Origin of the sequence: Pseudonocardia sp. CA-142604, assembly GCF_050948475.1 — a bacterium.
GTDB lineage: Bacteria > Actinomycetota > Actinomycetes > Mycobacteriales > Pseudonocardiaceae > Pseudonocardia > Pseudonocardia alaniniphila.
In genome coordinates this window covers 5,343,752-5,570,753 of the sequence record NZ_CP192045.1, presented here as the reverse complement: position 1 = coordinate 5,570,753, position 227,002 = coordinate 5,343,752, and the positions used below count along the sequence as shown (strand labels likewise).

General features: G+C 70.6%; 204 protein-coding genes, 1 pseudogene and 1 riboswitch (1 of these 206 only partly in view). Of the genes and pseudogenes, 114 read left to right on the top strand and 91 right to left on the bottom strand.

Translation table 11 applies throughout. From position 1 onward, the window contains the following. The first annotated feature begins 134 nt into the window (after positions 1 to 134). A complete protein-coding gene (locus ACQPZQ_RS25215) occupies positions 135 to 1,586 on the top strand; it encodes an RsmB/NOP family class I SAM-dependent RNA methyltransferase (protein ID WP_433284592.1) in 1,452 nt (483 codons plus the stop codon). A 7-nt stretch (positions 1,587 to 1,593) separates the two neighbouring features. Here ACQPZQ_RS25215 and ACQPZQ_RS25210 read toward each other — a convergent pair whose 3' ends face one another. Next, positions 1,594 to 2,004: a hypothetical protein gene (locus tag ACQPZQ_RS25210; RefSeq protein WP_433284590.1), complete on the bottom strand. Its 411-nt coding sequence runs from the start codon at positions 2,002 to 2,004 to the stop codon at positions 1,594 to 1,596. A 145-nt stretch (positions 2,005 to 2,149) separates the two neighbouring features. Between ACQPZQ_RS25210 and rpe the strand changes: the two genes are divergently transcribed. The 7 genes from rpe (at position 2,150) to ACQPZQ_RS25175 (ending at position 8,117) form a co-directional block, all read left to right on the top strand. Then, positions 2,150 to 2,845: a ribulose-phosphate 3-epimerase gene (rpe, locus tag ACQPZQ_RS25205; RefSeq protein ID WP_433284589.1), complete on the top strand. Its 696-nt coding sequence runs from the start codon at positions 2,150 to 2,152 to the stop codon at positions 2,843 to 2,845. A gap of 99 nt (positions 2,846 to 2,944) precedes the next feature. Beyond that, positions 2,945 to 3,601, top strand: a complete 657-nt coding sequence (locus tag ACQPZQ_RS25200; RefSeq protein WP_433284588.1) for a riboflavin synthase — start codon at positions 2,945 to 2,947, stop codon at positions 3,599 to 3,601. Positions 3,602 to 3,639: 38 nt separating this feature from the next. Beyond that, positions 3,640 to 4,983: a bifunctional 3,4-dihydroxy-2-butanone-4-phosphate synthase/GTP cyclohydrolase II gene (locus ACQPZQ_RS25195; protein WP_433284586.1), complete on the top strand. Its 1,344-nt coding sequence runs from the start codon at positions 3,640 to 3,642 to the stop codon at positions 4,981 to 4,983. 16 nt (positions 4,984 to 4,999) lie between these two features. Then, complete coding sequence (ribH, locus tag ACQPZQ_RS25190) at positions 5,000 to 5,482, top strand: 6,7-dimethyl-8-ribityllumazine synthase (RefSeq protein ID WP_433284584.1); 483 nt, start codon at positions 5,000 to 5,002, stop codon at positions 5,480 to 5,482. Between the two features lie 230 nt (positions 5,483 to 5,712). Further along, positions 5,713 to 6,114 (top strand): PH domain-containing protein, encoded by a 402-nt coding sequence (locus tag ACQPZQ_RS25185; protein ID WP_433299357.1) that lies wholly within the window; start codon positions 5,713 to 5,715, stop codon positions 6,112 to 6,114. Positions 6,115 to 6,188: 74 nt separating this feature from the next. Then, the gene (locus ACQPZQ_RS25180) at positions 6,189 to 7,244 is read left to right on the top strand and encodes a dihydroorotate dehydrogenase (RefSeq protein ID WP_433284582.1); all 1,056 of its coding nucleotides are present in this window, start codon (positions 6,189 to 6,191) and stop codon (positions 7,242 to 7,244) included. Positions 7,245 to 7,403: 159 nt separating this feature from the next. Continuing rightward, positions 7,404 to 8,117 carry an HAD-IA family hydrolase gene (locus tag ACQPZQ_RS25175; RefSeq protein WP_241038936.1) on the top strand — a complete coding sequence of 238 codons (714 nt, stop codon included), beginning with the start codon at positions 7,404 to 7,406 and terminating at the stop codon, positions 8,115 to 8,117. 16 nt (positions 8,118 to 8,133) lie between these two features. Here the strand turns inward: ACQPZQ_RS25175 and ACQPZQ_RS25170 are convergent, their stop codons facing one another. Next, positions 8,134 to 8,865 (bottom strand): DUF2786 domain-containing protein, encoded by a 732-nt coding sequence (locus ACQPZQ_RS25170; RefSeq protein ID WP_433284579.1) that lies wholly within the window; start codon positions 8,863 to 8,865, stop codon positions 8,134 to 8,136. A 150-nt stretch (positions 8,866 to 9,015) separates the two neighbouring features. Here ACQPZQ_RS25170 and uvrC point away from each other — a divergent pair, with 150 nt between their 5' ends. The 9 genes from uvrC (at position 9,016) to ACQPZQ_RS25125 (ending at position 18,012) form a co-directional block, all read left to right on the top strand. Next, positions 9,016 to 11,100, top strand: a complete 2,085-nt coding sequence (gene uvrC / locus ACQPZQ_RS25165) for an excinuclease ABC subunit UvrC (protein ID WP_433284577.1) — start codon at positions 9,016 to 9,018, stop codon at positions 11,098 to 11,100. Further along, positions 11,097 to 11,984, top strand: coding sequence for an RNase adapter RapZ (rapZ, locus tag ACQPZQ_RS25160; RefSeq protein WP_241038933.1), 888 nt, complete (start codon positions 11,097 to 11,099; stop codon positions 11,982 to 11,984). The genes uvrC and rapZ overlap by 4 nt, the downstream gene beginning before the upstream one ends. After that, the gene (locus tag ACQPZQ_RS25155) at positions 11,981 to 13,027 is read left to right on the top strand and encodes a gluconeogenesis factor YvcK family protein (RefSeq protein ID WP_433284575.1); all 1,047 of its coding nucleotides are present in this window, start codon (positions 11,981 to 11,983) and stop codon (positions 13,025 to 13,027) included. Before rapZ ends, ACQPZQ_RS25155 begins: the two co-directional genes overlap by 4 nt. Positions 13,028 to 13,070: 43 nt before the next feature. Next, positions 13,071 to 14,054, top strand: coding sequence for a DNA-binding protein WhiA (whiA, locus tag ACQPZQ_RS25150; RefSeq protein ID WP_241038931.1), 984 nt, complete (start codon positions 13,071 to 13,073; stop codon positions 14,052 to 14,054). Between the two features lie 170 nt (positions 14,055 to 14,224). Beyond that, entirely contained in the window at positions 14,225 to 15,241 is a 1,017-nt protein-coding gene (gene gap, locus ACQPZQ_RS25145; protein ID WP_433284573.1) for a type I glyceraldehyde-3-phosphate dehydrogenase, read from the top strand. Then, positions 15,238 to 16,434: a phosphoglycerate kinase gene (locus ACQPZQ_RS25140; protein ID WP_433284571.1), complete on the top strand. Its 1,197-nt coding sequence runs from the start codon at positions 15,238 to 15,240 to the stop codon at positions 16,432 to 16,434. Before gap ends, ACQPZQ_RS25140 begins: the two co-directional genes overlap by 4 nt. Next, positions 16,435 to 17,253 (top strand): triose-phosphate isomerase, encoded by an 819-nt coding sequence (tpiA, locus tag ACQPZQ_RS25135; protein WP_433284569.1) that lies wholly within the window; start codon positions 16,435 to 16,437, stop codon positions 17,251 to 17,253. It abuts the gene before it with no gap. Positions 17,254 to 17,421: 168 nt separating this feature from the next. Next, positions 17,422 to 17,658 carry a preprotein translocase subunit SecG gene (secG, locus tag ACQPZQ_RS25130; RefSeq protein WP_241038927.1) on the top strand — a complete coding sequence of 79 codons (237 nt, stop codon included), beginning with the start codon at positions 17,422 to 17,424 and terminating at the stop codon, positions 17,656 to 17,658. A 12-nt stretch (positions 17,659 to 17,670) separates the two neighbouring features. Then, the gene (locus ACQPZQ_RS25125) at positions 17,671 to 18,012 is read left to right on the top strand and encodes an RNA polymerase-binding protein RbpA (RefSeq protein ID WP_241038926.1); all 342 of its coding nucleotides are present in this window, start codon (positions 17,671 to 17,673) and stop codon (positions 18,010 to 18,012) included. A 38-nt stretch (positions 18,013 to 18,050) separates the two neighbouring features. On the opposite strand, the gene ACQPZQ_RS25120 is transcribed toward ACQPZQ_RS25125, so the two are convergent. After that, positions 18,051 to 18,578, bottom strand: coding sequence for a hypothetical protein (locus ACQPZQ_RS25120; protein WP_433284566.1), 528 nt, complete (start codon positions 18,576 to 18,578; stop codon positions 18,051 to 18,053). A 105-nt stretch (positions 18,579 to 18,683) separates the two neighbouring features. Here ACQPZQ_RS25120 and ACQPZQ_RS25115 point away from each other — a divergent pair, with 105 nt between their 5' ends. Then, complete coding sequence (locus ACQPZQ_RS25115) at positions 18,684 to 19,943, top strand: TrpB-like pyridoxal phosphate-dependent enzyme (RefSeq protein ID WP_433284565.1); 1,260 nt, start codon at positions 18,684 to 18,686, stop codon at positions 19,941 to 19,943. Between the two features lie 11 nt (positions 19,944 to 19,954). Here the strand turns inward: ACQPZQ_RS25115 and ACQPZQ_RS25110 are convergent, their stop codons facing one another. Continuing rightward, positions 19,955 to 20,374 (bottom strand): rhodanese-like domain-containing protein, encoded by a 420-nt coding sequence (locus tag ACQPZQ_RS25110; protein ID WP_433284563.1) that lies wholly within the window; start codon positions 20,372 to 20,374, stop codon positions 19,955 to 19,957. 136 nt (positions 20,375 to 20,510) lie between these two features. On the opposite strand from ACQPZQ_RS25110, the gene ACQPZQ_RS25105 reads away from it, so the two are divergent. Further along, on the top strand, positions 20,511 to 20,999 hold the full coding sequence (locus ACQPZQ_RS25105) for an Lrp/AsnC family transcriptional regulator (protein WP_241038922.1): 489 nt from the start codon (positions 20,511 to 20,513) through the stop codon (positions 20,997 to 20,999). 33 nt (positions 21,000 to 21,032) lie between these two features. On the opposite strand, the gene ACQPZQ_RS25100 is transcribed toward ACQPZQ_RS25105, so the two are convergent. The 7 genes from ACQPZQ_RS25100 to tkt all read right to left on the bottom strand — a co-directional run bounded on the left by ACQPZQ_RS25100 (position 21,033) and on the right by tkt (position 29,617). Further along, on the bottom strand, positions 21,033 to 21,452 hold the full coding sequence (locus tag ACQPZQ_RS25100) for a hypothetical protein (RefSeq protein ID WP_433284561.1): 420 nt from the start codon (positions 21,450 to 21,452) through the stop codon (positions 21,033 to 21,035). Between the two features lie 34 nt (positions 21,453 to 21,486). Further along, positions 21,487 to 22,266: a 6-phosphogluconolactonase gene (gene pgl / locus ACQPZQ_RS25095; RefSeq protein ID WP_241038920.1), complete on the bottom strand. Its 780-nt coding sequence runs from the start codon at positions 22,264 to 22,266 to the stop codon at positions 21,487 to 21,489. Next, complete coding sequence (gene opcA / locus ACQPZQ_RS25090; protein ID WP_433284559.1) at positions 22,266 to 23,231, bottom strand: glucose-6-phosphate dehydrogenase assembly protein OpcA; 966 nt, start codon at positions 23,229 to 23,231, stop codon at positions 22,266 to 22,268. The genes pgl and opcA overlap by 1 nt, the downstream gene beginning before the upstream one ends. A 31-nt stretch (positions 23,232 to 23,262) precedes the next feature. After that, positions 23,263 to 24,813 (bottom strand): glucose-6-phosphate dehydrogenase, encoded by a 1,551-nt coding sequence (gene zwf / locus ACQPZQ_RS25085; protein WP_241038918.1) that lies wholly within the window; start codon positions 24,811 to 24,813, stop codon positions 23,263 to 23,265. Between the two features lie 64 nt (positions 24,814 to 24,877). Beyond that, complete coding sequence (locus tag ACQPZQ_RS25080; protein WP_433284557.1) at positions 24,878 to 26,404, bottom strand: glucose-6-phosphate isomerase; 1,527 nt, start codon at positions 26,402 to 26,404, stop codon at positions 24,878 to 24,880. A gap of 4 nt (positions 26,405 to 26,408) precedes the next feature. Then, a complete protein-coding gene (tal, locus tag ACQPZQ_RS25075; protein ID WP_433284555.1) occupies positions 26,409 to 27,518 on the bottom strand; it encodes a transaldolase in 1,110 nt (369 codons plus the stop codon). 11 nt (positions 27,519 to 27,529) lie between these two features. Beyond that, a complete protein-coding gene (tkt, locus tag ACQPZQ_RS25070) occupies positions 27,530 to 29,617 on the bottom strand; it encodes a transketolase (protein ID WP_433284553.1) in 2,088 nt (695 codons plus the stop codon). A gap of 258 nt (positions 29,618 to 29,875) precedes the next feature. Here tkt and ACQPZQ_RS25065 point away from each other — a divergent pair, with 258 nt between their 5' ends. Together ACQPZQ_RS25065 and ACQPZQ_RS25060 are read left to right on the top strand one after the other, a co-directional pair. Continuing rightward, the gene (locus ACQPZQ_RS25065; RefSeq protein ID WP_433299355.1) at positions 29,876 to 30,799 is read left to right on the top strand and encodes a heme o synthase; all 924 of its coding nucleotides are present in this window, start codon (positions 29,876 to 29,878) and stop codon (positions 30,797 to 30,799) included. A 193-nt stretch (positions 30,800 to 30,992) separates the two neighbouring features. Further along, entirely contained in the window at positions 30,993 to 31,949 is a 957-nt protein-coding gene (locus ACQPZQ_RS25060; protein WP_433284552.1) for a hypothetical protein, read from the top strand. Here the strand turns inward: ACQPZQ_RS25060 and fdhA are convergent. Together fdhA and ACQPZQ_RS25050 are read right to left on the bottom strand one after the other, a co-directional pair. Next, positions 31,877 to 33,094, bottom strand: a complete 1,218-nt coding sequence (fdhA, locus tag ACQPZQ_RS25055; protein WP_241038264.1) for a formaldehyde dehydrogenase, glutathione-independent — start codon at positions 33,092 to 33,094, stop codon at positions 31,877 to 31,879. The two genes, ACQPZQ_RS25060 and fdhA, sit on opposite strands and share 73 nt — an antisense overlap. A 114-nt stretch (positions 33,095 to 33,208) precedes the next feature. After that, positions 33,209 to 35,257, bottom strand: coding sequence for a prolyl oligopeptidase family serine peptidase (locus ACQPZQ_RS25050; RefSeq protein ID WP_433284550.1), 2,049 nt, complete (start codon positions 35,255 to 35,257; stop codon positions 33,209 to 33,211). A gap of 77 nt (positions 35,258 to 35,334) precedes the next feature. Between ACQPZQ_RS25050 and ACQPZQ_RS25045 the strand changes: the two genes are divergently transcribed. Then, positions 35,335 to 36,393, top strand: coding sequence for an iron ABC transporter substrate-binding protein (locus ACQPZQ_RS25045; protein WP_433284549.1), 1,059 nt, complete (start codon positions 35,335 to 35,337; stop codon positions 36,391 to 36,393). Positions 36,394 to 36,411: 18 nt separating this feature from the next. Here ACQPZQ_RS25045 and ACQPZQ_RS25040 read toward each other — a convergent pair whose 3' ends face one another. Together ACQPZQ_RS25040 and ACQPZQ_RS25035 are read right to left on the bottom strand one after the other, a co-directional pair. Then, positions 36,412 to 37,383 carry a quinone oxidoreductase family protein gene (locus ACQPZQ_RS25040; protein ID WP_433284547.1) on the bottom strand — a complete coding sequence of 324 codons (972 nt, stop codon included), beginning with the start codon at positions 37,381 to 37,383 and terminating at the stop codon, positions 36,412 to 36,414. A gap of 58 nt (positions 37,384 to 37,441) precedes the next feature. Further along, positions 37,442 to 38,419 carry a COX15/CtaA family protein gene (locus ACQPZQ_RS25035; RefSeq protein ID WP_433284545.1) on the bottom strand — a complete coding sequence of 326 codons (978 nt, stop codon included), beginning with the start codon at positions 38,417 to 38,419 and terminating at the stop codon, positions 37,442 to 37,444. A 148-nt stretch (positions 38,420 to 38,567) separates the two neighbouring features. Between ACQPZQ_RS25035 and ACQPZQ_RS25030 the strand changes: the two genes are divergently transcribed. Beyond that, complete coding sequence (locus ACQPZQ_RS25030) at positions 38,568 to 39,440, top strand: DMT family transporter (RefSeq protein WP_433284544.1); 873 nt, start codon at positions 38,568 to 38,570, stop codon at positions 39,438 to 39,440. Positions 39,441 to 39,556: 116 nt separating this feature from the next. On the opposite strand, the gene lysS is transcribed toward ACQPZQ_RS25030, so the two are convergent. The 5 genes from lysS to gnd all read right to left on the bottom strand — a co-directional run bounded on the left by lysS (position 39,557) and on the right by gnd (position 49,594). Next, the gene (gene lysS / locus ACQPZQ_RS25025; RefSeq protein ID WP_433284542.1) at positions 39,557 to 42,970 is read right to left on the bottom strand and encodes a lysine--tRNA ligase; all 3,414 of its coding nucleotides are present in this window, start codon (positions 42,968 to 42,970) and stop codon (positions 39,557 to 39,559) included. Positions 42,971 to 43,064: 94 nt separating this feature from the next. After that, entirely contained in the window at positions 43,065 to 44,735 is a 1,671-nt protein-coding gene (locus tag ACQPZQ_RS25020) for an FAD-dependent monooxygenase (RefSeq protein ID WP_433284541.1), read from the bottom strand. A gap of 113 nt (positions 44,736 to 44,848) precedes the next feature. After that, positions 44,849 to 47,137 (bottom strand): FUSC family protein, encoded by a 2,289-nt coding sequence (locus ACQPZQ_RS25015; RefSeq protein ID WP_433284539.1) that lies wholly within the window; start codon positions 47,135 to 47,137, stop codon positions 44,849 to 44,851. Positions 47,138 to 47,183: 46 nt separating this feature from the next. Further along, entirely contained in the window at positions 47,184 to 48,575 is a 1,392-nt protein-coding gene (gene zwf / locus ACQPZQ_RS25010) for a glucose-6-phosphate dehydrogenase (protein WP_433284537.1), read from the bottom strand. Next, positions 48,572 to 49,594, bottom strand: a complete 1,023-nt coding sequence (gene gnd / locus ACQPZQ_RS25005) for a phosphogluconate dehydrogenase (NAD(+)-dependent, decarboxylating) (protein ID WP_433284535.1) — start codon at positions 49,592 to 49,594, stop codon at positions 48,572 to 48,574. The genes zwf (ACQPZQ_RS25010) and gnd overlap by 4 nt, the downstream gene beginning before the upstream one ends. A gap of 380 nt (positions 49,595 to 49,974) precedes the next feature. Here gnd and ctaD point away from each other — a divergent pair, with 380 nt between their 5' ends. Then, the gene (gene ctaD / locus ACQPZQ_RS25000; RefSeq protein WP_433284534.1) at positions 49,975 to 51,732 is read left to right on the top strand and encodes an aa3-type cytochrome oxidase subunit I; all 1,758 of its coding nucleotides are present in this window, start codon (positions 49,975 to 49,977) and stop codon (positions 51,730 to 51,732) included. Positions 51,733 to 51,738: 6 nt separating this feature from the next. On the opposite strand, the gene ACQPZQ_RS24995 is transcribed toward ctaD, so the two are convergent. Next, positions 51,739 to 53,031, bottom strand: coding sequence for a M23 family metallopeptidase (locus ACQPZQ_RS24995; protein WP_433284533.1), 1,293 nt, complete (start codon positions 53,029 to 53,031; stop codon positions 51,739 to 51,741). 134 nt (positions 53,032 to 53,165) lie between these two features. Here ACQPZQ_RS24995 and ACQPZQ_RS24990 point away from each other — a divergent pair, with 134 nt between their 5' ends. Continuing rightward, complete coding sequence (locus ACQPZQ_RS24990; protein WP_433284532.1) at positions 53,166 to 54,608, top strand: glutamate decarboxylase; 1,443 nt, start codon at positions 53,166 to 53,168, stop codon at positions 54,606 to 54,608. Here the strand turns inward: ACQPZQ_RS24990 and ACQPZQ_RS24985 are convergent. After that, positions 54,583 to 55,272, bottom strand: coding sequence for a hypothetical protein (locus ACQPZQ_RS24985; protein ID WP_433284530.1), 690 nt, complete (start codon positions 55,270 to 55,272; stop codon positions 54,583 to 54,585). The two genes, ACQPZQ_RS24990 and ACQPZQ_RS24985, sit on opposite strands and share 26 nt — an antisense overlap. 275 nt (positions 55,273 to 55,547) lie before the next feature. Between ACQPZQ_RS24985 and ACQPZQ_RS24980 the strand changes: the two genes are divergently transcribed. Together ACQPZQ_RS24980 and ACQPZQ_RS24975 are read left to right on the top strand one after the other, a co-directional pair. Further along, positions 55,548 to 56,756 (top strand): serine hydrolase domain-containing protein, encoded by a 1,209-nt coding sequence (locus ACQPZQ_RS24980; protein ID WP_433284528.1) that lies wholly within the window; start codon positions 55,548 to 55,550, stop codon positions 56,754 to 56,756. After that, complete coding sequence (locus ACQPZQ_RS24975) at positions 56,753 to 57,895, top strand: DUF2332 domain-containing protein (RefSeq protein WP_433284526.1); 1,143 nt, start codon at positions 56,753 to 56,755, stop codon at positions 57,893 to 57,895. Before ACQPZQ_RS24980 ends, ACQPZQ_RS24975 begins: the two co-directional genes overlap by 4 nt. 15 nt (positions 57,896 to 57,910) lie before the next feature. Here ACQPZQ_RS24975 and ACQPZQ_RS24970 read toward each other — a convergent pair whose 3' ends face one another. Genes ACQPZQ_RS24970 through mptB form a run of 3 tightly spaced genes read right to left on the bottom strand, consistent with a single transcriptional unit; the run spans position 57,911 to position 61,211 of the window. Then, positions 57,911 to 58,627 (bottom strand): ABC transporter permease, encoded by a 717-nt coding sequence (locus ACQPZQ_RS24970; protein WP_433299353.1) that lies wholly within the window; start codon positions 58,625 to 58,627, stop codon positions 57,911 to 57,913. A 56-nt stretch (positions 58,628 to 58,683) separates the two neighbouring features. Continuing rightward, the gene (locus tag ACQPZQ_RS24965) at positions 58,684 to 59,613 is read right to left on the bottom strand and encodes an ABC transporter ATP-binding protein (RefSeq protein WP_433284524.1); all 930 of its coding nucleotides are present in this window, start codon (positions 59,611 to 59,613) and stop codon (positions 58,684 to 58,686) included. A gap of 11 nt (positions 59,614 to 59,624) precedes the next feature. Then, a complete protein-coding gene (gene mptB, locus ACQPZQ_RS24960) occupies positions 59,625 to 61,211 on the bottom strand; it encodes a polyprenol phosphomannose-dependent alpha 1,6 mannosyltransferase MptB (protein ID WP_433284522.1) in 1,587 nt (528 codons plus the stop codon). Between the two features lie 303 nt (positions 61,212 to 61,514). Here mptB and ACQPZQ_RS24955 point away from each other — a divergent pair, with 303 nt between their 5' ends. From ACQPZQ_RS24955 to ACQPZQ_RS24905, 11 genes are all read left to right on the top strand, one after another. Further along, complete coding sequence (locus tag ACQPZQ_RS24955) at positions 61,515 to 62,195, top strand: helix-turn-helix transcriptional regulator (protein WP_433299351.1); 681 nt, start codon at positions 61,515 to 61,517, stop codon at positions 62,193 to 62,195. Further along, positions 62,192 to 63,619 carry a Fe-S cluster assembly protein SufB gene (gene sufB, locus ACQPZQ_RS24950; RefSeq protein ID WP_241038236.1) on the top strand — a complete coding sequence of 476 codons (1,428 nt, stop codon included), beginning with the start codon at positions 62,192 to 62,194 and terminating at the stop codon, positions 63,617 to 63,619. Before ACQPZQ_RS24955 ends, sufB begins: the two co-directional genes overlap by 4 nt. Beyond that, positions 63,616 to 64,815, top strand: a complete 1,200-nt coding sequence (locus ACQPZQ_RS24945) for a SufD family Fe-S cluster assembly protein (protein WP_433284519.1) — start codon at positions 63,616 to 63,618, stop codon at positions 64,813 to 64,815. Before sufB ends, ACQPZQ_RS24945 begins: the two co-directional genes overlap by 4 nt. Positions 64,816 to 64,845: 30 nt before the next feature. Then, positions 64,846 to 65,631 carry a Fe-S cluster assembly ATPase SufC gene (gene sufC / locus ACQPZQ_RS24940; RefSeq protein WP_433284517.1) on the top strand — a complete coding sequence of 262 codons (786 nt, stop codon included), beginning with the start codon at positions 64,846 to 64,848 and terminating at the stop codon, positions 65,629 to 65,631. Beyond that, entirely contained in the window at positions 65,631 to 66,908 is a 1,278-nt protein-coding gene (locus ACQPZQ_RS24935) for a cysteine desulfurase (RefSeq protein ID WP_433284515.1), read from the top strand. Before sufC ends, ACQPZQ_RS24935 begins: the two co-directional genes overlap by 1 nt. A 5-nt stretch (positions 66,909 to 66,913) precedes the next feature. Further along, a complete protein-coding gene (gene sufU, locus ACQPZQ_RS24930; RefSeq protein ID WP_433284513.1) occupies positions 66,914 to 67,402 on the top strand; it encodes a Fe-S cluster assembly sulfur transfer protein SufU in 489 nt (162 codons plus the stop codon). Then, positions 67,399 to 67,785, top strand: coding sequence for a metal-sulfur cluster assembly factor (locus ACQPZQ_RS24925; protein WP_241038231.1), 387 nt, complete (start codon positions 67,399 to 67,401; stop codon positions 67,783 to 67,785). Before sufU ends, ACQPZQ_RS24925 begins: the two co-directional genes overlap by 4 nt. Positions 67,786 to 68,506: 721 nt before the next feature. After that, complete coding sequence (locus ACQPZQ_RS24920; RefSeq protein ID WP_433284511.1) at positions 68,507 to 70,351, top strand: ABC transporter ATP-binding protein; 1,845 nt, start codon at positions 68,507 to 68,509, stop codon at positions 70,349 to 70,351. Beyond that, positions 70,348 to 70,938 carry a hypothetical protein gene (locus tag ACQPZQ_RS24915; RefSeq protein WP_433284509.1) on the top strand — a complete coding sequence of 197 codons (591 nt, stop codon included), beginning with the start codon at positions 70,348 to 70,350 and terminating at the stop codon, positions 70,936 to 70,938. The genes ACQPZQ_RS24920 and ACQPZQ_RS24915 overlap by 4 nt, the downstream gene beginning before the upstream one ends. A 334-nt stretch (positions 70,939 to 71,272) precedes the next feature. Next, entirely contained in the window at positions 71,273 to 73,135 is a 1,863-nt protein-coding gene (locus ACQPZQ_RS24910) for an ABC transporter ATP-binding protein (RefSeq protein ID WP_433284507.1), read from the top strand. Further along, a complete protein-coding gene (locus tag ACQPZQ_RS24905) occupies positions 73,132 to 73,758 on the top strand; it encodes a hypothetical protein (protein ID WP_433284506.1) in 627 nt (208 codons plus the stop codon). Before ACQPZQ_RS24910 ends, ACQPZQ_RS24905 begins: the two co-directional genes overlap by 4 nt. A gap of 118 nt (positions 73,759 to 73,876) precedes the next feature. Here the strand turns inward: ACQPZQ_RS24905 and ACQPZQ_RS24900 are convergent, their stop codons facing one another. From ACQPZQ_RS24900 to ACQPZQ_RS24870, 7 genes are all read right to left on the bottom strand, one after another. After that, positions 73,877 to 75,400, bottom strand: a complete 1,524-nt coding sequence (locus ACQPZQ_RS24900) for a catalase (protein ID WP_433284505.1) — start codon at positions 75,398 to 75,400, stop codon at positions 73,877 to 73,879. A gap of 315 nt (positions 75,401 to 75,715) precedes the next feature. Then, positions 75,716 to 76,306 (bottom strand): DoxX family membrane protein, encoded by a 591-nt coding sequence (locus ACQPZQ_RS24895; RefSeq protein ID WP_433284504.1) that lies wholly within the window; start codon positions 76,304 to 76,306, stop codon positions 75,716 to 75,718. 217 nt (positions 76,307 to 76,523) lie between these two features. Beyond that, a complete protein-coding gene (locus ACQPZQ_RS24890; protein WP_433284502.1) occupies positions 76,524 to 78,272 on the bottom strand; it encodes an eCIS core domain-containing protein in 1,749 nt (582 codons plus the stop codon). Between the two features lie 155 nt (positions 78,273 to 78,427). Then, positions 78,428 to 79,255, bottom strand: a complete 828-nt coding sequence (locus ACQPZQ_RS24885; RefSeq protein WP_433284500.1) for an arylamine N-acetyltransferase family protein — start codon at positions 79,253 to 79,255, stop codon at positions 78,428 to 78,430. Between the two features lie 34 nt (positions 79,256 to 79,289). Next, positions 79,290 to 80,270 (bottom strand): adenylate/guanylate cyclase domain-containing protein, encoded by a 981-nt coding sequence (locus tag ACQPZQ_RS24880; protein WP_433284499.1) that lies wholly within the window; start codon positions 80,268 to 80,270, stop codon positions 79,290 to 79,292. 1 nt (position 80,271) lies between these two features. Continuing rightward, positions 80,272 to 80,721 (bottom strand): universal stress protein, encoded by a 450-nt coding sequence (locus ACQPZQ_RS24875; RefSeq protein ID WP_433284497.1) that lies wholly within the window; start codon positions 80,719 to 80,721, stop codon positions 80,272 to 80,274. Between the two features lie 74 nt (positions 80,722 to 80,795). After that, positions 80,796 to 82,007 (bottom strand): lycopene cyclase family protein, encoded by a 1,212-nt coding sequence (locus ACQPZQ_RS24870; protein ID WP_433284495.1) that lies wholly within the window; start codon positions 82,005 to 82,007, stop codon positions 80,796 to 80,798. Positions 82,008 to 82,088: 81 nt separating this feature from the next. Here ACQPZQ_RS24870 and ACQPZQ_RS24865 point away from each other — a divergent pair, with 81 nt between their 5' ends. After that, a complete protein-coding gene (locus ACQPZQ_RS24865) occupies positions 82,089 to 83,639 on the top strand; it encodes a deoxyguanosinetriphosphate triphosphohydrolase family protein (RefSeq protein WP_433284493.1) in 1,551 nt (516 codons plus the stop codon). 22 nt (positions 83,640 to 83,661) lie between these two features. Here ACQPZQ_RS24865 and ACQPZQ_RS24860 read toward each other — a convergent pair whose 3' ends face one another. After that, entirely contained in the window at positions 83,662 to 84,450 is a 789-nt protein-coding gene (locus ACQPZQ_RS24860; protein ID WP_433284491.1) for an SDR family oxidoreductase, read from the bottom strand. A gap of 127 nt (positions 84,451 to 84,577) precedes the next feature. On the opposite strand from ACQPZQ_RS24860, the gene ACQPZQ_RS24855 reads away from it, so the two are divergent. The 5 genes from ACQPZQ_RS24855 to ACQPZQ_RS24835 all read left to right on the top strand — a co-directional run bounded on the left by ACQPZQ_RS24855 (position 84,578) and on the right by ACQPZQ_RS24835 (position 90,001). Next, a complete protein-coding gene (locus tag ACQPZQ_RS24855) occupies positions 84,578 to 86,209 on the top strand; it encodes an ABC-F family ATP-binding cassette domain-containing protein (RefSeq protein WP_433284489.1) in 1,632 nt (543 codons plus the stop codon). Between the two features lie 325 nt (positions 86,210 to 86,534). Beyond that, positions 86,535 to 86,744, top strand: a complete 210-nt coding sequence (locus tag ACQPZQ_RS24850) for a helix-turn-helix domain-containing protein (protein ID WP_075942968.1) — start codon at positions 86,535 to 86,537, stop codon at positions 86,742 to 86,744. 25 nt (positions 86,745 to 86,769) lie between these two features. Next, entirely contained in the window at positions 86,770 to 87,573 is an 804-nt protein-coding gene (locus ACQPZQ_RS24845) for an enoyl-CoA hydratase/isomerase family protein (protein WP_433284487.1), read from the top strand. 107 nt (positions 87,574 to 87,680) lie between these two features. Then, positions 87,681 to 89,624, top strand: a complete 1,944-nt coding sequence (locus tag ACQPZQ_RS24840; RefSeq protein ID WP_433299349.1) for an ABC transporter ATP-binding protein — start codon at positions 87,681 to 87,683, stop codon at positions 89,622 to 89,624. A gap of 149 nt (positions 89,625 to 89,773) precedes the next feature. Continuing rightward, positions 89,774 to 90,001, top strand: coding sequence for a hypothetical protein (locus ACQPZQ_RS24835; RefSeq protein WP_433284486.1), 228 nt, complete (start codon positions 89,774 to 89,776; stop codon positions 89,999 to 90,001). 507 nt (positions 90,002 to 90,508) lie between these two features. Here ACQPZQ_RS24835 and ACQPZQ_RS24830 read toward each other — a convergent pair. Further along, a complete protein-coding gene (locus tag ACQPZQ_RS24830) occupies positions 90,509 to 91,078 on the bottom strand; it encodes a TetR/AcrR family transcriptional regulator (protein ID WP_241038204.1) in 570 nt (189 codons plus the stop codon). A 109-nt stretch (positions 91,079 to 91,187) separates the two neighbouring features. Here ACQPZQ_RS24830 and egtA point away from each other — a divergent pair, with 109 nt between their 5' ends. From egtA to ACQPZQ_RS24805, 5 genes are all read left to right on the top strand, one after another. Then, positions 91,188 to 92,573, top strand: a complete 1,386-nt coding sequence (egtA, locus tag ACQPZQ_RS24825; protein WP_433284484.1) for an ergothioneine biosynthesis glutamate--cysteine ligase EgtA — start codon at positions 91,188 to 91,190, stop codon at positions 92,571 to 92,573. Then, positions 92,570 to 93,907, top strand: a complete 1,338-nt coding sequence (gene egtB, locus ACQPZQ_RS24820; RefSeq protein WP_433284482.1) for an ergothioneine biosynthesis protein EgtB — start codon at positions 92,570 to 92,572, stop codon at positions 93,905 to 93,907. The genes egtA and egtB overlap by 4 nt, the downstream gene beginning before the upstream one ends. Before the next feature lie 6 nt (positions 93,908 to 93,913). Continuing rightward, entirely contained in the window at positions 93,914 to 94,672 is a 759-nt protein-coding gene (gene egtC / locus ACQPZQ_RS24815; RefSeq protein ID WP_433284480.1) for an ergothioneine biosynthesis protein EgtC, read from the top strand. Next, entirely contained in the window at positions 94,669 to 95,640 is a 972-nt protein-coding gene (gene egtD / locus ACQPZQ_RS24810; protein ID WP_433284478.1) for an L-histidine N(alpha)-methyltransferase, read from the top strand. Before egtC ends, egtD begins: the two co-directional genes overlap by 4 nt. A 132-nt stretch (positions 95,641 to 95,772) precedes the next feature. After that, a complete protein-coding gene (locus tag ACQPZQ_RS24805; protein WP_433284476.1) occupies positions 95,773 to 96,252 on the top strand; it encodes a cupin domain-containing protein in 480 nt (159 codons plus the stop codon). Positions 96,253 to 96,535: 283 nt separating this feature from the next. On the opposite strand, the gene ACQPZQ_RS24800 is transcribed toward ACQPZQ_RS24805, so the two are convergent. Next, positions 96,536 to 99,349, bottom strand: coding sequence for an aconitate hydratase (locus ACQPZQ_RS24800; RefSeq protein ID WP_433284474.1), 2,814 nt, complete (start codon positions 99,347 to 99,349; stop codon positions 96,536 to 96,538). Between the two features lie 286 nt (positions 99,350 to 99,635). Here ACQPZQ_RS24800 and ACQPZQ_RS24795 point away from each other — a divergent pair, with 286 nt between their 5' ends. From ACQPZQ_RS24795 to ACQPZQ_RS24760, 8 genes are all read left to right on the top strand, one after another. Beyond that, on the top strand, positions 99,636 to 101,039 hold the full coding sequence (locus ACQPZQ_RS24795) for an NlpC/P60 family protein (RefSeq protein ID WP_433284472.1): 1,404 nt from the start codon (positions 99,636 to 99,638) through the stop codon (positions 101,037 to 101,039). Between the two features lie 18 nt (positions 101,040 to 101,057). Continuing rightward, on the top strand, positions 101,058 to 101,405 hold the full coding sequence (locus ACQPZQ_RS24790) for a putative quinol monooxygenase (protein WP_433284470.1): 348 nt from the start codon (positions 101,058 to 101,060) through the stop codon (positions 101,403 to 101,405). Positions 101,406 to 101,700: 295 nt separating this feature from the next. After that, positions 101,701 to 102,753 carry an AAA family ATPase gene (locus tag ACQPZQ_RS24785; RefSeq protein WP_433284468.1) on the top strand — a complete coding sequence of 351 codons (1,053 nt, stop codon included), beginning with the start codon at positions 101,701 to 101,703 and terminating at the stop codon, positions 102,751 to 102,753. Then, complete coding sequence (locus tag ACQPZQ_RS24780; RefSeq protein WP_433284466.1) at positions 102,750 to 103,706, top strand: DUF58 domain-containing protein; 957 nt, start codon at positions 102,750 to 102,752, stop codon at positions 103,704 to 103,706. Before ACQPZQ_RS24785 ends, ACQPZQ_RS24780 begins: the two co-directional genes overlap by 4 nt. After that, positions 103,707 to 104,693 carry a VWA domain-containing protein gene (locus tag ACQPZQ_RS24775; protein WP_433284465.1) on the top strand — a complete coding sequence of 329 codons (987 nt, stop codon included), beginning with the start codon at positions 103,707 to 103,709 and terminating at the stop codon, positions 104,691 to 104,693. Between the two features lie 117 nt (positions 104,694 to 104,810). Then, positions 104,811 to 105,521, top strand: coding sequence for a 3-oxoacyl-ACP reductase FabG (fabG, locus tag ACQPZQ_RS24770; protein WP_433284463.1), 711 nt, complete (start codon positions 104,811 to 104,813; stop codon positions 105,519 to 105,521). A 32-nt stretch (positions 105,522 to 105,553) separates the two neighbouring features. Next, complete coding sequence (fabI, locus tag ACQPZQ_RS24765) at positions 105,554 to 106,345, top strand: enoyl-ACP reductase FabI (protein ID WP_433284461.1); 792 nt, start codon at positions 105,554 to 105,556, stop codon at positions 106,343 to 106,345. Between the two features lie 7 nt (positions 106,346 to 106,352). Beyond that, complete coding sequence (locus tag ACQPZQ_RS24760; protein WP_433284460.1) at positions 106,353 to 107,399, top strand: ferrochelatase; 1,047 nt, start codon at positions 106,353 to 106,355, stop codon at positions 107,397 to 107,399. Between the two features lie 74 nt (positions 107,400 to 107,473). On the opposite strand, the gene ACQPZQ_RS24755 is transcribed toward ACQPZQ_RS24760, so the two are convergent. The 4 genes from ACQPZQ_RS24755 to ACQPZQ_RS24740 form a co-directional block, all read right to left on the bottom strand. Further along, complete coding sequence (locus ACQPZQ_RS24755; RefSeq protein WP_433284458.1) at positions 107,474 to 108,115, bottom strand: SRPBCC family protein; 642 nt, start codon at positions 108,113 to 108,115, stop codon at positions 107,474 to 107,476. 60 nt (positions 108,116 to 108,175) lie between these two features. After that, positions 108,176 to 108,817, bottom strand: coding sequence for an SRPBCC family protein (locus ACQPZQ_RS24750; RefSeq protein WP_433284456.1), 642 nt, complete (start codon positions 108,815 to 108,817; stop codon positions 108,176 to 108,178). Next, complete coding sequence (locus tag ACQPZQ_RS24745) at positions 108,814 to 109,170, bottom strand: ArsR/SmtB family transcription factor (RefSeq protein ID WP_241038179.1); 357 nt, start codon at positions 109,168 to 109,170, stop codon at positions 108,814 to 108,816. Before ACQPZQ_RS24745 ends, ACQPZQ_RS24750 begins: the two co-directional genes overlap by 4 nt. 62 nt (positions 109,171 to 109,232) lie before the next feature. Beyond that, the gene (locus tag ACQPZQ_RS24740) at positions 109,233 to 109,832 is read right to left on the bottom strand and encodes a dihydrofolate reductase family protein (RefSeq protein ID WP_433284454.1); all 600 of its coding nucleotides are present in this window, start codon (positions 109,830 to 109,832) and stop codon (positions 109,233 to 109,235) included. 101 nt (positions 109,833 to 109,933) lie between these two features. Here ACQPZQ_RS24740 and ACQPZQ_RS24735 point away from each other — a divergent pair, with 101 nt between their 5' ends. Continuing rightward, positions 109,934 to 110,509, top strand: coding sequence for a TetR/AcrR family transcriptional regulator (locus ACQPZQ_RS24735; protein WP_433284452.1), 576 nt, complete (start codon positions 109,934 to 109,936; stop codon positions 110,507 to 110,509). A 22-nt stretch (positions 110,510 to 110,531) separates the two neighbouring features. Here the strand turns inward: ACQPZQ_RS24735 and ACQPZQ_RS24730 are convergent, their stop codons facing one another. The 4 genes from ACQPZQ_RS24730 to ACQPZQ_RS24715 form a co-directional block, all read right to left on the bottom strand. Continuing rightward, on the bottom strand, positions 110,532 to 111,728 hold the full coding sequence (locus ACQPZQ_RS24730; protein ID WP_433284450.1) for a tyrosine-type recombinase/integrase: 1,197 nt from the start codon (positions 111,726 to 111,728) through the stop codon (positions 110,532 to 110,534). Positions 111,729 to 111,752: 24 nt separating this feature from the next. Continuing rightward, positions 111,753 to 113,375: a class I adenylate-forming enzyme family protein gene (locus ACQPZQ_RS24725; protein ID WP_433284448.1), complete on the bottom strand. Its 1,623-nt coding sequence runs from the start codon at positions 113,373 to 113,375 to the stop codon at positions 111,753 to 111,755. Positions 113,376 to 113,388: 13 nt separating this feature from the next. Then, the gene (locus ACQPZQ_RS24720) at positions 113,389 to 114,189 is read right to left on the bottom strand and encodes an enoyl-CoA hydratase/isomerase family protein (protein WP_433284446.1); all 801 of its coding nucleotides are present in this window, start codon (positions 114,187 to 114,189) and stop codon (positions 113,389 to 113,391) included. Between the two features lie 464 nt (positions 114,190 to 114,653). Then, entirely contained in the window at positions 114,654 to 115,664 is a 1,011-nt protein-coding gene (locus ACQPZQ_RS24715) for a DUF6925 family protein (protein WP_433284444.1), read from the bottom strand. A gap of 104 nt (positions 115,665 to 115,768) precedes the next feature. Beyond that, positions 115,769 to 115,981, top strand: a riboswitch (cobalamin riboswitch). Positions 115,982 to 116,098: 117 nt separating this feature from the next. On the opposite strand from ACQPZQ_RS24715, the gene metE reads away from it, so the two are divergent. The 3 genes from metE (at position 116,099) to ACQPZQ_RS24700 (ending at position 120,210) form a co-directional block, all read left to right on the top strand. Continuing rightward, entirely contained in the window at positions 116,099 to 118,327 is a 2,229-nt protein-coding gene (metE, locus tag ACQPZQ_RS24710) for a 5-methyltetrahydropteroyltriglutamate--homocysteine S-methyltransferase (protein WP_433284442.1), read from the top strand. A 263-nt stretch (positions 118,328 to 118,590) separates the two neighbouring features. Then, positions 118,591 to 119,370, top strand: coding sequence for an alpha/beta fold hydrolase (locus tag ACQPZQ_RS24705; RefSeq protein ID WP_433284440.1), 780 nt, complete (start codon positions 118,591 to 118,593; stop codon positions 119,368 to 119,370). An 18-nt stretch (positions 119,371 to 119,388) separates the two neighbouring features. Next, entirely contained in the window at positions 119,389 to 120,210 is an 822-nt protein-coding gene (locus ACQPZQ_RS24700; RefSeq protein WP_433284438.1) for a mycofactocin-coupled SDR family oxidoreductase, read from the top strand. Positions 120,211 to 120,234: 24 nt separating this feature from the next. Here ACQPZQ_RS24700 and ACQPZQ_RS24695 read toward each other — a convergent pair whose 3' ends face one another. Next, positions 120,235 to 121,137: a LysR family transcriptional regulator gene (locus ACQPZQ_RS24695; RefSeq protein ID WP_433284436.1), complete on the bottom strand. Its 903-nt coding sequence runs from the start codon at positions 121,135 to 121,137 to the stop codon at positions 120,235 to 120,237. Between the two features lie 84 nt (positions 121,138 to 121,221). On the opposite strand from ACQPZQ_RS24695, the gene ACQPZQ_RS24690 reads away from it, so the two are divergent. The 3 genes from ACQPZQ_RS24690 to ACQPZQ_RS24680 all read left to right on the top strand — a co-directional run bounded on the left by ACQPZQ_RS24690 (position 121,222) and on the right by ACQPZQ_RS24680 (position 122,864). Then, positions 121,222 to 121,743, top strand: coding sequence for a hypothetical protein (locus ACQPZQ_RS24690; RefSeq protein WP_433284435.1), 522 nt, complete (start codon positions 121,222 to 121,224; stop codon positions 121,741 to 121,743). 74 nt (positions 121,744 to 121,817) lie between these two features. Further along, complete coding sequence (locus ACQPZQ_RS24685) at positions 121,818 to 122,246, top strand: hypothetical protein (protein ID WP_433284433.1); 429 nt, start codon at positions 121,818 to 121,820, stop codon at positions 122,244 to 122,246. Positions 122,247 to 122,294: 48 nt separating this feature from the next. Further along, the gene (locus ACQPZQ_RS24680; protein WP_433284432.1) at positions 122,295 to 122,864 is read left to right on the top strand and encodes a TetR/AcrR family transcriptional regulator; all 570 of its coding nucleotides are present in this window, start codon (positions 122,295 to 122,297) and stop codon (positions 122,862 to 122,864) included. Positions 122,865 to 122,894: 30 nt separating this feature from the next. Here ACQPZQ_RS24680 and ACQPZQ_RS24675 read toward each other — a convergent pair whose 3' ends face one another. Together ACQPZQ_RS24675 and ACQPZQ_RS24670 are read right to left on the bottom strand one after the other, a co-directional pair. Then, complete coding sequence (locus tag ACQPZQ_RS24675; RefSeq protein WP_433284430.1) at positions 122,895 to 124,310, bottom strand: pyridoxal phosphate-dependent decarboxylase family protein; 1,416 nt, start codon at positions 124,308 to 124,310, stop codon at positions 122,895 to 122,897. Positions 124,311 to 124,616: 306 nt separating this feature from the next. Further along, a complete protein-coding gene (locus ACQPZQ_RS24670; protein ID WP_433284428.1) occupies positions 124,617 to 126,569 on the bottom strand; it encodes an alpha/beta fold hydrolase in 1,953 nt (650 codons plus the stop codon). A 267-nt stretch (positions 126,570 to 126,836) separates the two neighbouring features. On the opposite strand from ACQPZQ_RS24670, the gene ACQPZQ_RS24665 reads away from it, so the two are divergent. Beyond that, positions 126,837 to 127,634 (top strand): alpha/beta fold hydrolase, encoded by a 798-nt coding sequence (locus tag ACQPZQ_RS24665; RefSeq protein ID WP_433284426.1) that lies wholly within the window; start codon positions 126,837 to 126,839, stop codon positions 127,632 to 127,634. Between the two features lie 155 nt (positions 127,635 to 127,789). Next, positions 127,790 to 128,677 carry a tryptophan 2,3-dioxygenase gene (locus tag ACQPZQ_RS24660; RefSeq protein WP_433284424.1) on the top strand — a complete coding sequence of 296 codons (888 nt, stop codon included), beginning with the start codon at positions 127,790 to 127,792 and terminating at the stop codon, positions 128,675 to 128,677. A 55-nt stretch (positions 128,678 to 128,732) separates the two neighbouring features. Here ACQPZQ_RS24660 and ACQPZQ_RS24655 read toward each other — a convergent pair whose 3' ends face one another. From ACQPZQ_RS24655 to ACQPZQ_RS24635, 5 genes are all read right to left on the bottom strand, one after another. Further along, positions 128,733 to 130,337 carry a GMC family oxidoreductase gene (locus ACQPZQ_RS24655; RefSeq protein WP_433299347.1) on the bottom strand — a complete coding sequence of 535 codons (1,605 nt, stop codon included), beginning with the start codon at positions 130,335 to 130,337 and terminating at the stop codon, positions 128,733 to 128,735. A gap of 457 nt (positions 130,338 to 130,794) precedes the next feature. After that, positions 130,795 to 131,829: a methyltransferase gene (locus tag ACQPZQ_RS24650; protein WP_433284423.1), complete on the bottom strand. Its 1,035-nt coding sequence runs from the start codon at positions 131,827 to 131,829 to the stop codon at positions 130,795 to 130,797. A 1,461-nt stretch (positions 131,830 to 133,290) separates the two neighbouring features. Continuing rightward, positions 133,291 to 133,446, bottom strand: coding sequence for a hypothetical protein (locus ACQPZQ_RS24645; protein WP_433284421.1), 156 nt, complete (start codon positions 133,444 to 133,446; stop codon positions 133,291 to 133,293). A 970-nt stretch (positions 133,447 to 134,416) separates the two neighbouring features. Beyond that, entirely contained in the window at positions 134,417 to 134,932 is a 516-nt protein-coding gene (locus ACQPZQ_RS24640) for a universal stress protein (RefSeq protein WP_433284419.1), read from the bottom strand. 104 nt (positions 134,933 to 135,036) lie between these two features. Further along, positions 135,037 to 135,975, bottom strand: a complete 939-nt coding sequence (locus ACQPZQ_RS24635; protein WP_433284418.1) for a universal stress protein — start codon at positions 135,973 to 135,975, stop codon at positions 135,037 to 135,039. A gap of 811 nt (positions 135,976 to 136,786) precedes the next feature. Between ACQPZQ_RS24635 and ACQPZQ_RS24630 the strand changes: the two genes are divergently transcribed. Next, entirely contained in the window at positions 136,787 to 137,413 is a 627-nt protein-coding gene (locus tag ACQPZQ_RS24630) for a universal stress protein (RefSeq protein ID WP_433284416.1), read from the top strand. Here the strand turns inward: ACQPZQ_RS24630 and ACQPZQ_RS24625 are convergent. Further along, positions 137,403 to 138,587, bottom strand: coding sequence for a cytochrome P450 (locus ACQPZQ_RS24625; protein WP_433284414.1), 1,185 nt, complete (start codon positions 138,585 to 138,587; stop codon positions 137,403 to 137,405). The two genes, ACQPZQ_RS24630 and ACQPZQ_RS24625, sit on opposite strands and share 11 nt — an antisense overlap. A gap of 261 nt (positions 138,588 to 138,848) precedes the next feature. Here ACQPZQ_RS24625 and ACQPZQ_RS24620 point away from each other — a divergent pair, with 261 nt between their 5' ends. Together ACQPZQ_RS24620 and ACQPZQ_RS24615 are read left to right on the top strand one after the other, a co-directional pair. Further along, positions 138,849 to 139,892, top strand: coding sequence for a GlxA family transcriptional regulator (locus ACQPZQ_RS24620; RefSeq protein ID WP_433284412.1), 1,044 nt, complete (start codon positions 138,849 to 138,851; stop codon positions 139,890 to 139,892). Between the two features lie 16 nt (positions 139,893 to 139,908). Further along, on the top strand, positions 139,909 to 140,331 hold the full coding sequence (locus ACQPZQ_RS24615; RefSeq protein WP_433284410.1) for a hypothetical protein: 423 nt from the start codon (positions 139,909 to 139,911) through the stop codon (positions 140,329 to 140,331). A 243-nt stretch (positions 140,332 to 140,574) separates the two neighbouring features. Here the strand turns inward: ACQPZQ_RS24615 and ACQPZQ_RS24610 are convergent, their stop codons facing one another. Further along, positions 140,575 to 141,825, bottom strand: coding sequence for a haloalkane dehalogenase (locus ACQPZQ_RS24610; RefSeq protein ID WP_433284409.1), 1,251 nt, complete (start codon positions 141,823 to 141,825; stop codon positions 140,575 to 140,577). Between the two features lie 169 nt (positions 141,826 to 141,994). Beyond that, positions 141,995 to 142,345: a UBP-type zinc finger domain-containing protein gene (locus tag ACQPZQ_RS24605; RefSeq protein ID WP_433284407.1), complete on the bottom strand. Its 351-nt coding sequence runs from the start codon at positions 142,343 to 142,345 to the stop codon at positions 141,995 to 141,997. 812 nt (positions 142,346 to 143,157) lie between these two features. Here ACQPZQ_RS24605 and ACQPZQ_RS24600 point away from each other — a divergent pair. From ACQPZQ_RS24600 to ACQPZQ_RS24590, 3 genes are all read left to right on the top strand, one after another. After that, positions 143,158 to 144,558, top strand: coding sequence for an amidase (locus ACQPZQ_RS24600; RefSeq protein ID WP_433284405.1), 1,401 nt, complete (start codon positions 143,158 to 143,160; stop codon positions 144,556 to 144,558). Positions 144,559 to 144,852: 294 nt separating this feature from the next. After that, on the top strand, positions 144,853 to 145,314 hold the full coding sequence (locus tag ACQPZQ_RS24595; protein ID WP_433284403.1) for a hypothetical protein: 462 nt from the start codon (positions 144,853 to 144,855) through the stop codon (positions 145,312 to 145,314). Between the two features lie 74 nt (positions 145,315 to 145,388). Beyond that, positions 145,389 to 145,745 carry an HAD family hydrolase gene (locus tag ACQPZQ_RS24590; RefSeq protein WP_433284401.1) on the top strand — a complete coding sequence of 119 codons (357 nt, stop codon included), beginning with the start codon at positions 145,389 to 145,391 and terminating at the stop codon, positions 145,743 to 145,745. Here the strand turns inward: ACQPZQ_RS24590 and ACQPZQ_RS24585 are convergent. Continuing rightward, positions 145,725 to 146,654 (bottom strand): LysR family transcriptional regulator, encoded by a 930-nt coding sequence (locus tag ACQPZQ_RS24585; RefSeq protein WP_433284399.1) that lies wholly within the window; start codon positions 146,652 to 146,654, stop codon positions 145,725 to 145,727. The two genes, ACQPZQ_RS24590 and ACQPZQ_RS24585, sit on opposite strands and share 21 nt — an antisense overlap. Positions 146,655 to 146,798: 144 nt before the next feature. Between ACQPZQ_RS24585 and ACQPZQ_RS24580 the strand changes: the two genes are divergently transcribed. The 6 genes and pseudogenes from ACQPZQ_RS24580 (at position 146,799) to ACQPZQ_RS24555 (ending at position 154,129) form a co-directional block, all read left to right on the top strand. Beyond that, entirely contained in the window at positions 146,799 to 148,178 is a 1,380-nt protein-coding gene (locus tag ACQPZQ_RS24580; protein WP_433284397.1) for an MFS transporter, read from the top strand. A gap of 629 nt (positions 148,179 to 148,807) precedes the next feature. Next, complete coding sequence (locus tag ACQPZQ_RS24575) at positions 148,808 to 149,305, top strand: YybH family protein (RefSeq protein ID WP_433284395.1); 498 nt, start codon at positions 148,808 to 148,810, stop codon at positions 149,303 to 149,305. Positions 149,306 to 149,692: 387 nt separating this feature from the next. Beyond that, positions 149,693 to 150,229: a carboxymuconolactone decarboxylase family protein gene (locus ACQPZQ_RS24570; RefSeq protein WP_433284393.1), complete on the top strand. Its 537-nt coding sequence runs from the start codon at positions 149,693 to 149,695 to the stop codon at positions 150,227 to 150,229. A 1,081-nt stretch (positions 150,230 to 151,310) separates the two neighbouring features. Next, the gene (locus ACQPZQ_RS24565) at positions 151,311 to 152,213 is read left to right on the top strand and encodes an alpha/beta fold hydrolase (protein ID WP_433284391.1); all 903 of its coding nucleotides are present in this window, start codon (positions 151,311 to 151,313) and stop codon (positions 152,211 to 152,213) included. An 82-nt stretch (positions 152,214 to 152,295) separates the two neighbouring features. Continuing rightward, a pseudogene (locus ACQPZQ_RS24560) lies at positions 152,296 to 152,679 on the top strand (ABC transporter permease subunit); the annotation flags it as partial. Positions 152,680 to 152,725: 46 nt separating this feature from the next. Then, the gene (locus ACQPZQ_RS24555; protein WP_433284389.1) at positions 152,726 to 154,129 is read left to right on the top strand and encodes an amidohydrolase family protein; all 1,404 of its coding nucleotides are present in this window, start codon (positions 152,726 to 152,728) and stop codon (positions 154,127 to 154,129) included. A gap of 252 nt (positions 154,130 to 154,381) precedes the next feature. Here the strand turns inward: ACQPZQ_RS24555 and ACQPZQ_RS24550 are convergent, their stop codons facing one another. Together ACQPZQ_RS24550 and ACQPZQ_RS24545 are read right to left on the bottom strand one after the other, a co-directional pair. Further along, a complete protein-coding gene (locus ACQPZQ_RS24550; RefSeq protein ID WP_433284387.1) occupies positions 154,382 to 154,774 on the bottom strand; it encodes a transposase in 393 nt (130 codons plus the stop codon). A 218-nt stretch (positions 154,775 to 154,992) separates the two neighbouring features. Continuing rightward, entirely contained in the window at positions 154,993 to 156,069 is a 1,077-nt protein-coding gene (locus tag ACQPZQ_RS24545; protein WP_433284385.1) for a 1-aminocyclopropane-1-carboxylate deaminase/D-cysteine desulfhydrase, read from the bottom strand. Positions 156,070 to 156,145: 76 nt separating this feature from the next. On the opposite strand from ACQPZQ_RS24545, the gene ACQPZQ_RS24540 reads away from it, so the two are divergent. Both ACQPZQ_RS24540 and ACQPZQ_RS24535 read left to right on the top strand, forming a co-directional pair. After that, positions 156,146 to 157,048, top strand: coding sequence for a LysR family transcriptional regulator (locus tag ACQPZQ_RS24540; protein ID WP_433284383.1), 903 nt, complete (start codon positions 156,146 to 156,148; stop codon positions 157,046 to 157,048). Between the two features lie 153 nt (positions 157,049 to 157,201). Then, on the top strand, positions 157,202 to 157,387 hold the full coding sequence (locus tag ACQPZQ_RS24535) for a hypothetical protein (protein ID WP_433284381.1): 186 nt from the start codon (positions 157,202 to 157,204) through the stop codon (positions 157,385 to 157,387). Positions 157,388 to 157,423: 36 nt separating this feature from the next. Here ACQPZQ_RS24535 and ACQPZQ_RS24530 read toward each other — a convergent pair whose 3' ends face one another. Next, entirely contained in the window at positions 157,424 to 158,689 is a 1,266-nt protein-coding gene (locus ACQPZQ_RS24530; RefSeq protein ID WP_433284379.1) for an MFS transporter, read from the bottom strand. Next, positions 158,644 to 159,435 (bottom strand): aldehyde dehydrogenase family protein, encoded by a 792-nt coding sequence (locus ACQPZQ_RS24525; protein WP_433284377.1) that lies wholly within the window; start codon positions 159,433 to 159,435, stop codon positions 158,644 to 158,646. The genes ACQPZQ_RS24530 and ACQPZQ_RS24525 overlap by 46 nt, the downstream gene beginning before the upstream one ends. Before the next feature lie 857 nt (positions 159,436 to 160,292). On the opposite strand from ACQPZQ_RS24525, the gene ACQPZQ_RS24520 reads away from it, so the two are divergent. Then, positions 160,293 to 161,213 (top strand): LysR family transcriptional regulator, encoded by a 921-nt coding sequence (locus tag ACQPZQ_RS24520; protein ID WP_433284375.1) that lies wholly within the window; start codon positions 160,293 to 160,295, stop codon positions 161,211 to 161,213. Between the two features lie 496 nt (positions 161,214 to 161,709). On the opposite strand, the gene ACQPZQ_RS24515 is transcribed toward ACQPZQ_RS24520, so the two are convergent. The 6 genes from ACQPZQ_RS24515 to ACQPZQ_RS24490 all read right to left on the bottom strand — a co-directional run bounded on the left by ACQPZQ_RS24515 (position 161,710) and on the right by ACQPZQ_RS24490 (position 166,464). Next, a complete protein-coding gene (locus ACQPZQ_RS24515; RefSeq protein WP_433284373.1) occupies positions 161,710 to 162,627 on the bottom strand; it encodes an NADP-dependent oxidoreductase in 918 nt (305 codons plus the stop codon). A gap of 334 nt (positions 162,628 to 162,961) precedes the next feature. After that, positions 162,962 to 163,888 carry an NADP-dependent oxidoreductase gene (locus ACQPZQ_RS24510; RefSeq protein WP_433284371.1) on the bottom strand — a complete coding sequence of 309 codons (927 nt, stop codon included), beginning with the start codon at positions 163,886 to 163,888 and terminating at the stop codon, positions 162,962 to 162,964. After that, positions 163,888 to 164,358, bottom strand: coding sequence for a pyridoxamine 5'-phosphate oxidase family protein (locus tag ACQPZQ_RS24505; protein WP_433284369.1), 471 nt, complete (start codon positions 164,356 to 164,358; stop codon positions 163,888 to 163,890). Before ACQPZQ_RS24505 ends, ACQPZQ_RS24510 begins: the two co-directional genes overlap by 1 nt. Before the next feature lie 3 nt (positions 164,359 to 164,361). Continuing rightward, positions 164,362 to 164,853 carry a GNAT family N-acetyltransferase gene (locus tag ACQPZQ_RS24500; protein WP_433299345.1) on the bottom strand — a complete coding sequence of 164 codons (492 nt, stop codon included), beginning with the start codon at positions 164,851 to 164,853 and terminating at the stop codon, positions 164,362 to 164,364. A gap of 447 nt (positions 164,854 to 165,300) precedes the next feature. Continuing rightward, entirely contained in the window at positions 165,301 to 165,843 is a 543-nt protein-coding gene (locus ACQPZQ_RS24495) for a carboxymuconolactone decarboxylase family protein (RefSeq protein WP_433284368.1), read from the bottom strand. Between the two features lie 306 nt (positions 165,844 to 166,149). After that, a complete protein-coding gene (locus tag ACQPZQ_RS24490) occupies positions 166,150 to 166,464 on the bottom strand; it encodes an isocitrate lyase/phosphoenolpyruvate mutase family protein (RefSeq protein WP_433284366.1) in 315 nt (104 codons plus the stop codon). Between the two features lie 1,456 nt (positions 166,465 to 167,920). On the opposite strand from ACQPZQ_RS24490, the gene ACQPZQ_RS24485 reads away from it, so the two are divergent. From ACQPZQ_RS24485 to ACQPZQ_RS24465, 5 genes are all read left to right on the top strand, one after another. Beyond that, on the top strand, positions 167,921 to 168,976 hold the full coding sequence (locus ACQPZQ_RS24485; RefSeq protein WP_433284364.1) for a response regulator receiver protein: 1,056 nt from the start codon (positions 167,921 to 167,923) through the stop codon (positions 168,974 to 168,976). Positions 168,977 to 169,595: 619 nt separating this feature from the next. Further along, the gene (locus ACQPZQ_RS24480; protein WP_433284362.1) at positions 169,596 to 170,432 is read left to right on the top strand and encodes an oxidoreductase; all 837 of its coding nucleotides are present in this window, start codon (positions 169,596 to 169,598) and stop codon (positions 170,430 to 170,432) included. A 168-nt stretch (positions 170,433 to 170,600) separates the two neighbouring features. Next, complete coding sequence (locus tag ACQPZQ_RS24475; RefSeq protein ID WP_433284360.1) at positions 170,601 to 171,518, top strand: TIGR03619 family F420-dependent LLM class oxidoreductase; 918 nt, start codon at positions 170,601 to 170,603, stop codon at positions 171,516 to 171,518. Positions 171,519 to 171,615: 97 nt separating this feature from the next. Beyond that, the gene (locus ACQPZQ_RS24470) at positions 171,616 to 172,923 is read left to right on the top strand and encodes an MFS transporter (protein ID WP_433284358.1); all 1,308 of its coding nucleotides are present in this window, start codon (positions 171,616 to 171,618) and stop codon (positions 172,921 to 172,923) included. Further along, entirely contained in the window at positions 172,920 to 174,035 is a 1,116-nt protein-coding gene (locus ACQPZQ_RS24465) for a M20 family metallopeptidase (RefSeq protein WP_433284356.1), read from the top strand. The genes ACQPZQ_RS24470 and ACQPZQ_RS24465 overlap by 4 nt, the downstream gene beginning before the upstream one ends. 9 nt (positions 174,036 to 174,044) lie before the next feature. On the opposite strand, the gene ACQPZQ_RS24460 is transcribed toward ACQPZQ_RS24465, so the two are convergent. Continuing rightward, complete coding sequence (locus ACQPZQ_RS24460; RefSeq protein WP_433299343.1) at positions 174,045 to 174,878, bottom strand: hypothetical protein; 834 nt, start codon at positions 174,876 to 174,878, stop codon at positions 174,045 to 174,047. 115 nt (positions 174,879 to 174,993) lie between these two features. On the opposite strand from ACQPZQ_RS24460, the gene ACQPZQ_RS24455 reads away from it, so the two are divergent. From ACQPZQ_RS24455 to ACQPZQ_RS24445, 3 genes are all read left to right on the top strand, one after another. After that, entirely contained in the window at positions 174,994 to 175,806 is an 813-nt protein-coding gene (locus ACQPZQ_RS24455; protein ID WP_433284354.1) for a DUF3097 domain-containing protein, read from the top strand. Between the two features lie 32 nt (positions 175,807 to 175,838). After that, positions 175,839 to 176,273 (top strand): NfeD family protein, encoded by a 435-nt coding sequence (locus tag ACQPZQ_RS24450; protein WP_241038112.1) that lies wholly within the window; start codon positions 175,839 to 175,841, stop codon positions 176,271 to 176,273. A gap of 129 nt (positions 176,274 to 176,402) precedes the next feature. Continuing rightward, positions 176,403 to 177,653: an SPFH domain-containing protein gene (locus tag ACQPZQ_RS24445; RefSeq protein ID WP_433299341.1), complete on the top strand. Its 1,251-nt coding sequence runs from the start codon at positions 176,403 to 176,405 to the stop codon at positions 177,651 to 177,653. 37 nt (positions 177,654 to 177,690) lie between these two features. Here the strand turns inward: ACQPZQ_RS24445 and ACQPZQ_RS24440 are convergent, their stop codons facing one another. The 5 genes from ACQPZQ_RS24440 to ACQPZQ_RS24420 all read right to left on the bottom strand — a co-directional run bounded on the left by ACQPZQ_RS24440 (position 177,691) and on the right by ACQPZQ_RS24420 (position 181,319). Continuing rightward, complete coding sequence (locus ACQPZQ_RS24440) at positions 177,691 to 178,479, bottom strand: energy-coupling factor ABC transporter ATP-binding protein (protein WP_433284352.1); 789 nt, start codon at positions 178,477 to 178,479, stop codon at positions 177,691 to 177,693. Beyond that, entirely contained in the window at positions 178,476 to 179,240 is a 765-nt protein-coding gene (cbiQ, locus tag ACQPZQ_RS24435; RefSeq protein ID WP_433284350.1) for a cobalt ECF transporter T component CbiQ, read from the bottom strand. Before cbiQ ends, ACQPZQ_RS24440 begins: the two co-directional genes overlap by 4 nt. A gap of 2 nt (positions 179,241 to 179,242) precedes the next feature. Then, positions 179,243 to 179,608 (bottom strand): PDGLE domain-containing protein, encoded by a 366-nt coding sequence (locus tag ACQPZQ_RS24430; RefSeq protein ID WP_433284348.1) that lies wholly within the window; start codon positions 179,606 to 179,608, stop codon positions 179,243 to 179,245. Continuing rightward, complete coding sequence (locus ACQPZQ_RS24425; RefSeq protein ID WP_433284346.1) at positions 179,605 to 180,336, bottom strand: energy-coupling factor ABC transporter permease; 732 nt, start codon at positions 180,334 to 180,336, stop codon at positions 179,605 to 179,607. Before ACQPZQ_RS24425 ends, ACQPZQ_RS24430 begins: the two co-directional genes overlap by 4 nt. A gap of 128 nt (positions 180,337 to 180,464) precedes the next feature. Further along, positions 180,465 to 181,319, bottom strand: a complete 855-nt coding sequence (locus ACQPZQ_RS24420; RefSeq protein WP_433284345.1) for a glycosyltransferase family 2 protein — start codon at positions 181,317 to 181,319, stop codon at positions 180,465 to 180,467. 344 nt (positions 181,320 to 181,663) lie between these two features. Here ACQPZQ_RS24420 and ACQPZQ_RS24415 point away from each other — a divergent pair, with 344 nt between their 5' ends. The 5 genes from ACQPZQ_RS24415 (at position 181,664) to ACQPZQ_RS24395 (ending at position 187,163) form a co-directional block, all read left to right on the top strand. Further along, positions 181,664 to 182,689, top strand: coding sequence for a glycosyltransferase family 2 protein (locus ACQPZQ_RS24415; RefSeq protein ID WP_433284343.1), 1,026 nt, complete (start codon positions 181,664 to 181,666; stop codon positions 182,687 to 182,689). Between the two features lie 113 nt (positions 182,690 to 182,802). Continuing rightward, on the top strand, positions 182,803 to 183,180 hold the full coding sequence (locus ACQPZQ_RS24410; protein WP_433284341.1) for a hypothetical protein: 378 nt from the start codon (positions 182,803 to 182,805) through the stop codon (positions 183,178 to 183,180). A gap of 88 nt (positions 183,181 to 183,268) precedes the next feature. Further along, positions 183,269 to 184,768: a lipopolysaccharide biosynthesis protein gene (locus ACQPZQ_RS24405; RefSeq protein ID WP_433284339.1), complete on the top strand. Its 1,500-nt coding sequence runs from the start codon at positions 183,269 to 183,271 to the stop codon at positions 184,766 to 184,768. Beyond that, entirely contained in the window at positions 184,765 to 186,717 is a 1,953-nt protein-coding gene (locus ACQPZQ_RS24400) for a hypothetical protein (RefSeq protein WP_433284337.1), read from the top strand. The genes ACQPZQ_RS24405 and ACQPZQ_RS24400 overlap by 4 nt, the downstream gene beginning before the upstream one ends. Positions 186,718 to 186,719: 2 nt before the next feature. Then, complete coding sequence (locus ACQPZQ_RS24395; RefSeq protein ID WP_433284335.1) at positions 186,720 to 187,163, top strand: hypothetical protein; 444 nt, start codon at positions 186,720 to 186,722, stop codon at positions 187,161 to 187,163. Between the two features lie 78 nt (positions 187,164 to 187,241). Here the strand turns inward: ACQPZQ_RS24395 and ACQPZQ_RS24390 are convergent, their stop codons facing one another. Next, the gene (locus ACQPZQ_RS24390; protein WP_433284333.1) at positions 187,242 to 188,735 is read right to left on the bottom strand and encodes an NAD-dependent succinate-semialdehyde dehydrogenase; all 1,494 of its coding nucleotides are present in this window, start codon (positions 188,733 to 188,735) and stop codon (positions 187,242 to 187,244) included. Between the two features lie 76 nt (positions 188,736 to 188,811). Further along, positions 188,812 to 189,669, bottom strand: a complete 858-nt coding sequence (locus ACQPZQ_RS24385; protein ID WP_433284331.1) for a helix-turn-helix transcriptional regulator — start codon at positions 189,667 to 189,669, stop codon at positions 188,812 to 188,814. A gap of 182 nt (positions 189,670 to 189,851) precedes the next feature. On the opposite strand from ACQPZQ_RS24385, the gene ACQPZQ_RS24380 reads away from it, so the two are divergent. The 5 genes from ACQPZQ_RS24380 to ACQPZQ_RS24360 are packed head-to-tail and all read left to right on the top strand — an operon-like array spanning position 189,852 to position 195,073. Next, positions 189,852 to 191,024: an acyl-CoA dehydrogenase family protein gene (locus ACQPZQ_RS24380; protein ID WP_433284329.1), complete on the top strand. Its 1,173-nt coding sequence runs from the start codon at positions 189,852 to 189,854 to the stop codon at positions 191,022 to 191,024. Beyond that, positions 191,021 to 192,040, top strand: coding sequence for an acyl-CoA dehydrogenase family protein (locus tag ACQPZQ_RS24375; protein ID WP_433284327.1), 1,020 nt, complete (start codon positions 191,021 to 191,023; stop codon positions 192,038 to 192,040). The genes ACQPZQ_RS24380 and ACQPZQ_RS24375 overlap by 4 nt, the downstream gene beginning before the upstream one ends. A 29-nt stretch (positions 192,041 to 192,069) precedes the next feature. Further along, positions 192,070 to 193,821 carry a protein kinase domain-containing protein gene (locus ACQPZQ_RS24370; protein ID WP_433284325.1) on the top strand — a complete coding sequence of 584 codons (1,752 nt, stop codon included), beginning with the start codon at positions 192,070 to 192,072 and terminating at the stop codon, positions 193,819 to 193,821. Positions 193,822 to 193,867: 46 nt separating this feature from the next. Next, entirely contained in the window at positions 193,868 to 194,662 is a 795-nt protein-coding gene (locus ACQPZQ_RS24365) for an SDR family NAD(P)-dependent oxidoreductase (RefSeq protein ID WP_433299339.1), read from the top strand. Positions 194,663 to 194,695: 33 nt separating this feature from the next. Then, on the top strand, positions 194,696 to 195,073 hold the full coding sequence (locus tag ACQPZQ_RS24360) for a hypothetical protein (RefSeq protein WP_433284323.1): 378 nt from the start codon (positions 194,696 to 194,698) through the stop codon (positions 195,071 to 195,073). Positions 195,074 to 195,080: 7 nt separating this feature from the next. Here the strand turns inward: ACQPZQ_RS24360 and ACQPZQ_RS24355 are convergent, their stop codons facing one another. After that, positions 195,081 to 195,536, bottom strand: a complete 456-nt coding sequence (locus ACQPZQ_RS24355; protein ID WP_433284322.1) for a pyridoxamine 5'-phosphate oxidase family protein — start codon at positions 195,534 to 195,536, stop codon at positions 195,081 to 195,083. A 125-nt stretch (positions 195,537 to 195,661) separates the two neighbouring features. Between ACQPZQ_RS24355 and ACQPZQ_RS24350 the strand changes: the two genes are divergently transcribed. Continuing rightward, positions 195,662 to 196,786 (top strand): geranylgeranyl reductase family protein, encoded by a 1,125-nt coding sequence (locus ACQPZQ_RS24350; RefSeq protein WP_433299337.1) that lies wholly within the window; start codon positions 195,662 to 195,664, stop codon positions 196,784 to 196,786. Here the strand turns inward: ACQPZQ_RS24350 and ACQPZQ_RS24345 are convergent. Beyond that, on the bottom strand, positions 196,767 to 197,642 hold the full coding sequence (locus ACQPZQ_RS24345; RefSeq protein ID WP_433284320.1) for a UbiA family prenyltransferase: 876 nt from the start codon (positions 197,640 to 197,642) through the stop codon (positions 196,767 to 196,769). The two genes, ACQPZQ_RS24350 and ACQPZQ_RS24345, sit on opposite strands and share 20 nt — an antisense overlap. A gap of 21 nt (positions 197,643 to 197,663) precedes the next feature. On the opposite strand from ACQPZQ_RS24345, the gene ACQPZQ_RS24340 reads away from it, so the two are divergent. Continuing rightward, a complete protein-coding gene (locus ACQPZQ_RS24340) occupies positions 197,664 to 198,395 on the top strand; it encodes a methyltransferase domain-containing protein (protein WP_433284319.1) in 732 nt (243 codons plus the stop codon). 28 nt (positions 198,396 to 198,423) lie between these two features. Beyond that, on the top strand, positions 198,424 to 199,497 hold the full coding sequence (locus ACQPZQ_RS24335) for a type III polyketide synthase (protein WP_433284317.1): 1,074 nt from the start codon (positions 198,424 to 198,426) through the stop codon (positions 199,495 to 199,497). A 9-nt stretch (positions 199,498 to 199,506) separates the two neighbouring features. Here ACQPZQ_RS24335 and ACQPZQ_RS24330 read toward each other — a convergent pair whose 3' ends face one another. After that, on the bottom strand, positions 199,507 to 201,033 hold the full coding sequence (locus tag ACQPZQ_RS24330) for a bifunctional 3-(3-hydroxy-phenyl)propionate/3-hydroxycinnamic acid hydroxylase (protein ID WP_433284315.1): 1,527 nt from the start codon (positions 201,031 to 201,033) through the stop codon (positions 199,507 to 199,509). A gap of 208 nt (positions 201,034 to 201,241) precedes the next feature. Between ACQPZQ_RS24330 and ACQPZQ_RS24325 the strand changes: the two genes are divergently transcribed. Next, complete coding sequence (locus ACQPZQ_RS24325; protein WP_433284314.1) at positions 201,242 to 202,114, top strand: SGNH/GDSL hydrolase family protein; 873 nt, start codon at positions 201,242 to 201,244, stop codon at positions 202,112 to 202,114. 19 nt (positions 202,115 to 202,133) lie between these two features. Here ACQPZQ_RS24325 and ACQPZQ_RS24320 read toward each other — a convergent pair whose 3' ends face one another. Continuing rightward, a complete protein-coding gene (locus ACQPZQ_RS24320; protein WP_433284312.1) occupies positions 202,134 to 203,300 on the bottom strand; it encodes an FAD-dependent oxidoreductase in 1,167 nt (388 codons plus the stop codon). Positions 203,301 to 203,361: 61 nt separating this feature from the next. On the opposite strand from ACQPZQ_RS24320, the gene ACQPZQ_RS24315 reads away from it, so the two are divergent. Then, positions 203,362 to 203,958: a TetR/AcrR family transcriptional regulator gene (locus ACQPZQ_RS24315; RefSeq protein ID WP_433284310.1), complete on the top strand. Its 597-nt coding sequence runs from the start codon at positions 203,362 to 203,364 to the stop codon at positions 203,956 to 203,958. Here ACQPZQ_RS24315 and ACQPZQ_RS24310 read toward each other — a convergent pair. From ACQPZQ_RS24310 to ACQPZQ_RS24295, 4 genes are all read right to left on the bottom strand, one after another. Next, positions 203,933 to 204,367: an SRPBCC family protein gene (locus tag ACQPZQ_RS24310; RefSeq protein WP_433284308.1), complete on the bottom strand. Its 435-nt coding sequence runs from the start codon at positions 204,365 to 204,367 to the stop codon at positions 203,933 to 203,935. The genes ACQPZQ_RS24315 and ACQPZQ_RS24310 overlap by 26 nt on opposite strands. After that, entirely contained in the window at positions 204,364 to 204,693 is a 330-nt protein-coding gene (locus ACQPZQ_RS24305; RefSeq protein WP_433284306.1) for an ArsR/SmtB family transcription factor, read from the bottom strand. Before ACQPZQ_RS24305 ends, ACQPZQ_RS24310 begins: the two co-directional genes overlap by 4 nt. 94 nt (positions 204,694 to 204,787) lie before the next feature. Next, complete coding sequence (locus tag ACQPZQ_RS24300) at positions 204,788 to 206,380, bottom strand: bifunctional 3'-5' exonuclease/DNA polymerase (RefSeq protein ID WP_433284304.1); 1,593 nt, start codon at positions 206,378 to 206,380, stop codon at positions 204,788 to 204,790. After that, positions 206,377 to 207,939 carry an FAD-dependent oxidoreductase gene (locus ACQPZQ_RS24295; RefSeq protein ID WP_433284302.1) on the bottom strand — a complete coding sequence of 521 codons (1,563 nt, stop codon included), beginning with the start codon at positions 207,937 to 207,939 and terminating at the stop codon, positions 206,377 to 206,379. The genes ACQPZQ_RS24300 and ACQPZQ_RS24295 overlap by 4 nt, the downstream gene beginning before the upstream one ends. Before the next feature lie 69 nt (positions 207,940 to 208,008). Between ACQPZQ_RS24295 and ACQPZQ_RS24290 the strand changes: the two genes are divergently transcribed. Then, positions 208,009 to 208,845, top strand: coding sequence for an LLM class F420-dependent oxidoreductase (locus ACQPZQ_RS24290; RefSeq protein WP_433284300.1), 837 nt, complete (start codon positions 208,009 to 208,011; stop codon positions 208,843 to 208,845). A gap of 73 nt (positions 208,846 to 208,918) precedes the next feature. Here the strand turns inward: ACQPZQ_RS24290 and ACQPZQ_RS24285 are convergent, their stop codons facing one another. After that, positions 208,919 to 210,430 (bottom strand): MFS transporter, encoded by a 1,512-nt coding sequence (locus tag ACQPZQ_RS24285; RefSeq protein ID WP_433284299.1) that lies wholly within the window; start codon positions 210,428 to 210,430, stop codon positions 208,919 to 208,921. Between the two features lie 154 nt (positions 210,431 to 210,584). Between ACQPZQ_RS24285 and ACQPZQ_RS24280 the strand changes: the two genes are divergently transcribed. Together ACQPZQ_RS24280 and ACQPZQ_RS24275 are read left to right on the top strand one after the other, a co-directional pair. After that, a complete protein-coding gene (locus ACQPZQ_RS24280; protein WP_433284297.1) occupies positions 210,585 to 210,926 on the top strand; it encodes a BlaI/MecI/CopY family transcriptional regulator in 342 nt (113 codons plus the stop codon). Between the two features lie 15 nt (positions 210,927 to 210,941). Then, positions 210,942 to 211,847 (top strand): M56 family metallopeptidase, encoded by a 906-nt coding sequence (locus ACQPZQ_RS24275; protein WP_433284295.1) that lies wholly within the window; start codon positions 210,942 to 210,944, stop codon positions 211,845 to 211,847. Between the two features lie 20 nt (positions 211,848 to 211,867). Here the strand turns inward: ACQPZQ_RS24275 and ACQPZQ_RS24270 are convergent, their stop codons facing one another. The 3 genes from ACQPZQ_RS24270 to ACQPZQ_RS24260 all read right to left on the bottom strand — a co-directional run bounded on the left by ACQPZQ_RS24270 (position 211,868) and on the right by ACQPZQ_RS24260 (position 214,753). Further along, positions 211,868 to 212,767 (bottom strand): hypothetical protein, encoded by a 900-nt coding sequence (locus tag ACQPZQ_RS24270; protein WP_433284293.1) that lies wholly within the window; start codon positions 212,765 to 212,767, stop codon positions 211,868 to 211,870. 46 nt (positions 212,768 to 212,813) lie between these two features. Beyond that, positions 212,814 to 213,902, bottom strand: coding sequence for a fatty acid desaturase family protein (locus ACQPZQ_RS24265; RefSeq protein ID WP_433284291.1), 1,089 nt, complete (start codon positions 213,900 to 213,902; stop codon positions 212,814 to 212,816). A gap of 101 nt (positions 213,903 to 214,003) precedes the next feature. Continuing rightward, positions 214,004 to 214,753 (bottom strand): ANTAR domain-containing protein, encoded by a 750-nt coding sequence (locus ACQPZQ_RS24260; protein ID WP_433284289.1) that lies wholly within the window; start codon positions 214,751 to 214,753, stop codon positions 214,004 to 214,006. Positions 214,754 to 215,130: 377 nt separating this feature from the next. On the opposite strand from ACQPZQ_RS24260, the gene ACQPZQ_RS24255 reads away from it, so the two are divergent. Then, the gene (locus tag ACQPZQ_RS24255; protein ID WP_433284287.1) at positions 215,131 to 215,865 is read left to right on the top strand and encodes a GAF and ANTAR domain-containing protein; all 735 of its coding nucleotides are present in this window, start codon (positions 215,131 to 215,133) and stop codon (positions 215,863 to 215,865) included. 186 nt (positions 215,866 to 216,051) lie between these two features. Here the strand turns inward: ACQPZQ_RS24255 and ACQPZQ_RS24250 are convergent, their stop codons facing one another. After that, complete coding sequence (locus ACQPZQ_RS24250) at positions 216,052 to 217,035, bottom strand: zinc-binding dehydrogenase (RefSeq protein ID WP_433284285.1); 984 nt, start codon at positions 217,033 to 217,035, stop codon at positions 216,052 to 216,054. Between the two features lie 127 nt (positions 217,036 to 217,162). On the opposite strand from ACQPZQ_RS24250, the gene ACQPZQ_RS24245 reads away from it, so the two are divergent. Continuing rightward, positions 217,163 to 218,551 carry an ATP-binding protein gene (locus ACQPZQ_RS24245; protein WP_433284284.1) on the top strand — a complete coding sequence of 463 codons (1,389 nt, stop codon included), beginning with the start codon at positions 217,163 to 217,165 and terminating at the stop codon, positions 218,549 to 218,551. Further along, positions 218,544 to 220,490, top strand: coding sequence for a vWA domain-containing protein (locus tag ACQPZQ_RS24240; protein ID WP_433284282.1), 1,947 nt, complete (start codon positions 218,544 to 218,546; stop codon positions 220,488 to 220,490). The genes ACQPZQ_RS24245 and ACQPZQ_RS24240 overlap by 8 nt, the downstream gene beginning before the upstream one ends. Positions 220,491 to 220,533: 43 nt before the next feature. On the opposite strand, the gene nagA is transcribed toward ACQPZQ_RS24240, so the two are convergent. From nagA to ACQPZQ_RS24225, 3 genes are read right to left on the bottom strand one after another with little or no spacing between them, the layout of a single operon-like run. Beyond that, positions 220,534 to 221,721 (bottom strand): N-acetylglucosamine-6-phosphate deacetylase, encoded by a 1,188-nt coding sequence (gene nagA / locus ACQPZQ_RS24235; RefSeq protein ID WP_433284280.1) that lies wholly within the window; start codon positions 221,719 to 221,721, stop codon positions 220,534 to 220,536. Next, positions 221,718 to 222,791: an SIS domain-containing protein gene (locus ACQPZQ_RS24230; protein WP_433284278.1), complete on the bottom strand. Its 1,074-nt coding sequence runs from the start codon at positions 222,789 to 222,791 to the stop codon at positions 221,718 to 221,720. The genes nagA and ACQPZQ_RS24230 overlap by 4 nt, the downstream gene beginning before the upstream one ends. Further along, positions 222,788 to 223,711: an N-acetylglucosamine kinase gene (locus ACQPZQ_RS24225; protein ID WP_433284276.1), complete on the bottom strand. Its 924-nt coding sequence runs from the start codon at positions 223,709 to 223,711 to the stop codon at positions 222,788 to 222,790. Before ACQPZQ_RS24225 ends, ACQPZQ_RS24230 begins: the two co-directional genes overlap by 4 nt. Before the next feature lie 92 nt (positions 223,712 to 223,803). Between ACQPZQ_RS24225 and ACQPZQ_RS24220 the strand changes: the two genes are divergently transcribed. Further along, positions 223,804 to 223,971: a hypothetical protein gene (locus ACQPZQ_RS24220; protein WP_433284274.1), complete on the top strand. Its 168-nt coding sequence runs from the start codon at positions 223,804 to 223,806 to the stop codon at positions 223,969 to 223,971. A 53-nt stretch (positions 223,972 to 224,024) separates the two neighbouring features. After that, on the top strand, positions 224,025 to 225,263 hold the full coding sequence (mshC, locus tag ACQPZQ_RS24215; protein WP_433284272.1) for a cysteine--1-D-myo-inosityl 2-amino-2-deoxy-alpha-D-glucopyranoside ligase: 1,239 nt from the start codon (positions 224,025 to 224,027) through the stop codon (positions 225,261 to 225,263). A 29-nt stretch (positions 225,264 to 225,292) separates the two neighbouring features. On the opposite strand, the gene ACQPZQ_RS24210 is transcribed toward mshC, so the two are convergent. Continuing rightward, the gene (locus ACQPZQ_RS24210; protein ID WP_241038048.1) at positions 225,293 to 225,445 is read right to left on the bottom strand and encodes a hypothetical protein; all 153 of its coding nucleotides are present in this window, start codon (positions 225,443 to 225,445) and stop codon (positions 225,293 to 225,295) included. 35 nt (positions 225,446 to 225,480) lie between these two features. On the opposite strand from ACQPZQ_RS24210, the gene ACQPZQ_RS24205 reads away from it, so the two are divergent. Both ACQPZQ_RS24205 and ACQPZQ_RS24200 read left to right on the top strand, forming a co-directional pair. After that, a complete protein-coding gene (locus ACQPZQ_RS24205; protein ID WP_433284270.1) occupies positions 225,481 to 225,846 on the top strand; it encodes a DUF2237 family protein in 366 nt (121 codons plus the stop codon). Positions 225,847 to 225,853: 7 nt separating this feature from the next. Further along, on the top strand, positions 225,854 to 226,252 hold the full coding sequence (locus ACQPZQ_RS24200; RefSeq protein ID WP_433284269.1) for a hypothetical protein: 399 nt from the start codon (positions 225,854 to 225,856) through the stop codon (positions 226,250 to 226,252). A gap of 332 nt (positions 226,253 to 226,584) precedes the next feature. Here the strand turns inward: ACQPZQ_RS24200 and ACQPZQ_RS24195 are convergent, their stop codons facing one another. Then, positions 226,585 to 227,002, bottom strand: the end of a protein-coding gene (locus ACQPZQ_RS24195; RefSeq protein WP_433299335.1) for an MFS transporter. Its footprint extends 728 nt past the window's final position; the window shows 418 of its 1,146 coding nt (coding positions 729-1,146); its start codon lies beyond the right edge, outside the window; its stop codon occupies positions 226,585 to 226,587.

The window sequence follows — 227,002 nt, the reverse complement described above, 5'->3', positions numbered from 1 at the left end:
CTACCGATCCGCGGTGACGCCCGCGCTTCCCTCGCGGGGATCACTGCGCGGCGGGCTGGCCGCGGTCGCGGGCGGTTCACCGCGGAGCGGTCGTCGTCCGTGCGTGTCGGCGTCGCCCCGCGCAGGTGGGCGGCGTGAGCGCCCCCGGACGGCGGCCCCGCAGGCGGCCCGGACCCGAGCCGGGCGGCACCCATCGTCAGGCCGGACCACCGCGGGGGCGCGTGGGGCCACCGCGTCCGCCGGAACCGGATCCCTCGCGCCTGGCCGCGCTCGAACTGCTCACCGCGGTGCGCGTGCGCAATGCCTACGCCAACCTCGCACTCCCGGCGATCCTGCGGCGCCACCGGTTGCGCGACCGGGAGGCGGCGCTCGCCACCGAGCTCGGCTACGGCACGCTGCGGGCCTGCGGCCTGCTCGACGCGGTGATCGAGGCCTGCACGGACCGGCCGCTGATCCGCGTGGAGCCCGCGCTGCTCGACGCCCTCCGGCTCGGGGCCTACCAGCTTCTGCGTACCCGGATCCCGGCCCATGCGGCCGTGGACACCACCGTGGAGCTCGTGCGCGGTGACGCGGGGAGCCGGGCAGCGGGCTTCGTCAACGCGATCCTGCGCAAGGTGGGAGAGCGTGACGAGCAGGCGTGGGTGGAGCGCCTGGCTCCACCGGCCGACGAGGACCCGGTGGGCCATGCGGCGATGGCGCACGCCCATCCCCGGTGGATCGCCCAGGCGTTCGCCGACGCGCTGCGTGCCCCCGAGGAGCTGGACGCCGCCCTCGCCGCCGACGACGCCCGGCCCGCGGTGCACCTGCTGGCACGGCCGGGCGAGATCACCGCGGAGGAGCTGGCCCTCGTGACGGGCGGTGAGGTGGCGCCGTACTCCCCGTACGGGGTGCACCTCGAGCCGGGCACCGGCGACATCGGCGAGCTCGACGCCGTGAACGAGGGTCTCGCTCTGGTACAGGACGAGGGCAGCCAGCTGGTGGCCCTCGCCCTCACACGGGCCGAGCTCACCGGCGACGACACGGGCCAGTGGCTGGACCTGTGTGCCGGACCCGGTGGAAAGACCGCGCTTCTCGGCGGTATCGCCGCACTGGAAGGCGCGACCGTGGACGCCGTGGAGGTGAGCACCCACCGGGCCGATCTGGTGCGCCGGGCCACCGATGGTCTCCCGGTCGCCGTGCACACCGCGGACGGACGCGAGGCACCGCTGCCCGATGCCGCCTACGACCGCGTGCTGGTGGACGCGCCGTGCACCGGGCTCGGAGCGCTGCGGCGGCGTCCCGAGGCGCGCTGGCGGCGCCAGCCGGAGGACGTGTCCGGGCTGACGAAGCTCCAGCGCGAGCTGCTGACGGCGGCGTTGCGCCATGTGCGGCCCGGCGGAGTGGTGGCCTATGTGACGTGCTCCCCGCACCTCGCCGAGACGCTGGGCGTGGTGACGGGCGTGCTGCGCAAGCATCCGAAGGTGGAACAGCTCGACGCCAGGCAGTACCTGCCCGGCGTGCCCGACCTCGGCGAAGGCCCCACCGTGCAGCTCTGGCCGCATCGGCACGGAACCGACGCCATGTTCCTCACGCTGCTGCGTGCGTGAACCGGGTTCAGCGGGCTTTGCCGCCCTTGGCGGCGGCAGCCCGGTCGAGTGCCCAGTCGACCGCCAGGTCCAGGTAGTCGACCACCACGTCCTCTTCGCTCGCTCCGGCGTCGACCTCCACGCGCACGTCCCGCGTGCGGCGGCCTTCGCCGAGGAGCCTTCCGTGGGGATCCGGCAGGTCGCCCCCGTGCTCGAAGCCGACGTTGACCCCACCGTCGCGGGGGAAGAGCGCGCACACGTAGCCGGCGCGCGGATGGTGGAAGGCGAGCCCGTGCCATCCGGAATTGACGCGCTCGCGTAGGTCGGGATGGGCGGCGCGCACCACGGCGCGGAGCCGGTGGACGAGCGCCGCGACAGCAGGCGGCTCGCCGACGAGCAGCTCCTCGAGCTGCTCGTCGATCGACACGGGTGCTGGCATGGAGACAGTGAAGCGTGTGGCACCGACAGTTCCGGCAGCGGTATCGGGAGCGCCGGAACTACCGCCGACCGCGTACCAGGAGCTGCCGCCGGCCGGTCGGGCGGTGGACCGGGCCGCCCACCGCCCGACGCGTAACCTTCCGCGCGTGCATCCGTTCATCGCCCCGAGCATCCTCGCGGCAGACTTCGCGCGGCTCGCTGACGAGGCCGCAGCTGTGGCCGGCAAGCCCGATCGCGGTGCCGACTGGCTGCACGTTGACGTGATGGACGCCCACTTCGTGCCCAATCTCACAATCGGGCTGCCGGTCGTGGAAGCGCTGCTCCGCTCCACGGACATTCCGCTGGACTGCCACCTGATGATCGAGGATCCCGACCGTTGGGCGGTGGGCTACGCCGAGGCGGGCGCGCACAATGTGACTGTGCACGTCGAGGCGGCGCACGACCCGGTGGCCCTCGCTGCGGATCTGCGAGCGGCCGGGGCGCGGGCCGGTCTCTCGATCAAGCCGGGCACGCCGCTGGAGCCGTACGTGGAGACGTTGCGGCACTACGACACCCTCCTCGTGATGAGCGTGGAGCCCGGGTTCGGCGGGCAGAGCTTCATGCCGGAAGTGCTCGACAAGGTGCGGGCGGCGCGCCGGATGGTGGACACCGGCCACCTCACCCTGCTGGTGGAGATCGACGGCGGCATCAACGAGTCGACGATCGAGGCGGCTGCCGAGGCGGGGGTGGATTGTTTCGTGGCCGGCTCGGCGGTGTACGGCGCCGAGGACCCGGCGCGGGCGGTGGAGGCGTTGCGCGAGCAGGTGGTGCGGGCGTCGGCGCACCGGGGGTGGACGTCCTGAACGGGCGTTGCTCACGGCGAGGATGATCGCGCGGGTAAGGATCAGCGGCGGCTCGCGTTGTAGACGTTGCAGCTGCGGCGGCGGAAGGGGAGCTCCCAGATGTTCACCGGGATCGTCGAGGAGATCGGCGAGGTGGTCGGTGTGCGCGAGAGTGCCGAGGTGGTGGTGCTCACCGTGCGCGGCCGGACCGTCACCTCGGACGCCCGGCACGGTGACTCGATCGCTGTGAACGGCGTGTGTCTCACGGTGGTGGATCCGGACGGGAGCATCGACGGCACGTTCACCGTGGAGCTCGTGCCCGAGACGCTGAAACGCACGAGCCTCTCGGCAGTGGCGACGGGGGCACGGGTGAACCTGGAGCGCGCCATGCCCGCGACGGGCCGGCTCGGCGGTCACATCGTGCAGGGCCACGTCGACGGGGTGGCGACGCTGCTTTCCCGTACCCCCGGCGAGCGCAGCGACGAGCTGCGGTTCAGCCTTCCGCCGGAGCTGGCGCGGTACGTGGTGGAGAAGGGCTCCATCGCTGTGGACGGTGTGTCGCTGACCGTGGCGGGTGTGACGTCCGACAGCTTCGTGGTGGCGCTGATTCCTACGACCTTGTCACACACCACACTCGGTTTGCGGGAGGCGGGGGATACCGTGAACCTGGAGGCTGATGTCATCGCGAAGTATGTGGAACGGCTCGCTGCCGGGTACGTCGGTGGTGACCGCCCCGCTGGCGCGGTGACCGTCGGCGAGGAGGCCAGAGCCCAGTGAGCGGGGCAGAAATAGGTGGTCCGGTGAACGGTGGGTCGATGGACGGACAGGAATCCGTGGAGGAGGCGGCACCCGGCACCGCGGGTGACGCCGCGAACTCGGCCGGGACGCCGCTGAGCGGCTTCGAGGCGATCGAGCGGGCAGTGGCCGACCTGCGTGCGGGTAAGCCCGTGGTCGTGGTCGACGACGAGGACCGCGAGAACGAGGGCGACCTGATCTTCGCGGCCGAGATGGCCACGCCCGAGCTCGTGTCGTTCATGGTGCGCTACACCTCCGGCTACATCTGCGTGGCACTCACCGAGCAGGAGTGCGACCGCCTCGACCTGCCTCCGATGCACCACTCCAACGGCGACAACTTCCGCACCGCGTTCACGGTGACGGTGGACGCCAAGGCCGGGATCACCACCGGGATCTCGGCCACCGACCGGGCTCACACCATCCGGCTGCTGGCCGACCCCGCCGCGGGCCCCGCCGACCTCGTGCGCCCTGGCCACGTACTGCCGCTGCGGGCCCGTGAGGGCGGCGTGCTGCGCCGGGCCGGGCACACCGAGGCGGCCGTGGACCTCGCTCGGCTCGCCGGGCTCTCCCCGGCGGGCGCACTGTGCGAGATCGTGTCGCAGAAGAACGAGGGCGACATGGCGCGCGGCGACGAGCTGCGCGTGTTCGCCGAGGACCACGACCTCACGCTGATCACGATCTGCGACCTGATCGCCTACCGCCGCCGCTTCGAGAAGCACGTGGTGCGCGTGGCGCAGGCTCGCATCCCCACCGCGCACGGCGACTTCATCGCTTACGGCTACGACTCGCTGCTCGACGGCATCGAGCACATCGCGATGGTGCGCGGCGACGTCGGCACGCCGGAGAGCAGTGGCGAGGACGTGCTGGTGCGGGTGCACTCCGAGTGCCTCACCGGCGACGTGCTGGGCTCGATGCGCTGCGACTGCGGCCCGCAGCTCGACGCGGCGCTGGCCGCCGTGGCCGAGGAGGGCCGGGGCGTGGTGCTCTACATGCGCGGGCACGAGGGCCGGGGGATCGGTCTGCTCCACAAGCTGCAGGCCTACCAGCTGCAGGAGGCCGGAGCCGACACCGTGGACGCCAACCTGGCGCTCGGCCTGCCGGCCGACGCGCGGGACTACGGCATCGGCGCGCAGATCCTGGCCGACCTCGGCATCAAGTCGATGCGGCTGCTCACCAACAACCCCGACAAGCGCGCTGGGCTCGAGGGCTACGGCCTCACCATCATCGGCCGCGTGCCGTTGCCGGTGCGGGCGAGCCGTGAGAACCTGCGCTACCTGCGCACGAAGCGTGACCGGATGGGCCACGACCTGCCCGGTCTCGACGAGGTGGCCCCGCCCGTGACGGCTGACGGGACAGGCACGTGAACGAGGTGGACACGAGATGAGCGGCGAGGGACGGCCGTCCCACCAGGAGATCCCGGACGCCTCGCGGCTGCGGTTGGCCGTGGCCGCGACCACGTGGCACGCCGACATCGTGGACACGCTCCTGGAACGCGCGCTGGAGATCGCGCAGAAGGCCGGCGTGGAGAGCCCGACGGTGGTGCGGGTGCCGGGCACCGTGGAGTTGCCCGTGGTCTGCCAGGAGCTCGCCACCAACCATGACGCGGTGGTGGCGCTCGGAGCGGTGATCCGTGGCGGCACCCCGCACTTCGAGTACGTCTGCGACGCCGTGACCGCCGGGCTCACGCGTGTGGCGCTGGACGAGCGCACCCCCGTGGGCAACGGCGTGCTCACCTGCGACACCAGGGCCCAGGCGGTGGACCGCTCCGGTGCTCCCGGTTCGGTCGAGGACAAGGGCGCTGAGGCGTGCCTCGCCGCGTTGCACACCGCGGTGACGCTGGGTGAGCTACGAGGCCGGCGATGACCGAGCCCGGCCGCACACCGGCGCCCGCAGCCCCATCGGCTGCGGCCTCCGGCGCTGCGGCCCGCCGCGAGCCCGAAGAGGCTGCGGCGACCACGGCACCCGACACGACTGCGGCGGCCACGGAGCGGGACGCCGACGGGTCGGCCCGCGACTCTCGCGCAGATGCGGCGGCCCGTGCACCGCGGGCGGCCGGGCCGGGTGAGACCGTGGTGGTGCGGCCCCGCAAGGTGATGATCGTCGCGTGGGTGGGCGCCGTGGCGGTGCTGGTGCTCTTCACCGTGGTGGCCGTGCTGCTGCGAGGCAGCGAGACCGGCGTGTACTTCCGGTTCGCCGACCAGGTGGCCCTCGTGGTGCTGGGGCTTCTGATCGCGGGCGGCGTGCTCCTGCTCGCCCGGCCGCGCGTACGCGCCGACGCCGACGGCATCGAGGTGCGCAACATCCTGACGACCCAGCGGCTGTCCTGGCAGGTCGTGCGCCGAGTGGCGTTCCCAGACGGGGCGTCGTGGGCGCGGCTGGACCTGCCCGATGACGAGTACCTGCCGGTGCTGGCCATCCAGGCCGTGGACGGGTATCGGGCCGTGGAGGGAATCGCCCGCCTGCGGGCTCTGCACGCCGCCGCTCGCGCATCCTGACCGGGCTCGCGCCTGGTCGACGGGCCATTCGTGCGGAACGGTGCGGTATGGGTGCCGTTCGCCGGAGAGCGTGGATGGACGCACGTACCATCGGGGCCGTGCTTCGTGCTCGTGATCATGTCGACCGGGAGCCGTTCGGCGAGGAAAGTGTGCGCCTCGGCGACATCGTGCTCCGCAACCGGCTGGTCACCTCGTCGAGCCTGCTCGGCTACGGGGTGTCCAACAGCCGGCTCGTGCCGTACGGCATGAGCCCGGTGTCGCTCTTCGTGCCGCTGGCCGAGTTCGGGGCGGTGACCACCAGGACGTTGACCGTGGAGCCCCGCGAGGGCCATTTCACGACGCGGGACGAGTACGCGCTGAGTGAGCTGCCCGACCTGCTGAAGCGGTACGGAAAGGTGCTGCGCGGCACCGATGCCGGCTGGATGAACGCGTTCGGCTGGTGCAACGTCGGGATCGATGCCTACCTGCGCGACTACTACCCGCGCACCCGCGACCAGCGGGTGATCATCTCCCTGGGCGGATTCTCCGCCGAGGAGTTCGTGACACTCGTGGATCGGGTGAACGCCGCTGTGCCGGCGGGGGACATCGCCGCGGTGGAGTTCAACGTGTCCTGCCACAACGTCAACTTCGACTTCTCCACGATCCTGCAGGACGTGCTGGACGAGGCGGTGCCCCGCAGCAACCACCCCGTGATCCTCAAGCTCTCGCCCGACTACGACTACCTGCGCAACGCGGAGCAGGCCGCGAAGGCCGGGGTGTCGGCATTGACAGCCATCAACACCGTGAAGGCGCTGCGGCTCGACCCCCGAACGGGTGAGCCCTGGCTGTCGAACCGCTACGGCGGCCTCTCCGGACGGGCGATCAAGCCGATCGGGCTGCGCGTGGTGAGCGAACTGCGCGAGGCCGGGGTGACGCTGCCGATCATCGCGACCGGCGGGATACGCACGGTGGACGACTGCCGCGAGTACTTCTGGGCCGGTGCCGACGCCGTGAGCCTCGGCAGCGCGACCTGGCTCGCGAGCTACCCCGGCTACGCACTCGCCCCGTTGCGCGCCCTGCACGTTCGGCGCGTGCTGAAAGCCGTTCGGCGCTACGGAGCGCTGCCGCCCCGCTCCGCTCCGTCGCCCTGAGCGACGATCTTCATCCGAACGGGACGGGCGGTACGCCGTGTGGCGGCACCGCTCACGGATGAGTGGAAGCGCGACACGGCACGATGAACGCAGCACGATGAGATCCGGCACGACGAACCGCCCACAGCACTCCCAGCAGGGCACGACGGACAGGGCACGATGACGGTGGAGGGCGGGAACCAGCTGGATCGCGTGCGGGCGGCGGATCGTCGGCCACGCGTGGTGCTCCTCGACGTCTACGAGACGATGCTGCAGGTGGAGGCGCTGCGCTCGCGCTTCGTGGACGTGGGTCGCCCCGATCACGAGTGGGAGCTGTTCTTCACCCGCACCGTGCGTGACGGGATGGCCCTCACGCTGGCCGGCGGCGTGCGTCCGTTCGCCGAGGTGGCCAGGGCGGCGTTGCGCACCACCACGGAGCACACCCTTTCGGATGAAGCTCTCGACCACGTGCTGGCCGGCTTCGGCGAGCTGCCGCCTCACCCGGACGTGGAGCCCGCTCTGCGGGCGTTGGCACGGGCGCGGATCCCGGCCTACGCCTTCACGCAGGGAGGGGCGGCGGTGGCGTCGGACGCCCTGGACCGTGCTGGGCTGCGCACCTACCTGCGTGGAGTGCTCTCCGCCGAGGAGATCCGCTCCTTCAAGCCGCCTGCCCGCGTGTACAACTGGGCGTGCCAGCAGGTGGACGCTCCGGGCGACCGGGTGGCGCTGGTGGCCGTGCACTCCTGGGACGTGCACGGGGCCGTGCGGGCCGGGCTCGTGGGCGGCTTCGCGAGCAGGCTCGAGGGCGCGGTGCCCGACGTGGTGGCTCGCCCACACGTGGTGGGCAAGGATCTCGAGCAGGTGGCCGACCGGCTCATCGCCCTGCCTGCCTGACCTGCCGGCGAACATCTCAAGCGCCCAGGGCTCGGCGCCGGTCGTTGCCGGTACCGAGCCCGCCGAGGCCGAGATCGGCCCGCTCGCCCGCCCTGGCCCCGGCCGCGAATCCGGAGCCGGACAGCACGCTGCGCCGCGCGGAGGCCAGCCGCGGGAAGGCGGCGGCATAGGCGCGATCGACCTGCTCACGTCTGTCGGCCAGCACCAGCGCGACGGACGGGCCACCCGTCCCGGCCTCGGACCGGGCTGCGCCCGCGGCCCGCTCCTCGGCGTCGGTCAGCCGTCGATGCACCTCGACCGCGAACCCGTGGAGCCACGACCGCCGGTAGGCGGCCACGGACTCACCGCGCGCCGGCGGCCGCACGCGGACCAGCTGCGTGCTGGCCTGCAACTGCAGTGACGTGTAGAGCAGCTCGACGCGCTGCCGATCCGATTCGTGACCGAAGACGGTGACCGCGGCGACCTTGCCGCCCCGGGCTCCGTGGAGCACCCAGCGGCAACCGAGCGCGGTGGCCGTCCAGCCGAGCAGCCTGGCCTTGCCTGCGCTGTAGGGATCCTCCATCGCGATGCGCTGCGGGCCGATGCGGTCGCTGCCGGGCCGCGCGACGGCGAGCAACGCGGCGTCGACGCCGTGGCGGGCCATCAGCTCCATCGCCTTGGCCGTGTAGGTCTCGGCCTCGGCCGCCGTGGCTGCACGCTCCGCCTTCGCGAGCAGCTTGCGGATCGTGTCGAGCTTGTCGAGCCCCATCGGATCCCCCCGATTGTTCGAACGCGCGTTCGCATCGAGGGGAAGTCCTATCACGGGCGGCCGACAGACCCGCCTACACCACACGCAGGACGCGCCGAGCGGGCGGTCCGATCACGGCGTGTCGGGGTGCGGTCCTACCCTGGTGAGGCCATGGCCGATCCCGCCACTTACCGTCCGGCCCCCGGTTCCATCCCGGAGGCCCCTGGGGTGTACCGCTTCTCCGACCAGCACGGCCGGGTGATCTACGTCGGCAAGGCGAAGAGCCTGCGCCAGCGGCTCAACTCCTACTTCGCCGACCTCGCAGGCCTGCACCCGCGCACCCGGCAGATGGTCACCACCGCGGCGCGCGTGGAGTGGACCGTCGTCGCCACCGAGGTCGAGGCGCTCCAGCTCGAGTACAACTGGATCAAGGAGTTCGACCCTCGCTTCAACGTCCGCTATCGCGACGACAAGACCTACCCGGTGCTCGCGGTCACGATGAACGAGGAGTTCCCGCGGCTGCACGTCTACCGCGGCCCGCGGCGCAAGGGCGTGCGCTACTTCGGCCCGTTCGCCCATGCGTGGGCCATCCGGGAGACGCTCGACCTGCTCCTGCGGGTGTTCCCGGCGCGTACGTGCAGCGCTGGGGTGTTCAAGCGCCACGGCCAGATCCAGCGGCCGTGCCTGCTGGGCTACATCGACAAGTGCTCCGCGCCCTGCGTCGGGCGGGTCGACGCCGCCGAGCACCGCGACATCGTCGAGGACTTCTGCGACTTCCTCTCGGGCCGCACCGACCACCTCGTCCGCCAGCTCGAGCGCAAGATGGCCGAGGCGTCGGAGGACCTGGAGTTCGAGCGGGCGGCGCGGCTGCGCGACGACATCGGCGCGCTGCGCCGGGCCATGGAACGCCAGGCCGTGGTGCTGGGCGACGGCACCGACGCCGACGTCGTGGCGTTCGCCGAGGACGAGCTCGAGGCCGCTGTCCAGGTCTTCCACGTGCGCGGCGGCCGGGTCCGTGGTCAGCGCGGATGGGTGATCGACAAGGTGGAGCCCACCGACACGGCCGAGCTGGTGGAGCGCTTCCTCACCCAGTTCTACGGCGAGCAGGCGGCGCTGGCCGGCTCCGCCGACGACGCCCAGCAGCCCGTTCCGAGGGAGATCCTCGTTCCGGAGCTCCCGGCCGAGCTCACCACGATCGTCGACTGGCTCTCGCGCCTGCGCGGATCACGGGTGCAGGTGCGCGTGCCGCATCGTGGCGACAAGCGCGCGCTCGCCGAGACCGTGGCCCGCAACGCGGCCGAGGCGTTCACCCAGCACAAGCTGCGCCGGGCCGGTGATCTCACGGCGCGGTCGGCTGCGCTGCAGGAGATCCAGGACGCACTGGGGCTCGACAGCGCCCCACTGCGCATCGAGTGCGTCGACGTCAGTCACGTGCAGGGAAGCAACGTCGTCGCGTCGCTCGTCGTGTTCGAGGACGGCCTCGCCCGCAAGTCCGACTACCGCCGGTTCGAGGTCCGCGGGGGCGCGGAGGGCGGGGACGTCGCCGCCATCGCCGAAGTGGTACGACGGCGCTTCCGGCGTCACCTGTCCGAGAACGGAACTGGCACCGAAAGTGGTACCGACGAAACCGAGGGTAACGCCGAGCACGCTCCGGGCGAGGCCACCGGTATCGCTTCCCCGGATGCCACCCTGACACGCCCCGGTATCGACCCGACCACGGGCCGGCCGCGCCGTTTCGCGTACCCGCCGAACCTGCTCGTGGTCGACGGCGGTCAGCCGCAGGTCGAGGCCGCGGCCGACGTGCTCGCCGACCTCGGGGTCACCGACGTCGCCGTGTGCGGCCTGGCCAAGCGCCTCGAGGAGGTGTGGTTGCCCGCCGAACCCGAACCGGTGATCATGTCGCGCACCAGCGAGGGTCTCTACCTCCTGCAGCGGCTGCGCGACGAGGCTCACCGATTCGCCATCACCTACCACCGCCAGCGTCGTTCGAAGAGCATGGTCAGCTCGGAGCTGGACGCGGTTCCCGGATTGGGTCCCGCCCGCCGTGCCGCGCTCCTCAAGCACTTCGGGTCGCTGCGCAAGCTCAAGGCCGCCGACGCCGATGCCATCGCGGCGCTCCCCGGTTTCGGCCCGCGCATCGCCGCGGCCGTGCTGGCCGCGCTGCACGGGCCCGACCGGCCGGACTCGCCGGACCAGGCGGAACAGCCCGGCGCTGCACCCGCCGACCAGACCGATGCGGGGGTGCCTGCGTCATGACGTCACCATCGCCTGCGCCCGGCGGCATCGAGGTCGCGCTGGTCAGCGGGCTCTCCGGAGCGGGGCGCAGCACCGCGGCCAAGGTGCTCGAGGACCTCGGCTGGTTCGTGGTCGACAACCTGCCCCCCGAGCTGATCGCCACGATGGTCGATCTCGGCGCGCGGGCGCGCGGCGAGATCACCCGGATCGCCGTGGTCATGGACGTCCGCAGCCGTGCGTTCACCGCCGACCTCGGCGCCGTGATCAAGGATCTCGATGCCCGCGGATACAAGCCGCGACTGCTGTTCCTCGAAGCGTCCGACGCGGTGCTCGTGCGCCGGTTCGAGCAGGTGCGCCGCAGCCATCCACTGCAGGGCGACGGCAGGCTCGTCGACGGGATCACCGCCGAGCGCGAGCTGCTGCGACCGCTCCGGGAGAACGCCGATCTGGTGGTCGACACCTCCACGGTGGCCGTACCGCAGTTGCGCGCGACACTCGAAAGAGCGTTCGGATCGGAGTCTGCGCAGGTCACACGTGTCACTTTGGTGTCGTTCGGCTACAAGTACGGTCTGCCGATGGACTCCGACCTGGTGGTTGACGTCCGGTTCCTGCCCAACCCGTTCTGGATCCCGGAGCTGCGTGACCAGACGGGCCGCGACGAGCCGGTCCGCGATTACGTACTGAGCCAGGACGGCGCCGACGAGTTCATCACCCGCTACCTCGAGCTGCTGCGGCTCGTCGGGGCCGGGTACCGCCGTGAGGGCAAGCGCTACCTGACGGTCTCGGTCGGCTGCACGGGCGGCAAGCACCGCAGTGTCGCGATCAGCGAGGAGCTCGCCCGCCGGCTGGAGGGCGCCGAGGGCGTCACGGTGAACGTCGCCCATCGCGACCTGGGGCGAGAGTGAGCGCCGGACCGGCGGCTGTGGCACTCGGCGGGGGTCACGGCCTGCACGCCACCCTGTCCGCGCTGCGGCGCCTCGCCGACATGGGCGGCGTGGCGGACAACGTCACGGCGGTCGTCACCGTGGCCGACGACGGCGGGTCCTCGGGGCGGTTGCGCCGCGAGCTCGGCCTCCTCCCGCCCGGCGACCTGCGGATGGCACTCACCGCCCTCGCGGCGGATGACGGTGCCGCGAACAGGTGGGCGGATCTCGTGCAGCACCGTTTCGGCGGCACCGGGGCGCTCGCCGGGCACGCGGTGGGCAACCTCCTGCTGGCCGGTCTCATGGACGTCCTCGGCGACCCGGTGGCTGCCCTCGACGAGGTGGGTGCACTGCTCGGGCTGCGGGGCAGGGTGCTGCCGATGAGCTGTGAGCCGCTCGACATCGAGGCCGAGGTCACGGGCCTCGGCGTGCAGCCCACCCAGCCGCACCGCATCCGTGGCCAGGTGGCCGTGGCGTCCACGCCGGGGCGGGTCCGGCGGGTGTGGTTGCGCCCGGAGCGGCCACGTGCATGCCCCGAGGCGGTTGAGGCCGTACGCACCGCTGACGTGCTTCTTCTCGGGCCGGGATCGTGGTTCACCAGCGTGCTTCCGCACCTGCTGGTGCCCGAGCTGCGCGACGCCGTCATCACGAGCAGGGCTCGCCGTGTCATCGTGCTCAACCTGGCTCCCGAGCCCGGAGAGACCGCCGGGTTCTCACCCGAACAGCACCTGGCCGTACTCTCCCAGCACGCCCCGGCGCTGCGGGTCGACGCGGTGATCGCCGACGTCGCCGCGGTGCCGGTACCTGAACGGTTGTACCGGGCAGCGGCGGTGATGCTCTCCCCTGGTGGTCGGGTCCACCTGGCCCCGGTCGCCGCCGCTGACCCGACGGTGCCGCGCCACGACCCCGTGTCGCTCGCATCCGCGCTCGGCGCCGTGCTGGCCGAGCTCGAGTCGTTACCGGCCTCGCCCGATGCGGTGCGCGTGCCGTCGGCAGCGGACGCCGCCGAGAGGAGGAGAACGTGAACGTGGTTTGCGCTCCCGTGCCCCATCCCGCCAGGAGGTCCACATGGCGATGACCGCGTCGGTCAAGGACGAGCTGAGCAGGCTCGTCGTCACGAAGCCGTGCTGCCGCCGGGCGGAGGTGGCGGCGCTGCTGCGGTTCGCCGGTGGCCTGCACATCGTCGGTGGCCGGGTCGTCGTCGAGGCCGAGGTCGACACCGGCTCGGTGGCGCGCAGGCTGCGCCGTGAGATCCACGAGCTCTACGGGCACACCTGCGAGGCGCACGTGATCACCGCGGGTGGCCTGCGCCGCGGCGCGCGTTACGTGCTGCGCGTGGTGCGCGACGGCGAGGGGCTGGCCCGCCAGACCGGCCTGCTGGACGCCCGCGGCCGCCCTGTGCGCGGGTTGCCGCCGCCCGTCGTCTCCGGCGGCCTGTGTGATGCGGAAGCGGCGTGGCGCGGGGCGTTCCTCGCGCACGGTTCGCTCACCGAGCCCGGACGCAGCTCCGCCCTCGAGGTCACCTGCCCCGGCCAGGAGGCGGCCATGGCCCTGGTCGGTGCCGCGCGCCGGCTCGGGGTCACCGCGAAGTGGCGGGAGGTCCGCGGTGCCGACCGCGTCGTCGTCCGCGACGGTGACGCGATCGGTGCCCTGCTCACGCGCATGGGCGCCCACGAGAGCGTGATGGCCTGGGAGGAGCGGCGGATGCGCCGCGAGGTCCGCGCGACAGCCAACCGCCTCGCCAACTTCGACGACGCCAACCTGCGCCGTTCGGCCAGGGCGGCGGTCGCGGCCGCGGCCAGGGTGGCGCGCGCGCTGGAGATCCTCGGCGACGACGTACCGCAGCACCTCCTCGCCGCGGGCAGGCTGCGGGCGGAGCACACGCAGGCGTCGTTGGAGGAGCTGGGCCAGCTGGCCGACCCGCCGATGACCAAGGACGCCGTGGCGGGCCGCATCCGCAGGCTCCTGCACATGGCCGACAAGCGCGCGGCTGACCTGGGCATCCCCGACACCGAGTCTGCTGTCACGGCCGACATGCTGGAAGAGGCCTGAGCTCAGGAAGACGCGGACGATGGCGCCCGGGTGACGAGGTTGTCACCCGGGTTGTGAAGTGTGATCGACGGCCCGGTAAGTGAATCGATAAAGCCCCTAGGCCCGCCCGGCAGCGATCCGGACGATAGGGTTGACCTGGTCGAGCAGGCATTACTGGAGGAGGCGCGCACATGACCGTGCGGGTAGGCGTGAACGGATTCGGTCGTATCGGCCGCAACTTCTGGCGTGCCGTCGATGCACAGCGCGCCGCGGGCACCAGCGACATCGAGATCGTGGCGGTCAACGACATCACCGACAACGCCACCCTTGCGGGACTGCTCAAGTTCGACTCGATCCTGGGCCGGCTGCCCTACGAGGTCACCTCGACCGACGACGAGATCATCGTCGACGGGAAGGGCTTCAAGGGCCTCGCCGTCCGCGACCCTGCGGAGCTGCCTTGGAAGGACCTCGGTGTCGATGTCGTCATCGAGTCGACCGGCCTGTTCACCAAGCGCGAGGCGGCCGCCAAGCACATCGACGCGGGCGCGAAGAAGGTCATCATCTCCGCGCCGGCCACCGGTGAGGACCTCACCGTGGTGATGGGCGTGAACGACGCCGAGTACGACGGTTCGCAGACCATCATCTCCAACGCCTCCTGCACCACGAACTGCCTCGCGCCGCTGGCGAAGGTAATCGACGACGCGTTCGGGATCGAGAAGGGTCTGATGACCACGATCCACGCGTACACGCAGGACCAGAACCTGCAGGACGGCCCGCACAAGGACAAGCGTCGCGCCCGCGCCGCCGCTCTCAACGTGGTGCCCACCTCCACCGGCGCCGCCAAGGCGATCGGTCTCGTCCTGCCGCACCTGAACGGCAAGCTGGACGGCTACTCGCTGCGCGTCCCGGTCCCCACCGGCTCGATCACCGACCTGACGGTCGAGCTGCGCGAGGAGGCCACGCTCGACCAGATCAACGCCGCCTATCGGGCCGCGTCGGAGAGCGGCCCGCTGAAGGGCTACCTGCGCTACAGCGACGACCCGATCGTCTCGTCCGACATCGTCACCGATCCGGCGTCCTGCATCTACGACGCTCCGCTGACCAAGGTCATCGGCAACCAGGTCAAGGTCTTCGGCTGGTACGACAACGAGTGGGGCTACTCCAACCGCCTCGTCGACATCACCGAGCTGGTGGCGTCGAAGCTGTGAAGACCCTGGACGACCTCGTCGCCGAGCTGGACGAGGATCTGTTCGGCCGCCGGGTGCTCGTCCGCGCCGATCTGAACGTGCCCCTCGACGGTTCGAGGATCACCGACGACGGCCGCATCCGGGCGTCGGTCCCCACCTTGAAGCGCCTGCGTGACACCGGCACCCGCGTGGTGGTGGTCGCGCACCTCGGACGCCCGAAGGGGGCGTTCGACCAGGCGCTCTCCCTGGGGCCGGTCGCCGAGCGGCTCGGCGAGCTCCTCGGCGTGCAGGTGCCGCTGGCCGACCTCGGCGACGAGGCCCGGTTCACCGTCGACGCGCTCCCCGAGGGCGGCGTCGCGCTTCTGGAGAACATCCGGTTCGACCCGCGGGAGACATCGAAGAACGACGACGACCGTGCCGCGCTGGCCCACGAGCTCGCCGCGCTGGCGGGGCCCGAGGGCGTCTTCGTGTCCGACGGGTTCGGCGTGGTGCACCGCAAGCAGGCCTCGGTGTACGACGTGGCGCTCGACCTCCCGTCCTTCGCGGGCGACCTCGTGCTCGCGGAGGTCGAGGTGCTGCGCAAGCTCACCGAGACCCCGACGCGTCCGTACGTGGTGGTGCTCGGCGGTTCCAAGGTCTCCGACAAGCTCGCGGTGATCGAGGCGCTGCTGCCGAAGGTCGACGCGCTGCTGGTCGGCGGCGGGATGTGCTACACGTTCCTGGCCGCCCACGGTTACGGCGTCGGCGACTCGCTGCTGGAGCGCGACCAGATCGGCACCTGCCGCAAGCTCCTCGAGTCCGGCAAGATCGTCCTGCCCACGGACGTGGTGGTGGCCGACGACTTCTCGGCCGAGGCGAACACGCGCATCGTCGCCGCCGACGCGATCCCCGACGACTGGAAGGGGCTCGACATCGGCCCCGAAACGGTTTCGGCGTTCCGCGAGGTACTCGACGGAGCGGCCACCGTCTTCTGGAACGGGCCCATGGGCGTGTTCGAGCTCGCACCGTTCGCCGAGGGCACGCGGGGGGTCGCACAGGCGATCCTCGACGCCGAAGGGGCGTTCAGCGTGGTCGGCGGTGGCGACTCCGCCGCCGCCGTGCGGGCGCTTGGCCTGCCCGAGGACGGGTTCTCCCATATCTCGACCGGCGGCGGGGCGTCGCTGGAGTACCTGGAGGGCAAGTCCCTCCCCGGGCTCGCAGTACTGGAGCAGTAGATGGCACGAAGCATCGACGACCGCTCCGCCGGTGCCGGGCGCAAGCCGCTCATCGCCGGCAACTGGAAGATGCACTGCAATCACCTCGAGGCGATCGCGCTGGTGCAGAAGCTCGCGTTCGCGCTCCCGGAGAAGTACTACGACAAGGTCGAGGTGGCGGTGCTGCCGCCCTTCACCGACATCCGCAGTGTCCAGACGCTGATCGACGGCGACAAGCTGCTGATGGTGCACGGCGCGCAGGACCTCTCCCCGCACGAATCGGGGGCCTACACCGGCGACGTGTCCGGGCAGATGCTCGCGAAGCTGGGCTGCCGGTACGCGGTCGTCGGGCACTCGGAGCGGCGGCAGATCCACGGCGAGGACGACGCGCTCGTCAACGCCAAGGTGCGTGCCGCGGTGCGTAACGGCATCGTCCCGATCCTGTGCGTGGGGGAGGGGCTCGAGGTGCGCGAACAGGGCGACCACGTCGCTCACTGCACCCGCCAGGTCACCGCGGCCCTGGAGAAGGTGGAGAGCCAGCACGCCCAGACGCTCGTGATCGCCTACGAGCCGGTGTGGGCGATCGGTACCGGCCGTGTCGCGAGTGCGGCCGACGCGCAGGAGGTCTGCTCGTCCATCCGGGAGACGGTGGCGGCGAAGTACGGCCAGGCGATCGCCACGAGCGTGCGGGTGCTCTACGGCGGCTCGGTGAAGTCGAAGAACGTCGGTGAGCTCGTGGCCGCGCCCGATGTGGACGGCGCGCTCGTGGGTGGCGCGAGCCTCGATGCCGAAGAGTTCGCGCAGCTGTGCGCTATCGCCGCCGGTGGCCCGCTGCCGTGAGATCATCGGCGCCCGCCGGTCTCCGGTGAGCGTTGAGCGGTGGGGCCCGGCCACAGCCGACAGACGGTGTGACCCGCGACGACCTGCGGATCAGGGCCGGGTACCCTCGGTGCCCGAGCGGTGGGATGCGCCGTACCCGGCGTTCCGCCCGACAAGAATGAGGATGGGATGCAACTCGCCCTTCAGATCGTGCTGATCCTCTCCAGCGTGGTGCTGGTGTTGCTGATCCTGCTGCACCGCGGCCGCGGAGGCGGCCTGTCGAGCCTGTTCGGCGGTGGCGTGCAGTCCAGCCTTTCCGGGTCGAGCGTGGTGGAGAAGAACCTCGACCGGCTCACTTTGTTCGTGGGTGCGATCTGGGTGATCGCCATCATCGGTACCGGTCTACTCGTGAAGCTCGGGGTCTGAGGAGGTATGGCCATGGCTGGCGGCAACGCGATCCGGGGCACCCGTGTGGGTGCCGGTCCGATGGGTGAGTCGGAGCGAGGAGAGACCGCACCGCGTTCGCGCATCTCGTACTTCTGCTCGAACGGGCACATCACCACCCCGTCCTTCGCTTCAGAGGCCGACATTCCCGAGTCCTGGGACTGCCCGCGCTGCGGGCTCCCCGCGGGCCGCGACGGCGAGAACCCGCCCGCGCCGCCGCGCACGGAGCCGTACAAGACGCACCTCGCGTACGTCAAGGAGCGGCGCAGCGACGCCGACGGCGCCGCGATCCTCGAGGAAGCACTCGGCAGGCTGCGGGCGTCGCGCGAGCTGTAGCCGGCCGCCGCTGTAGGGGCCGGGGCCGCTGTCCGGGCTCACCGGAGGGCCCCGAGCTGTTCACCGAACGCCGTCACGAGGCGCGCCGCGGTGGTGCCGAGCGGCACCGCAGACGCCGCGAGGGTGACGAGCCGGTCGCCGCGCACGGTCGCGCCGAACACGCTGCCACCCTGGAACCGGCAGACGAAGCCGCCTCCGCCGGCCGTCACGTCCGCCCGCGAGTTGTCCTCGCACAGCCCGGCCACCGAGTCGAGGGTGTCGCTCGGGTTCGCTGCACCGGCCGGGGCGACGTCGACGGCGACGAAGGCGGGCCCGTCACCGGCGTCGCCTGCCGGGGCGGCTCTGGACGGGTCGTACACGCACCGGGTGTCGCTGGCCGTGGTGGCATCGGGAGTCCAGGTCAGGCCGGTGGTGGCGGCGAACTTCGCGGTGTCCAGCACGCACGCGGCGGGCGGGGCAGGCGGCGGTGCCGGTGGCAGAGCATCGGGCTGGGCGGGCTCGGAGGTGCCGGTACAGCCCGCGAGCAGCGCCGCAGCGGCCAGTACAGGCAGGGTGTGAGTGAACACTGCCCATAGGCTTCGTCGTTCGTCCGCCATCCCCGAACCTTCCCATGCCGCGTCCGGCGTGGCGGCAGCGCCGTCCCCTGGTGGTCGTCGCTAGCCTCGGACGGCATGACGCGGTGGACGTTGCCTCCCGACCGGATCCCCGACGCATGGTTCAACGTCGTCCCACACCTCCCGGCGCCCCCGCAGCCGCCGCTGCATCCCGTGACGCGGGAGCCGGTCGGTCCGGACGATCTCGCGCCGCTCTTCCCGATGGCGCTGATCGGCCAGGAGGTGTCGGCGGAGCCGTGGATCGACGTGCCCGGCGAAGTGCTCGACATCCTCCGGTTGTGGCGGCCCACGCCGCTGCAACGTGCGGTGCGCCTGGAGGAGGCCTTGGGCACGCCTGCTCGCATCTACTTCAAGGACGAGTCGGTGTCGCCCGCGGGGAGCCACAAGCCGAACACCGCCGTCCCACAGGCGTTCTACAACGCCAAGGAGGGCATCGCGCGGCTGACCACCGAGACCGGTGCCGGGCAGTGGGGCACCGCGCTCGCGTTCGCCTGCGCCCAGTTCGACCTGGACCTGCAGGTCTACATGGTGCGCGCGTCCTACGAGCAGAAGCCCTATCGGCGCGTTGCCATGGAGACATGGGGTGGTGCCGTCGTTGCGTCCCCGGTGGGTGAGCCCGGCCATCCCGGCTCGCTCGGCGCTGCGATCTCCGACGCCGTGCGCGACTGCGTCGGCCGCGAGGACACCCACTATGCGCTGGGTTCGGTGCTCAACCACGTGCTGCTGCACCAGACCGTGATCGGGCTGGAGGCGAAGGAGCAGCTGGATCTCGCGGGGGAGCGGCTGCCCGACGTGGTGATCGCCTCCTGCGGGGGTGGGTCGAATCTGGGCGGAATCGCGTTTCCGTTCGTGCCGGACGCCGGCGTGCGGCTGCTCGCCGTCGAACCGGCCTCGTGCCCGACGCTCACCAAGGGACGGTTCGACTACGACTTCGGCGATACGGCGGGCCTCACCCCGCTGATGCCGATGTACACCCTCGGCCACGACTTCGTGCCACCGTCCATCCACGCCGGTGGGCTGCGCTACCACGGCGACTCGCCGTTGGTCTCCGCGCTCGTCCGCGACGGACGCATGGCGGCGGTCGCCTATCCGCAGGGCCCGGTGTTCGACGCCGCCGTGCAGTTCGCCCGGGTGGAGGGGCGGATCCCGGCTCCGGAGTGTGCCCACGCCATCCGCGCCACGATCGACGAGGCGCTCGCCGCGAAGGAGGCGGGTGAGGAACGGGTGATCCTGTTCAGCTACAGCGGCCACGGCTTCCTCGACCTCTCCGCGTACGACGATCACCTGAACGGCAGGCTGCCCGCCGAGCCGGGCTGAGGCTCCTCCCGTCAGCAGCCGCAGGGCGCGGTGAGCGGGTCGGGCGCCGCGGTCGAGGTACCCATGTCCGTCTCGATCGGAAAGCCCTCCCGGATCCAGTACTCGACACCGCCGAGCATCTCCCGGACGCGGTACCCGAGCTCGGCGAAGGCGAGCGCTGCCTTCGTGGCGCCGTTGCAGCCCGGGCCCCAGCAGTAGGTCACCAGCGGTACCGCCGGGTCGAACAGGAGGCCCGCGCGCGCGGGGATCTCCGCGGTGGGCAGATGCACCGCGCCCGGGATGCGGCCTTGTCGCCAGGCGGGAATGCCGCGCGAGTCGACGAGCACGAAACCCGGATCGGTGTGGTCCAGCGCGATGTGCACGTCGGCCACGTCGGTCTGGAAGGTCAGCCGGGCCGTGAAGAACGCGACGGCGGCGGAATCGATGGTCATGACCCGGACGCTAAGTGGCATCTCGGACCTCTGGAACGGGTATTCCACGGTGATCGATCGAAATGACCGTGGATTCCGTGGAGATCAACATGGACCCGGGGGAGTCTCCGGACGAATCGGGCGGTAGATTCCCCGCGTGGCCGTGGAATCCCTCGACGAGGTCGACTGGCGCCTGCTGGAAGCCCTGCAGCGGGACGGCCGGGCGAGCTATGCCGACCTGGGTCGGCTCGTCGGGCTCTCGGCCAGCGCCGTCACCGAACGCGTACGCAGGCTGGAGGAATCCGGCGTGATCACCGGCTACACGGCGGAGGTCAACCCGGAGAAGCTCGGCCTGCCCATCACGGCCCTGGTGCGGCTGCGCTACCCGCACGGCAACTACAAGCCCTTCCGCGACATGCTCGCCAACACGCCCGAGATCACCGAGGCCCACCACGTCACCGGCGAGGACTGCTTCGTGCTGACGGTGCGCACGCGGTCGATGCGCCACCTCGAGGAGGTCACCGGGCGCATCTCGGTGCTCGGCGGCGTCACCACGAGCGTGGTCTACTCCAGCCCGCTGCCCCGCCGCTCCGTGGTGGGCACCACGAGCGGCAGCCCGTCGCGGTCGGCTCGCCGCAAGGCCTGAGCCGGTCGCACGGTGCTGTGGTCAGCGCTGTGGTCAGCCGGGCAGGACGCGCAACAGTGTCTCCGGTCCGACCGTCCGCGCTCCGCTGACACGCACTCGCTCCCGCAACCCGCGGTCGGCGGTGACCACGACCACGGGCTCGGCGGCGAGATCGGCGGCCAGGGCGGCGATCGCCGAGTCGCCGTCGGCCGGCGCGTGCAGGACGTCCAGCCCCGGGTGGGTGGGGAGGTCCTCGACACGGGCAGCGGCGCCCTCCAGGACGAGGTGCACCCGCACGTCCTCGTCCGTGGCCTCCTCGCCCAGCCCACGAGCGAGCAGGGCCGGACCGGCGGTGAGCGCGGCCGAGAGCTTCCCGGCGAGCTTGCGCGCAGCGCCGGCCCGGTCGCGCCACCAGCCGTCCGGGCGCGAGCCCACGACGTTGGCGCCGTCGACGATCACGTGGAGCACGGGCACCTCCGAATGCTCACGGGACGACGACGGCGAAGCGTCAGGCGATCGGTGGCACCAGGTCCCGGGGGAGCTTCGACGCCGCTGCGCGGTCGAGCAGCCAGAGGGTGCGTCGCCGCCCCCGTGCCCCGGCCACCGGGATCGCCACCTCGCCCGCGCCGCCGAGCGCCATGGCCACCGCGGCGGCCTTCGACTGGCCCGTTGTCATGATCCAGACCTCGGCGGCCCGGCGGATCGTCGGGAGCGTGAGCGAGACGCGGGTGGGCGGAGGCTTGGGGCAGCCGTGCACGGCCACCACCGAGCGTTCCGTCTCGTACACCGCCGGGGAGTGCGGGAAGACCGACGCGGTGTGGCCTTCCTCACCCATGCCGAGCATTAGCACGTCGAACGAGGGGACCGGCCCGTGGTCCTCCGGCCGTGCGGCGCGAGCCAGCACTGCGGCGTACTGCTCCGCAGCGGCCTCGGCGCCGGACGGGCCGGTGCCGGTGTCGGCCCCCATCGGGAAGACCTTCGCCGGATCGACCGGCAGGTGGTCGAGCAGCGCCTCCCGTGCCTGCTTCTCGTTGCGGTCGGGGTCGTCGGGTGGCACGAACCGCTCGTCACCCCAGTAGAACTCGACGCGGCTCCAGTCCACGGCGTCGCGCGCCACGGTGGACCGGATCTGTGCCAGCACCGCGATGCCGGTGGTGCCGCCGGTGAGCACGATCTTCGGGGTGTTGCCCGCGGCCTGCAGGTCGACGAGCCGCGTGATCAGCCGGGCCGCCGCCGCGGCGGCGAGCACGTTGGGATGCGAGTGGACGGCGATGTCCGGTGTGTTCATCAGGAACCAGCCGTGACGGCGGGGACCCGGACCGGTGCACGTCCGCGAGCTATCCGTCCGACGCCGGCCAGTGCGGCGCCGTAGATCTCGTCGGGATCGAGTCTGCGCAGTTCCTCGGCCAGGCAGTCGCGCACCTCCCGCCGTGCGAGGGCGACGAGCCGGTCGGGCTGACCGGGCTGGCGCAGGCTGCCCACCTTGCCGTCCGGACGGATCAGCTCGATCGGGCCCGACGGGCGGTCCAGCCGCACCGAGACCAGACCGGGCCCGGCTTCCGCGGGGGACCGCTTCACCCGCGTGTCGAGCCGGACGGCGAGCCAACCGGCGATCAGATCGGTGGACGGCGAGATCGCCTCTCCCGCGACCGTGGCGCCGGTGACGTCCTCGTGCGGGGGTGTGTCGAGGGCCGTGGCGAGCAGGGCCCGCCACGAGGTCAGGCGTGTCCAGGTCAGGTCGGTGTCGCCTGCCACGTGGTGGGCGCGGCGCTGCTCGAACGCCTTGATCGGGTTCTTCGACGACAGCGCGTCGGTGATGCGGCGCTGGGCGAGCTGCCCGACCGCGTCCTCGGACGGGACGGCAGGTGCCTCACCCGGCCACCACGCCACGACCGGTGCGTCCGGCAGCAGGAGCGGCATGACCATGCCGGCCCCCGCCTCGTCGGACGCCAGCGGACCGTAGCCGCGCAGCACGATCACCTCGCTCGCCCCGGCATCGCCGCCGACGCGGATCTGCGCGTCGAGGCGGGGAGCGGCCTTGCGCTGGCCGCGGGCCAGCACGATCACCCGGCAGGGGTGCTCGCGGCTGGCGGCGTTGGCGGCCTCGATGGCGCCCTCGATGGCACTGCCGTCGTCGGTGACGATCACGAGCGTGAGCACCCGGCCGAGTGCCAGCACCCCGCCGCGTTCGCGCAGCTCGACGAGCTTCTTGTTGACCGCCGAGGTGTTGCTCGACGGCAGGTCGACGATCATGTCCAGCTCCCGGATGCGGATCGGGCGGGGGTCACGGCCTGCGCCAGGTGCGGCCGGTGCGGGCCAGCATCAGGTCGGCCGACTTCGGGCCCCAGCTCCCGGCGGAGTAAGGGTCGGGGCCTGCTTCCTGCGCGGCCCAGTGCTCCATCACGGGGTCGAGGATCTCCCAAGAGCGCTCGACCTCCTCGTTCACCGGGAACAGCGACGGCTCGCCGAGCAGCACGTCGAGGATGAGCCGTTCGTAGGCCTCGGGGGAGACCTCCGTGAAGGCGGTGCCGTAGCCGAAGTCCATGGTGACGTCCCGGACCTCCATCTGGCTGCCCGGAACCTTCGACCCGAAGCGCATGGTGACGCCCTCGTCGGGCTGTACCCGGATGACGAACGCGTTCTGCCCGAGCTCCTCGGTCATCGTGGAGTCGAAGGGCAGGTGCGGTGCCCGCTTGAAGATCACCGCGATCTCGGTGACGCGGCGTCCGAGGCGCTTGCCCGTGCGCAGGTAGAACGGCACCCCGGCCCAGCGCCGGGTGTCGATCTCACAGGTGATGGCCGCGAAGGTCTCGGTCTTGGAGTTGGGGTCGAAGCCCTCTTCCTCCTTGAGTCCCCTGACGAGCTCGCCACCCTGCCAGCCGCCGGTGTACTGCCCGCGAGCCGTGGTCTCGTCGAGCGGGCCGACGAGCTTCGTGGCGTTGAGGACCTTGATCTTCTCGACGCGCAGCTCCGAGGACGAGAACGACGTGGGCTCCTCCAGCGCGGTGAACGCCAGGAGCTGCAGCAGGTGGTTCTGGATGACGTCCCGCGCGGCTCCTATCCCGTCGTAGTACCCCGCGCGGCCGCCGAGGCCGATGTCCTCGGCCATCGTGATCTGCACGTGGTCGACGTAGTGGGAGTTCCAGATGGGTTCGAAGAGCTGGTTGGCGAAGCGCAGAGCGAGGATGTTCTGCACCGTCTCCTTGCCGAGGTAGTGGTCGATGCGGAACACCGAGTCCTCGGGGAAGACGTCGTTGACGATCTCGTTGAGCTCGATGGCCGACTTGAGGTCGTGGCCGAAGGGCTTCTCGATCACCACGCGACGCCACTGGTCGCCGTCCTGGGCGGAGAGCCCGGAGCGGGCGAGCTGCTTGAGTACCACCGGGAACGCGCCCGGCGGGATGGAGAGGTAGAAGGCGTGGTTGCCCCCGGTGCCCCGCACGCGGTCCAGGTCCTGGACGGTCCGCTCGAGCTGGTCGAACGCGTCGTCGTCGTCGAAGCTGCCGGACACGAACCGGAAGCCCTCGGCGAGACGGTCCCAGACCGACTGACGGAAGGGCGTGCGGGCGTGCTGCTTCACCGCCTCGAGCACGATCTGGCCGAAGTCCTGAGTGTCCCAGTCGCGGCGGGCGAAACCGGTGAGGGCGAAGCCCGGGGGAAGCAATCCGCGGTTGGCGAGGTCGTAGATCGCGGGCATGAGCTTCTTGCGTGAGAGGTCGCCGGTGACTCCGAAGATCACCAGACTGCACGGTCCCGCGATCCGCGGGAGCCGCTTGTCACGCGGGTCGCGAAGTGGGTTGGTCCATCGGCCGCCCCCGATCGTGCGGGTTGCCATCGGTTTCTCCCAGTAGTCGATGTTGGCGGTTCGGTCTGTGATGACGGTGGCAACTGTCCTTGCGCTACAGCTGTTGTACCGCCCGCGCCAGGGTGACGAGGCCCGCCACCCGGTCGGTGAAATGAAGTCGGAGTACCGGTCGGCCCCGGCCGATCAGCGCCTCGGCGTCGGCGCGTGCCTGAGCCTGCTGCAGCTCGGCGAGATCCGCCGGCAGGTCGGGCTCGGCGTCGCCGGTGATCTGGCAGATCACGGCGTCGGCCGGGCCGCCTTTGTCGCGCTGCCCACTGCCGGGCAGGCAGCGTGGCGCCCAGCCGAACGTGGTGGGGAGCCCGGTGCGGCGGGTCAGCTCGGGCCGCAGTACCGCGGCCGAGGCGTCGTCGAGTCGGTCGAGGTAGGCGTGCACGGTGAGGTGCGCGTCCGCCTCCGCGGCGTCGATGAGCGCCCGGAGCGCCTCGGCCACCGTGCTGGTACCGCTCGGCAGCCACGCCCCCGCGTGCACGTCGATGTCCCCGTCGGTGAACTGGACGCCGGGAACGTGGACGGCGCCGTTGCCGGCGATATCGGCGGCGTCGGGGCGGTCGGTGGGGTCGACGCCTGCGAGATGCGCTGCCACCGCGGTGGAGTACTGCCACAGCATGAACTGCGCGGCGGGAGAACCCAGTGTGGCGACCGCGGCACCGTCGAGGGCACCGATGTCGGACGCACTGAGGGACACGGTGACGGTGCCGGGCCGGAGCGACTCGGGGTCGGCCCACTCCGGGGCGTCCGGGCCCTCGACCACCACCGGCAGCGGCCCGCGACCGTCCTTGCCGAGACCACCTGCGACGAGCTGCGCGGCCCACTCGGCGAGGCCGGTGGCGCCGCGCTCGGCCAGCGCGACGACCGGGGCCGCGGCGAGCAGCGCACCGAGAGCAAGGCACGGGTTCGCCGGGTCGTCGGAGTCCAGTTCGGCGCGGACCTCGGCGGCCTCGGCGATCACTGCGCCGACGTCGACGCCGGCCAGCCCTGCCGGTACCAGGGCGAACGCGGTGAGCGCCGCCCACGGGCCGTCCACGTCGGACGGCCCGAGCACGACCGTGGCGCCGGCGGCCTGCTCCATGAGCGGGCCGCCCGGTGCCGTGACGACGACGGTCTGAGCAGCGGGGTCGAGCCCTTCGGCCTGGAACGCCCGATGCACGGTGTCGCGCACCAGCTCGACCGCCGTGGTGTCCTCGCCAGGAGGGGCCGACACCACGAGAACGGTGGCAGCGAGGTCGCCGGCGAGGGCGTCGGCGACCTGAGCCGGATCGGTGGTGTCCAGGACGACCAGCCGCGGATCGCCCTCGGCGAGCACCTCGGCGGCCACACCCACGCCGCCTGCCGCGGCCAGCACGACGCGCACCTGCCCGGCCACCCGCAGCTGCTCCCGCAACGCCTCGATCTCGCCGACCAGCGGACGGGACGCTCGGGCTGCGATGACCCACCCCGGCCGCGCAGCTCGCGGCCAGAGACTGGAGTCGCACCGGGCGATCCGGCTGGCGACGGAGTCGTCCACCAGCCGCTCGACCACATCGGCCTGCGGCGGGACGGACGACACGAGTCGTGCGGTCACGAGGTCAGCGTGCCCCGTCGAGCTGCTGGCGGACGGACTCGGTGAGCTCGGCCCAGGACTTCTCGAACTTGTCGACGCCCTCGTCCTCCAGCACGAGGAACACGTCGGTCAGGTCGATCCCCACGCGCTCGAGCTCGTCGAACACGTGCTGGGCTTCGGCGGCCCTGCCGGTGACACGGTCGCCGTCGATCTCGGCGTGGTCGGCGACTGCGTCGAGCGTCTTCTCCGGCATCGTGTTGACGACGTCGGCGACCACGAGCTCGGTGACGTACATGGTGTCGGGGTAGTCCGGGTTCTTGACGCCCGTGGACGCCCAGAGCGGCCGCTGCTTCCGTGCGCCCTGCTTCGCCAACGCCTCCCAACGCGGGCCCGTGAAGACCTCCTGGAAGGCCGCGTAGGCCAGCCGCGAGTTGGCGATGCCCGCCTTGCCGCGCAGCGCGAGGGCCTCGTCGGTGCCGATCTTCTCCAGCCGCTTGTCGATCTCGGTGTCGACGCGGGAGACGAAGAAGCTCGCCACCGACGCGATGCCGGCGAGCTGCTGGCCGTTGGCGGCGGCCTGCTCCAGGCCGTCGAGGTACGCCCCCATCACCAAGCGGTAGCGCTCGACGGAGAAGATCAGCGTGACGTTGACGCTGATGCCCTCGGCGATAGCGCGGGTGATCGCGGGCAGGCCCTGCTCGGTGGCCGGGATCTTGACCAGGAGGTTGGGCCGGTCCACCGCCTTCCACAGGTCGCTCGCCTGGGCGACCGTGCGGTCGGTGTCGCGGGCCAGATTGGGGTCGACCTCCAGCGAGACTCGCCCGTCCACTGCACCGGTGGTCTCCCACGTGCCGCTGAACACGTCGCAGGCCTCTTGGACGTCGGCAACGGTGATCTCGCGGATCGCGTCCTCGACCGACGCCCCGCGCGACGCGAGCTCGCGGACCTGCTGGTCGTAGGCCTCGCCGTGCGAGAGGGCGCCGGCGAAGATCGTGGGGTTGGTGGTGACACCGACCACGTGCTTCTCGGTGATCAGCTCCTGCAGGTTGCCCGTGCGCAGGCGCTCCCGGGACAGGTCGTCGAGCCAGATGGAGATGCCCGCGGCTGCCAGAGCAGCGAGCCTGTCATTGCTCATGATCTTCCTCCTCAGGAGACGTTCGCCAGGCTGCGTCGGGCGGCCGCGACGACGTTCTCGGTGGTGAAGCCGAATTCGCGGAAGAGCGTCTTGTAGTCGGCACTCGCGCCGTAGTGCTCGATGGAGATGATTTCCCCCGCATCACCCGTGAACTGGTACCAGGGCTGGGCGATTCCCGCCTCGACGCTGACGCGCGCCTTGACCGCGGACGGCAGCACCGACTCGCGGTAGGCCTCGTCCTGCTCGACGAACCATTCGACGCAGGGCATCGAGACCACGCGGGTGGGTACGCCCTCGTCCTCGAGCACGCGGCGGGCGTCGACGGCGATCTGCAGCTCCGATCCGGTGGCCATCAGGATGAGCTGGGGTTCGCCGGTGGATGCCTCGGCCAGCACGTATCCGCCGCGGGCGACGCCGTCGTAGGACGTGCCCTCCAGTACGGGCAGGTTCTGGCGGGTCAGGGCGAGGCCCTTCGGGCCCTCGGGGCGTTCCAGCGCGGCGCGCCAGGCGTGGGCGGTTTCGTTGGCGTCGCCGGGGCGGAGGAGCGAGAGGCCGGGGATGGCGCGCAGGGCGGCGTAGTGCTCGATGGGTTGGTGGGTGGGGCCGTCTTCGCCGAGGCCGATGGAGTCGTGGGTCCAGACGTAGATGACCGAGGCTTGCATGAGTGCGGCGAGGCGGACGGAGGGGCGCATGTAGTCGGAGAAGGTGAGGAAGGTGCCGCCGTAGGGGCGGGTGGGGCCGTGCAGGGCGATGCCGTTGAGGATGGCGCCCATTGCGTGTTCGCGGATGCCGAAGTGCAGGGTGCGGCCGTACCAGTGGGCGTTCCACATCTTCGTGGCGGTGGAGGGCGGCCCGAACGAGTCGGCGCCCTCCATCGTGGTGTTGTTGCTCTCGGCGAGGTCGGCCGAGCCGCCCCACAGCTCGGGCAGCACGTCCGCCAGGGACTTGAGCACCTCGCCGGAGGCCTTGCGGGTGGCCAGGCCGCTGGGGTCGGGCTCCCAGACCGGCAGCGCCTTCTCCCAGCCGATGGGGAGGCTGCGGCCCAGCATCCGGTCCAGCAGCTCCTTGCGCTCGGGCTCGCGCGCCGCCCAGTCCTCGAACTGCTTGGTCCATGCCTGGCGGGCCTCGTGGCCGCGGTCGACCACCTTGCGGGCGTGGGCGAGGACCTCGTCCTCGACCTGGAAGTTCTTGTCCGGGTCGAAGCCGAGGATCTTCTTGACCTCGGCGACCTCGTCGGCGCCGAGGGCGGCGCCGTGGGCCTTGCCGGTGTTCATCTTGGTGGGGGCGGGGTAGCCGATGATGGTGCGCAGTTCGATGAAGGAGGGGCGGTCGGTTTCGGCGCGGGCGTTGTCGAGGGCCTGGAGGATGCCGGTGACGTTTTCGCCGCTGTCGACGATTTGGACGTGCCAGCCGTAGGCCTCGTAGCGTTTGGCGGTGTCTTCGGACAGGGCGATGTCGGTGTCGTCTTCGATGGAGATGCGGTTCTTGTCGTAGATGACGGTGAGGTTGCCCAGTTGTTGGGTGCCGGCGAGGGAGGAGGCTTCGGAGGTGACGCCTTCTTCGATGTCGCCGTCGGAGGCGATGACGTAGATGTGGTGGTCGAACGGGCTGTCGCCGGGGGGTGGTTCGGGGTCGAACAGGCCGCGTTCGCGGCGGGCGGCCATGGCCATGCCCACGGCGGAGGCCAGGCCCTGGCCCAGGGGGCCGGTGGTGATCTCGACGCCGGGGGTGTGGCGGTGTTCGGGGTGGCCGGGGGTCTTGGAGCCCCAGGTGCGCAGGGCTTGGAGGTCGGCGAGTTCGAGGCCGTAGCCGGACAGGTAGAGCTGGATGTAGAGGGTGAGGCTGGAGTGTCCGGCGGAGAGGACGAAGCGGTCGCGTCCGATCCAGTCGGGGTCGGTGGGGTCGTGGCGCATGATGCGTTGGAACAGGGTGTAGGCCAGTGGGGCCAGGCTCATCGCGGTGCCGGGGTGGCCGTTGCCGACCTTCTGCACGGCGTCGGCGGCGAGCACTCTGATCGTGTCGACCGCCTTCCGGTCGAGATCGGTCCAGTCGCTGGGCACGTCGGCTCGGGTCAAGAGCTCGATGTCGGTGTCGGCCACGGCACTTCCCTAGGGGGTCTTGTGGAGGCGCAGGCGCGGGACGCCTCGACGCATCCGGCTTGCGGGTCAGCCTACCGAGGTGACGCAGGCAGGTGTGATCACTGGCGGAACGGTCACCCGCCGGTCTACCCGCGAGCATGCCCCGGCATGCCCCCGGTTACCATCGACAAGCCGTAGAACTCGGGAAGTCCGATTCCCCCACACGTTGGATTGAGGTTGCCGGTGAGTGTGCCCGTGTCGCAGCAGGGGGCGTCGCAGGTGCCGCCTGCCCCGGGCTTCCGTGCCGGGCTGCAGCGGGCGCAGGACACCATCAAGGCGTACCTCGGCCTCACCAAGACGCGCATCATCGAGCAGCTACTGGTTGTCACCGTTCCGGCGATGTTCCTCGCCCAGCGGGGGATCCCGTCCGTGTGGCTGATCGCCGCAACCCTCCTGGGTGGCGCGGCCGCGGCGGCGAGTGCGCACGCCCTCAACTGCGTGGTCGACGCCGACATCGACGCCGTGATGAAGCGCACGGCACGACGCCCGCTCGCCAAGGGCCAGGTGCCTCCCCGCAACGCGCTGATCTTCGGCCTCGCGCTCGGGGCGCTCAGTGCGGTGTGGTTGGGGCTCACCACGAACTGGCTGGCAGCAGGGCTGTCGGTGGCCGCCATCGCGTTCTACGTGCTGGTGTACACGCTGATGCTCAAGCGGCGGACGTCGCAGAACATCGTGTGGGGCGGCGCGGCAGGCTGCATGCCTGTGGTGATCGGATGGGCCGCAGTGACCGGCACGGTGCAGTGGCCGGCACTGGTGATGTTCGGTGTGATCTTCTTCTGGACCCCGCCGCACTTCTGGGCTCTTGCGATGCGTTACCGCGAGGACTACGCCGCAGCCGGCGTGCCGATGCTCCCCGTGGTGGCCACGCCGGCCCAGGTGTCGCGCCGCATCGTCGTCTACTCGTGGGTGATGGCCGCGTGGACGCTCCTGCTGGTACCGGCCACCTCCTGGATCTACACGGGCGTGGCGCTGCTCGGGGGTGCCTGGTTCGTGTTCCAGGCCCATCGGCTGCACGCCGGTGTCGCCGCAGGACGTGACGTCACCCCGATGAAGCTCTTCCACCTGTCGAACATGTACCTCTGCGTCCTCTTCGCCGCCATCGCGGTGGACGCGGCGGTCGGCCTGCCGGTTCTGCGGTTCTGACGCGGCTCCGGGCCGCGGGCCTCGACGCACGCACCTCGCAGCACGTGTGGTGACCTCGCAACGCGCCGGCCTGCTGCGACGATGCACGGCGGGCTGCGACGACGTGGTTGTCCACAGGTTCTTCTGATCGCCCGGTCCGCGCCTGCGCGGCCGTGCAGGCTTGTCGTATGGATCACGTGCCTGTTCGGATCACGTGCCTGCTCGGATCACGTGGCGGCGGGAACTGCTCGCCGCCGGGTTCGCGGCCGGTGAGGTGCGGCAGCAGGTGCGGGTGGGGGCGCTCGTGTCCGTACGCCGCGGCGCCTACCTGACGGGCGCGCTGCCGCCCGATCCTGAGCTGCGTCACGTCATCCTGGTGCGGGCCGCCCTCTCCGACCTCGCCGCGGACGCCGTGGTGAGTCACGCCTCCGCCGCCGTGGTGCTCGGGTTGCCGCTGTGGAACGTGCCGCTCGGACATGTGCACGTCACCCGGTGCCGCAGGTCGGGCGCCCGGCGCAGCAGCGGCGCGCACGTTCACGCCGCGCCGCTGGAGCCGGATGAGATCGTCGAGGTCGACGGGCTGCGGCTCACCTCGCCCGCGCGCACGGTCGTCGACCTCGCGCGGTGGTTGCCGTTCGAGCAGGCGGTCGTGGCCGCGGACGGAGCGCTCCGGCTTGAGCTCGTCACGCGGGCAGGGCTGGCCGAGGCCGTCGAGCGCGCCGCACGCCGGTCGGGAAGTCCCGCGGCCCGTCGTGTCGTTGCGTTCGCCGACGAGCGCAGCGAGAGTCCTGGCGAGTCCCGCAGCCGCGTGGCGCTCCAGAACGCGGGTCTGCCGCGGCCCGTGCTGCAGTGGGAGGTGCACGGGGCCTCCGCGTCGTCCGCTGGACGTGGGACGAGCTGGACCACTTCGATCCCGTGGCCGAGCGGCTCCTGCGTGCGTTCGGGGCCCCGGAACCCACCTCGCAGCACATGTGGTGACCTCGCAGCGCGCCGGCTTGCTGCGACGATGCACGACGGGCTGCGACGACGGATGCGACGAACGACGGACGCGACGACGCCCCCTGACGGCCGCAGCCGTCAGGGGGCGCCCGGTCGGCGTTACGCGGCGGGGATCAACCCGTTGGGGTCGAGCACGTACTTGCGCGCTGCGCCCTGGTCGAACTCCTGGTAGCCACGCGGTGCGTCATCGAGAGGAATCACGGTGGCGTTGACCGCGTCGGCGATGTGGGCCTTGTCGTGCAGGATGGCCATCATCAACTGGCGGTTGTACTTCATGACGGGGCACTGGCCGGTGGTGAACGAGTGGCTCTTCGCCCAGCCGAGCCCCAGCCGCACCTTGAGCGTGCCCACCTTGGCGTCCTCGTCCGCCGCACCGGGGTCGCCGGTGACGTAGAGGCCGGGGATGCCGAGCCTGCCACCCGCCCGGGTGACGGTCATGATCGAGTTGAGCACGGTGGCCGGGGCCTCGTGCATGCCCTTCCCGGGTGCGCTGGCCTCGAAGCCCACGGCGTCGACGGCGCTGTCCACCTCGGGTACGCCGAGGATCTCGGCGATCTGGTCCTCCAGCGAGGCGTCCTGCGTGATGTCCACCGTCTCGCAACCGAACGAGCGCGCCTGCGCCAGCCGGTCGGCGTTGCGGTCCCCGACGATCACCACGGCAGCACCGAGCAACATCGACGAGTACGCCGCCGCCAGCCCGACGGGTCCGGCACCGGCGACGTATACGGTCGACCCGGTGGTCACACCGGCGGTGTAGGCGCCGTGGTACCCGGTGGGGAAGATGTCCGACAGCATCGTGAGGTCGAGCACCTTCTCCAGCGCCTGCTCCCTGCTGGGAATCTTCAGCAGGTTGAAGTCGGCGAACGGCACCATGACGTACTGCGCCTGGCCGCCTTCCCAGCCACCCATGTCGACGTATCCGTAGGCCGATCCGGCGCGTGCGGGGTTGACGTTGAGGCAGACGCCGGTCTGGCCCTCCTTGCAGTTTCGACAGCGCCCGCAGGCGATGTTGAACGGCACGGAACAGATGTCTCCGATGTCCAGGAACTGGACGTCCTCGCCCTTCTCGACGATCTCACCCATGATCTCGTGGCCGAGTGTCTGTCCGGGCGGGGCGGTGGTGCGACCGCGCACCATGTGCTGGTCGGAACCGCAGATGTTGGTGGCGATGTTTCGCAGGATCACCCCATGGACGGCCTTCTGGGTCAGCCCCTTGGCCTTCGCTACATCGGTAGGTACCTCGAGCTTCGGAGGGTCGTGGTCCTCCACCGAGACGACCCCGGGCTCCTTGTAGACGACGATCTTGTTACCACCCATGTGCTCCTCCAGACTGTGCCGACGTTGGCGGGCCCACGGGACATGAGCCATAAGCCGCCGAGAGGTGTGCGCAAACCCGAGTCTTCTCGGCCCGCGCATTTGCGCAAGGGCCCGTTAGCGCAGAATTTCCGGGGTTTGCCAGTGCTTGCCGTGCACATGGTGATCGAGAAATGCGGTGACCGTCTCGTACCAGAGCGCAGCGTGCTGGGGTGAAAGCACCCAGTGATTCTCGTCGGGAAAATAGAGGAACCGGTGCGGGAGGGTGGCCGGGTCGCCCTCGTGCCGGGAGACGAGGTCCCACCACAGGCGCAACGCCTCGCCGATCGGGACGCGATAGTCCTTGTCGCCGTGAATCACGAGCATGGGCGTGCTGATGGCGTCGACGTGCCGGTGCGGGCTGTTGTGCTCGGCCATCTCCTCGGTCATCTCGCGCAACCAGTAGTGGGGAGCATCGGTGGTGGTGCCGAACTGGTCGAGCGCCCAGAGGCTCGCGTGGGTGACGATCGCCCGGAAGCGGTCGGTGTGCCCGGCGATCCAGTTGGCCATGTATCCGCCGAAGGAGCCACCCATCGCCGCGGTGTGCTCGGCGTCGATGTCGGGCCGGGCCTCGGCGGCGTCGGTGATCGCCATCAGATCCGTGTAGGGCGCCGCGCCCCATGCGCCCCATCCGCGCTGGATGAAGTCGAGTCCGTACCCGGTGGACAGGGCCGGGTCGGGCAGCAGCACCGCGTACCCGCGGGCGGCCATCAGCCACGGGTTCCAGCGCCACTGCCACGCGTTCCAGCTGCCCAGCGGGCCACCGTGCACCCACAGCAGCAACGGAGCCGGGGTCGACTCCGTCGCCGCGGCGGGCAGCACGAGCCAGGCGCGCAGCGGGCTGCCGTCCTCGGCCGTGGCGTGCACCTCGGTGAGCGAGCCGGGCAACGCGGGCGACGGCGCCGGAGCGGGCAGCGGCACGGGCTGCTGGTCCGCGGTGGTCGCGTCGAGCCGGACGGGGGCGGGCGGGTGGTCGACCGCGCTGCGCAGTGCGTAGACGTGCGTGCCGTCCGGAGCCACCTGCAGGTCGCTGTACGCGCCGTCGTCGCCGGTCAGGCGCGTGACCGTGGAGTCGGCCAGCTCGATGCGGAAGACGGGGGAGCGGCCGCCGTCATCGGCGGTGACGATCAGCGCGGTCGAGTCGGGGGTCCACCGGACGTCGCCGGGCCACCGGTCCCAGCCGGGTGCCACGTCCCGTGCTGCTCCGCCGGCGAGGGGCACCACCACGAGCCGGGTGTCGGGGGCAGTGGTCGGTGTGGTGATCAGCTGCTGCCAGAACGCCACCTGCGCGCCGTCGGGGCTGATGACCGGGCCGCCGAACTCGTGGCCCGGGTCGTCGGCGAGCACTCGCCGGTCGCCGGTGGCCACCTCGATCGCCACGAGCACGCTGCGGGTGGATCCGCCGGACTCGGCGACCTGCCACGAGGTGACGACCGTGGCGCCGTCCGGCGAGATGTCGTGGTCCGTCTCGACGAGGGCCGTGCCCGGGGTGGGGGTGAGGTCGCGCCACTCGACCGGGCCGTCGGAGTCGGACACCGCCACCGTGCCGGCCATCAGCCGCGGCTCGTCCGGGCCGAGGTCGTGGTCCCAGAACCGCACGGGGTAGCCGGCGTGCAGGATCGCGGCGACCTTCTTCTCGCGGCGCTCCTTGCGGCGCTTCTCGTCGTCCTCGGCGGAGACGGCGGCCGGGAACGTCATCGAGGTGGCGAGGACGGTGCCTGCCACGCGAGCGACCACGGGCGCGCTCAGGCCTCCTGGCCGGCTGCCGACGAGGCGCGCCTCGCCGCTCTCCGGAAGCCGCCACAGGGCCTGGGGAGCGTCCTCGGGCTGGTCCTTCGCCTCGGGGTCGGGGCGGGCCGAGGTGAACAACAGAGCGCCGTCGGGGGTGAAGGCGGGGGAGGACTCGCCGGTCGGGCCGCTGGTGAGCCTGCGGGCGGATCGCCTGCCGGTCGGGTCGATCTCCCAGAGCGCGGTGCGGTAGCGGTTCTTCTCCGGGGTGAGCGCCGCCACGGTGGTGACCAGCCGGCTGCCGTCCGGGGCCAGCGCGAGCCCGCTCAGGCGGGGCAGCGCCACGTAGTCCTGCAGGTCGTGGAAGGGGGTCGGGGAGGTCTGCGGGGTCTCCGTCACGACCGATGTCTAGCACGGTTTCGGGTGATCATCTCGGCGCTGGATAGTCTCCTGCTGCGCACGAGGGAGAGGACACAATGGATCGACGACCCCTGCTCGCGCGGGGGAGCAGCATCGGCGCCGCAGGAGCAGCTGTGATCGCCCTGCTGGCCGGCTGTGCCGGTCCGGAGCAGGCCGGTCTGCCCGGCGGCGGGGAATCCGCTCCCACCTTGACGATCTACTCGGGTCGCAGCGAGGAGCTCGTTGCGCCGCTGATCCCGCAGCTGGAGAGAGCGGTCGGACGTGATGTCGAGATTCGCTACGGCAGCACCGACGCGCTCGAGACGCAGCTCACGCAGGAGGGTCCGGACTCCCCGGCGGACGTCTTCCTCGGCCAGGACGGCGGTGCGCTGGGCACGCTGAGCCGGGCGGGGCTCCTCGCCCCGCTCCCCGCCGAGGTGGTGGCCCCGGTCCCGGAGCGCTACCGGGCGCCCGACCTCACCTGGGTGGCCACCTCCGCCCGTGCCAGGGTGGTGGCCTACAACCCCGGCCGGGTGGCGGAGACCGACCTGCCCTCGGGCCTGGACGACCTGCTCGCCCCGCGGTGGTCGGGACGGCTCGGCTTCGCCCCGACCAACGCCTCCTGGCTCTCGTTCGTCACCGGCCTGCGACTCGTCCGCGGTGAGGAGGGCGCCCGGCAGTGGCTCACCGCCTTCGCGGCGCAGCAACCTCAGCGCTTCCACGGCAACGGCGAGATCGTCGAAGCAGTGGCGGAGGGCAGCATCGATGCCGGTCTGGTGAACCACTACTACCTGTACCGGAAGACCGAGCGGCTCGATCCGGCCACCTATCCCGTGCGCAACCACTACGTGCCCGACGACCCGCTCGGCCTGGTCAACGTGGCGGGAGCGGGCGTGCTGGCCTCGAGCGACGACCAGGACGCCGCGCGCCAGGTCGTCGCGTTCCTGCTGTCGCGCCCGGCCCAGCAGCATGTCGTGGACGAGACGGGGGAGTACTCCGTGCTCGCCGGCGTGACGCCGAGCAGGCCCTTCGAGCTGGCGCCCCTGGAGTCGCTGTCGCCGCCGGTGCTGGACCTGGCCGACCTCGGGTCACTGGAGCGCTCCGAGACCATGCTGCAGGAGGTCGGGCTGCTCTGACCTGCGCAGGTGCGGCGGTCAGGGCAGCAGGAGCAGCTTTCCCGTGGTGCGCCTGCCCTGCAGGTCCTCGTGGGCGGTGGCGGCGTCGGCGAGCGCGTAGCGGTGGCCGATCCGCACGTCGAGCGTGCCGTCGACGACCTCGGCGAACACGTCGGTGGCCCGGGTCCGCAGCTCCTCAGGCGTGGGGATGTAGTCGAAGAGCTTGGGGCGGGTGAGGAAGAGCGAGCCGCCGGCGTTGAGCCGCATGGGGTCGACGGGCGGCACGGGCCCGCTCGACCCGCCGAAGAGCACCAGCATCCCGCGGCGGCGCAGGCTCGCGAGGCTCGCGTCGAAGGTCGAGCGCCCGACGCTGTCGTACGCCGCGTGGACCCCCGCACCGCCGGTGAGGCTCCTGACCGCGTCGGCGAGATCGGCGACCTCGCCATATCGGATCACGTCGGCCGCTCCGGCGGCGCGGGCGAGCTCCTCCTTCTCTGCGGTGGACACCGTGGCGATCACCCGGGCGCCACGGGCGGCCGCGAGCTGGGTGAGCAGCAGACCGACCCCGCCTGCCGCGGCATGCACCAGTACGTCCTCGCCGTGCTGCACGGGGTGGGCATCGTTGACGAGGAAGTGCGCGGTCATCCCTTGCAGCAGGAGCCCCGCCGCGACCTCGTCGGAGACACCGGGCGGCACTGGCACCGCCTTGTCCGCCGCCACCGTCACACGCTCGGCGTAGCTGCCCAGCGCCTCGACCCACGCGACACGGTCGCCCACGGCGAAGTCGGTGACGTCCGGACCGAGAGCGAGCACGCGACCGGCACCCTCCAGCCCGGGGACGTACGGCATCGCCATGGGGTAGGTGCCGTTGCGCTGGTAGACGTCGATGTAGTTGACCCCTGCCGCGGCGACGCCGACGAGGAGCTCGCCCGGGCCGGGCTCGGGATCGGGCAGCTCGGCCGGGTTCAGGACCTCGGGCCCGCCTGCGTTGCTGATCTGGATGGCGCGCATCCGCCGATCCTGCACCCCGCACCCGGACGGTCGTGCACCCCTGCCGTCTGGCGGGAGGTCAGTTCAGATCGGCGAGCGCGGGTTGCGGCTCGGCCGCGACCGGCGTGGCGACGGAGACGGCGGCCTGCGGGCGCTCCGTGGTGGCGGACCACAGGGCCGCGGCGGCCACCGTGACGAGTGCGGCCCCGAGGACGTGCAGCGACACGAGCGCCTCGGGCACACCGAGTGCGTACTGGATGCCACCGAGGGCGCCCTGGGCCACCACGGCGACGATGAGCGCGACGTACCGGCGACGCAGCCGCGACGGCGCGTGCACGGCCGCCAGGGTGAACCCGAGCGCCACGAGCATCCCGAGGTAGGCGAAGAGCAGATCGGCGTGCAACTGCGCCGCCGCAGGCACACCGATGCCGAGGCGGGGGGTGGCCGCGTCGCCTGCGTGCGGTCCGGCCGCGGTGACGAGGGTGCCGGCGGCCAGCAGCGCAGCGAACACGACCGCGCTCGTGGCGACGAGCCCGCGAACGGCGCCCGGCACCGTGCGGCGCGGTGGCCCGTCGCCGTCGGAAGAGGCGTCGACGAGCTGCATCCCGAGCCAGACCAGCACCATCGACACGAGGAAGTGGACCGACACGCTCCACCAGACCAGGCCGGTGAGCACCGTGAACCCGCCGATCACCGCCTGGGCGACCACACCGAGCGGCTGGACCAGCGCGAGCCTCGTGAGCCGCGCCCGGCGCGGGCGCGTGGCGAATGCCGCGATCAGGCAGGCGCCTGCGACGAGCACCACGGCGATCGTCAGCAGGCGGTTGCTGAACTCGATCCACTGGTGGAGGCCGGCGACCTCGGGGTGCGGGGCGGGCACGAGACTGCCCGGGAAGCACTCCGGCCACGTCGGGCAGCCGAGGCCGGATCCCGTCACGCGCACCACGGAGCCGGTGACCGCGATGCCGCCCTGCGCGACGACCGCGGCCACGGCGAGCCGGCGCATCAGGGCGGGCGGGGTCGAGGGCAGGCGGTGCAGGAGTGCAGGTCGGGCCACACCCTGATGGTAGGTGGGCGCCTGCAGGCGCCGGTGCCGAGCCCGTCCGCGACATGGTGACGCATCGCTGTTCGATCGGCTACGGATCAGCGATACGTGTCCATGTCGCGCCGCTGCCCACGGGGGCAGGCGGCTGCATGATGTGCGGGTGACGGTTCTGGCGGCCGGGTTGGCGCTGCTCGCGGCCGGTCTCTTCGCGGTCTCGACGGTGGCGCAGCAGCGCTCCGCGGCCACCGTCCCGGACGAGCGTGCACGCGGCCTCGGGCTGATCCGCGTGCTGATCGGCCGTCCCCGGTGGTGGGCGGGTGTGATCGGCGACGGCGGTGGCTACCTGGTGCAGGCTGCCGCGCTCGGGTTCGGGTCGCTGCTGCTCGTCCAGCCGTTGCTGGTCACCACGCTGCTCTTCGCGCTGCCGCTCGGAGCTGCGTGGGCGGGCCGCACGCTCACCCGGACGGACTGGGTCTGGGCCGCGCTGCTCGCGGTGTCGCTGGCGGTGTTCGTCGTCTCGGGCGACCCGACCGACGGGGTCGACCGCGCGCCCGTGCGTGACTGGCTGCCGGCCGGCGCCGTACTCGCCGGGTTGTTCCTGGTCTGCGTCGTGGCCGCGGCCCGCACCAGTGGCGTGACGCGGGCGGTGCTGCTCGCCGCGGCCACGGCGCTGGCATACGGGGTGGCGGCCGCGCTGACCAAAGGTGTCGTCGGGCAGCTCGACGAGGGTCTCGTCGCGTTCCTGGCGAGCTGGGAGGTCTACGTGCTCGTCGCCGTCTCGGTCGCCGGCACGGTGCTGCAGCAGTCGGCGTTCCAAGCGGGTGAGCTCGGTGCGTCGCTGCCCACGATGATCGTGGGCGAGCCGGTGGTGGCCGTGGTGCTCGGGGCCGTGGTGCTGCAGGAGGAGCTGCGGGCGGACGGTGCCGAGTGGGCGCTCATCGTGCTGCTCGTCGTCGTGATGGTTGTGGCCACCACGGCGCTGGCCCGCTCGTCCGCGCGGACGACGGCGATGCCCCGGCCCGCACCCGCCTGACGCGCGGGGGCGCCGGCCCACACGCTGCATCCGTCGTCGCAGCCCGTGGTGCATCGTCGCAGCCCGCCGGCGCGTTGCGAGGTCACCACACGTGCTGCGAGGTGCGTCGGCAGGGCTCAGGCCGCGGGCGTGCCCGCACCGCTCGGCGCGGTCACGCCCCCGACGGCCTTGGGCACCAGCAGCTCGCCGATCACCGGCAGGGCGAGGAAGCCCTCGGCGCCGGCGTAGAGCAGCCCGACGCGCGGCAGGTCGATGTGGTGGCGGTAGGCCAGCACACGGGGTAGCCACTCGGGGTCGAACTTGGCGTTGAAGTCGTGCAACGACTTGATCTGGAAGAACGGGTTGAGCACGCCGACCGCCCAGCGTGCCGCACGCTGGGCGGGGCTGAACGGGATGTCGTCGGCGAAGAGGCGGCCCCACATCGCGAAGTTCATCGAGAGCCGCCGCACGCCGCGCTGACCCAGTGCTGCGGCGGCGCCGGCGATGAGGAACTCCGTCATGCCGTTGGGGGCGTCCGGGTCGTGGCGCATGAGGTCGAGCGTGTAGCCGAACGACGGACCGTAGGCAGGCACCACGCGCAGGAACCCGCCCGGAACGCCGTCCTCGTCCAGGGCGACGCAGAGCAGGAACTCCTGGTTCGCGCCGGCGCCCGTGACGTCCTGCGACAGCGACATCGTGAAGCCGCGCTCGGGTGCCTTGCCCCGCCACTTCGCACTGATCGCGTTGAGCTGCTCCACCAGGCGTGGCGGGGCGTTGGACTCGGCGATGAGCTGGAAGCGGTGGGTCCGTCCGACGCGGCGGACCGCGGCCCGCAGGCTCTTGCGCCCCGGGCCGTCGAGGGTGAACCGCGCGCAGTCGAGGATGGCCTCGTCGCCCAGGTAGAAGCTGGTGAAGCCACGGGAGGCATACAGCGGCATGCTGGCCTCGCGCACGGCGAGGAACGCGGGGTTCCAGGCGCGCTCGTCGCACATGTCGAGGAACTCGTCGAGCGCCCGCACCACCGACTCCGGCGCTCCGATCGGATCGGCGGAGACCAGCGCGTAGCCGCCGAGGTAGGTGTAGGCGAGCACCGCCTCGCCGTCGGAGGAGAAGAAGAAGCTCTTGTCGTCGCGCAGCGAGAAGTAGGCGAGGGTGTCCCACCCGTAGGTGCGGACGAGGCGGTTGGCGTGCTCCCAGTCGCCCTCGGTGTGGGGGTGGCGCCCGACCAACGGCCGGAACAGCAGGATCGCGAAGACGACCAGCCCGGCGATGCCGAGCGCCAGCAGCGCCGTGGGGAAGAAGTCGGCGAAGAACCGGGAGCGGTAGGTGTAGGGGCCGTCCACCCCCACCAGCCCGCCCGCGACGGTGGCGAGCGCGCCATCCAGGGTGACCCCGGGTTCGATGCGGTCGCTCTCCACCCAGAGCGCGACGAGCCCGAACGCGAACACGCCGGCGAGGTAGAGCGGCACGAACCGGACCAGCCGCAGCAACGACGGAGGGTCGGCCGGAGCGCGGAACTCGTCGCGGTACCAGACCAGTGCCAGCAGCATCGCGACACAGATCGTGACCGCCACGGGGTGCGGGCCCTTCGACATGTGCGCGATGCCGCCCACGATGAAGAGCGCGACGGCCACCCGCCAGGCCAGGCGTTTGCGCTTCGCCAGCTGGTCGGCCAGCAGGATCAGGAGCAGCCCGACGATCACCGAGACGACGTGCCCGGCCACCGGGAGCCAGAGCTGGTCGATCGCGTCCTCGCGACCGTCCAGCCGGGCGTGCACGATCGGGATCTGGGCGAGCAACTGCAGAACCCCGCCGAGGGCCGTGAGCACCGCGATGATCGTCACGGCGCGCCTGCCCTGTTCGGGATGCCGCTGCGGCGCCGGGATCGGGTGCGCGGGCGGGGCGAGATCGGGCAGGGCTGTCACGGGGGCTGTCGCGGGCGCCGACACGGAGGTCGTCACGGACCCGTCCCCTGCCGGGGTTCCTGCCACGGGGGTGGGAGGCAGCACGGGACGCACGGCCCCCGCCGGTCCGGCACCTTCGGGTGCGGCGAACTCGGGCCGCAGCGTCGGGAAGAGGATCACCTCGCGGATCGAGTCGACGCTGGCCAGCAGCATCACCAGGCGGTCGATGCCGACACCGAGGCCACCGGTGCACGGCATCCCGTGCTCCAGCGCGCGGATGTAGTCGAGGTCGATGTCGCCGGCCTCCGGGTCGCCGCCCGCCTTGGCGCGGGCCTCCGCCTCGAACGCGGCGAGCTGCTCGACCGGGTCGTTCTGCTCCGAGTAGGCGTTGCAGAGCTCGAACCCGGCGACGATCAGCTCGAAACGCTCGACGTACGCGGGGTCGTCTCGATGCGCCCTCGCCAGAGGGGAGACCTCGCGGGGGTAGTCGATGCAGAAGACCGGCCCGACGACGTCGTGCTGCACCTTCTCGTCGTAGACCTCCTTCATGAGCCGGCCCGCGCCCCAGCCGCGTTCGTAGGGGATACGCAGCCGGTCCAGCACGGCCCTGGCCTCGTCGATCGGCATGGCGGGGTGCATGGTGGCGCCGGTCTTCTCGGCGATCATGTCGGCGAAGCGCACGCGCGACCACGGTGTGGCGCCCAGGTCGATGGCGTGTCCGCCGTAGTGCACGACCAGCGAGCCCCCGGAGTCACCGAGGGCCGCCCGAGCCGCGGTCGTGATCATGCCCTCGACCAGGTCCATCATGTCGTGGTAGTCGGCGAAGGCCTGGTAGGCCTCGAGCATCGTGAACTCGGGGTTGTGCCGGGTGTCGATGCCCTCGTTGCGAAACACCCTGCCGATCTCGAACACCCGCTCCAGCCCGCCGACGATCAGCCGCTTGAGGTGCAGTTCCAGCGCGATGCGCAGGTACATGTCCAGGTCGAGCGCGTTGTGGTGGGTGACGAACGGGCGAGCCGACGCCCCGCCCTGGATCGTCTGCAGCACCGGGCCCTCGACCTCGGTGAAGTCGTGGTCCTCCAGATACCGGCGGATCGCGCGGATCGCGGTGTGCCGGATCCGGAAGATCTCGCGGGTGCGCTCGTTGGCAGCGAGGTCGATGTAGCGCTGCCGGTAGCGGGTCTCCACGTCGCTGAGACCGTGGTGCTTGTCGGGCGCTTCGAGCAGCGACTTGCCCAGCAGGGCGAAGTCCTGGACGCAGACCGAGAGCTCGCCGCGCCGCGTGGTCATCACCGTGCCTTCGGCACCCACCCAGTCGCCGCGGTCGAGCTCGTCGAACTCGTGGTGGCGGTCGGGCCCGAGCACGGCGGTGTCGACGAACAGCTGGATCGTGCCGGTGCGGTCGCGCAGGACTGCGAAGGTCAGGCCGCCCTGGTGCCGGACGAGCTCGAGACGCCCAGCGAGGCGCACGTGCTCGGCGGTGTGGGTGTCGGGCCCCAGCGCGTGGTGGGACGCCCGGATCTCCGCGGTGGTGTGGTCGATGGGGTAGCGGTAAGGCAGCCCGTGTCCGGAACGTGCGGCCTCGAGCTTGCGCAAGCGGTGTTCCCGCTGGTCTGCGCCATGCCGGCCATCTGTACCGGACGTCATCATGGCAACGATAGAGTCGCCGGCCCCCCGCGCCCACAGACTTCGATACCCCCGATCGGGGTTTTCGGCAGGTGAGGCGCCGCCCGTTCGGAACTCACGCGAAGACCAGCGCGAGGTGGGTCGCCAGGTCGTCGCCGCGCAGCCGCGCGGCCCGGTACCCGACGTGGCCGTCCGGGCGCACGAGGTAGCAACATCCACCGACCGCGCTGTACGCGGCGCGGAACTCCCCGGCGGCGTCGCGCAGCACGGGCACCGGTGTGCCGCCCAGCAGCCCGTCGGCCACGTTGTCCGGAATATCCGCTTCGTCGGCGAGGATGATCCGGGCGTCGAGGTGGTCGCGTTCCCGTGCCCGCGCGATGGCCGCTCCCGCGGCGGCGAGCTCGGCGATCTGCTCCGCCTGGTCGACGTAGACGAGCAGCGTGTGCCGGCATCCGTCGAGCACCTCGTACAGCCGCAGGGGGAACGCCACGCATGCGCGACGCAGGCCGCGGCAGTCCGGGGCGCGCTCGCCCGGGGCCGGTCCGCCCTTGAGCTCCCCGGCCCCGTTGTCCCCGCTGACGATGGGGCTGTCGGGATAGCTCACGAGCAGCTGGGCCTCGCGCAGGATGACGGTGGCCGGGTCGTCGCTCTCGTAGCCGCTGCGAGCGTGTCGCACGGTGCGGCCCACCACTTCCTCGCCGACCGGCCGTCGTTCGGCGTCGTAGCTGGCCAGGAGCCCGTCGGCCGCGTCACCCTGCGCGGCGAGCGCGACTCGCCACGCCAGGGCGACGGCGTCCTGGATCCCGGTGTTCATGCCCTGCGCCCCGGTGGGCGGGTGGATGTGCGCCGCGTCCCCGGCGACGAACACGCGGCCGGTGCCGTAGGAGTCGACGATGCGGTGGCTGATCCGGAACACCGACGACCAGCGCAGGTGGGAGGCGTGCGTGGGCTCGGGGGCCAGCCTGTCCAGCACGGCCTGGATGTGCCGCAGCTCCGGCCTGGGGCCGGCGCTCATCCCGTGTTCGACGGACTTCTCGGCGCCGTCGCCGTCATGGCTGAGCGTGGATCCGTTGTCCTGAGCGGAGAGCTCCTCGGGCACCAGCATCGACACCCGGTACCGGCGCCGTCCTGGGAGCGGGATGGCGACGAGCAGGTCGTCGACGTTGCCGCCGTCGCCGATGTGCTGGGCGCGGATGGCGTAGCCGGAGGGCTGGTGCCAGTCCACCTCCACGTCCCCGAGCATGTACTGCTCGGGGAAGGCGTCGCCCTCGAACTTGAGGCCCAGGCCCTTCCGGACCGTGCTGTGGGCGCCGTCGGCACCGATGAGGTACCCGGCCCGCAGCTGCGACTCCCCGTCCGGCCCGCGGAGCTTGACCGAGACGCCCTCGGCGTCCTGTTCGAAGCGCACGAGCTCGACACCGCGCTCGACGTGGCCGCCGAGCTCGTTGTAGCGCTGCTCGAGCAGGCGCTCCGTCTCGTACTGGGGTAGCGCGGCGAAGCCGTACGGAACCTCGGGTGGCAGCTCGAAGTCCACCTTCGCCACCTGCTCGCCGTTGACGTACACGAGTTGGCCGCGCATCGGCGTCGAGGCGTCGAGGGCGCGCGCGAGCACCCCTGCCGACTCCCACAGCTCGAGGGTGCGGGGCTGGACCCCCACCGCCTTGGCGTACGGGATCGGCGCGAGAAGACGGTCGATGATCCGGCACTCCACCCCGCGGCGCCGGAGTTCGACGCCGGCAGTGAGCCCGACCGGGCCCGCCCCCACGATCAGCACGTTCTCAGCCATGCATCCTCCGTGGTCGTCGCTCAGATCGTCTCCTCAGGTTTCGCTCCGGTAACGGGACTCGCGGTGCGCATGGTCGGCGTTACTGCTGGTGGGAGGCTCGCCACACCCTGTACTCAGCTGAGTGAGGCCGTCCGGGCGGGCTCCGGACCGGACGGTGGGGCCGGGGTCAGGGCCTGTTCCACCCGCTCCAGCTCGTCCACGAGCCGGTGGATCCAGCCCCAGCCGTCGAACGCCCGGAGCGCCGCGGCGGGCGCCTCGGCGAAGCGCACGGCCAGGTGCTGGGCGGCGACCTGCGCGCGCAGCGCCGTCGCGTCCCCCGACGGTGCTCTGCCTGCCGCGACCGCCGTCGCGGCCTCGCGGTAGGCGTCGGCGACCTCCTGGGCGTCCGCGCGCAGGAGGACACCGAAGTCGGGCCAGGGCAGCGGATCGGTCGCCGGGTAGCGCACGCACAGGGTCCGCGAGTACTCCGCGATGCGGTTCGCGACGGCCAGCACGACCAGCCATTCGGGTTCGGGGCCCGGTCTGGCCGGCTCGGAGCGGTACTGGGCGTAGGTGTACTCGAACAGCGTCGACAGCCGGGTGAGCGGTTCCGTGGACGGGGGAGGCCCCGTGCCGGTCAGGTACGCCGCGGAGGCGACGATCTCGTCGGCTCCGGCGCGCATGCAGTCGGCGGCCACCCGGCGCACCTCGCCGGTTCCGCCGCGCGGCCACACCGCCGCCCCGATCAGCGCGCCCACGAGGCCGCCGATGATCACGGCGAACACCCGGTCCTCGGCGAGCTCCCAGTTCGCCGGTGCCACCTGGGCGAAGACGACCGAGACGACCAGCGTGAAGCCCGCCTGCGCCGCTCCCAGCCCGAGCAGCGGGCCCGCCGCGAACGCCGCGAGCATCAGCAGCGGGGTGAGCCAGGCGTAGACGTGGGTGTCCGGGCCGACCAGCGTCAGCAGGACGGCCGCGATGATCGCGCCGATGATCGTGCCGGTGAACGCCTGCAGGAGCACCGCACGGCTGGCGACGGCCGAGGTGCGCATCAGGCTCAGGGTGGCGAGCAGCACCCAGAAACCGTGGGTCAGCGCGAGCACGCCCGCGATGATCCGCGCGACGGCGAGGCCGATGGCGAGCCGGATGGCGTTCTGCAGGTAGACCGAGCGGGGTGTCATGTGGGCCCGCAGCCGTCGCCACCAGAGCGTGACGGGGGAGGCGTGCAGGAACCAGAAGTCGACGGGTGTGTCGGCCGGCGGCGGAGCAGGCGCACCGAGGGTGGCCCGGATCGCGAGCACCAGCGTCCGGACGGACTCCGTGACCGCGGAGACCGCGAGCTCACCGCGCAGCCACGGGGCGGGGTCGACCGCACCGGCGAGCCGGAACGTCTCACGCTCGACGTAACCCGACAGCGCCTGGTCGATGACGTCCCTGGGTGGCGTCGCGCCCTCGCCGAGCAGCGCGTCGCGCACGGCCGCCAGCGCTTTGGCGTCCGTGTCGAGCAGGCCCGCGGTCTCGGGTGACGTGCCCGGTTCCCCCGGCAACGAGCGAGCCCCGGCTGGTGCCGGTGCCGTGGTCTGCTCGGTGGAGGCAGCGGCGCGCTGCTCGGCCAGCCGGTCGGCGGCCAGCCCGAGCCGCCCGATGACCACCCGGACCGCGAGGGATGCGTGGGTGAGGCTCCGGTCGTGGCGGCTGGGCCCGGTGGGACGTGCGGCCGGTGGGAGGGTGCTCGCCCGGAGCTGTGCGCCGGCGTGGGTTGCCTCGGCGCGCAGGGCGGCGATCCGGCCATCCCCGTCGGGAGCACCGGCGACGAGCCAGGTGCGCAGCCCCTCGGCGAGAGCTGCCGCGGCTCCCGCCGCGTAGGCGACGCGTGGCACGAGGTCCGGGGGTGACGGCGCGGGCCACAGCAACCGGTCGGCGAGCACGAGCAGCAGGACCCCGACCGTCAGGCCGATGAGGCGTTCGCCGAGCAGCTCGGGCGTGTAGGGCGGGAAGCACGGGAGCACGTAGAACAGCTGCAGGCCGCTGGCGACGGCGGCGACCCGGGGGCCGCCGACGGCGGCGAAGGACACCAGAAACCCGACCACGAGCATCCCGGCCGCGGCGGCCCAGGTGTTCACGGCGAGAACCGTGCCGAGCGACGCCAGCGCCAGACCGACCACGAGAGCACAGAGGTAGGTGCGGGTGCGCTGGGCCGGTGTTCCGTCGACCTCCGACAACGCACCCAGCGCGACCGTCGCGAACAGCGCGTAGACACCGGCGTTCACGTCGCCGACCAGATAGAGGCACACGAAGAAGCCCGAGCTGGCGGCAATGGTGACGCGAAACGCGCGGTGGACGATGAGGAGCCCGGGGTCGCGCTCGTGCAGGAACGCCACCGGCCGCCCCAACAGCCGCGGCCGGCGGCGTTCGTCGGTCACGTCTCCTGACACCGCCGTACCCGGCGACCTCCGGCTCCGTCGCCGGTCACGACGGGCCCCACGTGCCGGGGGCATAGGGCAGGGGAGCGGTGCCCGGGTCGAGGATCGGTTCCACGATTCGCCAGGCCTCCTCCAGGGAGTCCATCCGCGCGAAATGCGTGGGGTCCCCGGCGAGCGCGTCGGCGAAGATCCGCTCGTACGCCTCGTGCACCGGGCCGAGCGCCTGCCGGAAGTCGACGCCCATCGGCAGCTCCGTCGCGATGTCGCCGCCGCCGGGTTGCTTCGCGAGCAGGAAGAACGTCACTCCGGCGTCGGGCTGCAGGCACAAACGGATCCGGTTGGGCGCGAGCGTCCTGCCCCCTTCGCCGTGGAACAGCCGGCGCGGCGGCGGCCGGAACGTGACGACGATGTCCAGCACGGTCTCGGCCAACGCCTTGCCCGCCCGGATGTGCACGGGCACCCCGGCCCAACGCCAGCTGTCGATGTGCAGGGTGAGAGCCACGTACGTCTCGGTCGTCGAGTCGGGGGCGACCCCGCGCACGTCCCGATAGCCGGTGTACTGCCCGCGCACCACCTCGGACGGATCCACCGCCCGCACGGACGACAGGAGGGTGTACTTCGCGTCGCGCTGGTCGTCGGCGGTGTCGTGCTGCGGGCTTTCCATCGTGAGCAGGGCGAGCACCTGCAGCAGGTGGTTCTGCACCACGTCGCGGACGGTGCCCACGGCGTCGTAGAACGAGCCGCGGTCGGCCACGTCGAAGTCCTCGGCCATCGTGATCTCGATGGAGTCGATCCAGGTGCGGTCCCACAGCGGTTCGATCAGGGTGTTGGCGAAGCGCAGCACCAGGAGGTCCTCGACGGGCTCCTTGCCGAGGTAGTGGTCCACGCGGAACAGCCGCTCCTCGGGCACGTGCCGGCGCAGCTGCGCGTTCAGCTCCCGTGCCGAGGCGAGGTCGTGGCCGAACGGCTTCTCCACCACCAGCCGGCACCGGTCGGTGAGCCCGACGGCGGCGAGCGCGTCGGCCACCGTGCCGAACAGCGAGGGCGGCACGGCCAGGTAGTGCACGACGAAGGCGTCCTGCCCGGCCTGCTCGCGGACGGCCGCAGCGAGCCGCTCGAACGTCGTGGGGTCGTTGTAGTCGCCCGCCACCATGTGCAAGCTGCGTTGGAGCCGTTCGAGCACCGCGCCGTCGACGTCGGGCACCACGGCCCCCACCGCGTCCCCGGCGTGCTTGCGCAGCTCGTCGGAGCTCCAGTCGGACCGTGCGACCCCGATGACCGGCACGGTCAGCTCGTCCCGCTCGGTGAGCCGGTACAGGGCGGGCAGGATCATCTTGTGTGCCAGGTCGCCGGTGACGCCGAACAGCACCAGCGCGTCGGCGGCCGGGCCCGGGCCCGTGATCGATCCTGTCGCGGGCCCGGTCGAAGGAGCAGTCATGACGCGGCCGGCTTCTCGTCGTGGCCGCCGAACTCCTTGCGCTGTGCCGACTCGACCTTGTCGGCGAACAGTTCGCTCCCGCGCGAGGCGAACCGGCTGTAGAGCGCGGCGGTGAGCAGCGGCGCCGAGACGCCCTCCTCGATCGCCGCGATCGACGTCCAGCGCCCCTCACCGGAGTCGGAGACACGGCCGGAGAACTGCTCCAGCTGCGGGTCGGCCGCCAGCGCCTCCGCGGTGAGGTCCAGCAGCCACGAGCCGATGACGCTGCCGCGGCGCCAGACCTCGGTGACCTCCGCGAGGTCGATGCCGTCGTAGGGGTAGTAGCGGGGGTCGCGTAGTGGTGCCGTCTCGGCGTCGGCCTTCTCCTGGTGCTTGCCGACACCGGCACTGCGGATGACGTTCAGGCCCTCGGCGTAGGCGGCCATGATCGCGTACTCGATGCCGTTGTGCACCATCTTCACGAAGTGCCCGGCACCGGACGGGCCGCAGTGCAGGTAGCCCTGCTCGGAGCGGGACACCTCGCCGGTGCGGCCCGGGGTGCGCCCGGCCGCGTCGACGCCGGGAGCCAGCGACGCGAAGATGGGGTCGAGCCGGTCCACCGCCCGGTCGGGGCCACCGATCATCAGGCAGTAGCCGCGCTCGAGCCCCCAGACCCCGCCGCTGGTGCCGCAGTCGACGTAGTCGATGTTGTGGACGGCGGCCACCTCGGCCCGGTCGATGTCGTCGCGGTAGGAGGAGTTCCCCCCGTCGACGATCGCGTCACCGGGCTCGAGCAGGTCGAGCAGGTCGGTCACGGTGTTGCCGGTGACGGCCGCGGGGAGCATGAGCCACACCGTGCGGGGTGGCGCGAGTGCGTCGACGAGCTCCTTCAGGCTGCCTGCGCCCTCCGCGCCCTGGGCGACCATCTGCTGCACGGCCTCCGTGGAGAGGTCGTGGACGACGCACTCGTGGCCGTCGCGGAGCAGGCGGCGCACCATGTTCGCGCCCATCCGGCCCAGGCCCACCATCGCGATCCTCATGCTCGGCTCCTCTGCTGCGAGACTGCTCTGCCCTGGTGCTGATGTGCGTGAGGCTGCAGCGGACACGTGTCGCCCCGTCGGTCAGGGCGTCGGCCACCGCCGCACTGGGCGGTCCCCCCATCGGCCCCGCGCCGGCCGGCAGGGTCACCGGGCAGGCCGTCGCGGCCGTCGCGCCCCACGTCGGACGCCGGCCTCGGCCGCGGTCTCGCGGCGCGGGCCTTGCGCGAAACTACCGCGTCAGGGCCACGGGGAACCCCGATGAGCCGCAACAAAGACCGGAGTGCCAACGAACGGGTGTCGACATTCCGGTACTGCAGCTCATACGGTCCACGCACGCGGATGTCGGCCGAATCGCAGCTGCTTGCACAGGAGGCCCGCCCATGACCGCTGTCTCGCCGAAGCCGGTTGTCGCACGCCCCTACCCGGCGCGCCGATCGGTCAAGGGGTCGACGCTGGTCAGAATGCTCCACACGACGGATCCCAAGGACATCGCGATCCTTTATCTGACGACGTCCTTCGGGTTCTTCCTCGCCGGCGGCCTGATGGCGTTGCTGATGCGCGGTGAGCTGGCGGTGCCGGGGGAGCAGTTCCTGTCCAACGAGCAGTACAACCAGCTGTTCACGATGCACGGCACGATCATGTTGCTGCTGTACGCGACGCCGATCCTGTTCGGCTTCGCCAACTACATCGTGCCGTTGCAGATCGGTGCCCCCGATGTGGCCTTCCCGCGGCTGAACGCCTTCTCGTACTGGTTGTTCCTGTTCGGCGGGCTGATCGTGCTGAGCGGGTTCATCACCCCGGGCGGGGCGGCGGACTTCGGCTGGTTCGCCTATGCGCCCCTGCACAGCTCGACATTCTCGCCCGGCGCAGGCGGAAGCCTGTGGACCGCCGGCCTGATCGTCGCCGGCCTCGGCACGATCCTCGGTGCCGTCAACTTCATCACCACGATCATCTGCATGCGCGCGCCCGGCATGACGATGTTCCGGATGCCGATCTTCACCTGGAACATCTTCGTCACCGCGATCCTGATCCTCGTCGCGTTCCCGATCCTCACGGCCGGGCTGTTCGCCATGCTGGCCGACCGGCAGCTCGGTACGCACGCGTTCGACCCCGCGAACGGCGGGGCGATTCTGTGGCAGCACCTGTTCTGGTTCTTCGGCCATCCCGAGGTCTACATCGTGGCGCTGCCGTTCTTCGGCATCGTCACCGAGGTCTTCCCGGTGTTCAGCAGAAAGCCGATCTTCGGTTACAAGGGGCTGGTCTACGCGACCCTCTCGATCGGCGTGCTGTCGGCGGCGGTGTGGGCGCACCACATGTATGCCACCGGGGCCGTCCTGCTCGCCTTCTTCTCCTTGACCACGTTCCTGATCGCGATCCCCACCGGGATCAAGTTCGTGAACTGGATCGGCACGCTGTGGAAGGGCAGTCTGACGTTCGAGTCGCCGATGCTGTTCGCGCTGGGCTTCCTGGTCACGTTCCTGTTCGGTGGTCTCACCGGCATCGTGCTGGCGTCCCCGCCGCTGGACTTCCACGTCTCGGACACCTACTTCGTGGTGGCGCACTTCCACTACGTGCTGTTCGGCACGATCGTGTTCGCCACCTACGCCGGCATCTACTTCTGGTTCCCGAAGATGACCGGCCGGATGATGGACGAAACCCTGGGAAAGATCCATTTCTGGCTGACCTTCATCGGGTTCCACCTGACCTTCCTGGTGCAGCACTGGCTGGGCAACGAGGGCATGCCGCGCCGCTATGTCGACTACCTGCCCACTGACGGGTTCACCACGCTCAACATGGTCTCGTCGATCGGTGCGTTCGTGCTGGGGCTCTCGGTGCTTCCGTTCATCTGGAACGTCTTCCGCAGCTACCGCTATGGGCGAATCGTCACGGTGGACGACCCGTGGGGCTTCGGCAACTCGCTGGAGTGGGCCACCAGTTGCCCGCCGCCGCGGCACAACTTCACGGAGCTGCCGCGGATCCGTTCGGAGCGTCCGGCGTTCGAGCTGCACTACCCGCACCTGGTGGAGCGCTTCCGTGAGGAGGCGCACGTCGGGCAGCGGCCTGCCGTGTCGGAGCAGCTGACCGATGAGGTCGCCCAGGAGCAGCAGCCGGACTCCGACGACCCGCGTTCGCGGTGACGCCGTTCAGCCGAAGCCGACCATCTGCAGGTTGAGCGGTAGCTGGTCGCGGTGCGGGCCGGCGAGCCTGCCGCTGTCGACCGGGATGACCGGGGCCGTGCCCGGTGTCGTCTCCTCGAGAGCCTCCTCGCCCGACACGACGCCTTCGCCCGTGAACCGGGACAGCACGAACGGCAGCCCGTTCGACTCGAGCGGGGACGGCCCGTCCATGACGTGGAAGTGCAGGTGGGGTGTATCGGTGTTGCCGCTGTTGCCCAGCCGCCCGATGACGTCGCCGGTGCGCACCTGCTGGCCCGGCCGTACCCGCAGCGATCCCGGCTGCAGATGTGCGTAGAGGGCGAAGCGGCCCCCGCCGAGGTCGACCACGACGTGGTTGCCGGCAGCCGTCTGCACGGTGACGCCGTCGGGCAGCTTCCCGGGCGTCTGCTCGGGCATCCCGTCCTCGGCTGTCACCACCATGCCGTCGGCTGCCGACAGGACGTCGGTGCCGAAGTACCGGTAGGAGCTGACGTCGGTGGGCGGACCGCTGTAGAGCCGGCGCTGGGCGTCGAGCTGTACGAGGTCGACCGCGAAGCGCTCCGCGGCGTGCACCGTGCCGTTGATGGGGAGGACGGCCCCGCGGTGCGAGGTGATCGTGTCGCAGCAGCCGTTGCCGACGACCCATCCGGATCCGCGCAACGGGGGCGCGAGGATCACTGCCGGCTGCCCGGTGACCGCGACGGGTACGCCGGTGAACTCGAGGTCGCGCATCGGCGGGGGTGCGGGGTCGGTATCGCGCGGGCCTACGTCCTCCGGGGCCTGTGCGGGCTGTGTCGCGACCGCGAACCGGTGCCGGACGAGGTGGGGCAGCGGCGCGTCGGGCGCCAGGGTGGCGTCCACGAAGAGGTAGCCGGACTCACCTGGCCGCAGGCTCGGGCCCGGCGAGTCGCCGGCAGGACGGAAGAGCCTGCCCAGTGCATCGGCGTCGAGCGTGGACAGCGCGGAGTCGCCGTGTGTGCCGTCGAGGACGGTCACGCTGCGTAGATGAACCTCCTCGCTGCTCGGGTTCGTGACGGCGAGCTCGTAGGCCAGGTGCACGCGGTCGTCGGCGCCCAGAACCGGGGCGATCTCGGCCACCGGGGACACCGCGATCGGGGTGAGCACCGTTGCACCGGTGCCGGGTTCGAGCGTCGGCACGCGGGTGGTCGGCGGCGCTGCGGTGCTGGTCGGGGCGGGGGCGGGGGGCGCGCCGGTCGGCGCACACGCGGTGAGGACGCCCGCGAGCAGCACGGCGACGCGCGCGCGGGTTGCTGTCGTCATCACCCCTCCCGAGTCGGGCCAGTCACTCCGGACCCATGAGTATCGCCTGGCCACAGGAGGGTCACCATGACTCGTTAGAGTTACTGCGCAACGGTAATGACATTCCGACACTCCCGGCGCATACGCTGGCCGGCATGCCGTTCGCGCAGCCGCCCTCCGAGACCAACGGGGCCTCCCGTGCCCTCCCGGTGAACCCGGTGTTCGCGGCCGAGCCACTGGTCGTGCCGCGCAACGCGCTCCCCGAGGAGGGGATCGATTCCCAGATCGCCTACCAGGTCGTGCACGACGAGCTGATGCTCGACGGCAACGCCCGCCTCAACCTGGCCACGTTCGTCACCACCTGGGTGGAGCCCGGTGCGCGCCGGTTGATGACCGAGACCCTGGACAAGAACATCGTCGACAAGGACGAGTACCCGCGCACGGCCGACCTCGAACTGCGCTGCGTGCGGATGCTGTCGCGCCTGTGGAACGCCGCCGACCCGACGGCGGCGCCCGGCTGCTCGACCACCGGATCGAGCGAGGCCTGCATGCTCGGCGGGCTGGCGCTCAAGCGGCGCTGGCAGCACGCCCGCCGGGCCGCCGGCCTGCCGACGGATCGGCCCAACATCGTGATGGGCATCAACGTGCAGGTGTGCTGGGACAAGTTCGCCAACTACTTCGACGTCGAACCGCGGCTCGTGCCGATGGCCCCTGGCCGCTACCACCTGACCGCGGAGGAGGTGGTGGCGCGCTGCGACGAGAACACCATCGGCGTGGTCGCGGTGCTCGGCTCCACCTTCGACGGCAGCTACGAGCCCGTGGCCGAGATCTGCGCCGCCCTCGACGCGCTGCAGGAGCGCACCGGCCTCGACATCCCCGTGCACGTGGACGGCGCGTCCGGCGCGATGATCGCGCCGTTCTGCGACCCGGACCTGGAGTGGGACTTCCGGCTGCCCCGGGTGGCCTCGATCAACACGTCGGGGCACAAGTTCGGCCTGGTCCCCCCGGGCGTCGGCTGGGTCGTCTGGCGGGACGCGGAGGCGCTGCCCGAGGACCTCGTGTTCCGGGTGAACTACCTCGGCGGTGACATGCCGAGTTTCGCGCTGAACTTCTCGCGCCCGGGCGGGCAGGTGATCGCGCAGTACTACATGTTCCTGCGGCTGGGCATGGACGGGTTCCGGCGGGTGCAGCAGACCTGCCGCGACGTCGCCGTCTCGCTGGCCTCGCGGATCGGCGAGCTCGGCCCGTTCCGGCTGATCACCGACGGCAGCGAGCTCCCGGTCTTCGCGTTCACCCTGGCCGACGACGTCGTCAACTACTCGGTCTTCGACGTCTCCGCGGGCCTGCGGGAGCAGGGCTGGCTCGTCCCGGCCTACACGTTCCCCGCCGACGTCACCGACCTCGCCGTGCTGCGGATCGTCGTGCGCAACGGGATGTCGCACGACCTCGCCGACCTGTTGATGGACGACCTGCGCCGGGTCGTGGAGCGGCTCGAGTCGCAGAAGGCGCCGCAGCGCGGCGCGGAGTCGGCCTCCTTCGCCCACGGCGTGAAGGCCTCCACCTCCGCCGCGTCTACGGGGTCCGGTGTAGGTCGCTGACCGGCGGCGGCGCCGAGGCGAACACGTCGACGAGCCGGTCCCAGCGGTTGCGCCGCCCGGCCGGGAAGCGGGCGCGCGCCCTGGCCATCCGGTGCTCGTCGTAGCGGCGCCGCGCCCACGCGGAGTTGGGCCGGGCAAGGCGGAAAGCGGCGTAGAGCGACAGCAGCGGGACGAACACGCCGATCACGCCCAGCAGCGTGCGGCCCTTGAGGATCGCGATGAACGCGAACCCGAAGTTGAACAGCACGGTCACGGCGATGCCCGGGGCCCCGTCGCCCGTGTCGGGGTCGAACGGATCGGCGCCGACGAGCAGCAGGGCGAAGATCAGGGACGCGACCAGCACGGCGTCCACCGAGCTGCGGCCCTCCCGTGCCCAGTACACGTCGTCGAGGTGCAGCCACAGCGCGAACTCGTCGAGGGTGAGGGCCGCGCCTGCGCCGAAGAGCGCCGCCAGGATGTCCACCCAGGGCGCGTCGGGGCGGTAGGTGAACTCGATCGTCCCGACCACGAGCAGCAGGAAGATGCCGTAGACCTGGTGGTGGACGTGCACGCCTCCCACACTCGTGTTCTTGAACGGGCCCTGGCCCCGCCGGATGGCCTTCGTGACGGCGCGGGTGACGAGGAACGTGATCAGGAAAGCCGCGAGTATCCAGCCGACGAGCATGTGGCGGCGCGTCAGCTCGGCCGAGAAGATGAGGTCGAAACCGGACAGGGGCGCACCTCCTGTCGGGGACGAGCCGGGCCTCCGCGGTCCCCGACGTGTGTCGTGCCCAGCGGGTATCCGCCGGAGCGGTGGCTCGATCCTGGCACGAAACACCGCTGACCAGGATCGGAGTCACCGAGATGGCCGGGTTGCCGCCGCGTGCACCGCCCGGCTTCCGCCCGGGTGACGAGCCCGGGTCCCCGCTAACGGGGGTGGGACGGTTGCCGAGAGCGCGCATGTCGGCGCTGCGTCGGCGCAGGCAGGAGGGGCTCGTGGGCCGGTCGTGCAGGTCGTTCGCGGTGCTGGTGGCTCTTCTGGCGCTCGTCGGCGCCTGCACGACGTCGCCCGGCGGGGGCTCTGGGCTCGTGCCCCTGGAACCGGTGGACGCCGGCAGCCCCTTCGCGCCCGCCACCGCGGCGGAGATCGAGCGGATCGTGCACGACCAGATGCGGGCCGGTGCCGTGCCGGGGATGGCCGTCGGGGTCTGGGTCCCCGGGCGAGGCCGGCTGGTGCAGGGGTACGGCGTGTCCGATGTCGCGACCGGGTCGGCCTTCGCCCTCGCCGACCATGTGCGGATCGCGAGCATCACCAAGACGTTCACCGCCACCGCCACGCTCATGCTCGTCGACCAGGGCAAGCTCGCTCTGGACGACCGGCTGCAGTCGTTCGTTCCCGGGATCCCGAACGGCCGTGACATCACGGTCCGGCAGCTGCTGAACATGACGGCAGGCGTCTACGACTACACCCAATCCCCGGAGTTCAAGGCGTCCTTCGACGTCGACCCGCTCGCGCCGTTCCCTGTCGACCAGATACTCGCGATCCTGCGGAGCCGCCCGGCCGCGTTCACGCCGGGCCAGCCGGGGGCCTGGCAGTACAGCGACTCCAACTACATCCTGCTCGGGCAGATCATCGAGAACGTGACGGGCGAGCCGGCCGGCACCTTCATCCAGCGCGAGATCGTCGACGCGCTCGGCCTGCCCGGCACGAGCTATCCGACGTCGCCGGAGATCCCCCCGCCCGCGTCGCGCGGCTACATGATCGTCCCGCCGGGGGCGCCGGAGCGGGACGTCACCGCGCTCGACCCGGCGGTGGCGGGCACCGCGGGCGCGATGATCTCCACTGTCGAGGGGCTGCGCGCCTGGGCAGGCGCGCTGGCCGCTGGCACGCTGCTCAGCCCCGCCGCCCACGCCGAACAGACGGCCTTCGTGAACACGCGCCTCTCACCGCCACTGCAGATCGGGTACGGCGCGGGCGTCATCGGGATCAACGGCTTCGTCGGCCACAACGGCGCGATCTACGGATTCAGCACCGCGATGTTCCAGTTGCCGGAGACCGGCGCCACCATCGTCGTGGTCGCCAACAAGGCGTCGAACGTCGACGGCGTCGGCCTGGAGACGTTCCTGCAGATCGCGAAGCTGCTGTACCCGGAACGGTTCTCGGCGTGACGGAGCCGGTGACACCGCGGGAGGTCGTGGCCGGGCAGGCCCGCGCCATCGCCGCCGCCTGGTCGCCGGAGGACGCCCCCGAGAGCTGGTGGCTCACGGCCGAGACGCTGACTGCGATCGCGGAGGAGGACGTGCTTCTCGATCTGGCCGCCGCGATCCCGGCCGACCGCCTGCCGCCGCTCCTGCTCGGAGCGGCCGTGGCGTTCCTGGTACAGCAGCGCCGGCCCGCGCTGGTGCGCTTCTACCCGGAACCGGGTGGCCGGCAGCCGCCGCGTGACGACGGTTTCCGCGCCGAGCTCGTGGAGTTCGCACGGACGGAACGGGACGCCCTCGCGGAGCTGTGCGCCACCCACCGCTACCAGATGAACGAGGTGGCCCGCTGCGTCGACGTGCTTCCCGTCCTCGCCGCGATCGGGGAGGAGGACGGGCGGCCGCTCGCGTTGGTGGATCTCGGCACCGGTGCAGGCCTCGGCCTGCACCTGGACCGCTACCACTACAACTACCGCAGCGAGGGTCACCCGGACCGGACGGTGGGGGAGCGTTCGTCCGCGGTGCAGCTGACCTGCGAGGTCCGGCCCGGGGGAGCGCCTCCGGTGCCCCGCGAACCCCCGGTGCTCGCCGACCGTGTCGGGGTCGACGTCGAGCCGCTCGACGTCGCCGATCCGCACACCTACGCCTGGCTTGCGGCGTGCGTGCCGTCGGAGGCCGGTGCCGTCACGCGGTTCGCGGCCGCGGCCGATGTCGCACGTGCCGATCCGGCGCGCTCGGTGCGCGGAAACCTGCTCGACGTGCTGGGCGACGTCGTCGCGTCCACCCCGCCCGACGCGCTTCTCTGCCTCGTCGACGCGTACGTGCACGTCTTCCTGCCGCCCACCGAGCTGCGGCGGTTCGACCAGATCCTCGGCGAGCTCGGGCGGGACCGCGACCTGGAGTGGATCTCGGTCGATCCGCTCGTGCCACTCGGCCCGGAGGCCCGAGAGAGCGTGCAGGGACTCGACGTGCCGGCGGGATGGGTGCAGGACGTCCGTCGTGGCGGCGTCTTCGGCGTGATCGGCCGGGTCAGCATCCGCGGGGGCCTGCGCTCCGGGTCGGTGCTCGGCCGGGCGCACCCCGGTGGCAGCTGGCTGGAATGGCGCTAGCGGGCCTCGCCGCGGTCAGCGCAGCTTGACCGTGCGCACTGCCAGCAGGGATGCCGCAGCCGTCCAGAGCAGGAGCACGAGCACCTGTGTGGCACTCGGCGCGTGCCCGGCCGACAGGGCTGCGCGCAGACCCTCGGCCAGTGCGCCGGACGGCAGCGCGGCGCCGACAGCCGCGAGCGGCCCCGGGAGCAGCCCGAGCGGAACGATGATCCCTCCGGCCAGCAGCAGCACGAACCACACGAGGTTGGCCACCGCGAGGGTGATCTCGGCACGCACCGACCCGCCGAGGAGGATCCCCAGCGATCCGAACGCGGCGGTTCCGAGCACCAGGAGCAACACTGCCCAGCCCACGCCGGCCGCCGCCGGCCGCCAGCCCAGCGCGGCGGCGAGGCCGCAGAGCAGCACCACCTGGATCGCGACGACGCCCAGCACCGCCACCAGCCGGCCCGCGACCAGCAGCCAGCGTGGCAACGCGGTGGCGGCGAGGCGCCGGACCACGCCGTAGCGCCGATCGAAGCCCAGCGCGATGGCCTGGCCGGTGAAGGCGCTGGACATCACCGCCAGCGCGAGCACGCCGGGGAGCACCGCCGCGATCCGCGGTTCGGGCAGCGGCACCAGATCGAGGGTGCTCAGGCCGACCAGCAGCACGATCGGGATGAGGAGGGTGAGCAGCACCTGCTCGCCGTTGCGCATGGCGAGGCGCAGCTCGGTGGCCGACTGCACGGCGAGCATCCGCAGCGGCGAACCGGCGCCGGGGCGCGGCGTGAAGGTGCCGGGCGGGAAGAGGGTCACGAGCGCAGCTCCCGTCCGGTCAGCTCGAGGAACACGTCCTCGAGGCTGCGCTTCGCCACCTGTACGTCGTCGGCGAGCGCTCCCTGCCTCGCGCACCACGACGTGATGATCGACAGCACGGTGGGGTCGATCCGGCCCTGCACGACGTAACGCCCGGCGATCGGCTCGGCAGCCCCGTACCCGGCGGGCAGCGCCGCCACGAGGTCGTCGACGTCCATGCCGGATCGCGCGCGGAACCGCAGCTCCTGCTGGTCGGTGTTGGCCGTGAGCGCCGCGGGGGAGCCCTGCGCGACCACGCGGCCGTGGTCGACGATCACCACCTCGTCGGCGAGGGCCTCGGCCTCCTCCATGAGGTGGGTGGTGAGCAGCACGGCCACCCCGTCGCGGCGCAGTGCCTCGACCAGGTCCCACACCACCCGGCGGCCCTGAGGGTCCATGCCGGCGGTCGGCTCGTCGAGGAACACCAGCTCAGGGCGTCCGACGACGGCGCAGGCGAGCGCGAGCCGCTGCTGCTGGCCCCCCGACAGGCGCTTGTAGGGCGTGCGGGCGCAGCCGTCGAGTCCGAGTACGCAGGTGAGCCACTCGACATCGAGCGGGTGCGCTGAGCACGCGGCGACGAGCCGCAGCATCTCCGTGGCGTGCACGGCTGGGTAGGCACCCCCGCCCTGGGGCATCACACCGATGCGTGCGCGGAGGCTGTCGGGGGCGGTGGCCGGATCGAGACCGAGCACACGCACCTCACCGGCGTCGGCCCGGAGAAAACCCTCGCAGACCTCGACGGTGGTGGTCTTGCCCGCACCGTTGGGGCCGAGCAGGGCAAGCACCGATCCGGCGGCCAGATCGAGGTCGAGCCCGTCGACCGCGGTGGTGGAGCCATAGCGCTTCACCAGCCCCCGGACCGCGACAGGGGGCGGCGGAGTCTTCACAGCAGAGCAGTCTAATGAGGTGCGGGATCCGGACCCGGAGTCGGCACGCGGCCCGGCCACGCGTCGACGTCCACGCCCCGCTGCCCGGCGAGCTGGCGCCGCTGCACGAGTAGCAGGAGGACGAGCATGACGAGTCCGGCCACGATCGCCATGGGCAGCTGATAGGCGCGGAAGTTGAAGTCGGCGCCGGTGGGCGGGACGAGCAGGGCGAGGATGGCGGAGGCGGCCAGGGCGGCGCGCCGGTAGCGGGGAAGGCCCTGGGTGGCGGCGAGCGGGATCGCGGCCCAGAGCAGGTACCACGGGTGCACGATCGGTCCGAGCAGCACGACAGCGCCCAGGCCGACGCCCATCCCGGTGACGGGGTCGAGCCGCCCGCGGAGTGACGCGAGCAGCAGTATCAGGACCACGATGCCCCCGGCGAGCCCGCCCAGGCCGCGGGTGAGCACGAGCACGGTGTCGGTGTGGTCACCGAGGCCGCCCACGATGCCGACCTGGCCCCCGATGAGCCCGAGGTCGGTGGACACCGACATCCAACTTCGGATGAGGCTCGGCGTGTCCAGCGTGGTGACCCACCCGAGCCCGAGCCCGGTGACGAGCGCCAGCACGCCGTAGCCGACGACCGTGACCCCGCCGAGCACCCCCGCCGACACGGCGACGTCGCGCACCCGGCCGCCACGGCGCCTGGCCCATTCCGTGCCGAGGAAGCCGAGGGCCAGCAGCGCGGGAATCTTGACCGCCGAGGCGCCCACGATGAGCAGGGCGCCGCACAAGAGCCGCGTGTCGAGCACCCGTGGTCCTGCTCGGAGGCCGATCTCCATGCCGGCGAGCATCATCCCGATCATCAGTGACTCGTTGTGGATACCGCTGACCAGGTGGAACAGCACGAGCGGGTTGGCGGCGCCGAGCCACAGCGCGAGCCCGGTGTCGAGCCCGCAGCGCCGGGCCAGCTTGGGTAGCGCCCAGACGATCAGGCCGACGCCCATGAGGGCCAGCACGCGGTGGGTGAACAGGCCGAGGACGACGTCGTTGCCGGTGAGCGCGGTGATGCCGCGGCCGAGCCAGAGGAAGAACGGCCCGTAGGGCGCCGGGGTGTCGCGCCAGATGGTGGGGATGCTGCGGGTCAGCGGATCGTCGACGCCCAGGGCCTGGGCCGGGCCGAGAACGTAGGGGTCGAGCCCCCGGGCGAGGATCGCGCTCTGCGCCAGGTAGCTGTAGACGTCGCGGGAGAACAGCGGCGGAGCCACGGCCAGTGGGATGGCCCACAACACGGCCGTACGGGCCAGTTGCGCACGGTTGGGGGCGGGCGCCACGGCCCCGTTCGACCGCAGCATCTTCCCGATCCACAGCCACGCGACCACCAGCAGCCCGATGCCGGCGTAGGTGATGGCGATGGCGATGGTGGCGTTGCGGCTGGGCAGGCCGAGTAGCCGCAGGCCGAACAACGGGTTGGGGACGGGGAGCGCGCCCGCGCCGAGAGCGCCCACTCCCATCAGCAACGTCCCGGTGAGCCCCAGCCGGCGGGCGGCGCGGCTCGGGTCGCGCGGGGGTGCCTCTACCGGAACCGGAGCGCGTGCGCCGTCCAGCTCCCCTGCGACCATGCGTGCAGCCTAGTGCCGAGTAAACGAGGTCGTCGTACCCGCCTCCGGCGCCCAGGTGGCGCCTCCTCCGCATTGCGAATCCATCCCTCCGGACACCGGATCCGGGCGGGAAACCCCGTTGCCGCGGCACTGGCGAGCCTCCCCCCACGTGACCGTCGTCACCCGGCGCACGTCGCCTTTGCCCCGGTCGCCGATATACGCAACACTGGTGTTGTGAAAAGCAGGGGACAGCCGTCGGTCGACGCCCATGAGGGGCAGTCGAGCGGTGACGGCCGCACCCGGGCGAGCGTCGCCCGCCTGCTCATGGAGCAGGGGCCGATCACGGCCACGGCGGTCGCCGCCGAGCTCTCGCTGTCGGCTCCTGCGGTACGGCGTCATCTCGACGCTCTGCTCGCCGACGGTGAGGCCGAGGTGCGGCAGGCGCCGCGCCGCGGTCCGCGGGGCCGGGGGCGCCCGGCCCGCCTCTACCTGCTCAGTGACGCCGGGCGGGCCCGGTTCGGTCACGGCTACGACGACCTCGCAGTGGCCGCGCTGCGCTACCTCGCCGAGCACGGGGGAGAGGCGGCGGTGCGGGACTTCGCGCGCAGCCGGGTCGAGAACCTGCTCGGCTCGGAAGCCGAGCAGGTCGCGGCCACCGACGGGCGCGACGCACGCGCGGGAGCGCTCGCCGACGTGCTCACGTCCCGCGGCTACGCCGCACAGGCCCGGGAAGCCGGGTCGGGTGTGCAGCTGTGCCAGCACCACTGCCCGGTCGCCCACGTCGCGGCCGAGTTCCCGGAGCTGTGCGAGGCTGAGACCCAGGCGTTCGCCGAGCTGCTCGGCACGCATGTGCAGCGGCTGGCCACCATCGCGCGTGGCGACACCGCGTGCACCACCCACGTTCCGCTGGAAGCTCCCGAAATCCAGCGGGGTTGCACCACTACCACCACGATCTCGACAGGGATCCCCACAGGTACGTCCCTGAGAGGGAGGCAGTCCGAATGACGACCACTCCTGAGGCACTCACCCAGGAGGAGACGCTCGCGACGCTCGGCCGCTACGACTTCGGCTGGGCCGATCCGGACGCCGCCGGCGCTACCGCACGTCGCGGTCTCTCCGCCGACGTCGTCGCCGACATCTCCGCACTGAAGAACGAGCCCCAGTGGATGCTCGACTTCCGGCTCAAGGCACTCGACCTGTTCGAACGCAAGCCGATGCCTCGTTGGGGCGCGGACCTGTCGGGCATCGACTTCGACAACATCAAGTACTTCGTGCGTTCCACGGAGAAGCAGGCCGCCAGCTGGGAGGACCTGCCCCCCGACATCAAGAACACCTACGACAAGCTGGGCATCCCGGAGGCCGAGAAGGCCCGCCTCGTCGCCGGTGTCGCCGCGCAGTACGAGTCCGAGGTCGTCTACCACCAGATCCGTGAGGACCTCGAGGCGCAGGGTGTCATCTTCCTCGACACCGACACGGGCCTGCGTGAGCACCCGGAGCTGTTCAAGGAGTACTTCGGCTCGGTCATCCCGAGCGGCGACAACAAGTTCTCCGCCCTCAACTCGGCGGTGTGGTCGGGCGGGTCGTTCATCTACGTCCCCAAGGGCGTCAAGGTGGACATCCCGCTGCAGGCCTACTTCCGGATCAACACCGAGAACATGGGCCAGTTCGAGCGCACGCTGATCATCGTCGACGAGGGTGCCTACGTGCACTACGTCGAGGGCTGCACCGCGCCGATCTACAAGTCCGACTCGCTGCACTCGGCCGTGGTCGAGATCGTCGTGAAGAAGGGCGGCCGTTGCCGCTACACGACGATCCAGAACTGGTCGAACAACGTCTACAACCTGGTGACCAAGCGGGCCAAGGCCGAAGAGGGCGCGACCATGGAGTGGGTCGACGGCAACCTCGGCTCCAAGGTCACCATGAAGTACCCGGCCGTCTGGCTGATGGGTGAGCACGCCAAGGGCGAGGTCCTGTCCATCGCCTTCGCCGGCGAGGGCCAGCACCAGGACGCCGGGGCGAAGATGGTGCACCTGGCGCCCCACACGTCCTCGACGATCATCTCGAAGTCGGTGGCGCGTGGTGGTGGGCGCACCTCGTACCGGGGTCTCGTGCAGGTCAACCCGCGGGCGCACCACAGCCGCTCCACGGTGAAGTGCGACGCGCTCCTGGTCGACACGATCAGCCGGTCCGACACCTACCCCTACGTCGACGTTCGCAACGACGAGGTCTCGATGGGCCACGAGGCCACGGTCTCGAAGGTCAGCGGCGACCAGCTCTTCTACCTGATGAGCCGCGGGCTGACCGAGGACGAGGCCATGGCGATGGTCGTGCGCGGGTTCGTCGAGCCCATCGCGCGCGAGCTGCCCATGGAGTACGCGCTGGAGCTGAACCGTCTCATCGAGCTGCAGATGGAGGGTTCCGTCGGATGACGGTTCCGAGTAACGCACCTGAGGTCGCAGGCCTCGCTCCCGAGCTGGAAGGTGCCAAGAAGGGGCAGGGCGAGTCTCCTCTCGCATCGGCGAGTGAGCGCTTCACCTCCTACGACGTCGAGGCTTTCGAGGTCCCCGGCGGTCGTGAGGAGAACTGGCGCTTCACGCCGATGCGGCGGCTGCACGGCCTGCACGACGGCACCGCGGCGCTCGACGGCACCGTGAAGATCGAGGCCTCCGTCGCCGAGGGCGTCACGGTCGAGACCGTCGACCGCGACGACGCACGGATCGGCGAGGGCGGCATCCCCGCCGACCGTGTCGCCGCTGCGGCCTGGTCCGCGTTCCGTGAGGCCACGGTCGTCACGCTGCACGGCATCCCGGCACCGGTCACCGTCACGGTCACCGGCCCGGGAGAGGGCGTCACCGCCGCAGGCCACCTGCAGCTGCGCACCACGCCCAACACCGAGGCCACCGCTGTAATCGAGTACCGCGGGTCCGGCTCTCTCGCCGACAACCTCGAGGTCGTACTGGCCGAGGGGTCACGGCTCACGCTGGTCGTCACGGGCGAGTGGGCCGACGACGCCGTGCACGTCGGTGCGCAGCACATGTCGATCGGGCGCGACGCGGTCCTGCGGGCCACATCGGTGTCGCTGAGCGGCGACCTGGTGCGGATCAGCCCCACCGTGAAGTACAGCGGCCCGGGCGGCGACGCCGAGCTGGCCGGGCTGGGGTTCGCCGACGCGGGCCAGCACCTGGAGCAGCGGCTGCTGGTCGACCACTCCGTGGCGAACTGCACCTCCAACGTGATCTACAAGAACGCCCTGCAGAGCGTGAAGGGCCTCACCGCCCACACCGTGTGGATCGGCGACGTGCTGATCCGCGCGGCTGCGGAGAACACGCGGACGTTCGAGTTCAACCGCAACCTGGTGCTCACCGAGCACGCGCGGGCCGACTCGGTACCGAACCTGGAGATCGAGACCGGCGAGATCGCCGGTGCCGGCCACGCGAGCGCCACCGGCCGGTTCGACGACGAGCAGCTGTTCTACCTGCAGAGCCGCGGTATCCCGGAGGACGTCGCCCGGCGGCTCGTCGTCCGCGGCTTCTTCGGCGAGATCCTGAGCCGGATCACCCTTCCCGAGCTGCGCGAGCGCCTGGAAGCGGCGATCGAGGCCGAGCTGGCCGTCACCGGCGCCTGACGCACCCAACCACACGGAGCACTGACACCAATGTCCACCTTGGAGATCAAGGACCTGCACGTCTCGGTCGCAACCGAGGACGGCCCCAAGGAGATCCTGAAGGGCGTCGACCTCACGATCCGCGCCGGCGAGACGCACGCCATCATGGGCCCCAACGGCTCCGGCAAGTCGACGCTCGCCTACGCGATCGCGGGGCACCCGAAGTACGAGGTCACCTCCGGTGAGGTCCTCCTCGACGGCCAGGACGTCCTCGGCATGACCGTCGACGAGCGCGCCCGCGCGGGCCTGTTCCTCGCCATGCAGTACCCGGTCGAGGTCCCCGGCGTCTCGACGGCCAACTTCCTGCGCGCGGCAGCCACCGCCATCCGCGGTGAGTCGCCGAAGCTGCGCACCTGGGTCAAGGAGGTCAAGAGCGCGATGAGCGACCTCGACATCGACCCGGACTTCGCGGAGCGCAACGTCAACGAGGGCTTCTCCGGCGGCGAGAAGAAGCGCCACGAGGTGCTGCAGCTCGCGCTGCTCAAGCCGAAGTTCGCGGTGCTCGACGAGACCGACTCCGGCCTGGACGTCGACGCACTGCGCGTCGTGTCCGAGGGGGTCAACCGCTACCGGGAGGGTGGCGACACCGGCGTACTGCTGATCACGCACTACACGCGGATCCTGCAGCACATCACGCCCGACGTGGTGCACGTCTTCGCAGGCGGGCGCATCGTCGAGTCCGGTGGCCCCGAGCTCGCCGATGAGCTGGAGAAGACCGGCTACGTGCGGTTCACCGGGTCGGCCGCCGACACGGCGGTGGCTGAGGCCACGGTCTGATGACCACGGTCGAGGGCGTCGACGTCCAGAAGCTGCGGGCGGACTTCCCGATACTCGCCCGCACCGTCCGCGACGGCCGCCCGCTGGTCTACCTGGACTCGGGCGCCACGTCGCAGCGCCCGCGCCAGGTGCTCGATGCCGAGCGGGCGTTCCTGGAGCAGCACAACGCCGCTGTGCACCGTGGCGCGCACCAGCTCGCCGAGGAGGCCACCGACGCCTACGAGTCGGCGCGGGCGCGGATCGCCGCGCTCATCGGCGCCACGGCGGGCGAGCTCGTGTTCACCAAGAACGCCACCGAGGGCATCAACCTCGTGGCGTACGCGATGAGCAACTCGAGCATCGGCACCGGCCTCGGGCCGGAGTCGGAGCGCTTCGCACTCGGGCCGGGCGACGAGATCGTGATCACCGAGCTGGAGCACCACGCCAACCTGGTGCCCTGGCAGGAGCTGTGCCGGCGCACCGGCGCCACGCTGCGGTGGTACTCGATCACCGATACCGGGCGCGTGGATCTCGACTCGATCGAGCTCACCGAGCGCACGAAGGTCGTGGCGTTCGCGCACCAGTCCAACGTGCTGGGTACCGTGCTGCCGGTGGCGGAGCTGGTGCGCCGCGCCCGCGAGGTGGGCGCCCTGGTGCTGCTCGACGCCTGCCAGTCGGTGCCGCACATGCCGGTGAACCTCGGCGAGCTCGGCGTCGACTTCGCGGTGTTCTCGGGTCACAAGATGCTCGGGCCGTCCGGCATCGGCGTGCTCTACGGGCGTGCGGAGTTGCTCGACGCGATGCCGCCGTTCCTCACGGGCGGGTCGATGATCGAGCTCGTGCGGATGGAGCACACCACCTACGCCCCGCCGCCGCAGCGGTTCGAGGCCGGCGTGCCGATGACGTCGCAGGCCGTGGGCCTCGGGGCGGCTGTCGACTACGTGAACGCGATCGGCATGGACGCGATCCACGCCCACGAGATGGCGCTGGTGCAGCAGACCATCGACGGCTTGTCGCAGGTGCCCGGTGTCCGGATCGTCGGGCCCACCGACCTCACCGACCGCGGTGGTGCCGTCGCGTTCGTCGTCGAGGGCGTGCACGCGCACGACGTCGGCCAGGTACTCGACGACCGGGGCGTCGCCGTGCGGGTGGGCCACCACTGCGCGTGGCCGCTGCACCGTCGCTTCGGGGTGGCCGCCACCGTGCGCGCCTCGTTCCACGTGTACAACACACCGGACGAGGTCACCGCTCTGGTCGAGGGCGTGCGGGCCGCGCGTGACTTCTTCGGAGTGAGCTGACACATATGCAGCTGGAACAGATGTACCAGGAGATCATCCTGGATCACTACCGGTCGCCACACGGCGCCGGCCTGCGCGAACCGTTCGACGCCGAGTCGTTCCAGATCAACCCCACCTGCGGCGACGAGATCACGCTGCGCGTGAAGCTCGACGGCGACACGGTCGCGGACGTCTCCTACGAGACGCTCGGCTGCTCGATCAGCCAGGCGTCGGCGTCGGTGCTCACCGACCTCGTCGTCGGCCGCTCGGTCGAGGACTCGATGAAGGTGCTCACGGCGTTCCAGGAGATGGCGCAGGGCCGTGGGCAGGTGGAGCCCGACGAGGACGTTCTCGGCGACGGTGTGGCCTTCGCGGGTGTGGCCCGCTACCCGGCCCGCGTGAAGTGCGCGTTGCTCGGATGGATGGCGTTCAAGGACGCCGTCGTCCGCACCGCGCATGACGGCCAGAGCAAAACGCGCGATGATGCCCGCAAGACGGAGGAGGCACAGTCATGAGTGAGACCGCCGACGACGTGGTGCGGGGCGCGGCGGGCATGCCCGAGCCGCCGGCACAGCGCGCTGAGGAGCCCTCGATCGAGGACCTCGAGGAGGCGATGCGCGACGTGGTCGACCCCGAGCTGGGCATCAACGTCGTCGATCTCGGTCTGGTCTACGGCATCCAGAGCGCGGGCGGCGTCGCCACCATCGACATGACGCTCACGTCAGCGGCCTGCCCGCTGACCGACGTCATCGAGGAGCAGGCCAGGGCCGCGCTCACCGGCACCGCAGGCCTGGTCGACGACATCAAGATCAACTGGGTCTGGATGCCGCCGTGGGGCCCCGACAAGATCACCGAGGACGGCCGCGAGCAGCTCAGGGCACTGGGCTTTCGCGTCTGACGCCACCGCAGCACACAACGAACGGCACTTTCGTCCGGTAGATCCGGACGGAAGTGCCGTTCGTTGTTTTTGACGATCTTTCCGCGTGGGGTAGATCACAGTTACGTTGTGAATGAATCTTCTAGGCTGAGGATTCCTTCAGCATGACTCGTGTAGCTGCCATGCAATCGTGGACAAGGGGGAGGTCGATGAGTGGAGGGATCGCTCTCGAGGGGCACGGTAGCCGACCTCGGTTCGTGCCGGGAATTCATTCGAAGGTGATCACCGTGATAGGCCGTCGGCTGTCGGGTGCTGCTTCCCGGGCTCCGATGATGCTCTCCGCCGGCCCGGCCGGACCGTCAGTCGACGGGCGCCTGAACCTGCCGCCGCGCTGGATGTGCTGGTCAGTGGGGTCAGCCAGCTTCGCTGTGTGACGGAGCGGGTGCAGGCCCTCTGCCGCCCCGGCTCGACCGCCTCCTGTGCGACGGACGCTCCCTCGATCCCCCGAGATCGGTCGATCGTGCTGATCTGACACATCGCACACATTGTCGGCCGCAGCATCCGGTGTCCATTTCGTAGCCGCCGGGGCATTTTTCCGAACTTGCTTCCCTGAAATCATTGGCTCGCCGAATCGTGCGGGCCTGCGCTGAGCGCGTATTCATCGACTCTGATAGAGGAGCGACGCCATGCCCGACGACGACGACAAGGCGCGGCGCCATTGCCGGCACGCGGCGGTGGGCGGATGAGCGCCGAGGCCCAGGCGTCGGGGCCTGCGGACACGACGGCCGGATCCATGGCGGCCGGAGCGGTGGCCGTCGCCGATCATGTGCCGTCGAACGCCGGGACGCTGCGTCAGCTGTGGCGGTTCCGCGCCTACGGGCAGGCCGAGTTGCGGTCGTTGCTGGTCGGGGTGGTGATGCGCGGTTGTGAGCTGGTCGCCGATCTCGCCGCTCCCTGGCCGTTGGCGCTCGTGATCGACGACCTGCTGCGGGGTGAGCAGAAGGGCGGCGCGCTTCACCGGGTGGCGGACTGGTTCGGTGGGTCGGCCCTGGCCGTGCTCGGCGTGGCCGCGGTTTCCGTTCTGCTGATCACCGTGGCGTCCGGCGTGTTCGACTATCTCGGCGACCGGATCATGAACGGGGCGGGGCAGCGGATCAGCTCGCGCATCCGCTCGGACGTGTTCGGTTACGTGGAGCGACTGCCGCAGAGCTATCACGACCGGCACGCCATCGGCGAGCTGACGAGCCGCGTGGTCACCGACACGGATCGGATCGAGGGCAGCCTGACGGACCTGTTCTCCACGCTCGTGCCGGGGATCCTCGCGCTCCTGGGCACCGCCGTGGTCCTGGTGTCGGTGGACTGGCGGCTCGGGCTGATCACGTTGTGCGCGGCGCCGCTGGTCTTCATGACCGCCGTGCGCTATGCCCGCCTGACCAGGGTGAACTCACGCAAACGGCGGGCGGCGGTGGGTGAGCTGACCGGTTTCGTCACCGAGTCGCTCCAAGGCATCCGCACCGTGCACGCGTTCGGCAGCCAGGATCTGGAGGACCACCGCTTCGGGTCGACCAACAGCCGCGTGCTGAGCATCGGGCTGCGCGGGGTGGATCTGAGCGCCCGGTTCACACCTTCGCTGGAGTCGGTGGCGGCCATCGGCACCGCTGTGCTGTTGTTCGTGGGTGGGTACGGAGTGCTGCAGAACTGGTGGTCGGTCGGGCTGCTGGTGGTGGTCACCAACTACTTGCAGAACATCCTCAAGCCGATGAAGTCGTTGGCCAAGCTGCTGCCGAGCTTCACCCAGGCGGCCGCGTCGGCGGAGCGGATCGGGGCGATCCTGGACCAGCCCCGCGAGCACCTCGGGCCCGCCCGCGGGCTGCCTCGCCGGGTGAGCGGTGAGATCGAGCTGTGCGGGGTGGGCCTGGACTACGGGCGTGGCCCGGTGCTGACCGGGCTGGACCTGCGGATCCGCGCGGGCGAGCGGATCGCGTTGCTGGGCGACAACGGCGCCGGGAAGTCGACCACGCTGTCGCTGATCGGCGGGCTGTACCGGCCCACGTCGGGGCGGGTGCTGCTCGACGGACTGTCGGTGCCCGACGTGCCGGAGCACTGGTTGCACCAGCAGGTGGCGATGGTCCTGCAAGATACGTTCCTGTTCTCCGGGACCCTGGCGGACAACCTGCGCTACGGCAGGCCCGACGCCGACGACGAGGAGGTGGCCCGAGTGGCCGAAGCCGCTCTGGTCAGCGAGTTCGTCGACCGGCTGCCGGACGGGCTGAACACGGTGATCTCCGCGGGCGGGATCGGCTTGTCGGGTGGGCAGCGCCAGCGTGTCGGTATCGCTCGGGCGCTGCTCGTCGACTCGCCGGTGGTGCTGCTCGACGAACCCACCGTGGGCCTGGACGTCAACGCCGAGGAGCTGGTGGTGCAGGCACTGACCCGCCTGGCCGAGGGCCGCACGGTCATCATGACGACCCACCAGCCGGCGTTGACGAGGCTGGCCACCCGCACCGTGTACCTGCGCCGGGGCGGCGTGCTCGACGAGCGGCCCACGCGACCGCTCGCTGCACTCGTGACAGGGACGCCCGCATGACGAGCGGCAGTTCCCCGGACGAGCACGTGATCATGGTCATCCGGCATGCGGAGAAGCCGGGCCATGGCGATGGCCCGCGCGGCATCACCCCGGACGGGGAAGCCGACAAGCACTCTCTCACCGTGGACGGATGGATCCGAGCCGGTGCGCTGGTCGGCCTGTTCGCCCCGTCCCGCGGGGAACCACCTGCCGGCCTGCTCCGCCCGGACACGATCTACGGCTCGGGCTTCGGGCGCGGCCAGAGCAAACGATCCGTCCAGACGGTCACCCCGCTGGCCGCCCGGCTCGGGCTCGACGTGATCAACCGATATGCCGAGGGCGAGGAGGCGCGGCTGACCAAGGAGTTGACCGCGCGCCCCGGCGCCACGGTGGTGTCCTGGCACCACGAGGCCATTCCCGAGATCGCAGGCCACCTGGGCGAGGTCACTCCGGCTCCACCGGCGAACTGGCCGGGCGACCGATTCGACGTGGTCTGGGTCTTCGCCCGCACCGGCGGCGGCTGGCGGTTCGCGCAGGTGCCGCAGCTGCTCCTGCCCGGTGATCTGCCCTATCCGATCGACGATCCGGACCACGCCCCCAAGACCTGAGATCGAGCCCGTACCAGCTCGGCATTCGGCCCCATCTCGCCGCGGCTCCTGCGAAGATCGGCAACCGTGATTGTGCGGATCTGCGGCCGGATTGAGATCTTGCGCGGATTCAACCCCTGTATGGGGTATGTCACAGACTTCGCAGATGATGAATTAGCGCGCGCCTACCTGGCGTTCAGGAAACGTTAATGTTGCTGTTCTTGATCAGTTGGGCCATGCGCTTGCGGTCCGAATAGTGACATGTGACTAGGCCGATGAGGGGAGTGGCAGTGGCGGCTGTGTCCGAAGTGGGGGAGATGGCGCGGCGCCGTTGCCGGATCTTGGTGGTGAATCAATGAGTGTGGAGGCGGCGGCAGCCGGAGAGTTGCCAGATCGCGGGCAGGGCGAATCGATTCCCGGCTGGGTGCGCACCGTGGACAAGCGGTCGCCGGAGAGTATCGGGACGTTGCGTCAGCTGTGGAGGTTCCGCAGCTACGGGAAGCCGGAACTGCGGTGGTTGTTGACCGGCGTGGGGATGCGGGGGCTGGAACTGGCCGCCGACCTGGCCACGCCGTGGCCGTTGGCCCTGGTCATCGACGACCTGCTCAGAGGGGAGAACCACGGCGGGCCGTTGCACGGCGTGGCCCAGTGGTTCGGCGGGTCGGCGATTGCCATGCTCGGAGTGGCCGCGGTCGCCGTTCTGCTGATCACGGTGGCGTCCGGCGTGTTCGATTACCTGGGCGACCTGTTCATGAACGGTGCGGGCGAGCGGATCAGTTCGCGCATCCGTTCGGACGTGTTCGGTTATGTGGAGCGGCTCCCGCAGGATTATCATGATCGCAATTCGATCGGCGAGCTGACCAGTCGGGTCGTGACCGATACCGAGCGTATCGAGGGCAGCTTGACGGACCTGTTCTCCACGCTGGTGCCCGGAATCCTTGCGCTGCTCGGAACCGCTGTGGTGCTGGTTTCGGTGGATTGGCGGCTCGGCCTGATCACGTTGTGCGCGGCCCCGCTGGTGTTTCTCACCGCGGTTCGTTATGCGCGCCTGACCCGGGTGAACTCCCGCCAGCGTCGTGCAGCGGTGGGTGATTTGACCGGTTTTGTCACCGAGTCGCTGCAGGGTATTCGCACTGTGCACGCGTTCGGCAGCCAGGCGGTGGAGGACCGGCGTTTCGGTTCGACGAACGACAAGGTGCTCAGCATCGGGCTGCGCGGTGTGGACCTGAGCGCCCGGTTCACCCCGGCGCTGGAGTCGGTGGCGGCGATCGGCACCGCGGTACTGCTGTTCGTGGGCGGATACGGCGCCTTGCAGAACTGGTGGTCGGTCGGCTTGCTGGTGGTGGTCACGAGCTACCTGCAGAACATCCTCAAGCCGATGAAGTCGCTGGCCAAGCTGATGCCGAGCTTCACCCAGGCTGCCGCGTCGGCCGAGCGGATCGGCGCGATCCTCGACGAGCCTCGTGCGCACGTGGGGTCGGCCCAGGGGCTGCCCGCCCGCGTCGCCGGCGAGATCGAGTTGCGTGGCGTGGGTCTGGACTACGGACGGGGCCCGGTGCTGTGCGGCCTGGATCTGAAGATCGAGGCGGGTCAGCGGGTCGCGTTGCTGGGGGACAACGGCGCGGGCAAGTCCACCGTGATGTCGTTGATCGGCGGGCTGTACCGGCCCACCGAGGGCAAGGTGCTGCTCGACGGCCTGTCGGTGCCGAACGTGCCCGAGCACTGGCTGCACCAGCAGGTGGCGATGGTCCTGCAGGACACCTTCCTGTTCTCCGGAACGCTGGCCGACAACCTGCGCTACGGCCGGCCGGACGCCACGGACGAGGAGGTGGCCCGGGTGGCCGAGGCCGCGCTGGTCACCGAGTTCGCCGACCGGCTCCCCGACGGGCTGAACACCGTGATCTCCGCAGGCGGGGTCGGGCTGTCCGGCGGGCAGCGCCAGCGTGTCGGCATCGCCCGCGCGCTGCTGGTCGACTCGCCTGTGGTGCTGCTGGACGAACCCACGGCGGGGCTGGACGTGGTGGCCGAGGAGGTCGTGGTGCAGGCACTGACGCGGCTGGTCGAGGGCCGGACGGTCATGATGACCACTCACCAGCCGGCGCTGACCCGGCTGGCCACCCGCACGGTGCACCTGCGCCGGGGTGGCGTGCTCGACGAGGCCCCGTCGCATCCGGCTCCGGAAGCGGCGGAGGTTGCGGTCTCGGGGGTGCTCGGATGATGTCCGCTACGAGCAACGTGTGGCTGCTGGACGAGCCTGTCGAGGCCGAGCAGGTGATCATGATCATTCGGCACGCGGAGAAGCCCGGCCGTTCGGGCAATCCGAAGGGCGTCTCACCGGAGGGGGAGTTCGACAAGCACTCCCTGACCGTGAACGGGTGGCTCCGGGCAGGGGCGTTGGTCGGGCTGTTCGCCCCCGCCCGGGGAGAACCGCCGTCGGGGTTGTACCGGCCGGACACGGTGTACGGCCCGGCGCATCGGGAGGGCCACAGCAAACGATCGGCGCAGACGGTGACGCCGCTCGCCGCCCGGCTCGGCCTGGACGTCGTCCAGCGCTACGCCGTCGGTGACGAGGCAGCACTCGCCGGCGAGCTTCGGGCCCGCCCCGGTGCCGCCCTGGTGTCGTGGAAGCACGAATCCCTCCACAAGATCATCGAGAACCTGGGCGAGGTGAGCCCGGCTCCGCCCGAGCACTGGCCCAGCGACCGCTTCGATGTCGTGTGGACCTTCACCCGCCACGGCAGCGGCTGGCGGTTCGCGCAGGTCCCGCAGTTCCTGCTGCCCGGTGACCTGCCGTATCCGATCGCCGACCCGGACCCGGTCGACGACCGGATCAGCGCCTGACGACCCGACAACACCGGCGGGGCGGGCGACGCGATCACTGCGTCGCCCGCCCCGCCGGCTGTTGAACGAAGGGGTCCTCGGCCGTACGTGCACTGGACGAGGTGGCCTGCGGGCTGTTCTATGCCTTGGCCTGCATCGAGCTACGAGCGCGGTTGCCCTGCTTCTCGGCCTTCGGGTCCGTCTCGTCGGCCTTGGCGCGCACCCCGGCCTCGATCCGCTCGCCGATGCCCTTGTCGACGTTGCGCCAGTAGTCGAACGCCCGCTCCAGTACGGGCTCGGTGACGCCGTTGAGCAGATGCCCCACGACGTTGTCGACGAGGCGCTCGCGGGCGGCATCGTCCAACACCTCGCGCACGAGCGTGCCGGCCTGCCCCCAGTCGTCGTCCTCCGTGTGGTCGACGTAGGCGGCGCGGGTGATGTCCCCGTCGGTGTGCCAGCTCGGTATCTTCCCGACCCTCGACATGTCGGCCGCCGGGCCGCCCTTCGAGTTCGGTGCGTACACCGGATCCGCGACCTTCACCATGCGCATCGCACCGTCCTTGCTGTACGAGTGCACCGGTGAGGTCGGCGCGTTCACCGGGATCTGCTGGTAGTTGGCGCCGAGGCGGTGCCGGTGGGCGTCGGCGTAGGAGAAGAGCCGCGCCAGCAGCATCCGGTCCGGGCTCGGCCCGATGCCGGGTACGAGGTTGTTCGGCTGGAACGCGAGCTGCTCGATCTCGGTGTGGTTGTCCGTCGGGTTGCGGTCCAGCGTCATCCGGCCGACCTCGATCAGCGGGTAGTCGCCGTGCGGCCAGACCTTGGTGAGGTCGAAGGGGTTGAAGCGGTAACCCGGCGCGTCGCCGTACGGCATGATCTGCACGTACAGCGTCCAGCTCGGGTGCTCGCCGTCCCGGATGTGCTCGAACAGGTCCCGCGTGTGGTAGTCGGTGTCGGCGGCCGCCATCTGATCGGCCTCGTCCTGGGTGAAGAACTCCACGCCCTGCTCGGTCTTGAACGTGTACTTGACCCAGAACTCCTCGCCGGCCTCGTTGATCCACATGTAGGTGTGCGAGGTGTAGCCGTTCATGTGACGCCACGTGCGCGGGATCCCCCGGTCACCCATCAGCCAGGTCACCTGGTGCGCGGACTCCGGCGAGAGGGTCCAGAAGTCCCACTGCATGTCGTGGTCGCGGAGGTTGTTGTCGGCACGGCGCTTCTGGGAGCGGATGAAGTGCTGGAACTTCATCGGGTCCTTGACGAAGAAGACCGGCGTGTTGTTGCCGACCATGTCGTAGTTGCCCTCGGCCGTGTAGAACTTCAGCGCGAAGCCGCGGGGGTCGCGCCAGGTGTCGGGGCTGCCGCGCTCCCCGGCCACGGTCGAGAACCGCGCGGCCATCTCGGTCTTCTGTCCCGGCTGGAACAGCGCGGCCTTGGTGTAGGCGCTGACGTCGTTCGTGACCTCGAACCGGCCGAACGCGCCGCTGCCCTTCGCGTGAGGCTGCCGCTCAGGTATCCGCTCGCGGTTGAACTGCGCCATCTGCTCGATCAGATAGCTGTCCTGCAGCAGGATCGGACCACCCGGTCCGACGGTGAGTGAATGTTCGTCGCTCTCGGCCGGGATGCCGGCATCAGTGGTCGTGAACCTCGAAGTGGGATCGCTCACCAGTGTTCCTCCTCGTGATGTGGCTCGTGCAGTTCGGGTGCACGTTTCAGCAGAGGGGCCTCGTCCTGGCGTCGCCCGAGCGTGGGGAGTGGCAGGTGGGACACGTTCGAGCGTGGCCGGGCAGCGGGGTCCACCGCGGCGGCCACGCGGCCCGCGGTACACCGCTGCGTCGGCAGTCATGCCTCAGGTGCTGACGAAACCATCACCAGCGCTTGCCCGGTCGCCGCGGGTCCAAAACCTGGACCGTCGCTGTTGCCGGGGGGATCTCAGCCGCGACAGGTACGACTGCGGCGGTCGCGGTGTCCGCCGGGCCCGTCAGAACGCCACGTTGATCACTATCGAGGCGAGGATCGCGACGAGCAGCCCCGCCAGTCCGAAGGACAGCGGACTCCTGCCCCACGGGGTTCTCGCGTCCAGGGACAGGCGGCCGGAGCCGGCGAGCAGCAGCACCAGTGCGATCACGACGAGGGTGAGCTCGAACTCGAAGCCCGTTCCCGTGCCCTCGAAGAAGCCGCCGCTGTGCTTGGCCCAGACCACGCTCAGCTGGACCCCGAGCACCCCGGCGGCCGCCAGCGGGGTGACCAGGCCCAGCACCAGCATCACGCTCGCGCCGACCTCGGTCAGCCCGGTGACCCAGGACAACAGGGCGATCCCGCGGGTGAAGCCGTAGCCGTGGAGGACCTTGGCGAAGCTGCCGAGCCCAGGCCCGCCGAGGAAACCGAACACCTTGATGAGCCCGTGCGCGCCGATCGTCGTGGCCAGGATGAGGCGCAGGAGCAGGAGCGCGACGTCGAACCCCGTGCCGCTGTAGCGGTCGTCGGGGGCACGGACGGCGGGCTGCTCGACGGTCACCGGATCCGTCGTGCCGCCCGCGAGCGACGTCGTGCCCTGGTTGCCGTGGTTCACGTGTGGACCTCGCAGTGCAGATGGTCAGAGGACGGCGGCGGTGTGCCGACCTCTGGAACGGGTCGGCATCGGCGCGCCGGATCAGGCGGTCGACCTCCGTGTCGACCAGCCGCACGACGGCCATGCTAAACGCCGTGCCCCCGGGCCGCTGCCGCATCGTGACCGAGGAACTCACATAGCGGGCGTCGCACCGCCCGGTCCGCAGCTCCCGACGAGGTCAGCCTCCGTGCAGACGGGTGACGTAGTCGTGCGCCATGAGGGCGAACTCCTTCCACTTGTCGAGCGGAAGCTTCGTCATCTGGGAGGCGCGGAACTCGAAGATCCCGGCCTCCTGGCGTGCGTTGTCCGGCCCGACCTGCTCGGTCCTGTCCTTCAACGCCCCCATGTTGGTGGGGGCGAAAACGCTGTTCAGCTTGTCGTCGTTCTCGGCGATGGCGGTCAACCAGTCCTTGATCGTCAGGTCCCGGACGTCCGTGCGTTTGGTGCCCGCCGCGATGACGTTCTTGTTCGGGTCGATGGTGCCGCCGCTCAACTTGCCCGCTGTTGCGGCATCGACGACCAGATCGACCCAGAGTTGCTTGTCGGCCTCGAGGATCGTCCGTTCGGCTGCCGGCAGGAGCTGGAACAGCTTGGCGAAGTCGGTGCGCGCCATGAGGACGTTGGCGATCTGCTTCGGGTAGGCGAGCTGCTGGGCGGTGACCGAGCCCTTGATGATGTAGCTCGAGATCACAGCGATCAGGCCTCTGAGGTCGTCGCTGGGCGTCGGAATGGCACCCTTGCCCGTCACGCGGCGGGCCTGTCCTGCGAGATACGACGTACCCGGCTTCATCGCCTCAGGTGCGGGCCTGTCCTGGGGTGGTTGAGGCGCAGGCTGCTGTCCGGCTGCGGGGGCCGGCGGCGGGGGCGGGGCCATCCGCGTGATCGCGCCGAGCGCCAGACCGAGGGTGACCTGGGGGCTTCCGTCGAGCGACCCTCTCGGGGTGATCACGAAGTTCTTGTCCGGCTTCCGGTTCGTGGCCTTGTCCTGCGTGAAGTGCTCCGCCCCTTTCCCGGCCTGCTCCATACCCTTGCCGATGTCGGTGAGTTTCTTCATCACGGTGTCGAGGCGCTGCTTGCCGTCGGCGCCCTCCTCCACCGGCGGGTCGACCACGAACTCGATCTCGGACCGCTTGTTGGGTGCGGTGTCGGCGGTGACCTTGAAGCCGTCGAACGGTTCCCCGACGGCGTCGTACTTCTTCAGCGGCTTGCCGGGCTTCGTCTTGCCGATCAGCGGCTTGTCCGCCGTGTCGACGTACCACCCGGTCTCGATCTCGATTCCGACCTTGCGCTGCACCGTGAGCTGGTCCGGCGCGGGCCCGGATCGGGCATGCGGAGTCTCGGATGCGCTCTGTCCGAGCTCGGTGGGTGGGCGCCGCAGCGCTCGGTGGGCGTTCGCCTCGGCGGCTCGTTCGTCTTGGTCGCTCGGGTCGCTGATCCTCAGCCCGTCACCGCGGACGGTTCCTGCGACCGGTCCTCGTCGTTGCTGGATGACGTGGGTCAGTTCGTGGGCGAGGGTGTGGCGGTCGTCGGCCCCGGGGCCCAGTACGACGTGCTCGCCGGAGGTGTAGGCCTGTGCGCCGATCGCGGCGGCGGATCGGCCGGCCGCGGGTCCGGTGTGGATGCGGACGGAGCGGAAGTCCGCGTCGAGGCGGGCTTCCATGTCGCGCCGCACCGGGGTGTCGAGCGGCCGTCCCGAGGAGTGCAGTACGTCGAGGACGCCCGAGCGCTGCACCGTCGGTTCCTCGACCGGTTCCTCTGCTCGGCTCGCCTGGAGGAAGGCGACGACGGCTGCATTCCCTGCGCTGCGCTGCAAGGTCAGAAATGCGGCCGGGACCCCGCTGGGCCGGGCTGGGGCGAACGGACGAGCGGGGTGGGACGTCCCGGCCTGGTCGATGTCGCGCCCCGCAGTCGACTCGTAACGGCGCACGGGGCCTCCTTCGCGAGGAGTGATCAACACCCTCCTCTCGGTGACACTAGGGGCAGGCTGCCGGGCGGGCAGGAATCATCCGGGCATCTCGGCAGGCAATCACGTTGCCCGAATGGCCATCCGGGCGTGGCTGCCCGCGCGATCGGCGGGGTTGCTCAGAAGAGCCGGGCGAGCGCTCCGTCGAGGTCGGGCAACCCGGACAGGTCGATCAGGAAGTGCTCCTCCAGTACGGCGCATATCTCGGCCGGGGTCTGCAGGACACGGCGCTCGCTCGGGCCGCCGAGGTGGTGCACGGTGAGGGTGGTGCCGTTCAGCGCGTAGCGCCGGGCGGTGTCGGGGCGCGCCGCCATGGGCGTGGCGAGGAAGTGCGACGCCGGGTGGTGCCCGAGATACCAGTTCGTCACCTCGTAGTCGGCGAGGTACTGCTCGGTGAGATCGAACCGGTAGAGGGGTCGCCACTCACCTGCGACCAGCGCTTGCATCACGAACCCGCCGCCGTCGGGCCACAGGCGGAACGGCTCGTGCGGGCTGGCCTGCTCGATCTCGGGCTCGAGCGCCAGCACCCCGGTGAGCGTCAGAGCTCCGAAGCCGACGTCGACCACGTGCGGCCCCTCCGGCAGGTCGATGTGCAGCAGCATGTGGCTCCGCGGCGTAGCGGGCGCATCGGCCGGGCGTCCCCACAGCACGCGCGCCGCGAGGCCCGTGGTGCGGTAGCCCAGCGCGTCGAGGGCGCCGCGCAGGAGGAGGTTCTGCTCGAAGCACCAGCCACCTCGTCCACCATGGACGAGCTTCGCGGAGAGGCTCTCCTGGTCGAGCCGCACGTCCCGGCGTGTGAACGGGTCGAGGTTCTCGAACGCGATCGACCCCGCGTGCGCAGCGACGATGCGCCGCAGGGCAGGGAGGTCGGCATCGCGAGCGCCGGGCTCACCGATCCTGTCGAGATACGAGGTCAGCGTCGACGTCGCCGCGCCGGTGGTGGTCATGGCAGCCATCCTGGACGCTGCCCCCAACCCAGGGTCAAGCGGAGTTCTCGATCAGCCATGGATGCAGGTTCCGGTACCCGCGAACGGCGAGGGGCCGCAGCGCGCGCAGCGTGAACCGGGGGTCGTCCGCGAGGTTCTGGGCGACCGTCCGGTCGACGAGCACGGAGTCCGGGTCGGCGTGCGTGGTGAGCCGGGACGCGATGTTGACGACCTCGCCGTAGACGTCCCCGTACCGCACGAGGACGGGCCCGGCGGCCAGCCCGATCCGCAGCCGGGGGAGCAGGGGCTCGCTGCGCACGCGGTCGCGCAGGCCCAGCGCTATCGCCGCCCCCTCGGCGATCTCGTCGGCGACGAACAGCACCTCGTCCCCGACCGTCTTGACGATCCGGCCGCGTCCGTCGGCGATCACCTCGGTGGTGGTGGAGCCGAAGCGTTCGATCATCTCGCCGAGCTCCGCGCTGCTGCGGCGCCGCGTCGTGCGGGTGAAGCCCACCATGTCGGCGAAGCCGACGACCAGAGACCAGGTGTCGGGGGCCTCCTCCTGAGCGCCCGAGGTCGCCAGCGAGCGGTGGACGGTGGCCGCGAGGTGCCGGCGCCAGACGTAGGTCTGCAGCGACTCCAGCGCGGGGAGCACCGCGGCCGTGGTCTCGAGCGCCTGCTGCGCCGTGACGTCCTCCGATCGGCTCTCGATGAGCCGTTTCACCATGCCGACCTGCCACTCCGCGAGGCGTGACATCTGCTGTGCCACGGCCCGGGCGACCGCCTCGCGCACGTCGAGTTCGAGCACACCGGCCTCGGTGAGGCCGGTCATCAGGCGAACGGCCTCGATGTCGTGTTCGGTGAACAGCACGGCGTCGTCGGCCACCTCGGCGAAGCCCAGCGAGCGCCACAGCCTGCGTCCCTCGTCGAGGTCGAGGCCGGCCACCTCACTCATCTGCAGCCGCGTGTAGCGCCGGGGTGCTCCCAGCACGATCTCCTCGATCGCCTCGTCGAGCGGGCGCTCGGCCGTGCCCACGTCAGGTCGTGTGGACGATCAGCACGTCCACTCCCGCGCGGCGCGCGGCGTCGGACGGGACGGAGCCGAGCAGCCGCCCGCTCAACGTGTTGAGTCCGCGGTTGCCGACGACGAGCAGGTCGGCGTTCGCGTCGGCGACGGCCTTGCGGAGCACCTCCACGGGCGGGCCGTCGGCGGCGACCGTGCGGACCCTGCCGGCGCCGGCGGCGAGTGCCCGGTCCTCGGCGGAGCGCAGCGTCTCCTCGGCCGGAGTCCAGCCGCGGACGAGGAAGGCCTCGTCCTTGAGGACGTCCTCGGCCTCGGCGGTGTCGTCCCGTCCGGTCGGGGTGTAGGCGCACACGATCACGAGCTCGGCGTCGGTGTCGCCCGCGACGGCGGCGGCGCGGTCCACGGCCGCGAAGGAGGTGGCGGATCCGTCGGTGCCGACGACGATGGTGCGGTAGGCGGACATGGAGGCCTCCGGCTCGGGGGAACGTCGGCCTGGAGGTTACCGGCGGTAGCGGGTGGCTCCGGCAAGCGGTGGGATCACCCGATCGTGGTCACCTCGTCGATCACGGGGGGTGCGGGCGGGCGCAGCGCGGGCCCGACGAGCCGCCGGCGCAGCCGCCAGCCCGCGCGAGCGAAGAGCGCGTTCATCGTGGCCGCCATCCCGCGCAGGTCCTGGCGCCCGGTGAGGTAGGCCCAACGGTGGCGCTCGGGCAGGCCGAGGAACACCTCGAAGAAGGCAGGGACCTCGTCGGGGGGCATGCGCAGCAGCGCCTCGAGCCCGACACGGCGCAGGCGGTGCACCGCGCGTGCCGCCGCGGGCCAGATGGTCGCGTCGGCAGCGGCCAGCGCGGCGTGGGGGCCCGCCGGGAGGTGAGTGGCCACCGCGTCGGCCACCGCAGGCGCGAGGCCGAGCGTCGCGGCGAGGTTGAACCCGCTCGCCGGGTGCACGAGCGGGGCCGCCGCGCCGAAGCCGAGCACGCCGGGCGTCCGGTGCAGTGGGGAGTCGATGGGGAAGACCACCCGCTCGACCGGTGCGGTGGACTGCGGTGTGATCCCGTGGCTGGCCAGCCGCGCGAGGAGCCTGCGCTTCAGCACCGGCAGCGGAAGCCCGGGACGACGTGCCAGCGACGTCTCCTCGAGCAGCACCGAGCCGCGGCCGAGCGGCACGGCGTAGAGGAACGTCGGCCAGCCGTCCTCACCGTGGTCGCGGCGCCAGTCCATGAACAGCGCGGTGCCTGTGGCGACGAGGCCGGCCGCCTGCGACTCGTCGACCACCACGCCGTACGCCGTCTGTTCCGCGGCGGGACGCCGGTGAGTGGATTCCGAGCGCAGCGGCTGGCGCCGGCCACCGGCGTCCACGACGATCCCGGCCTCGATCCGGGAGCCGTCCGCCAGCGCGACCGTCCCGGGCACCACCACACCGACAGCGCGGCCGGCCAGGACGGTGGCTCCGGAGCGCCCGAGGCGGGAGTCCAGGTGCGCGCGGAGCCCGGCGACGTCCAGAACGGCGTAGTCCCAGCCCAGATCGTGCGGCGAGAGCGCGATGGCGCGGCCGCGCACCACCGCGGCCACCGCCGACGGGGGCAGCGTCGCGGGCAGCTCGCGGACCCAGCATCCGTAGGTGACCCGCCACGGGGCGTCCGGAGTCGGGTCGACCAGCAGCGTGCGCAGCCCGCGCTCAGCGGTCTCGGCAGCCAGCGACCGGCCCGCAGGGCCGCCGCCGACCACGAGAACGTCCGCTCTGAGCACGGACTCGTTCTACCGCCCCACCCGGCGACTCGCCCGTTCCCGTCCGCAGGTCGTGCCGCACGCGGCGATTAGCCTGCTGCGATGACCGATCTGGGGGTGGCGGGCGACCTGGGAGTGGGACCGGCGGCACGTCAGGAAGCGCCGGAACGGGCCGGGCCCGATCACGCCGCGCGGGCGGCCCGGCGCTCGCTGGTCTCCGAGACGGGTGCTGCTCTCGCCCGTAGCCCCTTCCGCGTGGACCGGGACCGGATCGTGGCCTCGCCGTTCTTCGCCAGGCTGGCCGGGGTGACCCAGGTGGTGAGCCCCACGGGGTCGGGGTTGCTCGTGCACAACCGGCTCACCCACAGCCTGCAGGTGGCCCAGGTGGGGCGTGCGATCGCCGAGCGACTGACCGCCGACGCCGCCACGGCCGCCGTGCTCGACCGCCTGGGCGGCCTCGACGCCGACGTCGTCGAGGCCGCGGCGCTGGCCCACGACCTGGGCCACCCTCCGTTCGGGCATCTCGGGGAGCAGGTGCTCGACCGGCTCGGACGTGAGCAGCTCGGGCTGCCCGACGGGTTCGAGGGCAATGCACAGAGCTTCCGGATCGTCACCACGATCGACCTGCACGGCCCCGGCGGCACGGGCCTGGACCTGACCGCCGCCGTCCGGGCCGCGGTGCTGAAGTACCCGTGGGCGAGGCGGGGCCATCCCGATCCGCATCCGAGCGCGGCGGCGCTCCCGCCGCGCGGTGGGGGCCCGCTGCCGGGCGCTCCGGACGCCGGATCGGCGAAGTTCTCGGCCTACTCCACCGAGTTGGACGACCTGCGGGCCGGCCGCAGCGCGTTCGGGGCCATCGGGCCGTGGCAGCAGACCGTGGAAGCGGCCGTGATGGACCTCGCCGACGACATCGCCTACGCCATTCACGACCTCGAGGACTTCCACCGTGTCGGCGTGCTCCAGCAGGCCGGGGTGGCCGCCGAGCTGCGCGGCTGGCAGCAGGCCGGCTCGGCGGTCGGCGGCGACCGCCCCGGGGCTGCGCTCGAGCGGCTTCGGCGCAGGCTCGAGAACAAGGACGGATGGGCCTACGACGCGGAGGCGTTCGCCGCGGCCGTCGAGCGCGTCCGCACGGAGCTCGCGGACGGGCTGCTGGCCTCGTCGTTCGACGGGTCGATGGCCGCGGAACGGGCCGTCGCCGAGTTCTCCGCGCGGTGGACCGCACGGCTCGTGGGCGGGGTGCGGGTGCTCACCGATCCGCCGGTCCGTTCCGCGCACGTCGCGCTGGCCACCGAGCAGTGGCACGAGGTGGCGGTGCTCAAGTTCGTGCACCACCGGTTCGTGCTGCAGCGCGCCGATCTCGCCTCGCACCAGCGCGGGCAGGCCACAGTGCTGGCAGGCCTCGTCGCGGCGCTGCACGACTGGCTCGCCGAGGACGACAGCGAAACCCGCAAGCCCCCGCGCCTGCGCGACCTCGTCGAGCTGGCCCGCGGTGAGTTCGCCGCGTTGGCACCCGCCGCCGACGTGGAGCGGCTGGCGCGTGGCCGCGCGGTGGTGGACTACGTCGCCTCGCTCACCGACGGACAGGCCACGGCGCTGCTCGACGTGCTGACCGGCCGCTCGGCCCGGCTCTGGACCGACGCCGCTGTGCTCTAGCGGCGGCGGACAACGTGCGCGATCAGGCCGGGCCCCGCGAGCCGGTGGCGAGGATCCCGCCGTCGATCCGCACGATCTCGCCGGTGATCCAGGACGCCGCGTCGGACACCAGGAAGGCGACGAGCGAGGCCACGTCCTCAGGCTCGCCGAGCCGCTTCATGGGGAAGGGCTCGCTGGCCTTCTCCTCGCCCTCGGCGTACAGCATGCTGGCGAACTTCGTCTTCACCACCGATGGCGCCACGGCGTTGACGCGGATGCCGGGCCCGAGCTGCCAGGCGAGCTCCTCGGTGAGACGGATCAGGGCCGCCTTGGACGCGCCGTAGATCGGGATCACACCCGTGGAACGCAGCCCGGCGGTGGACGCGAGGTTGACCACGGCGCCACCGTGCTCGCCCATCCACGCCTTGTAGGCCAGCTGCACGAACGCCAGCGCCGCGACGACGTTGGTGTCGAAGATCTTGCGGACGGCGTCGAGGTCGGCGTCCATGAGGAAGCCGTAGATCGGGTTGATTCCGGTGTTGTTGATGAGGATCCCGAGGTTGCCGAACGTCTCGACGGTGCGGGTGACGGCCTCCTCGCGGGCCTCCGCCGAGCCGGCGTTGCCCGCCACCGTCAGCACGCGCGACGCGTCGCCACCTGCGAAGTCGGCGACCAGCTTCTCGCCCGCGGCGGCGAGCTCGTCGGGCTTGCGGGCCGTGATCGTCACGGACGCGCCGCGGGAGAGCAGCTCGCCGGCGATGGCGAACCCGATGCCGCGGCTCGCGCCGGTGATGAGGGCTGCTCGGCCGGACAGGTCGGTGAGATCGGTCATGTGCGGCACCCTACTTCCAGAATCCGCTAGCCCGGGTCGGTAGTCTGGATGCCGTGATCCGGACCGTGTAGCGGCGAGCAGCTCCCCGGGCACTCGTCTGTACTGCCGGACCTTCTGGAGTTCTTCTTTGATCACCGCCACTGACCTGGAACTGCGCGCCGGGTCCCGGATCCTGCTGTCCGGGGCCACCCTGCGCGTACAGCCGGGCGATCGCATCGGGCTCGTCGGGCGCAACGGCGCCGGCAAGACCACCTCGATGCGCGTGCTGGCAGGCGAGGGCGAGCCGTACGCCGGCAGCGTCGGTTCCAACAGCCCCGTCGGCTACCTGCCCCAGGACCCTCGCGAGGGCGACCTGACCATCACGGCGAAGGATCGCGTGCTGTCCGCGCGCGGCCTCGACGAGATGCTGCGCGAGATGGAGAAGGCCCAGACCGCGATGGCCGAGCTGGTCGACGGCGCCCAGAACGAGCGGGCGGTACGCGAGTACGGCCGGATCGAGGAGCGTTTCTCGGCGCTCGGCGGGTACGCCGCCGAGAGCGAGGCCGCCCGGATCTGCGCCCACCTGGGCCTGCCCGACCGCGTGCTCCACCAGCAGGTCGCCACCCTCTCCGGCGGTCAGCGCCGCCGCGTCGAACTGGCCCGCATCCTCTTCGCCGCCTCCGACGGTGGCGGCGGGGGAGCGCCCAGCGCCACCACGCTGCTGCTCGACGAACCCACCAACCACCTCGACGCCGACTCGATCACCTGGCTGCGGTCCTTCCTCTCCGCCCACGACGGCGGTCTCGTCGTGATCAGCCACGACACCGAGCTGCTGGCCGCGGTGGTCAACAAGGTGTGGTTCCTCGACGCCACGCGCGGCGAGGTCGACGTCTACAACATGGACTGGCGCCGCTACCAGGAGGCGCGCTCCACCGACGAGAAGCGCCGCCGCCGCGAGCGCGCCAACGCGGAGAAGAAGGCTGCCGTGCTGCACACGCAGGCGGCGAAGATGGGCGCGAAGGCCACGAAGGCCGTCGCCGCGAAGAACATGGCGCGCCGGGCCGACCAGCTGCTCGCAGGCCTCGAGCCCGAGCGGCGTGCCGACCGCGTCGCGAAGATCCGCTTCCCCGACCCGTCGCCGTGCGGGCGCACCCCGCTCACCGCGGAGGGGCTGAGCAAGGCGTTCGGCTCGCTGGAGGTGTTCACCGGCGTCGACCTCGCCGTGGACCGCGGCACGAAGGTCGTGGTGCTGGGGCTCAACGGCGCCGGGAAGACCACGCTGCTGCGGCTGCTCGCCGGCACCGAGATGCCCGACGCCGGCCGGGTCGTGCCCGGCCACGGGCTGCGCACCGGCTACTACGCGCAGGAGCACGACACTCTCGATCTCGACGCCACGGTCTGGGAGAACGTCCGGCACGCCTCGCCGGACACCCCGGAACAGCAGCTGCGGACGTTGCTCGGGTCGTTCATGTTCTCCGGCGACCAGCTCTCGCAGCCCGCCGGCACGCTCTCGGGCGGGGAGAAGACGCGCCTCGCACTGGCCGGGCTCGTCTCGAGCGCTGCCAACGTCCTTCTGCTCGACGAGCCCACCAACAACCTCGACCCGGCGAGCCGCGAACAGGTTCTCGACGCGCTCCGGCGCTTCGCGGGGGCCGTCGTTCTGGTCACCCACGACCCCGGCGCGGTCGAGGCGCTGCACCCCGACAAGGTCATCGTGCTGCCCGACGGCACCGAGGACCTCTGGTCGGCCGACTATCTCGAACTCGTTCAGTTGGCCTGATCGGGCGATTTGCCACTCTTCGGGCGACCACCCGATCGGACAAAGTTATTCGGCACCTCGTGTTCACCGGCTGTAATCCATGGGTCGGAAAAGAACCTGAGTGGGCTCACCCTCGGCGACAATCAGGTGGCGAGGGAGTGGCCGGGAGGTCACAGGGGTGCGTCAATGATCACCCGTCCGCGTGGTCCGTTCGGCGCAACCGTTCACCGATCATCGAGTGGATCTCCTGGTTACAGGTCTTTCGGTAAGCGATCATTGCGCGCACCGGGGGGCCGGTAACGAGCCGCGCGCGGAAGTACTGCGGCGGACAGAGGAGGAAACGGCCGTGGCCGACCTGAAGAAGGGTGCACGTATCACCGGCACCCAGCGTGACAAACTCGCCACCGATCTCAAGAAGAAGTACGAGAAGGGCGCCAGCATCCGAGCGCTCGCTGAGCAGACCGGGCGGTCCTACGGATTCGTTCACCGGGTCCTCAGCGAGACGGGCGTGTCCTTGCGGGGTCGTGGCGGGGCGACGCGCACCAAGAAGAAGTAAGACTGCCGCGGGCTAGCCTGCCCGCATGACGACAGCGGCGGTGGACCCCGGCCTTCTCGAGCGCGGCGGAGTGGCGCTCGACGTGGACGGCCCCCGGGCAACGATCTGGCTTTCGCGCCCTGAGGCGCTGAACGCACAGACGCCGGCAACGTGGGAAGCGTTGCGCACGATCGGCGAAGCCCTTTCCGATGAGGTTCGGGCAGTAGTCGTGCGGGGTGAAGGACGGGCTTTCTCAGCCGGTCTCGACAGGCGCTTCTTCTGGGCACGCGAAGTCGATGGGATGCCCGGCATCGCCGGCATCGCGGAGCTGCCCGACGGAGACGCCGATGCCGTCATCGCCGGTTTCCAGGCCGGCTTCTCGTGGCTGCGTCACCCCGCACGGGTCACCGTTGCGGCGGTACAGGGCCACGCGATCGGAGCTGGATTCCAGCTCGCGCTGGCCTGTGACCTGCGGGTTGTTGCCGACGACGTGCAGTTCTGCATGGCGGAGGCCACCTTGGGGATCGTCCCGGACCTCGGCGGCACCCACCCACTGGTCCACGCCGTGGGCTACGCCCGCGCCGTGGAGATATGCCTCACCGGGCGGCGGGTCGGAGCGGACGAGGCGGTGGCATGCGGTCTCGCACTGCGTGCGGTTCCCGTTGCGGAACTGGACGCCGAGGTCGATGCCCTCGTCTCCGCCCTCCTGGCCCCGCCGCCCGGTGCCGGCGCTGAGACCCACGCATTGCTCGCGCGAGTAGCGGACGGCCTGGACCCCGCCGCCGCCCTCGCGGCGGAACGCGCTGCGCAGCTTCGCCGTCTGCGGAGCCTCGCCGCGGGTGAGGGATGATCGTGGGGATCAGGGAGTAAAAGGACGCCGCGGCGGCGTTGCAGCGCTCCGAAGAGCTGTTGCAACGGTGTAAGTAAGGAGCCGCGGTGGACCGGACCTGGGGAATGATGCGGGGCGTCGTCCGCGCGGCGGACGCCCCGAAGTCGGTGAAGAAGGGCACGATCAAGCGGATCTGGGCCTTCGCCCGGCCCTACCGCGGCTGGCTGCTGACGTTCCTGCTCCTGACGGTCGTCTCGGCCACCATCGGTGTGCTGACGCCGATACTCGCCGGGCGCGTGGTGAACGCGATCGTCGCGCGCGGCGACGTGTCCGTTGTCGCGGCCACGGTGCTCGGCCTCGCCGGCGGTATCGCTGCTCTCGCGGTGCTCGAGGCCGTGGTCGGCCTGGTGTCGCGCTGGTTCTCCTCCCGCATCGGGGAGGGGTTGATCGTCGACCTGCGGCGCGCTGTCTTCGAGCACGTGCAGCGGATGCCGATCGCCTTCTTCACACGTACGCGCACGGGCGCCCTCGTGAGCAGGCTCAACAACGACGTGATGGGCGCGCAGTCGGCGATCACATCGACGCTGGCCACCGTGCTGAGCAACTCCGTCCAGCTCGCACTCGCCCTGGGCGTCATGATCAGTCTGGCCTGGCAGGTGACGCTGCTGGCGCTCCTGCTGCTGCCGATCTTCGTACTGCCTGCCCGCCGGATGGGCCGCACGATCGCCGATCTGCGCCGTGAGTCGGCCGACCTCAACGCGAGCATGAGCACGCAGATGACCGAGCGGTTCTCCGCGCCGGGCGCCACGCTCGTCAAGCTCTTCGGCCGTCCAGAGGAGGAGGCGCGCGAGTTCGGGGAACGTGCGGAGCGGGTGCGTGACATCGGGGTGCGCACCGCGATGGTGTCGCGCGTGTTCGTCACCGCGCTGTCGCTCGTGTCGGCGCTGGCCCAGGCGCTCGTCTACGGCCTCGGCGGCTACCTGGCCGTGACCGGGCAGATCGAGCCCGGCACGGTCGTCACTCTCGCGCTCCTGCTGACGAGGCTCTACACACCGATGACCGCGCTAGCCAACGCCCGCGTCGACGTGATGACGGCGCTCGTGTCGTTCGAGCGCGTCTTCGAGGTGCTCGACCTCAAGCCGATGATCACGGAGAAGCCGGACGCCGTGGAGCTCCCCGACGGACCCGTCAGCGTGCGGCTGCGCGATGTGCGGTTCGGCTACCCGAACGCGGACCGGGTCTCGCTCGCCTCCTTGGAGGAGGTGGCCGTGCTGGACAACCGCGTCAACGAGGAGGTGCTGCACGGCATCGACCTCGAGGTGGGCGCGGGCCGGTTGCTCGCGCTCGTCGGTTCGTCGGGAGCAGGCAAGTCGACGCTCGCCTCCCTGGTGCCGCGGCTGTACGACGTGGACGAGGGCGCGGTCGAGCTGTCCGGCATCGACGTGCGGGACCTGACCTTCGCCGCGGTGCGCGGCGCCGTGGGTGTGGTGACCCAGGACGGGCACCTGTTCCACGACACCATCCGGGCCAACATGCGCTACGCCGCGCCGGAGGCGAGCGACGCCGAGATCATCGACTCCCTGCGCCGGGCCCGCCTCGGCGCCCTGCTCGACGCACTTCCCGACGGCCTCGACACGGTGGTGGGGGAGCGCGGGTACCGGCTGTCCGGAGGGGAGCGGCAGCGACTGACGATCGCCCGGCTCCTGCTGGCCCGGCCGCGCGTGGTGATCCTCGACGAGGCCACCGCGCACCTGGACTCCGAGTCCGAGGCCGCCGTCCAGGCCGCACTCGCCGAGGCGCTCGTGGGCCGCACCGCGATCGTCATCGCCCACCGGCTCTCCACGATCCGAGCCGCGGATGAGATCGCGGTGGTCGAGCAGGGCCGGATCGTGGAGCGCGGCACCCACGACGAGCTGCTCGCCGAGGCCGGCCGCTACGCCGCGCTCTACCGCACCCAGTTCGCCGACGGCGACACCCCGGGCGAGCCGGTCGTCGAACCCCTGCCGAACGGGATCGCGTGTGGCATCCCGGGGTGCACGGTGCGCCATCAAGAGGCGCACCTGGTCGGCTGACCGGCGGAAATACGTGGGCGACGCCACGTCCGCTCGTCGTGGCGACGGAGGAGCATGGAAGTCGGGTGACCGGAGAGTCGACGCCGACCACAGTGCCCATCCCTGACGGTTCAACGGTCGGCGGCGATCAGCCGCGCTGGAGCACAACCATGATCATGATCTGCGAGCGCTGCTACGGCCGCATCAGCGACGGCGAGGAAGTGGTCCGCCTGGCCCACATCGCGGAGGCCCTTCCCGACGGCAGCATGACGTGGTGGTACTCCTACACCCACCCCGCCGGGGCCGCGACCTGCGGCGCGACGGTTCTCTCCGGCGAGGAAGGCCCCGACACCGGCGAGTGGAACCCCGCCCGAGGTATCGGCGGCGGGCGGGCCTGACCGACGCGCGTGCACCAGGCGCCCACCGCGGCCGATCACGGGCACGGACCGGCAGATCATCGGTTCGGGACGTGCAGCCGCGTGTGGCGCGGTTCCGGGTGCCGGTTTGGTGATCATGGCTGGCGGCCGCTGGATTCCATGATCGTTCCCAGATCTGGGTTTTCGTCCTTGCGAGGGCGGATCGCCCGATCTCGTGGCGATCATCGCGCTCAGACCGCCGGCGCGCCGCGGCCGGCGGCGGCCCGTACGACGGTCCGGGGACTGCGGCCAGTTCGATCGTCCCGGAGGTTGATCATCGTTTCGGAACCGTCAACCGGCTGTGGTGCGGTTGGCGGTGCCCAACTAGTGATCATGGTCCGGTGCCTGGCCTTGGCGTGGGCGGCGCCCCGGTACGCGCGGCCCATCCCGAGTGGCGATCATCACTCGCCGCGGGGAGCGGCGATCAGTACGAGCGGCCCGTCAGGTCCCGGGATCGGACCCGCTCGAGGCGCTCAGTCGCAGCGGCCGTCAGCGGCGGCGGACGGCGCCCTCCACGAGGTCGAGCACGCCGGTGAGGTGTTCTGCGGGCAGTTCCATGGACAGGTGGGAGACCAGCCCTTCCAGCACCAGCTCCAGATAGCGCGCCAGGACCGGGATGGGTACGTCGTCGCGCAGTGTGCCAGCGCGCGCCTGCCGTTCGAGCCGTGCCTGGGTGGCCGCGGTGAGCGCCTCGGCGTGCTGGCGCCAGCGGTCGCGGAAGCCCGGGTCGGTACGCCCCCGGCGCGCGATCTCGAGGAACGTGCCCGTCCAGCCGGCGTCGATGCGTTCGGGTGATGTCAGGAGCTCCCGCATCACCTGTACGAGGCCCTGCTCGGCCACGATCTCGGTCATCCGTTCGGCGTCCCGCTCGGCGAGGGCGAAGAACAGGGCGTCCTTGTCCCGGAAGTGGTGGAAGATGGCCCCGCGCGACAGGCCGGTGGACTGCTCCAGCCTGCGCACCGTGGCTCCCTCGTAGCCGTGGCGTGCGAAGCAGGCGCGAGCCCCGTCGAGGATCTGCTCACGCCTCGCGGCGAGCTGGTCGGCGCTGACACGGGGCATCAGACCAGGATAACTGGAACGCGAGACGTACGTACGTCTTGAGAATTGCCCTTACGTACCAGTGACGGCTGTCGAGCCCCTGAAATCGTCGTAGCCCACGGGTAGCGTCATGCGAGTGGCGAGAGATGTGGGCATCGCGACGGCTACGGCAGTGGGTGCTCCCGCTGCCGATCCGCCGGATGCGGGCCCTTCGGTTCTACGCGACTGTGCCGATGCTGAGGCATATGTGGCGTCCGTCTGTTTCAAGATCGGCCCTCCCCGACTTGTCGGGGTAGAGCTCGAGTGGCTGCTGCATCAGCCGTCGGCTCCCGAGGTGCCACCTGATCCCGCCGTGTTGGTCACGGCGCTCGGGCCGCACACCCCCACCACGCTCGACCCGTCCTCGTCCGCACTACCGCTCCCCGCCGGTTCGGCCGTCACCGTCGAACCGGGTGGCCAGATCGAACTCGCGAGCCCGCCCCTTCCGGATCTCGGAGGGCTGCTGCAGACCGTCCGCGCCGACGCCGACGCACTGCACCACCTGCTCGCCGGTCAGGGACTGCAACCCCAACTCCGCGCCACCGACCCGGTGCGTCCTGCGGTCCGCATCCTCGACGTTCCTCGCTACCGAGCCATGGAGCAGGCGTTCGACCGGTTGGGGCCCCACGGCCGCAGCGCGATGTGCTCCACCGCCGCCGTGCAGGTGTGCGTCGACGCGGGGGAGCAAGGCGACGTCGCCGAGCGCTGGGCTGCGGTCCACGCGTTCGGCCCGGTGTTGTTGGCAGCGTTCGCCAACTCACCGCTGTTGCACGGCAGGCCCACGGGATGGAAGTCCTCGCGATGGGCGTGCTGGCAGCGGGCCGACCCGTCCCGCACGGTGCCCCCGCGGATCTCCGACGTCGAAACGGAGGACCCGGCCACGGCGTGGGCGCAGCGTGTGCTGAGCAGTCCATTGCTGCTCGTGCGCAGGGAAGGGGCGTGGGAGGTGCCCAGCGGCGTCACGTTCGCCGACTGGGTCAACGGTGCCCTCCCGGCGCCTCCCACCACCGCCGACCTCGACTACCACGTCTCCACCCTGTTCCCGCCGGTCCGACCGCACGGGCATCTCGAAGTGCGCTACGTCGACGCCCAGCCGGGGCGCCGGTGGGCGCTGCCCGTCGCGGTGATCGCCGCGTTGCTCTCCGACAGCGTCGTCACGGGCAAGGCGCGCGAGGCATGCGAGCCCGTAGAGGGTCGCTGGACCGAGGCCGCCAGGCTCGGCCTTGCCGACCAGCCGCTCGCCCAAGCCGCGGCCACATTGTTCGAGCTGGCCTGCGACCGGTTGACCGCCCTCGGTGCTCCCCGCTGGGTGGCCGACGACCTCGCGGACATGACGGAAAGGCAGGTCCTGCGCGGCCTGTGCCCTGCCGACACCGCCGTCGAGGTCTTCGCCGACCGCCTCATCGGAGACCTCGCACCCGACTTTGCCGACAACTCCACCCGCAAGCCGGCACCCCCGGAGGGAGAGACGTCATGACCGTCAGCGACCAGATCGCGTCAGGCAGCGAGGAGCTACGCGCCCGCGTCGCCGAGCTGCTCACCGCGTCCCGTGCTCGCAGCACCGCTCTCACCGACGCCGTCGACGAGGCCGATCTCGTGGCCCAGCACTCACCGTTGATGTCACCGCTGGTCTGGGACCTCGCGCACATCGGCAGCCAGGAGGAGCTCTGGCTGGTGCGTGACGTCGGCGGGCGCGAGCCGCTGCGTCCGGAGATCGACGGGCTCTACGACGCGTTCCAGCACTCGCGCGCCAGCCGCGTCGATCTACCGTTGCTCGGCCCGGCAGAGGCTCGCGCCTATGTGGCCGAGGTGCGCGACAAGGCGCTCGACACCCTCGAGCGCACCCAGCTCACCGGTCGCCGGCTCGTGGAGAACGGCTTCGCCTTCGGCATGATCGTGCAGCACGAGCAGCAGCACGACGAGACGATGCTCGCCACCCACCAGTTGCGTGCCGGCGGCCCGGTATTGCATGCGGATGCCCCGCCCGCAGGGCGGGCGCCCGCCGCCCGCGAGGTGCTCGTCCCCGGTGGCCCGTTCACGATGGGCACGTCCACCGAACCGTGGGCGCTCGACAACGAGCGTCCCGCGCACGTCGTCGAGGTTCCGGCGTTCGTCATCGACACCGCGGCCGTCACCAACGGCGAGTACGCCGAGTTCATCGCGGCGGGCGGCTACGACGACCAGCGCTGGTGGAGCGACGCGGGCTGGGCGCACCGCGTGTCGGCCGGGCTCACAGCACCCGAGTTCTGGGAGCGCGACGGCTCGGGCGAGTGGCACCGGCGGCGGTTCGGCGTGGTCGAGCGGGTGCCGGCCGACGAGCCGGTCGTCCACGTCTGCTTCCACGAGGCCGAGGCGTACGCCCGCTGGGCAGGCAAGCGACTGCCCACGGAGGCGGAGTGGGAGAAGGCTGCACGGTACGACCCCACCACCGGACGCTCCCGCCGGTTCCCGTGGGGCGACGAGGAGCCCACCGCCGAGCACGCCAACCTCGGGCAGCGCCACCTGCAGCCCGCGCCTGCCGGGGCGTTCCCCCTCGGAGCATCGCCGCTCGGCGTTCAGCAGCTCGTCGGCGACGTATGGGAGTGGACCAGCTCGGGCTGGCACCCCTACCCGGGGTTCGAGGTGTTCCCCTACCCCGAGTACTCCCAGGTGTTCTTCGGCGGCGACTACCGGGTGCTGCGCGGCGGTTCCTTCGGCACCGACCCGGCTGCCATCCGCGGCACGTTCCGCAACTGGGACCACCCGATTCGCCGGCAGATCTTCTCGGGTTTCCGCTGCGCCCGGGACGTGTCCCCGGCGGAGACGGCGTAGCGCCGGGTGTGTCGCCACCTGGCCTACCTGGGGCCACCGGTGACGCTGTCGTCGCTGGTCCTCGAGGCGCCCCATGGGCTGCTTCGGCAGTCCTACGCGCCGCTGGACATGCGCGCCGGCGGCACGATCAACGCCGACGGCTTCGGCGCCGGCTGGTACCCGGCACCCGACGCCGACGCGGTGCGGTACCGCAGCGCTGCGCCGCTCTGGTCCGACGCCTCCTTCGCGGCGATGGCGGGCGCCACCCGCTCGTCCGCCATCCTGGCGGCGGTCCGGTCGGCCACGGTCGGCATGCCCGTCACCGACACGGCTGCGGCGCCGTTCGCCCACGGGCGCTGGCTGTTCAGCCACAACGGCGTGGTGCGGGGGTGGCCGCACTCGGTCGCCGAGCTCGCCGGCGGCCTGCCGGTGGCCGATCTCATCACGCTCGACGCGCCCACCGACTCGGCCCTGCTGTGGGCGCTGGTGCGCCATCGGCTGTCCGAGGGTGGGGATCCGGCCGACGTCCTGGCCGGCGTCGTCGCCGCAGTGGCCACGGCGGCACCCGGGTCGCGGCTCAACCTGCTGCTCACGGACGGCCGTGGTATCTGGGCCACGGCGTGGGATCACGCGTTGTCGGTGCGCACCACCCCCGACTCCGTTCTGGTCGCGTCCGAGCCGATCGACAGCCTTTCCACCTGGAACCCGGTGCCCGACCGCCATCTCGTCGTGGCCCGACCGGGCCATTACCGGGTCGACGAACTCACGATGACAGGAGTCCCATGAGCCCAGCGCTGCTGGACATCCACCTCACCGACGGCGACGCCGATGCCGCCCTGCGCGCCGACGTCCGTGCAGGCCTCACGGCGATCCCTAAACAGTTGCCCCCCAAGTGGTTCTACGACGCACGGGGCAGCGAACTGTTCGAGCTGATCACGGAGCTGCCGGAGTACTACCCCACCCGCACCGAGCGTGCCCTGCTGGAGCGCAGCGCCGACGCGATCGCGATCACGTCGGGGGCCGACACGATCGTCGAGCTCGGTTCGGGGTCGTCTGCCAAGACACGGCTACTGCTCGACGCGTTCGGCCGTGCCGGGTCGCTGCGCCGGTACGTGCCACAGGACGTGAGTGAGGCCGCCCTCCGCTCTGCGATGGACGCCCTGTCCGTCGAGTACCCCGACCTCGAGCTGCACGGCGTGGTCGGCGACTTCACGAGCCACCTGCATCGGTTGCCGCGAGGCAAGCACCGGATGGTGGCGTTCCTCGGCGGCACGATCGGCAACCTGCTGCCTGCCGAACGCGCCGAGTTCCTCGAGCGGCTTCGTGCGGTGCTGCAGCCGGGGGAGCAGCTGCTGCTCGGCACGGGCCTCGTGATCGACGAGGAGACGCTCGTCCGCGCTTACGACGATTCGGCAGGCGTCACGGCCGAGTTCAACCGCAACGTGCTCCGGGTGCTCAACCGCGAGCTGCGTGCGAACTTCCCGGTGGAGGAGTTCACCCACCGCGCGCTGTGGGACGCGGAGAACGAGTGGATCGAGATGCGATTGGTCGCGCAGCGCGCCATCACCGTCACGCTCGCGGAACTGGGCCTCGAGGTGCATTTCGCTGCGGGGGAGGAGATGCTCACGGAGATCTCCGCCAAGTTCACCGGCCCCGGCGTTCGCGCGATGCTCGAAGAGGCGGGCTTCACGGTCACCCGCACCTGGACCGACCCGGACGACCGCTTCGCGCTGACGCTGGCAACCGCCACCTGACCCGCACCTCCGCAGGCCCGTTTCCGGAGGCCGAACCGCACGATCCCGGCGCGCAGGAAGTTGTGGTGCTGTGCGCCGGACAGGCGGCTCGGGGCCGGGCCGGGCCTCCGGACATCGGGTTAGCCTGCTGGGATGAGCAACGATCGCGCGGGTCGTTCGTGGCGGACTGACGGGGTTCGGGTCATCCCCGGGGAGGCGCTCGACAGCAACACACCGCAGACGCCGGGGATGCATCGGGCCGCGGCCGTCACGCACGCGCGGGTGGGGGCGGCGAAGCTGTGGGCCGGCACCGTGACGATCCACCCCGGTGCCCGCACCGGTGCCCATCACCACGGCGAGCTGGAGAGCGTGATCTACGTGGTGCGCGGCCGGGCGAGGATGCGGTGGGGCGAGCACCTCGAGTTCACGGCGGAGGCCGGCCCTGGCGGCTTCATCTTCGTGCCGCCGTTCGTGCCGCACCAGGAGATCAACGCGCTCGACGACGAGCCGCTGGAGTGCGTGCTGACGCGCAGCAATCAGGAGCCGATCGTGGTGAACCTGGACATCGAGGGCGTTGCGGAGCCCGAGCACGTGCCGTGGGTCGACCCGGCCCATCCTGCTCCCAGCGGATGACGGGTCGGCCGGGCGTCGGGGCATCCCTCTCGTCTCGACGCCACCGGCCGCCTGTCCGGTGTCGCCCCGCTCGGCCTCCGGCGAACTCAGGTCGAGCGGCCACACCGGCGCCGGTTCTCCTCGGGGAGCCGATCACAGCCGGCGTGTGCGCTGTAGCAATCAATGTCAATGAAACATTGACGCCAGCGTTTCGTCAATCTGTCGACGACAACGTCGCACGCCACAACGACGACAGCGGGCGACCCGGAGAACCGGGGCGCCCGCCGTCGAGGGGGAGTGGAGGTCAGCTGCGCAGCATGCCGCGCAGGACGTACTGCATGATCCCGCCGTTGCGGTAGTAGTCCGCCTCGCCGGGGGTGTCGATCCGGACGGTGGCGTCGAACTCCACCTTCTCGCCGTTCTCCTTGGTGGCACTCACGTGCACGGTCCGTGGTGTCGAGCCCTCGTTCAATGCGGTGACGCCGGAGATGTCGAACGTCTCGGTGCCGTCCAGCTTGAGCGAGGCCGCCGACTCGCCCTGCGGGAACTGCAGCGGCAGGACGCCCATGCCGATCAGGTTGGAGCGGTGGATCCGCTCGTAGCTCTCCACGATCACGGCCTTGACGCCGAGCAGCGCGGTGCCCTTGGCGGCCCAGTCGCGCGACGAGCCGGATCCGTACTCCTTGCCGCCCAGCACCACCAGCGGGGTGCCCGCGGCGGCGTAGTTCTCCGAGGCGTCGTAGATGAACGCCTGCGGGCCGCCCTCCTGCGTGAAGTCACGGGTGTAGCCGCCGGACACGCCGTCCAGGAGCTGGTTGCGCAGCCGGATGTTGGCGAAGGTGCCGCGGATCATCACCTCGTGGTTGCCGCGGCGGGATCCGTAGGAGTTGAAGTCCTTCTTCTCCACGCCGTGCTCACGCAGGTACTGACCGGCGGGGGTGTCCTCCTTGATGGAGCCGGCGGGGGAGATGTGGTCGGTGGTCACGGAGTCGCCGAGCAACGCGAGGACGCGCGCCCCGGAGATGTCCTGCACCGGTGACGGGTCGGGCTCCATGCCCTCGAAGTACGGGGGCTTGCGGACGTAGGTCGACTCCGGGTCCCAGGCGAAGGTGCTGCCCTCGGGAGTCGGGAGCGAGCGCCAGCGCTCGTCGCCTGCGAAGACGTCGGCGTAGTCCTTCGTGAACATCTCCTGGCTGATCGCGCCGTCGATCGTCGTCTGCACGTCCTGGGCCGACGGCCAGATGTCGCGCAGGAACACGTCGTTGCCCTGGGGGTCCTGGCCGAGAGGCTGGGCCTCGAAGTCGAAGTCCATCGTGCCGGCGAGCGCGTAGGCGATCACCAGCGGCGGGGACGCCAGGTAGTTCATCTTGACGTCGGGGTTGATCCGGCCCTCGAAGTTGCGGTTGCCCGAGAGCACCGAGACGACAGAGAGGTCGGCCTCGTTGACCGCGGCGGAGATCTCCTCGGACAGCGGTCCCGAGTTGCCGATGCACGTGGTGCAGCCGTAACCGACCAGGTGGTAACCGAGCTTCTCGAGGTACGGCCAGAGGCCCGCCTTCTCGTAGTAGTCGGTGACGACCTTCGAACCCGGTGCCATCGACGTCTTCACCCACGGCTTGACGGCCAGGCCCTTGTCGACGGCGTTCTTCGCCAGGAGTGCGGCGCCCAGCATCACCGACGGGTTCGAGGTGTTGGTGCACGAGGTGATCGAGGCGATCACGACGGCGCCGTGGTCGAGCACGAACTCGCCGCGGTCGGAGGTCTTGACCGTGGTCGGGCGGGACGGACGGCCCTCGCCTCCGTTCGCGGCCGAGTGCACCGCCGGCTGGTCGTCATCGTCGTCGGAGAAGGCGAGCGCGGGGGCGTCGCTCGCCGGGAAGGACTCCCGGCCGGCCTCGTCCACGTGGTTGTGCGCGAGGGGCTGCGGCTCCGCGTCGTCGGTGTAGTCGTGCACCGACTTGCGGAACGAGGACTTCGCGTCGGTCAGCTCGATGCGGTCCTGCGGGCGCTTCGGCCCGGCGATGGACGGGACGACCGTGGACAGGTCGAGCTCGAGGGTCTCGGAGTAGACCGGCTCCCGGGACGGGTCGTGCCAGAGGCCCTGCTCCTTGGCGTAGGTCTCGACGAGGTCGATCTGCTCGTCGGAACGGCCGGTGAGCTTGAGGTAGCGGACGGTCTCCTCGTCGATCGGGAAGATCGCCGCGGTGGAGCCGAACTCCGGGCTCATGTTGCCGATGGTCGCGCGGTTGGCCAGCGGCACCGCGCCCACGCCCTCGCCGTAGAACTCGACGAACTTGCCCACCACGCCGTGGCGGCGCAGCATCTCGGTGATCGTCAGCACGACGTCGGTGGCGGTGGCGCCGGCCGGGATCTCACCGGTGAGCTTGAAGCCGACCACGCGGGGGATGAGCATCGAGACGGGCTGGCCGAGCATGGCCGCCTCGGCCTCGATGCCGCCGACGCCCCAGCCCAGCACGCCCAGGCCGTTGACCATCGTGGTGTGCGAGTCGGTGCCCACCAGCGTGTCCGGGTACGCCTGGCCGTTACGGGTCATGACGACGCGCGCCAGGTGCTCGATGTTGACCTGGTGCACGATGCCCGTGCCCGGCGGGACGACCTTGAACTCGTCGAACGCTCCCTGGCCCCAGCGCAGGAACTGGTAGCGCTCCTTGTTGCGCTGGTACTCGAAGTCGACGTTGCGCTCGAAGGCGTCCGGGCGGCCGAAGATGTCGATGATCACCGAGTGGTCGATCACCAGCTCGGCAGGAGCCAGCGGGTTGACCTTGGCGGGGTCGCCGCCCAGCTCGGTCACGGCTTCGCGCATGGTGGCCAGGTCGACGACGCAGGGGACACCGGTGAAGTCCTGCATCACCACCCGGGCGGGGGTGAACTGGATCTCGGTGTCCGGCTCGGCGGTGGGATCCCAGTTCGCCAGCGCCCGTACGTGATCGGCGGTGACGTTGGCGCCGTCCTCGGTCCGCAGCAGGTTCTCCAGCAGAACCTTGAGGCTGAACGGGAGGCGGTCGGCGCCCTCCACCGCTGCGAGCCGGAAGATCTCGTGATCCGACCCGCCTGCCTGAATCGTCCCTTTCGCTCCGAAGCTGTTCGTGCTGGCCACGTCGTTGTCCTCCTGCGGTGGTGGGCGCTTGGGATCTCGCGCTGGATCTCGCTGTGCCTCAGGTTGTCCGGAGTCTCGCGCACCGACAGGTCCTCGGCGCAGCGGCCCCGCTCGCCGCAAACAGTACGCTTGTCCTGCTAGCCGGTCGAGTCGCGGGGTTCGTCGCTCGACCGGGTGAGTTTCCGGGCTCGCCGCTCTCTGAGCGCGCCGTCCTGTTCCTCCGTGTGGTCGTTGTTCGTGGCGATGCGCGTGTGGCTACCCGTTTCTGGGCCGTCCGGGTGGCACAGTGCGCTCGCTTCTGGAGCACGACGACGGAACGGAGGCGGCCGTGCGGTACCGAGGTCTGCCGCGTCCGCGCCCGGGGCGGGACGAGGACGGCCGGCCGTTGCGGTGGCGGAACCGTGCCGTCGTCCTCGTCGTGTTGCTGGCCCTGGTCGGCGCTGGCACGTCCACTGCGTCGGCCCAGCCCACCCCGCCGCCACCACCCAACCCGAGCGACGACGAGCTGCAGCGCAGCCGGAGCTCGGTCGCCCAACGGGCGGGCGAGGTCGGCCGGCTGACCGCCCAGCTCGCAGAGCTCGACAGCCGTACCGACGACCTCCAGGCCGCGCTGGCCGCCCAGCGCGAGACCGCCGAGGCCGCGCTCGTCGTCCTGCAGACCGCGCAGGACGCGGCGGCGGCTGCATCGCGGCGCGCTGCCGCGGCGCGGATCGAGACCCAGGCGGCGTCCTCCGCGATCGACGAGGCACGCGCCCGGCTCGACGAGTTCGTCACCGCCACGTACCAGCAGGGCCTCGACGTCGGACCGCTCGGCCTGCTCACCGACTCCACGAGTCCCGAGGATCTCGTCGCACGGGCCGAGTTCAACGACCTGATCGCCCGGTCGCAGCTCGCAGCGCGGGACGGACTGGAACGCGCACGCGTCGCGAAGGCGAATGCGGACTCCGCTGCCCGGGCCGCGCTCGATGAGGCGCGAGCCCGTGAGGCCGAGGCGCAGACTGCCAAGGCAGCCGCCGATGCGGCCTTCGCTGCTGCGGCGGCGGCCGCGCGGGAGCAGGCGGAACAGCTCGCGGCGGTGGCAGCGGAGCGCGCCGAGGTGCAGCGACGGCTCGACGCGGCCGAGTCGGCCGATGCCGGACTGCGTCAGCAACGTGCCCGGTTCGACGAGTGGCAGCGCAGGCTGGCGCAGGAGCAGACCGCGCGGGAACGGGCCGAGCGCAACGCCGCTGCGGCCAGGCTCGGGGGCCGGGACGGTGCCGGCCCGGCCGTCGGGGGCAGCGCCGCGGTACGGCGCGTGATCGACCGCGCGATGTCGCAGATCGGCGTGCAGTACGTCTGGGGCGGTGGCAACGGGCGCGGCCCCAGCAGGGGAATTCCGGACGGTCTGGGCTCACCGCTCGACCGGGTCGGGTTCGACTGCTCGGGCCTGATGCTCTACGCGTTCAGCGGCGCGGGGGTGTCGTTGCCGCGGGTGAGCCGCAACCAGTTCAACGCGGGCCGGAAGGTGCCGATCTCCGACCTGCGACCCGGCGACATGGTCTTCTTCCAGAACCCGGGCGCCCCGATTCACCATGTGGCGCTGTACATCGGAAACGGGAAGATGATCGAGGCCCCCTACACGGGGGCGAGCGTCCGGGTGGTGCCATTGCGCACCAGAGGCCTGCTGCCGCAGGCCACGCGAATGTTCTGAGCGGCGGGGGAGACGGCGATGACGATCGTTGTTCGCGCGGAGCTACGTATCCGTTCGGGAAAGCGTGAGGAGTTCGTCAGGGCGGCGTCGGCGCTGGCCGTCGCGGCGGGGGAGGAGGGGGAGACCCTCCGCTACGACTGGTACGGCTGCGCCGACCCGCACGAGTTCGTGGTCATCGAGGAGTACACGGACGCCGACGCGGCGGTGGTGCACAACCAGCACTGCGCGATGCTGCTGCAGGGGATCGCGGAGCTTGCAGACATGACCGCTGTCCATCTCCACGGCGAGGTGGGGCCGGATCTCGAGAGGTGGGCGAGGGAGCGCTCCTTTGCGCATGTCCATCGCCCCCTGCGGCTGGTGCCGTAGGGCTCACGTGAGTGCATGAGAGCAGCGGGTTGACCATCTTATGTCAATGAAACATTGACGCCTACATATCGTCCTCCTTTCATTGACCACCCGAAAAGCCCAGCTCGGAACCGAAAACGCCGACGCCGGCCGGCGTCGGGTCACGGACTGTCGTGGGGGAGGACCGCGTGGCAGGACCGATCGGCCTACCGGGCGGCCGGGGGAGCCTCGCCGCAAGCTGTCGGACTCGTCGGGCGGTGCGCGCCGGACGTCCGGGTTCACCGTCGTCTCACGCACGCCGGAGTGGGATGGCGTGGTGAGTGTGCAGGAGTCCGTCCCCAGCCCCGCCCACGAAGGTGAGCGGCTCGAACGCGTCGTCTTCGAGATCAAGCGCGTGATCGTCGGCCAGGACCGGCTCGTCGAGCGGATGCTCGTCGGCCTGCTGGCCAAGGGCCACCTGCTGCTCGAGGGTGTGCCCGGCGTCGCGAAGACGCTCGCGGTCGAGACCGTCGCGAAGGTCGTCGGCGGCACCTTCGCCCGGTTGCAGTTCACCCCCGACCTCGTGCCGGCCGACATCCTCGGCACGCGCATCTACCGGCAGGGCCGCGAGGAGTTCGACGTCGAGCTCGGGCCTGTCGTGGCCAACTTCGTGCTCGCCGACGAGATCAACCGCGCGCCGGCGAAGGTGCAGTCGGCGATGCTCGAGGTGATGGCGGAGCGGCATCTCTCGATCGGCGGCAGGACGTTCCCGATGCCCGATCCGTTCCTCGTGCTGGCCACGCAGAACCCGATCGAGAACGAGGGCGTCTACCCGCTTCCGGAGGCGCAGCGCGACCGGTTCCTCTTCAAGATCATCGTCGAGTACCCGGGCGTCGAGGAGGAGCGGGAGATCGTCTACCGGATGGGCGCTGAGCCGCCCGTCGCGCACCAGGTGATCGATCCCTCGGAGCTCCAGCGGCTGCAGAAGGTGGCCTCGCGGGTGTTCGTGCACCACGCGCTCGTGGACTACGTCGTGCGGCTCGTGGTGGCCACCCGGATCCCCGCCGAGCACGGCCTCACCGACATCGCCGGCTGGGTGTCCTACGGTGCCTCGCCGCGCGCCACCCTGGGCATCGTGGCCGGGGCACGCGCGCTCGCGCTGGTGCGGGGCCGCGACTACGTCCTGCCGCAGGACATCCTGGACGTCGCTCCCGACGTGCTGCGCCACCGGCTGGTGCTGTCCTACGACGCCGTCGCCGACGGCGTTCCGATGGACCACATCATCTCCCGGGTGCTGGCCACCGTTCCGTTGCCGCAGGTCACTGCCCGGCCGCAGCACGATCCGGGTGCGCCCTCGGCTCCGTACAGCCCGGCCGGCAGCTCGACGTGACAGCTGCGCAGCCCACCGCCGAGCCGACGCGGCGGCCGCCGATCGCGCCGCCGTCGTTCAGGGACGGGCGGATCGAGGCGGCGCTGCGGACGCTGGAGCTGGCCGTGCGGGGGCGGCTCGACGGGCTGCTGCAGGGCAACCACCTCGGCCTGGTCCCCGGGCCGGGCAGCGAGCCGGGAGAGGCGCGTAGCTACCAGCCCGGCGACGATGTCCGGCGCATGGACTGGGCCGTCACCGCCCGCACCACGGTGCCGCACGTCCGCGAGACGGTGGCCGATCGCGAGCTGGAGACCTGGGTCGTGCTCGACCTGTCGCCGAGCCTCGACTTCGGCACGGCGGCATGCGAGAAGCGCGACCTCGCGATCGCGGCGCTCGCCGCCGTCACCCACCTCACCCGGGGTGGGGGTAACCGGATCGGTGTGCTCGTCAGCACGGGGGAACGGACGGTCCGCATCCCCGCTCGCGGCGGACTCGGCCACGCCCGCGCGATGCTGCGCCGCGTCGCCCGTACTGAACGAGCCCCCGAGGGCACCCGTGGCGATCTGGCGGCCGCGATCGAGCAGTTGCGCCGCCCGCCGCGACGCCGTGGCCTGGCCGTCGTCATCTCCGACTTCCTCGGCGAACCCGACTGGGAACGGTCGCTGCGTGCGCTCTCGAACCGGCACGACCTGCTGGCCGTCGAGGTGCTGGATCCACGTGAGCTGGAACTGCCCGACGTCGGCACGGTGGTGCTCGCCGACCCCGAGACGGGACGTCAGCGCGAGGTCGTGACCAGCCCATTGCTGTGCCGGGAGTTCGCGGCCGCGGCGGCCGAGCACCGGGAACGGGTGGCGGCTGCGTTGCGCCGTTGCGGCGCCGCGCATCTCACGCTGCGCACCGACTCGGATTGGATCGCGGACATCGTGCGATTCGTCCTGGCCCGGAAACGTGCCTGGTCGGGGGGTGGGCGGTAGATGTTCACCCACCCCTGGTGGCTGCTGCTGCTCATCGTGGTGGGCGCGCTCGCCGCCGGTTACGTCCTGCTGCTGCGCAGGCGTCGGCGCGACACCGTCCGGTTCACCAACCTCGACCTGCTCGACCGGGTGGCCCCGAAACGCCCTGGCTGGTATCGGCACGTCCCGGCCGCGGCGATGATCCTTGCGCTGGCGGTTCTCACCATCGCGCTGGCGGGGCCCCAGGCCGAGGCGCGCGTGCCTCGCAACCGGGCCACGGTGGTGCTGGTGATCGACGTCTCGCTGTCGATGCAGGCCACGGACGTCGAACCGAGCAGGCTCGCCGCAGCGCAAGCGGCCGCGAAGGCGTTCGCCGATCAGCTGACGCCTGGGATCAACCTCGGGCTGGTGTCGTTCGCGGGCACGGCTGCGGTGCTCGTCTCGCCGACGGTGGACCGGGAGCCGGTCAAGCGTGCGGTCGACGGGTTGAAGCTGTCGGAGTCGACCGCCACCGGCGAGGCGATCTTCGCCGCGCTGCAGTCGGTGGAGACGTTCTCGCAGGCCATCGCCGGTGCGGCAGCAGACGGTCCGCCGCCTGCGCGGATCGTGCTGATGAGTGACGGCAAACAGACGGTGCCGGGTGGCGTGATGCCGGAGGAGGAGCCGCGCGGCTCGTTCACGGCGGCGCGCGCGGCCGCGGAGGCCGGGATCCCGGTCTCGACGATCTCCTTCGGCACCGACTACGGCTCGATCGAGATCAACCCCGGCGAGCGCACGCCGGTGGCAGTGGATGACGCGTCGATGCGGAAGATCGCCGAGCTGTCCGGCGGACAGTTCTTCACGGCGGCCACCGAGGACGAGCTACGCCAGGTGTACGCCGAGCTCGGCGAGCAGATCGGTTACGAGGTGCGGCGGGTCGACACGAGCAGGCCGTGGCTCGCCGGAGGCGCGTTGCTGCTGTTTGCCGGTGTGGGTAGCGGTCTGGCCCTGGGCCGGCGCTTCCCGTAGGTCTCGACTGCGACCTGTGAACCGGGCGGCTCGCGGAACCCCCCGCCGGCCGCCCGGTCTGCGACGCGAGTCGCCCGGTTTCCGCGGGTCGGGGCTCTGCCCATAGGGTGACCATCCGTGGGACGCAGCGTGCTGGTGACCGGAGGCAACCGCGGTATCGGACTCGCGATCGCGAAGGCGTTCGCGGCGCAGGGCGACCAGGTGGCGGTGACGCACCGCAGCCCCGTCGAGGGGTTGCCGGGGGAACTGCTCCCCGTTCAGTGCGACGTCACCGACGCGGCTGCGGTGGACGCGGCGTTCACCGAGATCGAGGACAAGCACGGCCCCGTGCAGGTGCTCGTCTCGAACGCCGGGATCACCGACGACGGGCTGCTCATGCGGATGAGCGAGGAGTCGTTCACGCGGGTCGTCGACGCCAACCTCACCGCCGCCTACCGCGTCGCCAAGCGCGCCTCCCGCGGCATGCTCAAGGCGAAGAGCGGCCGCATGGTCTTCGTCTCCAGCGTCGTCGGCCTCTCCGGAGGCGCCGGGCAGGTCAACTACGCCGCGTCCAAGGCCGGTCTCGTCGGGCTGGCCCGCTCCGTCGCACGTGAGCTCGGTTCGCGCGGCATCACGGCCAACGTGGTGGCGCCGGGGTTCGTCGACACCGACATGACCCGCGCCCTGTCCGACGCGCGGCGCGCGGAGATCCTCGGCCAGATTCCCCTCGGGCGCTACGCCAGCACTGACGAGGTGGCCGCCACCGTCACGTGGCTGGGCTCGGAGAACGCCGGATACATCACCGGCGCTGTGATCCCGGTCGACGGCGGCCTCGGAATGGGCCACTAGCCCACCCGCTCCCTGAACACGGAAAGGCTGCCATGGGACTGCTCGAGGGCAAGCGCCTGCTGATCACCGGCGTGATCACCGATGCGTCGCTGGCGTTCCACGCCGCGAAGATCGCCCAGGAACAAGGCGCAGAAGTTGTGCTCACCGGCTTCGGACGGATGCGGTTGGTGGAGCGGATCGCGCAGCGGCTGCCGAAGCCTGCGCCGGTGGTCGAGCTCGACGTGTCGGACCAGTCCCAGCTCGACAGCCTTGTCGAGCGGGTGTCGCCGTACCTCGGTGAGTCGTCCGAAGTGGACGGTCCGAAGCTCGACGGCGTGCTCCACTCCATCGGCTTCGCGCCGGCCTCGTGCCTGGGGGAGGGCGCGTTCATGAACGCGCCCTGGGAGGACGTGGCCTCGACGATCCAGGTGAGCGCCTACTCGTTCAAGTCGCTGTCCACCGCTCTGCTGCCGCTGCTGGGGCCGGGCAGTTCGATCGTCGGAATGGACTTCGACAACCGGCAGGCGTGGCCCGCCTACGACTGGATGGGCGTGGCCAAGTCCACCCTCGAGTCGGTAACCCGGTACCTGGCGCGTGACCTCGGGCCGAAGGGCATCCGCGTCAACCTCGTGGCCGCCGGGCCGGTGCGCACCATGGCCGCGAAGTCCATCCCCGGCTTCTCCGCGTTCGAGGACGCCTGGGACGGTCGTGCGCCGCTGGGCTGGGACGTCAACGACCCGGTCCCCGTCGCGAAGACCGTCTGCGCCGTGCTGTCGGACTGGCTGCCGGTCACCACCGGGTCGATGGTGTGGGCGGACGGCGGGTTCCACGCCATCGGTGTCTAATCGGGTCGTGCGAGAACAAGCGGACGCGCTGCTGGTCCTGAGCTTCGGCGGGCCTGAGGGCCTCGACGAGGTGCGGCCTTTCCTGGAGAACGTGGTGCGTGGCCGTGGTGTCCCGCCCGAGCGGCTCGACGCCGTCGAGGAGCACTACCGGCACTTCGGGGGCGTGAGTCCGCTCAACGCTCGCAACCGCGAGATCATCGCGGCGCTCCGGCAGCGTACGGACCTGCCAGTCTACTTCGGCAACCGCAACTGGCATCCGCTGGTCGAGGACACGGTCGCCGAGATGGCGCGTGCGGGGGTTCGTCGCGCGCTCGTGTTCGCCACCAGCGCCTACGGCGGGTACTCGGCGTGCCGGCAGTACCAGGAGGACATCGAGCGGGCACGTAAGGCGGTGGGGGAGGGGGCGCCGGACATGGTGAAGCTGCGGCACTTCTTCGACCACCCCGACTTCATCGCCGCCAACGCCGACGCCGTGCGTGCGGCGGCCGCGACCCTGCCCGCCGACGTCCGTGAGGACGCTCGGCTCGTCTTCACCGCCCACTCCGTGCCGGTCGCCGCCGACGTCGCGGCGGGGCCGCCGGAGGAGGGCGGGCACCGGTACTCGCGGCAGGTCGGTGAGGCCGCCCGGTTGGTCGCGGCGGAGTTGGGGGTGGAGGAGTTCGACGTGGTGTGGCAGTCGCGGTCCGGACCGCCGCAGGTGCCGTGGTTGGAGCCGGACATCGTCGACCACATCGAGGCGTTGCACGCTCGTGGCGTGCCTGCGGTGATCGTGTCCCCGGTCGGGTTCGTGTCCGACCACGTCGAGGTGGTGTGGGACCTGGACACGGAGGCGAAGGAACGCGCCACCGAGCTGGGTATGGCGTTCGCCCGCGCGGCGACGGCCGGGCCGGACCCACGGTTCGCCGACATGGTGGTGGAGCTGATGGCCGAGCGTCTGCACGAGGCCGCTCCGCGGCACCTGGGCGAGGTGCCAGGGGGTGGGTGCACGGTCAACGGGGCCCCGTGCGCGGTCGACTGCTGCGTTCCGGCCCGGCGGCCGGCGCGCCCGGAGTGAACGAGCCGCGTACGAAGGGCCCGCTCGGCCGATAACTCGGGCGCGCCGCTCGTGCACGCGCCCTGCGTGGAGCCTCAGGCCTGCTCGGGCACCGCGGTGTAGGCGGCGCCCGAGCGGTCGGCCATCCCTCTGGCCACATCGGCGTCGGCGCCACCTGCGATGTCGGCCGCGCACCAGGCGTCGGCGGCCGACATCAGGAACCGTCTGCCGTCGTCCGTGGCGAACCAGGCCTCGACCTGCGCGGGGTCGGCGATGCCGCCCGACGAGAGGTACAGGAAGAGCCCCAGGAACGACATGTCCCAGCCGATACCGGCGGCGCCAGGGCCGAACTCGGTCCAGTGGTCGTTGCCGATGTAGAAGACGTGCTCGAGCGCGAACCGCGTGGATGTCTCGGACACCGCCGTGAGCCGGACCTCGATCCAGCTCACGGACCCCTCGTACTCCCAGGTGGCGGAGAACCCGTGGGGTGGGTCGCAGCGCTCGACGGTGCCGCCGGCGTTGCCCTCCAGCTGGTAGCGCCCGCCCAGACGCAGCTCGCCGGACACCGGGAGGAACCACCGCGGCAGGCGCTCCGCGTTAGTGCAGGCGTCCCACAGGTCGTCGAGGTCGGTGGCGTAGGTCTGGCTGATGGTGACGGCGCGGCCCTCGCCCTTGTCGAGCATTCGCGCGCTGACCGTGCGATCCACGGCGTTGATCTGCCGGGTGACGTCGATCATCAGTGGTCCTCTCTGTCGGGTTCGCGCATGCGGGGCGTGCGTCGCGCCCGGGACAGCGGATCAAGCCTGGTCGGGCACCCCGGTGTAGAACGCCGTGGCGCGGTCGGCGGCGGCGCGGGCAGCTGCGGCGTCGGTGCCCGCTGCCGTGCTCGCCGCGCACCAGGCGTCGCTGGTGGATGTGAAGAACCGCCTGCCCTCGTCGGTGGCGGACCAGGCCTCGAACTCCGCAGCGTCGACCTGCTCGCCAGACGCCAGGTGCAGCGCGAGCCCCATGACGGCCCCGTCCCAGCCGATGCCGACCGCGCCCGGTCCGAACTCGGCCCAGCGCTCGTCGTCGACGTGGGCGATGTGTTCGAGCTCGAACCGGGTGCGGCCGTCGGACACCTCGGTGAGCCTGACTTCGATCCAGCTCACTTCGCCGGCGAACTCCCAGGTGGCCGCGAAACCGTGTGGGGGATCGCAGCGCTCCACGGTGCCGCCTGCGTTGCCTTGCAACTGGTAGTGCCCGCCCAGGCGCAGGTCTCCGGTCACCGGTAGGAACCAGCGGGGGATGCGCTCGGCGTTGGTGCAGGCGTCCCAGAGATCGTCCAGGTCGGCGTTGTAGGTCTGGCTGATGGCGACGACGCGGGCCTCGCCCGCCTCGAGCGTGCGCGTGCCGACCGTGCGCGTCACGGCGTTGATCTGGTGGGTGACATCGATCATGGGTCGGTCCTCTCGTCGGCCTCGCGGATGCGGCGCTCGCGCCGTCCGCGGGCCAGTTCGGTGGCGAGCGCGTCCAGGTGGGGAGTCCAGAAGCGCCGGAAGTGGTCGAGCCAGTTGTCGACGTCACGCAGCGGCTCGGGCCGCACACGGTAGAGCCTGCGTGTCCCCTCGGGACGGACCGAGGCGAACCCGTTGTCTCGTAGCACCCGCAGGTGCTGTGAGACGGCGGGCTGCGAGATTCCGAACTCCTCCTGGATCGCGGCGCACACCGCTCCGGAGGTCATCTCACCCCCGGCGAGCAGCTCCAGGATCCGACGGCGAACCGGGTCGCCGAGGACGTCGAACGCGTGCACACCGGAAAGGTAACAGCACCCACTTATATAAGCAACGACCGATAGAGGGTCGCGGTGCGGTTCTACGCCGACGGTGTGCTGATGTAGGTGAGGAAGGCGGATCCGCTCGCCACGACTGTGTGGCCGGCGAGCTGCCAGCGACGGGGGTCGAATGCCGTGTCCCGCGAGAAGAGCGGGATCCCCGTTCCGATGGTCAGCGGCCCCAGCTTGATGATCAACCGGTCGATCTCCGCGTACAGCACCCCGGCGAGCTCGCTCCCGCCGATCAACCAGATGTCCTTACCGTTCTCCTGCTTGAGTTCCCGCACCTTCGCGACCGGATCGGTGGCGACCACCTCGACGTTCGGGTCGGGACTCGCGGCGAGCGTCCGGGAGAACACCAGGTGGCGCAGGTGTGGGTACGCGTCGGTGATCCCGGCCTTCAGCCCGATCTCGTAGGTCCGGCGCCCTTCGAGGACGGTGTCGAAATGCGTGCCCTCGGCGGTGATCGACAGCGCCGTGCGCGCCGGCCCGGGGAGGATCTCCGGGAGTTCGGTGGCGAGGTGCTGGATGTAGTCCTGGGCGACCGGCCAGAAGCCGCCGGGGCCGGTGGGGTCGCTCCCGTCCGGTCCGGCGATGAATCCGTCGATGGTGGACGCGATGCAGTACACGAGCTGGCGCAAGGTTCCCCTTTGAATCACTACGAGCGATGTACTCTGTTTGAAGTGGTTCGAAGTTAGTACTGCACCTGAAGTGGTGTCAAATCGCCGTCCTGGAGACCCTCATGCGCCAGAACCCCGCTCGCCGGGTTGCCCTGCTCGATGCCTCGATCGAGGTCCTGGCCCGCGAAGGGTCGCGCGGGCTGACCTTGCGGGCCGTCGACAAAGAGGCCGGTGTCCCCACCGGGACGGCCTCCAACTACTTCGCCAACCGCGCCGAGCTGCTCGGTCAGGTACTGAGCCGCACGCGGGAGCGCTTGACTCCCGACCCGTCGGAGCTGGCGGACACCATGAAGACCGCGCCGTCGCGAGAGCTCGTCAAGACGTTGTTGTGCCAGCTCGTGGAGCGCATGCGCCGGGAACGCAACACCCACCTGGCCATGATGGAACTGCGCCTCGAAGCCACACGACGCCCCGAACTGCAGGAGGAGCTGACCCATTTCTCGATCGCCGAGCTCGACGCGAACATCGGCTTCCACCTCGGTAACGGCCTGCCCGGCGACCGCACCGGAGTGGTGCTGCTCTACCTGGCCATGCTCGGACTGATCGTCGACGACCTCACCGTCCCCGACCTTCTCACGCCCTACCGTCTCGACGCCCTGATCGACGCGATGGCGACGCGCCTGCTCCCGGAGAGCTGACCGCCGCCGCCCGGGCCGCGCCTCAGGAGGAGGGCGCGGGCGCTGCCGCGATCGCGGCGGCCACCAGATCGGCCGCCGTGCTCGCCCGGGTGCGTCTGCCGCGGTCGTAGTGCTGGGTGGTGGCGATCGTGGCGTGCCCGACATCGGCCTGGACGTGCTGGATGCGGGCGTCCTGCTCCAGCGCGATCGTCACGTAGGCGTGCCGCAGCGCGTGCGGGTGCACGCGGTCGGCGACACCGTCGAGCGCCGGGCCGGCCTGGGCCGCGATGCGGCGCAGCAGCGTGTAGAGGTCGACGCGCGAGCAGCGGCCTTCCTCACGCGTTGCGAGCATCGGTGCGTCACCGGCTCCGGTGCGGCCCCGCCGGGCGGGCACGGCGGCGTCGCGGACGCGGTCGCGCTCGGTCAGGTATGCCGTCAGCGCGTCGCGTACGAGGTCGGTGACGTAGACCTCCCGGTGCAGGCCGCCCTTGCCGAGCACGCGCAGCACGTCATCTCCGCCGCTGCGGTAGAGATCACCTCGGTCGAGCCCGACCACCTCGGAGATCCGGAGTCCGAGCGTCAGCAGCGCCACCATGGCCACGGCCCGCAGGGCGTAGAGACGAGCGAGCCGCGGGCTGCGCGAGTACGGGAGGCGGGCCGCTGCCACGAGCAGTGCCTTGAGCTGCTCGGCCGTGAGCCGCACGGTCGGGGAGGCGTCCCGGGCGGTCGACGAGAGCCCCAGCCGGGCGCGGTTGAGCGCTGCCGGGTTCGCCGCGACGACGCCCGTCTCGGCCAGGTGTCCATAGAGGGCCGACAGCGTGGAGAGCATCCGCTGCCGGGTGCGCCGCTGGGCACCCGCGGCGTCGAGCGCGTGGAGCCAGGCCTTGACGTGCCGGGCCGTGGCGTCGCGGGGGTCGAGGGTCTGCCGGGCGCACCAGCGGAACCAGGCCAGGTCGTGGAGCGGTCCTGCCTGTGCCGGAGGTGGCGCGCCCCGGCCGGCCTCGCGGGTCGGTGCGCCGCCGATCGCGTCGACCCAGGCGATGGGCAGGCCGAGCGCGTAGGCGTACGTCCGGCGGGTGCCGGCGTTCGCGTACTGCCCGAGCCAGTCGACGAGCTGGGCGCGGAGCACTTCGGGATCGGCGACGCCGGGCCAGTCGGTGGCATCGGGCGTGACGAGCGACGGGGCGGAGCGATGGCCGGCGAGTGCTTCCAGGACGACCAACGGCTCGGACGCTGCCACCGGTGGAGAGTAGCGGCGGGGCCGTCAGGCCGGTTGGACGGTGATCTCCAGCCAGCCCTGGCCGGTACGCCGGAACCCTTTGGCAGTGTCGGTGAGCTCGCGGCCCAGCACCTTCCCGGAGGGAGTGCGGGGGAGCGCGTCGACGAAGGCGATCACGCGGGGCGCCTTGTAGCCGGCGAGCTCGGCCCGGCACCGTTGCTCGATGTTCTCCGGTGTGAGGCGCACACCCTCCTCGGGCACCACGACGGCCTTGACGCACTCGCCCCACTCGTCGTCGGGCACCCCGACGACGGCGACCTCCCGCACACCGGTGAGCCCGCGGATCGCCTCCTCGATCTCGGCGGGATAGACGTTGATTCCGCCGCTGACGATCACGTCCTTCAGCCGCCCCACGATGTACACGTAGCCGTCCTCGTCCTGGTAGCCCAGGTCGCCGGTGCGGAACCAGCCGTCGCGGAAGGCTTCTTCCGTGCGCGTCGGGTCACCGAGGTAGACCGGCCCGCTCAAGAGACCGCGCTTGGCGATCTCCCCTACCTCGCCCTGCGGCCGGAACCCGCCGTCCGGGTCGAGGATGGCCACCTCGGCCCGGAAGAACGCGCGGCCGCAGGACTCCGCCTTCGGCCCGGACGGGTCCTGCATGTTGACGGTGACGTAGGCCATCTCGGTGCCTGCCAGGAACTCGCCCACGCGGGCCTGTGGGAACGCCTTGGCGAGACGGCGCTTGAGGGTGCCGCCGGCCCGCGCGCCGGAGGTGAGCACCAGGCGCAGGGAGCTGGTGTCGACGCCGCCGTCTGCCTTCTCCAGTGCGTCGGCGAGCCGGTCGAAGATCACGGGTGCGCCGGGGAGCACGGTGGGCCGGTCGCGGCTGATCGATTCGAGCGTCCGGTGCGGGTCGAACCGGCGATGGACGTTCAAGGTGCCGCCGACGTAGAGCTGCTGGAGCGCGAAGGTGAACCCGAGGCCGTGGAAGAGCGGCCCGACCACCAGCTCGACGTCGTCGGGGCCGATGTCGAACTCGACACTCATATCCGCCCAGCCCTGCACCGTGGCGCGGTGGGGGATGACGCAGATCTTCGGCGACCCGGTCGTTCCGCTGGTGAGTGCGAGCCGGAACGGTGCGCTCTCGTCCACATCGGGCGGTGCCGCACCTGCCGGGTCGGCCATGACGTCCTCGTAGCGCCGGACGTCCTCGGCGAGCGCGTCCACCAGAAGGTCGGGTTCGTCGCGCAGTCGGGCCACCGCCAGCTCGCCCGACGGTACGCCGGCTCCTGCCGGGCCGAGTGCGTCGAGGACGTCGGTGACGAGCGCCTTCGCCCCGGTCACCCGCACGGCCCGCGCCAGCTCCCCGGGAACGAACCGTGGGCTGATCGGCACGATCGGGCATCCCGCCTTGCCCAGCCCGTACATCAGCTCGATGTACTCGATCCGGTTGCTCGCGTAGAGCGCCACCGGGTCTCCGCTGCGCAGGCCGTAGCTCGCCAGCCCGGCGGCCAGTCCTGTGGTGCGATCGTCGAGCTCGCTCCAGGTGAGGCTGCGTTCCCCCTCGACCACGGCGACCCGATCCCGGGTTCTCGGGTTGGTCGCGTGCAGTCGCGGCACGTCGCCCACCCGGAGCGCCTGCTGGTACGGGTCCGTCAGGATGGCCACTCGTTCCTCCGCGCTATCCGTGGAAGTCGGGCGCTCGCTTCTCCAGGAACGCCGACAGGCCCTCCCAGGAGTCGTCGCTCTGGGCCAGCCAGGACTGGCCGAGCCGCTCGACGTCGCGTCCGGTGTGGGGGTCGGTGCCCTCACACATGTTGATCACGTGTTTCGCGAGCCCGATCGCCCTCGGCGCACCCTTCATGAGGTCGACCGCGAGCGACTCGGCCTCGGCGACGAGCGCGTCAGCGGGCACCACCTGCGAGACCAGCCCCATCGCCCCGGCCTGCTCGGCCGTGTACTCCCGGCCGGTCATGACCATCTCCTTGAGCCGTTCGACACCGATGAGACGGCTCATGCGTGAACACGCCCCCGATGCCGGAATGACCCCGATCCTGATTTCGGGAAGTACGAACGTCGCGTTCTGGGCGGCGATACGGAAATCGCACGACACGGCGAGTTCCACGCCCCCGCCGGCGCACGGCCCGTTGATCGCCGCGATCACGGGCTTCTCGATGTTCTCGACGTCGTCGAAGGTGGCGTGGTTGGTCCGTACGTAGGAGCGATAGCTGTTGCCCGGCAGGCCCCGCTGCCACCGCAGGTCGTTGATGTCGCGCCCAGCGCAGAATCCACGTCCCGCCCCGGTGATGACGACCACCCGTACCTCGTCGTCGAACGTCGCCTGCCACAGCGCAGCCCGGAGTTCGACCAGCATGCGCCAGTCGAACGCGTTGAGCCGCTCGGGCCGGTCCAGCGTGATCCAGCAGATCCCGGCGGTGCCGCCGATGTGCATGCTGACCCGCTCGAACTGCTCAGGGGTCACGAAGAAGGGCGACTGGGGAACCTGTGATCCGCGGTGGCCGTTACCTGAAGTCACGTGATCGCCCGACACGAGTGGCAGAACGCGTTGATCACGCGGCGCACGCTAACCGCATTTCGCGAGGTCGGCAGCGCGTGGTGGGGAATGGCACACGGTCGACGGGTCAATTGTGGCGAAAAAAGCGTGAACAACCGGTGCGCCGCTTTTCGAGCGTGCGGTCCCGCAGCATCCGCGCCCGGCGACAGGGGCCGTTCCCGACCGCCGCGACCCGGTCCCGGCTCGTGCGCGTCAGCTGCTGCCCCGGGCGAAGTCCGCGCCGAGCTGTGACGCTCCACCTGCCGACGGCCCCGGAGACGGAGACCCTGGAGCACCGGGACCGGATGGCCGAGGTCATCGCCCAGGTCGGATAGGCCGCCCCGGGGCCCATCCCCGGTGACCGCGCGGTGGGACGTTCGACGGCCCACGTGTCATCCGGAGTTGCGGTCCCCGCCCGGGTCGAGGAGGTCGGTCGGCGCCGGCGTGGACCGACGCCATCCGGTGAGCACGCCGTCGGGAGCGCCGATGTGCGCGAGTTTGCGCAGTGCCACCGCGAGTGCGGCGCGGCCGGGCGGATCGCTGGGGTGTGGACCGGCCGCAGGCCCGTGACCGGCCCGGACGGCGGCCCGCACCGCCGTGGCGATCTGCGCCTGGGCGGGGTCGCCGTAGCGGGCCAGCAGCTCCTCGAAGGATGCGAGCCGCGCCGGGTCGAACGGCCGTGGCAGGCCGTTGCGGTCGGTGAGCGGGTGCGGCGGGTAGAGGTGCGCGCACGGCACCCACCCGTCCGGGACCGGGACCGTCGCGCCGTGCGTTCGTCCGGCCCGCATCAGAGCGGGAAGCAGGTGGGTGTGGGGGCCGTCGGGGGAACGGCCGCTCGGTGGCGGGATCACGGCGTACACCTCGACCCTCCCGAGTGCGGTGTCGAACACGCGGTGCGGCGCCGCCACGACCAGCGCGGCCGCGAGCGGCGAGCCGGGCTCGAACAGCGGCCGACCGCAGCCGGCGCGCAGGATCTCCAGCAGTTCGGGGTCGGCCGTGCGGACGCAGGCGTCCACGGTCGGCGTGCCGAGACCGAGATCGAACAGCACGGCGCCCGCATCCTGGGACCGCAGCGGCGCGGGGTCGGCGCCGAGTTCGGTGACCACCCGGCGGCAGGCGCGGTAGGCCTCTGCGACCGGCAGGCACAGGGCGACGGCGTGGTTCCAGTGGTCGTCGGGACCCGCAGGTGTCTCGTACGCGAGGAGGCGGCACCCCGGCGGAACGGTGACGCGGATACCGCCACGATCCGTGGCGACAGCGCCCGCGGTGCGCAGGGCGGGCTCGTCCGACGACCGCACGAACTCGGCGATCGCGCCCGGCGCGCCCATGCTCCAGCCGGACTCGGCATCGTCGAGGTGCTGCTCGATCAATGCGGGCACGTCCGCTTCCGCACGTTCCGGCATGTCCCGAGAGTGCCATCTCCTCCACGCCTGCGCGTCCGGGATGAGCGCAGAGCTGTTTGTGTTCGGACCCAAGATCGTGGGGTGCGAGTTTGTGTCCCCATCACTAGGCTGATGCCGCTGGTGGTTCACTCCGCTTCCGGGCGGGGTGAGGCAAGAGGGAACCCGGTGCGAGTCCGGGACTGCCCCGCAGCGGTGAGCGGGAACGACCGCCGTCATGAAGCACTGGGTGTGAGCCTGGGAAGCGACGGTCAGTAGGTCCGGCAGGGCAACCTGCCGCGCCCGCGAGTCCGAAGACCTGCCGCCGGTGCGTGCGCCGACGGCGTGCGCGGATCCGGGGCCTCGCGGGTGGGCCGGGCGGATGCGGGCACCGGTGTGCCCGCGGAGCCTGCTCCTGCGTGCGTTCCGGGTCTACCACCGCTCGCGAGGAGAGAGCCGTGACAGAACACCCCCGCCTGGGCAGCACCGTCCTGGGATACCCGCGAATCGGGCCGGATCGGGAGCTCAAGCGCGCCGTCGAGCGCTACTGGCGCCGCGAGACCACCGCGGACGAGCTTCGGGCGACCGCCGTGGAACTGCGCCGGGCCACCCGTGCCGAGATGACCGGCCTGGGCTCCGTGCCGGGCAACACGTTCTCGTTCTACGACCAGATGCTCGACGCCGCGCTCGCCGTGGGTGCCGTGCCGCCCCGGTTCGCCGAGTTCGCTGCCGGTGACCCGCTTGATCTCATGTTCGCGATGGCCCGCGGCGCCGAGGGCGTCCCGGCGCTGGTGCCGGAGCTCTCCCCGGACACCCGGTTCCGTGCGTGGCTGCGGACCGCGCTCGACGACTTCCGCGAGGCCCTGGCCGACGGCGTCGTGACCCGGCCGGTGCTGATCGGGCCGGTCACGTTCCTGCTGCTCAGCAAGTCGACGGTGTCCGGGTTCGCACCACTGGACCTGCTCGACGATCTCCTGCCGGTCTACGCGCAACTGCTCGGAGAGCTGGCCGAGGCCGGGGCGGAGTGGGTGCAACTGGACGAGCCGGCCTTCGCCGCGGACCGCACCCCGGCCGAGCTCGACGCGCTGCACCGCGCCTACGCCCACCTCGGCGGACTCACCGTGCGGCCTGCGCTGCTGGTCGCGGGCTACTTCGGCGCGCTCGGCCCGGCGCTGCCGGTGCTCGCTTCGGCTCCCATCGACGGCGTCGCGCTGGACCTGGTCGCCGGGACGGACGATGTCGCCGGGGCTGCCCGGCTGACCGGGCTGCGGGACAAGACCGTGCTGGCCGGTGTGGTCGAGGGACGCAACGTGTGGCGCACCGATCCCGACACGGCGCTGAGCACGGCGGCGATACTGCTGGCTAGCGCGGGCCGGGTGGAGATCGCGACCTCGTGCTCGCTGCTGCACGTGCCCTACGACGCTGCCCGGGAGACCGCACTGCCGGACGAGCTGCGGCAACGGCTGGCCTTCGCCCGGGAGAAGGTCGCCGAGGTGATCCTTCTGGGCCGGGCGATGGCAGGGGAGGAGGACGTCGCAGGTGAGCTGGCCGCGGCCCGTGCCGTCGCCGGTCGTCCGGCTCATCGCGACGACCGGGTCCGTGCCCGGCTCGACGCCCTCGGCGCGGATCACTACCGCCGCCCGGCCGGCGACATCCGAGCCAAGGTCCAGCAGGCCGCGCTCACCCTCCCGCCTGTCCCGACCACCACGATCGGCTCCTTCCCGCAGACCAGGACGATCCGCAGCGACCGTGCGGCGTTCCGGGCCGGCCGGATCGACGCGGCCGAGTACGAACGCCGGATGCGCGCGGAGATCGAGCGGGTGGTCCGGCTGCAGGAGGAGATCGGGCTCGACGTCCTGGTGCACGGCGAGCCCGAGCGCAACGACATGGTTCAGTATTTCGCCGAGCACCTCGACGGCTTCGCCACGACGGAGCACGGCTGGGTGCAGTCCTACGGGTCGCGATGCGTGCGCCCGCCGATCCTGCACTCGGACGTCTCCCGGCCCGAGCCGATCACCGTCGGCTGGAGCACCTACGCCCAGTCCCTGACCGACCGCCCGATGAAGGCGATGCTGACCGGGCCGGTCACGATCCTGGCCTGGTCGTTCGTTCGCGACGACCAACCCCTCAGCGACACCGCGCGCCAGGTCGGGCTCGCCCTACGCGACGAGGTCCGCGATCTGGAGGCGGCCGGCTTGCCGATCATCCAGGTCGACGAGCCCGCTCTGCGCGAGCTGCTGCCGCTGCGTGCGGCCGCCCAGCCCGCCTACTCGGCCTGGGCGACCGACGCGTTCCGCCTGGTCACCGGCGGCGTCGCCGATACCACCCAGGTGCACACCCACCTGTGCTACTCGGAGTTCGGCGACGTCGTCGGGGCCATCGACGATCTCGACGCCGACGTCACGACCGTCGAGGCGGCCCGATCGCGGATGGAGGTGCTCGACGTCCTCGGCGCCGGGGTGCCGCGCGGGCTCGGGCCGGGCGTCTACGACGTGCACTCCCCGGAAGTTCCGGACCAGGCGGAGATCGGTGCGCTGCTGCGTGCAGCCCTCGATCGGATCGGCCCCGACCGGCTCTGGGCGAACCCGGACTGCGGGCTGAAGACTCGCGGGGAGCCCGAGGTCGTCGCCACGTTGCGCAACCTGGTCGCGGCGGCTGCCGGGGTGCGCTCGGGGTCGTCGGGCTGAGCACCCTCCGCACGACGGCGCCCCGCCCGGCTCGGGTGGGGCGCCGGGCGAGACCGAGCTACTCGGCACGGCGGTCGGGTGATGAAGTGCAGGTACTTCTCGCATTGCACACCGGTCACCGTCAGCCCGGGCCACGAAGAAAAGCCCTCACCCAATCTGGTAAAAGCCTTCTCCTTTCATTGCCATGAGCCTTCCAATCATTCTTGCGACGATCACAGTGCGGAAAGGCGAGCGAACGCTGGAATCTCGTTAGCATCGGCGTCATGCCGAGCACAGTCGTTTCGCCGGACGGTACGGAACTCGGATTCGAGACCGTCGGCGACGGGCCGCCGATGCTGCTCGTCCACGGCGCGGCCGCCGATCGGCGCCGGTGGGCGCCGGTCCAGGAACAACTGGCGCGGCACTACCGCGTCCACATGCTCGACCGGCGCGGCCGAGGGCTCAGCACCCGAGAGGCGCCCGCGTACGACATCTGGCGGGAGGCCGAGGACATCGCCGCGGTCGCGGAGTACCTCGGTGGGGACGTCTTCGTCGTCGCGCACTCCTACGGCGCGCTCTGCGCGCTGCACGCGGCCCAGATCACCGGCGCGTTCGGCAGGCTGGTGGCCTACGAGCCGCCGCGGCCCGAGCCCGGCGGGTTCGTGATCCCGCCCGAGACCGTGGCCCGGATGCGGGCCACCGCCGACCCGGAGGAGATCCTGACGATCTTCGTGCGCGAGGCGCTCCAGCTGCCTCAGTCCGCCGTGGACGACGTGCGCGGAACGGACTTCTGGCGGACGCGGGTGGAGGCGGCGCACACGATCCCGCGTGAAGTGGAGTGCGTCGAGGCGTTCGTCGCCGACGAGCGGTTGGGCAAGATCTCGGTGCCGGTGCGGCTCTTCGCCGGCACGGAGAGCCCGGCCTGTTTCCGGCTGGCGGTGGACGCGGTTGTCGAGCGGGTGCCCGGCGCGGACGTCGTGCCGATGCGGGGCCAGGGGCACCAGGCGATGGACTTCGATCCGGAGCAGTTCGTCGCGGCGGTGCAGGCCTTCGAGGCGGCCTGAGCGAGGATGACACAACGAATGACGGGCAAGGTCGCGCTGATCTCCGGCGCGGCCCGCGGGCAGGGACGAAACCACGCTGTGCGTCTCGCGGCGGAAGGCGCGGACATCATCGCCTTCGACATCGCCGCCCCGGTCCGCGCCCAGGGCGCACCAGCGGCGTCCCCAGCCGACCTGGCCGAGACGGTGCGCCTCGTGGAGAACCTCGACCGCCGCATCGTCGCCACCGAGGCCGACGTCCGCGACGGGGACGCCGTGGCCGACCTCGTCGACCGCGGCGTGGGCGAACTCGGCGGCCTCGACGTCGTGGTTGCCAACGCCGGCATTTACGGTAAAGCGGGGCCGGTGGCCCAGATGACCTCGGCGGACTGGCAGGCGGTCATCGACACCAACCTGACCGGGGTGTTCCACACGGTCCGTCCCGCGATTCCCCACCTCATCTCGCGCGGGGGCGGAGCGGTCATCATCACCAGCTCCTCCATCGGACTCAGGCCGGTACCGAACATGGCTCCCTACAGCGCCGCGAAGGCAGGCCTCACCGGGTTGATGCGAACGCTCGCGCTCGAGCTGGCGGAGCACTCGATCCGGGTGAACTCGATCAACCCGACCACGGTCGGCACGCCGATGCTGCTCAACCCGGCCAACTTCAGGCTCTTCCGGCCTGATCTGGACAACCCGACGGAGGAGGACGTCCGTCCCGCCTACCGGTCCCTCAACGCGCTGCCAGTCGCCTACCTCGATCCCGACGACATCAGCAACGCCGTCCTCTTCCTCGCCTCGGACGACGGGCGCTACATCACCGGCGTCGCACTTCCGGTCGACGCCGGGTACGCCGTGAAGTGACCCGCGGCTGCTGGGCGTCGATCGTCACGATGTGAGTGGATCGCCGGTGCCGACGGTGCGGCGGATCGTGGCCAACAGGGCCGTGGCCGACGCGCTGAGGCGTCGGCCCGCCGGCACGGCCACCGATGTCTCGTAGCACGGAACGTGCCGTCGCACCGGGACGAGAACGATCCCGGGCGCCCCGTCAACAACGGATGCCATGATCATCCCCGTGGCCAGCCCGTGCCGGACGAGGTCGAGCACCGTGGCGGCGTCGTTGATCTCGTAGGTCACCTCGCGCGACACCCCGGCCGCGGCGAAGGACTGGTCGTTCGCATCACGTACGCCCCAACCCAGTGGGAAGTCGACGAACACCTCGTCCCGCAGCTCCGTGAGATCCACCGACTCGCGAGTGCTCAGACGATGCGAGGCCGCCACAGCCAGCAGGATGGGCTCGCGCGTGAGGGGTGTGACGGTGAGGCCGGGCACCCGTCGCGTGGGCAGTGAGACGAAGGCCAGGTCGAGCCGGCCGTCCCGCACCCGCTCGGCGTTGCCGGGCGAGCCGCCTGCGTACCGGATCTCGACCGTGACGTGTGGGTACTGGGACCGGAACGTCGCGAGCACGTCCGGCAGGCTGAGCAGGCGCATCGCCTGCAGGATCCCCAGCGTGACGGTGCCCCGCAGGCCGCCGGAGACCTGCTCCACCGCCTCGCGCGCCGCCGCCGCGGCCGCGAGCGTTGCGCGGGCCTCGGGCAGCAGCGCGCGCCCGGCCTCCGAGAGCTTCACACCGTGGTGGGTGCGTTCGAAGAGAACGGCTGCCAGTTCCTTCTCGAGATTCCGCACGGCGGCCGAGACGGCCGACTGCACGATGTGCAGCCGGGAGGCCGCACGGGTGAAGCTCGCCTCGTCGGCAACAGCCACGAAGGCGCCGAGGTGTCGCAGTTCCACACCCTCGAAGGTATCTCGATTCGCGATCGCGACCAGCGCGCTCGTTCGTCGCTGGGGCTGGCCGCAGGCTCGCACGCTGGACTTATGACCTTCGATCACTGCGTGACACTGCGCGTACAAGCACCGGCCCGGCCCAGCTCGCCCGACGTGGTCGTCGTCGGAGCCGGACTCGCAGGTCTCTACCAGTTGCACCGCCTGCGGGAACTGGGGTTGAGCTGCCCCACGACCTACCTCGGACTGCAGGTCGCCGGCTTCCCGAACATGTTCACCATCACCATCACCGGCCCCGGCAGCCCCTCCGTACTCAGCAACATGATCGTCTCGATCGAACAACACGTCGACTGGATCACCGACTGCCTCACCCACATCGACGGCCAGACGATCGAGGCCTCCCCCGACGCCCAACAGCGGTGGGTCGCCCACGTCACCGAGACGGCCGAGCAGACCCTGATGAACCACGCCAACTCCTGGTACGTCGGCGCCAACATCCCCGGTAAACCACGGGTCGTCATGCCCTACGTCGGCGGCGTGGGTAGATACCGGGAGATCTGCGACGAGGTCGCTGCCACGGGCTACGAGGGCTTCCTGCTGACACCGTCCGAGTAAGACAGGCGGCATGCGGCCGGAAAACTGCAACCGAAGGTGCCTCGCCGGTGTTCCTTTCGCTGTATCGCCCGCTCGTGGCATTCACAGATAAGGACCACACGATGAACACCGACGCCTCGACGCCCGTCGCGTCTCCGCCGGTTCCCGGGCAGACAACCGACCCTGCGGATCCGCTCACCGGGGAGGACATGGCAGCAACGCTGCATGCTGCCCAGCACGCCGCGCTGACCTACGAAGGTCCGATCGGCGAGCTCATCAGCCGGGAGCTGCGCCACTACGCCCAACGTGGGGTGCAGCTGCCGCCGTCGGCGATGGGTCCTCGACTCGTCGCGGCGATGCGGAGACAAGAAGCACGTCAACCGCTGCCTCCGGCGCCCGGGTGGGCGCACCTTCCGGCCCGGTACATTCCCGGTAGTGGCCTGAGGTGGCGCCACCGCTCTGTCGCTGAGCCCGACGGGTCGGCCACCGACGCACACGTTTGTACGCGTCCGACGCCGGACTAAACTCGGTCGGTGGACTCAGAGTCGACAGTGTCACGTTCGGGTCGACCGTTGTCCTTTGATCGGACGCAGATCCTTGCCCGCCTGATGTCGCTCTTCTGGCGGCTCGGCTTCGATGGCGTGACGCAGCAGCAGATGGCAGCAATGACAGGTCTATCGACATCGAGTTTGTACAACTCGTTCGGCACGAAAGCCGAGATCTACCGCGAGGTGATGCTGGAATATCTGCGGCGCATGGAGTTCGTCATCGAGCCACTGGAGCGCGGCAACAGAGGCCATGAGGACGTGCTGGAGACGCTCGCTCGCATGGAGGCGGTGCTCCGAGGTCCGGACGGCGGGTTCGGATGCATGGCCACCACGGCGATGTCGACGCCCGTCGATGACGAGGTCGCGCGCGCGACGCGGCGCTACCGCGAGCAGCTCAGGGCAGGTTTCCTCGCTGTCGCGCAGCGGGCTCGCGTTCTGGGCGAGTCGACACCGGAGCCGACGATGCTGGCGAACGTCATGACCGCAGCGGTCCTGGGCACACTGACGATCGCGCGCGCCGACTCGGACGGCCACGAGTTGGCCGCGCACCTGGAAGCGTTGCGCGATTTCGTTCGTGATTGGCAGAACCGGTGACGTCGGGGGTGCCGTTGGTGCGCATCCCGGTCATCCGGTCGCGAGGCGCGCATGGCGCAGCAACGCCTCCACGGCCTGGTCGACATCCTGCTCGTCGGTGGCCCAGTCCGACACCGAGATACGCATGAGGCGCTGGCCGCGATACGTCGTCCCGCTGAAGAACGCGCTGCCCTCGGCGCGTACGCCGGCCATCACCTCATCGGCCAGGCGCCCGTGGTCGCCGTCGGGCGCAATCCAGCGCACGAGGACCTGGTTGGACACGACGTCGTTGACGATGGCGGCCCGGCCGCTCTCGCGGAGCGCGTCGGCGAACCGGTGGGCCAGCCGCGTGGTGCGCTCGACCAGCTCGGCCACGCCGTCGCGGCCGAGTGACCGCAAGGTGGCGTAGACCCCGACCCCCCGTGCGCGGCGGGAGAACTCCGGCGACCAGTCCAGCGGTTCGCGAGCCTCGGTTCCCTGTTCCAGGTACGCGGCCTGGATGCTCATCGCGGCGCGGTGGGCGGCGGCGTTCCGGCAGATCGCGATGCCGCAGTCGTAGGCGACGTTCAGCAGCTTGTGGCCGTCGGTCGACCAGGAGTCCAAACGGTCGAGCCCGACCACGTTGTCCGCCATGACCGGGGAAGCGGCAGCCAGGAGCATCACCGCCCCGTCGACGTGGACCCAGGTCGGATTGCCGGCCGCCCGGTGTGCGTCGGTGAGGTCGGCCACGGCGGCGAAGTCGTCGAACCCGCCCGTGTTGACGTTGCCGCACTCCACCACCACGATCGTCGGGCCGTGGATCGTGTGCAGGGCCTGCTCGAGCTCGTCGGGGCGTACGTTGTCGTTGTCGTCGCAGGCGACGGTGACAATGGACCGTTCGCCGAGGCCGAGGAACCGCAGCGCACGCAGCACGGTCGCGTGTGCGCCGGACTTGACCACCACGGTGATCGGTGGTGCGCCCGCGAGTCCGTCTGCCTCGACGTCCCATCCGGCCTCGCGCAGCACCTCGTGGCGGGCGGCGGCCAGGCAGGTGAACGTCGCCATCTGGCCGCCGGTGACGAAACCGACCGAGCTCGTCTCCGGGAGGCTCATGAGGCCGACGAGCCACTGCGCGGCGAGTTCTTCGGCCACAACGACCCCGGGTGTCGACGAGAACATCGGCGCGTTCTGATCCCAGGCCGCGACCAGCACCTCGGCCCCGAGCGACGCCGGGTGCAGGCCGCCGGCGACGAAGCCGAAATACCGTCCGGAGGCCTGCGCGGCGACGTACGGCCCGAGATCACGAGCCAGGTCCTCGACGACCCGTGTGGGGTCGATGCCGGCCGTGCCCGGCGGTTGATCCAGTGCCGTCCGGATCCTGGCGTGGTCCGCCGCCGGCAGGACCGGCCGATGGGGGAGCGAATCCAGGTGCTCCAACGCGCCGGAAGTGGCGGCGTCGAGCACCGATTTCCAATCCGAGCGACGCATCAAGTCCCCCCGGTGAGCCGTTCTGAGGCGTACGACTCGGATGTCGGATAATTCTGAGTTGGTACACTCAGAATATCAAACCCGGGCGCTGCTGCGACGGCTCGACGCCGTACGGGCATGCCTGCGAGCCTCCACCTGCGCCGCAACGGCACACTCGAGATCCGCCGGGCGTGACCGCTTGCAGCCGAGGAAGGGAGACGCGACATCGATGCCCGACGCGGGGAGTTCATCACCAAGACCGCCGGAGCGGCCATTCGAGAGCTCTACAACCCCGCGCAGATCGACGTCATGAAGCGGATCCACGCACTACTCGCGGGCACACCCGGCGACAGCCACTGCTGAGTTGCCGCTGCGGCCACCGAGATACTGGGCGAAGTGCCGCTCGATCGCGCGGTACAACCGGATCTGGTTCTCGGGGTTCTCGAAACCGTGGCCCTCGTCCTCGGCGACGATGTACTCGACCGGGACGCCGCGGCCTCGCAGGGACTCGACGATGTTGTCGGACTCGGCGCGGACCACGCGGACGTCATTGGCGCCCTGGGCGACCAGCAGCGGGGTGCGGATCCGGTCGACCATCGTGATGGGTGAACGGGTCAGCATGTCGGCCTCCTGGGCAGGGACCTCGGGGTCGCCGACGTAGCGGTACCAGCTGTTGGCGTTGTAAGGCCTGGTGAACGGCGGCAGGGTGCGCATGAAGTTCGCCAGGTTCGAGATGCCCACGTAGTCGACCGCGGCGGCGAAGTAGTCGGGGGTGACCGTGACGCCGATGAGCGCCGCGTAGCCGCCGTAGGAGCCGCCGAAGATGCCGATGCGGGCCGGGTCGGCGTAACCCTGTGCCACCGCCCAGTCGACGGCGTCGATCAGGTCGTCGTGCATCTTCGCGGCGAACTCGCCGATCGCGGCGGTGGTATGCCGTCGCCCGTAGCCGGTGGAGCCGCGGAAGTTGACCTGCAGCACCGCGTAGCCGCGGTTGGCCAGGAACTGTGCTTGCGGGCTGTAGCCCCACGTGTCGTGGAGCCACGGTCCGCCGTGCACCAGCAGCACCAGGGGCAGGCCCCGTGGTTCGATCCCGATCGGCAGCGTCAGGAACGCGTGCAGCGGCAGCCCGTCACGGGCAGGGAAGCCGACAGCCGTCATCGGGGCCAAGTCGGCCGGAACCAAGCGCGGGAACGGGCGGAACAGCTGCCGGCTCTTACCCGTGCCGTGGTCGTAGAACCAGGTCACCGCCGGTTCGCGGTCGTGAATGAACGTTGCAACCCAGCGCTGCTCCGACTCGTCCGACGACAGCGTGCCCAGCACGCCGTCGGAGAGCTTCTCCAGCTCGGCGTAGACCTCGGCGAAGTGTGGGTCCACTACCTCGATCCGGGGCCGGTCGCCGACGAATCGGGCCGCGATGACCTCCCCGGTGCGCCGGCTGGTGAACACGGTGGGCGGCAACACGCCAGGGGCCATCGTGCCCAGGATGCACAGGCTGTGCCCCTCCACGGCGGCGACCACGGTCTCCTCGCCCGTCTCCCGGTCGATGCGGACCAGTCGCAGGTCGTCGGAGTCCTGGTAGGCGCCGACCAACATGCCCTTCCCGTCGGGCGCCACCAGTTGCGGCTGCACGCCCATGGGATGCTCCGCGCCGCCGATGCGGCGCAGGAGGCGTCGCTGTCCGGTGTCGGGGTCGATCGCGGAGAACTCGTAGGCGCCGTCCTCGGTCAACAACGAGTGGAACGCCGCCTCGCCGTTCCGGTCGAGCAGGACGTTGCCCGTCGGATCGGCCTGCTCCAGGTGCACTGTCGTCTCGCCGGTCGCGACGTCGATCCGGAACACGTCGATGAACATCGGCCGCCGGTTCATCCAGACCAGCACGCTCCCGGGCACCGGCGCCAACGGCTCGGCGCCGAACACGCGCGATCCCGGCGGCATCGGTGTGAGGTCGACAGCCGGCTCGTCCGGTGCGTCCAGGTCCACGCGGTAGAGGTGCCAGTCCTCGTTGCCGTCGGTGTCCTGCAGGTACAGCAGCCAGCGCGGGTCGTCGGTCCAGTAGTAGGTCGTGATACCGCGCCGGGCGTCGTGCGTGACGCACACCGCGTCCCCGTGCTCCTCCTCGACCCTGCGCACCCACACGTTGCGCCGGCCGTACTTCGGCGCCAGATAGGCGATCCTCGTCCCGTCCGGCGAGATCGACGGAACGGCGAACTCCGGGTCGGCGAAGAACTCCTCGACGTCGATCAACTCGGAGAGGGACCCTCGAGTCGGTACCGCGGTCATCCAGGCTCCAATCAGGGGCGTGCAGCGTCGTTCGTGGACGGTGCGCTCAGCGTCGAGCGCACGGATGGCGGGCTCCGTCCAGTGGACGACCTGCCGTGCGACTCCGACGCAACACCGTGCCGCTGCGGCACAGTCAACCCCCGATATGTCTGATTCACACCGTTGGGGCAGTTTCGGCTCCCGGTCCTGCGCACATCGCACGTAGCCCGACAACGTGCTACTCAGGGGCTATTGCCGCGCTGCATTGAAAAAATCAAACATGGGGCTATGCAGGGGGCAGTTCTCAAGCGCACCACCTCCGCCGACGGCACCCCCATCGGGTGGCGTCAACTCGGCACCGGCCCGGCGATCGTCATCGCACACGGAGCGATGTCGACCGGTGAGCAATGGCTGCCGGTCGCCGAGATCCTCGCCGAGCACAACACCGTCATGATCGTCGACCGCCGTGGGCGCGGCCTCAGCGGCGACGCCCCGGACTACGACCTCTCGACCGAGCTCGCCGACCTCGACGCCGTGCTCGCCGTCGCGGGACCCGGAGCGACAGTCATCGGCCACTCCTACGGCGCGATCATCGCCGCGGCGACCGCAGCCGCCGGAGCCGACATCTCCGCGCTGGTCCTCTACGAGCCTCCCCTGCCGGTGGTGGATCTGATCGCCGAGAACGCGTGCACGTCCTGTACCGCGGCGGTCAAGGCCGGGGAACACGAGCGAGCGCTGTCGATCATGCTCTCCGACATCGTGCACATGGACGAGGCCGACCTCGCCGACCTGCGCGGGACCCCGATGTGGGCAAAGATGGTCGACCTCATCCCGACGTTGCCGCGCGAATTGAGCGTCATCAACGGGCTCGCCGGCGACCTCGATCGGTTCACGACGATCCAGCAGCGCACCCTGCTCCTGCTCGGTGAGGTGACCGCGCAGTACCAGGTCGACGCCACCCGGTTCCTCGTCGAGAGACTGCCTGCCGCCACCCGGGTCGAGATCCCCGAGCAGGCACACTTCGCCCACGTCGCCGTGCCCGGCACGGTCGCCGACGCCGTGCGCTCCTTCCTCGATGGGGCCTGACCGGCCATGCCCGCGCCGCGCGCCCGGCGAGCACCCCGTCCGGCGACGGTCATTTCACGCAAAGGTGACAGCGTCGGAATCCGGCACGCACTCAATCTCGTTGCCTTACATGCCAATGTCATTGTTCGTCCGCGAGATACGTCGAGGAGACGGCCATGTCTTCCGTGCAGCCCCCGCAGGAAACGCACAATGGGAAGAGGATGCTCCTGAACCATCCCGGCCCGGGTGATCCCGATGAGCAGACGCCATACAGTTCGTACCTGTGCAGCGAAGTGCTGCACACCCTCCAGATGCCACTCAGTGACAGCCCGGCAGAGCCGGCCTTCATGGTCAACGCCCAGGTCATGGAGCTCTACTTCGGGCTGATCGTGCACGAGCTGCGGACGGCCCAGGGTGAACTCCGTAGCCAACGGCTTGACCGGGCCGGCGCCACCCTGCGCCGGACCGCGGCTCACTTTCGTGCGCTGAACGGGAACTGGTTGTCGATCTCGTGGATGACCCCGGTCGACTTCGGCCCGATCCAGCGCGGGATCGCGGAGGTGCACGGCAGGCGACAGTTCAGCGCCCTGCAGTCGTGGATGTTCCGCTGGATGGCGATCCTGCTGGGGAGCAGGTCGACCGACGGGCTCGTCTCGCTCGAAGGCACCCCGACCCGCCTGCGCGAGCTGCGCGAGGCCCTCGGTCAACCCACCCTCTACGACGACGTGCTGGGCCTTCTCGCCGAGAGGGGCTACCCGATCCCGGCGAACTGCCTGCAGCGCGACCTCGCCGCCCCGTACGCGCCTCATCCGGCGGTGGGTGAGGTATGGCGCACGGTGTACCAGGATCCCGCGGAGCACCCGGAGTTCTTCGCGCTGGGTGAGACGCTGGCCGACATCGCCGAGGAGTTCACCACCTGGAAGTACCGGCACTTGATGTCGGTGCGCCGGACGTTCGGGAACCGGGATGGTTACTTCGGCCGGCCGACCGTTGCCTGGTTGTCACCGACGCTCGACGAGATTCCGTTCCCGGAGCTGTGGACCGCCCGAGCTGCGGTGGAGTGACCGGACCGATACCCACTTCGGTCGCGAAGCGGCCAACCACCCCGCTGCAGTTCCCCTAAGCGCAACTGCGGTGACGCGAAGCCAACGCCACGAAGGAGTGCACGAGACTGCGTCCGTGCCTGTCCTTGGCGAACTTGTGGCTGGTACTCAATGTCCGGCTCCGGATCAGTTCGGCTCCCTGTTCCGCGATCATGATCGTCGGGACGTTGGTGTTCACCGAGACGATGCGGGGCATGACCGACGCGTCGATCACCCGGAGGTTCTCGACACCTCGCACCCGCAGGTCCGGGGTGACCACGGCATCGTCTCCGGAGCCCATTGCGCAGGTGCCCACCGGATGGCAATACGTTCCCGTGGCGCGTCGGACGAACTGCTCGAGCTCGTCGGCACCTGTTGTCTCCCCGCCGGGATACAGTTCGGCTCCCCGCCATCCGTCGAAGGCACTGTCGGCAACGATGGCGCGTGCTGTCTCGACGCCGTGGACGAGACGGGTGCGGTCATCAACGTCGGTGAGGTACTGCGGGTCGATCAGCGGCGACGCGGCAGGGTCGGCATTGCGGAGCCGGATCGTGCCACGGCTCTTCGGCACCGTCGCGACCCCGAGCGTGAAACTGTTCGAGGGTGCCTGCATACCGGGCTGCAGGAACGGGACATGAACGAACTGCATCTGCATGTCCGGACCGAGCAGCCCATCATCGCTACGCCACAGCAACGAGGTCTCCGAGAGATTCGACGCGCCCGGCGGGATCTCCCGGTTCGCCTCGTAGACAACCGAGGTCAGCGGGTGGTCGTGCAGGTTGCGGCCGACGCCGGGCAGGTCCTGCACCACCCTGACCCCGGCATCGCGCAGTTCGTCGGCCGGGCCGATCCCGGAGAGCAGCAGCAGGCGTGGTGTGTCGATGGCGCCGCAGGAGACGACGACCTCCCGGGTGGCGAGGACGTCGATGATCGCACTGGCTCGTCCAACCCGCACCCCTTTGCAACGGCCACCGCGCACGATCAGCTTGAGGGCTCGGGTCTCGGTGTGGACGGTGAGGTTCGGGCGTCCGAGGACGCTCGGGGTCAGGTAGGCGTCGGCCACGCTCTGGCGCTGTCCGCCGGTGATCGAGAGATCCTGCCACCCCGCACCCACTTGTTGCTCGCCGTTGAAGTCGGGCGTTATCGGGTGGCCGATGGCCTCCGCTGCTGCGAGGAACACCGCAGAGAGCGGATTGGGATCGTGCGTCGGGCTTGGTCGCATGGGCCCAGCGGTGCCGCGAAAGCGCGGATCACCATGGGGCACCGACTCCATCCGCCGGAAGTACGGCAGCACGTCGTCGAACGCCCATCCCGTGGCGCCTTGTCGCGCCCACGTGTCGTAGTCGTCGCGATGCCCACGCAGGTAGACCATCGCATTGATCGCACTGCAGCCGCCGACGGTGCGTCCACGGGGCCACGCGACCCGGGTTTCGTACATCTCGTGTTGCGGGGTCGTGCGATACGCATAGTCGAGGTCGCTGCCCAACAGTGTCGGCCAGGCGGAAGGTGTGCAGATCTCCCGGCGGACGTCACGTGATCCGCTCTCGAGGACGAGAACACTCACGTCCGGCTCTTCGGACAGCCGGGAGGCAAGAACACATCCCGCCGAACCGGCGCCGACAATGACGTAATCGAAGACCATAGCCATCGGAACTCCCTAATCGATGATCGCTGCAGTCAGCTCGCGCCGCTGCGTGAGGTCGTGCATCTCCGGGGTGTAGGGCTCGAACACGCATGAACGGACAGCGTGATCTGTTCGAACGGAACAAGAGGATCAAATTCCCGAATCGTGCATTACCTGAAACATAATGCAGAGTAATCCCATAGCGCTGCGAATTGTGCGGTCGCGAACGGAACGCGCACGCCGAGCAGCACGGGACGCCGGTATCCGCGCAGACGGCCATCCTCGTAAGCGCAACGATTCGAGAATGTGTCACGTTGCAAACGCTAAGCGTCCACCTCGGGTGCGGCCAGCGAGAGTTCGGAATTCCTGACATGCGTTGATGTCATGGCCGGCCGCTGGAACGAGACAGACCGGTCACATCTGCGTGCTGGAGGCCAACGGGGCGCGGAACATCAACGGCGTGAAGGGCGCGTGCCTACGTGGTGGGGACGGCCTCGACGAGCGTCAGGTTCCTGGCCACCGATGTCACAGCGGTCGTCGTGAAGCCCGCGGCCGACAGAAGGGTGCGGCACTCGGATTCGGTGCGTTCCCTGGCAGCCTGCGTCACCAGCATGAGCAGGTCGATGAAGCTGAGTGAGCGGTGCACAGGATCGGCCTCCACGACGTCGGGGACGAGATGCTCGATCACCAGGAGGTTCGACGACCCGGTCATGGCCCGCCGACACGTGGTGAGGAGGTCACGAGCCCGATCGTCGTCCCAGTTGTGCAGGACGCTCTTGAGTACGTAGACGCCGGGACCGGCGGGCACGTCGTCGAAGAAGCTCCCCGCCACCAGCGTGCAGCGGTCGGCGACGCCGGCCCCCTGCAGGTACGGACGTGCGTGGTCGATCACGTCGGGTAGCTCGAACAGCACGCCCCGAACTGCCGGATTCTCCTTCAGGATGGCGGCGAGCAGATCGCCCCGGCCACCACCGACGTCGACGAGCCGCTCGGTCGTGCGGAAGTCGTAGCCGCTCATGATGCCGTGCATGGTCACTCGGGTGAGCTCGGCCGTTCCGGCGATGAAGGCCGTGGCACGCGCCGGGTCGTCGATGATGAGGCCGTCGTGGGACCTCGCGTTGATCAGATCGCGAGCGCTGTGGCCGGTCACCACGCTGTCGATCAGGTGTGCCCACTCGGTCCAGAGATCGCGGCCCCAGTGGATCGCCCATGAGCGCAGCGAGAGTTCCGCGTCGGTCCGAAGCAGCCGGCCCATCGGGGCCAGGTCGAAGGAGCCGTCGTCGCGTTCGGAACAGATGTCGAGCGTGGCGAGCCCCCGCAACAGCCGCTGCAGCGAGGGTGCGTGCGTTTCGGTGGTGGCGGCGAGCTCAGGTGCCGAGCGTGGTCCTCTGGCGAGCAGGTCAGGGATGCCCAGTTCTGCCGCCGCGCGGACGACCTGCGACATCCATCCGGCGTTGATGATCTCCAACAGCCGCCACGCCCATTCGTCTTCCAGTTGACTATGAGGCAAGAACTACTCCTATCCCGAAGCGCCCGGAGTGGCTCGATCGCTTCCTTGGCTTCCGGTCGCTCCTGCAGCGGCCACTCCATTGGACATGTGGGCGGCTGAATCGATTGGCCACTGCTGGTCGGGTGGTGCGATGAAGTGCTGAGCGGGTGGCGGGTGTTGGTGCTGATTTTTCGGCCGGCTCGCCAGTCACGCTAGGAGCAGGAGATTCCGACGTCCAGTCGGGTGCGGCATGACAGCGATGGCTGGTTGCACTTGGTGGGTCTACTCAACGTGGGGATCGGATGCTGTGTGAGGACGCCGAGCAGCGGTTGTGAAGCTCGTCGGGACGTGGGTGCGGCTCGTCTCCGTGTCGACGTTGCGGTGTGGGCGTGGGAATGGGAAAGCCGGGCTCGTCGCCGCGTCCGGAGTTCGCTCCGCAGCAGCCGACCGCTCGGCAGCGGGGATGCAGCCACGGCCGGAATCGGCCGCCGTCGGGGGGCACCGGCGAGCGGCTGCGTCACCGCGCCGCCGGCCTGCGAGGCTGCTGGATGGCAATGCTGGTGCCGGAGCGATGAGGCCAGGCTGGGCCGACACGCTGAAGACGTCGATCTCACGGCTGGAGCAGGCGTTGCTCGGCAAACAGCAGGGCGTCCGGCTTCGCGGACGGCCAACCGGAAGGGCCTCGCCCCCACATGCGGGGGTCGCGCCGCCTCGACGCTCGTGGCCCCGTCGGGCCGACGCAGTTGAGCCCGCGCCCCATCGTCCGGCACGCATCCGCGGCGGACGCGAAGGTCGCGGTGACGTTGACCGCCCAGCCGTTCCGCTGCTGTGCCGGCGGAACCGGAGGCGCGCCCGCGCACGCGACTGCCTCCTCCCGGTTGCGCGCCCCAACTGAGCCGCAGTTGGCGGATCTCGGGCAAGGGCACGCCCGCGGCTTCGTCGAGACCCGCGCCAGTCCCGGCCGCGGTTCGTCGTGTCGGCGAACGACTCGACGAAGCGTCGATCGGAGGCGCCGATTGCGATCGGCGCGCCTTGCCGATGGCGGAGGTTGGTCACGCCCCTGACGCTGCGGCTGTACGGTGAATGTCAAACAGCGCCTCGGACCTTTGATAGCTAATTCAGGATCGGGCTGGCCGAGCGTCGTAGTCCGGGATTTGTGACATGCCCTCGAGTGTGGTCGGGCCAGAGCGCGGCAGTGAGGCCGCCGTATTTGTTGAGAGCCTTGCAGACGTCGACTGCGCCGAAAATATGGACGGTATGCACATGGCGATGTGAGAACATGTCACGCTTCAAGGTTAGGGGTCGACCGCGCATTCTGCCAACGAGCGTTCGACATTCCCGGTATGCGCGAGCGTCATGGACGTCGGTGTCGCCGCGGCGCCGCCGGTGCCGATGACGACGAGGCGCCCCCGTGTGAGTCGAGCAGTGCCCGGCGACATGAGCGGGACTTTCCTTACCCATCCCGCACAACCGCGAGCTACTTCACCGGCGAAACACAACGTACGCCGCCCCGGTCAGCCGCACCCCGCCGCGGCGCCGCTCGGGCAACACCGTGCCCGCAGCGGCGGTGAGCGTGCAGCGCTCGGTCACCTCGCGAAACACCCGCAACGCGACCAGCGAGACGTTGCCGAAGACCATGCCGACGACGCATGGCAGGAATTCCGAACTCTCGTTGGCCGCATGGGGGATGCGCTCTTAGCATTTGCTGTGTGACGTTCTCGAACCGCCGCTGCGGGGCGGGCTGCGGTATTGATCGTCACGCCTTACGAAGGGCTGGGCCTCTGCATGGACACCGATGACCGTGCCGCTCATCCCACGTGCCCCTGGATCGTGTGCACCGGATCTCGAATACCGATCCGGGTGCACCCATCGTAACCAACAGATTTGCGATACCGCTTCAAGCTCTCCAGCAACACGAAGGGAGTCCGATGCCGACTACAATCGCGGTCCGCTACCTCGACCCGTTCGCCCCCGACTTCCTCCGGAGGCGACCGCCGCGGTGGTCGCTGGGGAGATGGTCGCTCGGCTGCCGCAGAACGAGCCGTCTGACGGGATGGCCGACCTCGCGCGGATATTCCGGTCGCGGGGGTTCTGCGACGCGGATGATCCTCCGGACCACGACCCGAGAGGTCGATGTCGACGACGTCGCTCTCGGCGAGGACGAGAAGATCATTCTGTTCGTCGCTGGAGCCAACCGCGACCCCAGCGAATGGGCTGACCCGAACGTCGTCGACATCCCGCGGCGGGCTATCGGACACCCTCACCGTGCCCGATCGCCTCATCGGCCTGGCTGATCCGCGGTGGAGGGGTCAGCTGCGACCGACGGCCTCTCACTGAGGAGTTCGCCCGCGACTCGCGGGACCTCGAGTTCCCGGACCCGGGTGAACCAGCGATCAGGCAGGGCCGGCGTGCACGCGAGCAGCACCGGCCCCGTGCCGAAGCCAGCCATCGCCGGGGCGAGCCCGAGTGGCGCGAGGCCGTAGGCGAAGAGGAAGTCGATCGAGGCGGGGCGGGCGAGCAGCCGTGGCTCGACCTGCGCTGGGTTGCCGTGAACGGGCCGCGGGGCTGGTTCCGTCCGGCGCCTCGTGGCTACCTGCCCGCTCGTGTTTCAACCCAGTGCGGGGGCCGATTGCTCCACGGCCTGCTCTTCCACTTTCTCCGCGGGTGTATGCACGACTGTGACCGGGCAGGTCGCGTGGAGCACACACTGCAAGCTGACAGAACCCATCAGCATGCTCGTGAAGCCACCGCGTCCGCGGCTTCCCACTACAAGGAGATCCGCAGTTCGGGCGGCTCGTAGCAGCGCGTCAGCTGCACTTCCGCCTACGGCTGTCACGGTGACCGGCGGCAGCTGTGGCATCTCGTCGACCAGGCTCCCCGTGACGTCCCCAACGACCGTCTCGACCTCCTTGCGCACCGCATCGTGGGCCTCGGCCAACGACGGACTGTCTTCCGGCGGGAATGCCCTGTACAGGGCATCCCAGTAACCAGGAATCTCGAAGGCGGCGACCACCTCCACGGCGGCATCGCGACGCGCCGCGTCGTGCAGCGCGAACGCCAACGCTGCGCGGCTGGCCGCTGATCCGTCCAACCCGACGACGATCCGATCGCTTCTCTGCGTCATCCTTCTCCTCCACCTCGGCATACAGGCCGGACGGCCACCGGAAGTGATCACTCAGGGATTCCGCTCGTCATTCCGTCGCTGCATCTCGTCACGGTGGGGCCACATCACCACAGCTCACTGCGATCGTGAGGATTCCGCTCGTCCCTGGTCACGGTCGAGGTGGATGCGAGCACCGCTGCGTCCCCCGCGGCCACCGGGTTCACCACCATGACGGGCACCGGGCAACAACGAAGCACCTCGTGGCTCGTCGAGCCGAACAGCGCCCGTGCTGCGGCGCCGCGGCTACGGGTGCCCAGGACCAGGAGACGGGCCGCCACCGCCACGCCGAACAGCGCGGCAACCGGCTGCTCGTGTATCACCTGGAGCTGGACCTCGACGTCGGAGTATCGACTGGTCAACGGGGCCATCTGGTCGGACAGGCGCGCCAGTGCGGCGTCATGGGCACTCTGTTCATGGCCGGTGATGTGATCGCGGAACGGGCCGGCACCGTGCAGGGCGTGCACCACCACGACCCGGCTGCCGTGCCGCTTCGCGTCGGTGAAGGCGGCCTCCAGCGCAGCTGCGTCGACGCGTGGGCTGTCGACGCCGACGACGGTGTCCCCGGTTCGGCGCGTTGACGCGCCGCGGACCACCACCACAGGGCACGGCGCGCGCCCGCACACGTCGAGTACGACGGAGTGGACGAACGCCTCCGGGAATCGCTCGCCCCCGCTCATCCCGAGCACCAGGAGCTCGGCGCGCTCGGCCACATCGAGCAGAGAGCAGACCGGTGTGTCCTCGGTGCGATTCGTCGCGACGGGTAGCTCGGGATGCGTGCGTCGGGCAACGGTGAAGGCGCGGGCGAGGATGTCGTGGGCCCGACGTAGCCCGGGCCGGGTGTGATCAGCGGTGTAGGGGGCAGCGTGCAGGATCTGCAGGGGGAGCCCCCGCAGCTGGGCCTCAACCGCCGCCCAGCGGACTGCGTCCAACGCGGTGCGGCTGCCGTCAACTCCGACGACCACGCCGAGCCGGGCTCCGGGTGAGTCGTTCACGGTGGGGGCCATGCGCGTCTCCTCTGGTCCGGTGCTCTCGGAGGCGAGAGTGCTCCAGGGAGGAGTCGGCTGACAGGTTCGCTCGACCCGAGCGAGGCGGGCCGAGTGGCCTTTCCTCACCTTTGTCGGACCCGGAGCCGGCTGCATTGCTGCTGTTGCGGTCGTACAGCCGCACGTTCGACGGGTGGAAACGTTGGCCGCCCGCAAGGATCTGGCTCTCCGGCGGATACGGCCGAACGGTGAGGGAGGAGCCGGCCCGGCGTCTCGAAGGAGCGGCCCTTTCGGCCTCAGGTCGCGGAGCCCCTGACTCTGCGTTGCTGAACCGGGTTCTCACCAGCCTGTACGCGGTCCGGACGGAGGCAGCACCAATGGATGCCAGCGCCATGGAGGCGTTCACCGAGAACCACCTCCCCGTCGTCGCGGGAGTCGATCCGGCGGACTCGGCGCGTGATGCCGCGGAGTGGGCGGCCGACATCGCAGCGGTGTGGGGTGCGGCGTTGCGACTGGTGCTCGCCGTACCCGGCACGCCGGACGACGGACCGAATTCCGCCGCCGCCGTGGCTGACAGAGCTGGAGCACGGCGCCGAGCGGGCTGGGGCACACACCGAGGTAGCCGAGGTCGTGGCAGGAGCGACCGTGCAGATTCTCGCCGACTAGGCAGCCCACGCCCGGCTGCTCGTTCTCGGCAGCTACGGGCCACGTGCGTGGACAGGGATGCTCGCGGGCTCGGTCGCGGTCGGTCTCATCGACGGTGTCGCCTGTCCCGTCGCGATTGTCTGCGGTCCCCATCCCCAGGTTCCGCCACCGCGCAGTGGCCCCAATCGTGGCGGGTGTCGACGGTTCGGCGGCCGGACACGCGGGGCTGATGCTCACCGCGGAGCTCGCCGACTCCCTGGGAGCGCGGCTCGTGGCGGTGCACGCGTGGGCGGACGTGGTGCCTGGCCCCCACGGGGGCGGGCGGCGCCTGCACGAGGACGCGGTGATCCTTGCAGAGGACGGCGCGCACGTTCTGGACTCCGAACTCGATCTCGTCGCAGCAACCCACCCTGCGCTACCGATCGATCGGGTGCCGGCGGAGGACACAGCACTGCGGGCGCTGCTCCATCACGCCGCCTCGGCGCGGATGCTGGTCGTCGGGCACCGCGGCCACCACCAGATCGACGCAATGACGCCCGGCTCGAGAGTATCGGGCTCGTCGAATGTGCTCCGTGTCCTGTTGTGGTGGCGAAGCCCGAACAGATCGGTGGTGCCGGTCCTTCGGTCCGGACCTCTGCCGCGGCAACGCAGTAACCGATGCGGGGTTACCAACCCGAGAGACGTCGGGCGCGCTGCTCATGGCCGCATCGGGAGTAGCGCAGTTCGGCAGATCGCGACGTTCGAGAAATCGGCGATGATCTTCATGGCTTCATTTTTCTGGTTCGTGGTGGGGAATTTGTTGTCTACCAGGTGACGGGGAGACGGTACAGCCCGTACACCGATGCTTTTTCCTTGGTGGGGATCTCGTCGACGTCCACGGCGAGCTTCAACCCCGGAATCCGGCGGAACAGCGTTTCGAACACGATCTCCAGCTCGGCCCTCGCAAGGTTCTGGCCCAGGCACTGGTGCGGCCCGTACCCGAACGCGACGTGGTGCCGGGCGCCGCGCTCGACGTCGAGCACATCCGGCGAGTCGAACACGGACCGGTCCCAGTTCGCCGCGTACAGCGAGGGCAGCACACCTTCACCGGCCTTGATCAGCACACCGCCGAGCTCGACGTCGGCGAGAGCCACGCGAAGCGGGACCGTGTCCGTGATCGAGAAGAAGCGCAGCAGCTCCTCGACCGCAACCGGTGTCTTTCCCTGGTCGGCCGCGATCAACCGCAGTTGCCGGGGGTTTTCCAGCAGCCCGAGGACCCCGACCGAGATCATGTTCGCCGTCGACTCGTGCCCGGCCGCCAGGAGCAGGAACGCGAGCCCGACCAGGTAGGCGTGGTCGTAGGTGCCCGCAGCACGGCTCTCGGTGATCTGCCGACCGAGCAGGTCGTCGGAAGGCGCGGCTTCCTTCGCAGTGATCAGCTCGTCGAAGTAGCGATGGAGTCGCGCGTAGGTGGCGGCGGTTTCCTCCGGTGGAGTCTCCCGGCTGAACAGCTTCTCGGTGTTCTCTTGGAAGAAGGCGTGATCCACGTATGGCACGCCGAGCTGCTCGCAGATCAGCAGCGACGGCACCGGCAGCGCCAGCGACGGCACCAGATCAGCCGGGTGGCTGGCTGCGAGCAGGTCGTCGATCAGGCCGTCGACGATCTCCTGGATTCGCGGGCGCAGCGCGTTCACGCGCCGGAGCGTGAACTCGCCGAGCACGCCGCCGCGAGCCGCCCGATGCTCCTCCGCGTCCATCCCGAGCATCGTGCGCACGGGTTCCTTGTCGTTTCCGCGAGACAATCGCGGAAAGCCGGGTTTCTCCCGGTCCGAGGAGAATCGCGGGTCGCTCAGCACAGTTCGCACGTCCTCGTAGCGCGTCACGAACCACGCGCGTGATCCGTTGGGAAGGCGGACGCGAGTAACGGGTTCTTCGTCGGATGAGCGTGCGTGCAACTCCGGTTGTGTGAACGGGCAGGTCCGCGCCACCGGCAGCTCGGGAGTGCTCATGATTATGATCTTTCCAGGTCGCCGACAGCTGTACAGCCGGTAGATGGACGCGTCGCCTTGAACGGCAGTTGGTCGCCCGGCAAAGCTATCCGCAGAATGGGCGATATGCGTGTTGTGGAGCCGTAGTGCTGTCAAACGCCCCGCCTCAACAGCACTGCGGCTCCACAACACGGTTTCTAGGACGGCCGGGCCTGGCGGCGACCGGAGACGCGCCGATCCGGGCGGTTGTCCGGGGGCGTCGGCGCGAGCCAGGCTGGGGCCATGGATCCTCGGGTGCCGCACGTGGTGGCGGTCGTCCTGTTCCCTGGTGTGGACGCGCTCGACGTGACGGGGCCGGCGGAGGTGTTCACGCTCGCGACGAAGCGCCTCGCCCGGGACGGGAGCGCGGCCGGCGGGTACGACGTGCGGTTCGTCGGTGAGCGGGAGGGGCCGGTCCCGACCTTCTCCGGGCTGCGGCTGTGCGCTGAGGAGACCTTCGCCTCGTGGCAGCGGGAGATCGACACCCTGCTCGTGCCCGGCACCGTCGAGATCGAGGACAATCACCCTGTGCCGCGCACCGACGCCGCCGCCGTCGAGTGGGTGCGCGCGGTCGGGCCGGGGGCGGGGCGGGTCGCCTCGATGTGCGCGGGGGCGCACCTGACGGCCGCCGCAGGGCTCCTCGACGGCTACCGCGCGACCACGCACTGGGCAACCGCCGCCGAGCTCGCGCGGTACCCGCAGGTCGAAGTGCTGACGGACCCGATCTTCGTCCGCTCAGGGAAGATGTGGACGAGCGCGGGGCTGACGGCGTCCATGGATCTGGCGCTGGCGCTCGTCGCCGAGGACCACGGCCACGAGGTCGCGCTCGATGTCGCCCGGATCATGGTGATGTACCTGCAGCGGCCGGGCGGCCAGAGTCAGTTCAGCGAGCCGCTGGCGCACCGGCCCAGCACCCGGGACGACCTGCGCCGGCTCCGAGCCTGGATCGGTGAGCACCTCGCCGGGGACCTGTCTGTGACCGCGCTGGCCGAGCGGGCGGCAATGAGCCCGCGGCATTTCGCCCGGGTCTTCCACGCCGACACCGGGACCACGCCCGCTGCCTACGTCGAGAGGCTGCGGCTGGAGCTGGCGCGGCGGCTGCTCGAGCAGACGGACCGCACGGCGCAGAGCATCGCGCGGGAGAGCGGCCTGCGGTCCGTGGAGACGCTGCACCGGGTATTCCGCGACCGCCTGCGGACCACGCCAGGGGAGTACCGCCGCCGCTTCCGCCCCGATCCCGCCGGCGCTCACCAGCCGCGTATCGGGGGAACGGTGCCGCACGGATGAGCAGCGGGAGGGCGGCGTGGCTGGTGAGCCATCGGGCGCGCCCGGGCAGCGCCCGCGACTCCGCGCGCCAGTAGCCGCTCGCCGCCCGGCCGAAGCCGTCGTGCGGGTACTCGCGCAGCAGCCGGTCGACCCAGCGCGGGTCGACCTCGTCGAGGCGCTGCCCGGTGCGATCGAGCAGGGCGCCCGCGGACACGAGCGCGCCGGGATCGGCGAGGTCCTCGGCCGCGCCCGTCGTGATGTGGGCGGCGATCGCGGCGCCGATCGCGCCGGCCCGCTCCGCGGGGGCGCCATGCCCGAGGGCGAAGCGCTCGGTGTCGAGCCCGCCGGCGACAGCGAAGCAGTTCGCCAACCTCGCGTCGTGGAGCAGCGCCGCGACGACGCACAGCTCCTCGTCCGGCCGGGCCCCGTAGAGGCGACGAGGGCCAGCCCGTACAGGTAGGTGCGGAAGGAGTGTGCGAGCAGGGTGTCACGGGCCCGTTCCTCGTCGGCCCTGACGAGTGCCGGGTCCGGCCAGGTCAGGTCAGGTCGTCGAGAGCGACGGACCCGGTTCCCCGCCACGGAGCACGAAGCGCAGCCGGCCCGCGGTGTAGCGCAGGTCAGGGGCCCACAGGCCCGCCGCTGTGCCGGACCGAGGATCCATCCGGTGGATCTCGCCCACTCCCAGCTCAGCGACGGCAGGGCGTCACCGGGCGGGGAGCTCGTCGAGCCAGTGGGCGAGGGCGCGCCCCATGCCGTGGGGGTCCTCCTCGGGGATCCAGTGGGAGCCGGTGACGCGGGCCTCCGTCAGGGCCGTGTACCAGCGGATCGCGGCGGCGCGACGTCCGTCGAGGGCGGCGATGCCGCCCGGGTGTGCCTGCAGGAACAGCTTCGGGACGGGGCTGGTCGCGAGCCATGCGGCCTGCTGCTCGAGCTGTGCCCGGACGGGAGTGTCGTCGTCGCCGAAGGGCACCTGGCGTGGCCAGTCGAGCGTTGGCCGGCGGCCCTCGCCGGGCAAGGCGTACGGGCGCGCGATCTCCGTGAGCTCCTCCGGTGCGAGTACCCGGGTGAGGAGGCGCGGAACGCTCTCGACGAAGGCGTTGTGCTGCAACACCGCCTGCTCGCCCTCGGGGGAGCGGAGGAACCGAAAGAGCGGCTGCACCGCCCCCGGCCAGTCCTCCCAGTCGAAGGGCGGGGTCAGGGCCTCGCAGAAGGCGATCCCGGCGGTCCGGCCGGGGTGCCGCATCGCCCAGTCGAAGGCGAGGTTGGCGCCCCAGTCGTGGCCGACGAGGACGACGTCGTCGCCGACGTCCAGTGCCTCGAGCAGACCGTCGAGGTGGCGGGCGTGCTCGGCGAAGGAATAGGTGCCCTCGCCGGAGCCCGGCAGCTTCTCCGAGTCGCCGGCCCCGACGAGGTCCACGGCGAGGAGCCGCCCGCGGCCCTCGAGGTGCGGCATCACGTTGCGCCACAGGAAGGATGACATCACGTCGCCGTGGAGGAGGACGATCGCCCGCCCCTCGCCGTGCTCGACGTAGCTCATGCTGTGGCCGTGGGACACGGCGGATTTCTTCGGGTACCGCGACTGCGGGGCGATCTCCTCCGCCTGCACGGCCGGTTCCTCCAGCCGGGCGTTCGCGGTGAACAACCCGAGCGGGGTCAGGGCGGCGCCGGAGAGGTTGACCTGGTCGAAGTAGCTGTACCAGCCCGAGGCCTCGACGGCCTTCTCGAAGAGGCGGCGGGTCTGGAGATCGGGCACGCGGTAGACGCAGAAGAAGTCGTAGGGCGCGCGGCGGTCGGTGTCTGGGTCGTTGACGCCGTACGCGACGACCTCGATGCCCAAGGCCTGTAGCTCGCCGGCGGACCCGAGGATCTGCCGGGTGAACTTGTCGCGTTCGCCGTCGGTGAGCCCGGTCCACGCCTCGGTGTAGCGGTACAGCTCGATGAAGGTCTGCAGCACGCGTCGAGCGTGTCGCCGCGGCCGGACGGCAGCAATGACACGGCTCTGCAGGATCCGGCCATGGCCAGGTCTGGGAACCCCGACAGCTACGCGCGTGGACGGCGCCTCCGCAGGTGCTTCAACGAGGGTTCCGCGTCGCCTGACCGGGGAGGTCAGGCGACGCCACTTGTCACCGGTGGAGGTGGTCGGCCCAGTCCGCGGGCACGCGGTCAGCGGGGCCCGGGGCGGTTTGCTCGACCGGGCGGTGCGTCGGCGCGGTCAGCTCGGGACCGTGGTCGTACTTGACTTGCTTCTTGTAGTCCCAGAACCACTCTTCACCCGGCTCGAAGCTGCGCGCGACCGGGTGTCCGGTCGAGGCGGCATGGGCGCTGCCGTGCTGGCTGGGCGACGTGTCACAACACCCGATGTGGCCGCAGAGCGCGCAACGGCGCAAGTGATACCACCACCCTTTCGGGCTGGTTGCTTCGCAGTCGGCACAGCCGGTACCGCTCGGCGGCACCGTGGGATCGACACCCTCCACGGGAATCTCCTTTGTTCGTTGCTCGAATCCTGAGCGTGGCTCGGGACCACCGGGCGGTCCTGTTGGGACGTCCGGTCAAGGACCGGAAGAACTCCAGCAGGGCCGCTCATAGTTCCTCCGGAAATATTCGATTCATGCCTCAGGCGTCGATCGCGCCTGCGGCGGGTTCCTCGACCGCAGGACGTTCGAACGGGCGTTCCGGTGGATGCAATACGGGATGGCCCCAGCTGTCGGCGTCGCGAGCATCGGCATACCGGCTCTGCTTCCGCAACCTTCAAGGAAGAATTGTCTCCCGGTCGGCGAGAAAATGCCCGTCCCGAGATGGCCAAGGGGGGTCAATTGGGCAACTCGCCGGACTTCACAGTGAGCCAGTGCACATCGCGAAGCGCTTACTCTGCAGTACTTTGGAATCATGGCCAGGGCGGAACAGGGGTAACGGGATTTCGTCGACATGGACGCGGGGCACTCCTTGGGCTACGTCCGTCCTGTGAGGCAGATGCATGCGCAATCCCTTCCATTGTCATTTCGTCATCCCCGGATCTTGAGCCTGTCCAGGCAATGGCTCGTACATTCTGTAGGCCGGTAGGCGTAGAACGTGACAGTCCCACAAACGAATGTTGATTCGGCGAACGAGGTCTGCCCGATCGCACATTTCTGGGCGTTGCGCAAGTGTGAGATCGAGATATGTCGATCGTCGACATCTTCGAACCGGCGGAGACCTCGGCGGTCTCGACAAACAGTAGCTCGCTTTCACGTCAAGCTGGCGCACGCGGTTCTTCTGAGGCGAGTGGAAAGAAAGTAGGCGTGGGGCAATGGCACAGCTGTGGAAGTTCGACGGTGTCGAAACCGCGGCGCTGGTCCGCACGAAGCAAGTCTCAGTGCGCGAGGTGATCGCCGACACGCTGGAGCGGCTGGACGAGGCGAACCCGGCGATCAACGCCGTCACGTTGGCGCTGCACGAGGAGGCGCTGGCCGCTGCCGACGAGGCCGACAGGGCTCTGGCGCGGGGCGACGCGGTGCGACCGCTATCCGGCGTGCCGGCGACAACCAAGGTCAATGCCGACCAGGCAGGGTGCCCGACCGATGATGGTGTGGTCGCTTACAAGAGCCGGATGGCGAGCCGCGACAATCCCCTGATCGCCAACATGCGCGCGTCCGGCATGATCATCGTCGGTCGTACCAACGTGCCGGCCTTCTCGATCGGCTGGTTCACCGATAACGATCTGCATGGGCAGACGCTCAACCCCTGGAACAAGGACCGCACCTGCGGTGGCTCCAGCGGTGGCGCGGCCTCGGCGACTGCCGTTGGGATCGGCGCGATCGGCCAGGGTAGCGACATCGCTGGTTCCGTGCGTTTCCCGGCGTATTGCTGTGGCCTCGTCGGTTTGCGGCCGACCTACGGCCGTATCCCTCGGTTCAATTTCACCACGACAGGCAGGCGGAAGGTGTCGTCGGCGCTGATGTCCGTGCCGGGGCCGCTGACGCGCACGGTGCGCGACGCGCGCGCGGCGCTGGCCGCGATGTCGGTGGGTAGTCCGTACGACAATCGCTGGGTCGACGTGCCGCTCGAGGGACCGCCGGTGAAGAAACCGATACGGGTGGCGATGGTGATCGACCCGGCCGGGCGCGGCGGTGTCGCGCCTGAGGTGGCAGAGGCGATCCGGCAGGCTGCGGGGTGGCTCACCGATGCCGGCTACATCGTCGAAGAGATCGCACCGCCGGAGTTCGGTGCCGTGATCGACCTGTGGCCGCGGCTGGCCATGGGGGACACGATCGGGGACGCGGCGAGCGTCGCGAAGTACGGTGACGACGCCACCCGCACCTGGGTGGGTCTCTGCCTTGAGGTCTTTTCCGGCTGTGGACCGGAGGACATGGTCGAGGCGATGGTAGAGCGCGATCGGTTGCTGGGCTTGTGGCAGCTCTTCTTCGAACAGCGGCCGCTGATCCTCACCCATAGCTGCGCCGAGCCGCCGTTCCGCCTCGGCCGCCTGGTCGATGTACCGAGTTTCCAGGACGTGATGCGCGCGCAGTCGACGGAGCTCGCAGTGCCGGTGCTCGGCCTGCCGTCGATCGCCGTGCCCACGGGCGTGGCCAACGGTCTGCCGATCGGCGTGCAGCTCATCGCCGGCCGCTACCGCGAAGATCTCTGTCTGGAAGCCGCCGCGGAGATCGAAGCTCGCGCCGGCGTGCGCACGCCGATCGATCCGAGATGACCACTCCGAGTTGCGACCCTCCTCGCCGAGCGAGTGCCGACCGAGACCGATCGACTCGCTGCGCCACCGGCGGACGCGCCGCTGGTCACGACCCTGGCGCTGCACACCGGTCTGCTGTTCGTGCTCCTGGAGCAGATGTCGACCTACGGCGCCCTCGGTCGTCGCCGCCCTGGGCGACGTCTCGCCAGCAGTGACAACCGCTCTCGAGAACCGGGGAGCGCAGGTCGTCGAGAGCGTCGCCGCCCCTCTTCTCCACCGAACAGGTGCTTCACCGCGAAAGGAAGATGTTCGACCATGGCTGAGTACGACCAGCGAATCCTTCGCGTCGCTGCAACGAACGGGACCGTGGCGGAGACACTCGACTCGCCTGCTGTCCCCGAGGCATTGGGCAAGGCCCTCGCAGCAGTGCTGCGAGCCAACGATCCTGATGTCGTGGCGTTCTGGAGTTCGGCGGACACCGCGGTGCTGGCTCACGTCGTGGCTCGAGAACTCGGGGCCGAGCTGTTGCCGGTCGCCGAGGACCAGGGGCGCATCCTGGTGAGCCGCCCCATCGGCGCGACCGCCCGCGTCGCCGTGATCGACATCGACTGGACTGACAACCTCGGTCTGGCCCCGCTGACCCGCGCCCTCGGCGGTCCGACCGTCGTCGTGGCCGCCGGCTCAATTCTGCGGCCGGTCACGCCTGTGGACGAGGGAGCGGAGCCAACCCTGCATGTCCTCGAGCCTGCTGGGGACTCCGCGGACGCCGCCCGGTGACTCGACGATCGCACTGCCCCGGCGTGCCGGGGCGAGCGTCCACACGGACACCAATCGGATGCGGTGTCCGTGGGGTGCTGGCCGTTGCCGACACCCCCAACGACGGCGCCGCCGACACCGTCGCCGAGTTGCACCGGACGGGCCTGCAGGTTGCCATGGTCACTGGTGACAACAGCCGGCCGGCCCAGGCGATCGCGCAGCAGTCGGTTATCGACACGGTGCCGGCCGAGGTGTTGCCCGCGACAAACAGAGAACGGCGGTTACAGAAAACCGGAAACGGGTCGGCGGAAACCGCCGGCCTCGCAGATCCTGTTGATAGAGGGGCTAGGCCGTACAGATGGACTGACGTCGATGACTGGACAGTCGCCGCGATCACCGACCTGTTCGCGCGCCCATCTGAGCGAGCATTCCTACCCCCACTCGCCGCCTGATTGCGGTTCGTCTATGTCGTCTATGTCGTCGGCGTGGGCCAGGAGGTGGTCGCGGAGTGCGCGGGCCGTGTCCGAGAGATCGCGGTCGCTGGTGAAGCAGGCGACCAGCCGCCGGGCCGCCCATGGTTCGGCCAGGGGGATGGCGGCCAAGGTGCCGCTGGTGAGCCGGCGCCGCACGCTGTACCAGGGCAGGATGGCGATGCCGATTCCCCCGGCCACGGCGTGACAGGTCGCGTCGATGCTGGGCAGCCGGACACGATACCTGGGCTGGGTGCCCAGCGGCTGGGCGTGCGTCTCCAGGTGCTCTTGCAACGGGTTGGCGACGTTCAAGCCGACGAACGCGCGGCCGAGCACGTCGGCGTACGGCACCCGGGACAGGCGGGCCAACGGGTCGTTGGAGAGGGTGACGACTACCAGCGGATCCGGGCGGACCACCCGGGTTTCCAGCTGCCCGAGTTCGACGGAGTCGGCGACGATTCCGATATCGGCGCGGCGTTCGGCCACGGCCGCGATAATGCGGTGGCTCGGCCGTTCCTCCAGGTCGATGCGAGCGTGCGGATACTGGGCGAGAAACGAGACGGCGACGGCGGGCATGAGGCTCTCAGTGGCGGCGGTGTTGGCCTGAACGCGGACGGTGGCGCCGTGCCCCTGCGCGTACTCGTCCAGTTCCGTGCGCAGCTGGCCGATCGCGTGGAACACGGACCTGGCATGGCGGAGCAGCACTTGTCCTGCCGGCGTGAGGGCGACTCCGCGGCGGCCACGGTCGAAGAGCGTCACGCCCAGGGTGTGCTCCAGGCTTCGGATGCGCCCGCTGGCCGAGGGCAGGGACAGCCGGGCACGGGCCGCGCCGTGCGTGATACTGCCTGTCTCCGCGACCGCCGTCACAAGGTCGAGATCGATGAGGTCCATTGACGGCCCCTGTCTTGGTGATACGTCCAAGGCACGTCAAGCCTTCGGCGCTTGCGAACCCTATCTGATAACACTTCGCATTTACCTGCTATCTTTCGGTAGCCATAATGAATCACGATGGCTACTGCACATTCTCACCCGACTATGCCGATCCGCACCGAGCGCGGCGGCGGGCTCGCGCTGACCGGAATCTGCCTCGGCTTCTTCCTGGTCCTGTTCGACGCCACCGCGGTGAACGTCGCGACCGGGGACATCACCAGGGGCTTGGGAGCATCGGTGATCACCCTGCAGTGGGTGCTCAACGCCTACACCGCGGCGTTCGCAGCCTTGATGCTGACCGCGGGCAGCCTCGGCGACCGCTGGGGAGCGCGCCGCGTCTACCAGGGCGGCGCCGCGCTGTTCGCGGTGTCCAGCGCCGTATGCGCGGCGGCGCCCAACGCGACCACGCTGGTCACGGCGCGGGCCGTGCAGGGGATCGGTGCGGCAGCGGTGGTGCCGTGCTCGCTGGCACTGATCGCGCACCTCTACCCGGAACCCATCGCCAGGGCTCGCGCGCTGGGTATCTGGGGTGGTGTCTCGGGCATCGGCCTGACCGCCGGCCCGGTGATGGGCGGATGGCTGGTCGCGGCGCTGGGCTGGCGCTCGGTCTTCCTCGTGGTGGTGCCCGTTTCCGCGGTGTCGATAGCCCTCATCGCCGCGCGCACCGGGGAGATACCGCGCCACGCCGCGACCCGGCCCGATCTGCGTGGCCAGCTGCTCGCCGTCGCCTCTCTTGTCGCGTTGACCGCGTCGCTGACCATGACGTCGACGCTGGGCTGGAGCTCGCCGCTCGTGCTGGGCCTACTGGCCGTCGCCGTGGCACTGGGAGCCTGCTTCGTGGTGGCCGAGCACCGTGTAAGTGAGCCGATGCTGCCGCCGGCACTGTTCAGGAGCAGCGCATTCAGCGGTGCGACCGGAGTCGGGCTGCTGTTCAATTTCGGTCTCTACGGCGTGCTGTTCTGCATCACCATTTTTCTGGAGCGCACGCTGGGCCAGTCCGCCGCGGTCACCGGCGTGGCACTGTTGCCGCTGACCGCGGTGACCGCGCTCGGCGCCCTGTTCTCCGGTCGCGTCACCAGCAGGTTCGGCCCCCGGCTGCCCATGGCGCTCGGGCTGTCCGGCGGGCTGCTCGGCACGTGCCTGCTGGCCGCCTTCGGCGACCACTCGGGGACGCTGGCGCTGGCGGTCTTCGGCGCGATCACGGGCTGTGTCGGCCTGTGCATGCCTGCGATGACCGGGGTCGCTATGGCCGGGCTCCGGCCGCAGTGGACCGGACTCGGCGCGGCTACCCTCAACGCCGCGCGCCAGGCCGGGGGAGCGCTCGGCGTCGCCCTGCTCGGCAGCACCGCGTTGCAGCGGCCCGGGGCGTCAGGCCCGGACCTGCCGCACCTGCGGCTGCCCATGATCCTTGCCGCTACCGGCTACCTGATCGCCGTCATCGTCACCCTCACCGCGATCGGTGGCCCCACAAGGCGACCTCGGTGATCACCGACCCCTGCTCCTGCGCGAGGGGTCTTGATGCCTGTTTACCCTGCTACTGCCCTGAGCGCTATTCGCTGCGCGTCCACGGACTGCCTGTGCCATGACCGCGTGCCGCGCTACCCGTCAGACCTGACCGATAAGCAGTGGTCTGTACTCGAGCCGTGGGCACGCCAGAACGGGGTCGAGTGGCGTGCCGTCCCTGTCGATTTCCCGCCGTGCGAGACGGTATACGCGTTCTTCGAGCGGTGGAACGGCGTGCCGCAGGCGCTGGTCACCCGGCTGCGGGAGCTGCTGTGCCAGACCAAGGTCCGCTCTGAGGTGGGTCTCCATCATGTGCCTTCGTCTCACACATAGGCTAACTCGAATTATTCCGCATTGTGCGCCCATTGGCGCTAGGCGACGCTTGGATCGTGTCCCGCGGGAACTAGCCAAACTCGACGAACCGCCCCTCCTCACCTGCTGGCGCCTATCAGCGTCGATAGCAGCTAGGACTCCGTGGCCAGTTCACTGCAGTGCCGCGCCTGGCCGGCCAACCGGAGTCAGATCCACCTCCACAGGAAAAAAGGGGCAAATGACCGGGGCAACCCTGAACCTGAGTGGCTCGTCGATGAGCAGACCCTTTGGGTGCGTCGATGTCGAATGAGGAGCGCCGGGCACTCGAGGGCACGGCTCACCGCTGTCCGAGCCGCACCGCATCGCAGTTCAACCAACACGAACGGGAGACCGAAATGTCCGAGTCATTCTCACTGCCCACCAAGCCCGAAGACATGGTCCCGGCGCTGGTTGAGCGATTCAACTCCGGCAAGGTCGACGAGCTGCTGCCCCTGTACGAGACGGAGGTCATGCTCGTCAAGCCCGACGGGCGGACCGTCACCGGTCACGCCGAGATGGCCGCCGATCTCAAGCACTTGGTCAGTTTCGGCCTGCTGAAAGCCAACACGCGCCATGTGTTCACCAACGAAAGCATCGCCATGATCATTCTGGACTGGGCAATTGACGGCACCGGTCCCGACGGCGAGCACGTGCACTTCCATGGCACGGCAAGCGATGTCCTGCGCCGCGGCGCGGATGGAGTCTGGCGCTACCTGATCGACAACAACCAGGGGACGGCCGTGCGGCAGCCTGCCTGACACGTGTGCGCCACGGCGGCTCCTCGGCGACGGACCCGCTCTTCAGCGTGGCGTCGACGAGGGGCCGCCGTCGTACTCAGGAAAATCGGGCGGATGTGGCTGAGCAGGCTCCTGACCCCGGAATCTTCGGGCTCTGGCGGGAGGTTGCCGGGTGGCCGCCGCGGTGTTCGCCGGCGAGGGGCCGGAGAGCCTGCGGCGGTTCCCGGAGACCGGCCGGGAGGAGCCAGCAGGACGGGTGCCCGTCACGAGCGTTCTGGATTCAATTCGGAGCATTGCCTGCACAGTCCTGGCGTCGCAAAGCAGCGAGCTGCTCCAGACCCTGCCGAAAAACTACTCACCCCGCCGCGGCCCAACCCGGCCGCGACAATGCACGACAGGAAGAAATCGATGTCCCGTATCCCACTTCCAGTAGACCAGGACATTCCCGAAGCGTCATGGCCCGTCTTGAAAGCGATTGAGAAGCAACTGGGTTTCATCCCGAACATGCATCGCGCGCTGTCCCTCAGCCCGGCCGTACTCAACGGGGTGAGTGGTCTTGGGACCGCGCTCAGCCGCACCCTTGACGCGATCACCAAGCATGGCATCGCGCATGCGGTCACCGAGGTCAACGGCTGCAGTTATTGCAAGGCGATCCACACGTTCACCGCCACGAACTTCGGTCGAATCCCAGCGGAGGAGATCGAGCTCTTCCAGCAGGGCCGGGCCTCCGACCCCAAGCGGAGCGCGGCCGTGGCCTTCGCCAAGAAGGTGATCGAAACTCACGGCAAGGTGAGCGACGCCGATCTCGATGCAGTCAGGAAGGTCGGCTACAAGGACTCTCAGATTCTCGAGATCGTGGCGCTGACGGTCCAGTTCTCGATGACCAACTTCCTGAACAACGTCATGGATACCGACATTGACATTCCGGAGCCGTCAGCCACCTAGCTAGCGACCGACTCGATTGTGAGGGTAGGCGCTCGCGCGCACCGACGCCTTCGAAGATGTCAACGGTAGTCGGACCTGTTGGACAGATTAGCCGCAGCCAGCTGATTCTGGAGCTACACGGTGCATGGATACAAGACGCGCACCGCCTACCCGGCAGGAGAGGCATGTCAGTCGACTCGACGCACTCGATACTTATGTTTGGAGCGATGGCTTGTGCAGCACGGGCGAGTACCTCAAGCGGTACCACGCAGCGCCCGAGAGCGACGACGTGCTCGGCCGGAGCGAAGCCGGATGATCAACATGCACGACGAGCCGCGCCGAGTGTTCGCCCCCGACCTGTTCGCCCCCGACCTCAAAGTATCGGATGAACCGCGAGGTGCCGAAAGTGGCCTCCGGAGACTGACGACTCACCGGCCGTCGCCGCGCACGGAGGGTATCTTCACTATGAAGGCCAATGTAGTAATATCAACGTCGACAGGATCGGAGCTCTTGACCGTCAATGTTAACGACTACGATCCGTTCGCTGTCTTGACAGTCCGGAACGTATCAGTCCAACTAACGCGGGACGAATGTCGGAAAGTAGCTGACGCTCTTAGGGCGGCGGCAATGCGGGACCTATATTGAACTACGCTCTATGGCTAGATGGCCAATCCGCTCCCAGCGACGCCGTGCACGTGTAGTTCATGGAACTCGCCCGGCTCGAGCGGTCGCAGGTTCGGGCGTGAGCGCACATCGGATTCTGACGCCATCTCTGCGCCCCCTCGGCTGGCGGCCGACAGCCGATACCCGCCTTCAACCAGCCTTGAGGCGAACGAACGGGGGACGGGAGCATAGTCCGACGGTACTTTTCCATCCGGCCCAGCCTGAGCATGGAAAGTGAAATTATCGAGTGGGCCAGTTCACCGTACACACGCGTCTGGTGACGTATACCAAGATTCCGGTTTCAGGTAGGAGAATAATGGACATCGGAATAGGAAAGGCCAACAGTCTATTCGCTTTCGCCGCGGCCTTGGTGGCCCTCCTGGTGGTTTCCGCGACTTTGAGCCCCCGAGCATGGGCCGAGACCCACGAGCGTGACTCCGTGGCGGTGCAGTCGCCGTCGCCTTATCCGCAGTCTCAACCACCCGCTGGTTTTCAGTCCAAATACGCGGAAGTCAATGGCTTTCGTATGCACTACGTGCGGGGTGGCAAAGGTTCGCCTGTGGTAATGATCCACGGGTTCCCCGAGGAATGGTCCGAGTGGCGGCCGGAGATGGGCCCGCTCTCCAAGACCCACACGGTGATCGCCGTCGACCTGCGTGGTTATGGCGAGTCCCAGGTCACCGAGGGTGGTTACGACGCAGCGCAGTTGGCGAAGGACCTGCATCAGCTGCTGACGCAGCTGGGGCTCAACAACGGCGTCCAGGTAGTCGCCCACGATGTTGGTGTGGTGGTCGCCTACGCCTACGCGGCGCAGTTCCGGTCGGAAGTGCGGAGCATGGCCGTGATGGAAGCTCCCATCCCGGATGAGAGCTATTACCACATCCCCGTGCTCAACGCCGACCCGAATCAGCCCGCGCCGTGGCACTTCGGCTTGTTCCAGCTGCCCCTCGCTGAAAGACTCATCGCCGGTCACGAACGTGTCTTCGTCGAGGACTTGATGCTTGAGTATGTGGCGGGCGATAAGTCGCCGTTCACGTCGTCGGACTTTGACTTCTACGCCCACTTTCTCAAGGAGCCCGGCCGCCTGACGGCCATGGTGAGTGTGTACCGTGCGTTCCGCACAGATGTTCAACAGAACAAGGAGTTCTTGACTCAGGGCAAGTTGAAGATGCCCATCCTCGCGATCGGTGGCGAGCGCACCCGCGGTTCGCTGATCGCCGACCAGTGGCGTGAGTACGCCGTGAACGTCCAGGGACGAGTCCTGAAGGGTTCGGGCCACTTTGTGAACGAGGAGAGGCCGACGGAAGTGACGGCTATGCTGCAGTCCTTCCTGCAGAAGTAGCTTCACCGTCAAGGGATCAACCAGGACGACCGCTGCAGACAGCGGGAACCATCTACGTCGGTAGGGTCGCAGGAAGCTCGTCGCGACCGGTGCCAACGAGCGCGCCGCTCAACTCGCCCTGGTGCGCACCGAACTCGTCTGGGTTGTCACGTTCGCCGCCGGCGCAGTCTGCTCGGCGATCGCCGGCATGCTGCTCGCCGCGTGCAGCGGTACCGGGGACCCGAACATCGGAGACCAGTACCTGTTCCTCGCGATCGCAGCGGTCATCGTCGGCGGAATATCCCTGGTCGGAGCGATCGGTGACTACCGGCGCACCGTGCCCGGGTCGCTCATCCTCATCGTGCTGACCACCATCCTGGTCGGCCACAGCTTCGGCGCGTCCGCCCAGCAGATACTTCTCGGCGTCGTGATCCTCGCCGTCGTGGGCACCTACGGGCGCGACCGCCCACTGCGGGACCGCCGCTAACCCCAGCAAAGAAGACAAGGACCAAAAGCAAGAAGGAGCAGAACGGATGCGCAGGATTCTCATCCGCGGCGGGACCGTGATCAGCGTCGACGCCGCGGTGGGCGACTTCAGGGTCGGCGACGTGCTCATCGAGGGCAACAAGATCGTCGCGGTGGGCGCCGACCTGTCGGATGAGCACGCCGACGAGGTCCTCGACGCCGAAGGCATGATCGCTATGCCGGGCTTCGTCGACACCCACCGTCACCTCTGGCAGACCGGCACCCGCGGCGACTCCATGGACCAGGTCTTCCTGGACCTGATCAAGACCCAACGGCCCATGATCGCGGCACACTACACGCCGGAAGACGTCTACGACTGCGCACTGGCCGGCGCCGCCGACGCTCTCGACCGGGGCGTCACCACCGTCCTTGACTGGTGCCACATCATCAACACCCCGGACCACGCCGAAGCCGACATCCGCGCGCTGCGCGGCAGCGGCATCCGCGCGCTGTTCGCCTACGGCTCGTCCATGACCCGCAGGCCGAACGAGTCCAAGGGTGTTATGGATGCCGGCGACGTGTGGCAGCACGCTCGGCAGGTGCGGAGGCAGTTGTTCGCCGACCCCGAGGACCGCCTCACCTTCGCCCTCGGTCTACAGGGCCCCGAGGCGACCACAATGGAGATCACCGCCGCCGACATCGCCGTTGCGCGCGAACTGGGCGTCCCCATGTCGATGCACGTCGGCACACCGGAAGGCCGCCCCTCGTCGCATGACCAGTCGATCAAGAAGCTCGCCGAGGCCGGCCTGCTCGGTGCCGACATGAACTTCGTGCACTGCTGCGCGACCAGCCCCGCCGAGTTCGAGCTGCTCGCCGCAGCGGGCGGGAATGCCACAGCCTGCCCGTCCGCCGACATGGCGATGGGCATGGGCACCCCGGCGACGGGCCGGATGCGTGCCGCCGGGGTGCGGGTGGCACTCGGCACCGACTCGGTGATCGCCGCGAGTGGCGACATGTTCGACGAGATGCGCGCCGCGCTGTGGGCGGAGCGCGCCGTCCAGGCGCAGCGCGTGTACGCGACAGGCAGCGAGGTCATGCACACCGCCGACCTGCACTTCTCCACCAAGGACGCGCTCGAGGCGGCGACGATCAATGGCGCGCACGCCTGCTGGCTGGCCGACCGGGTCGGGTCGCTGACCCCGGGCAAGCGGGCCGACGTCATCCTCGTCCGGGCCACCGACTCCAACCTGTGGCCGGTCAGCGACGTGGTCGCCACTCTGGTCGGCTGCGGCAGCGGGCTGAACGTGGACACCGTCCTCGTGGACGGCGAGTTCGTCAAGCGCGACGGCCGGCTCACCCGGCTCGACATCCGCGAGGTCCGTGCCGGGCTCGCCAGGTCCCGTGACCGGCTCTACGCAACGGACAACTACCCGGGCATCCGCCCGCTCATGGCTAGTGGTTCTGGTCGTTAGTTCGTCGGGGGTCTGAGGTCGTGCCAGGCGGTGGGATCGTCGAGGTAGAGGTCGAGGGCCTGGCGTGTTGGCAACGCATCGCCCGTCAGTACCTCAGGCTCTTCGCCCACTGGGCATGGGTCCACTCAGCCTGGTGACCAGGATGACAAAACCTCACCAGCTATTTCGACCCCAACAAGACCATTCCCGAGGGAACCCTTGAGTAGCTGCTGAGGTTCCTGCGCTCCACGCCCACGTCGACGAACATCCAGCCTAACTACTTCTACGTCGGACACCTCGGTCCTCGATGTCGGCACACTCCGGACGGCCAGACCGGCGGTAGGCGCCGCCGGTCGCCACGTCCTGCGCGATGTCGGTCGCGGACCGCCGAAGCGGCCGTCGCTTTTTCAGGATCTCGATCGTCTGCTGCTGCTCGCGGACCTCCCTGCGCGGTCGCTTGCGCACTTCGCGCTCGGAGCTGGTCAGCTCGCCGGACCCGCGCTCGCCCCGGTCCGCCTTCACCTGGCGGTACCAGCCGCGCAGCGACTCGGAGCTGATGCCGAGTTCCCGGGCGAAGGCGGTGACCGTCCTGCTCGAGAAATCGACGAGCGCGATCACGTCCCGCTTGAACTCCTCGGTGTGCCGCTTCGTGTACTCGCTTCCCAACTGGTGCTATTTCTTCGCGAACCGCAAGATCCCAGTGTCCAGGCGTCCATGATGAAGGGCAAGCTCCACCCTCGTGGATTGAGGTGGTGTGGTGCACGGGACTGCTTGTGAGCGCAGGCCACGTAACGATTGAGGGCGATTGCGATGGTGATCGAGGTCGTTGCCAGGTTGGGTTTTCGTTGCGGGCCAAGGGTGATCGTGGCTGATAGGCTGCGGGCTCAGTCGGCGATGTGGCCGACAACTTGGGGAATTTCGAACAGGTTGCCGGTGTCTCCGGTGTGCAGGAACGCGACGTTGCTGTCGGCGGGGATTCGCCCACTGCGGGCGTGGTCGAGCAATCCTGCGAGTCCCTTGCCGGTGTAGACGGGGCCGACGAAGACGCCCTCTGTTCGGGCCAGCTCGCGGATGGCTGCTGTGCTTTCGGCGGACGCGACGGCGTAGTCCTCGCCGATGAAACGCTGGTCGATGTCGATCTCGGCGCGGATCGTCGCGTCGTCGGGTACGGGCGCGCCCAAGGTGGCCAGAACCGCCTTGGTCCGTTCGACAATCACGCCGGGGTTCATCCGGTCTCCGTCGTTGAACCGCTGGATGGAGATCGACCGGAACTTCACCGGGTGTCCCAGACTCAGCTTGGCTGCCAGCATCCCCGGCAGCGCGGTCCCGGTACCGATCGTGTGGTAAACGTAGTCGAGTTCGACCCCTGCGGCATCGGACTGTTCAAGCATCTCCCGGAACGTCAGGGCGTGCGCGATGAGGCCGTCGGGGTGCGCACCACCGGTCCCGACAACGAGGGCCTCGTGCCCCTGCGCTTCAAGTTCGGCCTTGCGCACCGCGATGGCGTCGGTGATCCGCGCAGCCTCGCCCGGAGAACGCCAGACGTTGCCGCTGACGTTGATGACGCGGGTTTCGACACCCATCGTCTTGTTGAGCAGATAGTTGCCACGGAACTCGCCGAGCTCACCATGCCGGGTCACGTTCCGGGTCAGCACCAGGATCGGCGTGATTCCTACTCTCAGGCAGGCGGCGGCGAATTGCAGACCCGAGTTGGTCAGGTATTCGCCCTGGGTGATGACGTGTGTCACTCCGTTCTCGAGGGCCCGCCCCAGGATGAACTCGGCCAGGCGCAGCTTGCTCCCGCTGATCGCACTAGGTCCTGCCAGGTCCTCGCGCTTCATGAAGAGGTTGATCCCGTACGCCGCCGACAGGTTGGGCAAGGCGTGGAACGGAGTGGGGTAGAACCCGACCCGGCATCGGGGGAGTTTGTTGATCGCGGTGTCGAAGTGCGTGAAGTCCATGCGTCAAGCGTCGGTCACACCTCTGGATTAGCACAAGCAATGATTTCTTCTTGGCCGATAAGCTATCCTTAACTTCATGTCCTGGTTGTTCGATCCTCGACATCTGGTGACCCTTGCGGCTGTCGTGCGGCTCGGCTCGTTCGCCGCTGCCGCAGAGGAGCTGGGCTACACCCAGTCCGCGGTCTCGCAGCAGGTTGCGGAACTGGAACGACGGGTCGGTGCACGAGTCGTGGTCCGGCGGCCCGTCCGTGCGACCGAGGCCGGGCAGGCCCTTCTCGACACCGAGGCCGCGATCAGCATGTCGATGAGTCGCGCTGCCACCGAGCTCGCGGCGCTCGCGGACGGAACCGGCGGCGAGGTGCGTCTCGGCGCGTTCATCTCGGCGGCAGCCTCCATCGTCCCTCCTGCGCTCGCACGCCTGCGTGCGACCCATCCGGCAGTTCACATCACACTCCGTGAACTTGAGCAGCGCGAAACGCATGCGCTGCTGTTCCGAGGTGAGATCGACCTGGCCATCACCTTCGACTACGAACACGCTCCTGGGCCAGTGCCCGCCGGGCTCACGCAAGAGCACCTCATGGACGATCCGATCATGGTCGTCCTTCCCGTCGGTCATCCCCTGGCCGGAACTGACAGTGTCACCCCAGCCGACCTGCCGTCGGACGCATGGATCAGCACCGCGGTCGACGTCCGCGACTTGGCAGCGTCGCCCCTCGACGGCGACCGGGGAAGCGGACATCGTTTGGACTTCGATGGTATGGACTTCCGCACTGCGCTCAATCTCGTCGCGGCGGGTCTCGGCGTCGCGCTGCTGCCGCGGTTGTTGCTGTTGGACGCTCCGCCGAGCGTCGCGGTTCTGCCCATGCGGCAACCCACACTCGTCCGTCGTCTCTACACCTGCCGGCTCGATACGAGAGGCGTGACCGCATCGATCAGGCAGCTGGAGATGTACCTGCGGGAGGTAGTGGCGGAACTCTGAAATACCGCATCGATCCCCTAGATCCACGACAGAGCAATGCGATAGGCACCCTCCTTCGTCACTCGGGTCAACCAGATGCCGCGGCGATTGATATGCCGAGACCGACTTGGCAGGTGATGCGCGTAAGCCGGCAGGGCGGGCGCCCTCGACCCGGTGCTCGTGAATCGCCCGCCCGACAAGCAGGACGAGTGGCTCACCGACCATCGTGGCTCCGTGATCATCGAGAACGCCGGTCCCTGGGTGCAGCAGGAGGAACCGGAGCAGGTGACCGCGGCGCTGCTCGACTTCCTCGAATCGATCGACTACCGCGCGGCCAACGGGTCGGGCCGCGAAAGGTGAGTACGATCATGCGGCCCCCGACGCGTTGCACGATCGTCAGGACGTCGTCGCGACAGCCGTCGGGCTGGGGATCCGTCGCAGTGCGAGTGCCAGGAGCAGGGCCAGGGTGAGCAGCCCGGTGATGTAGACCACCATCCCCAACCAGCCGGCCTCGTCGTAGCCGACGCCGCCGAGAGCGCCCCCGATGCTGCTGCCTAAATAGTAGAAGCAGAGGTACAGCGACGACGCCACACCGGCGGACCCACCCGGCATCAGCCTCGCGCGCCGGCTGACCCAGCTGCTGGCGACGGAGTGGGCGCCGAAGAACCCGGCGGTGACGAGCAGGAGTCCGGCCAGCACGGCGAACAGGTTGTCCGGGACCGTCACCCAGCCGCCGAGCACGGTGACGAGCACGGCGGCCCACATCACCTTCCGGCGTCCGATCCGGTCAGCCAGGCGGCCGGCCGCCGTCGAGGCCCAGGTTCCGGCGATGTAGGCGAGGAAGATCAGGTCGACGAGCTGGGCCGGCAGGTTGAAGGGCGCGGCGAGCAGCCGGAACCCGAGGTAGTTGTAGACGGTGATGAACGCGCCCAATATCAGGAACCCGACGCCGAACAGGCAGAGCAGGCCGCGGTCCCGCATGTGCACGCGCACCAGCGGACCCAGCTCGCGCAACCGCACCCGCGTAGGGGACGTGGTGGTGGCGGGAGGCAGGAGCAGCCGGAACACCACGGTGCACACGATCGACAGCACGCCGATCACACCGAGGGCGATCCGCCAGCCGGCCACGTCGGCGACGGCGCCGGCGATCACCCGCCCGGAGAGGCCGCCCAGGGTGTTGCCCGCGATCAACAGCCCGACGGCGCTACCGAGCCACCGCGGGGCCACCTCGCTCGTCATGTGTGACATCGCGAGGGCGGGAAGTGCAGCGATCGCCACACCCTGCAGCGCCCGGATCGCGACGAGCACCGCGAAGGTCGGAGCCAGCGGAGCGAGCACTCCCAATATGGCGGTGGCCGCGAGCGCGATCGTCATCACCCGCACCCGACCCCAGGGCTCGGCCAGCGTCGAGAGCGGGACGACGGCGATGGCGAGCGCCCCCGTGGTAGCGGAGACAGCGAAGCTGGAGGTCGACGAGGACAGTGCGAACTGCGACGCAAGATTCGGTAGCACCCCTTGCGCGCAATAGAGCAGCACGAACATGGCAAGGCCGGCGCACCACATGGCCGCACCCAGCCGCCGGTAGCCGGGGGTGCCGCGCTCGAGCCCGCGACCGGTCATGCCGGGAGCCGCGACGGCCTGCCGGGCCGAGTCGCTGTCCATTCGCTGATGCGTCCGGCCAGCGAGTCCGTCCATCCGGGCGGACGGATGACCGGGGAACGGCAGCGGTGCCCGGTCAAGGCGATCCTGTCGATTCGCGAATGGGTGACCACATAGGCACCGAGGGCGGGAATGCCGGGCACGATGTTGAGCGCTCCGGCCGGCAGCCTGGACTCGACAGCTGCCTCGGCGAGCAGGAAATAGTCGGGGAGGAAGTCGTCGAAGACCGCCTCGGAGTACGGCGTCACCACGGCCGTCGGCTTGACCGCCACTGGGCAACCCGCCACCAGTGCCGTACAGATCGTGATGAAGCCCTGCATCTGAGGGAAGCTCCACGGCACGACCACCCCGACCACCCCGACCTGCCCGCGAGCAGGGCAGACGTGTTCGACGGTGTGGAGGTTGTCGATGACGTCGTCGCAGCTACGGAGCAACTGTGCCGGTGAAGCCGCCGCGGCCGGCTGGGGTGTCGCCGGTCCCGAGCCGCGGGCGAACTCGGCCCCGTGATCGTCGACGGCGTCGGAGAAGCAGTGCAGCGCCTCCGCCCGCGCGGCCGGGGTGAGCCGGGCCCACCCGGCAGGACCTTCGAACGCCCGCCGGGCGGCGTCCACCGCGGCATCGACGTCGGCCCTCTGCGCCAGCGGCATCGTGCCGATCGGCCCGCTGTCCGTCGAGACGATCGTGATCGTCTGAAGGCTGCTCGGTGTCGCCCACGCACCGTCGATGTAGAGGTTGTCGTAGTTCCGCATTCCTATCCCTGTCTCGATCGGATTTCGCACATCGTCAGCCGGGCAGCGTGGCCTCGCCGCGGAGCGACTGACGCAGAAGTTCTTTGCGCACTTTTCCGGCGGGGTTTATCGCCCGCCGGGCGCCGGAGATCGCCGCCTTGCCCGACGCCCAGGGAGATGTGGACTACAGCTAGGCGCGCTGTTGCGAGTCCACCAACTGGATGGCCAGCACGGTCTTGCCCTGTCCGGCCGGGCCCACCACGACCAGTCGGCCCTGCTCGGAAGAATCTCTCGCTCAAATTACTCTCGCCCGCTTTGTCTCAATTCTTGGATTTCGTCTTTGAGTAAGACAATTTGCGAGGATATGACAATTTCGTCCGAGACGAAGATGGGCGACACGGTCACAAGTATCGTCGTCTTGTCATAAGGCCGGGCGACGTACCAACGGGGTCGGCCCCGGTCGTCCTCGAATAGCTTGATCACGGCATTGAAGCGAAGGTTGGTAATGGCGCGCCGATGCCTGTTTCGTACGTCCTCGCCGCCGTAATTTGAGTTACGGTCAAGGTGTTCCAAGGCTCACTTATTGCAGTAGCGGGCGTTTGCTTCACAGTCATGGCGGTGACGCCGACGCCAGCGTGTTCGAGCAGTCGATCGGCCCGCTCATCCAAGACTCAGCCAAGAAATATCTGGTTATTCTCAACCTGGGGCAGGTTGGAGTTATCCGTCACACCACCCGCCTCTGCAGTGATTGTGGTCGGGGCCCGGGATTTCCCCCTCGACTCGAAGTCTGCGCCAATGCGGGAGAGCGCGCAATGCGGGATAATTGCTTCCAGCCTTCGGGGCGTCCGAAGGCTCCGCTACCCGCTACCATCGAATGGATGGCCTACGACTTAACCGACTTACGCCTGTTCCTGCAGGTAGTCGACGCGGGCAGCATCACGCACGGCGCCCAGCGAGCGCACCTGGCGCTCGCAACAGCCAGCGCCAGGATCACGAGCATGGAGAGAACTCTCGGCGCCAGACTCTTGATCAGGAATCGACGGGGCGTGACACCCTCGCCGGCCGGGTGGGTGCTCGTCAGCCACGCTCGTCAGGTTCTGGCCGAATTGGCTCGGATGGATGCGGAACTGACACCGTTCGCCGACGGCATGCCATCGGCTGTCGTCGTGCTGGCAAACACCTCGGCGACCGAAACCTTTGCCCCCTCGGCGGCTACCGAATTCCTGAAACGCCACCCCGGAATCGACATCGTGGTGAAGGAGCTTCCCGCTCAGCAAATCGTCGAATCAGTCACCAACGGCCACGCCGAACTCGGCCTCATCGGTGACACCGTGGATGTAGGACAGTTGGAGACGGCGGCTGTACGGCCCGACCCACTTGTCGTGGTAGCAAGCAGCGGGCACGCGGTGGCCGGGCGCACGCAAATCGCTTTTAGCGAATGTCTGAGTCATCCATTCGTGGGCTACGCGGAGGGCAGGCCGCTGGACGAGCACCTCATCGGGCGAAGTCAACCACTCGGGTTGCGCCCGCGTTATCGCGCACGCCTCCCAAGCTCGGAAGATGTCTGCCGAGCAGTAGCTGCCGGCGTCGGCATAGCTGTGCTTCCCGCCCTCGTGGCCGCCCGCTGGGGCGGCGCGCTCGACCTCGTGATGATTCCGATATCCAACTCCTGGGCGCGCCGCAACCTCATCCTATGCAGCCGGAGACGAACCGAACTGTCAGAGCAAACGTTGGCAATAGCGAGTCACCTATTGCGCGCGGGAGCCGAACAGGACACAGTACGACATGGAGGTGCATAGGAGAAGCGATTGACTTGATCGGCGGCCGCCACGCCCTCGCTCATGGGCTCAGCGCTTCAGGGCGTCAGTTGGCCCATCGAGTCGAGTATCGTCTGACGGTTGAGCGCATGCGTGAAGTTTTCTGACCGAAGTCTGACTGCCGCGGTCGCCCTGTAGAGCGCGGCCGACGATGGCCCTCACCACGTCAAAGAAGCTGCTCGGAGAAGGCGGGTACCTCGTCGGTGAGCTTGTGCCGCCGCCGCGGCCCCGGCTTGCCGAGCCCGGGAGCGAGACCCCGCCGGGCCACCCGACCTTCACGCCCGGAGGCCGACCCTCACCTCAACCACCCGCCCCGAACACAGGTTAGAGAAGGTTCATTGACGGGATGAGGCGGATGGTCACCCGGTCAGCTTGGCATCCCGAATCCGCGGCGGACCAAATCGGCCCCTCACCGCCCTGGTTACGCGGCTGACGCTGATCCACGAGGAGGGCAGTACCTGTCGCTGTCCCCAAGTCCTCACGGACGAACGCGGATGATCGTCTGTCCGCTGATCCGCTCGGTCGTATTGAAGGCCGCGACGGCATCGTCGAGGGTTGCGATGTTGCCGATGTTCGTCCGCAGCCGTCCGTCACGTACCCGCCGGACGATCTCACCCAGTTGGGCACGATCGGCCTCGACAACGAAGTCGACCGCCAGGCCGTGCGCGGGCCGCGCCTCGGGCGGGCCGGCGATGGTCACCAGTGTTCCTCCGGCCCGGATCACGCCTGCGGACCGCTTTTGGATGTCGCCGCCGATGACGTCGAACACCAGGTCGACGCCGCCGACGTCTTTCAGGGCGTCGTTCTCAAGGTCGACGAACTCCATCGCGCCGAAGTCGAGAGTCTTCTGACGGTCGACGGCGCGTCCGGTGCCGATGACGTACGCGCCGAACTCACGTGCGAGCTGAGTCACCATCGACCCGACTGAGCCGGCCGCGCCGTGCACGAGCACGCTCTGCCCCGCCTGAAGGCGGCCGTGCTCGAACAGTCCCTGCCACGCGGTCAGACCCGGCATCGGCAGACTCGCGCCCACCGTGAAGTCGACGTCGCCCGGCAGCGGTGCGAGGTTGCGTGCCTCGATCGCCACGTACTCCGCCAGCCCTCCGCCGCGATACGAGTCCGTGAGGCCGAACACCCGCTGTCCCACTGACAGCCCCGTCGTGCCATAGCCGAGGGCGGTGACCACTCCGGCCAGCTCTTGTCCGGGAATCGACGGTGTTCGGTCACGGTCGACGCGATCGGTCCAGGTCGAGGGCCACGTCAGCTCACCCGAGGTGAATCCCGACGCATGAACCTGAACAACGACGTCGTTGATCGCCGGTTTCGGCTCGGGCCGCTCCACCAGCGTCATCCCGGCCGTTCCCGCGGTCTCATCCGTCACCACAATCGCCTTCATCAGGCGCCTCCCTGTATCCAGTCCTCGCCGCCACACTCTGTGTCATTCTGTGGACGATATCGGCTATTGTAATTCAGTGCAGAGGCACCCGGTCGGACGAGAATGTATCGCCCCGACCGTCAGGCGCGCTGCTGCGTCAAGTCACTGATGGCCGGCGGCGGCTTTCCGATCGATGCCACATACATTTATGCAAATCCCTGTTCCGAACCCGATCATGTTTCCCGCGCCAGTCCCGGGTAGGGACAGGAATCCAGGGTATTCGCGCCGTAGGTGATCCTCGCCCGATGGCGGCGTCATTGCCGCCATAGGCCAGGTCCTTGCGCGGTACGCGCGGCTAGACGAGCAGCACTACCGGACCGCCCGTGGTGCCCGCGACGGCGCGCTCCAGCGCCGTCGCCGCCTCAACCAGCGGCAGCGCGGCGCCGACCGACAGGCTCAGCCGAGCAGTCCCCAGCAGCGCACAGAGCTCCGCGAGCTGAGCGGCGTTCGGGCGCACATAGACGTCGGCGACGCTGATGCCGCGATCGTCCGCCGGCGGGTCGCCGGTGATGGTCGCCATCCGACCGCCGTCCCGCACCGCCAGGACGGCGTCCGTACTCCCACCGCGGACGGTGTTGACGGCGGCGTCGACGCCGACGCCACCGGTCAGCTCGCGGACGCGCTCGGGCCACCTGCTGTCGTGGTAGTCGATCACCTCGCCCGCTCCGGCCTGCGCTGTCCGATCGACGCTGGACGGTCCGGCGGTGGCGATGACGCGTGCCCCACGCAGGGCGGCGAGCTGCACGATCAGCCCACCGGTCGTCCCGCCGGCGCCGTGCACGAGCACTGTCTCGTCCTCGGCGAGCTTGAGCGAGTCGGCGAGGACCTGTTTCGCGGTCAGTGCCGGCACGGGGAACGCCGCCGCGACCTCCCACGACACGCCCAGAGGCTTCTTCACGACCAGAGCGGCATCCACGACGACGTACTCCGCCCAGCAACCCTGTTCACGAAGCTGCAGCGGGTGACCGAGAATCTCATCGCCCTGCCGGAGACCCGTGACCCGTGCGCCGACCGCGATCACCCTGCCGGCGACCTCCACGCCGAGCGCCATCGGCGGTGTCAGCCCGACGTTCCACGCACCGGTGCGCACGATGTCGTCCCAGTTGCCAACGCCGGCCGCAGCGACCTCGATCACGACTTCGTCCGGACCGGGATCACGGGGGTCGGGAAGATCGAGCAACTCGACCCGACCACCGAACTCACGCACTCCAGCGGCACGCATCACACCTGCTCCTCTTCACCGTGAACGACCTGATACTTGGCGGACCATTCAGCGATGAGGGCGGATTCCTCCGCGCCGCCGAAGGTGTAAGCGGGTGATGTGATCGGTTGGGTCTGATCGACGTGGACCAGGACAGCCTCGTGGGCGGGGTAACCCGGTCCGTTCAGATCGAGCAGCCAGGTGTGTAACCACTGGTAAACCGGTGTTCCGCGACCATGAATCGCCGCGGTTCCGGTGAACCGATAGCCCCGGCGCCGGAGGACGTCCACCGAGTTCATTTCGATGCGCGGGTCCGCGGTGAGGTTGGCGATCGTCTGAGGCGAGGCGATGTTCATGAATGCCAGGTGCTCGTCGTCATACACCCGCACTGATCCCTTCGGCGAAAGGTTGGGCGAGCCGTCGGGGCGCACCGTGGCGACGAAGGTGAGTTTGGCGGCCGCCACGATCAGCCGCATATCGGCGTCGATCATGCTCTAGCTCCTCTCGTTTCCTGAACGTCCGTGACCGGCACCGAGCGGCTTGGCGAAGTGAAAAGCGCTGATGGACAGGCCGACGCGGGCGTAGAAGCGATGCGCGTCGCTCCGCGTCACACCCGAGTCCAGCTCGAGTGCCCGACAGCGCTCGGCGACGCCCGCCCGCTCGAGCCAGGCGAGCAACGCGCCGCCGGCGCCCACGCCTCGCCTCGCCGGATCGGTCACGAGGTCGTCGACGTAGAGCACCCGCCCGCGCGTGTTCACCATGACCCGCCAGCCGGCCACCGCTGCGAGTCGCCCGTTCCGCTCGTACGCACCCAGATAACGCACTCCTCGCGCCGCCGCCGCCGCGATAGCCCCAATCAGGTCAGCGGTGTTCGGTCGCAGGTCCGCCAGCAACGCCACGACATGATCGTCAGCTTCCGGATGTTCGATCTCACGGACCCACAAGCGCACCATCACAGCGTCGGCGCTCGCGGTGGTTGGCTCCATGCCGATCACGCTAGCCAGCAATCGGTCCCGTATTAGGTTCCAAATCGATCGCACAAATGGGTACCACTTCTGGGCCGGAGATCCTCCTCTCGATCGGACGTCCGCGGCCCGGACGACCACGCCGGGCCCAGCTCGAGAGCACCCTGCACGACGCGGTGCGTACCGGTCGCCTCGCCGCCGGACAGCGGTTGCCGGACGGTCTCGTGATGGCCACCGCGATGCCTCAGACCCCGCCCTGCCGGCGCGGCAGTCACCGATTTCGATGCCGGAGCGCAACGTCGGTCCGGCAGCAGGAGGAGGAGTGGGGCCCCGGCTGAGCACGAGGCTCTACGGCCCGTACAGAGCGCCTTGAGAGCGCCTGTGCGGGCCGCTCGTCTTTCCAGGGACCAAGTTGGACGTGCAGAGCGAGTGGGTAACGCCGCCCGTGTGTGGTTAGCCGGGTAGTGATCAGGCGACGGTGGCCTCGGACTCGGGAAAGTCGATTTCGGTCTCAGCGACGTTGTTGACGAAGTTGGTCAAGAGGAACTGGGCAGAGAGGGCTATGATCTCGATAATCTGGGGATCGGTGTAACCGGCATCGCGCACGCTAGCGAGATCGGCGTCCGTGACCTTCCCGCGTGTCTCGGTCACTCGTTTGGCAAACTGCGCTGCTGCCGCGCGCTTGGGGTCGCTCGAGCTACCTTTCCGGGCGAGTGCGATCTCCGCGGCCGGCACCTTGCCGAACGTACCCGCGGTATGGCTGTGCGCTGAGACACAATAGGCACATGCGTTGACCTCCGAGACTGCCAGTGAGATGTAGTGGCGAGTCGTGGCATCCAGGGTCTTGCTGAGCTCGCGCTGTAGACCGGTGACACCGGTGAGCACGGCCGGGCTGGATGCCATGAGTCGGTAGCCGTTCGGGATGAAGCCCAGTTGCTTGCCGATGGCGTCGAGTGCGCCGTGGGTGGCCTCCGGAGCCTCATCGCGGGTAGGAATGTTCAGGCGAGACATGAATGATCCTCCTTCTTGACTGCACAAGGAAACAGGGCAATCTGCCCGTTTGTCGTTCTTTCGGTTCGACTTCTGGGTTCTTTGCCCGCTGCGTTACTGCCCGCAGGCTCAGTCGCCGATCGGAATTGGCTGCTCTCGCTCCCGTCTTGCCTCATGAACCACACCGCGCGATGAGCTCTGAGGCCAGTGCTGGGAGATCCGCGATCCGAGCGGCCCGAGTCGGAACCTCGAATAGCGCACCGTCGGGAGAGCCGGAGTCGTCGATGTTGACCCCGGTGATGCCGACCTGCAGGAACCGGGTGATGTTCATCCGCACCCCTCAGGCGTGGTGGTGTAGCCGCCCTCCACGGCGGCCGAGACCGGCAGATCCACCGCAGCCGCGATATTGCGGACTGCCGCCAGTACGTCCTCGACGCACAGCTGGTTTCCGTCCGGAACTCCGGCCGACCAGGACGAGGCCCCGCTGGACGTGGCAATCGCCGCGGCCCCGGCAGCGGCGATCATGTGCGCGCTCCCGGCGTCCCACACGTTGGTCAGCACCAGCGGGACTTGCGCGTGCCGTGCACGGAACCGATCCGCCCGCTCCTGCTGGACACTCAGGTTCAGGTTTGCCTCGGTCATTTGCCCCTTCCTTCCTGTGGAGGTGGATCTGGCTCCCGTTATTCCGTCAGGGGTGGCACTGCAGTGAACTGGCCACGCAGTGAACTGGTCACGGAGTCCTAGCGGGCTATCGACGCTGATAGGGCGCACCGGTACCAGGCCCGGCGCGATGTCGCTGGGGCTCGCCTACGCGCATTCCCGTTGGTATGCGTCGGCTCAGTCCCACCGGCCTGCGGTCCGGCGGGACGCCGCAGTCCACACCAAGCTAACCAGGCTGAACTCTCTAGTCCAGTATTCGTGGGGTTGAAGTCCGACACTCGCTAAACAGGTTTCACCCTATCGTCCGATTCATCCCGATCGTTTGTCGTCGCCGAGGCGTTATTGGATGATGGTTGTGCGCAGCTGGCCCCCAACGTGGAGTCAGCAGTGATCAGACGTTGGACTCAGTAGTACTGGTTCGATGGACGCATGAGATCGGTCGTCCTACCTGTCGTGGATCCCGCGCGCAGCCCGGCACCATCCGGATCGACCTAGATGCCCGTGTTGTCGTGCACGCCTTCAGCTCCCTGGCCGGTATCCGGCACTGAACCAAGCGTGGACGCCCGCAGCCGTGCGCACAATGAGTCATTTCGCGAGTCGGCCTTCGGTTAAGCCGAAGGCTGATGTTTGTGCCGGTTTGAGTACCGTGACGCTATGAGGCGATCTCAGTAGGCTGAATGACAACGCATGCTGATCTCCAAGGTCCCCGATCAAAGGATCGGCGCGGACTGGGCGCTGGGCGAGTGGGCGGATCGGCTGCTCGAACAAACTGGTCTCGGTGTCACCATGGTCGACCGGCACGGCACGGTGATGTACTACAACAAGTGGGCATCCCGAGCCGTTGGACCGCCGGCCCGGCTACCTCGGCCACTCGGTACACGAACGGCGTCCGCGGACGGCGGCCGGCATACGACAGGGTCGGCGCGTCCCAGTCCGTCCCAGATGCGGCTCCTGCAGCAGCGACTCCTGTTCCTGCGACTCCCGGTCCTGCGGCCCGGGTTGCCTCGCACGCACTTCCAACCTCTCTCGTCTACCGGTACGTCGAAGTTCGCCCTCGTTCACCGCTGGCCGCACCCGATCGCATGGGGGCGGAGCCGAGTACGTGGCGCCACCACTGCGGCTTGTGGTGTCTAGCGCTCCGATCGCGGATGACCGATAGGTCACCTGCCGCCCTGCCGCTGAGCCGACTGCGGATGGTGGGAGATGTCAAGTCTGCGTAAGAAACCGTGGGCAAGATGACTGAGCCGTTGCCAAGTGTGCTGAGCCGCCGCTGCCAAGCGCACTGAGCCAAAACGAGACCGACACCCTCCCAGTCTTCAGGCGCGCCAACCGCCCGCCCACACCAACAAAACACAGGTTTCGTTGGGAGCCAGTTCGGTTCGCCGAACTACAAACCGGTACATCGGTTTGAAAACGTCGAACTGATAGCCTCTGGATCATGATCGACGAGGCCGCACGCTGCGGCTACAGCAAGTGCCGGGCAGAGCTGCCGCCGCCCGGTCCCCAGGGCGGCCGGCGCCGCTCGTTCTGCCGGGAGACCCGGTGGCCCGGTGGCCGTACCTGTGCGCAGATGGCCCGGGCCGAGCGCGATGCCCTCGACGCACTGGGCCTCGACTCGGGGCGCTCCTCGTTCCGGCTCGACGCCGACCGGCTCCGTGAGCACGTCGACGCCGTGCGCGCTCCCGTCACGGAACTGGCCGCCGCGCTCGACGCCGTCATGGCGCGGTTGGAGGAGGTGGAGGGTGCCGCCCTGACCGCCGTCGAGACCGCCAACCGGGGTGCAGCGGAGGCCGAGGCCGCGCGGGTCGAGGCGCAGCAGGCGAGGGAGCGGGCGGAGCGTGAGGCCCGTGAGGCGCGAGAGCGGAGCGCCCGGGCCGTCGAGGAGCGCACCGCCGCCGTGGAGCGGGCGACGGCCGCCGCCCGGCAGGCGCTCGAGGCCACCGAGGCGCTCGGCGCTGCGCGTCAGGCCGTCGAGGAGGCAGTTGCCGGCCGCCAGGCCGCGGAGGAACGGGCGGCGGCGGCCGCCCGCCAGGCCGCCGAAGCCGAGCGGGGTGCACAGGAGGCGGCAGTGCGGGCCGGGCGGGCCGACGCCGAGTGCGCCGCGGCGCAGGCACGGTCGCAGGAGTGGCGGGCGGAGTCCGAGGAGCGGCGCTCCGAGCTCGTCGCCGTCCGGTCCGAGCTGAGCGCCTGCATCAGCGCCCGCGACGACGCCACCCGCCAGGCCACGGTGGCCACCGACGCCCTGGCCGGCGAACAGGAGGCCCGGCAGCGAGCGGAGCACGATCTGACCGGCGCCCGCGCGCGGCTCGACGCCGAGGCGGCGCTGCGGGCGCGGGCCGATGCCGAGATCGAACGGATGCGCGCTGAGGTCGAGCAAGCCCGAGCCGATGCCCGGCTGGCGCGGGAGGAGCTCACCGCCCTCCGCGAACAGGGCGCCGACGAGCTGCGAGCACTCGTCGCGGCATTCCACGGCGCGACCGTGAAGGAATCCTGACACCCCGGGCTACGACCGGCACGTTCGCCCGTTAGGTCGGTGCGGCCGTGCCGTTCGTCCACTCCGGTCGGCCCGCGGTCCCGGGTCCTCCGGACCGGCGGCACTTTCGCGCGGACCCAGCGCTCGAGAGCCGCTCGTCCAACCCAACCCAGCCAGTCCCGGCTGCCCGGCCCGGTCCAGCGGGCCGCGGCTCGTGCTCCCCGAGCCGATCGCACGAGCGAGATGTTCGCACCAACGGGCCGCGACGAGCGCGCCATGACCGCCTGGTGGTGCTCGATGGCGATTCCAGCGAACTGGAGACCGGCGAGCTCACGCGCCGCACTCGAAGAAGCTGATGTTCGCGCTCTCGCGTGGTCGGTGTGATCGTGCCGCTCGTTTCCGTGGTCGAACCAGCGGCCCCGAGTCCCTTTGCACGAGTGGCATGTTCGTCCGCCAGGTTCGAGCGACCGTGCCGCTCGTCCAGCCCTGATCGGCTCGCCGGGCTCTGGCGCCCGATCCTCGTGCGAGCGCACCTTCGTCCGCTCAGTCAGTACGACCATGCCGCTCGTCCAGCTTGGGATCTGCTGGGGACGGGGGAGGGGCTGGGGTTGGCTTCGGTGGGGAGGCGCAGGATGGCGGTATGACCCAACTCCGCTGGTTCATCACGGGCGCATCGACCGGGTTCGGACGCACCCTCGCCGAGACCCTGCTCGAGCAGGGTGATCAGGTCGTGGCCACCGCACGCAAGTCCGAGACGGTCGCCGATCTCGTGGAGCGCCACCCCGGAGCCGCACTGGCCCTGCCGCTCGACGTGACCGACCCCGCGCAGGTCAGTGCTGCAGTCTCGGCGGCGGTGGACAGCGGCGGCATCGACGTTCTCGTCAACAACGCGGGCCACGGTCTCCTCGGAGCGCTCGAAGAGCTGACCGACGAGCAGATCCACGAGGTGCTGGGGGTGAACCTGTTCGGGGCGTTGGCCGTCACGCGCGCCGTGCTGCCCCACATGCGGGCTCGCCGCAGCGGCCACATCGTGCAGATGTCGTCGGTCGGTGGCGTCGTCGCCAACCCGGGTCACGCCGTTTACGCCACCTCGAAGTTCGCGCTGGAAGGGGCGTCCGAGGCGCTCGCCGGTGAGGTCGCCCCGTTCGGGATCCGGGTGACGCTCGTCGAGCCGGGGCCGTTCCGTACCGATTTCCTGGGCCGCTCGCTCGGGTGGGCCACGCCGATCGAGGACTACGCGGGCGGTCCCGCGGGGGCGTTGCGGGACCGGTTCTCGAAGGGGCACGGGCAGCAGCCCGGCGATCCCGCGCTGGCATGCCAGGCGATCATCGGGGTGGTGCGCGACGGGTCGGCGCCACTGCGGTTGCCACTGGGACAGGCGGCTGTCGAGCGCATCCGCGACAAGCTGCAGCGTCAGCTGACCGAGCTCGAGGCCTACGCCGATCTCGCCGTCTCGACCGACCGGCCGGTGAACTGAATCGCGCACATCTCCGAATTCCGCATGAATTCGGCGGGGGCGGCTTCGTTGCTGTCCCTGGGGGTGTGCAACGCCTGTTGTCGTCAGAAAATTCGGTGGTCACGGCGGTGTCCGTGCCGCAGCGGCGCTCGTATTGTGAATCGGAAATAGACTCTGAAAGGTGATCGGATGCGAATCGGTCTCGGCTTACCTCATTACGGCGCGCTGGCCACCGTCGATTCTCTGGTCGAGGTCAGCAGAGCCGCCGAGGCCATGGGGTACGACAGCCTGTGGACGGGGGACCGCCTCTTCGTCCCGGTCGAACCGAGCGATCCCTACCCGGGCAAGGACGGGGTGATCCCTCCCCAGTTCGGCACGTTTCTCGACCCGCTCACCGCGTTGACGTTCGCAGCCGCCCACACCGAGCGGGTCCGACTGGGCACGAACACGCTCAACGCCCTCTGGTACCCCCCGGTGATCCTCGCCCGGACGTTGACCACCCTCGACATCCTGAGCAAGGGGCGGCTCGACGCGGGGTTCGGCATCGGCTGGATGCGCGATGAGTACACGGCCGTCAACGTGCCGTGGACGGGCAAGGGAGCACGGCTGGACGAGACGCTGGACCTGCTGGAGCAGATCTGGACCTCCGAGGTGGTGCAGCACGACGGTCCGCTGTTCACGGTCGTCCCGACACCGATCGAGCCGAAGCCCGTGCAGCGGCCCCGCCCGCCGATCCTGCTGCCCGGCTTCTCGCCGCAGGCCATCCGCCGCGTCGGGCGCCGGGCGGACGGGTGGCTCGGTGTCGGCGCTCCGCTGCCGGCCCTGTCCTACCTCTGGGACAGCGTCCGCCGGGAGGCCGAGGCGGCGGGGCGCGATCGCGGCGACATCCGGTTCATCGTGCGGATCAATCCGCACCTGAGCGACGAGAAGGCCGACCCCGAGCAGGTTCCCGATCACGGCACGATGGTCCAGCTCGTCGACTACGCCCGGTCACTAGTGGATCTCGACGTGGACGAGGTGTTCATCGACCTCGGGCAGACCACTACGACCAGCGCCGAAGTACTGGATCACGCCGGCGCCTTCATCGAGGGAGTACGTGCCGGCTAGGTCATCAGGAGGCCGCCGTTCACCTCAGCGGGTGACGACGGTCGATCGAGTGGCTACTCTCTGCTGACTTTCCGTCGCCGTAAAGCCAGGGGTAGCCGTGTCCGATCCGTCGATATCCACACCGCCTACCGCGATCGACTCCGAGCCGCACCGGTTGCCCGTACGCACTCTGGTCGCAGCATCGATCGGCAACGCCATCGAGTGGTACGACTGGACGATCTACGTGACGTTCAGCATCTTCTTCGCCACGCAGATCTTCCCGAAGGAGAACGCTGCGCTCGCGCTGCTCAGCACGCTCGCCACGTACGCGGTGGCGTTCTTCTTCCGCCCGCTCGGGGGCTGGGTGCTGGGTCGGTTCGCCGACCTGCGGGGGCGGCGCACGGCGATGCTGGTGACGATCCTGCTGATGGCGGTGGGGTCGCTCGCCATCGGCCTGCTGCCCACGTTCGCGATGGTGGGCTGGCTCGCGCCGGCGCTGCTGCTGATCGCCCGTGTCGCGCAGGGCATGTCGCTGGGTGGGGAGGTCTCCAACGCCTCGGCGTACCTGGCCGAGATCGCCCCGCCCGAGCGCCGCGGCCGGTACTCGTCCTTCTTCTACATCTCCACGGGCTCGGCGGTGCTCGTGGCGTCGCTGCTCGGTGCGCTGCTGACCCAGGTGATGGACGCCGAGCAGCTCTCGTCCTACGGCTGGCGGATCCCGTTCCTCATCGGGGGCGTGCTCGGCCTCGTCGGGCTGTGGCTGCGCCGGGCGATGCCGGAGACCGAGCAGTTCGAGGAGAACAAGACCGCGGCGCACGCCCTGCGCAACCCGCTCCTGACGACGTTGCGCGAGCACCCGAAGGCCGTCGGCCAGCTCGTGGGCTTCACGCTGCTCTCGACGCTCTGCTACTACACGTTCTTCTCGGCGCTCACGCCCTTCGCCGTGACCTCTCGGGGTGCCAGCGCGAACGAGGTCTTCGTCGCTCTCTCGATCGCGACGGCGTTGTTCGTGGCGCTGCAGTACCCCATGGGTGCGCTGTCGGACAGGTACGGGCGAAAGCCGCAGCTCCTGGTGTGGTCGGCTGCCACGGCGGTGCTGATCGTGCCGCTGTCGTACCTGATCGGGCCGGGGCTGGGGAACCTGCTCGTCGTGTTCTGCGTCGGGCTCGGGCTCTACACGATGATGACCTCCGTCGCGCCCGCGGTGATGAGCGAGCTGTTCCCCACCACGCTGCGCGGGCTCGGCATCGGGGCCTGGTACAACCTCACCGTCGCCCTGTTCGGAGGCACGGCCCCGTTGGTCATCCAGGCGCTCTCGGGTGCGGGTGCCGCCGAGGCGTTCTTCTGGTACGTGGCCGCCGGCGCCGCCATCGCGTTCCTGGTGATCCTCACCCTGCCCGAGACGAAGGGGCAGGTGTTGCGGTGACCTCCGCGCTCGACCTGCTCACCGACCTGATCCGGTTCCGGACGATCGGGGGTGGCGAGGGCGCCGCAGCCCGGCACTGTGCGGCGATCACCGAGAACGCCGGGATGGGCACGCAGCTGCTCGATTGGGCCGACGGGCGCGAGCAGCTCGTGGCCCGCACTGCGGGCGGCGGACCTCCGCTGACGTTCACCGGCCACCTCGACACCGTTCCGGTGGACGCCGCGGACTGGTCGGCCGACCCGTGGGGTGCCGAGCGTGACGGCGACCGGGTCGTCGGGCGGGGCACCAGCGACATGAAGTCGGGAGTGGCCGCCGCGGTGATCGCCGCGGTGGAGCACGCGAGCAGACCGCATGACTGCCGGGGTGTGCAGCTCGTGCTGACGGCAGGGGAGGAGACCGGCTGCACGGGCCTGCTCGGCCTCGACGACGGCGCCAGGTCCGCCATCGCCGGTGGTGGACCGCTCGTGGTGGCCGAGCCGACGGGCAACGAACTGGTGCTCGGCCACAAGGGCGCCCACTGGATGCGGCTGCGCGCCACCGGGCGTTCGGCACACGGATCGGCTCCCGAGCTCGGCGACAACGCCGTGGTACGGCTGGCGCGGGCGGGTGTGGCGCTGCACGAGTTCGACGGCTGGCCCACCGACGAGCGGTTCGGGCGCGTCACCGCGAACGTCGGCATGTTCAGCGGCGGTGTGGCCACCAATGTGGTGCCTGCCGCCGCGGAGCTGATGCTCGACATCCGCACGGTGCCGGGCGTCGACCCCGACGAGCTGCGCACGCAGGTCGGAGCCCTGGCCGGGGACAAGGTCAGCGTGACGGACCACGTGCTGCTGGCTCCGGTGGACACCGGCGCGGACGACCCGTTCGTCGGGCTCGTCCGGTCGGCGCTCGCCGACACCGGGCTGGACGACACGCCCAGGGCGCCGGCCCGCTACTTCACCGACGCGTCGGTGCTGGCAGGGCTGCTGGGCGCAGGAGCGGCCGCGCCGACGGTGGTGCTGGGGCCGGGCGAGACCGCGCAGTGCCACGTGGTGGACGAATGGTGCCTGGCATCACGCGTGGACCAGGCAGTGGAGGTGTACGGGGCACTGCTCGCCCGCTGGTGCGGCTGAGCAGCGCCGTCAGACGAGCGGGCTCGCCGCCAGAATGCGGACGGCCTCGGCCACGGCGGCCCGTCGGGCCACCCGCACCGCCGTCTCGATGGGGCGCAGCGCCTCGCGACGGGCCGTGGCGGCGGATGCGGACAGCGCCCCGCCCGGCTCGTCGACCGACGCCGCGGCGAGGATCGCCTCCACCTCGTCGGCGTGCTGCAGCACGCGCAGCGGCTGCCCGGGCATCCCGGCAGGCCACAACGACGTGGGCCGCGCCCGCAGGGCGGCCGCGATCTCCTCGCGCACCCCGGGACGGTGGCGGGCCACGCCGAGCGAGGTGAGCACCGACGCAGACTGGCGAACCTGGTCGCGCAGCTCACGCTCCGCCTGGTTGAGGGCGACGAACTCCGGTGGCGGGCCCGGATCGACAACGGGGTAGACGGTCCAGCGCAGGACACCGTCGGCCACCGACGTGGGCACGATGCCCAGCCCGGCCTCAGCGAACAGCACACCCTCGCCCGCCGACATCGCCTGCTGGCTGAAAGGCCCGGGGCGGGGGAGCCCACGCGCGTCACCGGGGACGGGGAGGACCAACCGGGCCGGGCCGCGCGGTGCCGACCGGCGCAGCGCGGCGAGCAGGAAGGTCACCGAGGACACCGGCTCGCCAGGCGATGAGAGCGCGGTGACGCGGGCGGTGTCCGCGTCGGCTGCCTGGACGTCGTGCGCATCTGCCCACGGGGCGAGTGCGTCCAGGACGTCGTCGGGTGCCGCAGCACCCGCGAGCCAGGCCGAGGTCCACACGGTGAAGGTGGCGGAGGGGCAGGGCACGGGCGTCAGGCTAGCCACGTCCGGGGCCTGGAGCATCGCTGCCGTGCGGGTGAATGCGAACACGATGCGTTGCCGCAGGTCGGGCGGGTGGGTTGCAGGCATGCGCGTGTCGCGCCGTACCCGGAACGTGATCGGGCGGTAGAACAGCGGGGTGACGCGGTCGCACGACTACCGAGGGGCGTTCGGATCAGACGGCACCCGCAACCGGGTACGCCGGGAGATTCCGGAAGTACCCGCCGAGGCCGGCCTCGTCGTCGAGGACCCGGCCAGTGGCTTCTGCGGCGCGGTCGTCGCCGTGAGCGTGCGGGACGTGACCTTGGAGGATCGGCACGGCAGCCGACGGGTCTTCCCGCTGCGGCCGGCAGCGTTCCTGTTCGAAGGCGCTCCCGCCACCCTCGTGCCACCGAAGCGGGCGCCTGTGGGTCCGGCCCGCTCGGCGTCCGGCTCGATCAAGGTGCAGGGACACACCGCGCGTACGGCCCGGGCGGCACGGATCTGGGTGGAAGGCCTCCACGACGCCGAACTCGTGGAGCGCGTGTGGGGGCACGACCTGCGGGTCGAGGGTGTGGTGGTCGAGCCGATGCACGGCATGGACGACCTCGCCGTCGCTGTCGCGGGGTTCGGTCCCGGCCCGGGGCGCCGGCTCGGTGTGCTGGTGGATCACCTGGTGGAGGGGTCGAAGGAGACGCGCGCCGCCGCGGCCGTGGCCGGACCGGACGTGCTCGTCACGGGGCATCCCTACGTCGACGTGTGGCAGGCCGTGAAGCCGTCCGTTGTCGGGATCCGCGCCTGGCCCGAGGTCCCCAAGGGGACCGACTGGAAAACCGGGGTCTGCGCCGCCCTGCGCTGGGGTGAGCCCGCCGACGGGGCACGCCGGGTGCTCGGCGCGGTGCACAGCTTCCGTGACCTCGAGGTTCCCCTCATCAATGCGGTTGAAAGGCTCATCGATTTCGTAACGAGCTGATCAGAGGCCCGCGGATCTGGCAGGATCGGTTCATGTCGGCCGCACTGATCTGGCTAATCGTGGGCCTGGTGCTGATCGCCGCAGAGGTCCTCTCCGGCGATTTCGTACTCCTGATGCTCGGCGGCGGCGCTCTCGCGGCGGCCGGGGTGTCTTTTCTGGTCGGTGGTCCGATCGCGGGCGCAGTCGCGTTCGTCGTGGTGTCGGTGCTGCTGGTGTTCGCCGCGCGGCCGGCGTTGCGCCGCCGGTTGAACCGCGGGATCGATCACACCGTGATGCATCACAAGGCGCTCGTCGGCACCACCGCTGTCGTCGTCGCGCGGGTGGACGGCCATGACGGCCGGGTCAAGATCGGCGGCGAGCTGTGGTCCGCGCGGTCCAGCGACGGGCACGAGGTGATCGAACCCGGCGCCAAGGTCACGGTCATGGAGATCTCCGGGGCCACGGCACTGGTCGTCGGACAGGACTAACTGCAGCAATCCGGGCGCCACAGGGGTACACCGGAGTCACCTGGTGCGACGCGGTGCGCAAGGATCCGGCCCGCTGACATCCAGCGCAGGGTTGAAGGGGGAGTGGTGACAGTGCCTGCCGATGGTGCGGTGCTACTGATCGTCGTGGTGCTCGTGGTCCTGCTTGTCGTGATATCGCTGGTCAAAGCGATCCAGATCATCCCGCAGGCCACAGCAGCTGTGATCGAGCGACTGGGTCGGTTCAAGGGCACTGCCGACCCGGGTCTGGTATTCCTGGTGCCGTTCATCGACAAGGTCCGGGAGCGGATCGACCTCCGCGAGCAGGTGGTGTCGTTCCCGCCGCGGTCGGTCATCACCCAGGACAACCTGACCGTCGACATCGACACGGTCGTCTACTACCAGGTGGTCGACCCGAAGTCGGCCGTCTACGAGATCAACGACTACATCGTCGGCGTCGAGCAGATCACCACCACGACGCTGCGCAACATCGTGGGCGGAATGAGCCTGGAGGATGCTCTGACCTCGCGCGATGTGATCAACACGGCGCTGCGCGGCGAGCTGGACGAGGCGACGGGCCGGTGGGGAATCCGCGTGGCCCGCGTGGAGATCAAGGCCATCGACCCGCCCGCGTCGATCCAGGAGTCGATGGAGCGGCAGATGAAGGCCGAGCGCGAGAAGCGGGCCACGATCCTCACGGCGGAGGGCCAGCGGGAGTCCGCGATCCGCAGCGCCGAGGGGCAGAAGCAGGCGCAGATCCTCACCGCGGAGGGCGCCAAGCAGGCCGCCATCCTCAACGCGGAGGCCGAGCGGCAGTCCCGCATCCTGCGTGCCCAGGGCGACCGGGCGGCCCGCTACCTCGAGGCCCAGGGTGAGGCCAAGGCCATCGAGAAGGTGTTCGCCGCGATCAAGGCGGGCAAGCCGACGCCGGAGCTGCTCGCCTACCAGTACCTGCAGACGTTGCCGCAGATGGCTGAAGGAGACGCCAACAAGGTCTGGATCGTCCCGTCCGACTTCGGCAAGGCACTGGAGGGCTTCACTCGGATGCTCGGCGCCCCGGGCAGCGACGGGGTCTTCCGGTTCGAGCCTTCGCCGGTGGACGAAACGGTGTCCAAGCCCGAGGTGGACGACGAGTCGATCAAGGACTGGTTCGACACCGCGGGTGACCCTGCGATCGCCAAGGTGGTGGCCGACGCCGAGGCGCAGGCCCGTAAGGACGTGGTGCCCGCGCTCGGCGCGCAGCCCGCTCACGCCAACGGCCCGGCTCGGCCCGCCCTGCAGCAGCAGGCGTCCGACCAGCGGGGCCTGCCGGAGAGCGCGTTGCCCACCCCTCCGCGCGGGTTCCCGCAGGTGCCGCCCGCCGATCAGGACGACCAGAAGTAAGGGTGCCCGGCGCTGCTGCGCCGTCCGGTTCGAGCTGTCACGGCAGGGCGAAGCCGTAGGGCAGCTCGAGGCGGTGGCGGCGCAGCAGCGCGGGGTCGGCGAGCAGTTCACGCAGGGGTGCGTCGGCCACGATCACGCCGTCGTCGAGCACCACCCCGCGGGTACACAGCTGCAACGCGTACGGCAGGTCGTGGGTGACCATGAGCAGCGTGGCGTCCAGCCCGAGCAGCACCTCGGCGAGCTCCCGGCGGGCCACCGGGTCGAGGTTGGACGACGGCTCGTCGAGCACGAGGATCTCCGGCTCGCACGCCAGCACGGTGGCGAGCGCGACCCGCCTGCGCTGCCCGCCGGACAGGTGCAGGGGGGAGCGGTCACGGTGTTCCTGCATGCCGACGGTGGCGAGCGCCGCGTCCACCCGCGCGCGCAGTGCGGGGCCGGTGACACCGAAGTTCGCCGGGCCGAACGCCACGTCCTCGGCGACGCTGGGCATGAACAGCTGGTCGTCGGGATCCTGGAAGACGATGCCGACCCGCCGGCGCACCTCGCGCAGGTTCTCCTTCGCCACGGGCAGACCGCCCACCGCTACTGAGCCCTGGCCCGCGGTGAGGATGCCGTTGAGGTGGAGCACCAGCGTGGTCTTGCCGGCCCCGTTCGGGCCGAGCAGTGCCACACGCTCGCCGCGCTCGATCGTGAGGTCGATCCCGAACAGGGCCTGACGGCCGTCCGGGTAGGCGAAAGCGAGACCGCTGACCTGCAGCGACGGCGCTTGTTCCGGTGACCCCACCGTCGGCAGGGTGCCGGCTCCGGGATCGCGTGCGCCTGTCATGTGATCGACCACCCCGTGACGGTCAGTGCTACGGCGACGGCCACAGGGGCGAGCCCCATCAGCCACTGGCTGCGCGTGGTGACCGCGTCGGTCAGCCGCGGCATGTCTCCGGTCCAGCCCCGCGACAGCATCGCGAGATGCACCCGCTCACCCCGCTCGTAGGAGCGGACGAAGAGGGCCCCGACGCCGCGCGCAGTCGCTCCCGCCTGCCAGAGGAAACGCGGGTCGTGACCGCGGGAGATCCGGGCGAGCCGCATCCGGCCGGCCTCGGCGGCGATCACGTCGACGTAGCGCAGCATGAGGGTGACGATCGTGACGATCGGACCGGGCACGTGCAGCTGCTGCAGCCCGAGCAACAGGTCGCGCAGCGAGGTGGTGGCGGCCAGGGTGAGCGAGGTCAGCACGCCGAGCGTGCCCTTGACGAGGATGTTCCACGCCCCGAGCAGCCCCGGTTCGGACAACGAGAGCCCGAACCACTCGACGTACGGCGTGCCGCCGGTGATCGGAAGGAGCACCGCGAGCACCACGAACGGCGCCTCGATCACCGACCGCCGCGCGATCCACCCCGGCGGGATCCGTGCGACGGCCCAGATCGCGGCCAGCAACGCCAGGTAGCCGCCGAACACCGGGAAGGCCTCCCTCGGCGTGGCGACCACGCACACCATGCCGAGGAACGCCGCGACGATCTTGACCTCGGCCGGGAGCCGATGGACCGGCGACGCCCCGGGAAGGTGGAGCGGATGGGCGTGTCCCGCACCCACGACTAGCGCTCGTCCCCCGGGCCGCCCCGCTTGCGCAGCACCTGGAACAGCGCGCCCGCCACGACGACGGTGACCAGGACGCCGATCACGCCGGCCAGGCCGACCGTGCCGTCGCTGCCACCCACCGCGTAGTCGGCCAGCGGGCTCGCCGCGAACGCATGCTCGCCGGCGTTCTGCGCGATGCACGTGCCGTCGAGGTGCTCGCCGGCGTCGGTCTCGACGACCTGACAGCCGTCGAGGGCGACGGTGTCCAGCCCGTCGGGATCGGGGCTCGCGAGGTAGGACAGGACACCCGCGACGAGCAGGGCCACGGCGAGGAATCCGATGAAAAAGCGCGCAGAGCGGCGATTCGGTGCAGGCGCGGTCATGACGCGCTCCCCTCAGCCGTGGCACGGCCCTGGCCCTCGCGGATGCTCAGCGGGGGTGCCGATCCGCGCAGAAGGTGGACGAGATCGGGCCGGACCGCGGCGACGGCGCCGACGGTGGCGGCGGTGATGATTCCTTCACCGATGCCGATCAGCAGGTGCAGGCCGAGCATCAGCGTGAGGACGGTGCCCAGTGAAGCGCCGCCCGCGCCACCGATCGCGTACTCCACGACGAAGGCGAGCGCTGCGGCAAGCGTGTTCACCAACGCGGCCACGAACGCCGTTGTGACCAGTCCTGCCCGGCCGCGGCGGGCGAGCGGGCGCAGCGCGACCGCCACCGCGTAACCGACGAACACGCCGACCAGCGCCATGTTGACGATGTTCGTGCCGAGCGCGGTGAGTCCGCCGTCGGCGAAGAGCAGCGCCTGTACCGCGAGGACGATCGCGATGCAGAGCGAGCCGACCCAGGGACCGACGAGGATCGCGACCAGCGCACCGCCGAGCAGGTGGCCGCTCGCACCGGGCAGGATCGGGAAGTTGATCATCTGCACGGCGAAGACGAAAGCGGTGACCAGCCCGGCCATCGGGGCCGTCCGCTCGTCGAGATCCGACCGGGCACGGGTGGCGGCCAGGGCCAGCCCGGCAACGGCCAGCACGCCGCACGCCGCGGCGGTGGGCGCGTTCACCAGCCCGTCGCTCATGTGCATGGCGAGGACCGTGTCGCCGGCCATCCCGACCTCCCGAGGAGCGCGCTGTCGACCTCCCGGCCGATGACTCGCTCAGGCTAGTCGCGATCGTCCGGCAATCGCAAAATATGTGCGATTAGCCCCTTGAGGTCGCCTCGGGCGGCCTGCGCGGCTCAGGCCGCGTCGCCCCCTTCGTTGCGACGCGCGGCGATCTTCGAGATCGCGTACAAGGCTCGCCTGCGAGAGCGCCCGGCAGGGGCGAGCAGCCGCCCGACCGCGAGGTCGACACCGCGGACCTGGAAGAAAGGCGACTCGCCGATCTCCTCCAGGAGCATCCGCTGCTGCTCGTAGATCCCCTCGCCGTGGTCCGACGAGACGGTGCCGCGTCCGATCCGGAACGCCGCGAGTGTCTCCGGCAGCCCCAGGAACTCGCCGTACTGCAGCAGCCGCAGCCACAGATCGAGATCCATGATGTACGTGCGGTCGGCGCGCCACCCGCCCACGGCGAAGAAGTCCTCGCGGCGGAACAACACGTTGTTCGACTCGCCGATCGGGTTGGAGCCGTTGCGGACGACCTTCCGCGCCACCTCCACCCCGGTGCGCACGCCCGTGAGGCCGGCCAGGCCCCGGTTGGGCACGATCACGCGGCTCTGCTCGTCGATCATGTGCCGCCGCGACGCCACGAGGGCGAGACCCGGGTCGGCTTCCATGGGTGTGACCTGGAACTCGAGGCAGCGCGGGTGAAGCAGATCGTCGGCGCACACGACCTTGACCAGCGGCGAGCGGCTGAGCTGGACCACTCGGTTCCAGTTGTCGGGCTGCGACAAGGTGGTCGGGTTGCGCTCCAGGCGGACCCGGGAATCCCGTTCCGCGAAGGACTGAGCGATCGCGCCGCTGCCGTCAGTGCTCGCGTTGTCGAGGACGATGAGCTCGAAGTCGCGGTACGTCTGATCAAGCACGCTACGGATCGTCTCGGCCAAGAAGCGCGCGCCGTTGTAGACCGGAATGCAGACGGACACGCTCGCCATCGGCAGCAACTCGGGCCTCTCTCCAGCCGACTTCAGGACGCCGCGACCGTACCGCTCAGGGGCGGCGCGGAAGCCCCTGGCCCCCGCTACTGCACGATCGGGTACCTCGATGACGGCCAAGGTCCACTATCCGTAGAGTGCCGATCGGCGGCCTCGCGCTGCTCCAGCAGTTGCACTAGCAAAGATGGCCCGATTGGGGTACAGCGTCGCTAGATTGTTACGTAACGCGATGGGGTGTTTTGGAGATAAACCCAGTGATGGAGATCGTCCTGGGGCACGGCAACGGGCAGCGACGCGGCCGAGGACGCGAAATCACCGCGTGGGCGGTGGGGGGGAGAACGGCGATGCAGCGGAACGGCAACCCGCGGGTGTCCGTGGTGGTGCCGACCCGGAACGAGGCGCGGAACCTGGAGGTCGTGCTCCCTGCGATCGCCGCGGTGCGCCCGGCGGTCCACGAGATCATCGTCGTCGACGGTAATTCCGTCGACGGCACGGTCGAGACCGCCCAACGGGTCCTGCCCTGGGTCAAGGTCATCACGCAGACCCGCAAGGGCAAGGGTAACGCGATGGCGTGCGGGTTCGCCGCCGCCACCGGGGACCTCATCGTCATGTTCGACGCCGACGGGTCGGCCGACCCCGCGGAGATCCCAGCGTTCGTCCGCGCCCTGATCGACGGCGCCGACTTCGCCAAGGGTAGCCGCTTCGTCCGCGGTGGGGGCAGCGACGACATCACGCTCCTGCGCAAAACCGGCAACGCAGGCCTCAACGGCGTGGCGAACGCGCTGTTCGGCACCTCCTACACCGACCTCTGCTACGGCTACAACGCGTTCTGGATCGACATTCTCCCGGTTCTCGACCTTCCGCCCATCGACGCGCCCGCTCCGCCCGAGGGGATGCTCTGGGGCGACGGCTTCGAGATCGAGACCGTGCTCAACTGCCGTGTCGCCGCCGCGGGGTTGAAGATCACCGAGGTCCCGTCGATGGAGCGCGAGCGGATCTTCGGCCAGTCCAACCTGCGGACCTTCGCCGACGGCACCCGTGTGCTGCGCACGCTGGCCGCCGAGCGGCGCCGGGCGCTGCGTGGTCGTGCCGAGAAGGTTCAGGTCGAGGAGCAGGCCCGGGCTCTCACGCCCGCCGGCGGCATCCCCGTGGTTCCGCCGCTCGCCGACCCCGCTTCCAACGGTGGGCCGATCAACGGTGGACCGATCGGCGCAGGGCCGCTCTCCACCGGTCCGCTGAACGGCGCTGCTCCGGTTGCCGACCCCGTGAACGGCCGCCGTCCGATGCCGCCGCCCCGCCCGGCTCCGGTGGATCGTGAGGGACGCGATAGCGTCGCCCTCCGCTTTGCACTGGAGGAGGAAGCGTCCTGATCGGGACGCACCCCTACACTTCGACGCCAACCGGGTCCGCCGGGGTGTCCGGTGACCATCTGCCAGATGCTTGCGGCCAGAAGATCGCGAGTTGGTGACGAACGGAGTGCCAGGTGAGCGTGCCCTCAAGCGCTGAGCTCACGCGGGCGCGGCTCGCGCGCCGCTTTGTGGCCATTCTCCTGGTGGTGGCCGGGATCACGGCGTGCGTGTTGAGCGTTCTGAAGATCACAGGTGGCGTGATCGGCGACATCCGGTTCGTCGTCACCACCGTCTTCCTCATTCTCGGGCCCGGCTGGGCCGCCGCAGGCTTCCTGCGTCGAGCCCCGGCCGCGCACGTCTGGCTCCTCACCGTGGGGGTCGGTGTGGCCACCACGCTGCTGGTCGCCCAGTTCATGGTGAGTACTGAGCATTGGCGACCAGCGGTGGCGCTGTACGCGATGACGGCGCTGAGCGTCCCCTTGCTGCTCCGCCATGCGGTGGTCGCTCAGTGATCGCTAATACATTGATCGTCGCGTCAGTGCTTGTCAATACAGTGATCGTCTCTTCCCGGTTCGCCCGCGCTTCACTGGTCCTCACGTCGTGACGAAGCGGCAGCCGTCCCCGGGGCCGTCGGCGATCGTGCGACCGGATCATGACGGCCGGCCGCACCCCGATCCGCGCGCCGATCCGCCGACAGAGGTGTTCGACCCGTCCGCCGCGCCCACCGTCCGGCTCCCGTCCGTGGTGGCCGAAACCGTGCGGCTGCCCTCCGTGGTCGCCGACACCGTGCGGATCCCGAGCGTCGCCCGGGGCGTCACGCCGGAGGAGGACAGCGGCGACGGAGGGCTGAGCGACGGGCTGGCGCTCTCGCTGAGCTCGGTGCTGGGGTCGCTGGCGGGCTTCGTCGGATGGCTGATCGCGGCCCACATCCTGCCCACCGCCGCTGTCGGCGACGCGCAGCTCGTGGCGTCCGCGTTCATCCTCGTCGGCGGCGCCGCCCAGTTGAACCTCGGTGTCGCGATGATGCGGTGGATCCCGCCCGCCGGGCGCAGCACCGCCAAGCTGATCTGGAACAGCCTGCTGCTGATCATGCCGCTGTCCGGACTGGTCGGGCTCCTGTACGCGCTGTTCGCACCCCGGCTGGCCATGATCTCGGCGGGTCCGGCCCTGCCGGTCGCGGCCGGATTCCTGCTGTTCGCGATCGCCTCCGCGGGGTGGGGCGTGTTCCCGGTCCACGACTTCCTCCTCGTGGCCCTCGGCAAGCCGTGGTGGGCGGTCTGGCGCAACGCGATCTTCGCGGTCGTCCGCATCGCCCTGCTGGTGTTCCTCGGCGGGGCTCTCGCGCTCGGCTCCTTCGGCATCGTGCTGTCGTGGATCGGCCCGGTCGTCGTCTGGATCATCGTCGGCTCGCTGGTGATCTTCGTTCTTGCGCGTCGCGCCAGCGAACGCGCCACAGGCGGCAAGCTCCCGAGCCGCTCCGCGATGATCGCGTTCCTCGTTCCGACAGCGGTGGGCCAGGCCGGCGGGGCGCTGCTGTACAACCAGGTCCCGATCCTGGTGAACCTGCGGTTCGGGCCGGAGACCGGCGCCGTGTTCTTCATCGCGTGGCAGGCCGTCGCGGTGATCGACCTCGCCGGGATGTTCTTCATGAACTCCCTGGCGGTCACGGTGGCCCGGGAGCCACACCGCGTGCGTGAGCTGGCCGCGGCTGCGCGGCGCCGGTTGCTCGGGATCTTCCTGCCGATGTTGGCGGTCGGTGCCGCATTGGCCTACCCGCTGCTGCTGATCTTCGGTGAGGACTACGCGCAAGGCGCCGACGTGCTGCGCCTGCTCCTGCTGGGCCTGGCGTTCCGGCTGGTCGTAGCCCACGAGCTGGGTGTGCGGCAGGCCACCGGCGCTGCCATGAGCTACGCGCGTCTACAGCTGAGCAGCTCGATCCTGGTGGTGGTGGCTGCACTCGTCACCCCCGTCACCGGTGCCGGGGCGTCCGCGCTCGTCCCCGTGGCGGTCGGCTACATCGCCGTCCAGGTCGTCTGCGCGGTGGTCGTGATGTTCACGCCGGCGAGTCGCCGGTTCGATGTGGAGGTGGCAAGGCCGTGACTTCGACGGATACCCGCTCCACGGGCGATGACAGGCGCCCGCGGAGCGACGTCGACCAGGCCACAACGGCTATGCGGCCTGCCGGCGTCGACGCTCCCACCACCATGCTGCAGGCCCAGCAACCTCGCCCACGCAGCGGTCCGCCGCCTGCCCCGCCCGCTCCGCCCGAGCCCGGGATCTACCGCTGGCTCTCGCCGATCCTGGCGCTGGCGGCCGTGGCGTTGCTGCCGGTGGCCGCGGCCACCACCGACCTGCACGCGATGGACGGCTGGGGTCTGGCCACGGTCCTCGGTCCGGCTGCCTGGGCGTCGGTGCTGTGTGCTGTGGCGGCCTGTGTGGCGGAGCTGTGGTCGCCGCGGCCGCGGATCCCGATGCTGTCCACCGCCACCGGCGTGCTCATCCTCTGCTCGGTCGGCATGCCGTCCGTGGTGGAGCCGGTGGCCCGGTTCACCACGGCATGGCTGCTGGCCGGCTTCACCGATGCGCTCGCCCACGACGGCATCCCGCCCACCGGGATCGACGCCCGGTTCTACTGGCCCGCCTTCTTCGCCCAGTGGGCGTTCTTCCGGGACGCGGGTGGGGTCGAGCAGCTCGACAGCGTGTTGCGCTGGTTCCCCCCGGTCGTCGTCACGGTGTGGGCGATCGGCATCTACGCGCTTGCCCGCTCGATGCTCGGCGGCTCGCGTGCCCCGTGGGCCGCCGCGTGGCTGTTCATCGGGCTGAACTGGATCGAGCAGGACTACTTCTCGCCCCAGGCCACCGGGATCGTGCTGATGCTCACGGTGCTGACGTTCGCGCTCGGCCCGCTGGCCACCCGCCGTACCGACTCGGCCGGTGTGCCCGGCTGGCCCTTCCCACATCCCGACTCGAAGCGGCTGCCGCTGCTGCGCCGCTGGCTGGTGTCGGCGATGACCCCGCCGAACAGACCGTCGCTGCCACCCCGCCAGCTGCTACTGATCTACTTCTGCGCGGCGCTGTGCCTGGTAGCGGTGATCCCCGAGCATCAGCTCACCCCGTTCGCCATCATCGGTCAGCTCGTGGTGCTGGCCGTGGTCGGCAGGTTCCGGGGGCGCGGGCTGGTGCTGCTGGCCATGGTCGCCTTCGCCGTGTACTTCGTGATCTCCGCGCGGGAGTTCTGGATCACCCAGCTCAGCCTGATCACGGGGTCGGACGACGCCGGCGCCGCGCTGCAGGCGGGTGTCGCCGACCGGCTCACGGGTGACACGGGCCAGGTCGTGGTGAAGTACCTGCGCATCCTCATGCCGGGGCTGACCTGGATGCTCGCGATCGTCGGGGCGTGGGTCTACTGGCGCCGTAAGCGCGACCTCGTGCCCATCGCGCTCGCGGTGGTGCCGATGGCGTTCGCCGCGCAGGGCTACGGCGGCGAGGTGTTCCTGCGGATCGTGCTCTACGGGCTTCCGGTTCTCTCGATCCTCGGGGCCGACGCGCTTCGTGCGTTCGTGCGGCGCAAGCGCTCGCGGGAGGTGGTGCTCGCGATCGGTATGGCGGCGCTGTTCCCACTACTGATCCTGATCCGCGGCGGTAACGACGCCTACCAGGTCGTGTACCCGCAGGAAGTGGCGCTGGCCCGGCAGACCATCGAGACGACTCCACCGGGGCAGGAGATCCTGCCGCTCGGCAACGTCGGGCCGTACGGCGTGGAGGGCATCGACACCCACAGCATGGGCTCGGTGGTCGAGGGATGTTCCGAGCTGTCGGACGACCCCATCCGCTGTATCGAGGCCGAGTCCCCGGACGTGCTCATCACCTTCACCTCGGTGGAGAAGCAGGGCGTGGTGCTCAACGGCATGCAGCCCGGCTGGACCCTCGAGGTCATCCGCCAGTTGGTGGCCTCCGGGCAGTACGTGGTGACCTACCAGGACGGTTTCGACGCCGTGCTGAAGAAGACCGTGCCGGCTGCACCCCCGGCCCCGACCGCGGGAGGCTGAGCATGATCCTGGCTCAGAACCTCGTCATCAATCCGGCTCAGGACATCTGGGTCTGGCTGACGTTCGCGCTGTTCCTCGTGGTGGTGGCGGCGCGGGCGTGGGTCGTGGAGACCGGCCAGGGCAGGCTGGGGCGCACCCCCGTCAAGGTGAAGCTCCTGACCGCGACGTCGGTGCTCGTACTCGTCGGGCTGATGTCGCTCATCGCGGTGCAGGGCGGGGCGTTGCTGGTCGAGTCGGTCGTGACCGGCACCGACCCGGCCACGAAGGTGTACGGCCCTGACGCCGGGGACTCCGGCGATTCGGGGGATGCCGGCACCGACCCGAACGCCCCTGTGGATCCGAACGCCCCCGCGGATCCGAATGCGCCGGCCGACCCCAACGCGCCGGCCGACGCGAACGCCCCGGCGGCTCCGGCTGCCAACCCCGCAGCGCCGCCGGGAGGCTGAGCTCTCGCAGCCCCGCCCCCGGCGCCAGGAGTGCGCTGAGCAACTCGGCCTGCTAGGGCCGAGTTGCTCAGCAATCCCCTAGCCTCCGAAACCGATCGCCACGTACTTCGTCTCGAGGAACTCCTCGATCCCGACGCTGCCGCCCTCGCGGCCGAGACCGGACTGCTTGATCCCGCCGAAGGGGGCCGCAGGGTTCGAGACCAGGCCGGTGTTGAGGCCGATCATCCCCGCCTCCAGCCGTTCCGACACCCGCAGCGCTCGGGTCACGCTCTCTGTGAACAGGTAGCTCACCAGTCCGAACTCGGTGTCGTTGGCCGCGGCGACGGCCTGGTCCTCGTCGTCGAACAGGCTGATCGCGGCCACCGGCCCGAAGATCTCCTCCGCGCTGAGCCGTGCCTGCAGCGGAACGTCGGTGAGCACCGTGGGCTGGTAGAAGTAGCCCGGTCCGTCCACCGGCACGGCGCCCACGCGCACAGTGGCGCCGCGGTCCACCGCGTCACGGACGAGTTCGGTGACCTTGTCGCGGCCCTTCGCGTCGACCAGCGGTCCGACGTCCACGCCGTCCTCGGTGCCGCGGCCGACGGTGAGAGCGCTCATCCGCTCCGCGAGCCGGTCGGCGAACGCCCCGGCGACGGAACGGTGCACGAGGAACCGGTTGGCGGCCGTGCAGGCCTCACCCATGTTGCGCATCTTGGCGAGCATCGCGCCCTCGACGGCCTTGTCGAGGTCCGCGTCCTCGAACACGAGGAACGGCGCGTTGCCGCCGAGCTCCATGGACGTGCGCAACACCTTCTCAGCGGCCTGCTCCAGGAGCTTCCGGCCGACCTGGGTGGAGCCGGTGAAGGAGAGCTTGCGCGCCCGTCCGTCGCGGATCAGGGGCTCCATGACGCCGCCCGCGTCCGAGGTGGTGATGATGTTCAGCACGCCGTCGGGCAGGCCCGCCTCGGCGAGGATCGCGGCGAGCGCGTTCATCGACAGTGGCGTCTGGGCCGCGGGCTTGAGCACCATCGCGCACCCGGCCGCGATCGCAGGCCCGATCTTGCGGGTGCCCATCGCCATCGGGAAGTTCCACGGCGTGATGAGCAGGCACACGCCGACGGGCTGCTTCTGCACGAGGAATCGGCTCGCACCGTTGGGCGCGACCGCGTACCCGCCGTCGATGCGCACGGCCTCCTCGGCGAACCATCGGAAGAACTCCGCCGCGTAGGAGATCTCCCCGCGCGACTCGGCGAGCGGCTTGCCCATCTCCAGGGTCATGAGCAGGGCGAGGTCGTCGATGCGCTGCATGATCAGTTCGTAGGCGCGGCGCAGGATCTCGCCGCGGTCCCGGGGTGGCATCGCCGCGAAGCCGGCCTGGGCCGCCACCGCCGCGGCGAGGGCGTCCATCCCGTCCTGAGGCGAGGCGTCGGCCACCTCGCAGAGGACCTTGCCGGTGGCCGGGTCGTCGACGGTCAGGGTGCGACCGGACGCGGCGGGCCGCCAGGAGCCGCCGATGAACAGCCCGGTGGGGACCGCGTCGACGACCCGCGCCTCGTCTGCACTCGAGTTGCTGGTCAGGCCGGAGTTCGTCATGGCCCGATGCTCTCACCGTGAACGGGCGGGCGCACCCGACGTGATGTTCCTCCCCGCTCCGCCTCGGTCGGCCGGGTCAGCGGGCGGCGTCCTCGTCAGCGAGTGCGCTGTCGCGTGCGTCGGTCACCGCGATGGATCCGAGGAGGGCGAGAGCACGGGCGGAGTCGGTGCCGGGCTCCGCGTAGTAGATGACGAGCTGTTGTCCGTCGGCGCCGACGACGGCGAGCTTCTCGCGGCGCAGGTGCAGCTCACCGACCTGCGGATGCTGCATGTGGCTCGTGCCGTCGCGGCGATGCCCGACGTCGGCGCGGGCCCAGAGGCTGCGGAACCGATCGCTGCGCATCGACAACTCACCGACCAGCGCCGCCAGGTTCGGGTCTTCGGGGTCGGCTCCCGCTGCGGCACGCAGACCGCCGACGACGCTCGCCGTGGCACGCTCCCAGTCCACGTGCAGTTCGCGGTCGCCGGGATCGAGGAACACCTGTCGCAACAGGTTCTTGCCGGGTGCGAAGTTCGGTGACAGGGCATGGGCGAGCGTGTTGGCGGCCAGCACGTCGAGATACCTGCCCGACACGTACGCGGGCATCGGGAGCTGGTCGAGAAGCTGGGCGGTCCCGGTCGGTATCCGTTCGATCCGCGGGCGCGCCGGGCGTCGGGTGCGCGCGCGGGCCAGCTCGTGCAGGTGGGCGGTTGCGGCCGGGTCGAGCAGCAGCGCCCGGGCCAGCGCGTCGATCACCTGGGCGGACGGGTTCTGGTCGCGTCCCTGCTCGAGGCGCAGGTAGTAGTCGGAGCTGATGCCGGCCAGCATCGCGAGCTCCTCGCGGCGAAGGCCGGACACCCGTCTCCGCGTTCCGGCGACGAGCCCCACGTCCTCGGGCCGCACCAGACCGCGTCGAGCGCGCAGGTACTCGCCGAGGGCGTTGACCTTGTCCACGATTCGAGGCTAATCAGGGTCGGCCGGACGTGACTGTCCCTGCGACTCCAGGGATGCGCGGGCCCATGGGCACCTTCTCCGGCCGGGAGGGAGCACCGACGTGGTGACGCGAAGCGTGCAGGTCGCCGATCTGTGACCCGATCACCGCTGCCGGGGCTGGGGGAATGTCGCAGGATGGGGTGGTGACGGAGACGATGGCGCGGCTGCCGGCGCTGGTGCCGCCCCCGACCGACCTCCCGCCGCGCGCGGCGCAGCTGCGTGCCGACGTGCGGGCGTTCCTCGAGCAGGAGCGTGCTGCGGGAGCGTGGACACCGCGTGCCGACGTGTGGCTCTCGGGCTGGGACGAGCGATTCACGAAGGAACTGGGCCGCCGTGGCTGGCTCGGGATGACCATCCCGGTCGAGTACGGCGGACACGGCGCCTCGCCGCTGGACCGCTACGTGGTCACCGAGGAGCTGCTCGCCGCGGGTGCCCCGGTGGCCGCGCACTGGGTGGCCGACCGTCAGATCGGCCCCAGCCTCATGCGGTTCGGCACCGAGACGCAGCGACGCAAGTTCCTGCCCGGAATCGCGGCGGGCGAGGTGTACTTCGGTATCGGGATGAGCGAGCCCGATGCCGGCTCCGACCTGGCGGCCGTGCGCACGAAGGCCGTGCAGGTAAGCGGTGGGTGGGAGCTGACCGGCACGAAGGTCTGGACGTCCGGCGCCCACCACGCGCATGCGTTCTTCGCGCTCGCCCGCTCCGCGCCCCGTGACGAACAGAACCGGCACGCGGGGCTGTCCCAGTTCATCGTCGAGCTCGACTCGCCCGGTGTGCAGATCCGCCCCATCCCGCTGCTGACCGGCGCACACCATTTCAACGAGGTCGTGTTCGACAACGTGTTCGTGCCCGACGACATGGTGCTCGGTGAGATCGGCGCCGGTTGGCGGCAGGTCACCAGCGAGCTCGCGTTCGAGCGCAGCGGACCGGAGCGGTTCCTCTCGACGTTCCCGCTGCTCACTGCCCTCGTCGGGGAACTTCTGGCCAGCGGCTCCACGCCGCATCGGGAGCTCGGTGGCCTCGTCAGCCGCCTGTGGACGCTGCGGCGGATGTCGCTGGCCGTGGCCGGCTCGCTCGAGTCGGGGCAGGCGCCGGAGCTGGCCGCAGCCGTGGTGAAGGACCTCGGCACGCGGTACGAGAACGAGGTGATCGACATGGCCCGGCTGCTCGTCTCGATCCCACCGGACCCCGGTGCCGAGGGTGGCTACGCACGCCTTCTGGCCGACGCGGTGCTGCACGCCCCCGGCTTCACACTGCGCGGCGGGACCAACGAGGTGTTGCGCGGGATCGTGGCGCGCGGAATGGGGCTGCGATGACCGACAACTCGGAGCTGCGCGAGTTGGCGGAGTCGATCTTCGCCGACGCGCGGGACGCAGGCACGGGGTTCGACGCCGAGCTGTGGAAGACCCTCGAAGGCACCGGACTCGCCCGACTGACCCTGCCGTCCGAAGCGGGCGGGAGCGAGGGCGGCTTCTCCGACGCGGCGGTGGTGCTGGTTGAGGCCGGTGCGTACGCCGCTCGGGTTCCCCTCGTGGAGACCGATCTGCTGGCGGGCTGGCTGCTGCACGCCGCAGGCATCGACGTGCCCGCGGGGCCGCTGACGGCCGTGACCGGAACGCTGGATGTCGAGGGTTCGACGGTCCGCGGCGCGCTCCAGCGCGTGCCGTGGGCCCGCGCCGCGGCCGGGATCGCCGTGCTGACCCCGCACCACGTCGTCCTGCTCGGGCCGGAACAGATCACCGTCACCGACGGCAGCAACCTTGCGGAGGAGCCGCGCGACGCGGTCGTCGTCGACGGCGAGGTGCCCTCCGGTGCCGTCGCCGCCGTGCCGGAGGGGGCAGCGGAGGAGTTCCGGCTGCGCGCCGCGCTCGGGCGGGCCCAGCTGCTCGCCGGGGCCGCGCGAGGTGCACTCGCCGCCGCCGTGCGCTACGCGGGCGAGCGGGTGCAGTTCGGCCGCCCCATCGGCCGGTTCCAGGCGGTGCAGCAACAGTTGGCCCTGGCCGCGGCCGAGGTGGCCGCGGCGTCGGCGGCCGCGTCCGCCGCGGCTGCAGCCGTCACCGCCGACGGGTTCGCGGACCCGGCATCGCGGTTCGCCGTCGCCGCGGCCAAGGCGCGCACCGGCGAGGCCGCGGGTGCTGTCGCCCGGATCGCGCACCAGGTACACGGGGCCATCGGTTTCACCCGCGAGCACGACCTGCGGCTCCTCACCACCCGCCTCTGGGCGTGGCGTGACGAGGACGGCTCGGACGCCGAGTGGAACAGCGAGGTCGGAGCGGCCGCACTGGCCGCTGGACCCGAGGGACTCTGGCCGCTGGTGACCGGACGTCCATGATCAACGGGGCCCGGTAGCGTGCCCCGGCGATGGAACAGATCGCAGCGGACGACCCCCGCGTTCTGGGTCGCTACCGGGTAACGGGCCGACTTGGGACAGATGGGATGGGCCGCGTCCTGCTCGGCGTCGACGACGGTGACAGGCGCGCGGCACTGAGAGTGGTGCATCCGCAGCTCGCGGCCCAGCCCGGGTTCCGCGAGCGGTTCCGGCGGGAGGTGCAGCTCGCGGCCACGGCGCCGCCGTGGTTCGCCGCCGCCGTGCTGGACGCCGGCCCCGACGGCGACCCACCGTGGCTCGCCACTGCCTACGTCGAGGGTCCGACGCTGCAGGCCTACGTGGAGGCGAACGGTCCGCTGAGCCGCCAGGGCACGGCGGCGCTGGCCGTCCGGATGGCCGACGGGCTCGTCGCCCTGCACGGCGCAGGCCTGGCGCACGGGGACCTCAGGCCGTCGAACGTGGTGCTGGCCGAGGACGGACCGCGGCTGATGGACTTCGGTGTCGCCCGGGCTGCCCAACCCCCTGCGGGAGCGCCCCAGACAAGCCACGTGGTCGCCGGCCCCGACTTCCTGTCACCGGAGCAGATCGCCGGGCACCGGGACGTCGGACCGCCCGCCGACATCTTCTCCTTCGGGTCGCTGATCGGCTTCGCAGCCACGGGCCGTTCCCCGTTCGCCGCCGACTCCGTTCCCGGCGTGATGCACCGCGTCTCGCACACCGCCCCCGATCTCGGGCCGATCGACGGGCCCCTGCGCGATGCCGTGCTGGCGTGCCTCACGAAGGACCCTGCCGCGCGACCTACGGCCGTCCGGGTGCGTGATCTGCTGCGGCTCCTGGACCAGCCGGCACCGGCCGCCGCGCCCGCTGCCGTGGCGGCACCGGCCGGGCCGCCGCGCGTGCCGGCTGCGCGGGCGCCCGTTCCCCACGCACCAGCGCCGGCCGGGCCGCCTCCGGCGGTCTCCGTCCCGGCGCCTGCCGCGCCGCCGTCGCCCGTACCGGTCCCGGCACCGCCCGGCCCGGCACCGGCGCCGGCGCGCCCGACCCCGACACCCGGCGGACCGGCCCCGGCACGAGCTGGAACGGCGCCCATGCCGCCGTCACCGGTTCCCCTGGGCGCCATTCCCGTTCCTCGCACGCCCGATCGGTCCGGGCCGTCCACCTTCGTCGGAGCGCCCGTCCTGCTGCCGGAGCGCCCGGCGCGCGGTCTCGGCAGCTTGACGCGGCGGCAGTGGGGCATCATCGCCGCGGTCGTCGTCGCAGCCCTGGCCGGAGCCGGCATCGCCCTGGCCGCCGTGTTCACGGTCGGCGGTGGCGACGGCGCGGCCCCGGCGGCCGAGGGCCCGGGCAGCACCGCATCGGCGGCTCCCTCGGCGGAGTCGGCCGGATCGACGGACCCGGACGTCACGGTGATCGACGGCGAGACTGACCACCGGTTCGGCACGGGATCCGCGCAGTTCGTCACCCCGAGCCGCAACATCGCGTGCCGCATGTCCACCGGCGACGTGCGCTGCGACGTCGTCCAGCGCACGTGGGATGTGCCACCGCCACCGGCCGACTGCACCCAGTCCTACGGCACCGGCGCGATCCTCACCGGGTCGGGGAAGGGGCAGCTGTCCTGCGTCGGAGACACCGTGGCCGACTCCTCACTCTCCGTCCTGGACTACGGGCAAGGCGTCCGCTTCGGCGACGTGGTCTGTGTGAGCAAGGAGAGCGGCATGCGCTGCGAGAACCCCGGGACCGGGCACGGCTTCAACGTCGCCAGAGCGTCGTACGACCTGTTCTGACGCGGCGCGCGGGAAGGGAAACGCAGCCGTGAGCCTTGCACGAGGCATGAACATCGACCTCAACGGGAGAACGGCACTGGTCACCGGCTCCACCCAGGGGATCGGCCACGCCATCGTCACCCGGCTCGCCGAGGCGGGCGCGCGGGTGGTGGTCAACGGGAGAGGCGAGGAACGCGTCAAGGACGCCGTCGAGCGCGTGCGCGCCGCCGCGCCCGGCGCCGAGGTGCTCGGCATCGCGGCGGACGTGGCGTCTGAGGACGGGGCCGCGGCGCTCGTTGCTGAGCTGCCCCAGGTGGACGTGCTGGTGAACAACCTGGGGATCTTCGAGGCCCGGCCCGTGCTGGAGATCGACGACGCCGAGTGGCGGCGCTACTTCGAGGTGAACGTGCTGGCCGGGGTGCGCCTGACCCGCTCCTACCTGCCCGGGATGATCGAGCGCGGCTGGGGTCGCGTGCTCTCCATCAGCAGCGACTCCTCGGTGGTGACCCCCGTGGAGATGGTGCATTACGGGGTGACGAAGACGGCACAGCTGGCTGTGTCGCGCGGCTTCGCGAAGGCCGCGGCCGGCACCGGCGTCACCGTCAACTCCGTGCTGGCCGGCCCCACGCACACCGGCGGCGTCGAGGACTTCGTGGCGGGCATGGTGGGCGAGGACCTGCCGTGGGACGAGCTGCAGCGCCGGTTCATGCGGGAGCACCGGCCGCAGTCGCTGCTGCAGCGGCTGATCGAGCCGTCCGAGATCGCCAACATGGTGGCCTACCTCAGCTCCGACCTGGCCTCGGCCACGACCGGAGGGGCGGTGCGGGTGGACGGCGGCTACGTCGACTCGATCCTGCCGTAGCCCGGTTCCGGGGCGGGCGGCAGGCTGTGCGGCATGACCGACTCGACTCCTGCTCGCCCCGCCCAGAACGTTCCCGCCCGGTCCGTGTCGTCCGAGGTCGTGGCCGCCGTGGCCGATCGGCTGGGTCGCGACCAGGTGTTCGGCCCAGCGGTCACGAGCGCGTCGGGCACCACATTGGTACCGGTCGCGCGGGTGCGGGCCGGCGGTGGCGTGGGTGCGATGCGGCCGGGGGCGGCGAGCACCGGGGCGGCGGCGATAGCGCGGCCGATGGGTGCCTTCTCCGTCACCTCGGACGGGAAGGTGAGCTGGCACCCCGCCGTCGACGTCAACCGGATCGTCCTCGGCGGCCAGATCACGCTCGCCGCGGTGATCGTGCTCGTGCTGGGAGTGCTCCGGCGTCCCCGGCGATGATCGTTCCTCACCTGCCGATCTTGCGGAAGTCCCAGCTGGTGACCTTCTCGGGAACCAGGCGCAGCCAGGCGTGGCGCCCGTCGCGGACGACGGTGCCGCCGCTGTACTTGTCGGCGAAGGCCTGCTCGGGCGCGTCCAGCTCGGGCACGGCCTCGCCGGTGCGGGGCACCTCGCCCACCACCTCCACCCGCCCGCGCAGCTCCACCCCGCGCAGCTCGCCGTAGTCCTCCCCGGCGTCGACGACGACCGCGATCCGCGGGTCGTTCTGGAGATCGGTCCAGCGCTGGCTGCGTGACAGCGAGGTCAGCCACAGCGCCCCGTCCTGCCAGACGAACCACAGCGGGGTGGCATGCGGGCCGGTGCTGCCGACGGTGGCGACCCGGCAGGTGCGCTGCTCCGCGAGGAACGCGTCGACCTCGGCCGGCGTCATCGCGATCGCGCGGGCGCGCCGTTGCTGCTTCATGGCGCGGACGCTAGCGCAGCGCCGCGGGCGACTCGCCGACGGGAAATGGGCTACTCGGGTGTGCATCGGGGTACGTGGCCACGGTGGGTCTCGGCGGACTCGGGTAGAACCTCAGGGTGGACGAGATGTACGACGTCGCCGTTGTCGGCGCCGGACCGGCCGGGTCGGCAAGCGCGCTACGGGTGCTGCAGTTGCGCCCCGACGCGCGTGTTCTGCTCCTGGACGCGGCGGCGTTCCCGCGCGACAAGACCTGCGGGGACGGCATCGCCGCCCAGGTTCTCGAGCTGCTCCAGGCCCTCGGTGTGCCGAACCTCTCGCGTCTGGGTCCCGCTGTGCCCCGGCTCCAGCTGCGCAGCCCGGGTGGGCGCCTGGTCTCGCGCATCTGTGCGCGTCCCAACCGGGTGATTCCGCGGGCGGTGTTCGACGCAGAGCTGGTCTCCGCCGCGGTCGCGCGCGGCGCGGAGCTGCGCCGTCATCGGGTGCGCCGCATCGACGTCCGCGCCGACGAGGTGGTGCTCGACGGGAGCATCCGGGCGCGGGTCGTGATCGGCGCCGACGGCGCGAACTCGACGGTCCGTCGCCTGCTGGGCGCTCCGGAGACCCCGTCGGCGGCAACGGCGGTCGCGATCCGTGGTTACGCGCCGACCACCCTGCGGCCCGACGCGCTGGTGATCGAGTTCGCGCGCGGCCGGTACCCGGCCTACGCCTGGTCGTTCCCGCTGCCCGGCGGCGGATCCAACGTCGGATACGGGGTGTTCGACCGCCGCGGAGCGGGATCCCGGCAGGAGCTGCTCGATGCCATGCGCACGCTGCTGCCCGGACACGAGCCCGCCCCCGAGACCGTGCGTGGGCACCACCTGCCGCTCTCCACCGGGCCGCGCCACCATCCCGACGGCCGGGTACTGCTGGCCGGTGACGCCGCGGCGATGATCAACCCGCTGACGGGCGAGGGGATCTTCGACGCGGTCGCCTCCGGGGTCCTCGCCGGCCGCTCCGCACTCCTGGGATCAGACGCGGGCGCGTCCCACCGGCGTGCCATGACGCGCTCCTTCGCGCTGCACCACCAGCACGGAGCCTTCCTCGCCCGCCTGGTGTCGAACGCTCGTTTCCTCGACGCGGCCGTCACTGCCGCGGCACGCCACCAGTCCGTTTTCGACGCCGCCGTGGATCTCGGCCTCGGGCGTGGCACGGCGCCGGTGACCGCCCTGGCCCGGGTGGCCGCCGCGTACGTCACCCTGGGCCGCGGCTGACGGCAGCAGCGACCCCAGGCTGGACAAGCAGGGCAGGGCCCGATGCGACCAGCAGCACCACCGCCACGGCGGCCACCACGAGCACCGCACGAAACGGTGCGCGCGAGCCGGGTCGGCGCCCGGCACGGAACCCGGCCGTGAGGATCACCACGGCGAGCACGGGGACCCCCCAGCTGACCACGGCAGGCAGCGGCGCGTAGAGCGCGAGCAGCACCGTGGCGGCGAGCAGCAGCAACGCGGCGGCGACCTGGCTACCCACCATCCCGATCCGGTGGGGCAGGCCCCGCACGCCGGTGGCCGCGTCGTCGGCGAGGTCGGGCAGGACGTTCGCGAAATGCGCGCCGGCGCCGAGCAACGCGCCCGCCGCCGGAAGCCACCACGGCGGCACCGGCGTGCCCGGTAGCCCGAGCACGACGAAGACCGGTAGCAGCCCGAAACAGACCAGGTACGGCAGCACCGAGAGCGCCGTGGACTTCATCCCCAGGTCATAGGCCCACCCGGCCGCGACGGCGACGATGTGCACCAGCCCGGCGGCGACACCGGACGCGAGCGAGAGCGGGACGCAGGCCACCGCCGCGAGCACCGTGGCCACCGCCACGGTCCGCGTCGTGACGGCGCCCGCGGCCACCGGCTTGTCCTGGCGCCCGACGGCGACGTCACGCTCGGCGTCCAGCAGGTCGTTGAGCCAGCCGATCGACAGTTGCCCGGTGAGCACCGCCGCGGCCACCAGCAGCACCCCGGGTAGGTCGCGCCCCGTGGTGACGGCGAGGGCCGTGACCATGACGGTGACCGCAACGGTGGGCTCAGGGTGCGAGGAGCGCAGCAGCGCGACCGTGGTCGCGGCGACAGGCCGCATGCGGCCCAGTCTGGCAGCCTGATGCTCGTGCCCGCGCTCCGGAACCACCGCACCAGCGAGCTAGCACGCAACGATCCGGCGCAGTACGACGATCTTGCGCAGCATTGGTGGCAACCGCGGGGCCCCTTCGCGATGCTCCACTGGCTCGCGGCCGCACGCGGCGCGCTGGTGCCGCCGGCGGCCCGGCCCGGCGCGGTCCTGGTCGATCTGGGCTGTGGGGCGGGTCTGCTCGCCCCCCATGTCGCCGGCGCGGGCTACCGGCATGTCGGCGTGGACATCGGCGCGTCCGCGCTGGTCCAGGCCGCGGCGCACGGGGTCACCGTCGTGCGCGGGGACGTCACCGCCGTGCCCCTGGCCGACGGCTGCGCGGACGTCGTCGCGGCGGGGGAGATCCTCGAGCACGTCCCTGACCTGCCGGCCGCCGTGCGTGAGGCCTGCCGGCTGCTGCGTCCCGGCGGTCTGCTCGTGATCGACACCCTCGCCGCCACGGCGCTGAGCCGGTTCGTCGCCGTGACGCTGGCCGAACGCATACCCGGCGCGGCGCCACCCGGCATCCACGACCCAGCGCTGTTCGTCGACCGCGGGCTCCTCGTGCGGGAGTGCGCGCGCCACGGAGTGACGCTGCAGCTGCGCGGCATCCGTCCGTCGCTGTCCGGGCTCGCCCGCTGGCTCACCGGCCGGGCCGACACGGTGCCCATGGTCGCCGTGCCGACCACCGCCGTGCTGTTCCAGGCCGTCGGGAGACGGGCTTGACTCCCCGGACCGGCGGGGAGTCGACGCCGTGAGCGAATCGGGGTACATCGCGGGCTTCGGCGCCGCCGTGCCCGGCTGCGCCCTCCGCCAGGCCGAGATGTGGGACGGGTTCTTCGCGCGCCACTTCGCGGGCGACCGGATGGCGGAGCGAATCTTCCGCAGCGCCGGCGTGCAGCGCCGGCACGCCGCGGTGAACCCGGCCGACGAGGACGTCTCGCGCTGGTCGACGGGTGAGCGGATGCGCCGCTACGTCAGCGAAGCGTTCCCTCTGGGCAAGGAGGCCGTGGCCGCGGCGCTCGCCGACGCCGGGCTCGCCCCCGACGAGGTGGGCCTGTTCGTGGTCGCCTCGTGCACCGGATACGTCACGCCCGGCCTGGACATCCGCGTGGCCGCCGACCTCGGGATGGCACCCGACGTGCAGCGGCTGTTCATCGGGCACATGGGCTGCTACGCCGCGATCCCGGCTCTCGGCGCGGCCCGCGACTACGTCGTCGCCCGCAACCGGCCCGCCGTCGTGCTGTGCCTGGAGCTCACGTCGCTGCACGTCCAGCCGCCCGCGGACGACCACGGTCGCATCGATCTCGGCCAGGTCGTCTCCCACGCGTTGTTCGGCGACGCCGCCGCCGCGATCGTCGTGCTGCCGGACGCGCCGGGGGCACGGCGAGGGCTGGAAGTCCTCGAGATCGCCGCACTCACCGACGCGGCGACCGCCGACCACATGACGTGGGAGGTCACCGACCTGGGCTTCCGCATGGGTCTCTCGCCCGAGGTGCCCCGGGTGCTCGCCCGGCACGTGCGCGCCATGGTGTCGGAGTTGCTCGGGCGGCACGGGCTGACCACGGCGGACGTCGACGGGTGGGCCGTGCACCCCGGTGGGCCGCGGATCCTGAGCACGGTCGCCGAGCAGCTCGCCCTTCCCGCGGATGCGTTGGACGCCTCGACGGCGGTGCTCGCCGAACGTGGCAACTGCTCGTCGGCCACCGTTCTCCTCGTGCTCGACGCGCTGCGCGCCGCCGGTCGTTCGCGGGCGGGGCGAGCCGTCGTGGCCATGGCTTTCGGGCCTGGCCTGACCCTGTACGTCGCGCTGCTTCGGCAAGGCTGAGCACGGGGGTCAGCGCGGGGTTGTCTCCAGCACGATGCGGTCGGGGCGCAGCAGAGCGGCTGATGCCCGGCCGTGCTCCAGCCAGTCGAGCAGCTCCTCGCCGTCCTCGATCGTCATGTCGCCGGCATGCGGGCCGGGGCCGAGATGCAGCGTCCGGGCGCCGAGCCGGCGTGCCCTGGCCAGCACCGAACGGGGCGCCGAGCCGGTGGCGAGGAGTGCGTAGCCGTCGCCGAGGACCTCGTCGAGCCGTACCGGGCGTCCATCTACCTGGACGGTCGGCTGCGGGCAGGGGGTCCCGGACAGATCCCGGCGGTGCCGGCGGCGCTCGACGAGGGGCCCCGGGCCGTATCGCGTCGCGATCCCGCGCTGCGCCGCCGTCCGCACGCCCGGAATCCGCAGGAGCAGGCCGGCCGCCGGGCGGCGCAGCGCGGCCACGAGATCCTGGCCACCGGTCATGGCGTGACCGACCAGGACCGCCCCATGGATCACCGCCTCGGCGTGCGGCCCGCGCTCGGCCTGGTAGCTGTCGAGCAGCGTGTCCTCGTCGCCGCCGTCCAGCACGGCGGCGAGCTTCCATGCGAGGTTGTGGGCATCGCGCAGCCCGGCTCCGAGGCCCTGTCCGATGAACGGGGGCGTCAGATGGGCGGCGTCACCGAGCAGCAGCACCCGCCCGCGCCGCCACCGGTCGGCGATCCGCGCACGGAACGTGTACTCGCCGGCCCGCAGTACATCGAGGTCGCCGACGCGCGTCCCCCATCGTTTGGTGAGTGTAGCGATCCGCACCGGGCGCATCATTTCCTCGGCGGTCTCGCCGGGCCGCATCCGGAACTCCCACCGGTACCGGTCGCCGGGCAGCGGGAGGAACGTGGCCGCGCGGCGGGGGTCGCAGATCTGGTCGACCCCACCCCAGGTGGGGAGCGGCCGCTCCGAGCGGACGTCGAGGACGAACCACCGCTCGGTGAACCGCAGATCACGAAGCCGGGCACCGATGGCGTCGCGGACGGTGCTGCCGGCGCCGTCGCACCCGAGCACCGCCGCCGCGCTCAGCTGCTCGCGTGCACCCGTGCGGGCGTCGGTGAGGTGCACGAGCACGCTGTCGGGACGTCCGTCCGGCCGGCTCACGTCCGTGACCTCGGCGCACTCGCGCAGCTGGGCCAGTGGTTGGCGGGCCAGCTCCTCACGCAGCAGGCGCTCGAGATCCGGCTGATGGAACAGGTTGGATTCCGGGTGGCCGTGCACGCCGACGGGCCGGTCGTGGTGGAACTCCGCGAAGGGCCGCAGCTGGGCGTCGAGCAGCCGCAGGCCCGCCGCCGGGATGCTGATCCCGGCGAACGCGTCGCCGATGCCGGCCCGCTGCAGGATCCGCGCCCCCTCGTCGTCGAGATGCACGGCGCGTGGCAGCGGGTGGATCCCGGCCCGTCGCTCCAGGACGGTGCAGGCCACCCCGTGCCGGGCCAGCAGAAGGGCGGCGGTGAGTCCGGTGGGGCCTGCGCCGACGATCAGCACCGGCCCGGGGCCCGGCTGTTCCCGCTCCACGGCTCTCACCTCGGTATCGACCCTGCCAGCGCCGGGCCGCCGGTGCATGCCGGAGCAGCGCTACCTCGAGTACCGGGCGACGCGCCTGAGCGAGTGACGGAGACGGCCGTTGGTGCGACCCGCCGTAACGTGATCGCCTCGTCGTCGTTGGCGCAGCGTGCGCCATCACGCCCGCCGCTGGGCCCTGCCATTGGTTCTGGCTGCTGTCATGACGGCGGGCGCGGCCGCACCTGCGGTCGCGGATGCCCAGCCCGCCCCGTCGGAGACCGAAGGGCCGCCCAGCTACGTCGCACTCGGCGACTCCTACGCGGCAGGCCCCTTGATCCCGGTGCAGACCGGGGAGCCCGCCGGATGTCAGCGCTCCACCGAGAACTACCCGGCGATCGTCGCGGGTGTCCTCGCCCTTCCCGACTTCCGGGACGTGACCTGCAGCGCGGCCACCACGGAGCACCTCGCGGCTCCCCAGCCCGTGAAGCCGGGGGTGAACGATCCGCAGTTCGACGCCCTGTCGGAGGACACCGGACTCGTGACGCTCACGATCGGTGGCAACGACATCGGCTTCGGCGAGATCATCAGCGAATGCGCCACGCGCTCCCCGCTGGCGCCCGCCGGAGCCGCGTGCCGAGACTTCTACACGAAAGACGGCAACGACGAGCTCGCGGAGCGGATCGACGCCACGGCGGCGAAGATCGCCGCGGCCCTGAACGAGATCGAGGAGCGCTCTCCCGACGCCCGCGTGCTCGTCGTCGGCTACCCGGCGATCCTCCCCGACTCCGGCCCGGGCTGCTTCCCGGCCATCCCGTTCAGCCCGGGCGACGTGGCCTACCTGCGCGAGACCGAGAAGCGGCTCAACGAGATGCTCGCCGACGAAGCCGACGACGCGGGTGTCGGGTACATCGACACCTACACCCCCTTCATCGGCCACGACATGTGCACGCTGCCGGGGACCAAGTGGATCGAGGGCCTGATCCCCACGGCTCCTGCCGCGCCGGTGCACCCCAACGCGCTGGGCATGTCCGCGATGGCCACCGCGGTGATCGAGACGCTGGCGGGGCGCTCCGTGCCGGTCGTGGACATCTGACGCGCGCGTCGGACCAGGGTCATCCGGGCTCGGCGTCGAACCGGAACTGCGCTGCCAGCGCCCGCGTGGCGAGAGCCTGCGGGACGGACCGCAGCACCGTGTCCCGTAGGCGCGCTCGGGCGCCGGTGAGCCGGAGCACCCGGTTCATCCGGCGGGCGGCTCGCTGCAGGTCGACCGTACGACGATGCCGGCGGGCGGAGTAGGCGAGCAGGACGCGGGGCACGTCCGCGGGGCCCGCGCCGGCGAGCTCGTTCCCGATGGCCACAGCGTCCTCGAACGCCTGGCAGGCGCCCTGCCCGAGGTCGGGGGTCATTGCGTGGGCCGCGTCGCCGAGCAGAGCCACCCGCCCGATGGAGAACACCGGAAGCGGCCGTGCCAGCTGGGACGTCTCGACGACGTGCACGCCCTCGGGCGGAGTCGCGTCGATGAGCGCGGTGACGCTCGGGTGCCAGTCGGCTCGGCGGCTGCGCAGCCAGCGGTGCCGTTCGTCCGCCGTGGCGATCGCGGCTCCGTCCTCCGCGCTCGCCCGCCAGGCCGAGTACCAGTACACCCCGTCGGCCATCGGGAGGCAGCCGAACCGGTCACCGGTGCGGTGGTCGAGCAGCTCGCCGGCCACCATCGGCACGTTCGCCGGAGTCACGGCGGCGATGGCCCGCGCGGCCTTCTCACCGGAACCGGCCAGGCCGGGATGACCTGGGAACAGGGTTCCCCGGAGCCTGCTGCCGGCGCCGTCCGCGACCACGACGGCGTGCGCCCGCAGGTCCGCCGCCCCATCGAGCTCGACGTGCGCCCCCGCTTCACGGACCGCGGTGACCGCGCAGCCGGTGCGGATTGTGCCGGCGGGGAGCGCCTCGGCGAGTAGACCGTGCAGCCACGGCCGGGGCACGGCCACGAACGGTGCGCCGACGTGCGCGGCCATGGCGACCTGGTCGGTGGTGAGCAGGGGCCGTCCGTGCCGGTCCCGCAGGGCAGCCCCACCGTCGAGCGCAACGGCGCGGGCACGCACGGGCTCCCCGAGCCCGAGCGCGTCCAACGCCAGTACCCCGTTGGGCGGGAGGCCGATTCCGGCGCCGGTCTCCCGGGGCTCGGGCGCCCGTTCGAGCACCGTGACCTCGTGTCCCGCCCGGTGGACGGCGAGTGCTGCCGCCAGCCCGCCCAGGCCCGCTCCGACCACAACGATGTGCATCCATAGCCCCTCTACGCTTGTAGAGACCGTACCGCACAATGTTCTACACGAGGTAGAGGAATTGAGCGATCGACGAACGGAGATCCTCGACGCGGGGCTGCACGCCCTGGCGGAGCAGGGCATGCGCGGCCTCACCCATCGCGCGGTCGACGCCGCCGCCGGCATCCCGCCCGGAAGCACCTCGTACTACTTCCGCACCCGCTCCGCCCTGGTCGCCGGGTGCGTCGAGCGGCTGCTGGAGATCGACATGCGCGTCGACCTCCCATTCGTGCAATCCGGAGCGACGGACGTCGGGGGCCTCGCGGCGGTGCTCGCCTCCGTCTGCGTCGCGATGGTGACGCGGGAGCGGTACCGCACCCTGGCTCGTTACGAGCTGACCCTCGCGGCCGTGCGTGACGAGCACCTGCGTGCCGAGCTGCAGCGCGGTGGCGACACGATCCGCCGCCTGGCCGCGGACCTGGTGCGGTCGCTCGGAGCGACGGACCCCGACCGATCGGCAGACGAGCTGGCCGCCACACTCGACGGCCTGATACTCACCGCTCTGATACGGGGTCCACAGGACGAGCGAGAGCTGACCGCCTGGTTGCGCACGGCGCTGGAGCGGGCGCTGCGGGCCCAGCCCGGGGTGGGGCTCAGAAGATCTTCTCCAGGCGGCTGATCCACTCCTCCCAGCCCTCCCGGAGCGTGTCGTAGTACGAGGGCTCGAACTCGGGACCGGTCCAGCTGTTGGTGACCGTGACCTCGGTGCGGCCCGGCTCGACCTCGCGAAACGTGACGGTCACCGTCTCGTCGCTGATCTGGTCAGCGGGCGTCTGCGAGTGATGGGTGAAGGTGAAGGCGATCCGGGAATGGGGCTCGAGCGTCAGGTACTCACCGACGAAGCCGTTGACGCTGCCGTCGGCCTCGTGCAGTTCGATGCGGTAGCGACCGCCGACCCGCACGTCGGCGTCGACGACCGTGGCGTACCAGCGGCGCATCTGCTCGGGCTCGGTCCACGCGGCGTAGAGCGTGGCGGGGCTCGCCGCGATGGTGCGGGAGACCGAGACCGTGTGCGGGACGAGGGTCATGGGGCTTCCTCCGTGGGCGTGGTGACGAACGCTTCGAGGGCGTCCAGACGGTCGGTCCAGAACTGCTCGTAGAACCGCAGGTGATGGGTGGCGGCGGCGAGCGGTGCGGGATCCAGGCGGCACACGTGCCGCCTGCCGTGCACGGTGCGGCGTACCAGCCCGGCCCGCTCCAGCACCTTGACGTGCTTCGACGCGGCCGCGAGCGAGATCGGATAGGGGGCGGCGAGCTCGGTGACCGTCTGCTCGCTCTCCGCGAGCCGTCGCACCATCGCCCGGCGCGTCGGGTCGGCGAGGGCGTGGAAGACCTCATCGAGTCGTTCAACCACTCGGTTGAATATAGGGATCGCGGGTGAGAATCGTCAACCATTCGGTTGAGCTTCTCTGGACAAGGCGGGCCACCGCCGGCCCCGGCGGCGCTGGTCAGCGCTCGTCGTAGCTCTCGACGATCCGCGGGTGCATCGGGAACTGCACCGGCGACGCGCCGAAGAGCCGGCGGCCTGCTGTCGTCGCCGCCGCGCGGACGGCTGCCGCGGTCTCCTCAGCGGCCTCGGCAGGGACGTGCAGCAGCACCTCGTCGTGCTGGAAGAACACCAGCTGCGCCGGGCTGCCGGCCGCACGGAGCGACAGCCGCAGCTCGGCCAGCAGCACGAGCGCCCACTCGGCCGCGGTGGCCTGCACGACGAAGTTGCGGGTGAACCGGCCACGCGCCCGTGCCGCCGCCGGCTGCTCGTGGCCCGGCCGTGCCGGCGGGCACGTGCGGCCGAGGTGCGAGCGCACGAGCCTGCCTTCCTCGCCCGCTTTCGCGGCGTCCTCGACGTAGGCCATCGCCGCCGGGAACCGCTTGCGCAGCGTGGCCAGCAACGCGCCGGCACCGCCGGAGGTCTGTCCGTACATCGCCGAGAGCAGCGCGAGCTTGGCCGTGGCGCGTTCGCCGCCGAACTCGCGGACGGAGAGTGTGGAGTACAGGTCGTCCTCGCCGGGGGCGAGCGCATGATCCCCCGACAGCGCTGCCAGCACGCGGGGCTCGAGCTGGGCGGCGTCGGCCACGACCAGGCGCCATCCCGGATCGGCGCGCACGGCCGGGCGAAGGGCACGCGGGATCTGCAGAGCACCCCCGCCGCGGGTGGCCCAGCGCCCGGACACGACACCGCCGACCACGTACTCGGGCCGGAACCGGCCATCGGCGACCCAGCTGCGCAGCCACGACCATCCGTGTGCGGAGTGCAGCCTGGCGAGCTCCTTGTACGCGAGCAGCGGCTCCACTGCCGGGTGGTCGATCTGCCGCAGCTCCCATGACCGGGTGGTCTGCAGCTCGTAGCCGACCCGGGCGAACGCGCGCATCACCTCGGCAGGCGAGTCGGGGTTGAGCGCGCGGCCACCGAACGCGGCGACCACCTCGTCGGCCAGCGCTTGCACCTTCGGCGGCCGGCCACCGAGAACGGGGCGGGGGCCGAGCAGATCGGTGAGCAGCCGGTCGTGCACGTCAGCCCGCCACGGGAGCCCGTGGCAGGTCATCTCCTCGGCCACGAGCATCCCGGCCGACTCCGCTGCGGCCAGCAGCCGCATCCCCGGCGCGGCCGCGGCGAGGGCCTGCTGCTGCGCGGCGTGTACGGCCACCAGGTCGGCCAGCTCGTCGGTGGCCGCCGCGGTCTCGAACAAGGCCGGCGGCCCGTCGTCCGCGTCGGGCGGGTCGGGCTCGGGCGTGCGCCCATCGAGCCGGGCGACGGCCGCGGCGAGCCCGTGCGGATCTCCGAAGCGGCCCGCCGCTCCCACGAGAAGCCCTTCCACCAGCTCGACGTCGTGGGCGCGCGCCACCTGTACCCCGGCGGCGAGCAGCCGACGATAGGTGCGGGCTCGCGCGACGACCCACCGTGGAGCGTTCTCACGCTCCATGTCGGCGACGCGGGCCAGCGGCCCGAGCGTCTCCGGGGAGCCGAGCGGCGCGCCGTCGTGGTCGAGCCGCTGGATCCGCGCCGGGCCGTCGCGCGGCCCGGGGTCGAGCGCGATCCTCATCCGCGCCACGCGGCGGAGCGGCGGGGTAGCAGCCCGGCGAGCAACCCGCGCTGCGGCACGCTCAGGATCTCCTCCGGACCGGCGCCGACCTCGGCGAGCACGTCGTTGGCCGCAAGCACGCCCGACGCCGATGCACGCTCCATGAGGCCGGTGAGGAAGGGCGTGTCCACGAAGTCGCCGGCCACGCGGATTCCTCGGGCGTCGCCGCTGACCGTGGGCCTGGTGCCGGCACCGCCCGGCGGGAAGGTGGGGGCAGTGGCCTCGAACCGCTGCTGGAGGTGCACCACAGGCGCGTCGCGGGTCTCCGGCCACAGTGCGGCGAGCTCGGCGCGCATGCGAGCGGTGGCCGTGTGGGCGTCGGGCGCGGAGCAGGCGTAGGAGTGCAGCTCCAGCACGGCTCCACCGGTGCGTGCCGCCCACTCGGCGCACGGCCGCTCCAGCCGGGAGTAGACGGTGACGGAGTCGAGCGTGGGTTCCCGGCTGACCGCGTTGAACACGGGACGCTCGGGCGCGACGTCGGAGCCGAGCCAGAGTCGGGTGACGGCGAACGGCGGGGCCAGGGGGAGCGCGGCCGCCTTCCTCGCCAGGCGCGGCGCGACCTCGGCGGCGCGCGGTGATCCCGCGAGCAGGCTGCGGAGGGCACCAGGGTGCACGGCCAGCACCAGGTGGCGGGTGTCGAGCGTGGAACCGTCGGAGAGCTCGACGCGCCAGCGGTGGCCGTCGGCCGGGACGATCGCGCTCGCCGAGGTGGACGTGCGAACCTCCGCGCCGCGCTTCTCCAGCAGGGCCTGTAGGGGCTCCCAGATACAGGTGAGGTGGTCGGCGGCGGGCGCGTCGAAGGCGATGCCCTCCGGGTTGCCGAGGAAGTAGTAGTGGAACATCGCGATCAGCTCGGCCGAGGACAGCGCCGCGGGCTCGGCGAAGAACGACCGCGCGAACGCCTCGAAGAGCATCGCCAGTGCGCGGTCGGACATCCGTAGCCCGGCCAGGAACTCCGAGGCCGGTACGGCATCGAACAGCACTGTGGTGCGCTCCCGGTCGTACGCGAGCAGCTCGGCGGCCAGCGCCTGCCGGGAGCCGAGGAGATCACGCACGCCCAGGCTGGGGGAGCGGGCGAACAGCGTGAGCAGGTTGAGCGGGGGCGCCCCGGGCAGCCCCGTGAGCTGCTCGGGCGGGTACTCCCGGGAGATCACCGGATAGCCGCTGACCGGACGCAGGAAGCTCAGCTCCGGGTCGATCCGGCGCAGCACCGAGCGCCACGTGTAGTAGTGGCGGAAGAAGGCGTGGAAACCGTGCTCGACCACCTGCTCCGTGCCGTCGGGCAGGGTGTGGGGCCACGCGCCGAGGCGACCGCCGAGCGTGGATGCGGCCTCCAGCAGCGTGACCGACACGCCGCGTTCGGCGAGCACGACCGCGGCTGTGACTCCGGCCACCCCGCCGCCGACGATCACCGCCTCGGTGCCGGCCGGGGCGTCGCGCGGAAGACGCGTGTCGGCGGGCACGACCACCCGCGGACGCATCCGCAGCGGAGCGGCCCGAGTGGTGAGCTCTCGGTTCACGGCGTGACCCTATGCGCCACCACCGACAGTGCCCGGAATGCGCCGGGACGCGGGGCGGTTGGCGCCGACATGACGGTAGAACTCGGGCGGTACGGAATCTGGCGGGGCGCGACCGGGCTCAGCCCTGATCTTGCCTCGGAGGTGGAGGCGCTGGGTTACGGCGCCATCTGGATCGGCGGCTCGCCTCCCGGGGACCTCGCTCTCGCGGAGTCGATGCTCGCCGCAACGAAGCACATCGCCGTGGCCACCGGCATCGTCAACATGTGGACGACCCCCGCCGAGGAGGTGGCAGCGTCCTACCACCGGATCGAGGCGGCGTACCCCGGCCGCTTCCTGCTCGGAGTGGGGATCGGACACCCCGAGGCGATCACGGAGTACCGGAAGCCCTACGACACGATCGTCGACTACCTCGACCGCCTCGACATCGCGAAGGTGCCGGTGGAGGGCCGCGCGCTCGCCGCGCTGGGGCCCAAGGTGCTCGCCCTGTCCGCCGAGCGGACGGCGGGTGCCCACCCGTACCTGACCACCCCGGAGCACACCCGTGAGGCGCGGAAGATCCTCGGTGAGGGCACGCTGCTCGCGCCCGAGCACAAGATCGTGCTCGACACCGACCCGGAGCGCGCCCGTGCCATCGGGCGTCCTGTCGTCGCGAAGCCCTACCTCGGCCTGCGCAACTACGTGTCCAACCTCAAGCGGCTGGGGTGGAGCGACGAGGACGTGGCCGACGGCGGAAGCGACCAACTGATCGACGCTCTCGTCGCCCACGGCGACGCCGACGCCGTGGCCGCCCGGCTCACCGAGCACCTCGACGCGGGTGCCGACCACGTGTGTGCACAGGTGCTGCCCAACGCCGACGACCCGCTCCCCGCCCTGCGTGAGCTCGCGGAGGCGCTGAAGCTCCGCTGAACCGCATGAGCTGACACCTCACGAGGCCGCCACGCGCCGAGCCCGGGGCGTGGCGGCCTTCGCGTATCTCGGCTCAGTCGCGCCCCTGCTCCGCCTGGGGGCACACCTGCGGGGCGACGACACCACAGTGTGGGTAGTCCTCTATCGGCACCCGGTGCGGGACGCCGTCATCGGTCTGATCGGCTTCCGCCGCGCGCAGCGGGCGCCGGACCACCGCGAACGCCAGTAGCGACGCCCCCACCAGCAGGGCCGCCCCGATCACCATCGAGGTACTGAACCCTTCATCGAGGGATGCAGGGTCGGCGTAGTCGTCACCACGGATGCCGGCGGCACCGGGGATCACGGCCACCGCCAGCAGTCCCGCCGCCCGGGCGACCGCGTTGTTCACGCCCGACGCCGAGCCTGCGTAGCGGTCCGTGGCGCTGTCGAGCACGGTGGCGGTCAGCGGCGCCACGGTCAGCGCCAGGCCCGCGCCGAAGACGACCACGGCGGGCAGGACGTCGGTCAGCCATGTCGCGTCGGCACCGATCCGCAGCATGAGCAGCAAGCCTGCCGCGCTGATCAGCGGACCGATCGTCAGCGGCAACCGCGGCCCGATCCGCCCGGCGAGGGCTCCGGCGCGTGCGGAGCAGGCCAGCATGATCACCGTGACGGGCAGCAGGGATGTGCCGGCCGCGAGCGGGCTGAAGCCGGCGACGGTCTGCAGTTGCAGCACCAACAGCAGGAACACCACGCCGTTGGCGGCGTAGATCAGCAGCGTCACCGCGTTGGTGGCGCTGAACGTCCGGTTGCGGAACAGCTCGGGTGGCACCAACGGGTGCTGCGAACGCCGCTCCACCAGCACGAACGCGACCAGCGCCAGGATCCCGACGGCCAGTCCGATGATCAGGTCCGGCGTCGCTCCGCGTTCGCTGAGCCCGGTGAGCGAGTAGGTCAGGCCGGCGAGGCCGAGCACGGCGAGCGCCGTGCCGGAGATGTCCAGGCCGGGGACGGACTCGGTATCGCGGCTCTCCGGTACGTGCCGCAGCGCCACCACCACGACGAGCACGGCCAGCGGGAGGTTGATGAGGAACACCGCCCGCCAGTTCCACTCCACGAGCCAACCGCCGAGAAAGGGCCCGATGGCGCCTGCGATCCCGGCGAGGCCCGACCAGGCGCCGACAGCAGCGGCCCGGTCCGGTCCGTGAAACGACGCCGAGATCAGCGCCAGGCTGCCGGGCGTGAGGAGCGCCCCGCCGACGCCCTGCAGCGCCCTGGCCACGATGAGCGTCTCGACGTTCGGGGAGAGCCCGCACAGCAGCGACGCCACGGCGAACCACACGACGCCGATGACGAAGATGCGGCGACGCCCGAAGTGGTCACCGAGCGACCCTCCGAGCAGGATCAGCGAGGCGAGGGTGAGCGTGTACGCGTTGACGGTCCACTGCAGCGCAACGAAGCCGGCGTCGAACTCGGCGCCGATGTGTGCCAGCGCCACGTTCACCACGGTGCTGTCGATCATCGCGAGGCTCGATCCGAGCACTGTCGTGAGGAGCACCCATCGCCCCCGCGCCGTACCCAAACGGATGCCGCCCGCGTCAGCCATGGCCCCAACTATGCCTTCGGCGTCGGGAGCCGAGTGAGGTCGGCCACGGGCCGTCGCGTGATCGTCGACATCTGTTGCCCGGGGGTAAAGACTCGTTGTGGAGATCCCCAGATGGAGGTCCCCGGAAGCCTTCTACCTGAAGTAGAATGGATGAGTGCCGACACTGGGGGAACTGGAACGGGCCGTGATGGAGACCCTGTGGTCGGCCACCGGACCTGTCACCGCGCGCGATGTGCAGGAGGCGCTGGCCAGCCGCGACCTGGCCACCACCACGGTGCTCACGGTGCTCGGGCGGTTGGAGCGCAAGGGCCTCGTCACCCGGGAACGGGAGGGCCGGGCTCACCGCTACCGGTCGGTGGCGAGCCGTGAGGATCACGTGGCCGAGCTCATGCGTGACGCGCTGGACGCGGCGCCGGACCGGGGGGCTGCGCTGGCTCGTTTCCTCGGCACGATCGCCGCTGACGAGCGTGCCGCTTTGCGCAAGCTGCTCGACTGAACCAATCTGCTACCGATGACGCTTACCGCGCTCGGTCTGCTCGTGCTCGGCGTTCTCCTCGCCGAGCCGGCCAGCAGAGCGCTCGCAGCCGCCCAGTGGCCTGCTCGCGACCCCGTCGGCGCCCTGCTCGTCTGGCAGGCGGTCGGGCTCGCCGGCGGGCTGGCGCTGCTCGGCTCCGGCGTGGTGTACGGCCTCTCGCCGCTTGGGCCGACGCTGCCGGTCGCCGCGTCCGGGGCTCTCGACGCACTGGCGGCCGGCGAGGTTCCCCGGGCGCTCACGCTCGTCCATTTCATCGCATTGCTGGCGGCGCTGGCGCTGGCGCTGCGGCTGCTATGGGTGCTGGCGGCGGTCGCCGTACGGACCGTGCGGGCCCGCCGCCGCCATCGTGACCTGCTCGACCTGCTGGGCACGCCGTGGCCTGCCGTCCCCGGCGCCCATGTGCTCGACCATCCGATTCCGGTCGCGTACTGCCTGCCCGGCCTGCGGTCGCGGCTCGTGCTCTCCGCCGGGGTCCTCGACGTCCTGGACCCACCCGCCGTGCAGGCCGTGCTCGCCCACGAGCGGGCCCACCTGCGAGAGCGCCACGATCTCGTGGTGCTCCCGTTCGTCGCGTGGGGGGCCACGGCGCCGTTCATCCGGGGGATGGTCTGTGCGCAGCTGGCGGTGGCCACGCTGATCGAGATGCGTGCCGACGACGTGGCAGCAAGCTCGGTCACCCCGCACGAGCTGACAGGGGCGCTGCGGACGATGGGTGGTGCCGCTCCGGCGGCCGCTCTGAGCTCCTTCACCGACGGGCTGGACGACCGGCTGGGCCGGATCACGGCCCCGCCGCCGCCCCTGCCGCCCGCGGTCCGGGTGCTCGTCCGGCTCGTTGCGGCTGCGCTGGTGGCACTACCCACCGCCCTGCTGCTCTGCCCCTGACCCGGCTCGTTCGGACCAGCTCACGCCGGCCCGTTCGCCCGCAGGACCGTCACCGCCGACACCGTGGCGTGGCCGCGCCAGTCGAGGGCGCCGGCGGGCGAGAACTGCGCGTACTCCACCCGCCAGCCGCCGTCGTCCTGCTGGGCAGCGGCGAGCCGATCCAGATCCGCGGCCACGGCCTCGGACGCGAAGAGGGCCCGCACCGGGCGTCCCGGCACGGGGGCGATGTCCAGCGGACGGATCACCTCGTTCGCGGTGCCACCCTCGACCGGGATGACGCCGCTCGCCGGCACGTGGACGCCGAGCTTCTCGACGAGAGCGGCAGCAGCGGGCTCCGTGTCGTGCACGCCGTCGAGGAACCGCAACGCGAAGGCCAGCACGAGCGCGTGCGGGGCATCGGTCATCGTCCGGATGGCATCGAGGCAGTACCGCGTCGCCGCCGCGAGCCACGGATGCGCGGCGACGGCCGGGTCGTGCCGGGCCACCTCCAGCGCGACGGCGGCGACGATCGCGGTGATCTGCAGCGACGACGTCCGCGGGTCGGCCTGCGCCCACCACGTCGCCGTCCCTGCCGGATCGCTCACCGGAAGGGCGAAGGGTAGGCCGCCGTCGGCGAGCGAGGCCGACTCCAGCCAGTCGCACAGCGCGGCGGCGCGGGGCGAGGTCGCCGGCCCGGTCTCTGCGAACACCTCGAAGGCGTGCAGTGCCGCCCCGGGCTGGCTCGTACCCGACCGCAGGTCCGGCTCCAGCCCCCAGCCGTACCCGCCGTCGGCGTTGCGGTAGGCCTCCAGTGCGGCCAGGGCGGCCTGCGGGCCGCCCTCACCGAGCATCAGCCGGAACCTGTGGCGGTCGAGCAGGCGGGCGTGGGTCGCCATGAAGTCGCGGGCGGCGGAGAGGTCGATCCTCGGATGCACGGTCATGGGAGCAGCCTCTCCCTCCGCGCGGCGCCTGTCGTGAACGTTCCGGTCACCCGCGCTCTGCGCGCAACGGCGCGCTGGCGCGGCGCAGCTGTCCCAGCGCTTCCGCCCAGGACCGCACCAAGGTCGTCTCGTGGTAGGGCACCCCGATCTCGGAGCAGAAGCTCCGGACGATCGAGCGCGCGCGGCGAACGTTCGGCGTCGGCATGCTCGGGAACAGGTGGTGTTCGATCTGGTGGTTGAGCCCGCCCATCGCCACGTGCAGCAGGCCGTCGGTGAGGGAGCCGCCCCGCACGTTCCGCGAGGTGATCACCTGCTTGCGCAGGAAGTCCAGGCGCTCCTCGGGCATCGCCATCCCCTTGTGGTTGGGCGCGAAGATCGAGCCGAGGTACACGCCGAACAGGGCCTGGTGCACCACGAAGAAGCCGATCGCGAGAGCCGGGGGGAGCACGACGAACAGGGCAGTCAGGTACCCGACGGCGTGCGCGGCGAGCAGGCAGAGCTCCAGCCTGCGCCCGCGCACCATCGCGCCGCGCTCGCCCAGCAACCCCCGCACGCTGCTCCGGCGCAGGTCGATACCGGCCAGGGTGAGCAGCGGGAAGAACAGCAGCGCCTGGTGGCGGTTCACGAACCGGGTGACGCCGCGGGCCGCCGAGGCCTGCTCACCGGTCCAGGCCAGCGCCCCTGCCTCCACGTCGGGGTCGAGTCCCTCGTGGTTGGGGTTCGCGTGGTGGCGTGTGTGCTTGTCCATCCACCAGCCGTAGGACATCCCGATGCCGAGGTTGCCGAGCAGTCTGCCGGCGATCACGGCGGGCCGTCTGGTCCGGAAGACCTGCCGGTGCGCCACGTCGTGGGCGAGCAGCGCGACCTGTCCGTACACCACGGCGGCGGCCGCGGCGACGAGCAACTGCCATGGCGAGTTCCCGAGCAGGACGAACGTGGCGATCGTCCCGGCGATCAGCGCACCGACGAGAAGGAAGCGGATCACGTAGTAGCCGGGCCTGCGATCCAGCAGACCGGCGGCGGCGATCCGGCGCGACAGCTGCGCGTAGTCGCTCACGGACCGCGGTGATCCGTCGGGCAGATCGGGGGCGTCGGGCAGAGCAGTGTCGTCAGGCAGGGCCGTGTCGGTGGTCATGCGGCGAGCCTGCGCGGGTGCGGGCCCGTTGATGAGCCGGTGCGCCCCCGGATGCCGGTGGGGTGTTCCCCCGTGCGGTCCTGGTGCGGACCGCAGGTGCGCTACCCGGTGCGGGGCGCGTCGAGCGCGCTGAGCTCGAGGTCGCCTTCGACGATCCGCCGGGCGACCTCGCTGATGCGCTGGTTGCGGTTGCGAGAGTGGCTGCGCAGGCGCTCGAAGGCCGCGCTCATGGTCAGCCCGCCGTGCTGGGCGAGCACGCCCTTGGCCTGCTCGATGATCACGCGGCTGTTCAGGGCGGTCTGGAGCTGCTCGATCAGCACCTCCCCGCGTCGGACTGCTCGTTCCTGGAGGATCGCCACCGTGGCCACGTCGGCGAGCGCCTGGGCCAGGGCCAGGTCGTCGTCGGGCAGCGCACCGGGCGCCCAGCGGAAGAGGTTCATCGCGCCGATCGCCGTGCCACGCAGCCGCAGCGGCACCGCGTACACCGCCCTGTAGAGCCGACGCGTCCGCATCGCCTCGGTGAGCGCCGGCCAGCGGTGGTCCATCTCGGCGAGGTCCGGCACGGCCACCGGGCTCGACGTGCGTACGCACTCGACGCAGGGGCCGTCGTCGGCCTGGAGCTGCAGCAGCTCCATCTGGCTCACGTCCTCGTCCGACGAGGCCACGACCTGCAGGAAGCCCTGAGAGTCGGCCAGGAGGATGCCCACGGCGTCGACGGAGAACAGCGTGCCGCAGTGGCCGACCAACTGGTTCAGGAGGTCGACGATGTCGTAGTCGTCGATGAGGGCGTCCGCGAGCCCGACGAAGGCCTTGCTCAAGAGACCCTCGCGGCCACTGATCGTTTCACTCATCGCCCGTTTCTCCTTGCCCAAGAACGCTCTCGGACCAACCCCTGTCCGGCATGTCCGGATCATCGTCAGAACGGCTGACACTACTTCCTCGCCGGACCTTTCGAAAACATTACAAGGTCCGTTGGTATACGGATCGAGGAAGGTACCCGAGATCGGGTCGAGCGCCGAATCCGAGCCAAATACTATCGATTCCGAGATCGAGCTACGCGGCGACCTCCCCGCTGCGCTCCGCTGCCTGGAGCAGACCGTTTGCGGCGTTCGTGTCCACCCGGGCCATCTGTCCGTGGGACGAGTGACGTACCGTGCTGGTCCACAAGCGAGCTCCGTCCGAAAGGGAACACGGTGGCAAGCCCATCGAGTGGCGTCTCGTGCAGCGGATGAGTGGCCCGGCCGACGGTCAGGTCGGCCCGGTGACCAGGGCGGTGCTGGCGGGCGCCGGAACCGTCCGCGACGACCGCGACCTCGCCGAGCGGGTCTGCCGGGCGTGCCTGACCGGTCAGGACGTCGACGGGGCGGCGCTCATGCTCCGGCCGGCAAGCGTCGCGCGCGAGATGCTCTGGGCCAGCGACGGCACCGCCACCCTGCTCGACGACCTCGAGTTCAGCCTCGGAGAAGGGGCCTGTACGGAGGCCGCGGCGTCCGGTCGTCCGGTGCTCGTCCCGGATGTCTGCGACACCGCCGATGCATGCCGCTGGCCGGTCTTCGCTGCCGCGGTCGTCGAGCGGACCCCGGCCAGGGCCCTCTTCGCGCTGCCCCTCCAGTGGGGTCCGGTCAACCTCGGCGTGCTCCACCTGTACCGCCGGACGCCGGGGTCGCTGCCGCCCGACCAGTGCAGGGACGCGCTGCGCGCCGCGAGCGCCGCCACGTCGATGATGCTCGGATCCCACACCGACCCCGGTGACGGCCCGTGGCTCGACCCCGCGATCGGGAACCGGGCGGAGGTCCACCAGGCCACCGGCATGGTCCTGGCGCAGCTCGGGATCAGCGCAACGGAGGCGCTCGCGAGAATGCGCGCCTATGCGTTCAGCGAGCAGCGCCTGCTCACCGATGTGGCCCACGACATCGTGTGCCGGCGGCTGCGGTTCACCCCCGATCCGTCCTCATTCGACTGAAACCGATCGGGCGGGAGAAGTACGGAACCGGCACACCTCCGGGCGGGCTCGACTGCAACGAGAAGTGATGCTGCGGAATGTGCTCACCCGATGGTTCCGCAGTGGCTGGTTCAGTTCCCCGATCCGGCCACGGACCGTGTTGCCGGCGTGACTGTCGAGACCCGTCGGCTGGTGATCACGTGATGATCACGGGGTGAGAACGACCTTGCCCGTGGTGACCCGTTCCTCCAACGCGGTGTGAGCCTGTGCCGCGTCGGCGAGTGGGAACGGTGGATTCACCACCGGAACCAGCCGGCCGGTTGCGGCCTCGGCCAGGGCGCGGGTCTCGAGCCGCCGGAGCCCGCCGGAGCGGCGCAGCATGCGCGGCCCGGTGACCCACACGATCGACAGGCTTCCCGCCACGACGTCGGCGGTGGTGAACTGCGTGGGCTCGCCGGCCGACCAGCCGAACATCACGATCCGGCCTCCGATGTCGAGCATCTCCAGCCCCGCCCGGCCCACCTCGCCGCCGACGCCGTCGAGCAGCAGCGTCGGCTTGCGCTCGCCGAGTGCGGCGAGGAGTTCGTCGCGCCAGTCCGCCGCCCGGTAGTCGACGGCGACGTCTGCCCCGAGCGCGCGGACTCGTGCCACCTTGTCCGGCCCGCCGGCCAGTCCCGCCACGGTGGCACCCGCGGCCCGCGCGGCCTGGACGAACAGCGTCCCCAAGCCGCCCGCGGCCGCGGGAACCAGCACGACGTCCTCGGCGACGATCTCGGCGGCGTCGAGGATTCCCAGCGCCGTGCGTCCGGTGCCGATCATCGCGACCGCCGCCTCGGGCGTGAGGCCGTCGGGCAGCGGGTGCAGCGCAGCGGCCGGGGCCAGTGCGAGCTCGGCGTACCCGCCACTGGCCATCCCCAGGTGGGCCACCACCTGGCGTCCCACCCAACTGGGCTCCACGCCGGGCCCCACCGCCACGACGACGCCCGACACCTCACGGCCAGGTGTCATCGGAAGCTGCGGCGGCGGGAAGGGGCCGTCCGTCATGCCTGCCCGGATGAACGTGTCGAGCAGGTGCACGCCGGCGGCGGCCACCCGGACGAGCACATGACCCTCGCCGGGTACGGGATCGGGGACCTCCTCGAACCGGAGGTTGTCCGCCGGTCCGAACTCGTACTGCCGGATCGCCTTCATGATTCTCCTCATGTCCAGTGACCTGCGGCGATGACCGTAAGATCTGAACTCGACTTGAGGTCAAGATCGGGCTTGGGGCCTCGTGCCCACGCGCGGAGGGCGTGGATCGCGGCGTAACGTTGATTACGTGTCCCATGATCTTCCCCGCACCCTCGGTGCTCTCCGGGCGTCCGGCCACGAGCTTCGTGGTGTCAAGGACGAGATCCGCCAGAACCTCCTCCTCGCGCTCCGGGACGGGCGCGACCCGTGGCCCGGCATCGTCGGCTTCGAGTCGACCGTTCTCCCGCAACTCGAGCGCGCACTGATCGCCGGGCACGACGTCGTGCTGCTGGGCGAGCGCGGCCAGGGTAAGACTCGGCTGCTGCGTTCCATCGTCAACCTGCTCGACGAGTGGACCCCCGTCATCGAGGGCTCCGAGCTCGGCGAGCACCCCTACGACCCCATCACCCCCGCGTCCCGGCGCCGCGCCGCCGAACTGGGCGACGACCTGCCCGTCGCGTGGCGTCACCGCGACGAGCGCTACACCGAGAAGCTCGCCACCCCCGACACGGCCGTCGCCGACCTCATCGGCGACGTCGACCCCGTCAAGGTCGCCGAGGGCCGCTCGCTGGGCGACCCCGAGACCATCCACTACGGCCTCGTTCCCCGCGCCCACCGCGGGATCGTGGCGATCAACGAGCTGCCCGACCTCGCCGAGCGCATCCAGGTGTCGCTGCTCAACGTGATGGAGGAGCGCGACATCCAGGTGCGCGGCTACACGCTGCGCCTGCCACTGGACGTGCTGCTGGTCGCGTCGGCCAACCCCGAGGACTACACCAACCGCGGGCGGATCATCACCCCGCTCAAGGACCGCTTCGGGGCCGAGGTCCGTACCCACTACCCGCTGGAGCTCGCCGACGAGATCGCCCTGGTCGGGCAGGAGGCCGAGCTCTCGGCCGAGGTACCTCGACACCTGATCGAGATCGTCGCCCGGTTCACGCGGTCGCTGCGCGAGTCGAGCGCGGTCGACCAGGGGTCGGGTGTGTCGGCGCGGTTCGCCGTCGCCGCCGCCGAGACGGTCGCCGCGGCCGCTCTGCGCCGGGCCGCGATCACCGGCGAGGAGCGCGCCGTGGCACGTCCCGTCGACCTGGAGTCGGTGCCCGCCGTGCTGCGGGGCAAGCTCGAGTTCGCCTCCGGCGAGGAGGGGCGCGAATCCGAGCACCTGGAGCACCTGTTGCGCCGGGCCACCGCCGACACCGCCCGGGCCCGTCTGCGCGGCATCGACCTCAACCCGCTCGCCGAGGCCGTCTCCGGCTCGCCCGTGCGCACGGGGGAGCGCGTGGCCGCCCACGAGGTGGTGGCGGCGCTGCCCACCGTCGAGGTCCTCACCGAGGTGGCCAAGCGGCTCGACGCGGGCGGCACCGAGAACCCCGGCCCGATGGCGAGCGCCGCCGAGCTGGCGCTCGAGCTGCTGTTCCTCACCCGGCGCCTGGCCAAGGACGAGTCCGACGACGGTGACACGGTGAGCTATGGCTAGACGCGAGCGCCGTTACGCCTACGGGCCCTACACCGACGGGCCCGACCCGCTCGCGCCGCCGGTCGACCTCCGGGCCGCGATGGACGAGATCGGTCGCGACATCATGGAGGGGGCCTCGCCACGTTCGGCTCTCCAGGAACTGCTCCGCCGCGGCATGGAGAACCGGCGCGGGCTCGACGAGCTCACCCGCGAGGTCTGGCAGCGGCGCAGCCGGCTGCAGCGGGAGAACCGGCTCGACGGCACGTTGCAGGAGGTCCGCGAGCTGCTCCGGCGAGCCCTCGACGCCGAGCGCGACACGCTCGGGCGCCAGGACACCGACGACGCGCGGTTCCGCGAGATGCAGCTCGACGCCCTGCCGTCCGACACGGGCGGGGCCGTGCGTGAGCTCGACTCCTACGACTGGCAGTCCAGCGACGCCCGTGAGGCCTACGAGGAGATCCGCGACCTGCTCGGACGCGAGATGCTCGACCAGCGCTTCGCGGGCATGAAGCAGGCGATGGAGAACGCCACGCCGCAGGACGTCGAGCGCATCCGGGAGATGCTCGACGACCTCAACAACCTGCTCGCGAACCACGCGGCCGGACAGGACACCAGCCAGCAGTTCCAGGAGTTCATGCAGAAGCACGGCGAGTTCTTCCCGGAGAACCCGCGCAACACCGAGGAGCTCGTCGACCTGCTCGCGCAGCGGGCAGCGGCGGCCCAGCGGATGCTGAACTCGATGACGCCCGAGCAGCGGGCCGAGCTGATGGAGCTCTCGCAGCAGGCCTTCGGCGACCCGCGGCTCGCGCAGGCGCTGGCCCAGCTCGACGCGCAGCTGCAGGGCCTGCGGCCGGGCGAGGACTGGGACGGGCAGGGCCGGTTCCGGGGCGACAACCCGCTCGGCATGGGCGAGGCGACCCGTGCGATGGAACAGCTCGGGCAGCTCGACGCGCTGGCCGAGCAGCTCTCCCAGAGCTACCCGGGCGCGCGGATGGAGGACATCGACCTCGACGCCCTCGGCGAGCACCTGGGCGACCAGGCACGGGTCGACGCCCGCGCGCTGGCCGACCTGCAGCGCGAGCTGGAGCGCCAAGGCCTGTTCGAGCGGGCGCCGGACGGGTCGCTGCAGCTGTCGCCGAAGGCGCTCCGGCGTCTCGGTGAGGCGGCGCTGCGCGACGTGGTGGACAAGATCGGCGCTCGGCGCGGGGAGCGGGAGACGCACCGGTCCGGCGCGTCGGCCGAGGCCACCGGGGCCACCCGGCCCTGGGCGTTCGGCGACACCGAGGCGTGGAACGTGCCGAGGACGCTCCTCAACGCGCAGCTGCGTCAGGCGGCCGGGGACCCACGGGTGCTCGACGTCACCGACGTGGAGATCGTCGAGACCGAGCAGCGCTCCCGCGCGGCGGTGGCACTGTGCGTCGACACGTCGTGGTCGATGGTGCAGGACGGGCGCTGGGTGCCGATGAAGCGCACGGCGCTCGCGCTGCACCAGCTGATCTCCACGCGCTTCCGTGGCGACGACCTGAAGCTGATCACCTTCGGCCGGCACGCCCGGTCGGTGGAGCTGGGGGAGCTCGTCGGGCTGGAGGGCGTGTGGGAGCAGGGCACCAACCTGCACCACGCGCTGCTGCTCGCCGGGCAGCACCTGCGCCGCAACCCCGACGCACAGCCCGTCGTCCTCGTCGTGACCGACGGCGAGCCCACGGCGCACCTCGAACCCGACGGTGAGGCGCTGTTCCACTGGCCACCGAGCCGGGAGACGCTGCGGGCCACCGTGGCCGAGGTCGACCGGCTCACCGGGCTGCAGGCGTCGTTCACGTTCTTCATGCTCGGTGACGACCCGCGGCTGGCGGCCTTCATCGACGACGTGGCCCGCCGCTGCGGCGGCCGAGTGGTCGCACCCACGCTGGACGGTCTCGGCGCCGAGGTGGTGTCGGACTACCTGCGCACCCGTCGCTGACCGGCCCCGGAGCTCACCGATCCACCGGTGAGTTCCGGGGCTCTCACCCGGCGAGTGGCAGGGAGCTGAGCCGGATTCCGGCCCGGTAGACATCCCGCACGCGCAGATCGGGGTCGAGCACGACGAGATCCGCCCGCCGGCCGGGCGCGATCGCCCCGACCTCGGTCAACCCGAGCGCCCGCGCCGGCGTCTCCGCCGTCATCGCGACGGCCCGCGAGAGCGCCTCCTCGCGGGGCAACGCCGCGTGCCGCACGATGTTGGCGAACAGGGCATCGGTGGTGGCCGTGCTGCCGGCGATGGTGCCGGTGTCGGCCACCCGCGCCACCCGATCGGTCACCGCCACCCGCAACGTCCCGAGGTGGTACTCGCCGTCGGGCATCCCCGCGGCCGCCATCGCGTCCGTCACGGCCGCCACCCGTTGCCCGTTCGTGCTCCGCAGGACGTGCTCCCACAGGGCCGGGTGGACGTGCAGTCCGTCCGTCACCAGCTCGACGGTCACCCTGGCGTCCTCGAGGAGGGCGACCGCGGGCCCGGGCTCGCGGTGGTGCACCGGCGCCATCGCGTTGAACAGGTGCGTTCCCACGCGCGCACCCGCGGCGACCGCTGAGCGTGTGAGCGCGTAGCTGGCGTCGGTGTGGCCCAGCGCGGCGATGACGCCGGCGTCGGAGATCCGCCGCACGGCGTTCAGCCCGCCCGCCCGTTCGGGCGCCAGCGTCACCATCCGCACGGCGCCGTCACCGGCGCGCAGGAGCCGGTTCAGCTCCTTCGGGTCGGGATCGCGTAGCTGCCCCGGATCGTGGGCGCCGCAGCGGGCGGCGGCCAGCCATGGTCCTTCCAGGTGCACGCCGGCGAGCTCGCCGTCCGTGACGAGATCGGCGAGTGCGTCCACCGCGCGGAGCAGTTGCGGGGGCGATGCCGCGACGAGGCTCGCCATCATCGTGGTGCTCCCGTGCGCCCGGTGGAACCGCACCGCCTGCAAGGCCTGCTCGGGGTCGCCGTCGGGGAACGCCGCCCCTGCTCCGCCGTGGACGTGCATGTCGACGAAACCCGGGACCAGCACGGCGTCGCCGAGGTCCACGTCGGCGCGGCGGGGTGGGGCGCCCATGCCTGCGGAGGCGATCCTGCTGCCGGCGAGCTCGACCCATCCCGGCCCGACCGCCGTGGGGGTGACGACCGTGTCGGCGGCCAGGAGCGTCGTTGCGGTACCCGTTCTCGCGGGACCTGCGCTCACAGCGTCTCCGTGATCTTGCTCAGGCCGCGGGGAGCATCCGGGTCGCCGCCGCGGGCGACGGCCATGTGCAGGGCGAGCAGCTGGAACGGGATGATCTCCAGCAACGGGGACAGCGCCTCGGGCACACCGGCCGGCAACGCGAAGCCTGCCGCGGCCTGCGCCACGGCTGCCGGGTGCCCCACACAGCACACGTCGGCCCGGCGCTCGGCCAGGCGGGGCAGCACCTGCTCCATCGCGGTGCCACCGACGCCCTCGGCCATCACGGCGAGCACCGGCACCTGGGGGTCGACGAGCGCGAGCGGCCCGTGCAGCAGGTCGGCGCCCGAGAACGCCTGTGCGGACACGTAGGCCGTCTCCATCAGTTTCAACGCGGCCTCCCTCGCAGTGGCGTAGGAGTAACCACGGGCGGTGGTGATCATCCGCTGGGCGAACCGGTAGCGCTGGGCGATCGCGGCGATCTCGCTGTCCCGGGCCAGCACGCCGTCGGCCAGGTCGGGCAGCGCAGCGGCGAGCTCACCGCCCTGTCCGCCCTCGCCGGCCTGCCGCACCCGGTCCAGCAGCAGGTACAGCGCGAGCAGCTGGGCCGTGTAGGACTTCGTGGCGGCCACCGACCGTTCCGCGCCGGCCAGCACGTCGACGTGGACGTGGGCGACACGGGCGAGGGCGGAGTCGGCGTCGTTGGTGACCGCGACCGTCAGCGCGCCCTGGGCACGGGCGACCTCCAGCGACCGGACGAGATCCGGCGAGCCGCCGGACTGGCTGACCCCGATCATCAGCACGTCGCGCAGGTCGGGCCGGGCGCCGTAGGCCGTCATCGTCGAGGGGGAGACGAGCCCCGCAGGAAGCCCGAGGCCGATCTCGACGAGGTACTTGGCATAGAGCGCGGCGTGGTCGCTGGTGCCGCGGGCCACGAACAGCACGGTGCGTGGCGCGCGACGGCGGATCTCCGCGGCCGCGGCGTCCAGCCCGGCACCTGGCCCCTCTGCCAGCAGCCTGCGCCAGACAGCGGGCTGTTCGGCGATCTCCGCCGCCATGAGGCGGCCAGGGCGCTGCGCTGCCACGGCCGTCATGCCCGCGGCTCCCCGGCACCCGCGACGAGCCGCGGCTGCTCGGAACTCGCCGTGTCGAGCGTGGCCGCGAGCCGTACGGCACCGGCCACCGGCGCCTCGGTGAGCACCCGGACCTCGACGTGCGGCAGCCGGTTGCGGACCGCCTCCTGCAGTAGCGGCTGGTGCACGAGGACGCCACCACCGAGCACGACCGGCCCGGGGTTCCCCAGCCGGTCGAGTACCCGCCCGGCCAGCGCGGCGAGCGCGTCGGCGGCCTCCTCGAGGATCACGGCGGCAGCGGAGTCACCGGCACCGGACAGCTCGACGACGGCGCCTGCCTGACCTGCCCAGTACCGCCGGTCCTGCGTGGCGTAGACGTGGTCGATGAGCTGCTCACGCGCCGCGAGGCCGCAGCGCTCCAGCAGCGCGGTGGTGAGCGCGTCGACCGGCGCCCCGGCGTCCATCCGGTCGAGGGCATGCCGTACGGCGTCGAGCGCGATGCGGTAGCCACTGCCCTCGTCGCCGAGGAGGTGGCCCCAGCCCCCGGCGCGGGCCTCGGAGCCGTCGGCACGCGATCCCCAGGCCACCGAGCCGGTGCCGGAGATCAGGGCGACCCCCGCGTCGAGCCCTGCCGCGGCGAGGACGAGCCGTGCGTCGTGCACGACCAGCACGCTCGCACCCGGCACGCGCTCCGTGAGAAGGCGTTCCAGGGCTCCGATCGAGTCGGCTCCGTCGGCGCCTGCTGCCCCCGCGCACACGGCGTCGACGCCCGCAGGATCGAGGTGGGCGATCAGCGCGTCGAGTTGGCGCCCCGCCTCGGCGACGCCGACAGCCGCGATGTTCGCGCTCCCGGCGACCGCCTCGCCCACCGGCACTCCGTCCACGGAGCGGACGCCGTGGGTCTTGGAGCCACCGATGTCGATGCCGATGACGGTCCGCAACTGCACTCCTACCCGGCTAGATGTTTGGTCTAGACGACTTGCCTCAGACTGGCAGACGCCGCCCGTGCTGGGCAAGCGTGCATGCTGTGTGCGTGCCCACCTGTCACCACTGCCACACCATCTGCGAGAACGGCACCGCAGCCACCCTGACCTGGGTGCACGAGCGGGAGCCCGACGGGCAAGTGCGCTGGCTCTGCCCGGACTGCGCGAGACGGCACCTGCGCGACATCGAGGCGAGGCTGCCTGCCGGTTGGCAGTGAAGCGGGCGACGACGGTGGCGGGTCGGCCGTCCTGAACGCGTAAGTTGTTCGTCATGCAAACCTGGGCAACCGTCGACGTCCCACGGCTCGCCGGCGGCGGTCCGCCGCTGCGCCTGCACGACACCGCCACCGGCCGCATCCGCCCGACCGCGCCCGGGCCCACCGCCACGATGTACGTCTGCGGGATCACCCCGTACGACGCCACGCACCTTGGCCACGCCGCCACCTACCTGGCGTTCGACCTGGTCAACCGGCTGTGGCGGGATCTGGGCCACGACGTGCACTACGTCCAGAACGTCACCGACATCGACGACCCGCTCCTGGAGCGTGCCGCCCGCGACCATGACGACTGGGTCGTGCTCGGCATGCGCGAGACGGCGCTCTTTCGCGAGGACATGGAGGCGCTGCGGGTGCTTCCCCCGCGCCACTACATCGGCGCCGTGGAGGCGATGGGGGAGATCGCCGAGCTCGTCGGCAAGCTTCTCGCCTCGGGAGCGGCGTACCGGATCGACGACCCGGAGTACCCGGACGTCTACTTCGACAGCTCCGTCACCGGTCACTTCGGCTACGAGTCGAACCTCGACGAAGCCACGATGATCGAGCTGTCCCGCGAGCGCGGGGGCGACCCGGACCGACCAGGCAAGCGGCACCCCGCCGACGCCCTCCTGTGGCGCATGGCGCGCCCGGACGAGCCGTCATGGCCGTCGGACCTGGGGCCGGGACGGCCCGGATGGCACGTCGAGTGCGCCGCGATCGCGCTCAACCGGCTCGGCACCCAGATCGACCTCAACGGCGGCGGGTCCGACCTGATCTTCCCGCACCACGAGTTCGGAGCCGCCCACGCCGAGGCGTTCACCGGCGAGCACCCGTTCGCCCGGCACTACACGCACACCGGGATGATCGGCCTCGACGGCGAGAAGATGTCCAAGTCGCGCGGCAACCTGGTCTTCGTCTCGAAGCTCCGGGCGGAAGGCGTCGACCCGGCCGCCATCCGCCTCGCGCTGCTCTCGGGCCACTACCGCGAGGACCGGCCGTGGACTGCCGACCTGCTCGCACAGGCGGAGGCCCGGCTCGCCCGCTGGCGCCAAGCCGCCGCCCTCGATGCCGGGCCCAGCGCCGAGGACCTCGTGCTCCGGCTGCGCACCCACCTCGCCGACGACCTGGACACCCCCGCGGCTCTGGCCGCTGTCGACGCGTGGGCAGAGGAAGCGCTCGAGCGGCGCGGCGGCGACGCGAACGCGCCCGCTCTCGTCCGCGACGCCGTCGACGCGCTGCTCGGGGTGGCGCTGTAGGGAGCTCGGGCCGCCGGCGGGGCACGACCTCAGTCCGGCGGCTCGACCGTTCCCGCGTCGGGCTGCACGTCCGTGTCGTCCGGCACTTCCTTGTCGCCTGTGTCGATCGGGATCTCCAGGTCCCGCTCCGGTACGCCGGGTGGGCGGGGCGGTTCCGGGTCGGGATGCGGCGATTGCGTCATGTCGTCGGCCTACCCGTTCTGGTTGGGTAGAGCACATGGCGGGCAACGTGCTGGGCGGCGAGCTGCAGACCTGCAGCACCGACCCCATGACCGGCTTCACCCGCAACGGCTGCTGCGAGACCGACGCGGAAGACGCAGGCGTGCACACCGTGTGCGCCATGGTCACCGAGGAGTTCCTCCGGTTCAGCGCCGAACGCGGCAACGATCTGTCCACCCCGCGCCCCGAGTACGGCTTCGCCGGACTGCAGCCGGGCGATCGCTGGTGCGTCTGCGCCTCCCGCTGGGCCGAGGCGCTCGAAGCGGGAGTCGCGCCGCCCGTGGTGCTGGAGGCCACGCACGTCCGCACCCTCGACTGGGTCGACCTCGACGACCTGCGCCGCCACGCCGCGACCTCGGGCTGACCGGGAAGTGATCACCGTCGAACTGGCGCTGCGGCTGCGCGCCGCAGGGCTCCCGTGGAACCCGGCCTCGGGCGACCGGTTCGTGATCCCTGACCGGGGGATGGACGCGGACGTGTTCGTCGTGAGCGAGCTGACCGTCGACGTCCACGAGGCGCCCACCGGCCGGCTGCTGCGCTTCAACGGCACCACCGAACGGGCGTTGGACAGCGTGGAGCAGGAAGCCGTGGTGTGGCTGCCGTCGGAGGGGCAGCTGCGCGCCGCCCTCGGCCCCCGGTTTCGGCGGCTGGAGCCGGTGGGCGACGGGTTCGCCGTGGTGATCAGCGGGCCTGACGGCGAGGAACGCCACATCGACGTGGACGCCGAACGCGCCTACGCCCGAGCCCTCCTGACCACGCTCCAACCCTGACGCCGGCCCCGGCGGGACGGGGATGCACGGCCGGCGCAAGGGGAATCTCGACTCTGGGGACACCTGTCCTCCGGGCTCGCCGCGTGTGGACAGGCGTTCGTCGCAGCACGGCATCCCGCCGATCGTGTGCCCATGATCTTTCGGGGCTCGGAGGCCGTTGCGGCCGGTCATCTCACCCATGCTCAACTTGCTGGCCAACCCCAGGAAGATGATCTACACGGTAGAGGCGGCACTCCGGGCATCGTGACCTTGCCGCGACATGGACACGTATCGCTGTTCTTCGCGCGTACGAACAACGTCATGTGTCCATGTCGCGGCTGTCAGGCGCCTCGTCAGGTGCGGCGTTCGGGCGGGATCAGCGTCGGGACCGCCACTGCCAGCAGAGCAGCCGGCAGCAGGAAGCCCGCCAGCGGTTCCGCGTGATAGACGGGCGTGATCACCACCGGGCTGAGGGCCGCTCCGCTGAAGCGCACCGCAGACACCGTCGACATCGTGCCGCCCGTGTTCTCCGGGGCGAGGCGCAGCACCATGGCGTTGACACCCACGAGCACGAACTGTGTGGCGACCCCGCCCACCGCCCAGATGACGCCGATCAGCCATACGGTCGGTGCGAGACCCACTCCGATCACGACGAGCACCCCGAGCCCGGCACCGAGCAGGACGCTGCGCCGGGCGCCGATCCGGTCGATCCCGCCGCCGACCAGCCGCGCCGTGAGCAGGCCGGCGACCCCGAGTGAGGTGAGCAGCAGG

What these genes read in the sequence shown, in the direction of transcription:
- fdhA (WP_241038264.1), bottom strand. Translation starts at nt 33,094, where the DNA reads ATGGGTGGTAACAAGATCGTCGTCTACAAGGAGCCCGGGGTCGTCTCG.
- ACQPZQ_RS24505 (WP_433284369.1), bottom strand. Translation starts at nt 164,358, where the DNA reads ATGATCGACGCCGATATGCGGCTGATCGTGGCGGCCGCCAAACTCACC.
- ACQPZQ_RS24420 (WP_433284345.1), bottom strand. Translation starts at nt 181,319, where the DNA reads ATGGCGAGCGTGTCCGTCTGCATTCCGGTCTACAACGGCGCGCGCTTC.
- ACQPZQ_RS24980 (WP_433284528.1), top strand. Translation starts at nt 55,548, where the DNA reads ATGTCGGCGCTGCGTCGGCGCAGGCAGGAGGGGCTCGTGGGCCGGTCG.
- ACQPZQ_RS24675 (WP_433284430.1), bottom strand. Translation starts at nt 124,310, where the DNA reads ATGCGTCGCTCGGATTGGAAATCGGTGCTCGACGCCGCCACTTCCGGC.
- ACQPZQ_RS24540 (WP_433284383.1), top strand. Translation starts at nt 156,146, where the DNA reads ATGTCCTGGTTGTTCGATCCTCGACATCTGGTGACCCTTGCGGCTGTC.
- ACQPZQ_RS25185 (WP_433299357.1), top strand. Translation starts at nt 5,713, where the DNA reads ATGATCGTCGCGTGGGTGGGCGCCGTGGCGGTGCTGGTGCTCTTCACC.
- ACQPZQ_RS24585 (WP_433284399.1), bottom strand. Translation starts at nt 146,654, where the DNA reads ATGGACCTCATCGATCTCGACCTTGTGACGGCGGTCGCGGAGACAGGC.
- ACQPZQ_RS24915 (WP_433284509.1), top strand. Translation starts at nt 70,348, where the DNA reads ATGACGAGCGGCAGTTCCCCGGACGAGCACGTGATCATGGTCATCCGG.
- ACQPZQ_RS24480 (WP_433284362.1), top strand. Translation starts at nt 169,596, where the DNA reads ATGACCCAACTCCGCTGGTTCATCACGGGCGCATCGACCGGGTTCGGA.
- ACQPZQ_RS24210 (WP_241038048.1), bottom strand. Translation starts at nt 225,445, where the DNA reads ATGACGCAATCGCCGCATCCCGACCCGGAACCGCCCCGCCCACCCGGC.
- ACQPZQ_RS24790 (WP_433284470.1), top strand. Translation starts at nt 101,058, where the DNA reads ATGACGATCGTTGTTCGCGCGGAGCTACGTATCCGTTCGGGAAAGCGT.
- ACQPZQ_RS24645 (WP_433284421.1), bottom strand. Translation starts at nt 133,446, where the DNA reads ATGGTCTTCGGCAACGTCTCGCTGGTCGCGTTGCGGGTGTTTCGCGAG.
- ACQPZQ_RS24430 (WP_433284348.1), bottom strand. Translation starts at nt 179,608, where the DNA reads ATGACCGCGCCTGCACCGAATCGCCGCTCTGCGCGCTTTTTCATCGGA.
- ACQPZQ_RS24370 (WP_433284325.1), top strand. Translation starts at nt 192,070, where the DNA reads ATGGAACAGATCGCAGCGGACGACCCCCGCGTTCTGGGTCGCTACCGG.
- ACQPZQ_RS24270 (WP_433284293.1), bottom strand. Translation starts at nt 212,767, where the DNA reads ATGACCGTGCATCCGAGGATCGACCTCTCCGCCGCCCGCGACTTCATG.
- egtA (WP_433284484.1), top strand. Translation starts at nt 91,188, where the DNA reads ATGCGAGTGGCGAGAGATGTGGGCATCGCGACGGCTACGGCAGTGGGT.
- ACQPZQ_RS24300 (WP_433284304.1), bottom strand. Translation starts at nt 206,380, where the DNA reads ATGAGGATCGCGCTCGACCCCGGGCCGCGCGACGGCCCGGCGCGGATC.
- ACQPZQ_RS25175 (WP_241038936.1), top strand. Translation starts at nt 7,404, where the DNA reads ATGACGGTGGAGGGCGGGAACCAGCTGGATCGCGTGCGGGCGGCGGAT.
- ACQPZQ_RS25125 (WP_241038926.1), top strand. Translation starts at nt 17,671, where the DNA reads ATGGCTGGCGGCAACGCGATCCGGGGCACCCGTGTGGGTGCCGGTCCG.
- mshC (WP_433284272.1), top strand. Translation starts at nt 224,025, where the DNA reads ATGCAAACCTGGGCAACCGTCGACGTCCCACGGCTCGCCGGCGGCGGT.
- ACQPZQ_RS24715 (WP_433284444.1), bottom strand. Translation starts at nt 115,664, where the DNA reads ATGCCGGAACGTGCGGAAGCGGACGTGCCCGCATTGATCGAGCAGCAC.
- ACQPZQ_RS24660 (WP_433284424.1), top strand. Translation starts at nt 127,790, where the DNA reads ATGTCTTCCGTGCAGCCCCCGCAGGAAACGCACAATGGGAAGAGGATG.
- egtD (WP_433284478.1), top strand. Translation starts at nt 94,669, where the DNA reads ATGAGCCCAGCGCTGCTGGACATCCACCTCACCGACGGCGACGCCGAT.
- ACQPZQ_RS24860 (WP_433284491.1), bottom strand. Translation starts at nt 84,450, where the DNA reads ATGACCGATCTCACCGACCTGTCCGGCCGAGCAGCCCTCATCACCGGC.
- ACQPZQ_RS24875 (WP_433284497.1), bottom strand. Translation starts at nt 80,721, where the DNA reads ATGTCCGCCTACCGCACCATCGTCGTCGGCACCGACGGATCCGCCACC.
- ACQPZQ_RS24500 (WP_433299345.1), bottom strand. Translation starts at nt 164,853, where the DNA reads ATGGAGCCAACCACCGCGAGCGCCGACGCTGTGATGGTGCGCTTGTGG.
- ribH (WP_433284584.1), top strand. Translation starts at nt 5,000, where the DNA reads ATGAGCGGCGAGGGACGGCCGTCCCACCAGGAGATCCCGGACGCCTCG.
- ACQPZQ_RS24755 (WP_433284458.1), bottom strand. Translation starts at nt 108,115, where the DNA reads ATGATCGACGTCACCCGGCAGATCAACGCCGTGGATCGCACGGTCAGC.
- ACQPZQ_RS24250 (WP_433284285.1), bottom strand. Translation starts at nt 217,035, where the DNA reads ATGAAGGCGATCCGGCAGTACGAGTTCGGACCGGCGGACAACCTCCGG.
- ACQPZQ_RS24955 (WP_433299351.1), top strand. Translation starts at nt 61,515, where the DNA reads ATGGAGCAGGGGCCGATCACGGCCACGGCGGTCGCCGCCGAGCTCTCG.
- ACQPZQ_RS24555 (WP_433284389.1), top strand. Translation starts at nt 152,726, where the DNA reads ATGCGCAGGATTCTCATCCGCGGCGGGACCGTGATCAGCGTCGACGCC.
- ctaD (WP_433284534.1), top strand. Translation starts at nt 49,975, where the DNA reads ATGACCGCTGTCTCGCCGAAGCCGGTTGTCGCACGCCCCTACCCGGCG.
- ACQPZQ_RS24495 (WP_433284368.1), bottom strand. Translation starts at nt 165,843, where the DNA reads ATGTCTCGCCTGAACATTCCTACCCGCGATGAGGCTCCGGAGGCCACC.
- mptB (WP_433284522.1), bottom strand. Translation starts at nt 61,211, where the DNA reads ATGGTCGCAGGGGAGCTGGACGGCGCACGCGCTCCGGTTCCGGTAGAG.
- ACQPZQ_RS24580 (WP_433284397.1), top strand. Translation starts at nt 146,799, where the DNA reads ATGCCGATCCGCACCGAGCGCGGCGGCGGGCTCGCGCTGACCGGAATC.
- ACQPZQ_RS25180 (WP_433284582.1), top strand. Translation starts at nt 6,189, where the DNA reads ATGGACGCACGTACCATCGGGGCCGTGCTTCGTGCTCGTGATCATGTC.
- sufU (WP_433284513.1), top strand. Translation starts at nt 66,914, where the DNA reads ATGCAGCTGGAACAGATGTACCAGGAGATCATCCTGGATCACTACCGG.
- ACQPZQ_RS24705 (WP_433284440.1), top strand. Translation starts at nt 118,591, where the DNA reads ATGCCGAGCACAGTCGTTTCGCCGGACGGTACGGAACTCGGATTCGAG.
- ACQPZQ_RS24450 (WP_241038112.1), top strand. Translation starts at nt 175,839, where the DNA reads ATGTCGGCCGCACTGATCTGGCTAATCGTGGGCCTGGTGCTGATCGCC.
- ACQPZQ_RS25200 (WP_433284588.1), top strand. Translation starts at nt 2,945, where the DNA reads ATGTTCACCGGGATCGTCGAGGAGATCGGCGAGGTGGTCGGTGTGCGC.
- ACQPZQ_RS25210 (WP_433284590.1), bottom strand. Translation starts at nt 2,004, where the DNA reads ATGCCAGCACCCGTGTCGATCGACGAGCAGCTCGAGGAGCTGCTCGTC.
- ACQPZQ_RS24985 (WP_433284530.1), bottom strand. Translation starts at nt 55,272, where the DNA reads ATGCTCGTCGGCTGGATACTCGCGGCTTTCCTGATCACGTTCCTCGTC.
- sufC (WP_433284517.1), top strand. Translation starts at nt 64,846, where the DNA reads ATGTCCACCTTGGAGATCAAGGACCTGCACGTCTCGGTCGCAACCGAG.
- ACQPZQ_RS24735 (WP_433284452.1), top strand. Translation starts at nt 109,934, where the DNA reads ATGCGCCAGAACCCCGCTCGCCGGGTTGCCCTGCTCGATGCCTCGATC.
- ACQPZQ_RS24570 (WP_433284393.1), top strand. Translation starts at nt 149,693, where the DNA reads ATGTCCCGTATCCCACTTCCAGTAGACCAGGACATTCCCGAAGCGTCA.
- lysS (WP_433284542.1), bottom strand. Translation starts at nt 42,970, where the DNA reads ATGACGTCCGGTACAGATGGCCGGCATGGCGCAGACCAGCGGGAACAC.
- ACQPZQ_RS24885 (WP_433284500.1), bottom strand. Translation starts at nt 79,255, where the DNA reads ATGACCACCACCGGCGCGGCGACGTCGACGCTGACCTCGTATCTCGAC.
- ACQPZQ_RS24265 (WP_433284291.1), bottom strand. Translation starts at nt 213,902, where the DNA reads ATGACCACCGACACGGCCCTGCCTGACGACACTGCTCTGCCCGACGCC.
- whiA (WP_241038931.1), top strand. Translation starts at nt 13,071, where the DNA reads ATGGCGATGACCGCGTCGGTCAAGGACGAGCTGAGCAGGCTCGTCGTC.
- uvrC (WP_433284577.1), top strand. Translation starts at nt 9,016, where the DNA reads ATGGCCGATCCCGCCACTTACCGTCCGGCCCCCGGTTCCATCCCGGAG.
- ACQPZQ_RS24460 (WP_433299343.1), bottom strand. Translation starts at nt 174,878, where the DNA reads ATGCTCCAGGCCCCGGACGTGGCTAGCCTGACGCCCGTGCCCTGCCCC.
- ACQPZQ_RS24205 (WP_433284270.1), top strand. Translation starts at nt 225,481, where the DNA reads ATGGCGGGCAACGTGCTGGGCGGCGAGCTGCAGACCTGCAGCACCGAC.
- ACQPZQ_RS24665 (WP_433284426.1), top strand. Translation starts at nt 126,837, where the DNA reads ATGCAGGGGGCAGTTCTCAAGCGCACCACCTCCGCCGACGGCACCCCC.
- ACQPZQ_RS24595 (WP_433284403.1), top strand. Translation starts at nt 144,853, where the DNA reads ATGGCTGAGTACGACCAGCGAATCCTTCGCGTCGCTGCAACGAACGGG.
- sufB (WP_241038236.1), top strand. Translation starts at nt 62,192, where the DNA reads ATGACGACCACTCCTGAGGCACTCACCCAGGAGGAGACGCTCGCGACG.
- ACQPZQ_RS25170 (WP_433284579.1), bottom strand. Translation starts at nt 8,865, where the DNA reads ATGGGGCTCGACAAGCTCGACACGATCCGCAAGCTGCTCGCGAAGGCG.
- ACQPZQ_RS24425 (WP_433284346.1), bottom strand. Translation starts at nt 180,336, where the DNA reads ATGGCCGGCGACACGGTCCTCGCCATGCACATGAGCGACGGGCTGGTG.
- ACQPZQ_RS24325 (WP_433284314.1), top strand. Translation starts at nt 201,242, where the DNA reads ATGACGGCGGGCGCGGCCGCACCTGCGGTCGCGGATGCCCAGCCCGCC.
- pgl (WP_241038920.1), bottom strand. Translation starts at nt 22,266, where the DNA reads ATGAACACACCGGACATCGCCGTCCACTCGCATCCCAACGTGCTCGCC.
- tpiA (WP_433284569.1), top strand. Translation starts at nt 16,435, where the DNA reads ATGGCACGAAGCATCGACGACCGCTCCGCCGGTGCCGGGCGCAAGCCG.
- ACQPZQ_RS24575 (WP_433284395.1), top strand. Translation starts at nt 148,808, where the DNA reads ATGTCGAATGAGGAGCGCCGGGCACTCGAGGGCACGGCTCACCGCTGT.
- ACQPZQ_RS24990 (WP_433284532.1), top strand. Translation starts at nt 53,166, where the DNA reads ATGCCGTTCGCGCAGCCGCCCTCCGAGACCAACGGGGCCTCCCGTGCC.
- ACQPZQ_RS24700 (WP_433284438.1), top strand. Translation starts at nt 119,389, where the DNA reads ATGACGGGCAAGGTCGCGCTGATCTCCGGCGCGGCCCGCGGGCAGGGA.
- fabI (WP_433284461.1), top strand. Translation starts at nt 105,554, where the DNA reads ATGGGACTGCTCGAGGGCAAGCGCCTGCTGATCACCGGCGTGATCACC.
- ACQPZQ_RS24690 (WP_433284435.1), top strand. Translation starts at nt 121,222, where the DNA reads ATGACCTTCGATCACTGCGTGACACTGCGCGTACAAGCACCGGCCCGG.
- ACQPZQ_RS24620 (WP_433284412.1), top strand. Translation starts at nt 138,849, where the DNA reads ATGGATCCTCGGGTGCCGCACGTGGTGGCGGTCGTCCTGTTCCCTGGT.
- ACQPZQ_RS25040 (WP_433284547.1), bottom strand. Translation starts at nt 37,383, where the DNA reads ATGCGCGCCATCCAGATCAGCAACGCAGGCGGGCCCGAGGTCCTGAAC.
- ACQPZQ_RS24290 (WP_433284300.1), top strand. Translation starts at nt 208,009, where the DNA reads ATGACGGTAGAACTCGGGCGGTACGGAATCTGGCGGGGCGCGACCGGG.
- ACQPZQ_RS24415 (WP_433284343.1), top strand. Translation starts at nt 181,664, where the DNA reads ATGCAGCGGAACGGCAACCCGCGGGTGTCCGTGGTGGTGCCGACCCGG.
- ACQPZQ_RS24395 (WP_433284335.1), top strand. Translation starts at nt 186,720, where the DNA reads ATGATCCTGGCTCAGAACCTCGTCATCAATCCGGCTCAGGACATCTGG.
- ACQPZQ_RS24345 (WP_433284320.1), bottom strand. Translation starts at nt 197,642, where the DNA reads ATGCGGCCTGTCGCCGCGACCACGGTCGCGCTGCTGCGCTCCTCGCAC.
- tal (WP_433284555.1), bottom strand. Translation starts at nt 27,518, where the DNA reads ATGAGCAATGACAGGCTCGCTGCTCTGGCAGCCGCGGGCATCTCCATC.
- ACQPZQ_RS24530 (WP_433284379.1), bottom strand. Translation starts at nt 158,689, where the DNA reads ATGGACAGCGACTCGGCCCGGCAGGCCGTCGCGGCTCCCGGCATGACC.
- ACQPZQ_RS24360 (WP_433284323.1), top strand. Translation starts at nt 194,696, where the DNA reads ATGACCGACTCGACTCCTGCTCGCCCCGCCCAGAACGTTCCCGCCCGG.
- secG (WP_241038927.1), top strand. Translation starts at nt 17,422, where the DNA reads ATGCAACTCGCCCTTCAGATCGTGCTGATCCTCTCCAGCGTGGTGCTG.
- ACQPZQ_RS24240 (WP_433284282.1), top strand. Translation starts at nt 218,544, where the DNA reads ATGGCTAGACGCGAGCGCCGTTACGCCTACGGGCCCTACACCGACGGG.
- ACQPZQ_RS24510 (WP_433284371.1), bottom strand. Translation starts at nt 163,888, where the DNA reads ATGCGTGCCGCTGGAGTGCGTGAGTTCGGTGGTCGGGTCGAGTTGCTC.
- ACQPZQ_RS24625 (WP_433284414.1), bottom strand. Translation starts at nt 138,587, where the DNA reads ATGAGCACTCCCGAGCTGCCGGTGGCGCGGACCTGCCCGTTCACACAA.
- ACQPZQ_RS24865 (WP_433284493.1), top strand. Translation starts at nt 82,089, where the DNA reads ATGACCGATCTGGGGGTGGCGGGCGACCTGGGAGTGGGACCGGCGGCA.
- ACQPZQ_RS24260 (WP_433284289.1), bottom strand. Translation starts at nt 214,753, where the DNA reads ATGAGTGAAACGATCAGTGGCCGCGAGGGTCTCTTGAGCAAGGCCTTC.
- ACQPZQ_RS24600 (WP_433284405.1), top strand. Translation starts at nt 143,158, where the DNA reads ATGGCACAGCTGTGGAAGTTCGACGGTGTCGAAACCGCGGCGCTGGTC.
- ACQPZQ_RS24545 (WP_433284385.1), bottom strand. Translation starts at nt 156,069, where the DNA reads ATGGACTTCACGCACTTCGACACCGCGATCAACAAACTCCCCCGATGC.
- gap (WP_433284573.1), top strand. Translation starts at nt 14,225, where the DNA reads ATGACCGTGCGGGTAGGCGTGAACGGATTCGGTCGTATCGGCCGCAAC.
- ACQPZQ_RS24910 (WP_433284507.1), top strand. Translation starts at nt 71,273, where the DNA reads ATGAGTGTGGAGGCGGCGGCAGCCGGAGAGTTGCCAGATCGCGGGCAG.
- ACQPZQ_RS24390 (WP_433284333.1), bottom strand. Translation starts at nt 188,735, where the DNA reads ATGACGAACTCCGGCCTGACCAGCAACTCGAGTGCAGACGAGGCGCGG.
- ACQPZQ_RS24520 (WP_433284375.1), top strand. Translation starts at nt 160,293, where the DNA reads ATGGCCTACGACTTAACCGACTTACGCCTGTTCCTGCAGGTAGTCGAC.
- ACQPZQ_RS24350 (WP_433299337.1), top strand. Translation starts at nt 195,662, where the DNA reads ATGTACGACGTCGCCGTTGTCGGCGCCGGACCGGCCGGGTCGGCAAGC.
- ACQPZQ_RS24230 (WP_433284278.1), bottom strand. Translation starts at nt 222,791, where the DNA reads ATGACGGCCGTGGCAGCGCAGCGCCCTGGCCGCCTCATGGCGGCGGAG.
- ACQPZQ_RS24995 (WP_433284533.1), bottom strand. Translation starts at nt 53,031, where the DNA reads ATGACGACAGCAACCCGCGCGCGCGTCGCCGTGCTGCTCGCGGGCGTC.
- ACQPZQ_RS24925 (WP_241038231.1), top strand. Translation starts at nt 67,399, where the DNA reads ATGAGTGAGACCGCCGACGACGTGGTGCGGGGCGCGGCGGGCATGCCC.
- gnd (WP_433284535.1), bottom strand. Translation starts at nt 49,594, where the DNA reads ATGAGGATCGCGATGGTGGGCCTGGGCCGGATGGGCGCGAACATGGTG.
- ACQPZQ_RS24635 (WP_433284418.1), bottom strand. Translation starts at nt 135,975, where the DNA reads ATGGCCCCCACCGTGAACGACTCACCCGGAGCCCGGCTCGGCGTGGTC.
- rapZ (WP_241038933.1), top strand. Translation starts at nt 11,097, where the DNA reads ATGACGTCACCATCGCCTGCGCCCGGCGGCATCGAGGTCGCGCTGGTC.
- ACQPZQ_RS25045 (WP_433284549.1), top strand. Translation starts at nt 35,335, where the DNA reads ATGGATCGACGACCCCTGCTCGCGCGGGGGAGCAGCATCGGCGCCGCA.
- ACQPZQ_RS24255 (WP_433284287.1), top strand. Translation starts at nt 215,131, where the DNA reads ATGAGTGGCCCGGCCGACGGTCAGGTCGGCCCGGTGACCAGGGCGGTG.
- egtB (WP_433284482.1), top strand. Translation starts at nt 92,570, where the DNA reads ATGACCGTCAGCGACCAGATCGCGTCAGGCAGCGAGGAGCTACGCGCC.
- ACQPZQ_RS24375 (WP_433284327.1), top strand. Translation starts at nt 191,021, where the DNA reads ATGACCGACAACTCGGAGCTGCGCGAGTTGGCGGAGTCGATCTTCGCC.
- ACQPZQ_RS24440 (WP_433284352.1), bottom strand. Translation starts at nt 178,479, where the DNA reads ATGACAGGCGCACGCGATCCCGGAGCCGGCACCCTGCCGACGGTGGGG.
- ACQPZQ_RS24525 (WP_433284377.1), bottom strand. Translation starts at nt 159,435, where the DNA reads ATGCGGAACTACGACAACCTCTACATCGACGGTGCGTGGGCGACACCG.
- ACQPZQ_RS24640 (WP_433284419.1), bottom strand. Translation starts at nt 134,932, where the DNA reads ATGACGCAGAGAAGCGATCGGATCGTCGTCGGGTTGGACGGATCAGCG.
- ACQPZQ_RS24750 (WP_433284456.1), bottom strand. Translation starts at nt 108,817, where the DNA reads ATGATCGATGTCACCCACCAGATCAACGCCGTGACGCGCACGGTCGGC.
- ACQPZQ_RS24970 (WP_433299353.1), bottom strand. Translation starts at nt 58,627, where the DNA reads ATGCTCGCCGTGCAGTCGGCCACCGAGCTGCGCCTCGCCATGCGCAAC.
- ACQPZQ_RS24905 (WP_433284506.1), top strand. Translation starts at nt 73,132, where the DNA reads ATGATGTCCGCTACGAGCAACGTGTGGCTGCTGGACGAGCCTGTCGAG.
- ACQPZQ_RS24355 (WP_433284322.1), bottom strand. Translation starts at nt 195,536, where the DNA reads ATGAAGCAGCAACGGCGCGCCCGCGCGATCGCGATGACGCCGGCCGAG.
- ACQPZQ_RS24320 (WP_433284312.1), bottom strand. Translation starts at nt 203,300, where the DNA reads ATGCACATCGTTGTGGTCGGAGCGGGCCTGGGCGGGCTGGCGGCAGCA.
- zwf (WP_433284537.1), bottom strand. Translation starts at nt 48,575, where the DNA reads ATGACTGCTCCTTCGACCGGGCCCGCGACAGGATCGATCACGGGCCCG.
- ACQPZQ_RS24310 (WP_433284308.1), bottom strand. Translation starts at nt 204,367, where the DNA reads ATGACCCTCGTCCCGCACACGGTCTCGGTCTCCCGCACCATCGCGGCG.
- ACQPZQ_RS24670 (WP_433284428.1), bottom strand. Translation starts at nt 126,569, where the DNA reads ATGACCGCGGTACCGACTCGAGGGTCCCTCTCCGAGTTGATCGACGTC.
- ACQPZQ_RS24945 (WP_433284519.1), top strand. Translation starts at nt 63,616, where the DNA reads ATGACGGTTCCGAGTAACGCACCTGAGGTCGCAGGCCTCGCTCCCGAG.
- ACQPZQ_RS24475 (WP_433284360.1), top strand. Translation starts at nt 170,601, where the DNA reads ATGCGAATCGGTCTCGGCTTACCTCATTACGGCGCGCTGGCCACCGTC.
- ACQPZQ_RS25115 (WP_433284565.1), top strand. Translation starts at nt 18,684, where the DNA reads ATGACGCGGTGGACGTTGCCTCCCGACCGGATCCCCGACGCATGGTTC.
- ACQPZQ_RS24835 (WP_433284486.1), top strand. Translation starts at nt 89,774, where the DNA reads ATGATCATGATCTGCGAGCGCTGCTACGGCCGCATCAGCGACGGCGAG.
- ACQPZQ_RS24485 (WP_433284364.1), top strand. Translation starts at nt 167,921, where the DNA reads ATGATCGACGAGGCCGCACGCTGCGGCTACAGCAAGTGCCGGGCAGAG.
- ACQPZQ_RS25110 (WP_433284563.1), bottom strand. Translation starts at nt 20,374, where the DNA reads ATGACCATCGATTCCGCCGCCGTCGCGTTCTTCACGGCCCGGCTGACC.
- ACQPZQ_RS24655 (WP_433299347.1), bottom strand. Translation starts at nt 130,337, where the DNA reads ATGGTCTTCGATTACGTCATTGTCGGCGCCGGTTCGGCGGGATGTGTT.
- ACQPZQ_RS24515 (WP_433284373.1), bottom strand. Translation starts at nt 162,627, where the DNA reads ATGAAGGCGATTGTGGTGACGGATGAGACCGCGGGAACGGCCGGGATG.
- ACQPZQ_RS24340 (WP_433284319.1), top strand. Translation starts at nt 197,664, where the DNA reads ATGCTCGTGCCCGCGCTCCGGAACCACCGCACCAGCGAGCTAGCACGC.
- ACQPZQ_RS25195 (WP_433284586.1), top strand. Translation starts at nt 3,640, where the DNA reads ATGGACGGACAGGAATCCGTGGAGGAGGCGGCACCCGGCACCGCGGGT.
- ACQPZQ_RS24845 (WP_433284487.1), top strand. Translation starts at nt 86,770, where the DNA reads ATGACGACAGCGGCGGTGGACCCCGGCCTTCTCGAGCGCGGCGGAGTG.
- ACQPZQ_RS25020 (WP_433284541.1), bottom strand. Translation starts at nt 44,735, where the DNA reads ATGGCTGAGAACGTGCTGATCGTGGGGGCGGGCCCGGTCGGGCTCACT.
- ACQPZQ_RS24935 (WP_433284515.1), top strand. Translation starts at nt 65,631, where the DNA reads ATGACCACGGTCGAGGGCGTCGACGTCCAGAAGCTGCGGGCGGACTTC.
- zwf (WP_241038918.1), bottom strand. Translation starts at nt 24,813, where the DNA reads ATGGCAACCCGCACGATCGGGGGCGGCCGATGGACCAACCCACTTCGC.
- ACQPZQ_RS24805 (WP_433284476.1), top strand. Translation starts at nt 95,773, where the DNA reads ATGAGCAACGATCGCGCGGGTCGTTCGTGGCGGACTGACGGGGTTCGG.
- ACQPZQ_RS24285 (WP_433284299.1), bottom strand. Translation starts at nt 210,430, where the DNA reads ATGGCTGACGCGGGCGGCATCCGTTTGGGTACGGCGCGGGGGCGATGG.
- ACQPZQ_RS24920 (WP_433284511.1), top strand. Translation starts at nt 68,507, where the DNA reads ATGAGCGCCGAGGCCCAGGCGTCGGGGCCTGCGGACACGACGGCCGGA.
- ACQPZQ_RS24840 (WP_433299349.1), top strand. Translation starts at nt 87,681, where the DNA reads ATGCGGGGCGTCGTCCGCGCGGCGGACGCCCCGAAGTCGGTGAAGAAG.
- opcA (WP_433284559.1), bottom strand. Translation starts at nt 23,231, where the DNA reads ATGATCGTCGACCTGCCGTCGAGCAACACCTCGGCGGTCAACAAGAAG.
- ACQPZQ_RS24365 (WP_433299339.1), top strand. Translation starts at nt 193,868, where the DNA reads ATGAACATCGACCTCAACGGGAGAACGGCACTGGTCACCGGCTCCACC.
- ACQPZQ_RS24275 (WP_433284295.1), top strand. Translation starts at nt 210,942, where the DNA reads ATGACGCTTACCGCGCTCGGTCTGCTCGTGCTCGGCGTTCTCCTCGCC.
- ACQPZQ_RS24490 (WP_433284366.1), bottom strand. Translation starts at nt 166,464, where the DNA reads ATGACCGAGGCAAACCTGAACCTGAGTGTCCAGCAGGAGCGGGCGGAT.
- ACQPZQ_RS24830 (WP_241038204.1), bottom strand. Translation starts at nt 91,078, where the DNA reads ATGCCCCGTGTCAGCGCCGACCAGCTCGCCGCGAGGCGTGAGCAGATC.
- ACQPZQ_RS24775 (WP_433284465.1), top strand. Translation starts at nt 103,707, where the DNA reads ATGTTCACCCACCCCTGGTGGCTGCTGCTGCTCATCGTGGTGGGCGCG.